The sequence below is a fragment of the Klebsiella oxytoca NBRC 105695 genome, from assembly GCF_001598695.1.
GTDB lineage: Bacteria > Pseudomonadota > Gammaproteobacteria > Enterobacterales > Enterobacteriaceae > Klebsiella > Klebsiella oxytoca.
The window spans coordinates 1-230,686 of record NZ_BCZK01000004.1; the positions used below are offsets into that span (position 1 = coordinate 1).

Below are 230,686 nucleotides of genomic sequence, written 5' to 3' on the forward strand. Positions count from 1 at the left end.
CCCGGGCAGGATTTGCCCGCATGCCCGGGTCTGGCGCACTCCTTCTGCAGCACGGGTACAGACAGGATTAAGTTGGCGTTGCGGCACGACGGGGTTTTCACAGGAATCTCTCTTTATCGTTTGCGGGCACGCTACCGCCCGTCGCTGCTTACTTACCAAAGCGCATCAGGCCTGACAGGCTGATTGTGTGTTTTTGCCAGGTTCGCGCATTTCATCAGCTAACGCTTCTGACCACCCAGGGGCTTTTAAAATATTTCCAGGTTATTTCCTGAAAAGTAGCGTTATTAAGAAGCCAGCAATTAGAGCGGCGTCGCCAGCATGGCGCGATGTTACGATCTCTTCGACCAGCTATTTCCTGATTAAAGTCTTTAATACAGGCAACATTCAGCATCAACTTTTATTCCGAACCGTCCCTGCCAGCATATTTTGCACGCTGAAGATTATGTCCGGGACAAATTAAAATAGCCCGACATTGAAATAATTTTTATTGATAATGATTTTTTCTCCTTCAGAGAATAAACGGCTGCTGTATTACGACTGACAATCGCTGGTGGTTAGAAGTTTTAGTCGTAGATCGACACTCCTCTGTACGCCACCGATATACAGTCTTAAGGGTAAATTAATACGTTAACCCGGCTTTTATTCTGAGTCGTAGCGGCCATAGCAATCTCTTCTGAGGGACCTTAGAGAAAAATAATGAATAGCCTGAATAAAACCATAGTAGAACAAAGTATTGTAACAGGTCAACCAGTAAGCCTCCCGCTTTTAACCAGGGTTTCAATTAAGAAATTCAACTCTCAGTAAAAAATTACTAATAATTCATTCTGCGTAATGACTAAATTCATAGCAGACGTATGAATAAACTTTGCATTCATATATAAATAAAACCATTTAATTGATATAAATCAATGCACTCTAGGGATAACAATTATTCCTGGAACTGAAAACACTCTGCACAATCAATAGAAGTTTAAATATTTTCATGCATACCCGCTGTAAGGGAATAATAATAGTGGGTATTAATATCGTGATAATAATGGAAAGAGAATTTAATATAAAAGAGCCAAATAATACCTGGCAGTCTCAGCGGCTGATTACTCGTCCTGGCGAGCCGGACAGAGAAAGCGAGAACAAAAATAGCGCGAATCCATTCTGCCGGTGTGTTTAAAGTATGAGCAGAAATGATATCTCCCATCAATACAGCTCTTCTACACATCGCCGCAGCAGCTATGATTGTAAATTGCCGAGAAACTTCTATTATTTGACTGTACACGTCATTTTTCTGAAGGATTTACATGAGAGTTAATGGACTTACGAAAGGATTTTTCATCCTGATCGTGCTGATCGTCACCCTGGCTTTTTTCGACGTTCTCTCCCCCTATTATTCAGCCATTTTATGGGCGGCCATTCTGGCGGTGATCTTCCACCCGGTGAAAAACAAACTGCGCGATCGGCTCGGCGAGCGCAACGGCCTGGCGGCGCTGCTGACCATCGTCATTATCTGCCTGATTGTCTTTACCCCGCTGGCGATCATTCTTTCGTCGCTGGCCTTCGAGCTCAACGTGGTTTACACCAAACTGCAGCATAATGACACCCAGTTCCCGACCGTGGTAGCCAGCCTGTTTGCTCATCTGCCGGAATGGGCCAGGAGCTTCCTTTCTGAGCATAATCTCGATAGCGCGGAACAGATTCAGCGCCAGCTTTCAGACGTAGCGCTGAAAGGAGGCCAGTACCTGGCCGGTAGCGCATTCTTGATTGGGAAAGGGACCTTCGGCTTTACCGTCAGCTTCGGCATCATGCTTTATCTGCTGTTTTTCCTGCTCAAAGATGGCCCGTATCTGGTCAGACTGATCCTTGAATCCCTGCCGCTATCGAATCACGTGAAGCAGCATCTTTTTGCTAAATTTGCCGCCGTCTCCCGGGCGACGGTAAAAGGCACCGTCGCGGTGGCGCTTGCGCAGGGCGCGCTTGGGGGACTGGCGTTCTGGATCGTGGGGATTGATGGCAGCATCCTGTGGGGCGCCCTGATGGCGTTTCTGTCGCTAATCCCGGCGGTGGGCTCGGCGATTATCTGGGTTCCAGCGGCAATCTATCTCTTCGCGACCGGCCAGCTCTGGCAGGGCGCGTTTATCGTCGGTTTCTTTGTGATCATCGTAGGTCTGGTGGATAACATTCTGCGACCTTTACTGGTTGGTAAAGATACCAAAATGCCGGACTACCTGATCCTGATCACCACGATCGGCGGAATGGAAATTTACGGCATCAATGGTTTTGTTATCGGCCCGCTGATCGCCGCGCTGTTTATCGCCTGCTGGAACCTTCTCTCCGGACGCGATCACGCTGGAAACATTGATGAGCTTGATGAAGATTTCCTCGAAGAAGGTAAAAATCACGAAGAGTAGCAGCGCTGTATTGCAGCGCTTTACAGGTAAAATGTTGCCATCCCGGCAGGTGGCGATCGGCGTTTTATCTGAGCGGTAAATGAGTAAAAACAGCGCGGGACAGCAAAACGCAGGGGGGCACCCCCTGCTCGACTGCGATGAAACCCCGTTCTCAGCGCCCGTCTTAAACCGAGACGTTAAGCTTATGGGAAGTAGTTAACGACTACGCTCCCTCTCATAAACAGAATTTATAACTGCTATTTGTGAAAATTTTGGTAAATTGCACTTATCATTCAGCGGATAAATGCTACTCTTATGCCGTTGAGGATTGATAACAAAGGATTACCCACGTGAAAAAAATCACTACGTTCGCCGCTTCCATGCTGGCTCTTGCCTGCGTTTCCGCCAGCGCCGTTGCAACTGAACAGCCGCTGGAAAAAATCGCTCCCTACCCTAAAGCGGAGCAAGGGATGAAGCGTCAGGTGATTCAGTTGCCGCAGCAGCCGGATGAGTCAACGCTAAAAGTGGAGCTGATGATTGGCCAAACGCTGGAAGTCGACTGCAATCGTCATCGTCTTGGCGGTCAGCTGGAAAGCAAAACCCTTGAAGGCTGGGGCTACGACTACTACGTATTTGATAAAGTGACTTCCCCCGTCTCGACCATGATGGCCTGTCCGGATGATAAAAAAGAGAAGCAGTTTGTGATGGCAGGTCTGGGCGATGCGGGAATGCTGCGTTACAACAGTAAGCTGCCAATCGTGGTTTATACCCCGGCCAACATCGATGTGAAATATCGTATCTGGAGAGCGGACGAAACCATCGGCACGGCCGTTGTGCGTTAATCCCTGTACGAGTGAATCCGGCGGCCTGAGCCGCCGGAGAAAAAGTTAGAGCGCAATATCAGCGACCGGTTTACCTTCCGGCAGCGGCTTCAGCTCCGCCTGCGGTACCTCATCAGCCACCGTAACCGGCTCGTAGTGCAGTTCCAGCACTTCGCTGGTCCACGCCAGCGCCTTTTCAATTTCCGCAGCGTTGCCGTCCAGACGCGTACCGTAGCTTGGTATAATCGCTTTCAGTTTCGCCTGCCACTCCGCTGAGTTGACCTTCTCTTTGAACACTTTTTCCATGAGCTGCAGCATAATCGGCGCCGCAGTGGACGCTCCCGGCGAGGCGCCCAGCAGCGCGGCTACGGTGCCTTCGTCATCGCTGACGACCTCGGTACCGAGGCGCAGAACGCCGCCCTTCTTCTCATCGCGCTTGATAATCTGCACGCGCTGGCCAGCCTGCCATAAGCGCCAGTCTTCTTTGCGCGCTTCCGGATAGTATTCACACAGCGCCGCGTGACGATCTTTGTCCTTTTGCAGCACCTGGCTAATCAAATACTTCACCAGATCGAAATTATCCAGCCCCACGTTGAGCATCGGCATGATATTCGAGGTGTTGGTCGAGGCCAGCAGATCCCAAAGCGAACCGTTTTTCAGGAAGCGGGTCGAAAAAGTTGCGAACGGCCCAAACAGCACCACGCGTTTGCCGTCGATAATACGGGTGTCGATGTGCGGAACCGACATCGGCGGCGCGCCAACCTCGGCCTGACCGTAGACTTTGGCCAGATGGTGATTAACCACTTCCGGGTTCTCACACACCAGGAACTGTCCGCCGACCGGGAAGCCCGCGTACTCTTTAGCCTGCGGAATACCGGTTTCCTGCAGCAGGGTTAGCGCGGCGCCGCCGGCCCCGATAAAGATAAATTTAGCCTTGATAACCCGTTTCTGGTGGCGGTTGTTCGCATCCGCCAGCGTAACGGTCCAGCTTTTGTCGGCGTTGCGCTTAAAACGGCGCACCACGGTCCCCAGCTGGAGAGAGAAATTATCATGGGTTTGCAGCCCGGCGATCAGCTGACGGGTGATTTCGCCGTAATTCACGTCGGTACCCACCTCCGAGCGGGTCGCGGCCACCTTCTGCTGCGGATCGCGTCCTTCCATCACCAGCGGAGCCCACTCTTTTATTTGTTGATGATCTTCAGAGTAGCGGATACCGCGGAACAGCTCGCTTTGTTGTAAAGCCGCATATCGAGCGCGCAGGAAGTTAACATTGTCTTCGCCCCATACGAAGCTCATGTGCGGCACGCTGTTAATAAAGGATTTAGGCTTTTTCAGAATGCCCCGGGTCACCTGATGGGCCCAGAACTGACGAGAAATCTGGAAGGATTCGTTGATGTCGACCGCTTTATCGATGTTGATACCGTTAGCGGTTTGCGGCGTATAGTTCAGTTCCATCAACGCCGCGTGGCCGGTACCCGCGTTGTTCCATCCGTTCGAGCTCTCTTCCGCCACGCTGGACATCTGCTCGACCATGGTAATAGACCAATCCGGCTCCAGTTCCTGCAGCCAGGTTCCCAACGTGGCGCTCATGATGCCGCCGCCAATCAACAATACATCCGTCTCTTGCTCATGGCGGGTGTTGGTCCGAGTGTTATTGGAACCAACCGCCTGTGAGCTGGGTACGGCCATCTTTTTCTTCATCGGATTTGAGCCTTACTTTACTCGCTTTTTTATTTAGCGCAGGTGAAACGATTCTCGGCTTCAAAGGTAACACTGAAGAAAAAAAATTTAAATATTGTTTAAATTTTAAGTTGAGTTTTGAGATCTGTTATAAAAATGTTTAATAAATGTGTATCATAAATCACATTTTGTACTGGTATCAGAGGCGCTTCCGCGCTATTATCCTCGGTTTTGTGACCGACCGCACGTAACCAGCGACCGATCATGGCCCAAATTTTTTAAATTCTGCGAAATTTTTTTATGCCCCCTGTTTCTGATTCCGCTACCTCCAGCAACGCTGGCGCATTAGGCCAGATCCTGCGCTCGCCCGCGCTGCTGACGCGTGAAACGCTGGCGGGCGTACTCACCGCACTGGCGCTAATCCCCGAGGTCATCTCCTTCTCGGTTATCGCTGGCGTTGATCCGAAAGTCAGCCTGATTGCCTCCGTAGTGCTGTGCCTGGCGATGTCGGTTCTCGGCGGCAGACCAGCGATGGTCACCGCCGCCGCCGGTTCGGTAGCGCTGGTGATTGGTCCGATGGTGCATCAATATGGCGTCGGCTACATTCTCCCGGCGGTCATAATGGCCGGCGTTATTCAAATTTTGTTTGGCATTTGCGGCATGGCGCGCCTGATGCGCTTTATTCCGCAGCCGGTGATGACCGGTTTTGTTAACGCGCTGGGTATTCTCATCTTTTTTGCCCAGGTACCGCATTTCTGGAGCAAGCAGCCGCTGATTATCGGCCTGTTCGTGTTAACGCTGCTGATTGTGCTGTGGGCGCCGCGCTATATAAAGGCAATCCCTTCTCCGCTCATCGCTATCGTACTGCTGACGCTGTTTACCGTTTTCAGCGGCCAGCTGCTGCCGACCGTCGGCGATGAAGGCTCAATGAGCGGCGGACTACCGGGGTTAACCAGCCTGATAGTTCCTCTGAATTTAACCACGCTGCACATCATCTGGCCCTGCGCGCTGAGTATCGCTTTTGTCGGCCTGATGGAGTCGCTTCTGACGGCAAAGCTGGTGGATGATTTAACCCAAACGCCTTCCAGCAAAGCGCGCGAGAGCGCGGGTCTGGGCATCGCCAACATTCTCGCCGGGTTCTATGGCGGTATCGCCGGGTGCGCGATGATCGGCCAGACCATCGTTAATGTTGAAATGGGTAAAGCGCGCAGCCGCGTGTCGACCGTTGCCGCAGGCCTGGTGCTGCTCCTGCTGGTGACTGCCTTAAGCGAAGTGATGGCAAAAATCCCGATGGCCGTGCTCGCCGGGGTGATGGTGATTGTCGCGGTGAAGACCTTTAGCTGGCACAGTATTCGTCCGGCTGAGCTGGCGCGCAATCCGTGGCCGGAAACGCTGGTGATGCTGGTGACCGTCGGCGCAACCGTCGGCACCAGCAATCTGGCAATCGGCGTTCTGGCAGGGCTGATCTCAATGGCACTAATCCCCCGCCGTCTGCGGACTCAAGCGCAGGCTACATCAGAAAAAGCGTCGCCAGCCCAAGAAAAATAAAGAATCCGCCGGTGTCGGTAATCGCGGTAATCATTACGCTGGAGCCGACCGCCGGGTCGCGTCCCAGCTTGACCATAACCATTGGGATAATGACGCCCATCATTGCCGCCATCAGTAGATTGAGCATCATCGCCAACGTCATCACGCCGCCCAGTTGCGGATCGTCGTATAGCCACCAGGTGATAGCCCCCATGATCCCGCCCCAGACGATCCCATTGATCAGCGCAACGCCCATCTCGCGCAAGATCAGGAAGGTAAAACTTCCCGGCTGAATATGCTGTAACGCCATTGCCCGCACGATCATGGTGATCGTCTGGTTGCCCGTGTTGCCGCCAATCCCGGCGACAATCGGCATTAGCGACGCCAGCGCCACCAGTTGGGAAATAGTATGTTCGAAGCCATCGATCACGCGGGAAGCGATAAACGCGGTGCAAAGATTCACCGCCAGCCAGGCCCAGCGGGTCTTCACCGCTTTGCTCACCGGCGCAAACACGTCGTCATCGTTGCTCAGGCCGCCCATGCGGCGTAAATCGTTATCCGTCTCCTCATAGACCACGTCAACGATCTCATCAATGGTTAAACGTCCCATCAGCTTGCCGTCGGCATCAATCACCGCGGCGCTAAGTAAGTCATCACGTTCAAAGGTACGCGCCACTTTCTCCGCGTCTTCGTGCGGCTGGAAGGTCACCGGATCGCCTTCCATCACTTCCCCTACCCGCTTCTGCGCATCGTTAAGCAGAATGGTTTGCAGCTCGAGTTCGCCGAGCAGCAGCTTATTGCGGGTGGTCACAAACAGTTTATCGGTATTCTCCGGCATTTTACCCAGTCGCCGCAGATAGCGCTGCACCGCTGCGAGAGTCGCTTCCGGACGAACGGTAATGACCTCAAACTCCATGATCGCGCCGACGGTATTGTCGGCGTAGCGCATCATCTGGCGAATACGCGCGCGCTTATCCGCAGGCAGGGTGGCCAGTAAACGTCCGGTCAGATCGCGGGGCAAGTGCTGTAGCAGGTAAACCTGTTCATCGATATCGAGATTTTGCAGCGCGAACAGCAGATCGTGATCGCTCATCTCTTCGATGAGGTCGCCCCAGACGCTTTCCGACGCCTCCAGCAGCACTTTGCCGCGCTTGTCATCGGCGACCAGCCGCCAGAGCGCGTTGCGCGCATCATAGGGCAGCGCTTCGAGCGCATCGGCAAGATCCGGCGGCGGCAGGTGTGAAACCAGCATTTCCACTTCCGCCAGATCGTCGGCCAGGGTACTGTCATCGTAGCGTTCAGCGAGGGTTAATTTACCCAGCAGTGAAGATGTGACGGCTTTATCGGTGCTCAGGAGCCAAATGAGGCGGGCGCGCTCTTCATCGCGCAATCTGGCGCTTTTTTTGTGCAAAACGGACATCGGTCAGGCAATCCTTGTAAAAATATCTGTCAGACCAGCAGGCCGGAAGCCTTAAGCATAGCGCGAGGAGGCGGAAATAATAACCGCTATGAATTCGGTCGACGGAAAAAACAGCAGCCTGCAGATACCCCGGAGGTCGACTGACGCCTCCGGGACGGCGTAAACCGATCAGGCGGTACGGGCAACCGCATCGCGGGTCGCCAGTTCGCGCTCATTTCCGGTCAGCTCTGAGAGCTGGCCGCCGCGCATTTCCAGCAGCCTGTCGGCGTGCTGAAAGTAGTGATCGTCATGGCTGATGGCAAAGAGGGTTTTGCCCATCTCCTTCATCAGCGGCAGCAGCACCTGATAGAATTCGCGGCGGAAATGGGGGTCCTGATCTGCCGCCCATTCATCCAGCATGATGATATCTCTGTCTTCTGCTAACGCCAGCAGCAGCGCCACGCGCTTTTTCTGCCCTTTTGACAGCTTCAGGTCGAGAATTTTGCCATCGTCCAGCCGTAGCTTATGATTCATTTGCAGATAGCCCAGCCACTTCTCCACCAGTGCCGGATCGGCCGCCTTCCCTTCCGGTCCCAGCAGCCTGTCGAACAGCCAGACGTCGGTAAAGACCGCCGAGAAAAGCTTGCGGTAATCTTCCGGCTTATCCGCCGCCATCGGCTGCCCGTCAACCAGGATCTGCCCAGAAACCGGCTGATACAAACCGGTCAGCAGCATGGCCAGCGTCGATTTTCCGCTCCCGTTGCCGCCAATCAGGAATACCAGCTCGCCGCGCCTGAGAGTCAGATTAATCGGCCCGACCGCAAAGCTGTTGTCGGGATAATGGAAGGTAATATCGCGCAGCTCGAGCGTCTGCCAGTGGGGGTACACCTGCGCCTGCGGGAATTCAGCGCGGTAGGGCGCGAGCGAAAACTTATTCAGCTTATTGAATGCCACCTGAGCGCTGAGCAGAGTCGGCAGCGCGCCAACCGCAGAGAGCAGCGGCGTGCGCAGGAAGAGCAGCGTCAACGAATAGGTGGCCGCCACCGCCGTATCGGCCCAGCCCAGGCTGTTAGCCATCCAGAAGACCAGGCCAATCGCGCCCAGCATCATAATATTCGACCAGTTGACCGCGCTCAGATGGAAGGTATCGGCGCGGACAATATGGTGGCGGTATTCGCGCGCGTCCGGGAGATAGAGCTGATTAAATACATATTCAGCGCGCTCGCGATTAAGGGTGAGCTCTTTGCGTCCTTCGAGAACCGTTTGATAATCGTGATACAGCTTATCTTCGGTTTCGCGCAGCGAGGCCATGTGCTTGTAGACCCGCGACACCAGCACAAATCCGCCCCAGATGGTTAACGCCAGCCACAGCGCGGTAACCAGCATCATTTTTCCTGACAGCCAGGCCAGATAAGCGGCGGAACCAAAGGTCAGAATAATCCCCTGTACCAGCTCCGGCAGACGCACGAAAGCAATGGTAATGTTGCGGATGTCGCTGGTTAACCCGGCCAGCAGCGACGCGCTGCCGATTTTCTCGATCTTCTCAATTTGCGTATCCAGAATGCGCTTAATAAATTCCCCGCGCAGGCGATAAACAAAATGGTGGCCGAGCGTAGTAAGCGCCAGTTGCGAGCCAAGGGTGACCGCCATCAGCAGCAATAATAGTCCCAGAAATTCCGGCAGTACCGTCAGGGAGGTATCGACGATAGTTATCAGGCGCAGGTTAATAAAGGCGATAAGCCCAATACCCAGCGCCGCGCTCAGCAGGCTCAGGGCAATGACGGAGATAAACGGCCAGCGGTACTGACGCCAGACAAGAAGAAGAAGTTCCATAACGCGTAATCCGGGCAAGCAAAAACAGCCAGCAGTTTAAACTGCTCGACGATGACAGCAAGAATAATTCTTATTTTTATTCTTTATTCCCTGCCAGGCGGAAAGTGAGATTGTAGCGACAGGAGCCGGTATCCGGATGAACACCCTCTTTTAGCGGCTGAATGCCGTGGTAAAACAGCCGTGATTCGCCGCCCCAGACCACCACATCGCCGTGCTCCAGCAGCACCCGCTGTAGCGGATCGCTACGCCGCAGGCCGCCAAACTGGAATATCGCCGGCAACCCCAGCGAGACGGAGACGATCGGCGCCCGCAGGTCGCGCTCGTCTTTATCCTGATGCAGCGACAGCTTTGTGCCGGGCTGATAGCGATTAATAAGACACGCATCCGGGGTAAAGTGCGCATAGCCGCCCGCCGCCGCCGCCTCTGAGGCCAGCTCGCGGAAAAGCGGCGGCATCTGCGGCCAGCGCTTTTCCGTCAGCGGATCGTCGCTGGCATAGAGATAGCCGCGCGCGTTCGTGGTCCAGCCCAGCTCGCCACAGTTAGTCATCGCCACCGACATCGTATAGCCGCCGGGGGTAACCATCTGACGAAAAGGCGAACGATGGGCAATATCGGTGATTGCCTGCAAAAGCGCTGGCGCGCGTTCACGGGCGTAGCGGCGCAAAATTATCGCCCCCGGAGCCAGTTGCTCCTGCCAGGGCGGCGTATCGGCAAAAAGATCGAGCATTATGTCTCCTCGTATTGCGCTTCTCGCGCCAGCAGCAGCGCCTTACGCGCCGTTCCCCAACGATAGCCGGATAGCGCCCCACCCTCGCGAACCACACGATGACACGGGATAACCAGCGCCAGCTTATTGGCGGCACAGGCGCTGGCCACCGCCCTCACCGCGCGGGGACGCCCCATACTTTGCGCCACCTGGCGATAGCTGCGGGTCTCCCCCGCCGGGATCTGGCGCAGCGCCTGCCAGACCTGAAGCTGGAAAGCCGTGCCGCGCAGATCCAGCGGCAAAGAAAACGGCTGGCGATGATCGTTAAGATGAGAAAAGACCTGCGCAACCCGCAGGCGAAAGACTTCATCGCCTGGATGCAGTCGCGCATTGGGGAACAGGCTGGCTAATTGATCATACAGCGAGCTGTCGTTATCTCCCGGTAGCACGGCACAGATTCCCCGTTCGCTCTCAGCCACCAGGCAGCGCCCCAGCGGCCCGTCGCCGCATACCCAGGTAATGTCCATATTCTCACCGCCGCGGCGAAACTGACGGCCGGTCATCCCCAGCGCGGCGTCAGCCTGCTGATAGTAGCTGCTATTATCCGGGAAACCGGCGGATAGCGCCGCGTCGGTAATTTTCGCCCCCTGCCCTAACGCTTCGCGTAAACGGCGAGCGCGCCAGGCCTGTTGCCAGGCTTTGGGGGTCATACCGGTCACGGATTTAAAGAGGCGGTGAAAATGAAAGGGGCTAACCGCAAGCTGGCGTGCCAGTGCTTCCAGCGTGATCGGCGTCTCCTGCTCCAGCAGACGGCAGGCGGCAGCGACTTTCTCTACCTTCTGCTGCTGCGGATCGCTGTTTTCCGGCTGGCAGCGTTTGCACGGGCGAAAGCCTGCCGCCTGCGCGGTATCGACATCAGGATAGAAGCGAACATTTTCCCGCAGCGCGCGACGAGAGCGGCAGGACGGACGGCAGCAAACGCCGGTAGTCAGCACGGCAAAAACGAACTGACCATCGGCGCCGGTATCGCGTTCGCATACTGCCTGCCAGCGGCGCTCATCGTTATCAAACATTATCGGTTTCATCACGGACTCCTGCTGTAAGTGTAACTTCAGTCTGGGCCGAAGTCCGTTAGCAAAAACCCGAAATCTTGCGGTTTAATTTTTCTCGCCAACCAGGAAAGCGCGGAACTGCGGAGACATCCAGGTTTTAAACCCCTCCCCCTCTTTGACAATCATATAGACCGCCAGCCCCTGTTCACGCACCACCTCCTGCGCTTTTTCCGGCCCCAACACCATCAGCCCGGTATCCCAGCCATCGGCTTCCAGGGCCGTCGGAGCGATAACGGTCACCGAAACCAGCTTGTGATCGATTGGTCGCCCGGTTTGCGGATCGATGACGTGCGAGATGCGCTTGCCGTCCAGCTCATAGTAGTTGCGATAGCTGCCCGAGGTACTGATACCGTGGCCGTTAATATCGACGATCGCCTGTACCGCATTTTCGCGATCGGTCGGTTTCTGGATCGCGACCCGCCACGGTTGACCTTCGGCATTCATGCCCCGGCTCACCAGCGCCCCGCCCACCGAGACCAGGTAGCGCGAGATCCCCTCCTGTTCCATCAGGCGCGCCAGATGATCGGCAGCGTAGCCTTCACCGACGGTGGAGAGATCGACGAACAGATCCGCAATGTCTTTTTGCAGATACTGCCCGTCGGCCCGGTTGATCACCGTCAGATGCTGTAAGCCGCTACGCGCTTTGGCATCGGCAATCTGCTGCGGATCCGGCGTTTTTACCGGCTGTTTGTCCGGGCCAAAGCCCCATAAATTGACCAGCGGCCCGACGGTAATATCCATAGCGCCGTGAGTTTTAGCGCCAATTCGCAGGGACATCGTCACGATATCCGCCATCGCCTCGCTGACCGGCCAGGGCGATGTCTCCGGCGAATGGTTAAAGCGCATCAACGCTGAATCGTTCTTCCAGGTGGAAAGCAGAAGATCGTCAGCATCCAGCTGAGCCTGAACTTTCTGACGCAGCGCCTCGGCCTTCGCCTGATCAAGGTCTATGACGCTGACCCGCCAGAATGTGCCCATGGTTTTACCGTCCAGTACGGTAGCGGCGGATTTTGGCGTCTGGGGAGAAGTGGCTGAATCACAACCTGAAAGTAATACCAGGGCCCCGAACAGGGCGGCGCGGAAAAATGTCATGTCCATAAAATTGGCTTCCTCTTGCTAAGGCCCAAAGAGTACACCAGCAAGGTTAAACCGGGCATAAAAAAAGGCGCCATCGGCGCCTTTTTTCAAACTTCAGCGTGCTTAGAACTGGTAAACCAGGCCCAGAGCAACGATGTCGTCGGTAGAGATACCGGCATCTTTGGTGAATTTGTTGTCGTCCAGCAGGTTGATTTTGTAATCAACGTAGGTAGACATATTTTTGTTGAAGTAGTAGGTTGCGCCTACATCAACATATTTCAGGATATCCTGGTCACCATAACGGCCCAGGTCTTTACCTTTTGACTGCAGGTAAGCCACGGACGGACGCAGACCGAAGTCGAACTGGTACTGGGCAACCACTTCAAAGTTCTGCGCTTTATTAGCAAAACCGATGTTACCAGTACGAGTTGCGTTATAGGTCTGGGAGTACTGAGTCGCCAGGTAGATATTGTTGGCGTCATATTTCAGACCGCCGGTGTAGGTTTCAGCGTTGTCGCCTTCACCCAGAATGCGGCGAGAGAAGCCGTCAGAGTCGGTATATCTGGTGTTGATGCTGTTCTGCTCAGAAGTACGTTTAGAGTGAGAGTACGCAAAACCAGCGCTGATACCGTCATAGATATCATAGGTCAGAGAGGTGCCGTAGCCGTCGCCGTTCTGTTTATTCCAGTCACGACCATTGTTGGTGGAACCTTCACCGCTTACGCTGCCGTTTTTACCCTGATACTGCAGAGCAAAGTTCAGACCGTCAACCAGACCGAAGAAGTCGGAGTTACGGTAGGTCGCCACGCCGTTAGCGCGAGACTGCAGGAAGTTATCAGAACCGTAGGTGTCGCCGCCGAATTCCGGCAGAACGTCGGTCCAGGAAGTCACGTCGTATACTACGCCGTAGTTACGACCGTAGTCGAAAGAACCCGCGTCGCCGAATTTCAGACCCGCAAATGCCAGACGAGTCCAGGACTGCTTGTCAGAACCTTCTACGTTGTTCGCCTGAACGTTGTATTCCCACTGGCCGTAACCGGTCAGCTGGTCGTTGATCTGAGTTTCGCCTTTGATGCCCAGACGCATGTAGGTCTGGTCGCCATCGGAAGATTTGTCGTCAGAGAAATAGTGCAGACCGTCGATTTTACCGTACAGGTCTAATTTGTTGCCATCTTTGTTATAGACTTCAGCCGCATTCGCTGCGCCTGCTACCAGCAGAGCCGGTACCAGGAGGGACAGTACTTTAACTTTCATGTTATTAACCCTCTGTTTGTTATATGCCTTTTATTATTGCCACTGCTTACTGATTACCCTTCTAATCAGTCGGCTATTTCATTGTGCTGCAAAATGCAGAATAATCCAACAAGAATATGATACTAAAACTTCTAAGATGTTTCAAAATACCCACAAGATGTTTCAATTTGTAAATCAAAGGGAACTTTTTTTCTGCCACAAATGCGCAACTAAATAAGCACTAATAATCAAAAAATAAAAATTTTCAATCCCTGTCAATGAGTTACATGGTTACATCTCTATAGCACTCAATGGTAAAACAAAATTCTCGTCTGCGACTAAAATTAATCCCGCTATCATCATTAACTTTATTTATTACCGTCATTCAGTTCTGAATGTCTGTTTACCCCTATTTCAACCGGATGCCTCGCATCCGGTTTTTTTTACCCTTCTTTACACATCTTTAATTATTCCATGCTACTCGTGAAAAAAATAACGGTTATTAATCAAACAACTTACGTCTAAGCTCAACGCTATTTATATAATTTCTTGTTATTTAGTGCTATTTCCCTAAGGTAATCCGTCAATAATTGTACAAAAACAACTGCGGTGTACATCTTTGCTCGCATTACTGGTTTAAGATAAATCTCAAGGCAAAAAAGTCATTGTAGGGTATTCAGATGTATGGATTTTGGACGTTAACCTTTATACTGTTCGTAGCATCTGCGCTGCCCCCGGTTAACTTGGTGCAACAGTCCGTTTACACACACTGATGAGTCGTACTCTCACACGATGACCCCGAAAAAATTTTCCCTGATACCCGGCAACATTACCCGCTTCTTTATTCTCATGGTCATCGTCCTGCTGGCGACGATGGGGGTCATGATCCAAAGCGCCGTTAACGCCTGGCTAAAAGATAAAAGCTACCAGGTTGTCGATGTCAGCTACGACTTGCATAAACGCATCGATACCTGGCGCTACGCCACCTGGCAAATCTATGACAACATCGCCGCAACCTCTGCCAGCTCAGCCTCCGAGACCGGGTTGCAGGAAACGCGTTTAAAGCAGGATGTTTACTATCTGGAGAAACCCCGGCGCAAAACCGAAGCGCTGATTTTTGGCTCTCATGACGGCTCAACGCTGGAAATGACGCAAAAAATCTCCAACTATCTCGATATCCTGTGGGGCGCCGAGACGATTCCCTGGTCAATGTATTATCTCAACGGCCTGGATAACAGCCTGATACTGGTTTCAACGCTGCCGTTAAAAGATCTCTCTTCCAGCTTCAAAGAATCGACGATCAGCAGCGTCGTTGAATCACGCCGGGCTGAGATGCTGCTGCAGGCCAATACCCTTGATGAACGCGAGACGTTTTCGTCGCTGCGCCACCTCGCCTGGCAAAACGGCTACTACTTCACCTTACGCACCACCTTTAACCAGCCCGGTCATCTGGCGACGGTAGTGGCCTTCGATCTGCCCATTAACGATCTCATTCCGCCGAGTATGTCTCTGGAGAGTTTCCGTCTGGAGCCCGATCCCTCGCAGAACGGAACCAGCAATCCGGATAAAGAAGCTGCCGACATCGTCAGCATTAACTTTAACGGCCCGCAGATTGAAATTATCACGACCATTAATACCACCGGTATGCGCCTGGTCTGGATGGTGCCCTTTAGCGAGCTGATTCTGGAATCGCTGCAAAATATTTTACTGCCGCTGCTGCTGAATATTGGTCTGCTGGCGCTGGCGCTGTTCGGATTTACCACCTTCCGCCACTACAGCGGACGTAAAAGCGTCGCGGGAACGGCTATCTCCTCGGCAGCCAATAGTGAACTACGCGCTCAGCGCGCCATTCACGAAGAGATCGTTTCCCTGCTGCCGCTCGGGCTGCTGGTGCACGATCTGGAGGCTAACCGTACGGTGATCAGCAATCCGATCGCCGATCATCTGCTGCCGCATCTGAACCTGCAAAACATCATTAATATGGCCGATCAGCATCAGGGCGTGATCCAGGCGACGGTGAACAATGAACTGTATGAAATCCGTCAGTTCCGCAGTCAGGTTTCGCCACGAACGCAAATTTTTATTATTCGCGATCAGGACCGTGAGGTGATGGTGAATAAGAAACTTAAGCAGGCCCAGCGTCTGTATGAGAAAAATCAGCAGGGCCGCACGGCGTTTATGCAGCATATCGGAGCGGCGCTCAGGCAGCCGGCGCAGACGCTGGCGGAAGAAGCCGCGGCGCTCGGCATGGCAGAAAGCCGCAGGCTGGCCCAGCATGCGGACGAACTGGTGCAGTTGGTAGATGAAATCGAGCTGGCAAACCTGCTGGAGAGCGATAGCTGGAAGAGCGCTCAGGGTCTATTCTCGATTCAGGAACTGATAGATGAAGTGGTGCCTGAAGTGCTACCTATCATCAAACGTAAGGGTCTACAGCTGCTGATTAACAACGCCTTGCCGGCCAATGAGCAACGCTACGGCGATCGCGACGCCCTGCGCCGTACGCTTTTACTGCTTATCCAGTATTCGGTTACCACCACGCCTATTGGCAAAATTACTCTGGAAGTGAGTAAAGATGAATCAGCGGACGATCGTCTGACCTTCCGTATTCTCGATACCGGCAACGGCGTTTCCGCAAACGAAATTGACAATATGCACTTCCCGTTCCTCAACGATACGCAGGCAGACCTCTACGGCAAGGCCAACGCCCTCACCTTCTGGCTCTGCGATCGCCTGACGCGCAAGCTCGGCGGGCAGCTCAATATCAAAGCACGCGAGTCGCTGGGTACCCGCTACTCCCTGCATTTAAAAATGGCCGCCAGCGCAGAGGAGAGTGAGTCAGGGGAACATCTGCTGGATGACGTGGTGATATTGCTTGATGTGACCGCCAATGAAGTCCGCCGTATTGTGACTCGCCAGCTGGAGAGCTGGGGGGCCACCTGCATCACGCCGGATGACAGAATCACAAGTCAACAATATGATCTCTTTTTAACGGATAATCCGTCTAATCTTACTGCTTCGGGCTTGCTTTTAAGCGATGATGAAGCCCGGGTTCATAAGATTGGTCCTGGTCAGCTCCGCGTAAACTTTAATATCAGCGCTGCGCTGCAGGAAGCTATCCTGCAATTGATTGAGCAGCAGCTTGCAGAGGAAGAGGAGCAGCCTTCCTCTGCCGGTAGCGAAAGTAACGCCGAACTGCATGCCAGCGGCTATTACACGCTGTTTGCTGACACGGTACCAGATGATGTTAAGAGGCTGTATAATGAACGGGCAACGGGCGATTTCGCCGCGCTGGCGCAGACCGCTCACCGCCTCAAAGGGGCGTTTGCTATGCTAAATCTGGTACCCGGCAAGCAGTTATGTGAAACGCTTGAGCATCTGATCCGAGAAAAAGATGCGCAAGGCATAGAAAAATATATCAGCGACATTGACGACTACGTCAAGAGCTTGCTGTAGCAAGGTAGCCTAATACATGAACAATATGAACGTAATTATTGCCGATGACCATCCGATCGTACTGTTCGGTATTCGTAAGTCACTTGAACAAATTGAGTGGGTGAACGTTGTCGGCGAGTTTGAAGACTCCACCGCATTAATCAACAATCTGCCAAAACTGGACGCACATGTCCTGATTACCGATTTATCCATGCCCGGTGATAAATACGGCGATGGCATTACGCTTATCAAATACATCAAGCGTCATTTCCCGGACCTGTCAATCATTGTACTGACGATGAATAACAACCCGGCGATCCTTAGCGCGGTTCTGGATCTGGACATAGAAGGGATTGTCCTGAAACAGGGGGCGCCAACCGACCTGCCTAAAGCGCTGGCAGCGCTGCAAAAAGGCAAAAAATTCACTCCCGAGAGCGTTTCGCGCCTGCTGGAAAAAATCAGCGCTGGCGGTTACGGCGACAAACGTTTGTCGCCGAAAGAGAGTGAAGTGCTGCGCCTGTTCGCCGAAGGCTTCCTGGTCACCGAGATAGCCAAAAAGCTCAACCGCAGCATCAAAACCATCAGTAGCCAGAAAAAATCGGCGATGATGAAGCTCGGCGTGGAAAACGACATCGCCCTGCTGAACTACCTTTCTTCCGTTTCCCTGAGCTCCACCGACAAAGACTAAACTCTTTTCTTCCCGGATAGCGCGGCGTTATCCGGGAATCTTCTCTACTCCCTTCCCTTACGTACCCGCGCAGCATAGAGCGTTAACGTCTGCTTAATGATATCCAGCGTGACCGGCTTAGAAAGACAGCTGTCCATACCGGATTCCAGGCAGCGCTGCTTCTCTTCCGCCAGCGCGTTGGCAGTGACGCCAATCACCGGCAGCGTGAGCCCCAGCTGGCGAATACGCTGAGTCAGACGATAGCCGTCCATGTTCGGCATGTTGACATCGCTGAGCACGATATCAATATGCTGTTTGCTCAGGACATTCAGCGCATCGACCCCATCATTTGCCGTCACGCATTGATAGCCCAGCGATCCAAGCTGATCGGCCAGCAGGCGACGGTTGATCGGATGATCGTCAACCACCAGAATCATCATGTCATCATTGCTGGCGTTTTGCGCATCCGCGGCAGCTAGCGCAGGGCCGTTATCCGCACTGGCTACGGCAATATGGAAGATGCGTCCCAGCAGCGGCAGTAGCTCGTGCGGCGTGGCGACGCTATGCAGCCACTCGCCGGGTACCCGCTCTTGCGGAATACCGATATGCCGACGAGAGAAGATCACCATCGCGCAGCCAGCCCAGGATTCATGCGTCTCGCTATCGGTTAACAGAATATCTTCCGCTCCCGGCGTTTGCCCGTCAAAACGACGGACAGGAACGCCGTGGAAGGTCAGCAACTGCTCGACGAACACCGCCAGCGAGCTGTTATCAATCGCCAGCCAGCAGCATTTTTCAGCCAGGCCATCAATATTCAGCGGCGGCGTATTTTGCACGCCATAAAGCGGGATACGAATAGTGAATCGACTGCCCATACCCGGTTCGGTTTCGACGGCGATATCGCCATCCATCATGCTGATAAGCTTTTCACAAATCGCCAGGCCGAGCCCGGTTCCCTGGAAGTTGCGCTGCACGCCGGTACCGACCTGGAAGAACGGATCGAACAGGCGTAGCACCTCTTTCGCCGGGATCCCTTCGCCGGTGTCGCGTACGCTGATGCGCAGATAATCATCCGCCCGCTCTACGTGCAGGACAATACAGCCGGTATCGGTAAACTTAATCGCATTACTCAACAGGTTTGAAATAACCTGCTGCAGGCGCATCGGATCGCCGGACATCAGTTGCGGAACGTCTGGCTCAATAAAGCAGTACAGCCCGAGATGTTTACGCACCACCAGCGGCAGATAGTTGGCGGAGATATGGTTCATTACCTCACGCGGCGAAAACTCCCGCGGCTCAATTTTAAGCTGCTCGGACTCAATTTTAGAGAAATCGAGAATATCGCTAATGATTTTCAGCAGCAGGCTGGAAGAGTTGTTCATCGCTGTCACCAGACGATCGACGCCCTTCGGTAGCTCCTTGGTCTGCAAGAGATCGAGGTTGCCGATAATCCCGTACAGCGGCGTACGCAGTTCGTGGCTGACGGTGGCGAGGAACATCGATTTCGAGTGGCTGGCCTGCTCGGCGGCCTGGGCCATCTCCTGCAGGGACTCTTCCATTTTGACGCGCGCCGATACGTCCACCAGTACGCAGATCGCCACGTTCTCGTTGCGATAGCGCGAATGGACAAAGCTGATTTGCAGGTTGGTATTATTGCTGGTCAGCACATCGACAAAGTTTACCTGCTGGCCGCAGATAATTTGCGTCAGCCGCTGCCGGTCCTCATGAGTTAACATGTTGAGATAGTTATGCGCCAGCTCGTTACTCAGGATATTGGTGCCGTCGAGGGTACGTAAAATACAGATCCCCACCGGCGCGGAGGCAACGATTTTGCGGTTGAACTGCTCATGCTCTTCCAGGCGCTGGGCATCATTTTCGGCCGGAATAAAAATCCGTCGTTCATACATTCGGGCGAGGGCGAAAAGGAGCGCGCCGGTGAGCAGATTGAGTACCACCGCGTTCAGTATCAGCATCCGAATGCGTTCCAGCACCTGATCTACCGGCACCGAATAGACAATACTTAAGGATGACGGCGGCAGGCTTTTTTTCATCGCCAGCTCGCGAAAACCCGCGGTATAGCCAAACCACAGACGTTCCTGCATCCACTTCGCGTCCGGTTTGATATTGCTATTCGATCCGGCAAGTGAAATCAGCGACTGTCCATTATCGTCAAGGATCGTCACGTTCATCGGCAAACTGCCCGGGGTAAAGAAACTTTCCATACGGATGGTTTGCTCTACGCCAAGCATCGCCTGCAGACGATTCGCCACATAGATGGGCGTGAGCGCATAGAAATAGCCAACGCCCGGGCGCACGCCCTGGCTTATCCAGAACAGATTATTGCCGCGCTCGTTTTGCGGCGCGTCGCGATACTGCTCAATGCGCTGATGCAGTACTTTAAGCGCCTGGTCCCGCTCCAGCGGGATATCACGCAGGCCGAAGTTGGCCATGCACAGATTGTCGCTACCAATCAAAAAAATACGATTGAGGTCGTAGGCCGTGGAGAAATTGTCGCGCCAGTAGCGCATAAACCACGCCAATGACTGCAGCGAATTACGCCAGGTGGAACTCATCAGCGCACAGTCGGAATCCGGATAGAGCGGTTCAAAATCAGGAATTGAAATATTGCCGCGCTGGGCCGGCGTATCGCCGCCTTCGCCGCCTTCGCCGCCATCTATCGGCCGATTACCGGCAACATATTTCAGCTCCTTAATCACGTCGGCCGTACGCTGTATATAGCGCTGCGCCTGATCGGCATTGAGGTTAAATTCCTGGCGAATTTCCGATTCCCGATCGTGCAAAGCGTTGACGATGTAAAACACCGAAACAAAAGCGACCAGCACCCACAGCAGTACCGCCAGCGCTCTGAACAGATAGCGTGAAACTTTTAACGTGTTATGGAAAGAAGCTAGATATTTCAATGTGGCGATGCTCGGCCGTCAGGGGCTCAACAGAATGGCGTTAAGGTAACGATAAAACTACGGTCCCGCAACGGGAAAACAAAAAGGGCCGGGGATGAGCCCGACCCTTTCAGAACAATTACCGCAGAGAATTACTCTTCATCTTCGGCGATGTCATCGTCAGTGTCCGCTTCCGGCGCGATATCTTCATCGCCTTCCGCCGCGCTGCCGTCGATGGCATCCAGCTCTTCGTCATCAACCGGCTCAGCAACGCGCTGCAGACCGACCACGTTTTCATCTTCCGCGGTACGAATCAGGATCACGCCCTGAGTGTTACGGCCGACAATGCTCACCTCGGAAACGCGGGTTCGTACCAGCGTGCCCGCATCGGTGATCATCATAATCTGGTCGCAGTCATCAACCTGCACCGCGCCCACCACGGAACCGTTGCGTTCGGTCACTTTGATTGAGATTACGCCCTGGGTCGCACGCGACTTGGTTGGATACTCTTCAGCCGCGGTACGTTTACCGTAGCCATTCTGCGTAACGGTCAGGATGGCCCCTTCACCGCGCGGAATGATCAACGAAACCACTTTATCTTCGCCGGCCAGCTTGATGCCGCGTACGCCGGTAGCGGTACGGCCCATTGCGCGGACGGCGTCCTCTTTAAAGCGCACCACTTTACCGGCGGCGGAGAACAGCATAACTTCGTCCTGACCGGAGGTCAGATCGACGCCAATCAGCTCATCGCCTTCGTTGAGGTTAACCGCGATAATACCGGCAGAACGCGGACGGCTGAATTCGGTCAGCGCCGTTTTCTTCACGGTACCGCTGGCGGTAGCCATAAAGACGTTCACGCCCTCTTCGTACTCACGTACCGGCAGAATCGCAGTGATACGTTCGTTGGCTTCAAGCGGCAGCAGGTTGACGATCGGACGCCCGCGCGCGCCGCGGCTGGCTTCCGGCAGCTGATAAACCTTCATCCAGTAGAGACGCCCGCGGCTGGAGAAGCAGAGGATCGTGTCGTGGGTGTTGGCCACCAGCAGGCGGTCGATAAAGTCTTCTTCTTTTATACGCGCCGCAGATTTACCTTTACCGCCACGACGCTGTGCTTCGTAATCGGTTAACGGCTGGTACTTCACGTAGCCCTGATGCGAAAGGGTCACGACAACATCTTCCTGGTTGATCAGGTCTTCGATGTTGATATCCGCGCTGTTAGCGGTGATCTCGGTACGACGCGCGTCGCCGAACTGTTCACGGACCAGCTCCAGCTCTTCACGGATAACTTCCATCAGGCGATCGGCGCTGCCCAGAATGTGCAGCAGTTCCGCAATCTGTTCCAGCAGCTCTTTGTATTCATCGAGCAGTTTTTCATGCTCAAGACCGGTCAGTTTCTGCAAACGCAGATCCAGAATCGCCTGCGCCTGCTGTTCGGTCAGGTAGTACTGACCGTCGCGTACGCCGAACTCAGGCTCCAGCCATTCCGGACGAGCGGCGTCATCGCCTGCGCGTTCCAGCATAGCGGAAACGTTGCCCAGATCCCATGAACGCGCGATTAATGCTGCTTTCGCTTCCGCCGGAGTCGGCGCGCGGCGAATCAGTTCGATAATCGGATCGATGTTGGCCAGGGCAATCGCCAGCGCTTCGAGGATATGCGCGCGATCGCGGGCTTTACGCAGTTCAAAAATAGTACGACGGGTCACCACTTCGCGGCGGTGGCGCACGAACGCGGCAATAATTTCTTTCAGGTTCATGATCTTCGGCTGACCATGGTGCAGGGCAACCATGTTGATACCGAAGGAGACCTGGAGCTGAGTCTGCGAATAGAGGTTGTTAAGCACCACCTCACCCACCGCATCGCGCTTCACTTCAATCACGATGCGCATGCCATCTTTATCAGACTCGTCGCGCAGCGCGCTGATGCCTTCAACGCGTTTGTCTTTGACCAGCTCGGCGATTTTCTCAATCAGGCGCGCTTTGTTCACCTGATACGGAATTTCATGCACGATGATGGTTTCGCGGCCGGTCTTCGCGTCAGCTTCCACTTCCGCGCGAGCGCGAATGTACACTTTTCCGCGACCCGTACGATAGGCCTCTTCAATGCCGCGGCGACCGTTGATGATCGCAGCTGTCGGGAAGTCCGGGCCGGGAATATGTTCCATCAGCCCTTCAATGCTGATGTCTTCGTTTTCAACGTAGGCCAGACAGCCGTTGATCACTTCGGTCAGGTTGTGCGGCGGAATATTAGTCGCCATACCTACCGCGATACCGGACGAACCGTTGACTAGCAGGTTCGGGATTTTGGTCGGCATAACGTCAGGGATTTTCTCCGTGCCGTCATAGTTATCGACGAAATCCACCGTCTCTTTTTCGAGGTCGGCCATCAGTTCATGGGCGATCTTCGACATACGGATTTCCGTATAACGCATCGCTGCGGCGGAGTCGCCGTCGACCGAACCAAAGTTACCCTGGCCATCTACCAGCATGTAACGCAGGGAGAATGGCTGCGCCATACGTACAATGGTGTCGTATACGGCAGTATCACCATGAGGGTGGTATTTACCGATGACGTCACCCACGACACGGGCAGATTTTTTATAGGCTTTGTTCCAGTCATTGCCCAATACGTTCATGGCGTATAGTACGCGACGGTGTACCGGCTTCAGGCCATCTCGGACATCCGGCAGCGCACGGCCAACAATGACCGACATCGCATAATCCAGATAGGAGCTCTTCAGCTCTTCCTCAATGTTGACCGGTGTAATTTCTCTCGCAAGGTCGCTCATCTAACCGCTATCCCTCTACTGTATCCCGGATTCAAAGGTCGCAAATTATAACACAGCCGCGGTGATACGGGTAAACCTATACCCAATGATTTTCGCGCTGTGACAGGGACAGGGATAGACGGTTTATTCATCGCGGAGGCCTGATATACTTGCCGGTCTGAACTGAACAGGAGTAATAGCGCCCATGAATGCCGAAAAACCGTCGGTGGCCCACAATGTTGATCATAATGAAATCGCTAAATTTGAAGCCGTCGCATCGCGCTGGTGGGATTTAGAGGGCGAATTCAAACCGTTACATCGCATTAATCCTTTGCGTCTTGGCTATATTGCGGAGCGCTCAGGCGGCCTGTTTGGTAAGAAAGTGCTGGATGTCGGCTGCGGCGGCGGCATCCTGGCAGAAAGCATGGCCCGGGAAGGCGCTACGGTCACCGGTCTGGATATGGGGTTTGAACCGCTTCAGGTCGCGAAACTGCATGCCCTGGAGAGCGGTATTCAGGTCGACTATGTCCAGGAAACCGTGGAAGAACACGCGGCGAAGCACGCCGGGGAGTACGATGTCGTCACCTGCATGGAGATGCTGGAGCACGTGCCGGACCCGCAGTCGGTCGTTCACGCCTGCGCGCGGCTGGTCAAGCCTGGCGGCCAGGTATTCTTCTCTACCATTAACCGTAACGGTAAAGCCTGGCTGATGGCGGTTGTCGGCGCCGAGTACGTCATGAAGATGGTGCCGAAGGGAACCCACGATGTGAAGAAATTCATTAAACCAGCGGAGCTGCTCGGCTGGGTGGATGAGACAATTCTGAAAGAGCAGCACATTACCGGTCTTCATTACAATCCGCTAACCAATACCTTCAAGCTGGCGCCGGGGGTGGATGTTAACTATATGTTGCATACAACGGCGAAAAAAGCATAACGTCAGCAGTATTTCCTATGATGATTGCGCGGCATCAAGCCGCGTGATTATTTCTTCCGATGAAGAAATCAGCACTCGATCAAATTTTCATTTTTTTTTCAGATTTATTGACATCTTCTCCAGGCCTTATGGGGCGTGGATTTCGCGATTATCACCCTTCCGCAACCTCAATTTAACGTCAAAATCAACTCTTGTACTCAAAAGAATCCTTACTAGAATACTCACCATATAGCGTTTCTTTTATCGACCACCCCCTACATATAGTATTTATCCACAGAGTTAGTCACAACGGCGATCTGTGGATAAGTGGGGGATATTTTCTTTCACGGACAGGTATAAACCACATGAATCAGAGTCTGCTGGTGACAAAGCGCGACGGTAGCACCGAGCGCATCAATCTCGACAAAATCCACCGCGTGCTGGATTGGGCGGCAGAAGGGCTGAATAACGTATCCATCTCCCAGGTAGAACTGCGTTCCCACATTCAGTTCTATGACGGCATTAAAACCGCCGATATTCACGAAACCATTATCAAAGCCGCTGCGGATCTGATCTCCCGCGACGCGCCGGACTACCAGTATCTCGCCGCTCGTCTGGCGATTTTCCACCTGCGCAAAAAAGCCTACGGCCAGTTTGAGCCGCCAGCGCTGTTCGACCACGTGTCGAAAATGGTGAAAAACGGCAAATACGATACTCATCTGCTGGAAGACTACACGGAAGAAGAGTTCAAGCAGATGGATTCGTTTATCGAGCACGATCGCGATATGACCTTCTCCTACGCTGCGGTTAAGCAGCTCGAAGGCAAATATCTGGTACAGAACCGCGTCACCGGTGAGATCTACGAAAGCGCCCAGTTCCTGTACATTCTGGTGGCCGCCTGCCTGTTCTCCAACTATCCGCGCGAGACGCGTCTGGACTATATCAAGCGTTTCTATGACGCGGTGTCGACGTTTAAAATCTCGCTGCCGACGCCGATTATGTCCGGCGTGCGTACCCCGACCCGTCAGTTCAGCTCCTGCGTGCTGATCGAGTGCGGTGATAGCCTGGATTCTATTAACGCGACCTCCAGCGCGATTGTTAAATACGTTTCTCAGCGCGCCGGTATCGGCATCAATGCCGGCCGCATCCGCGCGCTGGGTAGCCCGATTCGCGGCGGTGAAGCTTTCCACACCGGCTGTATTCCGTTCTATAAGCACTTCCAGACCGCAGTGAAATCCTGCTCGCAGGGCGGCGTCCGCGGCGGTGCCGCCACCCTCTTCTACCCGATGTGGCATCTGGAAGTCGAAAGCCTGCTGGTGCTGAAAAACAACCGCGGTACCGACGCCAACCGCGTTCGTCATATGGACTACGGCGTACAGATCAACAAGCTGATGTACACTCGCCTGCTGAAAGGCGGAGACATCACCCTGTTCAGCCCGTCCGACGTTCCGGGCCTGTACGATGCGTTCTTCGCCGACCAGGACGAGTTCGAGCGCCTGTATACCCAATACGAGCAGGACGACAGCATCCGCAAGCAGCGCATTAAAGCCGTAGAGCTGTTCTCGCTGATGATGCAGGAGCGTGCCTCCACCGGTCGTATCTACATCCAGAACGTGGACCACTGCAACACCCACAGCCCGTTTGACCCGGTTGTCGCGCCGGTGCGCCAGTCCAACCTGTGCCTGGAAATCGCCCTGCCGACCAAGCCGCTGGAAGATGTAAACGACGAGAACGGTGAAATTGCGCTGTGCACCCTGTCCGCTTTCAACCTCGGGGTTATCGATAGCCTGGATGAGCTGGAAGAGCTGGCGGTGCTGGCCGTTCGCGCGCTGGATGCCCTGCTGGATTACCAGGACTACCCGATCCCGGCGGCCAAACGCGGCGCGATGGGCCGTCGTACGCTGGGTATTGGCGTGATTAACTTTGCCTACTATCTGGCGAAGCACGGTAAACGCTACTCCGACGGCAGCGCTAACAACCTGACGCATAAAACGTTCGAAGCGATTCAGTACTATCTGCTGAAAGCTTCTAACGAGCTGGCGATCGAACAAGGCGCGTGCCCGTGGTTTAACGAAACCACCTATGCAAAAGGCATTCTGCCGATCGATACCTACAAGAAAGACCTGGATGCTATCGTCAGCGAATCTCTGCACTACGATTGGGAGCGGCTTCGCGAGTCGATCAAAACGCACGGCCTGCGTAACTCCACGCTCTCCGCGCTGATGCCGTCCGAGACCTCTTCGCAGATCTCCAACGCCACCAACGGCATTGAACCGCCGCGCGGTCACGTCAGCATCAAAGCGTCAAAAGACGGTATCCTGCGCCAGGTGGTGCCGGATTACGAAAAACTGCAGAACGGCTACGAGCTGCTGTGGGAAATGCCGAACAACGACGGTTATTTACAGCTGGTCGGTATTATGCAGAAGTTTATCGACCAGTCGATTTCCGCCAATACCAACTACGACCCGACGCGCTTCCCGTCAGGCAAAGTGCCGATGCAGCAGTTGCTGAAAGACTTGCTCAATGCCTATAAGTTCGGCGTCAAAACGCTGTACTATCACAACACTCGCGATGGCGCGGAAGATGCCCAGGATGACCTGGCGCCGTCTATTCAGGACGACGGCTGCGAAAGCGGCGCATGTAAGATCTAAGTTTTTTGCCGGGCGGCGCGATGCTGGCCCGGCCTAAGGTTTTGTAGGCCCGGCAAACTCACTGCCGCCGGGCGATACAATCTCAACAGGACTCACTTCAATGGCATATACCACTTTTTCTCAGACTAAAAACGATCAGCTGCTTGAGCCGATGTTTTTTGGTCAGCCGGTGAACGTCGCCCGCTACGATCAGCAAAAATATGACATCTTCGAAAAGCTGATTGAAAAACAGCTCTCCTTCTTCTGGCGTCCGGAAGAGGTTGACGTTTCCCGCGACCGTATCGACTACCAGGCGCTGCCGGAACACGAAAAACACATTTTTATCAGCAACCTGAAATATCAGACGCTGCTGGACTCGATCCAGGGACGCAGCCCGAACGTTGCCCTGCTGCCGCTGATTTCCATTCCTGAGCTGGAAACCTGGGTTGAAACCTGGGCGTTCTCGGAGACCATCCACTCGCGCTCCTACACCCATATCATCCGCAATATCGTTAACGATCCGGCGATGGTATTTGACGATATCGTCACCAACGAGCAGATCCAAAAACGCGCGGAAGGCATTTCCAGCTATTACGATGAATTGATTGAGCTGACCAGCTACTGGCATCTGCTGGGCGAAGGCACCCACAGCGTGAACGGTAAAAGCATTACCGTGAACCTGCGCGAGCTGAAGAAGAAACTGTACCTGTGTCTGATGAGCGTGAACGCGCTGGAAGCCATCCGTTTTTACGTCAGCTTCGCCTGCTCTTTCGCCTTTGCCGAGCGCAAGCTGATGGAAGGTAACGCCAAGATTATCCGTCTGATCGCCCGTGACGAAGCGCTGCACCTGACCGGCACTCAGCACATGCTGAATCTGCTGCGCTCCGGCGTTGACGATCCGGAAATGGCGGAAATCGCCGAAGAGTGCAAGCAGGAGTGCTACGACCTGTTCGTGCTGGCGGCACAGCAGGAGAAAGAGTGGGCGGATTATCTGTTCCGCGACGGTTCGATGATCGGCCTGAACAAAGATATTCTTTGCCAGTACGTTGAGTACATTACTAACATCCGCATGCAGGCGGTAGGTCTCGATCTACCGTTCCAGACCCGCTCCAACCCGATCCCGTGGATCAACACCTGGCTGGTGTCCGATAACGTGCAGGTCGCGCCGCAGGAAGTGGAAGTCAGCTCTTATCTGGTCGGGCAGATCGATTCCGAAGTCGACGCTGACGATCTGAGCAACTTCCAGCTCTGATGAAACGCATTTTCTTGAAGATTTCTGACACTCGCCTTGAGTGTCAGGATGAACATCCCTCCCTGCTGGCGGCCCTGGAATCGCACAATATCGACGTGGAGTATCAGTGCCGCGAAGGATACTGCGGATCGTGTCGTCTGCGGCTGGTTTCCGGTCAGGTTGACTGGCTCACCGAGCCGCTGGCGTTTGTCCAGCCGGGAGAGATTTTGCCCTGCTGCTGCCGGGCAAAAGGCGATATCGAAATTGAGATGTAAGTTTTGTCGGGCGGCATAACGCTTATGCGCCCGACAAAACTGCCGTTCACAGGCCGGGTAAACCCGGCTTTTTACTACTTAGCGTGCAGAAACTGCACGGCTTTATCCGGAAAATCGGTGAACAAGCCGTCGACATCCGCCTGATGGTACAGCACGTTATAGAGCTGATTGACGTCGATGGCGTAGTCAGGCAATTGATCCGCGCGAACCGTGTATGGATGTACCTGCATGCCGCTGGCGTGCGCCTCTTTCACCATTGCCGTCAGCTTCACGTCTCCCGGTTTCGAGCCTTCCGCCACCAGCATATGGTAGTCCGGACCAATACCGTCAGCGTACTGGGCGATCTGCGCCATTGCCCCTGGTTTGAACATCCAGTCATAGCTGTAGTTCACCCACTTGCCGTCAGCCTGCCGCTGCTGGGTCTCATTCCAGTCGGTATAGGCGATAAGCTGCACCAGATTGAGATCCATCCCCATTTTCGGCTCCAGCTCATGCTTAATACGCTTGAGCTCGTTGGCGTCAAAGCACTGCAGATACACCTTATCCTGCTTGCCGGTGTAACCATATTCCTTCAGCACTTTCAGCGTGCTGGCGGCAATATCCTTGCCTTCCTGATGGTGGAACCACGGCGCTTTGATTTCCGGGTAGATGCCAATGTTTTTGCCGGTCGAATGGTTTAACCCCTGGACAAACTCAATCTCCTCTTCGAAGGTATGAATGCGGAAATCAGATTTCCCCATCGGGAAGCGACCCGGATAAGTTTGCACGTTCTTGCCATCTTTCGGTTCAAACCCTTCGGTAAACTTCAGCGACTTTATCTCAGCGAGGGTAAAGTCGATAGCGTAGAAGCGGCCATCTTTACGCGCCCGCTGCGGGAAACGCTGGGCCACGTCGGTCACCCGATCCAGATAGTGGTCATGCAGGACCACCAGCCGGTCATCTTTGGTCATCACCAGGTCTTGCTCAAGGTAATCCGCCCCCTGCGCGTAGGCCATCGCTTTCGCCGGCAGGGTATGTTCCGGCAGATAGCCGCTGGCGCCGCGGTGGGCGATAACGATTTTCTCTCCCGCCACGGCGCTGAAGGAGAGCGCCGTGGCGGCCAGCAGCACTCCGCTCATCAGGGTGGTTAATTGACTTTTCATCGCCGCACCTTAACCTTGTTTCATCTGTTGATGGTGGCGTCGTTCACCCAGCATCACGATAATCAGCAGCACAACCGCCAGCACGCTGCCGCCGATCATCACCATAAAGCCGCCGTCCCAGCCGAAGAAATCGACGGTATAGCCAACGATGGCGCTCGCGGCCACGGAACCGCCGAGATAACCGAACAGGCCGGTGAAGCCCGCAGCGGTGCCGGCGGCTTTTTTCGGCGCCAGCTCCAGCGCATGCAGGCCAATCAGCATCACCGGGCCATAAATCAGGAAGCCGATAATAATCATACAGGCCATATCCACGCCCGGGTTACCCGGCGGGTTCAGCCAGTAGACAACGGTGGCGATGGTGACCAGGGTCATAAAGAAGACGCCGGTCGCGCCGCGGTTGCCTTTAAACACTTTATCCGACATCCAGCCGCACAGTAGAGTGCCCGGAATCCCCGCATATTCATAAAGGAAGTAGGCCCAGGAGGATTTATCCAGCGCGAAGTGCTTAACCTCTTTCAGGTACGTTGGCGACCAGTCAAGAATGCCGTAGCGCAGCAGGTAAACAAACACGTTTGCAACGGCGATGTACCACAACAGCTTGTTCGGCAGGATATACTGCATAAAGATCTGCTTTGCGGTCAGCTCCTCTTCATGCTTCTCGCTGTAGTCATCAGGATAATCGTTTTTATACTCTTCGATCGGCGGCAAACCGCAGGACTGCGGAGTATCGCGCATCATCGCGAAGGCGAAAATCGCCAGCAGGATCGCGCCGAAAGCCGGCATATACAGCGCCGCATGCCAGTCGTTAAACCACGCCATTCCCAGCAGGAACAGCAGCGGCGGGATCCCGCCGCCGACGTTATGCGCGCAGTTCCATACCGACACGATACCGCCTCGCTCTTTCTGCGACCACCAATGCACCATCGTACGTCCGCACGGCGGCCAGCCCATCCCCTGGAACCAGCCGCACAGGAACAGCAGAACGAACATCACCATAATGCTGGAGGTCGCCCAAGGGACGAAGCCCATCACCAGCATCACCAGCGCGGCAAGAATCAAGCCTGCCGGTAAAAAAATGCGCGGATTCGAGCGGTCGGAAACCGACCCCATGATGAATTTCGAAAATCCGTAGGCGATGGAGATACCGGAAAGGGCAAAACCGAGGTCGCCACGGGAGAACCCCTGCTCGATAAGGTAGGGCATTGCTAAAGCAAAGTTCTTACGAACCAAATAGTAAGCAGCATATCCGAAGAAAATACCGATAAAGATCTGCCAGCGTAATCGACGATATAAAGGATCGATTTCCGCGGTTGGCAATCGCGCTTTATGCGCTGCGGGTTTAAATATACTTAACATATCAGCCTCCGTGGCCATTGCTGTTCTTCTGACGTCGACGCAAAAAAACGTAATTTATTCACCAACTTCTGATTTGGTCGCGATAGTAGGCAAAGCGTAAATCTAATACTGTGAAATGTCGCACACTTTGTTACAGAAATATGACAGCATTTTCTAATATGCGCACAAAGTCACAACAAACGCTCGAATTGCGCGCAAATATGCTCGAAATCAAACATTAAATGCTGTCGATATGGCTAAATGATGTAAAACGAAAACAGAGGACGGGGAGATGGCCGATAGTCGTGAATATGACGTCATTATTATTGGCGGCGGCGCCACCGGCGCCGGGATCGCGCGCGACTGCGCGCTGCGCGGGCTAAAGGCAGCGCTGGTGGAGCGCTACGATATCGCCACCGGCGCGACTGGCCGCAACCACGGTCTGCTGCATAGCGGCGCGCGCTATGCGGTCACCGATAGCGAATCAGCGCGCGAGTGCATTAGCGAAAACCGTATATTGCGCCGTATCGCCCGCCACTGCATAGAGCCCACCAGCGGCCTGTTTATTACCTTGCCGGAAGATGACCCGGCGTACCAGTACACCTTTATCAGCGCCTGTCAGCAGGCAGGCATCGAAGCCCAGCCGCTAACGCCCGCCGAAGCGCTGCGTATTGAGCCCGCGGTTAACCCGGCGCTGCTCGGCGCGGTACAGGTTCCCGACGGCACCGTCGATCCTTTCCGCCTCACCGCGGCGAATATGCTCGATGCCCGCGAACATGGCGCGACGATCCTCACCGGCTGCGAAGTCACCGGTCTGCTGCGGCAGGGCGATCGCGTCCATGGCGTCGCGATCTACAATCATCAGCGCCGAGAATCGCGCACGCTGCGCGCTCAGGTGGTGGTCAACGCCGCCGGGATTTGGGGGCAGCGCATCGCAGAGTACGCCGACCTGCGCATCGCGATGTTTCCGGCAAAAGGATCTTTGCTGATCCTCGACCACCGCATTAACCGTCAGGTTATCAACCGCTGCCGCAAACCAGCTGACGCCGATATCCTGGTGCCCGGCGATACTATTTCGCTGATTGGCACCACCTCAATGCATATTCCTTATGACGAAATTGACGACAACCGTGTAACCACCGAGGAAGTCGAAACGCTGCTGCGGGAGGGGGAAAAGCTGGCGCCGATCATGGGGCGGACGCGGGTCCTTCGCGCCTATTCCGGTATACGCCCGCTGGTCGCCAGCGATGACGATCCCAGTGGCCGTAGCGTCAGCCGCGGTATCGTGCTGCTCGACCACGCCCGCCGCGACGGTATGGAAGGCTTCATCACCATCACCGGCGGTAAGCTGATGACCTATCGTCTGATGGCGGAGTGGGCCACGGATGCGCTATGCCGCAAGCTCGGAAATACCGCCCCCTGCACGACCGCCGATACGCCGCTGCCCGGTTCGCAGGAACCGGCGGAAGCCACGCTAAGTAAAATCATCTCGTTACCTGCGCCGCTGCGCGGGTCGGCCATCTACCGCCACGGCGATCGCACCCCGGCATGGCTTGGCGATAGCCGCCAGCGCCGTAGCCTGGTCTGCGAATGCGAGGCGGTCACTGCCGGAGAAGTAGAGTACGCGGTTGAAAACCTGGCGGTGAAAAACCTGCTTGACCTGCGCCGCCGTACCCGCGTCGGCATGGGAACCTGTCAGGGCGAACTGTGCGCCTGCCGCGCCGCCGGGCTGCTCGCGCGTTTTAACGTCACCACCTCCGCGCGGTCCCTCACCCAGCTGTCCCAATTTTTGAACGAACGCTGGAAAGGCGTTCAGCCGGTGGCCTGGGGGGATGCGCTGCGCGAAAGCGAGTTTACCCGCTGGGTTTATCTCGGTCTGTGCGGATTAGAAAAGGAGCACCAGGATGAAGTTTGATTGCGCGATTATTGGCGGCGGCCTTGCCGGGCTGCTCTGCGGGCTGGCGCTCAACCAGCGCGGCCTGCGCAGCGTGATTATCAGCCGGGGCCAAAGCGCCCTGCACTTCTCTTCCGCCTCGCTGGATTTGCTCTCGACGCTGCCGAATGGCGAAACCGTCACCGATGTTGCTTACGGTATCGGCCAGTTGGCCCGCCAGCTTCCCGAACACCCTTATGCCAGGCTCGGCGCCGAAAGCGTGATGAATTACGCCCGCCAGGCTCAGGCGCTGTTTGCCGACTGCGGGATTGCCATGCAGGGCGATGCCAGCCAGCCGCATCTGCGCGTGACGCCGCTGGGAATCTTACGCGCGGCCTGGCTTTCTCCGCAGGAAATCGCCACCGCGCCGCTGCCCGTCAGCGGCGTCTGCGTCGTTGGCATCAGCGGGTTCGGCGACTTCCAGCCGCATCTTGCCGCGGCCTCTCTGCACCAGCACGGCGTGACCGCCGTAGCACACGAGATAGAATTACCCCTTCTTGATGTTCTGCGCGATAGCCCATCCGAATTTCGCGCCGCCAATATCGCCCGCCGGCTGGACGATGAAGCGCACTGGCCTGCCCTGCTGGCGGCGCTGCGCCCGCTGGCGCAGCAGCATAATTTACTGATTATGCCCGCCTGCTTCGGCCTCGCCGACGATCGCTTGTACCAGTGGCTGCGGCAGCGTCTGCCCTGCCCGCTGCGCCTGCTGCCTACCCTGCCGCCATCGGTGCCGGGGATGCGCCTGCACGCCCAGCTGCAGCGGCAATTTATCCGCAGCGGCGGGACCTGGCTGACCGGGGATGAAGTCATTGATATCAGCCACCAGGACGGTAGGGTTAACGCGATCTGGACGCGCAATCACGGCGATATTCCGCTGCGCCCGCGCTTCGCTGTGCTGGCCAGCGGCAGCTTTTTCAGCAACGGGCTGGTCGCCGAACGTAGCGGCGTGCGCGAGCCGATCCTCGGTCTGGATCTGCAGCAGACGCTGCCGCGCGAAAGCTGGTATCAGCAGGATTTTTTTGCCTCGCAGCCCTGGCAGCGTTTCGGCCTGAAAACCGATGAGGCTCTGCGTCCCCAGCGTCAGGGGCGGACGCTGGAGAATCTGTTCGCCGTCGGTTCGATCCTCGGCGGTTTTGATGCCATCGCGCTGGGATGCGGCGGCGGCGTGTGCGCAGTGACCGCGCTTCACGCCGCAGGGCTAATTGGCGAGCTTGCCGGAGGTGAGTCATGAACGACACGCGCTTTGAACACTGTATTAAATGCACCGTTTGCACCACCGCCTGCCCGGTCAGCCGGGTTAATCCGCGCTACCCGGGGCCAAAACAGGCCGGGCCGGACGGCGAGCGCCTGCGCCTGAAAGACGGCGCGCTCTACGACGAGGCGTTAAAATACTGCATTAACTGTAAACGCTGTGAAGTCGCCTGCCCTTCAGACGTCAAAATCGGCGATATTATCCAGCGGGCGCGCATGGAATACGGCCGGCAAAAGCCCACGCTGCGCGATACCATCCTCAGCCACACCGATCTGATGGGCACCCTCTCCACGCCGTTTGCTCCGCTGGTAAACGCCGCCACCGGGCTGATGCCGGTACGTCGGGTACTGGATGCCGCGCTCAAAATCGATCACCGCCGCTCGCTGCCCAAATATGGCTTCGGCACCTTTCGCCGCGCGTATCGACAGCTGGCTGGCCAACAGGCGCAGTACGCCGAGCAGGTGGCCTTCTTTCACGGCTGCTATGTGAACTACAACAATCCGCAGTTGGGTAAAGATCTTATCCGGGTGCTCAACGCCATAGGCATCGGCGTGCAGCTATTGCATAAAGAAAAATGCTGCGGCGTGCCGCTCATTGCCAACGGTTTTTTTGCGAAGGCGCGTAAACAGGCACAGAGCAACGTTACCGCGATGCGGGAAAATAACCTGCCAGTGGTGGCGACGTCCTCGACCTGCACTTTTACGCTGCGCGATGAATATCCGCACGTCCTTGATATCGATAATCACGATGTGCGCGACCGGGTTGAACTGGCGACCCGCTGGATCTGGCGTCAGCTGGACGCCGGACGGAAGCTGGCGCTGAAATCGCTGCCGCTGAAGGTGATCTATCACACGCCCTGCCATATGGAGAAGATGGGCTGGTCGCTGTATACCCTTGAGCTATTGCGGCTGATCCCCGGCTTGCAGCTGGAGGTGCTCGACTCGCAATGCTGCGGTATTGCCGGCACCTTCGGCTTCAAGTCGGAGAATTACGACTCATCGCAGGCGATTGGCGCGCCGCTGTTCCGACAAATTGAGGAGAGCGGCGCGGACCTGGTAGTGACCGACTGTGAAACCTGTAAATGGCAGATAGAGATGTCCACCAGTAAACGCTGCGAGCATCCCATCACTCTGCTGGCGCAGGCGCTGGCCTGACGCCAGCGCCAACGCCGGGGGGCTAGTAGCTCCCCTTGCCCTCCGCCTGTTCGGCTACCGGCCTGAACATCGCCAGTCGTTTATCCAGCGCGCTGGTATAGAGATTGGTATCGACACCAACGGCAACGAAATTCGCCCCCCACGCCAGCGCTTTGTGCGCCATCTCTGGATCGACGGCCAGGAATCCGGCCGCCTTTCCTGCCGCGCGAATGCGGCGGATGCTCTGTTCAATAACCCGCTGCACTTCAGGATGACCGGCGTTATCCGGGTAGCCCAGCGAGGCCGACAGGTCCGCCGGGCCGATAAAGACGCCGTCAATCCCCTCGACTTCAAGGATCGCATCCAGATTATCGAGGGCGGTTTTGCTCTCAACCTGAATCAGCAGGCACAGCTCATCGTTGGCCTGCGCCATATAGTTCTCTACCCTTCCCCAGCGCGCGGCGCGAGCTACCCCGGCGCCGACGCCGCGGGTCCCCAGCGGCGGATAGCGCGTCGCCGAGACAATGTCCCGCGCCTGTTCTGCGGTATCGACCATGGGGATCAGCAGCGTTCTGGCGCCAATATCCAGCACCTGTTTAATCAGGCTGCGATTGCCCTCTACCGGACGAATCACCGGCTGGCTGGCGTAGGGCGCAATGGCCTGTAGCTGATGATAAAGATCCTGAATGGTATTCGGCGCATGTTCACCGTCAATCAGCAGCCAGTCGTAACCCGAGGTGGCGGCAATCTCAGCCATATAAGAGGAGGTCGAGCTCAGCCACAGGCCAATTTGTGCTTCCCCTTGCAATAACCCCGCTTTAAATGGGTTCGATAAAATTGCGTTCATAGTTCTCCCTTAAATTAATGCTGTACGCTGCCGGCCTGCGGTACCGTGCGGCTCACGCGCAGTGAAAAGATAATAACAACCCCGATAACCGCCACGCAGGCGAGGGTCAATAATCCGGCAGAATTATTGCCGAACATCGTTTCAGCCTGGACGCGTATAATCGGCGCTAAAAATCCGCCGATCGCGCCAAACAGGTTGACGAAACCAATGCCTGCGGCCAGCGCCGTGCCGGATAACAGCTGCGTCGGCATAGTCCAGAAGACCGGCTGTACGGCAATGACGCCGACGGCGGCAACGCACAGCGCGATGATGGCCAGTACCGGCGACACCAGCCCGGAGACCGCAATGCCAATTGCCGCCGCCAGCAGGGTTAATGCCGCAATATTACGCCGTTCGCCGGTGCGGTCGGAGTAGCGAGGAATCAGCCAGGTACCGAACAGCGCTGCCACCCACGGGATCGCGGTCACCACCGATGCCACAAACCCCACTTTAGTGCCGAGCAGCGCCGCAACCTGGGTCGGCAGGAAGAAGATCAGGCCGTAAACCGCCACCTGAATGGTGAGATAGATAATCGCCAGCTGCCAGACGCGGCCGTTGCGCAGCGCATCGGACAAACGCGAAGTAATCTTTTTCTGCTCTTCGCTGGCCAGCTCGCTGATGAGCGCCTGCTTTTCGGCAGCGGTCAGGAAGCGGGCGTTTTGCGGCGTGTCGTCAAGCCAGAAGAAAGTGAAGAAACCCGCGCCGACCGCCAGTAAGCCTTCAATAATAAACATCCAGAACCAACCGGGATGCCCCATAAAACCGTGCATTTCCAGCAGCGCGCCGGAGAGCGGCGACCCGAGGGTCAGCGCCAGCGGCGCGCCCATATAAAATAATCCCATAATGCTGGCGCGGTTTTGCTGCGGAAACCACTGTGAGGTCAGGTAGATCATGCCCGGAAAGAAACCCGCTTCGGCGGCGCCAAGCAGGGTGCGTACCAGCAGAAATTTCGCTTCCGTATCCGCCCACGCCATCGCCGCTGAAAGAATGCCCCACAGTAAGGTGGTGCAGCCAATCCATTTTCTCGCGCCGAATTTGCGCATCAGCAGGTTGGCCGGTACCCCAAGAAAGGCGTACACCACAAAGAAAATCCCCGCCCCCAGCGCGTAAGCTTCATTGCTGAGGCCGGTATCCAGTTGATAGGTCTCTTTCGCAAAGCCGATATTCGAACGGTCAAGAAACGCCAGCACGTACAGCGCCAGCATAAAGGGGATCAAACGGGCGCGGTTTTTCTTCACCACGCTCTCAAGCAAGGTGTTGCTCATCGTAATATCCTCAACAATAGGCCGCACATCAGCGCTGTGCGGCACGACGGGATCAGTGGCTATAAGGACGTTTCAGGTTGCAGTCGCGGTTCAGCTCGACGCCGAAACCCGGTTTATCCAGAACGGTTTTATGAATGCGCCCGTTCACCGGTACCGGCTCATCAACCAGAATCGGGTCAAACTGTGGACGCATCGTTGAACAGTCCGGGCTGGTCATCAGGAATTCGCTGAACGGCGTGTTGGTAAAGGTAATGACCGCATGATGCGAATAGACCGACGAACCGTGCGGCACCACCAGCTGGCCGCGCGATTTGGCGATCGCCGCAATCTCCACCAGCGTGGTCAGACCGCCGCACCAGCCTACGTCAGGCTGCATAATATCGATGCCGGTTTCCGACAGCGTGCGGAAGGATTGCAGCGTGCCGTGGTGCTCGCCGCTGGTGACCATCATTCCGGCCGGGGCATTGCGTTTCAGCTCGCGATAGCCTTCATACTGCTGCGGCGGCAGGCACTCTTCGATCCACTTAAGGTTATAGGGCGCGCAGGCGTGGGCCAGTTTAGTGGCGTAGTTAACGTCCTGGCTCATCCAGCAGTCCAGCATTAGCCAGAAGTCCGGGCCGCATTTTTCGCGCATATCGGCCACCATGGCGGCATCTTTGCGGATCCCCGCATCGCCATCGTGCGGGCCCCAGTGGGTCGGCATCTTGCCGCCAATAAAGCCCATCTCTTTCGCCAGGTCCGGACGGGCCCCGGTAGCGTAGAACTGAATTTCATCGCGTACCGCGCCGCCCAACAGTTTGTATACCGGTAATCCCACCACTTTGCCGAACAGATCCCACAGCGCCAGGTCGATACAGGAGATGGTATTCATCACCAGGCCGCCGGAGCCGGAGTAGTACATGGTGGCGTTGAGCATCTGGTCATGGATCAGTTTGATATCGCTGACGCACTTCCCTTCGATAAAGCGGTTCAGGTGCTTTTCCACAATAAAACAGCCCATCTCGCCGGCGGTTGATACCGCAAAGCCGGTCTGGCCGTTTTCGGCTTCGACTTCAACAATCAGCGTGCCGAGAACGTTGATGCCAAACGACTGGCGGGACTGTTCATACTGTTTATATTTGCTCATCGGCGTGGCGATATGATCGTCAATCCAGTGGTTTGCTCCCTGGTCATGATAGTCGCCGCCGCCAGCGCCTTTCTCTGCGGTAGCGCCGCCGATAAACCAGGCGCGGACGTGTTTAATTTTCGGTAGGGTCATGATCTTCTCCTTATTATGAGGCTTGTTGTTCGAAGGGGCTTTTCCACCCCAGCAGACGAGAAATGTCCTTGGCGCAGGCAATCGCCCTGCCAGCGAGATAATCGCGATTGTCTTCATTGATTTGCAGACGAGTACCCACCACGGAGATGGCGGCGGTCAGCTCGTTATTGGCATTAAAAACCGGCGCCGCCACGCAGCGAACGTCGGGATAATCTTCGCCGTTATCGAAGCTCCAGCCGCGGGCGCGAATACGCCCCAGTTCATCGCGAAGCAGCTGGGCGCTGGTGATGGTGGTTGGCGTTGCCCTCTCCCACTGCAGCTCGCTGATAATTGACTCCTGAACCCGCTCGGGCTGCCAGGCAAGCAGGCATTTACCGATACCGGAGCGGTACAGCGACAGGCTTTTACCTTCGTGGGAACGCACGCTGATGGTGGCCGGGGATTCAATCTTCAGAATGTAGTAGGCGTTACCGCCATCGATAATGCCCAGATGGCAGAGCAGTCCGCACTGATCCATTAGCTGCGTCAGGCGCGGACGCGCCAGTTCGCGCAGATCCATTTTGCTCAGCGCGTGACCGGCCAGCTCAACCAGTTTGGTCCACAGACAGTAGTTGTCCTGATTATCCATGCTGAGGAAGCGCTGTTTTCTCAGTTCTCCCAGCAGCAGGTAAGCGGTGCTTTTCGGAATACCCAGTTCGTCAATAATGGTCGCCGCGCTGCACGGACCAATGCGGGCGATCAAATTGAGAATATCGATGGCGCGGGTTAGCGCCGGGACTTTGCTTGATTCCAACATACTGGACTCCAATCCTGAATACTGGAATCAGTGTTGCGGTTGTCGGGTCTGTAAATTGTGAGCGACTTCAAATGACGACGCTATTCCAGCAGGGTGGACGTTCAAGGGGACAGAAATGCGAGATAGTGCACAGAATTTTTAAAAGCAAGTACAGCAGGTTGGACTGATTGCGCGTCGGGTAGGGCTCCCGACGCGGTGTTTTATCTAAACGGCGAGATAGTCAACGACGTTAATCCAGCCGTGTTCACCGGCCACGGGCTGGCCATTCAGCCAGCGGCGCAGCATGTTGAGAGCCATCATCGCGCAGACCTCCTGACGCACCTGCACGCTGTGGCGGTTGGTCGCGAACTTCACCCGCAGCGCGTGGGTGCCGTCCGGCGTGGAAAGCGCAAAGTTCAGGTGATCGCTCTCCTGACCACTCACCGCCAGCGCCAGACCGGCAAAGTGTTTTTCGCGCCGTTCCGCCGCCCAGCGCGCAGACTGCGCCAGGGTCTCCTCCTGCGCCGGAATGACTTCGCTGGCCAACAGCGGGGCATTGACCCGTGAAAGCTGTAGCGCCAGCAGACCGCCGGTGAACTGCTCGCTTAGCGTCAGGCTTAGCTGGCGCTCCTGCAGACGACGGGCGATCTGCGCCGGCAGGCCTTCGGTGCCTTCGAAAACGATGCTCTCTCCGGCCACTTTTTGCACTTCCGGCCACAGCGCCAGCATCGCCTCGCGCTGTTCGGCAGGCCCGGTCAGCTTCAGTTCGATAATCGGCATTGAGGAACGATAGCCCATCACCACGCCCGGCGGCAGTTGTAAATGCTCGAGGCTCTGCGCCAGCTCGCTTTCGGAACGACCGAAGGTGGTCAGACGCAGACACAGCGGCGCGGCGGGCAGCGGAAAACGTTCGCGCAGGCGCGGTAAGATTTCCTGCTCGACCATTATCTTAAATTCAGACGGCACGCCGGGAGTGAAAAACATCAGGCAGCGGTTTAGCTGCACAGCAAAACCGCAGGCGGTTCCGACCGGATTGTTGATCATCTCGGCGCTTTGCGGAATTTCCGCCTGTTTACGGTTGCTGGCGGCCATAGGCCTTCCGCGCTCGGCAAAGAAACGGGTCATGGTTTCCAGCCACGCTTCATGCAGAATCAGCCCTTCACCTTTGGCGGTCGCTGCGGCAAGCGCGCTTAAATCATCGCTGGTCGGGCCCAGACCGCCGTTGACGATCAGCACGTCGGCATGCTCGCTGCGCTCGCGTAAAATCGCCACCAGGGAGTCAAGATCGTCACCCACGGTATGGCGACGCTTTAAAGGTAATCCTTGATTAAAAAAGAAATCCGCCAGCCACGCGGCATTGGTATCGATGATTTGCCCATGCAGCACTTCATCGCCGGTGGACAGCATTTCCACGTTTAACATTGTCAACTCCAGCCTGATAAGTAGAAATACTATATCGCAAAGCGGCTGGCGAAAAAGCCTGAAAATCAGGCGCGGCGGAATACCGCGCCGAAGGGGTTAGAAGCTGGCGTTAACGCCGACGTACGGGCCGTCCGCGACCGCGTTATCGCGGTTGCCTTCTTTACCCGCCAGGTTAAGGTAGCGATAACCGGCTTCAATGCTCAGAGGACGCATAATGGTAAAGCGCGCGCCGGCATTAGCTTCCTGATAACTGTCGATACCGCTGGAGAGCGAATCAGGAGAATAATAATATTCGCCGAACAGGCGGAAGCTGTCGCCGATCTTCCACTGCAGGCCGCCGCCAACCGCTGCTGCGTAGCCCTCATCGCCGTTATTCGGATTGGTATAAACCCCTTTACCGCCAACGGTGGCAAGGAATGGACCTAAAGGGATGTTCAGCCCCAGTCCCAGGCCTGCCGCATCGCCGTCGTCATCGTTATGCAGCCAGTTGCCGGTTACCGCCAGGCCGGTAGATTCCGTGCCAAATCCGACGCCAAGGTTCGTGTAGTGCTCGCCGGCCTGTCCGCTGAAACTGATCGCATGCGCCGCCGTTGAGACGAACATCATGCCAGCGAGGGCCGCAAATATACTTTTTTTCATTTTTACTCTATCCAACAAACAAGAATTAAAAAGTCCCAAAAAACCGCGAAATTGTACTGCCGAACGTTAAGGAATCAATGCGCTAAGACGAGCTTTACCATTGTGATTGTAACCAGTTGCTACCGGAGCCAGGCCAACGGACGCGGGTATCAAATCGATAGCCAGAGCCAGATTGTCCGTGTTGGATATTTATTCTACAAATAGCGCTCAGCTTATTCTGCCCTTGCGGGAAATGAATAAGTTACATAAAACTTTGTCAGGAGATAAAGATGAGCAAAAAAGGATTAACCACCGGCTCCGGCGCGCCGGTTGTCGATAATAACAAAGTCATCACCGCAGGTCCTCGCGGCCCGATGCTGCTGCAGGATGTCTGGTTTCTGGAAAAACTGGCCCACTTCGACCGGGAGGTTATCCCGGAACGCCGAATGCACGCAAAAGGCTCCGGCGCTTACGGTAAATTAACGGTCACTCACGATATCAGCCGCTACACGCGCGCAAAAATGTTCGCCGAGGTCGGTAAAACCACCGATCTGTTCCTGCGCTTTTCCACCGTTGCCGGAGAACGCGGCGCCGCAGACGCCGAGCGCGACATCCGCGGCTTCGCTATCAAGTTTTATACCGAAGAGGGCAACTGGGATCTGGTAGGCAATAATACCCCTGTTTTTTATCTTCGCGACCCGCTGAAATTCCCGGACCTGAACCACGTAGTGAAGCGCGATCCGCGCACCAACCTGCGCAACCCTACCTGGAAGTGGGATTTTTTCTCCCTGCTGCCCGAAACGCTGCATCAGTTGACTATCGACTTCAGCGACCGCGGCATCCCGCGCTCTTATCGCCATATGCACGGCTTCGGCAGCCACGCGTTCAGCTTTATAAATGCCGACAATCAACGTTTTTGGGTGAAATTCCACTTTAAATCCCAGCAGGGGATCGCCAACCTGATGGATGATGAAGCAAAACGTCTGGTGGCCGAGGACCGCGAGAGTTCGCAGCGCGATCTCTATGAGTCGATTGAAAGAGGCGATTTTCCGCGCTGGACCTTTTACGTGCAGATCATGCCGGAAGCAGAAGCCAGCCGGGTCCCTTACCATCCTTTCGATCTGACCAAAGTATGGCCGCATAGTGATTATCCGCTGATTGAAGTGGGGGTACTTGAGCTCAACCGCAACCCGGACAACTATTTCGCCGAGGTTGAGCAGGTTGCGATGAATCCGGCTAACGTGGTGCCTGGTGTCAGCTTCTCTCCGGATCGCATGCTGCAGGGTCGTTTATTCTCCTACGGCGACACCCAGCGCTACCGCCTGGGCGTTAACCATCATCAGATTCCGGTCAATGCGCCGCGCTGCCCGTTCCATAACTACCATCGCGATGGCGCGATGCGCGTCGACGGCAATAGCGGCAACGGCGTCACCTATGAGCCAAACAGCTTCGGCCTCTATCAGGAGCAGCCGGACTTTAGCGAACCGCCTTTAAATCTTGAAGGCGCGGCGGCTCACTGGAATCATCGGGAAGATAACGACTATTTTAGCCAACCGCGCGCGCTGTTCGGGCTATTAAGCGAAGACGAGCATCAGCGTATGTTCCATCGAATCGCCAGCGATATGCGGGATATCCCTGAATTTATCCAGCAGCGACAAATTGGCCTGTTTAGTCAAGTCCATCCCGACTACGGCGCGGGCGTGGCCGCGGCGCTGAAAGTCTTACAGAAAACCCTGTAAACACAAACGGCAGCCCAAGTGCGGCTGCCGTTTGACGAAAACGTTTTAGGGGTTAGTGCTGAAGCTTAGCGAGCTGCCGCAGCGACAGTCCGGTTAGCTTTGCGCAGGCTCAAGCCCCTCTTCCAGCATCGCCCGGGCGATGCGTTTTGTCGCCGCTAGTTGCCCTTCATTTCTGCCTTCATTACGACCTTCCTGTCGGCCCTTGCGCAAACCTTTTTCTATCCCCGCCTTCATTCCCTGAAGCATCCCCTCTTTGCGACCTCGCTCTTCGGGAAAATGAGCAATATTCATCAGCGTCTCCTTATGCGGCTTGAGTGACGTCTTTTGCGCTAGCTTGCGTAAAAAAGCCACCGGATCGGCGGCGTTGCCCGCCTGAAGCATATAATTCAGCAACGTTTTAAACTGCCGACGGGTAGTGTATCCCGGGGGGATATTCTGACCAGTTGCTCTGAGATGCCCATCCTATCCCGCTGCCGAATATGCTTTTGCAACAGTTCCAGCATAGCGACCCGCCGGTGCTGTATCAGCTGGTCATCTGGGATCTCAGTCACGTCTATTAGTGGAAAGTTCTGGCTATAGAGCCGCTCGGCCACCTCTGGTAGAGAAAAACCGTCCAGCCAGCGCGTTGAGTGCGGGTAGGGACTGATTCTGCCGTGATAAAACAGCAGAGGAATAACCAGCGGCAGCTAATGATGGCCCCAACCCATTAACCTGCGCTCACCCTACCACCGCTCGCGCTCAACGCGTATTTTCGCTTGCGGTTTGCCGAGGCAGCTCGCAAACTGGACCATCCCGTGATATATCCCTGCCATCATTAAGGAGAAGTTATGCGTCAAAGGACTATTGTCTGCCCGCTCATTCAACATGAGGGTCACTATCTGTTGTGCAAAATGGCCGACGATCGCGGGGTATTTCCCGGGCAGTGGGCGCTCTCCGGCGGCGGCGTCGAGCCTGGCGAACGCATCGAAGCGGCGCTGCGGCGGGAAATTCGCGAAGAGCTGGGCGAAAAACTGCAGCTAACCCACATCACACCGTGGACCTTTAGCGATGACGTACGGGTTAAAACCTACGCCGATGGCCGTCAGGAAGAAATATATATGATTTATCTTATCTTCGACTGCGTCAGCGCCAATCGCGAAGTAACCATCAACGAGGAGTTTCAGGACTACGCCTGGGTAAAAGCGGAAGATCTTCCCCACTATGATTTGAACGAGGCGACCCGGAAGACGCTCACCCTGAAAGGCCTACTCTGAACCCACAGTCAAAAAGCGCAGCCTGACCTTCAGCCCGCCCAGCGTTTCGCTACGCAGCAGCTGCGGATGGCTGCGATGCAGGCGTGCAATATCGCTGACCAGCGCCAGTCCGAGCCCGGCGCCGGGATTATCACCAACGTTTTCCAGACGGTGGAACGGCATGAGCGCCTGCTGGATCTGCGCATCATCGATTCCCGGCCCGCTGTCTTCAACATCCAGCAGCACCGCCTCCCCTTCACGATGCAGGCTGACCGTGACGATACCGCCCTGCGGCGTATAGCGGATCGCGTTATCCAACAGATTTGCGCACAGCTCGCTCAACAGCACGCCATCGCCGGCGATAGTCACCGTTGAGGGTTCCCCCTCATAGCCGAGATCGATAGCTTTGCTCCGCGCCTGCTGAAGACGGGAAAAGCAGCTGTTGTGGACGATCTCATACAGATCCACCGGCGGAAACGCGTGTTCTCCCTGCTCTTTACGTTTGATGGTAGCCAGCTGTAGCAGGCGTTCGGTAAGCAGAATCGTACTGTCCAGCGTGCCGCTCATCGCCTCCAGACTCTCTCGCCACAGCCGGGGATCGCCGCTCGCCAGCGCCACCGAAGCCTGGGTTTTCAGCACCGCCAGCGGCGTTTTTAACTGGTGAGAAGCATCGGCGCTAAACCGCTCCTGCCGGGAGATCATCGCCCGCAGCCGGTCGATATAGCGGTTAAAAGCAACAATCAATAAACGGGTTTCCGACCACGGCAGCAGTTCCGGCAGCGGCGTCAACAGGCCGGGTTCGCGCCGCACCATGAGCGCCGAAAGCCGACGCATCGGCCGCAGCACCCGACGCAGCAGCCAGCCGGTGAGCACCAGCGTCAACAGCACCAATAGCCCCTGCGAGATCCACGATGAAAACAGCAGCTGTCCCGCCAGCCAGCGCCGCGACTGCAGCGTTTCGGCGATATAGATTTCCGCCATTCCCACAACGCCACCTTCGTTAACCGGCTGCAGCAGCCGCGCCACGCGGATGGCCTGACCGCGATACTCGGTATGATAAAACCACGCCAGCGCCGGATAGAGCTCGGTACGAGAGGTTGAGGGCGGCATCGATGGCAGATCGTCAAAACCTGAAATCACCCGCTTACCGGGATCGAGCACCTTATAGTACAGGCGATCGTTCATATTCAGCTCGAAGCTATCGAGCACCACCCAGGGGACATTCACCTCCAGTCTGCCGCCGCGTACCACCAGGCGTTCCGCCACCGTGCGGGCGGAGGAGAGCAGCGTACGATCGTAAGCCTGGGTCGCCGCCTGCAGAGCGCTGACGTAGCTATTGAATGCCGACAGCCCCCACAGTAACACCAGCGGCAGGCCAAGAAACAGCAGCAGCTGAGCGAATAACGACTGCGGCTTACCCCACCTCATCGGCGAGCTCCAGCACGTAACCCAGGCCGCGCAGGGTCACAATTCGCACGTTGCTCTCCTGAAGTTTCTTCCGCAGACGATGGATATATAGCTCGATGCTTTCCGGGCTGACGTCATCGTTAAGGCTGAAGACCTGTTCAAACAGCTGCTGGCGCGACACCGGACGCGTGCGGCGAAACATCAGCACCGTCAGCAGCGCCTGCTCGCGCGGGGTCAACGATAGCGTCTGTCCGCGCAGTAAAAAATAGCCTTCATCGCGATATTCCAGAGAGCCGATCTGCTGAATCTCATGCACCTGGCCTTCGCTACGCCGCAGCAGTGCGCGCAGCCTGGCGTCCAGCTCTTCAAGTTCAAACGGTTTTGGTAAATAGTCATCGGCGCCGACGTTGAGCCCTTTTACCCGATCCGCCACCGCGCTGCGTGCGGTCAGCAGCAAAACGGGAAGGGTTTGTCCGCGCTTTCGCAGACGCTGCACGACTTCCAGGCCATCGAAGCCCGGCATGCCGATATCCAGTACCGCCAGCGCGTATTTTTCGCTTTGCAACAGATGATCGGCCGCCCGGCCATCAAATACGCAGTCCACGGCAAACCCGCCCTGTACCAGCGCTTTCTCCAGCCAGTGAGCCAGCTCACGGTTATCTTCTGCCAGTAAGAGACGCATATCACATCCTGTAAAGTTGCTGCCGCATTGAAAGGGAAATGAAAGGTAATTGTTTTAACAATCACGCAACCGAATAGCCACAAGCCGGTTCACATAATCAAAAAAACGTCCCCTGTATCTGACTGAGGAAGCCTATGAATATCCCGTTCCTTCGCCCTCTTAGCGCTATCGCGTTATGCCTTTTTACCGCCTCTGCCTGGGCCGCCGAAGCGCCTTCCCGTACCGAATGTATCGCGCCCGCCAAGCCCGGCGGCGGCTTCGATCTCACCTGTAAGCTGATTCAGGTGAGCCTGATGGAAACCGGCGCCATCCAAAAACCGATGCGCGTCACCTATATGCCCGGCGGCGTAGGCGCAGTGGCCTATAACGCTATCGTCGCCCAGCGCCCCGGAGAACCCGGCACCGTTGTCGCCTTCTCCGGCGGCTCGCTGCTCAACCTGGCGCAGGGCAAGTTTGGCCGCTACGGCGTGGATGATGTCCGCTGGCTGGCCAGCGTCGGCACCGATTACGGCATGATTGCCGTCCGCGCCGACTCGCCGTGGAAAGATCTGCCGTCGTTTATGGCGGCAATGGAAAAAAATCCCGCCAGTATCGTCATCGGCGCCGGCGCCTCAATCGGCAGCCAGGACTGGATGAAAGCGGCGCTGCTGGCGCAGAAAGCAAACGTCGATCCGCACAAAATGCGCTACGTGGCGTTTGAGGGCGGTGGCGAACCGGTCACCGCGCTGCTGGGTAATCACGTGCAGGCAGTATCCGGCGATCTCAGCGAAATGGTGCCTTATCTCCAGGGCAATAAAATCCGCGTGCTGGCGGTCTTCGCTAACGAAAGGCTGCCCGGCGCGCTCGCCGATGTCCCTACCGCCAAAGAGCAGGGCTATGACCTGGTGTGGCCGATTATTCGCGGTTTCTTCGTCGGCCCGAAAGTCAGCGATGCCGATTATCAGTGGTGGGTGGCGGAGTTTACTCGACTGCAGCAGACCGACGCGTTTAAAAAACAGCGCGAGCTGCGCGGCCTGTTTGAATTCAATTTGAACGGGAAAGAGCTGGACGCCTACGTCAAAGAGCAGGTGGAAGAGTATCGCCTGCAGGCGAAATCTTTTGGCCTTGCCAAATAACCCACGGAGGCTGCGATGAGCGATCGTATTTTTGCCGGAATATGGCTGCTGCTCTGCGTAGGGGGGATGTTTATCGCCTGGCAAATCCACAGCGAATACGCCTATGAACCCGTCGGCCCACGCCCCTTTCCGGTCGGCATTATCGGCCTGATGCTGCTGTGCTCCGCTTTGCTGCTACTGCGGCGGCCCGACGCAATCTCCTGGCCCGGGCGTCTGGTTTTACAACGGCTGTTGACGATGGTCGTGGCATTGGCGGTTTATGCGTGGGGTTTTGAATGGCTGGGGTTTCCTCTGGCCACCGCGCTGCTGACCGCTGTTTTTGGCCTGCTGTTTGGCGCCACCCTGCCCGCTGCTGGGGTAGCAGGCGTCGCGATGGGCATCGCGCTGTGGTACGTCTTTGACGCCCTGCTTGATGTCACCCTGCCGCTCGGCGGCTGGTTGAGTTAACGGAGAAGGTTATGGATATCTGGATTTATCTGTCGCAGGGCTTCGCCGTCGCCATGACGCCGGGCAACCTGACGATCGCGCTGATCGGCTGCTTCGTCGGCACCATCGTCGGACTCCTGCCGGGTCTCGGCCCGATTAACGGCGTGGCGATCCTGTTGCCGCTGGCCTTTGCCCTGCACCTGCCCGCAGAATCGGCGTTAATTCTGCTGGCTACGGTCTATATTGGATGTGAATACGGCGGGCGTATTTCGTCGATCCTGCTCAACGTGCCCGGCGATGCCGCCGCCATTATGACCGCCATCGACGGTTACCCGATGGCGCAGCAGGGACGCGGCGGCGTGGCGCTGTCGATCTCTGCCGTGAGCTCCTTTGTGGGTTCAACGATCGCTATTGGCGGGATCATCCTGTTCGCGCCGATGCTGGCGCAGTGGTCGCTGGCGTTCGGTCCGGCGGAATATTTCGCCCTGATGATTTTTGCCATCGCCTGCCTCGGCAGCATGATGGCGCAAAATCCGCTGAAATCGTTTCTCGCCGCGTTAATCGGGTTGGGGCTGGCGACGGTGGGCGTTGATGCCAATACCGGGGTGTACCGTTTCACTTTCGATAGCGTTCATCTTTCCGACGGCGTGCAGTTTATCGTGGTGGTGATTGGGCTCTTTTCGGTTTCGGAGATTTTGCTGATGCTGGAGAGCACCAGCAGCGGACAGAGGCTGGTACGGAAAACCGGGCGCATGCTGTTTAACGCCAAAGAGGCGGGCCAGTGCGTGGGCGCGACGCTGCGTTCATCGGTGGTGGGTTTTTTTGTCGGTATTCTGCCGGGCGCGGGGGCGACCATTGCCAGCGCCATCACCTATATGACCGAGAAAAAGCTCAGCGGTAACAGCTATACCTTCGGTAAGGGCGATATTCGCGGCGTGGCGGCGCCGGAGGCGGCAAATAACGCCTCCGCCTGCGGATCGTTCATTCCGATGCTTACCCTCGGTGTCCCCGGCTCCGGAACTACCGCGGTGATGATGGGCGCCCTGACCCTCTACAATATCACTCCGGGTCCGGCGATGTTTACCGAGCAGCCGGATATCGTCTGGGGATTAATTGCCGCGCTGCTGATCGCCAACGTGATGCTGCTGATTATGAACATTCCGCTGATCGGTCTGTTCACCCGCATGCTGACGATCCCGCTGTGGTTTCTGGCCCCGGCCATCGCCGCTGTGTCCGCAGTCGGCGTCTACGCGGTACACAGCACCACCTTCGACCTGCTGTTGATGGTTGGGCTGGGCGTGCTGGGCTACATTATGCGTAAGATGCACTTCCCGATGTCGCCGTTGATCTTAGGGTTTGTGCTGGGCGAGATGCTGGAGCAAAACCTGCGACGCGCGCTGTCCATCAGTAACGGCAACGTGGGAATTTTGTGGCAAAGCGGCGTAACTAAAACGCTCCTGGTGTTAGCCATCGCGGTGCTTGTTGTCCCTCCGCTGCTGCGTTACTGGCGCAAGCGCCAGCCTAACACGCAGGGCGACCTGCCCTCTTCCTGATGCGCAACGAAACTGGCGGTCGCTCAGCGCCGCCAGTCTCGGTATACGTTGAATTTTCACCGCACCTGCCTGATAGTTATGGTTTTAACTTTCTGGTGATCCGTTATGACCGTCGCAGCATCCCGCTCGGGGTTAACATTCGCAGCGCTGGCGCTGGCCCTGATTCTTATTTATACCGGTATCAGCGCAGGGGAAAAACTTACCTGGCTGATGGAAGTGACGCCGGTGATTATCATCGTTCCGCTTTTGCTGGCCACGCGCTCTCGCTATCCGCTGACGACGCTGCTTTATGTGCTGATTTTCTTCCATGCCATCATTTTGATGGTCGGCGGTATGTACACCTACGCGAAAGTGCCCATCGGCTTTGATGTCCAGGCGTGGCTGGGTTTGAGTCGTAATCCCTACGACAAGCTGGGGCACTTTTTCCAGGGGCTGGTGCCGGCCCTGGCGGTGCGGGAGATTCTGCTGCGCGGCGGCTACGTTCACGGGCGTAAAATGCTCGCTTTCGTGGTCTGCTGCATTGCGCTGGCGATTAGCGCCGTCTACGAGCTGATCGAATGGTGGGCGGCGCTGGCGCTGGGACAGGGGGCGGATGATTTTCTCGGCACCCAGGGCGATCCCTGGGATACTCAGTCCGATATGTTCTGCGCCCTGCTCGGCGCGCTGACCACCGTTTTTGCGCTGGGCCGCTGGCATACGAAGCAGCTACTGCACGTCCAGCGCATCTGAGGCGGAGCTCTGCTGCTGGTTGACCCAGTCACGTAACGCCCGGCGGGAAATTTTAATTCCGCCGGTTTTCAGCGATTCAGGCAGCCGTAACCAGCGCACAGGCTGCTGAAAGCGCGCCAGCTTATCGGCGCACCAGTCAGCCAGCACGGATGGATCGCCATGATCGCGACACTCTACTACCGCCACCGGCCGCTGGCCAAACTCCGCATCATCCTGCGGCACGATAAAAACTTGCTCAATCAACGGGTGTGCGCCGATAACCCGCTCGACTTCCTCCGGCTGAATGCCTTCTCCGCCGCTAAAAAAAAGATTATCCATTCTTCCAAGGATGGTCAGCCTGCCGTTGTCAAGCCGGCCCCGATCGCGGGTGGCAAACCAGCCATCGGCGTTGGTGAGCGGTATCGTTTGGCCGCCTCGCCAGTAGCCTGCGGCCATGCTGTCCGATCGAAGCCACACTTCGCCATCCACGATGCGCAATTCGCGCCCCGGCAGCGGCAGCCCGACATCCGCCAGGCCATCCGCTTCCTTGGCGCATACCGTGGAGGCAAACTCGGTCAGTCCGTAGCCACACCAGCAGCGGATACCGCGCCTGCGCGCCTGTTCGGTTAGCGCCACCGGGATGGCCGCGCCGCCGAGCAAAACTGCTTTTAACGACACCTCGTCATCGCCGCTCAGCAGCCGCCAGAGCTGGGTTGGCACCAGGGAGGCGTGAGTACAGCCGCGTAGCGCCAGCGCCAGCGGCTGTTTGTCGCGCACCGTCAGGCCTGCGCCGGCAACCAGCCAGCGCCAGAGAATCCCCTGGCCGGAGACGTGAAACAGCGGCAGCGACAGCAGCCAGTCGTCCTGCGGCGCAAAGGGTATCAACGCCAGTACCCCTTCAGCGCTGGCAATATGGGCGCGAAAAGCGTGTACCGCCGCTTTCGGTAGCCCCGTCGACCCCGAAGTCAGCGTCATGGAAGCCATACGATCTTCTCGCCAGTCAGCCGCGCGCTCGCCATTGACGGGGGACAGAGTCAGTGGATTAAGCGTTACTGGAAGATCGCCGCCGTTCAGCACCAGCGCGTGGCGCAGGTCCAGGGTCGGCAGCAGTTCAGCCAGCAGTGGCCCGGGCAGCTGCGGATTCAGCGGCAACACGCGCGCACCGCACTGCAGGAGCGCCAGCCATGCCAGCAAAACATCGGGCTGGTTGTCAGCCCGCAGCAGTACGCCATCACCATCGCGAACGCCCTGGGCGTGCAGTCCTGCCGCCAGCGCATCGATTTGCGCGCACAGTTCCCGCCAGCTTAGCCGCCGCTCGTTCAGGCGCAGCGCATGCGCCTCCCCTCGCTGCTGGCGCCAGTGGCGCCAGGGCCAGTCGCTAAAGGTCACAGCAGCGGCTCCAGTTCATCGACGGTCAGACACGGCAGCTCGCTTTCCGGCCAGCAGCGAACCAGCTGGCCGCGCATGAGGCTCAGGGTATCCAGACCGGGAATGGTATTCGGCGTCAGCCAGGCGGCAATTCGCGCCAGCTGCGTCAGGCCAAGGCTGGACTCAATGGCTGAACTGATAACCGCCGTCAGCCCCAGCGCATGAGCCTGCGCGACCTGCTGCTGGACCTTTTGCAGACTGCCGGTCAACGTCGGTTTAATCACCACCGCGCGCAGACCCGGCTCGGCAGCAAACGTAAAGTCCGCTTCGCGCAGACTCTCATCCCAGGCGATAGCGATGCCCGTTTGTTGGGCAAACGCGCGCGAATCATCGCGGTTTTTGCAGGGTTCTTCGAGAAAGGCGATACGGTTGCGATAGTGCGGGCTCACGTATTTAGCGAACTGCTGCGCCTTCAACGGCGTCCAGGCGCGGTTAGCGTCGAGACGCAGCGTCAGATCGGGAATCGCTTCCAGCAGCAGATTGACCACCATGCCGTCGCGCACCGCCTCATACAGGCCGACCTTGACCTTGGCGACCTTCTCGCCGGGCATCTGCGAAAGCCTGGCGAACAGTTCATCCGGATCGCCGGAACAGAGCGGCGCGGCGCGATAATCCGCCGCCAGCGGCAGCTCACCGCCCAGCTCCGCCAGTGCGCAGCTTATCCCGAAGGCGGCTGAAGGCGGCGTCGGCAACGCGCCATCCTGGCCTTCGCGCCAGGCGTTCGCCCATGCCAGCAGCGCTGCCTGCGCCTCATCCAGCGTTTCCAGACTGAATCCAGGCAGGGGAGAAATCTCCCCCCAGCCTTCGCGCTCGCCATCGCGCAGCTGCAGAAGCAAGCCATCGCGGGTTTTTAACCGCCGTTCACGCAGCACCACTCCCGCGTCCATCGGTAGCTGCCAGCGGTAGACCTGCGCCTGCCGCATTACGGATTCCGTTTAAATTTGCTGAAGTCCGGTTGGCGCTTCTGGTTGAAAGCGTTGCGTCCCTCCTGACCCTCTTCGGTCATGTAAAACAGCATGGTGGCATTGCCCGCCAGCTCCTGCAGTCCCGCCTGACCATCGCAGTCGGCGTTCAGCGCGGCCTTCAGGCAGCGCAGCGCCATAGGACTGTTCTGCAGCATTTCACGGCACCAGCGCACGGTCTCTTTTTCCAGATCAGCCAGCGGCACGACGGTATTGACCAGCCCCATATCCAGCGCCTGCTGCGCGTCGTACTGGCGGCACAGGAACCAGATCTCACGGGCTTTTTTCTGCCCGACAATGCGCGCCATATAGGAGGCGCCCCAGCCGCCGTCAAAAGAACCAACTTTCGGGCCGGTCTGACCGAAGATTGCGTTTTCCGCGGCGATGGTCAGATCGCACATCATATGCAGAACGTGGCCGCCGCCGATGGAGTACCCCGCCACCATCGCCACTACCGGTTTCGGACAGGTACGGATCTGGCGCTGAAAATCGAGTACGTTGAGATGATGAACGCCGGAGTCATCCTGATAGCCGCCGTAGTCGCCGCGGACTTTCTGATCGCCGCCGGCGCAAAAAGCTTTTTCGCCTTCACCGGTCAGGACGATCACGCCGATATTGTCGTCATAGCGGGCATCCGAGAGCGCCTGAATCATCTCTTTGACGGTCAGCGGACGAAACGCGTTACGTACCTGCGGGCGGTTGATGGTTATTTTGGCAATCCCGTCCGCCGATTTGTGGTAGCGAATATCGCTGTAGCCTTCGGAGCAGTCCTGCCATTCAATCGGAGCGTAAAGCATTGCTTCATCAAGAGAGATCATAAAGTGTCCTTCGGTTAACTCGCTAAAAACTGCGCCAGACAAGCCACGACTGCATCGGGGTTTTCCCGATGCGCGTTGTGTCCGGCATGATTAATCACGTGCGTGATGGCGGATAGCTCATCGGCGATGGCGCGAAACTTGCCGTCGCGTTCGCCGCAAAGGTAATGGAATGGGAAATCGCGCGCCCGTAATGCCTCGCGCAGATCGGGCTGTTCAGCCAGTGAGCAGGCCTGCAGCATCGCGGCTAACGCCCTGCCGTTGTTGCAGCTGCGTAGCGCAACCAGCGCCGCACGCTGCGCTGCGTCCAGGGAGGCGAAGACCGGCTGCTGATACCAGTCGGCAAAGACCTGCGTAAGCGGTTCTCGGCGAAAGCGTTCAGCCCAGGCGGCATCGCTGCGCCGGCGCTGCGCACGCTGATTATCGTCCGCCAGACCCGGATGCCCTCCCTCGACGACCAGCCCGCAGAGCCCCTCATGCGACTGGCTGGCATAATACATCGCCACCCGTCCGCCGAGGGAGTACCCCACCAGCCAGTACTTATGCATGTTGTAACTAATTAGCGTATTCTTAATCAGCTCGCTGACATCCGTAAAACGGTTAACTGCCCTATCCGCCGAGCCGCCGTGGCCCGGCAGGTCAATATAGAGACGCGGATACGCACCGAACGCCTGCCCCACCGCCCGCCATTCGAGGCTATCGCCGGCAAAACCATGCAAGAAGACCAGCCAGGGATAGCCCGGCAGCCCGCGTTCCGCATGCGCGTGCAGAATCATAGCTGACTCACCTGCGCAAGCAGCTGCTGGAGGGTTTGCGTACCGTCGGTTTCATTAACCACCAGCTCGATCAGCGTTGCGCCGGGCGCTCGCCAGGCAACGTCCAGCGCGCGCTCCAGCTCACTCCAGTCCGCGGGGCAATGATAAGTCAGGTCGAACATCGCCGCCGCGTGCGCAAAATGGATATTCTGCGGCATCAGATAGAACTGGCTGCGCTGCTCCTGCGGCGTTGGCAGCAGGGAGAAAATCTGCCCGCCGTTATTATTGACGACAATCAGCACCAGCGGCGCGGAGGCCTGACGCAGCAGCGCCAGCGAATTGAGGTCGTAAAGCGCCGAGAGATCGCCGACGATGGCCAGGGTCGGACGCGCGCTGGCACGCTGCACGCCGGCCGTCGTCGCCAGCAGACCATCTATTCCGCTGGCCCCGCGATTGCTGTAGACCGGGTAGCCTGCGGGAAGCTGCGACAGGGCGTCAATTAAGCGCACCACCAGACTGTTGCCGACAAACAGCTGGCCCTGATCCGGCAGGTAGCGACGGATTCGCTGCGCCAACTGGGCCTCGCCGAAATCCTCGCTGCTGGCGACAGCCGCCTGCCATGCCTGGCGTGAAAGCGCAGGAATGACGGTAGCCCACGGCTGCCGCTTTTCCGCCGGATGCTGTTCAAGCCAGCGGTCGATGGCGCACACCAGTCGGCGACCACGATGTTGGGCGGGATCCAGACGACCCGGCAGGTTGTCGATCAGCCAGTACTCTTCAGGTTCGCAGGTGGCCTGCCACTGCAAAACGCGTTTGCTGGTCAGGCTGCTGCCCAGCTGAACGATAATTTGCGCCTGCGCCAGTTCGCTAACCGCTTGACCGTTACCGAGCCACAGATCGGCGCAGGGGAGCGGCTGCCCGGTTTGCGAAAGGACATCGCCAATCAGCGGCCAGCCGAGCGTTTTCGCCCATTCGGCAACCTTCAGGCCCTCTTCCGCGCTCATTCGTCCGGCAACCACGACGCCGCGTTTTTGCCGCCAGAAAAACCAGTCGCGCTGCTTTTCGCTTTCCAGATGCAGATTGTGACTCAGCCAGGGCTTGTCGCTCTGCCACCAGTCGCCGAGCTGCTGCTGCCACGCGACCCCGGTGTCGTCCATATCGCCGTACAGCGGTTCGGCAAAAGGACAGTTAATATGAATGCCGCCGCAGTGCAGCGCGCCGAGCGCCTGGTCGAGGGTCGAGACCAGCCAGCGGGCGGAGATATCCTGCGACGGGCGCGGCAGGGCCAGGGTCTGCGACGGATGCGAAGCAAACATGCCCGGTTGACGAATGGCCTGGTTCGCACCGCAGTCGATGAGCTCCGGCGGCCGGTCGGCGGTCAGTAAAATGAGTTTTTCGCCGGTCAGACCCGCTTCTATCAGCGCAGGATAGAGGTTGGCCGTGGCGGTGCCGGAAGTGACAATCACCGCCACCGGCTGGCCGCTGGCTTTTGCCAGCCCTAACGCCAGATGGCCAAGGCCGCGTTCATCAAAGTGGGTATGGTAAATAAACGCGCGGTTTTCCGCCGCCGCCAGGGTCAAAGGGGTCGAGCGCGATCCGGGCGCAATGCAGATATGCTGCACGCCGTGGCGCGTTAAAGCTTCGAGGATCACCGCCGCCCAGCGTCGGTTAAATGCGCTTACTGACATGAATTTGTCCGATATCAAATATTGACGCTAAGTATAGATAAAGCCCGTTATTGCCGTTTTGATATGCATCGTTTTATCTCTGCTTCTGTGAGCAGTAACGAACGCAATCCTGCAGCTTTATTTTCAATTTCCTGCCACTCTTGCTCCGGGTCAGAGCCGCTGACGATGCCCGCTCCGGCGTAGAGCCTGAGCGTATGCTGCCGTACCTTCGCCGAGCGTAGCGAAACGCAAAATTCGCTTTGCGCCAGCGACAGATAACCGGCGGAGCCCGCATACCAGTCGCGGGTAAAAAGCTCGTTCCGGGTGATAAAATCCAGCGCCACCTGACGCGGCAGCCCGGCGACCGCCGCCGTGGGCTGGAGCTGGCGCAGACAGCGGGCATCATCGGGGACGTCCAGCTCGGCCCATATACAGCGCCGCAGATGCTGCACTTTACGCAAACGGACGATCTGCGGCGGCAGCACCTCCAGCGCGCGCGTCTCCGCCTGCATACGCTGACAGATATCCTCAACCACCAGCATATTTTCCCGCTGGTTCTTGTCATCGCCCATCAGCCAGTCGCCCAGGCGCTGCGCCTGGCGATCGTCCTCATGGCTGGCCGCTGTTCCCGCCAGCGCCTCGGTACGCATCAGCGCGCCGCGCCGTCGCCATAGCCGTTCCGGCGTTGAGCCGAAGAAGGCTTCTTGCGGATTAAAGGCCATCAGATAATGAAAACAGTGCAGATTGCTGCGGCGGCTGGCGGCCATTATCGCCCCGGCGTTCAGCGGGGCGGCAAACTGCAAATCGGTGGCGCGCGCCAGCACGACTTTATCCATCTCCCCTGCCGCTATCGCCTGTGTCGCCTGTGCAACCAGATCTCGCCACTGCGGATAAGCCGGGAAATGCTGCTCACTGAGCAGAGAAGGAAGCGTGCCAGGCTGCGCTTGCCGGGTCGTCAGCGAGCGGAGAAACTCGCGCGCCGCGCAGGCATCGTCACGGAGTGAGGTATCGCTATACAGCGTCAGGCGTAGCGTGGCGTGACCGCCAAGCCGACGCCACTCCAGCCTCGGCAACAGCAGCATGCCGCGCTGCGGATCAAACGCATTAAGGCCGCAAATCCGCAGATCGTCACGCGCTTGTTGCTGAAGAAAAGCGTGCGCCTGCGGCAGAGAGGAAAAGATTTTTACCGCCCCCAGAGCGGCCAGCTCTTCATCGCCGCTGCGCTGCTGCCAGTAGAACTGCGGCCACTGCTGCTGATGGGTACACCACAGAAGCGGATCAAAAGCGTCATTCAGCGCGAAGGGGATATCGAAGATGCGCCAGCCGGGCGATGGCGGAAACGCTTCATCCAGGCAGCGGTACAGGCTTTCCAGCGCGGTGGACACAGACAGCACGCAAACCTCCACGGAGTAAAAACCCCACATTATACGGGGTACTGCTGCGGAATAGCAGTACCCACGATGAGGGAGCGGCTTTTAATCAGCCCGGCGGCTAGTGGGTGGCGATTTCGTATGCCATGCCAATATGGTCGATGCCGTCCTCGTCGTAGACATCGGTCACCGGCACAAAGCCGAAGCTGGCGTAGAATTTTTGCAGATGCGCCTGGGCGCCAAGATAGATGGCCTTTTGCGGCCAGTGTTGACGGCAGCTGGCCAGCGCCTGCTCCATCAGCTGATAGCCCAGCTTTTCGCCGCGCACCGCCGGGCTGACGATCACCCGGCCAATCACGACCGGCTCATATTCATCATCGCTCTTGAGAATGCGCGCATAGGCCACCAGTTCATCGCCGCGCCAGCCGAGAAGATGGCGGTTCTCACCTACCAGATCGTCGCCGTCGATATCCTGATAGGCGCAGGTTTGTTCGACAACGAACACCGCACAGCGTAATTTCAGCACAGCATAGAGCTGGGGGACGGTCAGTTCAGCGTGGTGAAGATCCTGCCATGTCATCATCTGCGGTTCCTTAGTTGGTATACTTTGTTTTTTGACCCACGCCCTGAGGACACTGGACGATGGAATTACTCTTTTTGGGGACATCCGCTGGCGTGCCAACCCGTACGCGTAATATGACGTCGATGGTGCTGAATTTGCAACAGCCAACTATGGCGGAGATGTGGCTGTTCGACTGCGGGGAGGGAACGCAGCATCAGTTTCTCCACACCCCTTATCATCCCGGCAAGCTGAATAAGATCTTTATTACCCATTTACATGGCGATCATCTGTTCGGTCTTCCCGGCCTGCTGTGCAGCCGCTCAATGCAGGGTAATTCTCTGCCGTTAACGCTATACGGGCCAAAGGGGCTTAAGGAGTTTGTGGAAACCGCCCTGCGTCTTAGCGGTTCCTGGACCGATTATCCACTGGCAATCGTCGAAGTCGAACCGGGTCTGGTATTTGATGAAGCCGGTTTCCGGGTCACCGCCTGGCCGTTAAACCATCCGGTTGAGTGCTACGGCTATCGGATCGAACAGCATGATAAGCCGGGTACCCTTGATGCCGCACAGCTTATCGCCGAGGGGGTGCCTCCCGGTCCGTTGTTCCACCGCTTAAAACTGGGGCTGACGGTTGAACTGGAAGATGGTCGGTTGATTGACGGCAGCCGCTACCTTGGGCCGGTAACGCCCGGTAAGAAGCTGGCGATTTTCGGCGATACCGCCCCCTGCCCGGAGGCGCTGGAGCTGGCGCGTGGCGTGGACGTTATGGTTCATGAGGTTACGCTCGAACAGGCGATGGCGGAAAAAGCCAACGGTCGCGGGCATTCATCCAGCCAGCAAACGGCGGCGTTAGCGAGGGAAGCAGGCGTCGGGACGCTTATCGCCACTCATTTTAGCTCGCGCTATGATGCCGAAGGCTGTCATCGGCTGTTGGCTGAGTGTCGGGAGGTCTTTCCCCCTACCGTGCTGGCGGAAGATTTTCTGGTTTATAACATCGAATAAAAAAACAGGCGTAACGCGGGAGATGAACGTTACCCGCGATTACGCCAAAAATTACTCTTCAACATAACCGTTATAACGCAGAATAGATTTTAAATTGCGATAGCCAAGATAATCCTGGATAGAGTCATCATCTATGCCTTTTTTACCCAATTCATATCCGCAAGCATGGCGCAGCATCCGCGGGTGAATATTTTGCTTCAGTTTCGCCAGCTCACAGCATTCACGAATGATTTGATAAAAACGCTGGCGAGTCATCTGATTTCCCCGCGAAGAGATAAAGAGTAAATCATTATGGGCTGGATAACACTCTCTGGCCAACAGCCAGCGCTGTAATGAGATAATCTCTTTGGGTTGTAATGGATGATACCCCGAGATACCGTGACGCGCCCGGCGAATATAAATTCGTTTTCCCGGCAGGTCGACATCCCGCAAAGTTAATGCGGTAATTTCATTAATCCGACAACCGTGCAAAAAGCACATTTGGATCATGCAGCTATTTCTCTCGGGGTGCGCACAATAATGTGCGGCAAGCACCAGGCGCTCAACGTCTTTAACGCTCAGATATTCCGTCTCATCCTGCATATGACATTCCTTTTCATCCATTTAATACATACAATTACTGATAGGTAAAAGTCAGCTGCACCACCGACTCGAATTTTCCCACTTTTGCTCCGCCCTGCGTTGAATATAAGCGCGCGGCCAGCGGGAATTCGCCTTTGCCGGTGCTACCGTTAATAGCAATAGTCATCCGATCCTGGTTTTTATAGGTTGTGGAATGATCGGTATTGGTTATCTGCAGCGCGATATTTTGCGCCGCATCGCTGGCGGCCATATTGGCGAAATGCGTGGCATCATCGCCGTCGGTCACGCCATCAAATTTCACCGTCGCTTTCGTCGTACCCGCCGGGCAATTTTCAACGTTCAGGCTAAAGGTTTTCCACTCAGAAGCGGTGCCGGCAGTTTGAAAATCGATATTCAGCAGCGTGCCGAAATTCACCTCCTGATACTTCGTATCGGTGCTGACGTCGCAGGGGAGATAATATATATTACCCTTCACGTTCAGAGGGATGCCGCCCCAGGATGAAAAAACAGGCAGCAGCAATGCCAGCCATAGCGCCTTTTTCATTATTCACTCCTGCTATTCGATTTCTGCTTGAATGGTTGCCGTCGCCGTAAATCCGCCGCCATCGGGTACATTCCCGGTGGTATTAATCGGATAGATTTTCATGGTCGTGTCCCCTTTCTGGGTCGCGTAATTCAGATTGACCGGCAGCATTCCGGATATAACGGGGATTTTGACACCAGTAATATTTTCTATACGAACCGCAATATCACTATTTGTGGTCGCCAGCGCGGTACTGTCATTCGTATCCGCCGTTCCCTGGAAGGAAAGCGCAATTTTTACCCCTGAGGAAATATTAGTACAGGCTACCGTCATATTGACAACATGCGGCGTAAAGCCCGTCGGCATCTGACCTGAAGTTTTAAAGTTATTCGCGGCAATATCGCCGAAGTCGATATTAATCGGCTGACCGGTATTAATCTCGCAGGACTGCGGTACTGTTACCGAGCCGCTCATTGAGATCTGCGTGAGAGGAATACTGCTATAGCTCCCCGTTTTCCGCGACCCGTAAACGTTCAGGATCACCGTTGGCGGGATCGTCACCTGACCGACGAACGGCCGGGTAAAGTAGAGCGAGATATATCCCACTGAACCGGTATTAAACAGCGTACCGCCCGGGTTACAGGCATAACCCTGATTATTTAGATTGCTTTTATCCTGAATGGGCGTCGGTAAATACTGATTCACCCCGCCGGCAATAAATAGCTCGCTGGCGATTTCCAGATATTTATTCAGCTGATAATAATTCAAGCCGCTTCGGGTTTGCGTCGCGACTAATCCCGGAACAGTGGCTCGAAAATACGTAGTACCAGTAACATCGCTACCGCAATCACATTTCGCTTGATAGGTTCCCCCGGTAGTCCAATGGTACAGACGAGGGAACGCCATTCCGGCCTGGTTTTGCGAAGGGTTAGTAAAAGTTTCAATAAATGAAAAGCTGTCCTGGAAAGGAGCTCCGCCATTACCCGTATTCTGACACCAGCCCGTTTCCGCCATAATCTGCGGCGATATCGCCAGCGCCGCCAGACCGGTCAGTAATCCCCATGAAAATCGTTTCATTGTCTCTGCATCCTTTCGATTAACGGCATAGCCCCTGGGCTACGATAATGCCGGTGAGGCTTTTCCCTGACGGCAGCGCATACTGGACCCGGCAGCGATCTTGCGCGCTGGCCCCCCACTTCACGTTAAGTACGCCGCTAGATTCCAGCCCGGTCAGATAGACCTGGCCGCTATCGCCAACGATAAAAGCTTGCTCAGATGACGCGGCTCCAGGAATGCTGACCATGGCGCCAAAAGGCACCGGCCGCCCGTTATCCTGACGCACCGTCATCAGCACCCGGCTACCGACGCTGGTAGCGTAATTAGCGCGCACTACCGCCCCGCGGGTTGGCACCACCGTTTGCGTCGTTAGCTCAAGGTCGACATCATCCGGCATCGTGCTGGTATCAAGCGTTAAGGTGTTTTTACGATACGGCGAGGTGTAAGGCACCAGGGCATAGCCCCGCCAGTCGGTTCTGACGCCGGTCTGGTTGTTGATGCCAACGCCAGCGGCGCCTGGTGCTTTAACTAAAGCGAGGGTTTCACCAAATGGCTGCCCGAGCGTCAGCCCATTCTCATGCGCCAGAACTCCGCCGCGCAGGGCGTAGTTAAGGCGGTGGCTATATTTATCATGACTGTAGCCGCCGGTCAGTTCCGCGTAGGTCGCACGCCAGTCGGCGTTAACGCTACCGCTCTCCCCTCTTCCCTGGCTGGTGTAACCTTCCTGTACGCTCCAGCTCAGGTTGTTACGCTCCAGCAAGGTACCGGAGAGGCCCAGGTTGTTGGTCGTGGAGCCATTTTTGCTGCTGTTAAGGGAGTAGTTGGCATAGACCGGATTAGGTAGCCAGTCGCCCAGCGGTATGCTGATGCTTAAGGCGAACAGATGGTCTTCATCATTACGTTTACCGGTGTTCTGATCGGTGGTATTGCGATTGTAGCTATAGTTCATGCTATAGCTGATGCCGCGCCAGCTATTGTTGTAACCGACGCCCACGGACTCCATGGTACGACCGGTGTTCCAGTAGTCCTCGCGAATATAGCTTAGCGATAGCGACCCCATCTCATCGCCAAGACTCTGGCTGATCGTCACCTCTCCCCGGTTGCGCCGCCGTTCCACTGAAGGCGTATAGGCGTCATCGCGATAGGTATCCAGCACCTCCTGCATATCCCAGTAACCGCTGGTGGCATAGCGATATCCTGCCAGGCTGACGTTGGTCCCTAATCCCGGAAGATCTTTGCTGTAACGAAGACGAACCGACTGACCGCTCTCTTTATCTTTATCCTGGCGATTCGACCAGGCCTGGGTAACGTCGGTCGACACGGCTCCCAGTTCGCCGAGGTTTTTGCCCATACCCAACGCCAGCGACTGATATTTGCTACTAAACTGACCGCCGCCGTACAACGTCCATCCCCATGGCAGACCGTAGATGGCCGTTGCCTGAGAGAGAGGCGTCTCGTCAATACTGTTGTCGTAGGCGCGATACACCCCAGTAGTTACGCTATATTTCAGACGCCCTTCACGCTGCAGAACGGGGAGTGAAGCATAGGGCACGATCAGGTTCTGCTCGCTGCCATCGGCCTCTTTGATAGTCACAGACAGATCGCCAGAACCCCCGGTCGGATACATATCGGTGATTTCAAATGCCCCGGGGGAGACATAGGTCTGATAAATCTCATAGCCGTTCTGGCGAATAATGACCTGGGCGTTAGTCCGCGCGATCCCGCGCACAACCGGCGCATAGCCGCGCAGGCTTTCCGGCAGCATATCGTCATCGGAAGCCAGCATCGCTCCGCGAAAGGGAATGCCTTCAAAAACGTCGGCGTCGGTGCTACTGTCGCCCAGCGTCATCACCCCTTGCAGAGCATTAATATTGCGCTGCGCATAGGTGTAAACCGTATCCCAGCTGTTACTCGACTCGCCGCCGCCGCTGCTGCGGGTCCAGGTCGTGTAGTTACGCAAACGCCACGGTCCGATGTTAATACCGGGACGGAGGTTAACGTATTGATTATCGCTATCCGGCGTGTCGTTCTTGCGCGACCAGTTGTTGGCTCCGCTAAAAGCGTAATTCAGCAGCAGCGCCGTCACCCCGTCATCCCACTGTTTAGGATCGACCCAGCCCCGGGCTGCGCTGGACACTGCCGCCTGAGGGAAGCTTAATAACAGCCGCTGTTGGCTGAAACGAAACTCGGCTTTCGCCTGCGGTATGACGCTCATATCCGCACAGTTTGCTGACTTACGCCCCAGGTCTGGAAACCGGGAGACGCGCACGCCCCATTCCGCAAGCTCTTCAACCTTCAGGCACGGCTGCAGTTCCGTTTTCCCGGCGCCTTCCCCCTGCTGAAAAGTCACATCGCGGGTATCCATAAAAACGTTATTAAGGTAAATATCCACCCGATAGCTGCCCGGCTGCTGGCCTCCGACCTGCTCATAGGCTGATAAATCCCTGATGCCCGTCTGAGGTCCATCCATTTCCAACAAGGCCGGGTTGAAAACATCCCGCGCCAGGACCTCGTCACACAGCGGTAACAGCGCAACGGCCAGAGCTCCGGCTATCCGGTTAAGCCGCCATTTTTTATGATTATTTTTCATTTTCTCTGGAACTCCCTGGCCAGACAGCCTCTACAAATTAGCGCGGTGCTGCGCGCCGATTCCGCCGTAATCGTTAATCAGCTTCCACTGCAAAGCGCCGGCGCTGCCGCGCGGTAGTTCAAAGCGCGCCGTTTCCCCTGGCCCCACCCAGTTGGCGTCCTTGACTTCGGCCCCGCCTATTTTGACCTCGGCGAAATTCATATAGAACGCGGTCGGATTGGTTACCTGGAGCGTGTTACCGCTACGCGCCCAGCGAAGCTGTTCCGTTACCATCTCCGGCGAACCCACGACGGATTTAGGTCGATAGATGAGTTTGATGCGCGTTTTGATCGCGATCTGCAGGGTGTTGGCCCCGGCTTTCGCTTGCGAAGAAGGAATCGCTTTGATGTTCATCCAGAACATGCTCTCTTTGTTTTCCGGCAGGCCGCCGCTATAAATCACCCGCAGACGGGTTTGCTGCTCGCCATCCAGGCGAAATAAAGGCGGAGTCAACAGAAAAGGGGCGGCCCCCTGCGCAGCTTCTACCCAGCTTTGAATGAGATAAGGCGTAGCATCGGTATTGGTAACGCTCAGAGAGGATTCTTTTTTGCCCCCGGGATATATCAGGCGAGTGCCCCCGGTGACGACGCCCGCATGTGCCGCAGCGCCCACTAACAGCCATCCAGCCATTAGCACTTTCAGGTATCGTTTCATCTCCAGCTCCCTGGAAAAGCGAGCCACGCAGGGCTCGCTAACACTGTCATACAAACGGAGAATCAGTTGTAGCTGATAGTGAAGTTCGCGCTACCGTCTGCCTTACCGGCAACCACTGTGGTATCAGTCTGGATATAACGAACGCGGAACGGCAGATCGATTTTGCCGGTAGCCGGAATATTCAGGCTGGTGGAACGGGTGAACAGCGGCAGGGTATTGTTGTTGCTGCCATCAACCAGCTGCAGGGCCACGCCTTCGGCAACGTCAGGATCGGTACCGGCGCCGGTCAGCTCCAGTTTTTCATTATCACCGTTGACGTTAGGGCCGGAGAACAGTACCGATGCTTTGGCGACGGTCGTCGGGCAGTTTTCCAGTTTGATCGAGAAATCCTGTTCAGCCGCAGTAGAACCGGTACCGCTAAACGCGGTCTTGGCAATCTGCCCCATATGAACTTCCAGCGGGTTGGTCATGTCGTTAACCACGTCACAGCCAGCATCGATGATTTCGCCGAGAAACTTCACCTGACCGTCATCCGCCAGCGCAGCACCAGAGAACGCCGCGCAACCGGCAACTACAGCAGCAAGTAATGTTTTTTTCATGATTTATCCTTTTCAATGCAGTCAATGCATTAATTTAAAAGCGCAATACTGAGCGCATCCTTTTATTTACGCTTGATATTAATAACGCTTCAAAACATTGACCCATGAATGGATATAATATTTTGAAGTGGTCATTTTGTATCAATTTGACCACTTCAATTAATTGAAATATAAATTGCCAGGGAAGGCATATTTGATTTTATATTTGCCAGGTGAAACCTTAATAAACACGATAAAACACTAAGGGTCGAAAGGAGAGACAACTCATGCATTAAACTAATTTAAATAACCCCAAGAATAAATGACACCAATATATAATTTAAGCATATGAAAAACATAACAAAAAATATTGTTAATCATAAATTGACATTGTTACCACCTGTGGATAGCATAGGAGACAGTTTGATACAAAATGACTATTTCATTTACCAAACCTCTCTAAATCTTGCATCATTACTTGCTGTATAAATGACCGTATGCTGAATATTCCTGTGCCCGAGAAAATCCTGGATTAATCGCGTATCGACACCGTTGTTAGCCAGCGCAAAACCGCAGGCGTGGCGCAGCATATGGGGATGAGCGCTGATCTCCAGCTGGGCGACAAGACTCAGGTTCTTCATCATCTGATATATTCGCTGCCGGGATAAAGGTTGACCATTGCGCGATAAAAAGAGCCAGCCGGAATGATTACCGGGATAATCCTTACGCACGCGCAGCCATTCATTAAGAACTTTCACCTCTTGTTTATATATGGGATGGGTCGTTGAAAAGCCATTTTTTAACCGTCGAATATAAATAACCCCGCTTTGAATATCGATATCCGAGAGCTTCCAGTGACGAATTTCACTCACCCTGCATCCATGATTAAAACACATCCACAATAAACAGACATCGCGTTCCGGGTTAGCCCCCCGCCTGGCTGCATCAACCAAACGCTGAACTTCACCGACAGTCAAATGCTTACGCCTTGTTTTCATTCACTTTCTCCATCTACAGAACACAACAGTGTGCGTATCAATAATAGTACGGAAAATAAGAGGATGAGTGGAAACGTAAAGTGAGATTAATATGATAAAAAGCATGAATAATACGAAAAATAGGCAATATTAAAGAAAATTCCCATCGCTTGCTGGTAGAGATAAAAAAAGGACCGCCGAAGCGGTCCTTGTTCGTTCCCAATCTGCGTGCAGCATTACATCAGCGGCGTCGCCAGCTGTACGATGTTGATGAGCGGTTGCGGCCACACGCCGAGCACCAGCACCAGCAGCGCGGAGATCAGCACGACGATGCCGCCGGCGCTGTACTGCCAGTTAGACGGCGCATCGCGATTCAGTTTCTCCGGCGCGCTGAGGTAGAGGCTCACCGCCACGCGCAGATAGTAGTAGAGGCCAATCGCCGAACCCACGACCACCGCCCCGACCAGCCACCACAGGTGCGCATGCACACCCACCGCCAGCACGTAGAACTTACCGATAAAGCCCAGCGTCATCGGGATACCGGCAAGAGACAGCATCATCACCGTCATCACCGCCGACAGAATAGGTCGGTGCCAGAACAGGCCGCGATAGGAGTAGAGCGAATCCGCATCCGGTCCGCGATACGGGCTGGACATCAGGCTCACCACGCCGAAAGCGCCGAGGCTGCTGAACAGATATCCGGCCAGATAGACGCCCACCGCTTCCATCGACATCTCACCGCTCTGCAGGGCAATCAGCGCCACCAGCAGATAGCCAAGATGGGAAATGGAAGAGTAGCCGAGCAGACGTTTGATGTTGGTCTGGCTCAGGGCCATCAGGTTACCAAAGATAATCGATGCAAAGGCGATCAGACCCAGTACCACCCGCACTGCCTCGCTGTCACCCACCGGCATGTAAAGGAACAGACGCATGACCACACCGAAGATAGCAATCTTGCTGGCGGTGGCCAGAAAGGTCGATACTGGGGCAGGCGCGCCCTGGTAGACGTCCGGCGTCCACAGATGGAACGGCACCAGCGACAGCTTAAAACCAAGACCGACAATCATCAGGCCGAGACCGGCCAGCAGCAGCGGCTCATGCAGCATGCCATCCGTCAGGCTCTTACCGAGCGCCAGGAAGGAGAGGTTACCGGAATTTGCATACACCAGCGCCATACCGAACAGCAGGAACGAAGAGGCAACGGCGGACAGGATCGTATATTTGATACTGGCCTCCAGCGAACGTTTCTGGCGGAAAGCGTAGCCGACCAGGCCAAACAGCGGCAGCGAAATCAGTTCAATGCCGAGGAACAGCGCCGCAAGATGGTTCGCGCCCGCCAGCAGAATGCCGCCCAGCGCGGCAATCAGCACCAGCAGATAGAACTCTTCTTTATTGTCCTTGTAACCCTCAAGCCACGGGTAGGCAAAGGTGCAGGTTGCCAGGCTGGCCAGCAGCACCAGGCCGGTATAGAGCATGGCGTAGCCGTCAACGCGGATCAGCGGCGTGACGTCCATCGCCCCGTTCTGGCCTACGAACCAGAGTGAGATCAGCGCGGCGTTAAGGCCGAGAACCGACAGCGTGGCATTAAGGAAATGATTGCGTCGCCACGCAATGGAGAGCATCACAACCACCACCGTCAAGCCGACGATCAGCAACGGTAGCAGTGCGATCAGTTGTTGTGGAGTTATTGTCATGGCGAATTACGGCCTTGTAGTAGAAACAGAATTAACAAACCACTGCTGAATGTTGCTCATCGCAGAGTGCGAGGTGTCCAGAATCGGCTGCGGGAAGAAGCCCAGCAGCACCAGCAGAACAACCAGCAGCAGGATGATCGACAGTTCACGCAGGGACATTCCCGGCAGCGCTTTGGCGGCGATTTCGCTTTTTGCTTTACCGAAGTACGCGCGATGCAGCATCGACAGCGAGTATACGGAAGCGAACACCAGACCAAAGGTAGAAATAACGGTAATCACCGGCACGGTCTTATAGCTACCGAACAGAATCATAAATTCGCCGACGAAGTTACCGGTGCCCGGCATCCCGAGGGTCGCCACCGCAAAGAACATCGACAGCGCCGGCAGCCACTTAATTTTGCTCCACAGACCGCCCATCTGGCGCATATCGCGCGTATGCAGACGCTCGTAAAGCTGACCGCAAAGGATAAACAGACCGGCTGCTGACAGACCATGAGCGATCATCTGAATCACCGCCCCCTGGTAAGCCAGCTGGCTGCCGGTGTAGATAGCAATCAGCACGAAGCCCATATGGGAGACGGAGGTGTAAGCGATCAGACGCTTAATATCGTACTGGCTGAAGGCCATCCACGCGCCGTAGAAAATACCGATGACGCCAAGCCACATCGCGATCGGCGCAAATTCGGCGGAAGCGTTCGGGAACAGCGGCAGCGCAAAGCGCAGCAGGCCGTAGGCCGCGGTTTTCAACAGGATCCCCGCGAGGTCAACGGAACCCGCGGTCGGCGCCTGAGAGTGCGCATCCGGCAGCCAGCCGTGCAGCGGAACCACCGGCATTTTTACCGCGAAAGCGATAAAGAAGCCCAGCATCAGCAGGTATTCCACGCCGTGCGACATCGGCGTCTTCAGCAGCTCTTCATAGTTGAAGGTCCATACGCCGGTAGCGTTGAAGTGCACAAACGCCAGCGCCAGGATGGATATCAGCATCACCAGACCGCTCGCCTGGGTATAAATGAAGAACTTGGTTGCCGCCGTGATACGCGTTTTACCGTCGGAAGCCTTATGGCCCCACAGCGCGATCAGGAAGTACATCGGCACCAGCATCATTTCCCAGAAGAAGAAGAACAGGAACAGGTCGATAGCCAGGAATACGCCGATCACGCCGCCGAGGATCCACATCAGGTTAAGATGGAAAAACCCCTGATATTTCTCGATTTCGCGCCACGAACAGAGCACCGCCAGCACGCCGAGCAGCCCGGTCAGCACCACCATCAGCAGCGACAGACCGTCGATAGCCAGATGAATGCTAATCCCGAAGCGTGGGATCCACGGCATCACGAATTCCGACTGCCACTGCGGAATACCGGTAGATTGCGTGAGAGAATAGCCGCCCTGCATCCACAACTGCAGGCCAAGCATAAACGTCAATCCCATAGTGATCAGCGCGATCCAGCGCGGCACCTTTACGCCAAAGCGTTCAGTCTGCCAGCACAGGAAGCCGCCGATGAAGGGAATTAATATTAGCCAGGGTAATAACATGGCGATCTTTATTCCTTGTTAAAGTCCCGTTCAGGACCGATTTTCAACGAATTCTCACAGAAAATTCACTTCGGATTGCGGGTGTTATTGCCCGGCAGCGCTATGCTTGCCGGGCCTACTGCTTGTAAGTCGGGTTAACCGACAACGCCCACAATCCTCAAACTCAGCGCAATACCATCAGTAACGCCAGCACCACGACAGCGCCAATGCCCATTGAAGCCACATACCAGCGCAGATAGCCGTTCTCGCTTACCACCAGGCCTTTACCTGCGAAGCGGGAAAGGATCGCCGGAATGTTCATCAGCGCATTCAGCGGATCGCTCTTCAGCAGCCACGCCACGCCGAGGAACGGCTTGACGAACACTTTGTCGTACAGCCAGTCAAAGCCCCAGGCGTTGTACCACCAGGTCCCGAGCAGACGACCCGGCGCGCTGTTGGCAATCGATGTGACCAACGTGCGTTTACCCAGCCACAGCCAGGCGGCAATCAGAATACCGGCGATGGCAATCACTCCGGAGGCAATCTCCAGGGTCATGACGCGTCCATGCTCAAGCTCGGTGGTCTGCGGCAGTACGCCATCCAGCGGCGGCACAATCAGCGCGCCAACGAAGGTTGAGAGCACCAGCAACACAATCAGCGGCAGATGATGGGTAATCCCCTTCCCTGCGTGAGCATGAATTTGTTCTTTGCCGTGGAACACGATGAAAATCATACGGAAGGTGTACAGGGAGGTCATAAATGCCCCGACCAGACCGGCCACCATCAGATTCAGATGACCGTTCGCCATCGCGCCCGCCAGGATCTCATCCTTACTGAAGAAGCCTGCCGTCACCAGCGGCAGTGCGGACAGCGCCGCGCCCCCCACCAGGAAGCAGACGTACACCAGCGGAATAGACTTACGCAGGCCGCCCATCTTGAAGATATTCTGTTCGTGGTGGCAGGCGAGGATCACCGAGCCGGACGACAGGAACAGCAGCGCTTTGAAGAACGCATGGGTCATCAGGTGGAAAATCGCCGCATCCCACGCCTGCACGCCGAGCGCGAGGAACATGTAGCCAATCTGGCTCATGGTGGAATACGCGAGTACGCGTTTGATATCGGTCTGCACCAGCGCGGCGAAGCCTGCCAGCACCAGCGTTACCGCCCCAACGATCCCGACGAGATGCAGAATTTCCGGGGTCATCAGGAACAGGCCATGCGTGCGCGCAATCAGGTAGACGCCGGCGGTCACCATGGTGGCGGCGTGGATCAGCGCGGAGACCGGCGTTGGACCAGCCATCGCGTCCGCAAGCCAGGTCTGCAACGGCAGCTGCGCAGATTTACCCACCGCGCCGCCCAGCAGCATCAGGGTTGCCCACATCAGCATGTTATTACCGGCGGCGAAGTGCGCAGGCGCCAGTTCAACCATTTCGCGGAAGTTCAGGGTGCCCAGCTCGTTGTAGAGAATGAACAGTGCGAACGCCAGGAACACGTCGCCGACGCGGGTCACTACGAACGCTTTCATTGCCGCCGCGCCGTTCTTCGGATCGGTGTAGTAGAAACCGATCAGCAGATAGGAGCAGAGGCCCACGCCTTCCCAGCCGAGGTACATCAGCAGTAGGTTATCAGCGAGCACCAGAACCACCATGCTGGCGATAAACAGGTTGGTATAAGCGAAGAAGCGGGAGTAGCCCTCTTCACCGCGCATATACCAGGAGGCGAACATGTGGATCAGGAAACCGACGCCGGTGACCACGGACAGCATGGTCAGAGAGAGACCGTCCAGCACCAGGTTGAAGCCAACATTGAAGTCGCCCACCGACATCCAGGTCCACAGCGGAACGCTGACCGCCTGTTTGCCGTTGGCAAAGAAGTCGACGCCAACAAACGCCGTCGCCAGCGCCGCCAGACCGACCGAACCCACCCCCACGGTGGCGGATAAATTCTCCGACCAGCGTCCGCGAGAGAAGGCCAGCAAAACAAAGCCAATCAATGGCAAAAGAATGGTTAGGGTAAGCATGTTCATCCGCGCAACTCACTTACTGAATCGATGTTCAGGTTCTGGCGACGACGATGGAGCTGCAGCAGCAGCGCCAGGCCGATACTCGCTTCCGCGGCGGCGAGGGTGATGGCGAGGATATACATTATCTGGCCATCGGTCTGGCCCCAGTAGCTTCCTGCAACCACGAAAGCCAGCGCCGCGGCATTGATCATGATCTCCAGGCTAATCAGCATAAACAGCAGATTGCGGCGGATAACCAGCCCCGTCAGGCCGAGGACAAACAGGACAGAGGCGAGGATCAGTCCATGTGTTAAGGGGATCATGCGTGTTCCTCCGTTTTTCTTTTATCGCTGTCGTTCGGGCGGTTACTCAGCACTTCCCCGGCGCGCTCTTCGCGGCCGATATGGAAGGCAACAACCAGGCCCGCGAGCAGCAGCATGGAGGCCAGCTCCACCGCCAGAACGTACGGACCAAACAGCGCAATACCGACCTCTTTGGCGTTAATCGCCGCACCGTCAATTCCCTGATCGTTAATACCGAGGATGGCGTAAACGATAACCACCAGCAGTACCGCAGAGAGGATGGCGGGGCCAATCCAGATCCCGGGTTTCAGCCACTGGCGCTCCTGCTCGATTTCGCTGCCGCCCAGATTGAGCATCATCACCACGAACACGAACAGCACCATAATGGCTCCGGCGTAGACGATAATTTCCAGCGCACCGGCAAAGTAAGCCCCTAGCGAGAAGAACACCCCGGCGATCGCCAACAGCGAAATGATCAGGTACAGCAGCGCGTGCACCGGATTGGTGTGGGTGATCACCCGCAGGGTTGCGAGGATGGCTATCAGGCCACAGATATAAAAAGCGAATTCCATTGCCCTCTCCTTACGGTAACAGGCTCTTGACGTCGATAGGCTTAGCTTCGTTCTCTGCTTCGCCCTTATCTTTGCCGTCGATTGCCATACCCGCCATCCGGTAGAAGTTATATTCCGGGTATTTACCCGGACCGGAAATCAGCAGATCCTCTTTTTCGTACACCAGATCCTGACGTTTGTATTCGCCCAGCTCAAAGTCCGGGGTCAACTGAATCGCCGTCGTCGGGCATGCTTCTTCGCACAGACCGCAGAAAATGCAGCGTGAGAAGTTGATGCGGAAAAACTCCGGATACCAGCGGCCGTCTTTAGTTTCGGCTTTTTGCAGAGAGATACAGCCTACCGGACAAGCTACCGCACACAGGTTACAGGCAACGCAGCGCTCCTCGCCGTCCGGATCGCGCGTCAGCACGATGCGGCCACGGTAGCGCGGCGGCAGATATACCGGCTCTTCCGGGTACATCCGAGTTTCACGTTTGGCAAAGGCGTGCATCCCGATCATGCAGATACTGCGGACCTGGGTGCCAAACCCTACCAATAATTCTTTTAAGGTCATGGTCAATTCACCCCTTATTGCGCCTGCCAGAGAATGACAGCCGCCGTTACCAACAAGTTGATCAGCGTTAACGGCAGGCATACCTTCCAGCCGAAGGACATTACCTGGTCATAGCGCGGACGCGGTAATGATGCGCGGATCAAAATGAACATCATCATAAAGAACGCGGTTTTCAGCGCGAACCAGATGAAAGGAGGTAACCATGGGCCATTCCAGCCGCCGAAGAACAGCGTCACGATCAGCGCCGATACGGTAACAATCCCGATATATTCACCGACGAAGAACAGACCGAACTTCATGCCGGAGTATTCGATGTGGTAACCGTCAGCCAGCTCCTGTTCCGCTTCCGGTTGGTCAAACGGGTGACGGTGACATACCGCCACGCCCGCAATCGCAAAGGTCACGAAACCAAAGAACTGCGGGATGACGTTCCACAGATGCGCCTGGTTATTGACGATATCGGTCATGTTGAATGAACCGGCCTGCGCCACTACGCCCATCAGGGAAAGGCCGAGGAACACTTCGTAGCTCAGGGTCTGGGCAGAAGCACGCATCGCGCCAAGCAGCGAGTATTTGTTGTTGCTCGACCAGCCGGCGAACAGCACCGCATAGACCGCCAGGCCCGCCATCATCAGGAAGAACAGGATACCGATGTTCAGATCGGCCACCACCCACGTCGGGCTGACCGGCACGATGGCGAAGGCCAGCAGCAGCGAAGTAAAGGCGATCACCGGCGCCAGAGTAAAGATCACACGATCCGAGAAGCGCGGAACCCAGTCCTCTTTAAAGAACATTTTGATCATGTCGGCGACAAGCTGCAGCGAACCGCCCCAGCCCACGCGGTTAGGTCCGTAACGGTTCTGGAACAGGCCCAGCAGACGACGTTCGCCAAAGCTCATAAACGCGCCGCAGGTGACCACCACCAGTAGAATCACTACCGCCTTAAGGATGCCTAACAGAATGTCGATGAGATCGGGAGTTAACCAACTCATGCTTTCGCCTCCTGCAGAGTATCAATACGCGCTCCGGTCAGCACCGGCGCAATCCCTGGCAAGCCCATCGGTAAGCCAACCTGCCCTGCCGTCAGCCCCGCCGAGATTACCAGCGGCAGGCTAAGCGCCTGGCCATCAACGCTGAAGGAAACCATCGCCCCTTCGTTCACGCCAAGCTTCGCGGCATCTGCTGGGTTGAGCTTAACGTACGGCTGCGGCATACGGCTCTGGAATACCGGAGAACGCTGCGACAGCTCGTCGCTGCCGAACAGATGGTAGTAAGGCGCGATACGCCATTTCCCTTCTTCTGCCTGGAAGCTTGCCGGAACCGCGGTAAAGTACTCAAGACCGCTGGCGGAGGCTTCGATCAGACGCACGCCCGGATCGCCGTGGCGCAGTTTACCGCCCACTTCATCCTGGAACTTGTTCCACGCCTGAGGGGAGTTCCAGCCCGGAGCCCAGGCAAACGGAATTTGCGAACGCGGCGCGGACGGCTGGTTGTTCCCTTCCATAGAGAAGGCGAACATGGTGTCTTTATCCTGCGGCTGACGCGGTTCATGCACGCTGATGTTGGCGCGCATCGCCGTACGTCCGCTGTAGCGGTGCGGTTCACGAGCCAGCTTCTGACCGCGAATGCGGAAGGTCGCATCCGGCGCGGCGTCTTTGATCGCGGCCAGCTGCGGCAGGGCGGCAATGGCGGCGTCAATCACGTGGTCCAGCTGCGTCCAGTCAACCTGACGATTGTTCACTGTGCTGTGCAACGAGTGCAGCCAGCGCCAGCTTTCCAGCATCACGGTTTTCGCATCGTAATAGGCCGGGTCGTAAACCTGGAAGAAGCGCTGGGCGCGACCTTCGTTGTTGACCACGGTGCCATCGCTTTCCGCAAAGCTTGCCGCGGAGAGCACCAGATGCGCTTTTTCCATAATCGCCGTACGCTGATGGTCAACCACCAGCACCAGCGGCGCTTTCGCCAGCGCCGCATCTACGCGGGCGGCTGAAGCGTGGCGGTGCAGATCGTTTTCCAGCACGATAACCGCATCGGCTGCGCCGGTTTCCAGTTCACTCAGCGCCTCTTCAAGCGAGCCGCCGCCGATCATCCCGAGACCAACGCTATTCACTGCCCGGGCGACCATGGTCACGCCAACATCGGCGCCGCGGCCTTTCAGGGCTTTCGCCACGTTCGCTGCAGCCTGAATCACCTCGATGCTGCCGGCGTTAGTTCCGGAAACAATCAGCGGTTTTTTCGCTCCGGCTAACGCCTGAACGATCACCTCGATTTTGCCTTTCAGCTCGCTGCTCAGACCTTCGACCGCCGGCGCGCTATCGTCCAGCGCGTGGGCGATGGCGAAGCCAAGACGCGCCTGATCTTCCACCGGCGCGCGATAGGTCCATGCCGCAATGTCATCAAGACGGGTGTCGTCGATGTTGGTCACGAACAGCGGATGCTTTGCACGCTGGCCGATGTTAAGGATCGCGGCGATCTGCCAGTCGGCGACCTTCTGCGCCGCCGCCATTTCGCGCGCTTTGCCTTTCACCGCCTGACGCACCGCCAGCGCGATACGCGCGCCGGTCTGGGTAATATCTTCACCGAGGATCAGCACCGCATCGTAAGATTCGATCTCGCGCAGCGCCGGGGTATGAATACCGCCTTCGCGCAGCACTTTCAGCATCATCTGCAGGCGTTCCTGTTCGCCCTTCGCGATGCCGGTATAGAAGTTGTCGGCGCCGACCAGCTCACGCAGCGCAAAGTTGCTTTCAATGCTGGCGCGCGGGGAGCCGATACCAATCACTTTCTTCGACTGGCGCAGAATATCTGCCGCCCCCTGCATCGCCTGCTCGGCGTTAAGGGTAATCAGATCGTCGCCGCGACGCTGAACCGGCTGACGCGGGCGATCTTTCAGATTCACATAGCCGTAGCCAAAACGTCCGCGGTCGCAGAGGAAGTAACGGTTAAGGGTACCGTTATAGCGGTTTTCGATACGACGCAGTTCGCCGTAGCGCTCGCCGGGGCTGATGTTACAGCCGATGGAACACTGCTGGCAGATGCTTGGTGCAAACTGCATATCCCATTTACGGTTATAGCGCTCGGAGTGTGTTTTATCGGTAAAGACGCCGGTCGGACAGACTTCAACCAGGTTGCCGGAGAATTCGCTCTCCAGCACGCCGTCTTCCGGGCGACCGAAGTAGACGTTATCGTGAGCGCCATAGACGCCCAGGTCGGTACCGTCGGCATAGTCTTTATAGTAGCGAACGCAGCGGTAGCAGGCGATGCAGCGGTTCATTTCGTGGGAGATGAACGGCCCCAGATCCTGGTTACGGTGGGTACGCTTGGTAAAGCGGTAGCGACGGAAGCTATGACCGGTCATCACGGTCATATCCTGTAAGTGACAGTTGCCGCCCTCTTCGCACACCGGACAGTCGTGCGGGTGGTTGGTCATCAGCCACTCAACTACGCTTTCGCGAAACTGCTTCGCTTCTGCGTCGTCGATAGAAATAAAAGTGCCGTCGGATGCCGGAGTCATACAGGACATCACCAGGCGGCCACGCGTGTCTTCCGCGTTCTGATATTGCTTCACCGCACACTGGCGGCAAGCACCAACGCTTCCCAGCGCCGGATGCCAGCAAAAGTAAGGAATATCAAGACCCAGAGAGAGACAAGCTTCTAACAGGTTGTCCGCTCCGTTGACCTCGTACTCTTTGCCGTCTACATGAATCGTAGCCATTAGCGTGCTTCCAAAGTAAAAAAATCTTTTCCACTTCTTCATTCAGGCGGCCTCTGCGTTGGCTGCCTTCGTTCACCCCGGTCACTTACTGTAGTAAGTCCTGGGGGTTCACTCAGTTGCCGCCTTGATGCAACCTGAATGATCTTATGGATACATTACCAGCGCGTCTTAAGCAGGTTCGGCTGAATCCCGTTGATTGCATGGGTATTGCTGAACTGCTGTTTAATGCCAGCTTCGAATTCTTCGCGGAAATATTTAATCGCGCTCTGTAGCGGCTCAACCGCACCCGGCGCGTGCGCGCAGAAGGTTTTACCCGGTCCGAGGAATCGACACAGTTGCTCAAGCGTCTCGATATCCCCCGGCTGCCCTTCGCCGCGCTCGAGAGCGCGCAGAATTTTCACGCTCCACGGCAGACCGTCGCGGCAAGGCGTGCACCAGCCGCAGGACTCGCGGGCGAAAAACTCTTCGAGGTTGCGCACCAGCGATACCATGTTGATCTCGTGGTCAACGGCCATCGCCAGCGACGTCCCCAGGCGGCTTCCCGCTTTACCGATGCTTTCGAACTCCATCGGCAGGTCAAGATGCGCTTCAGTCAGGAAGTCGGTACCCGCGCCGCCCGGCTGCCAGGCCTTGAACTTCAGGCCATCGCGCATGCCGCCGGCGTAATCTTCGAGGATCTCGCGCGCGGTGGTGCCGAACGGCAGCTCCCAGACGCCCGGATTTTTCACCCGCCCGGAGAAGCCCATCAGCTTGGTGCCGGCATCTTTACTGGTGGAAATGTTCTGATACCACTCAACGCCGTTAGCCAGAATCGCCGGCACGTTGCACAGGGTTTCAACGTTGTTAACGCAGGTCGGTTTGCCCCATACGCCGGAGCTGGCCGGGAACGGCGGCTTCGAGCGCGGGTTCGCGCGGCGGCCTTCGAGAGAGTTAATCAACGCGGTTTCTTCGCCGCAAATATAGCGCCCTGCCCCGGTATGGACGAACAGCTCGAAGTCAAAACCGGTGCCGAGTATGTTTTTGCCGAGCAGGCCCGCTTCGGTCGCTTCGGCAATCGCCCGGCGCAGATGCTGAGCCGCTTCAACATATTCTCCGCGCAGGAAGATGTAGCCGCGGTAAGCTTTCAGCGCAAAAGCGGAGATCAGCATACCCTCCACCAGCAGGTGCGGCAGCTGCTCCATCAGCAGGCGGTCTTTATAGGTACCCGGCTCCATTTCATCGGCGTTACACAGCAGATAACGGATGTTCATGGATTCGTCTTTCGGCATCAGGCTCCACTTCAAACCGGTGGAAAAGCCCGCGCCGCCGCGCCCTTTCAGGCCAGCGTCTTTTACCGCCGTGACGATTTCATCCGGCGCCATCCCGGAGAGCGCTTTACGCGCCCCGGCGTAGCCATTTTTGCTCTGGTATTCATCCAGCCATACCGGCTGCTTGTCGTCGCGCAGCCGCCAGGTCAGCGGATGGGTTTCGGCAGTACGAATAATGGTTTTCATTTATACCGCTCCAGGAGGTCAGGAATCGCTTCCGGCGTCAGATAACTGTGAGTGTCCTCATCAATCATCATCGTCGGCCCCTTGTCGCAGTTGCCCAGACAGCAGGTCGGCAGCAGAGTGAAGCGGCCATCAAAGGTCGTTTGACCCGGTTTGATATCCAGCTTCTTCTCGATCGCCGACTGAATGCCCTGGAACCCGGTAATATGGCACACCACGCTATCGCAGTAGCGAATGACGTGACGCCCTACCGGCTGGCGGAAAATCTGGCTATAGAACGTCGCCACGCCTTCTACGTCGCTGGCCGGGATCCCCAGCACATCGGCGATAGCGTAGATTGCGCCGTCCGGCACCCAGCCGCGCTGCTTCTGAACGATCTTCAGCGCTTCAATGGACGCCGCACGCGGGTCTTCGTAGTGGTGCTTCTCGTGCTCAATCGCCTCACGCTCTGCCGCACTCAGCTCAAAAGCCTCGGTTTGTGGTTGTTGATTCTCGTGCATAATTAGCGGTCCACGTCTGACATAACAAAATCGATACTACCCAGATAGACAATCAGGTCAGAGACCAGACTGCCGCGAATGGCGGCCGGGATCTGCTGCAGGTGCGCGAAGCTCGGCGTACGCACGCGGGTACGGTAGCTCATGGTGCTGCCGTCGCTGGTCAGGTAGTAACTGTTAATACCCTTCGTCGCTTCAATCATCTGGAAGGATTCCTGCGCCGGCATCACCGGGCCCCAGGAAACCTGCAGGAAGTGCGTAATCAGGGTTTCGATATGCTGCAGCGTGCGCTCTTTCGGCGGCGGCGTCGTGAGCGGGTGATCCGCCTTGAACGGGCCTTCCGGCATGTTATCGAGGCACTGCTGAAGAATGCGCAGGCTCTGGCGCAGCTCTTCCACTTTCAGCATCACGCGGGTGTAGCAGTCGGAGACGCCACCGCCGGTCGGGATCTCAAAGTCGAAGTTTTCATAGCCAGAATAGGGACGCCATTTACGTACGTCGAAGCCGATGCCGGTGGCGCGCAGGCCCGCGCCGGTGGTGCCCCACTCCAGCGCTTCTTTCGCATTATAGGCGGCAACCCCTTTCGAACGACCGATCAGGATAGTGTTGCGTAGCGCGGCTTTCTCATAGGAATCCAGACGCTTCGGCATCCACTCGAGGAATTCGCGCAGCAGGCGATCCCAGCCGCGAGGCAGGTCGTGCGCGACGCCGCCGATGCGGAACCAGGCCGGGTGCATACGGAAACCGGTAATCGCCTCCACCAGATCGTAGATCTTCTGGCGGTCGGTAAAGGCAAAGAATACCGGCGTCATCGCCCCGACGTCCTGGATAAAGGTGGAGATGTACAGCAGATGGCTGTTGATGCGGAACAGCTCGGAGAGCATCACGCGGATCACGTTGACGCGGTCCGGCACGGTAATACCCGCCAGTTTTTCTACCGCCAGTACGTACGGCATTTCGTTAACGCAGCCGCCAAGATATTCAATACGGTCGGTATAAGGAATGTAGCTATGCCAGGACTGGCGTTCGCCCATCTTCTCCGCGCCGCGGTGGTGGTAACCGATATCGGGCACGCAGTCGATAATCTCTTCGCCATCGAGCTGCAGAATAATACGGAACGCACCGTGCGCTGAAGGGTGGTTCGGGCCGAGGTTAAGGAACATGAAGTCCTCGTTTTCGGTCCCGCGCTTCATGCCCCACTCTTCCGGTTTGAAGGTCAGCGCTTCCATTTCCAGATCCTGTTTGGCTTTGGTCAGCTCAAACGGGTCAAATTCGGTGGCGCGCGCCGGATAGTCTTTACGCAGCGGATGGCCTTCCCATGTCGGCGGCATCATGATGCGCCTGAGGTTCGGGTGGCCGTCGAAGGTCACGCCAAACATCTCCCAGGTTTCACGCTCATACCAGTTAGCGTTAGGGAACAGTTTGGTGAAGGTCGGCAGATGCAGATCGTTTTCAGACAAGGCAACCTTGAGCATGATGTCGCGGTTGCGGTCTATTGAAATCAGGTGATAGAAAACGGAAAAATCCGCGGCGGGTAAACCGTCGCGGTGCGTGCGCAGACGTTCGTCCATGCCGTGCAGGTCGAACAGCATCACGTAAGGCTTCGGCAATTTCTTCAGGAAATCACCCACCTCAAGCAACTGTTCGCGCTTAACCCAAACCACCGGAACGCCGGTGCGGGTAGGCTGAACGGTAAAGGCATCCGGCCCAAAACGGTTGCGCAGTTCGCCGATCACCGGGTCATCAAGGTGATCGCGGGTTTGCCAGGCTGGTGCGGCGTCATGCGCGGTTAAATCGGTCATATTGTTCACCATTGCAAAAGGTCCGTGGTGACTGCTGGCGAGGCTTCGCGCTGTAGTAGATTGATTTGCGAAGTTTTTATCCCGCCCGCAGGCGCAAGTTAAATCTCGTCCGGAGTCCGCAGATTGGTCACTGCAATACGCTCGCCGCGTTTACGCTCGCGTTCCGACTGCATATTGGCGCGGTACACGCCCTGATCGCCTACCACCCACGAGAGCGGACGGCGTTCTTTACCAATGGATTCCTGCAGCAGCATCAGCGCCTGCATGTAAGCTTCCGGACGCGGTGGACAGCCCGGGATGTAAACATCGACCGGAATAAACTTATCCACGCCCTGGACGACGGAGTAAATATCGTACATTCCGCCGGAGTTGGCGCATGCGCCCATCGAGATAACCCACTTCGGCTCCAGCATCTGGTCATAAAGACGCTGAATGACCGGCGCCATTTTGGTGAAGCAGGTCCCCGCAACCACCATCAGGTCAGCCTGACGCGGGGAGGCACGTAATACTTCTGCACCAAAGCGCGCAACGTCATGCACCGCGGTGAATGACGTCACCATTTCCACGTAGCAGCAAGAAAGGCCAAAGTTATAAGGCCAGATTGAGTTCTTACGGCCCCAGTTCACCATGTCATGCAAGGCGTGTTCGAGTTTCCCCATATACACGCTTTTATTGACTTCTTGCTCCAGGGGGTCGGTTACGATCTCCTGTTTTTGCAGGGGGTAACGGTCGTTCTCACCGTTAGGATCGATGCGGGTGAGCGTATAATCCATCTTATTGCCTCGCTTTTACTGCGTATGACGGTTAGTGGGACTGTCTGTTTCCGGGTTAACCAGCGTGCGACGGGAGCGCGCAGGCGTCCAGTCCAGTGCGCCGATACGAACGAGGTAAACCAGACCAGCCAGTAGCACTAAAATGAAAATTGCGGCTTCCACAAAGCCGACCCAGCCGCTTTCACGGATAGAGGCCGACCATGCGTAGAGATACAGGGCTTCCACGTCGAAAATCACGAAGAACATGGCTACCAGATAAAACTTCGCAGAAAGACGTAAGCGAGCCGAACCGACGGAGTCGATCCCGGATTCAAACGGCGTGTTCTTGCTACGCGCGCGCGCGCGTCCGCCAAGATACCAGCCGCCGACGAGCATCAGGCAGCACAGGCCGATAGCGATGATGAGAAATATAGCGAATGCCCAATGATGAGCGATGACTTCAGTGGATGTTGACATACGCATTGCTTAACCAAAAAAGTGTAGCGCTAAAACCCTCTGCTCTTACTGGCAGATGAACGCCACAGCGTTTCACGGGGAGGAATAAAAAAAAATGCCGTGCAAAAAAGCGTCCCTGGGTGATGTGGAAGGCCAGTTGCGGTGGCTTTTTACTCCTTTCATTAACCTTTTGTCAACTTTAACAAAAGTTTTCACAACATTAATTTACATTGGATTTTTTTCATTAACATTAAATGCCCTTTCATGCGGAATAACCTTGCATACTGTTCGGCTTTAGTGTTGTTGAATCGTGTCCGTTTCCGCCGTAAATCAAAATTACCCGTCTATTTTGACAGGATTCAGACACGATTCCTCCCCCTAAGGAGGGGTATTTTCTTGATCTGCGACACGCTTTTGTTAATTCAACCAAGAAAACAGCAACAAACCAGATGGTTTTTTAACATTAGCAGGAAGTATTGAAAGTGCAGAGAAAAGTGGAGAAATGAGAGGAAGAGCAGAACTAAGCCACTGATTTACATGCAAAGAAATCAACAAAACATTTAATTCATCAATAAAATTTGAAAAAAACGAACCACAGTGGCGATTTTGCAGGTCTGTGGTTCGTTTTTGCACTTACATTTTGTTACCAGTTTTTGTGATGTTTGTTAGCTTTTTCCCTTCAGGAAACAAGGGAATTATCTCCCCCTTCAGGGGTATAAATGCGCTGGCTAGACCATGGCTGGTACTCCGTGCTCAATGACTGGAAAATCGCCTGAGTGAGCTCGCTTGCCTTCTGAGGGTTACAGTTCAACATGTAGTGGGTATCCGGCAGCACCGGTAACCCGTCGCTTCTGCCCGGCACGCGAAACTCCGGGCTCATCATCTCTACCGGCTGCGCGGTTACGCCAAGTCCGGCTTTCACCGCCGCTTTGACCCCAGCCATTGATGACGCCGTATGGGACAGATGCCAGGGAACCCGGGCAACATCGAGTACCGTAGTGATATCTTCGCGAAACGGATCTGCGGCATCCAGCAATACAAGCGGGACCGACTCGCCCTGCGGGAGAACGTAATCCGCCGCGCAGTACCACAGGGTTGGCGAAGTGCGTAGCGTCAGCATTTCCGAACCCTTCGTTGGTCGGGTCGTTAGCGCGAGATCGATCGCCCCATTGTTCAGCATATCTACTATATCGGGATGATTGAGGACTTTAATTTCAAGGGTCAGCTTGGGATAAAAACTGCCGATCCGATTTAATAAGAACGGTAAAATGGTATCCGCTGTCTCATCAGAAGCACCCACTGTCAGCGTCCCCTGGAGGCTGCCGAACATGAGCGACATACAGGCTTCATCGTTAAAACGCAGAATCTTCCGCGCATAGCCTAACAGCTGAATACCCTGTTCTGTCAGGAGTTTATTGCGCCCGTGGCGAGCAAAAAGTTCTTTGCCGACCAACTGCTCCAGCCGCTGCATCTGCTGGCTTACCGCTGACTGAGTCCGGCACACCGCAACGGCGGCAGCGGCAAATGTACTGAGATCGGCGACGGCAACAAAGGTTCTCAAGAGGTCGAGGTCTAAATTTAGTATCGAACGATTTTCATTTATCATATTTGCTTCACTTTCAGGCGGCTAATGCTTACCTGCCTTGTTGATGCTGTGCTCCAGGCTTCCGGCTAATCCTTCAGCTTCGCGTTATCCGCCAGGAGAGAGGCGAAAGAACAACTGGACGAACGTTATTGCATTAGAAAGCACTCATCCGCAGCAAATGTGCGGAATTTCTGAGTAATATTTTGTTCGTAGGCCTAAGCGCTTTTAATTACGACGCGCTGGCTTTTTGTGATGTGACGCAAAAAAACAGCCAGCGATGGCCATCTTCGGCATCCTCACGGGCGACAAACTTGCCATAGCCCTCAGGAAGATAACAAAAACCTGCAATAACAATGTATTAATAAAAAGACTAGCTACCGGGTATAGCTCTACGTCCGTATTAACGGCGATATTCTAACCGAAAACCACAATATTTATAAGAGTTAATCAGTATTAACTCAGCTAATTTTAAACGCTTTTCAGAACCTTAATTAAATTAACAAATCTAAGAATATTCCTTATGTAAAATAAAGCTCATTTATCGATTAAATACTTTCATTAAAAATAGCGCGTCAAGTTGTTACAACCTGCTGTGTATTGTGAAATAAACGTTCTCATTTAAGAGACGCTTTATTGCGCAAAAAATAATCCGCTCATCCTCCAGGCAGAAAAAACCATATAAACGTTCACAAAAACACGACATCACACAATATAAGACCAATTATAAAACCAGAGAAGGCATAATGTATAAACAAAATCGCCTGACGCCAGGGAAATTGATTAAACCAAAAAAACATGAATAGCAAAATCTTCTCCTGTTAACCCTTCAAAACAGCGGGGATGCGGAGTACATTGTTCCGTGCTGACTTCCACGGCAGGGAGTGGCGATAACAGCTAAAAGGTCAAGGTTCATGTCCCCCATCGAAAAATCCAGCAAGTTAGATAACGTCTGTTACGACATCCGCGGCCCGGTTCTGAAAGAGGCGAAACGCCTTGAAGAAGAAGGCAATAAAGTCCTGAAGCTGAACATCGGCAACCCAGCGCCGTTCGGCTTTGACGCACCTGACGAAATCCTCGTTGACGTCATCCGCAATCTCCCCACCTCCCAGGGCTATAGCGATTCAAAAGGTCTTTATTCCGCGCGTAAGGCCATCATGCAGCACTATCAGGCCCGCGGTATGCGCGATGTGACGGTCGAAGACATCTATATCGGTAACGGCGTTTCCGAGCTTATCGTCCAGGCCATGCAGGCCCTGCTGAACAGCGGTGATGAAATGCTGGTTCCGGCGCCGGATTATCCGCTCTGGACCGCCGCAGTCGCGCTTTCCAGCGGTAAAGCGGTGCATTATCTTTGCGATGAATCGTCCGACTGGTTCCCGGATCTCGACGATATTCGCGCCAAAATCACCCCGCGCACCCGCGGCATTGTGATTATCAACCCGAATAACCCAACCGGGGCGGTATACTCAAAAGAGCTGCTGATGGAGATCGTTGAGATCGCCCGGCAGAATAACCTGATTATTTTCGCCGACGAGATCTACGATAAGATCCTCTACGATGATGCGCAGCACCATTCTATAGCCCCGCTGGCCCCGGATCTGCTCACCGTAACCTTTAATGGTCTGTCAAAAACCTACCGCGTCGCCGGCTTCCGCCAGGGCTGGATGGTGCTTAACGGCCCGAAGAAACACGCTAAAGGCTACATCGAAGGCCTGGAGATGCTGGCTTCCATGCGCCTGTGCGCCAACGTTCCGGCCCAGCATGCAATTCAAACGGCCCTCGGCGGTTATCAGAGCATCAGCGAGTTTATCGTTCCCGGCGGCCGTTTATATGAACAGCGTAATCGCGCCTGGGAGCTGATTAACGAAATCCCCGGCGTCTCGTGCACTAAGCCGAAAGGCGCGCTGTATATGTTCCCGAAAATCGACGCTAAACGCTTTAATATTCACGATGACCAAAAAATGGTGCTCGATTTTCTGCTGCAGGAGAAAGTCCTGCTGGTTCAGGGAACCGCCTTTAACTGGCCGTGGCCGGATCACGTACGTATCGTGACCCTCCCGCGCGAAGACGATCTTGAAATGGCGATTACCCGCTTCGGACGCTTCCTTTCCGGCTACCACCAGCTCTGATTAAGCCTGTCCAGCCGCCGGTATTTGCATCCGGCGGCGATCCCTGCGCACAATGGCACCCGACGTCGTAACTGATTAAGGGTTCCTATGAGTCAGAGTCATTTCTTTGCCCACCTCTCCCGCCTGAAACTGATCAACCGCTGGCCGCTGATGCGCAATGTCCGCACAGAAAACGTCTCCGAACACAGCTTACAGGTCGCCATGGTTGCCCATGCGCTGGCGGCGATTAAAAATCGCAAATTTGGCGGCCAGGTTAACGCTGAGCGAATCGCGCTGCTGGCGATGTATCATGATGCTTCGGAAGTGCTGACCGGCGATCTGCCGACGCCGGTGAAGTATTTCAATTCGCAAATTGCGCAAGAGTACAAAGCCATCGAGAAAATCGCCCAGCAGAAGCTGGTCGATATGGTTCCTGACGAGCTGCGCGATATTTTTGCGCCACTCATTGACGAACATCACTATAGCGAAGAGGAAAAATCCATTGTCAAACAGGCCGATGCGCTTTGCGCCTACCTGAAGTGTCTGGAAGAGCTATCGGCGGGTAACAATGAATTTCTGCTGGCCAAGGGCCGCCTGGAGAAAACGCTGGAATCGCGCCGCAGTCCAGAGATGGACTACTTTATGCGGGTATTTGTACCGAGCTTCCATCTTTCCCTTGATGAAATTAGCCAGGATTCGCCTTTATAAATCACTTCCCGGCCGGCGCGCGCCTGACCGGGAATTTTTACAGCGCTATCAAAACGGGAACAGTACCGGGATTAGCAGTACGCACACCACCATCACCATGATGGTAAACGGTACGCCAATTTTGACGAAATCGCTAAATGAGTACTTACCCGGCCCCAGCACAAGCGTGTTCACCGGTGATGATACCGGCGTCATAAACGCCGCAGAAGCCGCCATAGCCACGACCATCGCAAAGGGATATGGCGATACGCCCATCGACTTCGCCGCAGCCAGCGCAATCGGCGCCATCAGCACCGCGGTAGCGGTATTGGAAATAAACAGGCCGATAGCCGCGCACATCACGAACAGGCAGCCCAGCATCAGATAGGGCCCTTTACTCCCCGCCACGTCCATCAGGCCTTTCACAACCAGATCCACCCCGCCGGTTTTCTGCAGCGCCAGGGCAAAAGGCATCATTCCGACGATCAAAATAATGCTCGGCCAGTGGATGGCTTTATAGGCGCTTTCCGCGTTGATGCAGCGGAATTTACCCATCAGCAGGCAGGCAATGATGGCCGCTATAGGGTTAGGTATTTCGTCAGTCAGCATAAGCGCCACCATCAGCACCAGACAGAAAATGGCGTGCGGCGCCTGGCTGTGCGCCGGCGAGGCGTCATTGACCTCAATGGGCATATTCAGCACCACGAAGTCCCGCCCCCGCTTGGCCAGCAGGGCTATCTGCCGCCAGTTGCCAACCACCAGCATGATATCGCCAAGCTGCAGGGGTTCATCGGTGACCGCGCCGTCAATGGCTTTGCCATCGCGCTTCAGGCCCACGATGTTCAAATCAAAACGGGTACGAAAAGCGATTTCGCGCACCGACTTGCCAATCAGCTCTGAATCCGGGATCAGAGAGACTTCCGCCATCCCTACGTCCAGCGCCTGATCGGAAAAATATTCACCGCGCAGCACCATCGGCTCAAGCATCTGCTCGCCGCAAAACTGGCGTAAATCAACGTCCGAAGCCGACATATCGATCAGCAAAACGTCACGGGCGCGGAATTCTGATACCCCATTAACGTTAACGATAACCCGCCGAAAGCGCCGCCAGCGCTCAACGCCGATAACGTTCGCCCCATAGCGCTCGCGTAGTTTCAGGTCGTCCAGGCGCTGGCCAATCATCGGCGAGCCGGGGCGAATAGCCAGGCGACGCGCCCTGCCGGTCAGATGATAATCTTTGATGAGATCGCGAAAGGTGCTGCGTTTACGCCCATCTCTGACCTGTTCGCTTTCATCTCCCTTAAGCATAAAGCGCATCACCAGCATATAGAAAACGCCCAGAACCAGCACCACCAGGCCTATCGGCGTGACGCTAAAAAAGCTGAATCCTTGCAGCCCTTCGCGTAATAGTTCGCTGTTGACGACCAGGTTGGGCGGCGTGGCGACAAGCGTCATCATCCCGCTGATAAGCCCGGCAAAACTGAGCGGCATCATTAACCGCGAAGGCGAGGTGTTCATGCGCATTGATACGCTGAGCACCACCGGAATAAAAATGGCCACCACGCCCGTCGAGCTCATAAAAGCGCCCAGCCCGGCAACGGTCAGCATCAAAAAAACCAGCATTTTGGTTTCGCTGTTACCGGCAACCTTCACCAGCCAGGAACCCATTTTAGTGGCAACCCCGGTACGCACCAGCCCATCGCCAATAATGAAAAGCGCGGCAATAAGGATAACGTTGGGATCGCTAAAACCGGAGAAGGCCTCGCTGAGCGTCAAGGTATCGCTGAGGACAAACGCGACAATCACCAGCAAAGCGATAGCGTCCATGCGCACTTTTCCGGTGGCAAAGAGCACGACGGCTACGGCAAGAAGAGATAACACCCAAATCAATTCACCGTTCACAACTTATCCTTGTCAGAAGATGGAGTTGGAAGTTTGGCATAAAAAAGCCCCGCCAACGCGGGGCTAAATCATGAGATTAGTTTTTAAGGCTAACATTCACCTTGCCGTCAGGCAGACGCTCAACCTGCAGGCTTTCCAGCGTCGTTAATACTAAATCCGCTTCATCAAGACGCGGTGCATCGGCGGGCACGTTGACCGCGATGGTCCGACAGCCGGCATTCAGGCCGGAAAGCAGACCGGCAGGGGCATCCTCCACGACGGCGCAATCCGCCGGGGCCAGGCCCAACAGTTCGGCCCCCAGCAGATAGGCATCCGGAGCGGGTTTCCCGTGCTTTACGCGCTCGGCAGTGACGAACACCTCAGCTTCAGGCAGACCTGCGGCACGGTGACGAGCGTGGGCCACGGGTATCGAACCCGACGTCACAATCGCCCAGGGGATCCCGGCTTCATCCAGGGTTTTGAGCAACGCAACCGCACCCGGCAGCGCCGTAACGCCATCGGTATCCGTCGCTTCTACCGTTTCCAGCAGGGTGAATTCAGCCTGAATCTCTTCTTCGCTGCGGCCGGGGAGAAAGTGACGCAACGAGGTGATTGCCTGCTTGCCATGAATGAAGTTCAGCACTTCATCATGAGGGATACTGAATCGATCCGCCCATTTGCACCACGAACGCTCCACCACCGGCAACGAATCGACTAATGTCCCGTCAAGATCAAACAGGAAACCTTTACACTGCACGGGAACCTCCATCAGGCGTTGATAATTTGATTAATTTCGTTACTGCTCAGATGATACTGACGCGGGCAGGCGTGCCAGGTGCTCAGCATACGCTGGTATTTTTCCCACATCGGGGTCTGGGAGTTAAAGCCGTGAGTCCCGGCGTCAAAGTGGCTGTAGCGACCCTCAACGTTGACCATAAAGCGAACGTAGCCGAGATAGCGAGCTTCAGTGGCAACGTCAAAACCGAGGAATGTGACCCGACGCTCGTCGATTCCGCTGGCGTCCTTCAGGTTGGTCCAGGAGACATGCAGCGCATGATACATCTCCATGATATCAATGATGGTACGACACGTTTCCTCGGTAAGCTGGCCAAACTCGCGGTCCAGCTCGCGCATCTGCAGCCCGTATCCACGCTCAATGATGGTCTGTAGACGGCGATAGCGTTCGGCGTTGTCCGGGTCGAGCATCGTCATCATCTTGTACTGATTCGACAGAATCAGACGTTGCGCATTGGTCATTTCCATTTTTGACTCCTGTTACACTTTTTACGGCGTGAAAAAAGAAGGCGCATGAATTATGCGCCTTCTTTTATATGCGTTTTCCTGATGCAATTACAAATCATCCAGGAAAGTTTTATCCAGTTGTTTGAAGGCGCGCTTAAGCGTGTCAGCTAAAGCCTGATAATCAGGCTTACCGTCGACCGGCGTTAATGCTTGTCCGGCCTCCTGCAATTTACCGCGCACTTCATAAAACCAGTTTAAAATCGACGGCGGCAGCGGCGTCACCGAGCGCTTGCCCAACCACCATAATCCCTGCATCGGGAGGCTCAGCGCAAACAGCGCGGTAGCCACGGCCGGGCCAAGCTGGCCGCCAAGGGCGATTTGCCAGCACAGCGTGAAAATCGCTACGGGCGGCATGATACGAATCGCATAGCGCGTGGCGCGAATAATACGGTTTTCGATAAACACCGGGGCAAGGCGCTTATCCAGAGGCCAGGTCTTTGCATAATGCTGCCCGTGGCGAAACAAGCCGAAAAAACTTACAGGGCGATTTTCTGGACCAGACATGGCTTACCTCAACTTTACATATAAAACTTAAAAAATTTGTGCAAAACACCAACTGTGTATGACAACGTTCAAAAGATTTTGGCAATGGCGGCCTCAATCAGGTATTCTGTGCGCACCTGAGGGGCGGTTAGACCCTTTTACCAGGTTAGTCAAATTATCGCATATTCTGCCACTGGCTGAAAATTATGCAAAATGACATAAAATCAAATGTACTTCTCCCATCGTGCCGAAAACAGTGCAAGGCATGATGTTAATCATAAATGTCGATGTCATCCTGCGCTACGCTTTGTGACACACTGACGTTTTTTTAGCCACGTATCATAAAAGGTACTTCCATGTCGAGTAAGTTAGTACTGGTTCTGAACTGCGGTAGCTCCTCTCTGAAATTCGCTATCCTTGATGCCGTCAACGGTGACGAATACCTGTCCGGTTTAGCAGAATGTTTCCATCTTCCAGAAGCCCGTATCAAATGGAAAATGGATGGCAGCAAACAAGAAGCCGAGCTAGGCGCTGGCGCTGCTCACAGTGAAGCGCTGAACTTTATCGTTAACACTATTCTGGCACAAAAACCAGAACTGTCTGCTCAGCTGACCGCAATCGGCCATCGTATCGTTCACGGCGGTGAGAAATACACCAGCTCCGTTGTTATCGATGACTCCGTCATTCAGGGCATTAAAGATTCCGCATCTTTCGCTCCGCTGCACAACCCTGCGCACCTGATCGGTATCGCTGAAGCGCTGAAATCCTTCCCGCATCTGAAAGATAAGAACGTTGCCGTGTTCGACACCGCGTTCCACCAGACCATGCCGGAAGAATCTTACCTCTATGCCCTGCCGTACAGCCTGTACAAAGAACACGGCGTACGTCGCTACGGCGCGCACGGTACCAGCCACTTCTATGTGACTCAGGAAGCTGCGAAAGTTCTGAACAAACCGGTTGAAGAGCTGAACATCATCACCTGCCATCTGGGCAACGGTGGTTCCGTTTCCGCTATCCGTAACGGTAAATGCGTTGACACCTCTATGGGTCTGACTCCGCTGGAAGGCCTGGTTATGGGTACGCGTTCTGGCGATATCGACCCGGCAATCATTTTCCATCTGCACGATGCCCTGGGCATGAGCGTAGACGCCATCAACAAAATGCTGACCAAAGAGTCCGGTCTGCTCGGCCTGACCGAAGTGACCAGCGACTGCCGCTATGTTGAAGACAACTACCAGGACAAAGCGGATGCTAAACGCGCTATGGACGTTTACTGCCACCGCCTGGCAAAATATATCGGTTCCTACACCGCGCTGATGGATGGCCGTCTGGACGCGGTTATTTTCACCGGCGGTATCGGTGAGAACGCGGCGATGGTTCGCGAACTGTCTCTGGGCAAACTGGGCGTACTGGGCTTTGAAGTTGATCACGAGCGCAACCTGGCTGCCCGTTTCGGCAAGTCTGGCTTCATCAACAAAGAAGGCACTCGCCCGGCTATCGTCATTCCGACCAACGAAGAGCTGGTCATCGCGCAAGACGCCAACCGTCTGACCGCCTGATTCCACACCGCCAGCCATAACCCTAAATAATTCGAGTTGCAGGAAGGCGGCGACGCAGCGAATCCCCAGGAGCGTATGAGGAGTACGTGACTGGGGTGAGCAAGTAAAGCCAACGCACATGCAACTTGAAGTATGACGGGAAGCTGGTGGTGCAGTTTTGTATCCCGCCCGATACTGGCGGTAACGAAAGAGGATATATCGTGTCCCGTACAATTATGCTGATCCCTACCGGAACCAGCGTAGGCCTGACCAGCGTCAGCCTCGGTGTTGTCCGTGCTATGGAACGTAAAGGCGTGCGCCTGAGCGTCTTTAAACCAATCGCTCAACCGCGCGCCGGTGGCGATGCGCCAGACCAGACGACGACCATCATTCGCGCGAACTCCGACCTTCCGGCCGCAGAACCGTTGAAGATGAGCCACGTTGAGTCGCTGCTCTCCAGCAACCAGAAAGACGTGCTGATGGAAGAGATCATCGCCAACTACCACGCCAACGCTCAGGATGCTGAAGTGGTGCTGGTTGAAGGTCTGGTCCCGACCCGCAAACATCAGTTTGCCCAGTCGCTGAACTACGAAATCGCCAAAACGCTGAACGCTGAAATCGTCTTCGTCATGTCCCAGGGTACCGATACTCCGGAACAGCTGAAAGAACGCGTTGAGCTGACTCGCAGCAGCTTCGGCGGCGCGAAAAACACCAGCATTACCGGCGTAATCGTCAACAAGCTGAATGCGCCAGTTGACGAACAGGGCCGTACTCGCCCTGACCTGTCAGAAATCTTCGACGACTCTTCCAAAGCGAAAGTCGTGAAGATTGATCCGGCTCAGCTGCAGAACGGTAGCCCGTTACCGGTTCTGGGCGCGGTGCCGTGGAGCTTCGATCTGATCGCCACCCGCGCGATCGATATGGCGCGTCACCTGAACGCCACCATCATCAACGAAGGCGACATTAATACCCGCCGCGTGAAGTCCGTGACCTTCTGCGCACGCAGCATTCCACACATGCTGGAGCACTTCCGCGCAGGATCGCTGCTGGTCACTTCCGCAGACCGTCCCGACGTTCTGGTCGCCGCCTGCCTGGCCGCGATGAACGGCGTGGAAATCGGTGCCATCCTGCTGACCGGCGGCTACGAAATGGACGAGCGCATCAGCAAGCTGTGCGAACGCGCATTCGCGACCGGCCTGCCGGTATTTATGGTCAACACCAATACCTGGCAGACCTCCCTGAGCCTGCAGAGCTTCAACCTGGAAGTTCCGGTTGACGATCACGAGCGCATCGAGAAAGTTCAGGAATACGTGGCTAACTACATTAACGCTGACTGGATCGAGTCGCTCACCGCGACTTCCGAGCGTAGCCGTCGCCTCTCTCCGCCAGCCTTCCGCTATCAGCTCACCGAGCTGGCGCGTAAAGCAGGCAAGCGCGTTGTTCTGCCGGAAGGTAACGAACCGCGTACCGTTAAAGCCGCCGCTATCTGCGCCGAGCGCGGTATCGCCACCTGCGTCCTGCTGGGCAACCCGGAAGAAATCACCCGCGTTGCCGCGTCTCAGGGCGTAGAGCTGGGCGCCGGGATTGAAATCGTCGATCCGGAAGTGGTTCGCGAAAGCTACGTAGCTCGCCTGGTCGAGCTGCGTAAGAGCAAGGGTATGACCGAAGCGGTTGCTCGCGAGCAGCTGGAAGACAACGTGGTTCTTGGCACCCTGATGCTGGAGCAAGACGAAGTTGACGGCCTGGTCTCCGGCGCGGTTCACACCACCGCCAACACCATCCGTCCGCCACTGCAGCTGATCAAAACGGCCCCTGGCAGCTCTCTGGTCTCCTCCGTATTCTTCATGCTGCTGCCGGAACAGGTTTACGTTTACGGCGACTGCGCGATCAACCCGGATCCGACCGCTGAGCAGCTGGCTGAAATCGCCATTCAGTCTGCTGAATCCGCAATTGCCTTTGGCATCGAGCCGCGCGTGGCCATGCTCTCCTACTCCACCGGCACTTCAGGCGCAGGCAGCGATGTAGAGAAAGTTCGCGAAGCAACTCGTCTGGCGCAGGAAAAACGTCCTGACCTGATGATCGACGGCCCGCTGCAGTATGATGCTGCGGTAATGGCTGACGTTGCGAAATCCAAAGCGCCGAACTCCCCGGTTGCCGGACGCGCTACCGTGTTCATCTTCCCGGATCTGAACACCGGTAACACCACTTACAAAGCCGTACAGCGTTCCGCCGATCTGATCTCCATCGGGCCGATGCTGCAAGGCATGCGTAAGCCGGTGAACGACCTGTCCCGCGGCGCGCTGGTTGACGATATCGTCTATACCATCGCCCTGACCGCTATTCAGTCGTCCCAGCAGCAAGCATAATCTGCCCGCTGCATGAAAAAAGGCGACCGGATGGTCGCCTTTTTTATTTACAGCAGCTCGCGCGCCGCTGAGACAATATCATGCGCCGTCAGGCCATACTCCTTCTGCAAGAACTCCTGCGTTCCCACCTGACCGTAGCGCTCTTTCACTCCTACGCGCCGCATCGGTACCGGACAGGTTTCCACCAGCACCTCCGCCACCGCCGATCCCAGTCCATTGTGAATACTGTGGTTTTCGCAGGTCACGATGCGCCCGGTTTTTTCGGCGTAATTTTTCACCAGCATGCGGTCAATGGGCTTCAGGGTAAACATATCAATCACCGCCGCGCTAACGCCTTCCTGCTCAAGCTGGCGCGCCGCCTCCAGCGCTTCCGCCACCATAATCCCATTGGCAATCAGCGTGATATCTTCACCTTCGCGCAGCACATTCCCTTTGCCAATGGTGAACGTTGAACCCGCCGCGTACACGCTCGGCGCCTGTTTGCGAATGGTGCGAACCCAGTAGAAGCCGTCGAGATCGATAAGCTGACGCAGAATCTCATCGAACATCACCGCATCGGTCACTTCCAGCACGACCGAATGCGCCAGGCCGCGCACAATCCCCATATCTTCAAACGACATATGGGTTCCGCCGTTATGGCAGGCGGTCACCCCCGCATCGGAAGCAATTACTTTGACGTTATTCCGCTGATAATCGAGCGACATAAACAGCTGGTCGAAACAGCGGCGGCTGGCAAAAGCGGTAAAGGTGTGCACAAACGGCTTGCGTCCGGTCAACGATAGCCCGGCGGCAGTGCCTATCACGTTGGCTTCCATGATGCCGCAGTTGATGACGTGCTGCGGATGCTCCCGCGCGACGCCGTCCATCGCCATGGAACTCATCAAATCCGCTTCCAGCGCGATAATTGGGCCCTTGTCTGCAATCTGCTCTGCGACGAACCCGGCATAAACCTTACGCATCTCTACGGCATCTTTTTGCCCTGCTGGTGCAAGCTTAATCATGTTCGGCCTCCAGTTGGCGAATCGCCTCGTTTAGCGTCTCTTTCATTTCGCCCGTCAGGCGCAAATGGTGGTTGTTGCTGAGATTTTCGAGATACGGCACGCCCTGGCCTTTCACGCTATCGAGAATGACTACCCGCGGTCGCGCATCGACGGGCGGAACGGGCTGTACCGCAGCCAGCAGTCCGGGAACGTCATCGCCTTTAACGGTCACGACATCAAAACCAAAGGCGCGGAATTTATCTTCGAGATTAAAAGCGCGAATGATCTCATCCAGCCTGCCGTCAAGCTGTAGCTTGTTCCAGTCAACAAACACGGTCAGGTTATTCAGGCGATGATGGGCGATAAACTGGAATGCTTCCCAGCACTGGCCTTCATTCAGTTCCCCGTCGCCAACGATACAGAACACACGATTCGTCCGTCCCGCCAGCTTATGCGACAGCGCCATCCCGCCAGCGATGGAAATCCCCTGCCCCAGCGACCCCGTTGTGGCGTCTACGCCGCGCGTTTTTAGCCGATCCGGATGGCTTGGCAGCCGCGTACCGTTCTGGTTCAGCGTGCTTAGTTCCTCCATCGGGAAATATCCCTTTATCGCCAGCGTACTGTACAGCGCCGGGCCGGCATGGCCCTTCGATAACACAAAGTAGTCGCGCTCGGGCCAGTCCGGATCGGCGGGATCAATTTTCATCACCGCGCCGTACAGTACCGCCAGCGTTTCCACGACCGACATACTGCCGCCGTAGTGGCCGAAACCGAGATCCGTCAGCGATTTAAGGGTTGCGACGCGAATGTCTCGCGCCAGTTTAGTCACTTCTTGCACATTCATGATTTCGCTCCGCTGTTCTCCTGCGCGCCGCGGCCCACAGATTTCTTTTTCGCAAAAACGTTGTACGCCACCAGCAGTACGAACAACGCCACAACCAGGCCAGTTATCGCAAACGGCGACAGATAGCGGGCCAGGTTACCCAGCACAATGCCGACGACGCCGAAATCAGCATCCGAGAAAGTGGTGTTGGCAAAACCAATCGCCCCCAGTACAGGCAGGAGCAGCACCGGCAGGAAGGTGATCAGCAGACCGTTGGCAAACGCGCCGATCATTGCCCCGCGCCGCCCGCCGGTCGCGTTGCCAAACACGCCAGCGGTCGCGCCGGTAAAGAAATGCGGCACCACGCCGGGCAGAATCAACACCCACTTAAATTGCCCGCAGAGGAACAGCCCGACCAGCCCGCCGAGGAAGCTAAACAGGAAGCCAATCAGTACCGCATTGGGCGCATAGGGATAAACAACCGGACAGTCCAGCGCCGGACGGGCATTCGGCACCAGCTTTTCCGAAAACCCGGTAAAAGCCGGTACGATTTCCGCCAGAATCAGGCGTACCCCTTGCAGGATGATGAACACCCCGGCAGCAAAGGTGATCGCCATAATGATGGCGTAGACCAGGTAGTTCTGGCCGCCGCTGAAGGTGCTTTCAACGTATTCACGCCCTGCGCTCACCGCCATAATCAGATAGATGATCATCATGGTCAGCGAAATAGAGATGGAGCTGTCGCGCAGGAAGCTCAGGTTTTTCGGCAGGTTCATCTCTTCTGTTGAACGCGAGCCTTTACCGCAAACGCTACCGATCCACCCCGACAGTACGTAGCCCAGAGTGCCGAAGTGGCCGAAAGCAATGTCATCGGTTCCGGTAATACGCTTCATATAGCGCTGGGCCAACGCCGGGAAGAATGCCATGACCAGGCCAAGGATCAGCGAACCGGTAAATACCAGCCCGACCCCCTCAAAACCCGCCACGGTGAGAATCACGCCAATCATGCAGGCCATATAGAAGGTGTGGTGCCCGGTGAGAAAAATGTACTTCAGGCGCGTAAACCGGGCGACCACAATATTTGCCACCATCCCAAACGCCATAATCAGCGCGGTTGAAGCACCATATTTTTCCAGCGCAATAGAAACTATCGCCTCATTATTAGGGATAATTCCCTGAATATTAAATGCGTGTTCAAACATCCCCCCTAATGGATTCAGCGAGCCGACTAATACCGTCGCGCCACCGCCGAGAACGATAAAGCCCAGAATAGTTTTAATTGTTCCCTTCACGACGTCGGAGAAAGATTTTTTTTGCGCCACCAGACCAATTAACGCAATTAAACCGACCAGTACTGAAGGGACTTTAAGAATATCAACAACAAAATTCAGCGTTTCAAGGATAAACATATCCACCTCGCTATAAATAGTTATTGTCTGGCGAACCACGCGCGCAGCTGCGCTTCGAGTTCATTAATATCGATGATGTTAGTAATCACCACCAGCTGGCTTTCCGGTACGCTGGCGCTGGCAGCAATATCTTTCGCCATCACAAACAGATCCGCCGCGCCAGGAGTTGCCGACGACAGATCGGAGTGCTCTACCTCGGCCTCGATTTCGAGCTTTTTAAGCACTTTTTTAATATTCATTTCAACCATAAAACTGCTGCCCAGGCCAGAACCGCAAATTGCCATAATTTTCATTGTTATCACCTTTTTTGGGTAGAGTAGGTCCGCATCACGCAGGCGCGTAATGTCCGATAAGTCGGATGTTTAAATTAACTCAGAAGCGTGCGATGATTTTTTTAATCTCCTCAAGGCCGGTTGCCTGATGTAATTGATGCATATCTTCATCGCTGGAAAATAATTCCGCCAGAGCCGCGATCATTTCGAGATGGCTATGTTTATCCGGTGCCGCAAGCATAATGATAATATCAACCGGGTCGAACTCCTCAGAGCCAAACGATACGCCCTGTTCCAGTTTCAACAGCGATAGTCCTAAGCCCTTTGCCCCCTCCTCTGGCCGCGCATGCGGCATCGCCAGTCCCGGCGCCAGCACGTAATACGGCCCCAGCCTACGATGCTGCTCCACGATCGCCTTCACGTAAGCAGGTTCGATAACGCCGGCCTCGAGCAGCGGCCGGGCGCAGATATCCAGCGCCTGGGGCCAGCTGTCTACGTTCTGCCGCAGCGCAATGGTGGCATCAGAGAGCCATGTGTTGAGCATTTTATCCCCCGTCTTTTAGCAAAAGATGGGCAAACTTTATGCAAGCATGGAAGAGTTATCTGCGAGAACGATCACAAAGATAGCGCTACCAAAAAGGAACATTCAGATTTGTGATAGCGCTATCAATTCACAATCATCCTGTGAAAACGCAGCAAAAAGCCCCGGTTAAGGCGTATACTCCCTGACACGTGAAGTAATGGATGAAAATAAAAAACGTCTGTTTAGCAGGAATATGTATGTCTCTAACCCGAAAACGGCGTAGTACCGGTAAAGTGACGATCGCCGATGTTGCTCAGCTGGCAGGTGTGGGAACCATGACCGTATCCCGCGCGCTTCGCACGCCGGAACAAGTTTCCGATAAACTCCGTGAAAAAATCGAAGCGGCGGTGCAAGAACTCGGGTATATGCCTAACCTCGCCGCCAGCGCCCTGGCATCAGCCTCTTCAAGAACTATCGCGATGGTGGTCCCCAATCTGGCGGAGGCGGGCTGCTCAGCGATGTTTGCCGGGCTTCAGCAGGTACTACAGCCGGCGGGTTATCAAATCATGCTCGCGGAATCGCAGCACCGTCTTGAGCAGGAAGAAAAGTTGCTGGAAACGCTGCTGGCTTCGAATATCGCCGCCGCCATTCTGCTTAGCGTTGAACATAGCGATACCGTACGCCACTGGCTGCAAAACGCCTCGATTCCGGTGGTGGAAATGGGGGCGATGCGCGCCGATCCTATCGACATGAATATCGGCATTGATAACGTAGCGGCGATGTTCGAGCTGACGGAGATGCTCATTCACCGCGGCTATCAGAATATCGGTCTACTGTGCGCCAATCAGGAACAGTGGATTTTTCAGCAGCATTTGCAGGGGTGGTACAAGGCCATGCTGCGCCATCATATGTCGCCTAACCGGGTGATTAACGCTGCGCTACCGGCCAACTTTTCCACCGGCGCTTCGCAGCTGCCGGAGTTTTTGCTGGCATGGCCAGAACTCGATGCGCTGGTCTGCGTTTCCGATGAGCTGGCATGCGGGGCGCTGTATGAGTGCCAGCGTCGGCGTATCAAGGTGCCTGATGATTTAGCCGTCGTCGGCTTTGGCGACAGTGACGTGAGTCGGGTGTGCCAGCCGCCGTTAACGACCATGGCTGTGCCGCACCACAAGATTGGTATAGAAGCCGGGCGAGCCCTTCTGGAGCGTTTTAATGAGGGAAACTGGAGCGACAGGAAACCCATCGCGTCCAGTTTATGCATGCGGGATAGCTGCTAAAGGCTATTCCGCCTCTTCCTGTTTTTCGGCTTTTGTTGGCTCATTGTTGGCATTGCGGGTCATCCACAGCGCCAGCGCTTTTAATGAATCCGGAGTGAATTCATCGCAGCGGGCGGTGATCTCTTCCGGCGTCAGCCAGCACACTTCGCTCACTTCTTCTTCTTGCAGCGCGAACGGTCCGTGCGATACGCAGCTAAACAGACCGCCCCAGACGCGGCAGTGCTTATCTTCGTAGTAGAACTGCCCGTGGTCAGCGAAGGGCACGCCGGCAATGCCGAGCTCTTCTTCCGCCTCGCGGCGCGCGGACTCCAGCATTTGCTCATCAGCCTGCACTACGCCACCGGCGGTGGCGTCCAGCATGCCCGGCTGGAAATCTTTCGTTTCGGTACGACGCTGCACCAGGATTTTGCCCATCCCATCATGAACAACAATGTAGGTCGCGCGATGACGCAGACACTCCGCGCGCATTTGTTCGCGGCTGGATTGTGCTATCACCTCGTTGTTTTCATTAACAATATCGACCCATTCTGTGCTTGCCAAATGATTCTGTTCCGCCATCAGGAAACCTTACTTTTTAAAGCGCTCTCGCGGCGCGTCTATACGATTGAGGGGTAAATTACGGGTAAATTGCGACCTCTGCAATAACCTGATGATCATCGAGTGCTAAAACCTGCAATCGCCCCTCGTTCAGAAGACCGTAGCTGGCGGTAAATCCCCCTTTAGGGATGCTGACCGAGCCGGGATTGAAGAGAAAAATCTCGCCGCGTTTCTCGGCTACCGGAATATGAGTATGGCCGTAAGCCAGCACATCGCCAGCGGCGAGTGGAGGCAAATTATCGGGGCTGTACAGATGTCCGTGAGTGAGAAACAGGCGGGTTCGCTCGCTCAAAACCTGCTGCCAGGGGGCGGTTATGGGGAAATGGAGCAGCATCTGATCGACTTCGCTGTCGCAGTTGCCGCGAACGGCAATCACCCGCTCCGCTACGCGGTTTAACGCCTCTGCGACCTGGGCCGGGGCATAACCTTCAGGAAGCGCGTTACGCGGTCCGTGATTCAGCACATCACCGAGAATAACCAGCCACTGCGCCCCGCTTCGCGCGAACAGCTCAAGCACGCGTTCGGCTGCAGGTAGAGAGCCATGGATATCCGAGGCAAACATCAGCTTCATACAATTCATCTCCACGCATTACGATGCCGCTATGATAACGGAACCGCTGACGCTTATCAGCCCGCTCGTTTGGCTGAGAGTGCGACGTAGCGCTGGACTGACGCTCGCTGCCACTGGAAGGTGGCGTAATCAGCCAGCGCTGTCGGAACCTCATCGCCGTTCAGAACCAGACGATTGAGCATCAGCGCAAGGTCGGTATCGGCTATAGACCATTCGCCAAATAAATTCTGCCCGCCATGGGATAGCAGAACGCCAGCCGTTTCAAACAGCTTGCCGGCGCTTTTTTTCCCGGCTTCGCTGAGCGGCGGTTTCTTTTCTCCGGCAAAAACCACGGCCGTCGAGCGTTCTTCACGAATCGGCATTAAATCGCTACGCAGCCAGGCCTGCACCTGACGCGCCCGCGCGCGCTTTTGCAGGTCATGCGGATACAGCCTCTCCCACTCCGGAGGCGCGAAGCGTTCATCGAGATATTCGGTAATCGCGGAGGATTCGCTCAGGAAGAACTCACCGACCTCCAGCAGCGGTACGCGCCGCGTCACGCTGTAGCCTTTCCAGCCGCTTTGCAGATGCTCGCCGCTGTCGAGATCGACGGTTTTTAGAGTAAAAGGCAGGCTCTTTTCCTGCAGGGCAACGTACACGGACATCACATAGGGCGAGAAAAAATCGGCGTCGGACCACAGGGTAATCGCGGACTGGCTCATAGCATCCTCAATGGCTAATGTAATGGGGCGATAAGCCAACATAGCCTGTCTTTCAGAAGATGTCACTGACCGTCGCCTTGAGGATCTTACATACTTAATTGCGGTGAACTTGCCTGGCAAAAATCATCCCGGATTCGGTTAGCCTGCCGGATAACGTCAGTTCACCTATACTCGAAAAGTTTGCGACCCGTAACGGCGAGGGATTTTCATGATCGATCTTTACTACGCACCCACTCCCAATGGCCACAAAATCACGCTCTTCCTCGAAGAAGCTCAGTTGGCCTATCGTCTCATCCGGGTGGATATCGGCAAAGGGGAGCAGTTCCAACCCTCCTACCTTGCGATTTCGCCAAATAACAAGATCCCGGCGATCGTTGACCATGAACCCGCCGACGGCGGTGGCCCGTTAAACCTGTTTGAGTCCGGAGCAATCCTGCTCTACCTTGCAGAAAAAAGCGGCAAGTTACTGAGCGGTGAGCTCCGCGAGCGCCACGCTACGCTCCAGTGGTTATTCTGGCAGGTCGGCGGTTTAGGGCCGATGCTCGGGCAAAACCACCACTTTAACCACTGCGCCCCGCAGGCGGTACCCTATGCCATCGAGCGCTATCAGGTAGAAACTCAGCGGCTGTACGGCGTGCTCAACCGGCGCCTTGGCGAGAGCCCCTGGCTGGGCGGCAACCACTACAGTATCGCCGATATCGCCTGCTGGCCGTGGGTGAATGCCCATCAGCGCCAGCGCATCGACCTCGCCAGTTTTCCGGCGGTTCACAACTGGTTTGAACGCATTCGTCATCGCCCGGCGACCGTTGAGGCGCTTCTGAAAACAGAAGCCTGGTAACCCCCTGCTCGGCCGGGAAGCTTTGATGTATGATGGCGGAAATTACTACCCGGAGGAAGCCTGCAATGTCTCAACCAGACGCCATTATTCGAATTAAGAACCTGCGCCTGCGTACTTTTATCGGAATTAAAGAGGAAGAGATCGCCAACCGCCAGGATGTGGTGGTCAACGTCGCTATCCACTATCCGGCGGAGAAATCACGCAACAGCGAAGATATTAACGATGCGCTGAACTACCGCACCATTACTAAGCGCATTATTAGTCATATCGAAAATAACCGCTTTTCTCTACTGGAAAAATTAACTCAGGATGTGCTCGACATCGCACGCGAACATCACTGGGTCACATATGCTGAAGTAGAGATCGACAAACTGCATGCACTGCGCTACGCCGATTCCGTCTCCATGACGATGAGCTGGCGGCGCTAGATGCATCTTCGGGAGGCGCTATGAACGTTCTGCTTACTGGCGGTACCGGCCTGATTGGCCGGCATCTGATACCCCGGCTGCTGGAGCTGGGGCATCGCGTAACGGTTTCAACCCGCAGCCCTGAAAAGGCGAAAAACCGCCTCGATTCTCGCGTCACTCTGTGGCGCGATTTTGAGCATCAGGTGAATCTTAACGGTTTTGATGCCGTCATCAATCTGGCAGGCGAACCTATCGCCGATAAACGCTGGACGGCGGAGCAGAAGCAGCGCCTCTGCCACAGCCGTTGGGATATCACCCAAAAGCTGGTCACCCTAATCAACGCCAGCGACGCGCCGCCCGCGGTGCTGATTAGCGGTTCAGCCGCCGGCTATTATGGCGATCTCGGCGAAGTTGTCGTCACCGAAGAAGAGCCGCCGCATAATGAGTTTACCCACAAGCTTTGCGCCCGCTGGGAGCAGATTGCCTGCGAAGCGCAGAGCGATCGCACCCGCGTATGCCTGCTGCGTACCGGGGTGGTGCTGGCGCCGCGAGGCGGCATTCTGGCCAAAATGGCGCCCGCCTTTAAGCTTGGCCTCGGCGGCCCTATCGGCAGCGGCAGACAGTATCTGGCCTGGATCCACATCGACGATATGGTCAACGGTATACTGTGGCTGCTTGATAACGACCTGCGCGGGCCGTTTAATATGGTTTCCCCTTACCCGGTTCGTAACGAGCAGTTCGCTCATGCGCTGGGCCATGCGCTAAACCGTCCGGCGATTTTCCGCGTCCCGGCGGCGGCTATTCGTCTGCTGATGGGAGAATCTTCCGTTCTGGTACTCGGCGGCCAGCGCGCGCTGCCTAAACGCCTGGAAGCGGCCGGATTTGGCTTTCGTTGGTACGATCTGGAAGAGGCGCTGGCCGACGTGCTGCGGTAGTCCAGGTCTCTCAGGGAGAGTATCGCTCTCCCTGATTAATTAATTTGTTGAACCCGCCTCGCAGCGCGCAAAAATCACCATTCCTCTGTCGCCTTAACTGTGAATCTTATTCCAGTGATATGTCTTTCACTCTGCCATAACCCCTGTGTGTAATTTAACACCACCACACCGTTGACATTCGTCAACAACTTATTCAACATTACCAGGATGAATTGATGAAGGAACATCCGGATAAACATATCAGAGCAGCTATTGACTACTCGCTGGCACGGGGCTGGATTTTTATCACTGGCGGCAAAAGCGTTCACTGTTTTGGCAGGTTGATGTGTGGGACGGCCCGGCACCGGGAACATATGATGAGCATCTGGTCAACGCCTGCGGTACCCATTAACCACGCCAGGCAAATTATCAGAATGGTCGACCGCTGCCAGCCGCCTGCCTCGGGTCAGCTTAACCACAAGAAGGATTAAACAATGGCGCTGTATAATTTTACGCTCACCCTCTCCGGCGTAACTTCTCGTACCGTGGGTCTGGAAGATGCACTGCATGCCGCAGGCTGCGCTGACGCCCTGGTCTGTTTTTACGGAACGGCGGTCTATCTGGAGTTCGATCGCGAAAGAGACTCTCTTGAGCAGGCTATTCTGTCAGCCATTGCTGATATCGAATCCGCTCCGGCTCTGAATGCGCGAGTCGAATCCGTCGATTCCGCGCTGGTAGGATTAAGCGATATTGCCGAACTCACCGGCCTGACGCGACAGGCCGTCGCCTTATTGAAAGATGGCGCGCGAGGCTCGGGCCAGTTTCCGGGACCGGTGCAGCGCGTTAAAGGCAATTCGCCGCTATGGCGCTGGAAAACCATCGTTGGCTGGCTGGTAACGGAGGGACGACTTGCTGAAGACTCAGCGCTGGTCGCCCACGCCGAGGTGCTGGACGATCTCAATCTGGCGCTGCAGCTGAGGGCTACGCGGGAGAGCAAAACCGTGTTGCACTATCTTAGCGGGCTGGAAAGTCAGCGCCAGGCTTCACCGACGGTTGCTTAAAGGCATAAACATTCCGCGGCTTTATGGTGTTAAGGTGGCGGAAGAATCCACTTGTATGGACTGCTTTATGATAACACTCACCACTCCGCGCCTGCGTCTCTCTGGGTTTAACGCATCCGACTGGCCTTTTTTTCTGCGCTTACGGCGAGATCCAGAAGTGATGCGCTATATGGGAGAGCTTCTTGAGGAGCCGGCGCTGCGGACGCTGTTTGAGTCCCGCTGCGCAGACCCTGGCGTATTCGTTTTACGTGATGCCAGCGGCGCGGCAATTGGCGATATCGGGCTGCGCATCAGCAGTAAAAACCCGCACGAAGCGGATGTCGGATACGCACTCCTGCCCGAAGCTCAGGGGAAAGGGTACGCCAGCGAAGCGCTAAAAGCGATTTGCGACTACGGTTTTCAGCAGCTCGGCGTTCACGCCATCAATGCCTGGGTGCTGGGCAGTAACGCTGGTTCCTCTCGTCTGCTGGAAAAACACGGTTTTATCCGCATTCAGGTGCTCGAAAAAGCCTATCGCCTGAACGGAATTGATTACGACGACTGGGTATATCGGCTGGAGCGTTAGCCGCCCCGACGGAGAGTATTCCGCCGGGGGCAGGACAGGAATTACTTTAAAGAGCCTTTCAGGAACTGCTGCAGGCGCTGGCTTTTCGGATTACCGAAGACTTCGTCAGGGTGCCCCTCTTCTTCTATCTTGCCCTGATGCAGGAAGATTACGTGAGAGGAGACGTGGCGCGCAAAACCCATCTCATGGGTGACCACGACCATGGTTTTCCCCTCTTCCGCCAGCTGCTGCATAATGCGCAACACTTCGCCCACCAGTTCAGGATCAAGCGCCGACGTCGGTTCATCAAACAGCAGCACATCGGGTTCCATCGCCAGCGCGCGGGCGATGGACACGCGCTGCTGCTGGCCGCCGGAGAGATGCACCGGATATTTAATCTGCTGGCGTTCGTCAATCCCCACCTTCGCCAGATATTTCACCGCCCGCTCGCGCGCTTCCTGTTTGCTCAGGCCCAGAACCTGAATCGGCGCTTCCATCACGTTTTCCAGCACCGTCATATGGCTCCAGAGATTGAAATGCTGGAACACCATCGTCAGGCGAGTCCGCAGCAGACGCAGTTGGTTCTTATCCGACACCTTGAGCTGACCGTCTTTATCACGAACCAGACCAATGTTCTGCCCGTTAACCACAATCGTCCCTTCGCTGGGCTTTTCAAGAAAGTTAATGCAGCGCAGAAAGGTGCTTTTACCGGAACCGGATGAGCCAATAATACTGATCACGTCCCCGGCTTTCGCCCGCAGCGAAACGCCTTTCAGCACCTCGTGTTCGCCGTAACGTTTATGCAGATCGATTACATTTAATTTATTGTCGGACATGGCGTTCTCAATGCGTCGAAGAAGGTTTGATATGCTGCAGCCAGCGCTTTTCCGCCCTGCGGAATAAGCTAATCAGCACATAGGAGATAATTAAATACAGAACTGCGGCAATGCCAAAAGCGGTAAACGGCTGGTAGGTTGCCGAGTTGATATCACGGGCAATTTTCAGCAGATCCGGCACCGTGGCGGTAAAGGCCAGCGCGGTGGAATGCAGCATCAGGATCACTTCGTTGCTGTAGGCAGGCAGAGCAATACGCAGCGCGGAAGGCAAAATAATGCAGCGATACATTTTGACCGCAGAAAAACCGTACGCGCGGGCGGCTTCGATCTCTCCCGCCGGCACTGAACGAATCGCTCCGGCAAAAATCTCCGTGGTATAAGCGCAGGTATTCAGCGTCAACGCCAGCACCGTACAGTTCAGACCGCTACGAAAGAAGGCGTTCAGCAGTTCTGTACCTTTGACGATCTCCAGCGTGTACATACCGGAATAGAACACCAGCAGCTGCACATACAGCGGGGTACCGCGAAAGATATAGGTGAAAAGCCAGATTGGGAACTGGATAAATTTGTTGCTCGATACCCGGCCTATGGCAAGAAAAACCGCGAGTATGCCGCCCATCACGACTGAAGAGATCAGCAGCCAGAGCGTAATCGCTACGCCGGTGAAGCGATAGCCGTCGGTCCACAGCAGAGATTTCCAGTACTCCTGAATAATATCAATCACAGGTCAGCCCTCTTCACGCCAACAGAATAACGGCGTTCGAGCATCAGCAGCACACCATTGGAAACCGTGGTAAACACCAGATAAATCAGGCCGCAGACGATAGCGAAGTAGAAAGGCTCCCAGGTGCTTTTACCCGCCAGCTGAGTTGCCTTAACCACATCCTCCAGCCCCAGCAATGAGACCAGTGCAGTCGCTTTGAGGATCACCTGCCAGTTATTGCCAATTCCGGGCAGCGCATAGCGCATCATTGCCGGAAACAGAATGCGGCGAAAGGTCTGCCCGCCGCTGAAGCCGAAGGCCGTTGCCGCTTCAATATGTCCCTTCGGTACCGCCAGGAAGGCGCCGCGAAAGGTTTCGGTGAAGTAAGCGCCGTAAATAAAGCCCAGAGTGATAATCCCCGCGACCATGGGGTCGATATCAAACTGCGCGAGGCCAAGCGCATCGGTCAGTGCGTTGAGCGCGATCTGCAACCCGTAGAAAATCAGCAGCATCAGCACCAGATCGGGTACGCCGCGAATTAAGGTGGTATAGCCTTCAAAAATCAGCGCCAGCGGACGATTACTGGAAAGCTTCGCCCCCGCGCCTGCCAGGCCGATAAGCACCGCCAGAACGACCGAGCTTAACGCCAGCTCAAGGGTGACCAGCGCGCCCTGAAAAATAACCTGAGAAAAACCGTACAGCATGCTGTCTGCCCTGTCTGTCATCAACCATCGCGCGCTAAGTCACGCGCGATGGGGTACGCGGGATGGTTAGTCGCCGTACACGTTAAAATCGAAATATTTCTTCGCCAGCTTGTCGTAGGTGCCGTCCTGGCGCATCTCGGCAAAGGCTTTATTTAATGCTTCACGCAGCTCATTATCCTCTTTGCGCAGCCCCATTCCGGTGCCGACGCCAAACAGCTTCTCGTCTTTAATCGACGGGCCGCCGAACTGATAATCTTTGCCGATAGGCTGTTTGAGGAAGCCTTCGCTGGCGGCAACTTCATCCTGGAACGCCGCGTCAATACGTCCGGCGGTCAAATCGGAATAGATATTGTCCTGACCCTGATAGGAAACGATTTCAATACCTTTCGGCGCCCAGTGTTCATTGCCATAGGTTTCTTGTGTGGTGCCCTGCAGAACGCCAATGCGCTTACCTTTCAGCTTCGCAAGGTCTGGCGTGATATCGCTGCCTTTTTTGACGACCAGGCGAGAATCAGCCGCGTAAAGTTTGTCGGTGAAGGCAATTTCCTGCTGGCGTTTTTCGGTGATCGAAAGCGAAGACATAATGGCGTCGATCTTCTTCGCTTTTAAAGAAGGGATCAGCGCGTCCAGCGGGTTCTCAATGAAGGTACATTGCGTATTGATGCGCTTACACAGCTCTTTTGCCAGATCGATGTCAAAACCAACCAATTCACCCTGTGCATTCTTTGATTCGAACGGGGCATAAGTAGGATCGGTGCCAATGCGGACTTTTTGCGGAATTGCTGCGAATACGGTGGAAACGCTGGAAAGGGCCAGCGCTAAGGAGAGAGACAACGCCAGTTTTTTCATAACTATCCTCAACAGACTGTCATTCTAATGGATTTATTAGAAGTACTTACGGCAGTTATCGTGCCATTATTCGCCCCGGTAAGGCAAAGCATTCTGCGCCGGAAAGCAAATTTTTTCGCATCGGAAACGCTTAACTATGCACTTTTTAACATAGAGTGCGCAATTTCCTTCACCAAATTGATCCGCTTAAAGCGCCGTTGCACCAATATCAGACAGAAATAGATACTCGTGGCCCGGAATCCGGGCCAGCGGGCGACTTAATCACCGTAAACGTTGAAGTCGAAGTATTTCTTCGCCATTTTGTCGTAGGTGCCGTCTTTGCGAAGCTCAGCCAGGGCTTTATCAAAAGCGGCCTTCAGTTCGCTATCGTCCTTACGCAGGCCAATACCGGTGCCATCTCCGAAGAATTTTTTGTCTTTAACAGAAGGTCCGGCAAAGGCAAAATCTTTACCGGCTGGTTGCTTGAGGAAGCCTTCGCTGGCGGCGACCTCATCCTGCAAGGCGGCATCCAGGCGGCCCGCAGCGAGGTCTGAGTAGATTAAGTCCTGATTCTGATAAGCCACGACATCTACCCCGTGGCTGCGCCAGCGTTCATTGCCGTAGGCCTCCTGGGTGGAGCCCTGCAGAACGCCGACGTGCTTGCCTTTCAGAGATTCCAGCGTCGGTTGAATCGGTGAGCCTTTGGCGGCAATCAGGCGAGAGTCCGCCGCGTAGAGCTTGTCAGAGAACGCGATTTCCTGCTGGCGTTTTTCGGTGATCGATAACGAAGAGATGATGGCGTCGATTTTCTTCGCCTTCAGCGATGGGATCAGGGAGTCGAAATCGCTGCCAACCCAGGTACATTTTACTTTGATGCGCGAACAGAGCTCATTACCCAAATCAATGTCAAAACCCACGAAATCCCCTTTCGCATCCTTAGAAGAAAAAGGCGCGTAGGTGGCATCGGTGCCAATGCGAATACTCTGCGGCAGCGCGGCGAAGGCGCTGGAAGCGCTGCAAATGCCCATCATTAAAGAGAAAGCCAGGACCGTCTTCTTCATAGGTTACCCTTAAGTGTCGTGATGTTGTTATGTCGTGCGTTGTCTTGTTATTGGTGCTGCCGACAAATCTTGCACGTTTTATGCCATTCTCTCAGTGCGTGCTGGAAACGGCGTTAAATTTGTTAAATAAAGGTTGCAAGTTTGTCTTGAAAGGGAAGATACCAGCAATAATGGATAAACCGCAGCGCCGTAGCGCAAAAAAACAAATTAAATGTTGAGGATTTGATCGAGGCGACAAAATTGCACTGCAGGAGCGCAGAGGTGAAGAAAGCGCACTATGTTAGTGCGCCCTACGCGCCCTGCCAGCGGGTAAAGAGGTCTGCAGGAAGAGAGATATTAAACTGATCGATAACGCGATTGACCGTTTGATTGATCACATCGTCAAGGCTTTCAGGACGATGATAGAACGCCGGAACCGGCGGCATAATCACTGCGCCCATTTCCGCCGCCTGGACCAGCAGACGCAGATGACCGAGGTGGAACGGCGTTTCCCGAACGCACAGCACCAGCGGGCGACGCTCTTTAAGCACCACGTCCGCCGCTCTGGTCAGCAGCCCATCGGTATAGCTATGAACAATGCCGGAAAGCGTTTTCATTGAACATGGCAAAATCACCATCCCGGCGGTTTTAAAAGAGCCGGAAGAGATACTGGCGGCGATATCACGGGCATCGTGCACTACGTCGGCCAACGCCTGCACCTCGCGCAGGGAGAAGTCCGTCTCCAGCGCCAGCGTCTGACGGGCGGCCTGGCTTAAAATAAGATGGGTTTCGACATCAGACACCTCGCGCAAAACCTGGAGCAGGCGTACGCCGTAAATTGCGCCGCTGGCGCCAGAGATACCGATAATGAGTCGCTTCACGATGATTGCCCCTTTCACACGATGGCGCAGACTTTGCCGGATTATGCCTGCGGACGCAACCGCAATGAACTCTCACGAACCACTAACCGCACCGGCAACAACAGGTTTCTGTCACCCTCATCGCTGAGTAAAAGACGGAACGCATCGCGGCCAAGCTCACGCTTATCAATGGCCACCGTGGTTAACGGCGGCCAGGCCCATGCAGCAGCTTCAATATCATCGAAACCGACGATCGCAATCTCATCCGGCACCTTGATGCCCTTCCGCGCGCAAACTCTCATCGCCACCAGCGCCGCCATATCGTTATAAGCAAAGATAGCATCCGGCGGCTGCGGTAGCGCCAGCAGTTTCTCCATGCCTTCTACCAGCGGTTTTTCTATCTCCTTGACCGGGGGGACTTCGACTCGATACTCCTCGGCCAGAGAAATTCCGGCATCAAACAGCGCCTGCAGATAGCCTTCAGTACGCTGACGGATGCTGTAATGGTGCTGCGAATGGCCGAGTAAGGCAATACGCTTTCTTCCCTGTTCAAGCAGGTGCCGGGTGGCGATAAATCCGCCGTGATAGTTGTCAGGATTGGCACAGGGAAAATCCGCCGCCCACAAATCAACCAGGGCAACGGGGAGCGCCGTTTTTTTCAACTCCGCCAGTATCTCTGCTTCAAGATAACCCGCGCAGATCAGCGCGTCAGGCTGATGGAGATTAATCAACTCGCCAACTGAATCTCCCGGACCAATGGGCTGGAAGCTCATGGCAATTTCATTTTCTCTACAAGCGTCAGCAACGCCAAGCATGACGGTCGAATAGAACGGCAGAGCGCTGGCAATATTGTGTTCCCTGTGCATTAAAAACAGCAGCCGCTTGATGCGACCGTTGCGCAAGCGGCTAAAATCATAGCCTTCGGCTTCCGCTATCGACAGGATCCGCTGACGAGTCTCCTCGCTAAGCCCCGGCTGCCCTTTTAGCGCTCTTGATACTGCGGCAATCGACACGCCGCAGGCCGCCGCAATATCTTTAATTCTGGTCTTTTTTACCATTCCGTTCGTTTTCACCTGTTTTACGGGGTTTACGCTGATTATCCCTGCAGCGCCTGCTCTCCAGCCCAAGCTGCGCCGCGTACGCCGCTGCTGTCGCCATGCTTTGCCGGCAGAACCGGCGTCACGCAGCGTCCACCGAATATGTACTTTGCCATTTCAGCCGATAAATCGCTATACAGCTCATCGACGCCCGACAGTCCCCCACCTATCACTATCACATCCGGATCGAGCGTATTCACGACGTTTGCGAAGGCGCGCGCCAGCTGATTACGGAATTGCCGCCACAGCGCCAGCGCTTGAGGGTGTCCTTCACGCATCTTCAACACCAGTTCTTCAGCGGTTCCGCGTCCTTCATTATGTAAGCGAAACTGTCGGGCCAGCCCGCTGCCAGAGATAAACGATTCTACGCAGTTATGCTGACCGCAATAGCACAAGTGCGAAGGCCCATCGTGTTCCGGGGAATAGTGCGGCAAAGGATTATGCCCCCATTCACCGCTGCAGGCATTCGGCCCGGTCAGCAAACGCTGATGCACCACCACACCGCCGCCGCATCCGGTACCAAGTATCGCCCCAAACACCACTTCATGACCGGCGCCGCAGCCATCTATCGCTTCCGACAGCGCGAAACAGTTAGCATCGTTTGCGACAGCCACCGGCTGGGAAAAATAGTCGCTAAGGATATCATGCAGCGGATGCCCATTGACCACCTGAATATTTGAATTTTTTACTAAACAAGTAGCGGTGTCAATCGCGCCGGGCAAACCGAATCCCAGGCTTAGCTTTTCGCCTGCCCAATCCTGCGCGGCATGGACTTCTCCAATGATACCCTGTAAGAACTGCTCAATACTGGCTTTCGGTGTCGCAATGCGCTGCTGCCAGACCAGTTTTCCCTTGTCATCCAGCACGACAGTCTCAACTTTGGTCCCACCGATATCCATTCCTAAATGCATTTAATTCGACCTTTTCTCGTAAAAATGATGCTCAGCTTAGCGAATAACGCAAAAAATCCCGGCATCCTTCACGGATAAACGTGATCAAGATCGGCATTAAAAATAATTTATAGTAAAAATAAAGATCAATATCACAAGCACAAAAGTCAAAAATGTACGAAAAGAGAAGATTAGATCTATGCTCGGCAGCGTATGAAGTTTACTAAAAACATAAAAACAGATCGTAATGACCTGTGTACCCTCACACTCTGCTTAGCAAATAAGGATTGGTTATGGCTACAGTCGATAATCTGGACACGAATGTGCAGATGGTTGATGCGGGCGAAACGCTCTCCACCCGCGAAAAAATAGGCTATGGGCTGGGAGATGCCGGTGGACACTGCATCTCTGACTTAATCAGCGGCTTCCTGCTTTTTTTCTACACCGATGTGTTCGGCCTCAGCCCGGCCATCGTCGGGGCAATGTTCTTTACCCTGAGAATTTTTGATGCGGTATCAGACCCGGTTATGGGCGTTATTGCTGACAGAACCCGCAGCCGCTGGGGCCGCTTTCGCCCGTGGCAGCTCTGGACTGCCGTGCCGCTTGCGGTTATCGGCATCCTGACGTTTACCGTGCCAGACATGAGCCCAAACATGAAAATTGCCTGGGCGTTCGGGACCTATTTTTTGCTCTCTATTGGCTATACCGCCAATAACGTCCCCTACTGCGCCCTGATAAACGCCATGACCAACCGTCACGATCAGGTAATGTCCTGCCAGTCCTGGCGCTTTGTCTTAAGCGGTATCGCCGGCTTCCTGGTCTCCGTCGGGCTGCCATGGATGGTCGAGCTTTTTGGCCAGGGCAATCTGGCTAAAGGCTACCAGTACGGCGTGGCCGTGCTGTGCGCCGTTGGTATGATCATGTTTTTACTTTGCTTTTTCTGGGTCAAAGAGCGGGTTCCGCTGTCGCTGGCCGGAAAATTCACCCTGCGCCAGCATCTGCAAGGGCTGCGTAAGAACGACCAATTACTGCTGATGCTGGTAATGTCCTTCCTGCTGGTGAATATTCTGTGCATTCGCGGCGGCGGCTACATGTACTTTATCTCCTACGCGCTGCAGGGCAGCGCCGGCTTTATGTCGCTGTTTTTTGCCATCGTCACCGTGGCTGCGATTATTGGCGCGGTGATCGTCAACCCGCTTTCACGCCGCGTCGACATGGTTACGCTGTACTTCCGCACTAACCTGGTGCTGGTTATTTTCGGCGTGGCGATGTGGTTCCTGCCCACCGGCCCGCAGCATCAGACACTATGGCTGGTCTGTATCCTGATCAACAACGTTGTGCTTGGTTTCACCCTGCCGCTGCACTTCTCGATTATGGCCTTCGCCGATGATTACGGTGAATGGAAGAATGGCGTGCGTTCCTCCGGTATGAACTTCGCCTTTAACCTCTTTTTTATCAAGCTCTCCTGGGCCTCATCCGGCGGCATTATCAGCCTGTTGCTGATTCTGGTCGCGTACCGTCCAGGCCTGGAAAATCAAACTGCCGCGTCTATTCAGGGCATCACCCTGCTGCAAACCGTAATACCGGCAATTTTCCATCTGGTGCTGGCCCTGTGTCTGCTGAAGTGCCGGCTGGACGGCCCAATGATGAAACGTATCTCCACCGATCTTAACCAAAGACATAGCCAAATTTCCTGAGGTAAACATGATGCAGTCCGATGTAATTGAAGCCGACCTGAACCGCATTACCGTTATCGATCCTTTCCTGGGAGAGTATCAGCGTTTGATTCGTGATGTCGTCATTCCTTATCAGTGGCAAGCGCTGAACGACAATATTCCCGATGCGGAGCCCAGCCACGCGCTGGCCAACTATCGCATTGCCGCGGGACAAGAGGATGGCCAATTTTACGGAATGGTTTTTCAGGATAGCGACGTCACCAAATGGCTTGAGGCGGTCGCCTGGTCGTTAAGCCAAAAACCTGACGCGACGCTCGAACAAACCGCTGACGAAGCGATCGAACTGCTGGCGCAAGCGCAGTGTGAAGACGGCTATCTCAATACCTGGTATACCGTAAAAGAACCGGGTCAGCGCTGGACTAACCTGGCAGAGTGTCATGAACTGTACTGTGCCGGGCATCTTTTTGAAGCAGCTGTCGCTTTTTATCGCGCCACCGGTAAACGTCGTCTGTTGGAAATCTCCTGCCGCTTTGCCGACCACATTGATACCGTCTTCGGGCCTAACCCCGGACAGCTTCGCGGCTATCCGGGACATCCGGAAATCGAACTGGCGCTGATGCGCCTGTATGAAGTCACCCGGGAACCTCGCTATCAGGCGTTGGCCTGCTTCTTCGTCGAAGAACGTGGGAAGCAGCCCTACTATTACGATATCGAGTTCGAAAAACGCGGCGGTACCCGGCACTGGATCGGTTGGGGCGACGCCTGGCCAGGAATGATCAAAGACAAAACTTACACCCATGCGCACAAACCGCTCGCTGAACAGAACGAAGCGGTCGGCCACGCCGTACGTTCGGTCTATCTGATGACCGGCCTGGCGCATATCGCCCGTATGACAAATGACGAAGAGAAACGTCAGACCTGCCTGCGGATCTGGAACAACATGGTGCAGCGTCGGATGTATATCACCGGAGGAATCGGCTCTCAGGGGATCGGCGAAGCTTTTACCAGCGACTACGATCTGCCCAACGATACCGCCTACGGCGAAAGCTGCGCTTCAATTGGCCTGATGATGTTCGCCCGTCGGATGCTGGAAATGGAAGGCGATGCGCACTATGCCGACGTGATGGAACGCGCTTTTTACAACACGGTACTCGGCGGGATGGCGCTGGACGGTAAACACTTCTTTTATGTTAACCCGCTGGAAACCTATCCGAAAAGCATTCCGCATAACCATATTTACGACCATATAAAACCGGTTCGCCAGCGCTGGTTTGGCTGCGCCTGCTGCCCGCCAAATATCGCCCGCACGTTGGTGGCTATCGGGCACTACCTGTTCACGCCGCGCCGGGATGCGCTGTTTATCAATTTCTACGCCGGAAGCGAAGCGCAGTTCACCATTAATGACCAGCCGCTGGCGCTAAAAATCAGCGGTAACTATCCATGGGATGAGGAGGTCAACATCACTTTCAGCCACCCGCAGGCCGTTCAGCATACGCTGGCGCTGCGCCTGCCGGAATGGTGTGAAGCGCCGCAGGTGCTCATCAACGGCGAAGCCGCGCAGGGCGAACAACTGAAAGGCTATCTGCATATTACGCGCCAATGGCAGCAGGGGGATATCATTACGCTGCGCCTGCCGATGACCCTCCGCCGGGTCTACGCCAACCCACTGGTTCGCCATAACGCCGGTAAAGTCGCCATTCAGCGCGGACCGCTGGTTTACTGCCTGGAAGAGGTTGATAACGGCGCCGAACTGCACAACCTGTCGCTACCCAAAGCGAGTCAGATACGCGAGATTCCAGGGACCGGGGTGCTAGAAGGAAAAATCGTGCTGCAGGCGGAGGGGCTTCGGGTACTGACCGCCCAGGAGGATAAACCGCTCTACAGCTTCGACCATCGCCAGACGGCGGTAGAGAAACAGACCTTAACCTTTATTCCATGGTTTAGCTGGGCCAATCGTGGCGAAGGCGAAATGCGAATTTGGATCAACGAGGGCTGACCTCTAAAAACAAAAAGCCCGCAGTCTCCGGACCGCGGGCTTCCAGTGAATCAAGGCATTACCCTTCGTTGTGCATCTCCAGGTTTTCCACTTCGTTCTGCAGCTGAACCGCTTTTGCGTCGTCGTTGCGCAGAGAGTCAAGGAAATCCAGATAGGTCTGATCAACATCTTTAGTGACGTAGATACCGTTGAAGACCGAACATTCAAACTGCTGGATATCCGGATTCTCAGCGCGCACCGCGTCAATCAGATCGTCCAGATCCTGGAAAATCAGGCCATCCGCACCGATGATCTGGCGAATCTCATCCACTTCACGCCCGTGAGCAATCAGCTCATTGGCGGTCGGCATATCGATGCCATACACGTTCGGGAAACGAATTTCCGGCGCAGCGGAAGCCAGGTAGACTTTCTTCGCCCCGGCTTCGCGCGCCATCTCAATAATCTGCTCAGAGGTGGTGCCGCGCACGATGGAATCATCCACCAACAGCACGTTCTTATCGCGGAACTCGGCGCGGTTGGCGTTAAGCTTACGCCGCACCGATTTCCGGCGCAGCTGCTGGCCCGGCATGATGAAGGTTCGGCCTACGTAGCGGTTTTTAACAAACCCCTGGCGGTACGGCTTGTCGAGGATGCGGGCGATTTCCAGTGCGATATCGCAGGAGGTTTCCGGAATGGGAATGACCACATCGATATCCAGATCTTCCCACTCGCGGGCAATTTTCTCGCCCAGCTTCGTGCCCATATTGACGCGGGCGCTGTAAACGGAAATTTTGTCGATGAAGGAGTCCGGACGCGCAAAGTACACGTACTCGAACAGGCACGGGTTGCTGACCGGGTTTTCCGCGCACTGGCGAGTAAACAGCTGGCCTTTTTCGGTGATATACACCGCTTCGCCAGGCGCCACGTCGCGCAGGAACTCAAAGCCCAGCGTATCGAGCGCCACGCTTTCCGAAGCGACCATATACTCGGTACGGCCATCGCCAATATCGCGCTTGCCCAGCACCAGCGGACGGATGCCGTTCGGGTCGCGGAAGGCCACCATGCCGTGACCGATAATCATCGCCACGCAGGCGTAAGCGCCGCGAATCTGGCGGTTGGTGGCGGCAATCGCCGCAAAAATATTGTCGGCTTCCAGCGGGTAGTGGCGGAAGTTGTCCAGCTCGCTGGCAAAGATATTGAGCAGGATTTCGGAATCGGAGGTGGTGTTGATGTGGCGGCGTTTTTCTTCAAACAGCTTTTTACGCAGCTCGTGAGCGTTGGTCAGGTTACCGTTGTGCGCCAACGTAATACCATACGGTGAGTTGACGTAGAAAGGCTGAGCCTCAGAGGCGCTGGAGCTGCCAGCCGTCGGGTAACGAACGTGACCAATCCCCATATTGCCCTGCATACGCTGCATATGGCGAGCTTCAAAAACATCGCTCACCAGTCCGTTCGCCTTACGCAAACGGAAACAGTTGTTCGCATCAATGGTGATGATGCCTGCGGCATCCTGGCCACGATGCTGAAGCACCGTTAACGCGTCATAAATCGACTGGTTTACCGGCATGACACCGGCGATACCGACAATACCGCACATACGTCTTTTCCTCGTTAAGCTACATCCCAACGCTTATGCTTTGGGCAAGAAACTTGACGAGCTCTGCAGATAGTCAAAGAACCATCTGATAACGAAACTGAACTGCGGGATAAGCTCAGACTTTTGCCAGTCTTCGCTTTTCGCCATACCGGTAAAGCTATCGAGAAAGAACAGAATCGCTGAGACGATTAGCACACCGCGCAGGGCGCCAAAGCAGATCCCTAAGACCCTGTCGGTACCCGACAGGCCGGTTTTCTCCACCAGCTGACCTATCACAAAGTTTACGATAGCGCCGACGATAAGCGTTGCGATAAACAGTATCGCGATAGCAATCCCATTTCGGACCAGTTCGTCTTCAAAGCCCGTGAACCAGACAGCCAGGTAAGTGTAGTAATGACTGGCAACAAAGAAAGCACATCCCCAGGTTACCAGCGATAAAGCTTCACGAACAAAGCCGCGGATCAGGCTAACCAGTGAGGAAAAACCAATCACCGCAATTATGGCGTAATCAATCCAGACCATATACGTCCCACGATTTTACGCCCTGTCGTCCGGTTCGGGGCGCATTCTAACAGAAAAAGAAAACGTTTGCGTAGGGATTTCCGTGCCCTACATAAATAAAAATGGCGCTGAAAAAACATTCAACGCCATACTGCCTTTCGCCTCTTCAGGGCACGTCAGACAGGGGTTTCAGCTCGCTACTCTTTTAAAAAAGAGAGAGTTAGTTCGGGCTGTAGCCCATGACCACGCCGCTGAGTCCTGAAAGCTGCTTCAGTTCTCCAAGCTGGCCTTTAAGCTTATCCTTTGAGGTATCCGGCCCGACAAGAATACGGGTAATTTTACCCTGCACCGGTGTCGAAGGCGATGTGTAAACCTTAAAACCGGAAGCGCGCAGCTTGCCCACAATTTCGTTGACCTTATCGGCGTTCTTTAGCGCGCCCAGTTGCACTACGTATGCTTTACCGGTCGGCGCCGGGATTTCAGCCTGCTGCTGTGGCTTAGGCGGCGGCGTCTGCGCCGCAACCTGCTGCTGCTGTGGTTTCTCTACCGGCTTCGGCTGAGGTTTCGGTTTCGGCTGCGCCTGCGGTTTTGGCGCGACAACCGGCTCCTGAACCACATCAAAACTGTTGTTGTTCACCGGTATGCGCGACGGATCCAACGATGGCGCCGCGGCGTCACCGGCTCTCACCTCTTCCGCCGCCCCTTCCGGAGGCTGCGAAGGCAGCGCCTGAGTCGCCGCTGGCAGCATATCCGGCTCATCGCGGTCCCCTGGTTTGGGCACCAGCGGAATGGCGGCAAACTCATCCTGATAATGTTTTTTCTGACCATCCAGTAGCCCTGGCAGGATAATCACCCCCAGCGCTACCAGCACAATCGTCCCGACTAAACGGTTCTGAAACTTACTTGCCACCGGTTCTCCCCGCGTCTATTTCTTCCATTACATGCGCCACCGTGTGGAATGAACCACAGACCAGCACCGTATCTTCAGGTCTGGCATCCGCCATTGCCGCATGCCACGCTTGCGCAACGCTGGTATAGACTTTACCTGCGCGTAAATGTTCCAGCAGCTGCTCCGCCGTGGCTCCGCGCGGCCCTTCCAGCGGCGCGCAGTACCAGTCGTCAACTTCCGCCTGCAAATTCGCCAGCGTACCTGCGATATCCTTATCATGCAGCATACCAACAACCGCCAGTACGCGCCCCGTTTTCGATAAGGTTTTGAGACGCCCGGCGAGATAGGCCGCCGCGTGCGGGTTATGAGCAACGTCAAGGATCGTCCGCGGCGCTTCGCTGATTATCTGGAAACGCCCAGGCAGCATCGCGTTTTGAATGCCGTCGCGCATCGCCTGCTCCTTCACCTTAAGCCCGCTGGCGCGCAGGGCCGCGAGCGCGGTTGCCGCATTCGGCAGCGGTACCTGCGGCAGCGGCAGATCGTTTAACGTCCCCTGCCGATCGCGGAAGGACCAGCTTTGTTCACTGGCGTCGTACTGCCAGTCAACGCCACGGCGCAGGAGCTGCGCCCCTTTTTCGCTCGCCACCTCTGCGATGGTCAACGGCATATCGGGTTCGCCGACGATGGCCGGTTTGCCTGAGCGGAAAATCCCCGCCTTTTCACGACCGATACTTTCGCGATCGGGCCCCAGCCAGTCAGTATGATCGAGGGCAATACTGGTGACCACCGCCACGTCAGCATCGACGATATTGGTAGCATCAAGGCGGCCGCCCAGGCCCACCTCAAGAATCACCACATCCAGTCGCGCCTGCTGAAACAACCACAGCGCAGAGAGAGTACCGAACTCGAAATAGCTCAGGGAAATATCGCCGCGCGCGGCTTCAATTTCGGCAAAAGAAGTCGTATGCGCGAGTTCCGGCAGCTCTTCGCCCTGCACGCGCACCCGCTCGGTGTAGCGCACCAGATGCGGCGAACTGTATACGCCAACCTTGTAGCCCGCCGCCATCAGCGCCGATTCCAGGGTACGGCAGGTGGTGCCTTTGCCGTTGGTCCCAGCGACCGTAAAGACAAACGGCGCAGGTTTTATTACCGCCATCCGCTGCGCGACCTCGCTGACGCGCGCCAGCCCAAGATCGATAGTTTTGCTGTGCAGATGTTCCAGATAAGAAAGCCACGTAGCCAGGGGCGACGTGGCCTGAGGAATAGGTTGTTTTTCCATGATGTCCGGCAAGAGTTAGGATAACTACGCGTATAAAAAAGGGCAGCGCCGTCAGGCCTGCCCTCTGCATTATCAGGCCTCTGGTTCCTGATCCGGCACCGGTGGCACCACCTCACCTTCGTGAGCGGGTTCCGGATTTGGCGCCGGAAGATTCATTAGCTTCGCCAGAATGCTGGCCAGCTTCAGACGCATTTCCGGGCGGCGTACGATCATGTCGATCGCCCCTTTCTCAATCAGGAACTCACTGCGCTGGAATCCTGCCGGCAGCTTCTCGCGAACGGTCTGCTCGATAACGCGGGGACCGGCAAAGCCGATCAGCGCTTTCGGCTCGGCGATATTCAGATCGCCCAGCATCGCAAAGCTCGCCGAGACACCGCCCATGGTGGGGTCAGTCAGCACGGAGATATACGGCAATCCGCGCTCCTGCATTTTCGCCAGCGCAGCGGAGGTTTTCGCCATCTGCATCAGCGACATCAGCGCTTCCTGCATACGCGCGCCGCCGGATGCGGAGAAGCAAATCAGCGGGCAGTTGTCTTCCAGAGCCTGCTCAACCGCGCGGACAAAGCGCGCGCCGACCACAGAGCCCATTGACCCGCCCATAAAGGAGAATTCGAAAGCTGCGGCAACAACCGGCATAGCATGCAGAGTGCCTTTCATGACCACCAGCGCGTCTTTTTCGCCAGTCTCTTTCTGGGCTGAGGCCAGACGGTCTTTATACTTTTTCGAATCGCGGAACTTCAGCACATCTTTCGGCTCGAGCTCGCTTCCCAGCTCCACGAGGGAACCTTCGTCCAGCAGGCTATGCAGGCGGTTGCGCGCCGACATACGCATGTGGTGATCGCACTTAGGGCAAACCTCCAGGTTGCGCTCCAGCTCTGCGCGGTACAATACCTGACCGCAGCTGTCGCACTTGGTCCATACACCTTCAGGGATACTTGCCTTACGGGTGGGGGTTATATTGCTTTTAATTCGTTCAATCCAGCTCATTGATAACCTTTCTACCTGAACCTGGTCGATGCCAGTTTTGTCGCAAGGGGCGCATAATGCCATTTTTGCCCCTCACAGACCATGAATGTTGCACATTAAATCATAACATCCCGTAACATGGGATAAAAAAGTGGTCGAACCGCTCACACTTCACTCTTCGGACGGCGGCATACCGTCCGAAGATCGTCGCCGCGTTATTTCGCCTGTTTCGCCGCCGCCCGCTTGTGGCGGATGACTTCAATGACGCCAGGCAGTACGGACAGAACAATAATCGCGACGATCAGCAGCTTAAGGTTTTCCTGTACGATCGGCAAATCGCCAAACAGATAACCCGCATAGGTAAATAACAGTACCCAAAGCAGCGCGCCAACGACGTTATACATCGCAAAATGACGATAGGACATATGCCCCATTCCCGCAACAAACGGCGCAAACGTTCTGACAATCGGCACGAAACGGGCCAGGATGATGGTTTTGCCGCCGTGGCGTTCGTAGAAGCTATGGGTCTTATCCAGATAGCTGCGGCGGAAAATTTTCGAATCGGGGTTGCTGAAAAGCTTTTCACCGAACAGCCGGCCAATCGTGTAGTTCAGCGCATCGCCAACAATCGCCGCAATGACCATCAGCAGCACCATTAAATGCACGTTGAGATCGTTAGTCGGCAGCGCGGAGAGCGCTCCTGCCACAAACAGCAGAGAATCCCCCGGCAGAAACGGCGTGACCACCAGGCCGGTTTCGCAGAACAGAATCAAAAACAAAATCGCGTATACCCAAATACCGTACTCCGCGACCAGCTCAGCCAGATGCACATCAATGTGCAGGATAAAATCGATTAAAAAGTGAATCAGATCCATAATTTGCGTTAGCCCTTAATGACCAGGTTAGTCCGCCAAAAACAGCGGGCCCATCGGCATGACAGGGAGGTCGTAGCGCGCCGGGTAATCCACCGCCACCAGATACAATCCTTCCGCCTTTGCCGTTGCGGCGGCAAGCGTCCTGTCTTTTGCCGCCAGAAGTTCTGCAATCCAGCTCTCTGGCTGGTTACCGGCACCTACTTCCATCAGACTGCCGACAATATTCCTTACCATATGATGTACAAAGGCATTCGCTTTGATGTCCACCACCACATATGCACCATAACGAGTGACGTTAATGTGCATCACGTTCCGCCACGGCGTGCGCGACTGGCACTGCACCGCACGAAACGAGGTGAAATCATTCTCTCCCAGCAGGCACTGAGCGGCGCGCTGCATCCGTTCTGCATCCAGCGGGTGATAATAATGGGTTACGCCGCGGCTCAATACCGCCGGCCGCAGACGATGATTATAGATAACATAACGATAGCGGCGCGCGGTGGCGCTGAAGCGGGCGTGAAAATCCTCAGGAACCCGCTTCACCCAGCGAACCGCGATATCGCCGGGTAAATTGGCATTGACGCCCAGGGTCCATGCGGCATCCTGACGCTGCGAGCGCGTTTCAAAATGCACGACCTGGCCGGTTCCGTGAACGCCGGCATCCGTACGACCCGCGCAAAAAACGTTAACAGGCTCGTTCGCTACCTGCGAGAGCGCCTTTTCCAGCTTCTCCTGTACGCTGCGGACTTCGTTCTGCCGCTGCCAGCCGTAGTACTTGCTGCCATCGTATTCGATGCCCAGCGCGATTTTGTAGACCGGCGGCTGCTCCATCTCAGACATCAGTACAAATACTCCTGAACCAGCTTCTCAGCGATTTTCACCGCCATCAGCGCGCCGCCAAAACGAACGTTATCGGCGACTGACCAGAACTGCACCTGTTCTGGCATACCATAGTCGTTATGCACGCAGCCGACGGAAAGGCGGGCGTTGCCGGAAGCATCCCCGACCTGCGTCGGGAATTCGCCCTCTTCGGACAGCTCGATATCTTCCCCGCGGCTAAAGGCATCGCGCGCCTCTTCGGCCGCCAGCGGACGCTGCGCTTCAAAGCTCACCATCTGCGCGTGGCCATAGAACACCGGCGACTGCACGACATTAGCGGAGATCATCAGACCGTCATCCTGCAGTATCTTGCGGGCTTCATCGACGATACGTCGCTCTTCGCGCACGCTTCCTTCACGATCGGGCAGCAGCGGCAGCATATTGAACGCCAGCTGGCGGCCGAAGAAATCATCGTCATCGATTGGCATACCATTGAGTAATTTAGCGCTCTGGCCCGCCAGCGCATCAACCGCTTTTTTACCGTGAGCGGAAGCAGAAAGCAGGCTGGTTACGCTTATACGCGACAGGCCGCCCTGATCGATCAACGGTTTTAACGCCGACAGCAGCTGGCTTGTCAGGCTATTCGCTACCGCGATAACGTTGCGGTTGCGGTAATCCGCCAGTACGAACGGGTTAACATCCGGCACCACCAGCGGCACATCCGGCTCCAGAGCAAACAGACCGCTTAAGTCAATCACCAGGCAGCCCGCGTTCGTGGCCTCTTCGACATACGCTGCGGTCGCTTCTACACCCGCGGCAAAAAATGCCAGCTGGGCCTGGGTCCAGTCGAACTCCGCCGCATCCTGTACGAGAACCGACTTGCCCGCAAAACGCAGATGTTCACCGGCGCTGTCGCTACGCGCAAGGGCATAAATATCCCCCACCGGGAACTGACGATCGGCAAGAGTTTCGAGCAGGGCTTCGCCTACGGCGCCCGTTGCGCCCAGTATGGCAATATTCCAGCCTTCAGACATGGTGGTGTACTCCAGAAAAAAAGCGGCCCTGCCGGATTATCCAGCAGGAGCATTAAGATGATATTAACGAACAGGATGATGTACGGCGTTAAAGCCAAGCTGGCGCAGCAGCGTCGCCGCCTGGGCATCACTACACTGCACGTACAGCGAAGACCATTCGCGACGTTCCTGGTAATTCTTGCGCAGCTTATCGAACTCGCCCGCAACGCCCGCGACTTTTCGCAGCGGCGCATCATCGCGGCGCACATCATACACCAAATGCGTCAGCCGTTTTAGCGTTGCCTGATCGAGCGGCCCGTGCAACGTAATGCGGCCAAACTCCGGCGCCGGTAGCAGCGTGTCCAGCGCCACCTGCTGCGGGTGGCCAATAAACGCGCTGTAGGCCTCAAAAACCTGGGTCGTACCGCGCGCTTTTCCTTCAAGGGTGTAGCCGGCAATATGCGGCGTACCAATATCCACCCGCTTGAGCAGTTCGATATTCAGGTCCGGCTCCGGCTCCCAGACATCCAGCACCACGCTTAACGGCTGATTTTCCTGTAGTCGTTTAAGCAGCGCAGCGTTATCCACCACTGCCCCACGGCAGGCGTTGATTAATATCGTCCCCGGCTTCAGGCGGCGAATCAGCGCCTCATCCGCCAGGTGCAGCGTTTTGTACTGCCCTTCCTTATAGAGCGGCGTATGGAAAGTCAGAATATCGGCTTCCTGCACCAGCTCGTCAAGAGGACGGAAGTCGCCCTCATCGCCGCGATCGGCGCGCGGGGGATCGCAAAGCAGCGTTTTAATTCCCAGCGCTTCGAGACGTTTGTGCAGGCGCCCGCCCACGTTGCCGACGCCCACGATCCCGACGGTACGGTCGCGCAGCGCAAAGCCATCACGTTCAGCCAGCATGAGCAGCGCTGAAAAGACATATTCCACCACCGCGATAGCGTTACAGCCCGGCGCCGCGGAAAAACCGATTCCCGCCCGCTGCAGCCACGCCTGATCGACATGGTCGGTGCCTGCCGTTGCGGTGCCAACAAATTTGATAGCCTTGCCGGAGAGCAGCGCTTCGTTAACTTTGGTGACGGATCGCACCATCAGCGCATCAGCGTCATTGAGCGCTTCGACCGGAACGGGACGACCCGCAACGGCCTTCACTTCCCCCAGGCGGCTAAAAAGCTCACGCGCATAGGGCATATTTTCATCAACGAGGATTTTCACGGTTCAGTACCTGTCTGAGAGCGAGAGTAAACCGGGGAAGTGTGCCATAATCTGCCCGCCAGGAACATCACCACCCGGCCCTGAGTACAGTAATTTAGTACAGCACTACGCAAAGGATTAATCATGACGCATCCCGTTTCAGGTATGTCCGATCGCCCTCCGGGGACAGGCGAACCTCCGCTCACTACCCAGCAGCGCACCGCGCTTGAGCGGCTCATTACGCGCCTGGTGGCGTTAACATCGCAGCAAAGTGCGGAAGTGTGGGCCTGCGTAAAGCACGATCTGAGCCTGAAAAACGACGCCCCGCTGTTGGCAAGCCATTTTGCGGCCGCCGAACACAGCCTGAACCAGCGCTTAATCCTTGCCCAACAGAATCACCACCGCCGGCAAATCCTGGCGCAGCTGAGCGAACTGCTGAACCAGGGTAATAATCGTCAGGCGGTCAGCGATTATATTCGTCAGCATGACGGTCAAACCGCGCTGCATGCGCTCACCCAGCCGCAGCTGGAGAACGTTTTGCAACTGCTGCAAAGCGGCCAGCTCTCGATTCCTCAGCCGCAGCAGCGCCCGCCAACCCATCGTCCACTGCTGCCAGCGGAGCACAATACGCTCAATCAACAGGTGACCAAACTGGCAGCAGCTACCGGGGAGTCCAGCAAGCTCATCTGGCAGTCGATGCTGGAGCTAAGCGGCGTCAAAAGCGGGGAACTGATCCCGGCGACCCACTTTACTCCCCTCTCTTACTGGCTCCATGCGCGGCAAACGCTCAGTACGCAGGCTACGCCGACGCTGATGTCATTGCAGGCCGCCTTGAAGCAGCCGCTTGAAGCCGCGGAGTGGCAAAGAGTGATGGATTTTGCGCAAACCAGCTGGCACGCAACGGCGCAAACGCCGCTAAGCGCAGCCCAGCTGCTGACGCTGCTGAACAAAATTTTCGTGCTCAGGGTCGCCAGAGCGCAAGAGACGCTGGCGATCCCACCGGTTCAGGCGCCGCCTTCATCGCCGTGGCTGGCGTTTAAAAAGCCGTGGGCTATCGCGTTGACGCTGCTCGCGGGGCTTATTTTGCTGTGGTTAGTGATTTAACCGCCTGTTCGGCCCGTATACCGGGCCGAACAAAAGGCCTATTTACGCAGCGATACCAGCGTAATGAGGATCCCCAGCACGGCGCATATTGCCGCCGCCAGGAAGACGGAAGAATAGCCTAAAGAAGTCGCAAGCAATCCGGTAAGCGGGCCGGTGACGCCGTAGGAGATATCCTGAAACGCAGCGTAGCCGCCAAGCGCCGTTCCTCGAACCTGCGGCGGTACCCGCTTCACAACCTCTACGCCCAGCGCCGGGAAGATAAGCGAGCAACCGCAGCCGGTTAGCGCCGCGCCCGCCAGCGCGACCCAGGCATTGGGCGCCTGCCAGAGCAGCGCCAGGCCTACCGCCTCAATCAACAGCGAAACGATGGCCACTTTCACCCCACCGAAGCGGTCCGGCATCCAACCAAACAGCACGCGCATCAGCACAAATGCTCCACCAAACGCGGTTAAGGTAAAACCGGCCATCGCCCAGCCGTTGCTGGCGAAATAGAGGGAGACGAACGTGCCTATCACCGCGAAACCGACGCCCTGCAGTCCAAGACCAATACCGGGCCGCCAGATCATTCCCACCACGCTCCACAGCGACGGACGCTCGCCGCCGTGGGCGGGAATTTTACGCACCGTGCCGTTAATTGCCCACGCCACCAGCGGCAGCACCATGGTGACGCCGGCCAGCGCTGCAACGCCGTAATGGCTGTAGATCAGCAGCCCCAGCGGAGCTCCGGCCGCCAGCGAGCCGTATATCGCCATGCCGTTCCACGACATCACTTTACCTGAGCGCATCGGGCCCACCAGCCCCATTCCCCAGCTTAAATTGCCGGTGAGCAGCTGGCTTTCACCAAACCCCAGGATCAGACGGCCCAGCACCAGCAGGCCAAACTTCGCCATTACGGGGACCGGCAGCAGCGCGGCGCATAGCCAGGCACCTCCAGCCAGCGCACAGGCCAGCATCCCCTGTAGCACAGAGCGTTTCGCGCCGTACTGGTCCGCCAGACGACCTGCATAGCCGCGGGTTAATACGGTCGCCAGAAACTGGATACCAACGGCGATACCAACCATGGTGTTGCCGAAGCCCAGTTCCTGATGGACGAACAAGGGGATAACCGGCAGCGGCAGGCCAACGGTCATATAGGTAAGAAAAACGGCGAAAGTGATCCGAAACAGCGAACCATTCGCTGAAGGCGTTTTTTTTGTTTCAGTGACTGCGGACATGCTTTACTCCAGTTCGCAGAGTAAGGCGAGGTGATGGCCACGCCCTCTCCACCTGATTATCAGGTTTAAGGCGCGTTGGATGACGTTAAACGCTTACGCATTATCTGAGAGAATAATGTTGTGGCAGGAGTTTGCCTTTACACCCATGGGTCTGTCAAGAATACAAAAAAGGGGAGCCGGCAGGCTCCCCTTGCAAAGCATGCTCGTTATGCGCTGTATTTACGCATCACCAGCGTGGCGTTAGTACCGCCAAAGCCGAAGCTGTTAGACATTACGGTAGTCAGCGCACGCTCGGTCGGCTCGGTCACAATGTTCAGACCAGCTGCCTGTTCGTCCATCTCTTCAATGTTGATGCTCGGGGCAATAAAGCCGTGTTCCAGCATCAGCAGAGAGTAGATAGCCTCCTGTACGCCAGCGGCGCCCAGGGAGTGACCGGTCATCGCTTTGGTCGCGGAGATAGCCGGGCTGTTATCGCCGAAGACTTCGCGAATCGCCCCCAGCTCTTTCACGTCGCCTACCGGCGTAGAGGTACCGTGGGAGTTCAGATAGTCAATCGGCGTATCTACGCCTTCCATCGCCATCTTCATGCAGCGAACCGCACCTTCACCGGACGGGGCAACCATATCTGCGCCATCGGAAGTTGCGCCGTAGCCAACGATTTCAGCATAGATGTGCGCGCCGCGCGCCAGAGCATGTTCCAGCTCTTCAACCACAACCATACCGCCGCCGCCAGCAATAACGAAACCATCACGGTGGGTATCATAAGTACGGGAAGCTTTATCCGGCGTTTCGTTATATTTGGTGGACAGCGCGCCCATCGCGTCGAACTCACACGCCATCTCCCAGCACAGCTCTTCGCCGCCACCGGCAAACACGATATCCTGTTTGCCCAGCTGGATTTGTTCCACAGCATTACCGATGCAGTGCGCAGACGTTGCGCAGGCGGAGCTGATAGAGTAGTTCACACCGTAAATTTTGAAAGGTGTTGCAAGGCAAGCGGAGACCGCGGATGCCATCGCCTTGGTCACCACATAAGGACCTACAGCTTTCAGACCGCGCGGGCTGCGCATGGCATCAGCGCCAAAAACCTGAGATTTAGAAGAACCGCCAGAACCGGCAATCAGGCCCACGCGCGGGTTTTGCTGATAGACCTCATCTTTCAGGCCTGCATCTTCAATCGCCTGCTGCATGGAGAGATAGGAATAGATAGAGGCATCGTTCATGAAACGAACCACTTTACGGTCGATCAAACCGGTTGTATCCAGTTTAACGTTGCCCCATACGTGGCTGCGCATTCCCGAATCTTTAAACTCTTCAGAGAAAGTGATCCCGGAGCGTCCTTCACGCAGAGATGCCAGGACTTCCTGCTGGTTATTACCAATACTGGAAACGATGCCCAGGCCAGTAATCACTGCACGTTTCATTCAATACCTCTGTAAGTCGCACTATATTAAGTTTCGAGTCGCACAATAGCGTACACTTGTACGCCGAACAAGTCCGATCAGCCAATTTGTGTATAAATTTGCGCCCTCAGGCACACATCGTTAAGATCGTTCTACGCCTTGTGATTCGAGTAACTTACGTGAAACAAAACGCCATACAACCTGCCAACCTGGAATTCAACGCTGAGGGTACACCTGTTTCCCGAGATTTCGACGATGTCTACTTTTCCAATGACAACGGTCTGGAAGAGACGCGCTACGTTTTCCTCGACGGCAACCGGCTCAACGAACGTTTTTCAACACACTCACGTCCGTTATTTGTGGTTGCCGAAAGCGGGTTCGGTACCGGCCTTAACTTTCTGACGCTGTGGCAGGCGTTTGACGTTTTTCGCCGCGATAACCCTCAGGCTACCCTGCAAAGATTACACTTCATCAGTTTCGAAAAATTCCCGCTGCGCGCGGACGATCTGCGCCTCGCTCACCAGCACTGGCCGGAGCTTGCGCCCTGGGCCGAGCAGCTGCAGGCCCGTTGGCCGCTGCCGTTTGCCGGCTGTCATCGACTGCTGCTGGACGAGGGCCGCATCACGCTGGATTTATGGTTTGGCGATATTAACCAGCTGACCAACGAGCTGGACGACTCGCTCAATCAGCAGGTAGACGCCTGGTTTCTGGATGGCTTTGCGCCCGCCAAAAACCCGGACATGTGGACGGCGGAACTCTTTGCGGCAATGGCTCGCCTGGCGAGACCCGGCGGCACTCTGGCCACCTTTACCTCCGCAGGTTTTGTGCGCCGCGGGCTGGAGGAAGCCGGTTTCAGCATGCAGAAACGCAAGGGCTTTGGCCGCAAGCGAGAAATGCTCATCGGGGAAATGAATCAACGACTCAACTTTCCCGCGCGTGCGCCGTGGTTTGCCCGCAGCGGCACTGAACAGCGCGATGCGGCGATTGTTGGCGGAGGGATCGCCAGCGCCCTGCTCGCTCTGGCGCTGCTGCGGCGCGGGTGGCAGGTGACACTATACTGCGCCGATGACGCTCCGGCACAAGGCGCATCCGGCAATCGCCAGGGAGCGCTCTATCCGCTGCTCAGCCAGCACGACCCCGCCCTGGCCCGCTTTTTCCCCGCTGCATTTACTTTCGCTCGCCGCCTCTACGACGATCTGCCGGTCATGTTCGATCATGACTGGTGCGGGGTGACGCAGCTGGGCTGGGATGAAAAAAGCGCGCATAAAATTGCCCAGATGGTTGAGCTTAATCTGCCGCCGGAAATCGCCCTCGCCGTTAATGCGCAGAGCGCTGCGGAACAAGCAGGAGTGGAAACCGGCTGCGGAGGAATAACCTATCCTGCCGGAGGCTGGCTGTGCCCCCAGCAGTTAACCGCAGAACTGCTGGCGCTCGCCGCCACTCGCGGATTACGGGTTCACTACCGATATCCCGTAGAGACTATCAGCGCGGACAATACCGGCTGGCAATTAAACGATCGTCAGTTTCATGAAGTCGTGGTGCTGGCCAATGGCCATCAGGTAACCCGCTTCAGCCAGACGGAGCATCTTCCGATGTATCCCGTCGCCGGCCAGGTCAGCCATATACCAACAACGCCAGGGCTATCGTCTTTACGCCAGGTGCTGTGCTACAACGGCTACCTGACGCCGCAAAACCCGCACAACCAGCAGCACTGCATCGGCGCCAGCTATCATCGTGGACAGACGGATACCGCGTTTAGCGCCGACGATCAGCAGCAGAATCGACAGCGTCTGATAGACTGTTTCCCGCAGGCGCAATGGACGCGGGAGGTTGACGTAAGCGCGAATGAGTCCCGCAGCGGCGTGCGCTGTGCGACGCGCGATCATTTGCCGATGGTCGGCAGCGTGCCTGATTATGACGCGACCTTAAGTGAATATGCCTCGCTGGCTGAACATCAGGATAAGGCCAGAGCAGCGCCGGTTTACCGCAATCTTTATATGCTGGGAGCGCTGGGTTCGCGCGGCCTCTGCTCCGCCCCGCTCGCGGCAGAGATCCTCGCGGCGCAAATGAGCAATGAGCCATTACCGATGGATCAAGAGACGCTAGCTGCGCTGAATCCGAACCGGCTATGGGTAAGAAAACTGCTGAAGGGGAGAGCGGTGAAATAATAGCGGAGGAACCGTGCCCGGCGGGATGAACGCCGGGCGTCGGCTTAAGGAAGCGCTACAGAACTACGCCTGCATCGCCTTCTGATACAAACTGTCCCACATTCCCTGCACCAGTATCTGATCCGGCGGCGACAGTTCGCCCGCGCTGATGGCTTTTTCCAGGCTTTGGGTCACTTTATCATGCACCGCCTGCGCAGTATGCTCCCCTTCTCCTTCCAGCTCGGCCACCGCCAGCGTCAGGTGGCCGCGCAGATAACCGCCGGCAAACAGTTCATCATCACTGGCGTGGTCTACCATATTGTCAATTAACGCCAGAATGCGTGATTCAAACTCCGCGATCATCTTCTTTCCTCATATTATGTAAAGCGTGGCCTTAGTGCAGGTCTTCCGGCCACGGGAACTGTTCTGCCGTCAAAGGCGGCGTTTGGTAATATTCTTGCAGCGCCTTGATAAAACGCGCGGGACGCTCAGGGATCCCTTGCTCCAGATAGATCATGACCTGGGCATGTACCCGCCGCTGAAAAGCGATCCGATCGGGTTCAAAATCCCCTTCCAGATTGTCGCAGCTGACGTTAAACGGATATCCCGCCGCCACGCAAAACAGCCAGTCGAACGCCTGAGGTTTCACCTCGACGTCTTCAAATTTTGACTGGGTCATCGCGTCGCGCCCGTCCGGGCAGTACCAGTAACCGAAATCAACCAGCTCGCGGCGCGCCTTTCCGGCAATGCACCAGTGCGAAATCTCGTGCAGCGCGCTGGCATAAAAGCCGTGGGCAAAGACGATGCGGTTATAGGGCACCTCTTCATCTGCTGGAAGATAGATCGGTTCGTCATCGCCTTTAATCAGACGGGTATTAAAATCATCGGCAAAACAGCCGTCGAAGATTTCGATCAGCTGTTCGTATTTATGCGTACTGTTCATTAGTTCATCCCCAACCAGCGGAGGATCTCCTGTCCATGGCTATCATAAAGAAGTTTCGCGCTCATCACCGCCGACACCACAACGATCATTGGCCGAATCAGTGACTGTCCTTTGCTCAGCACCAGTCGAGATCCCGCGCGAGCGCCGATAAACTGCCCGGCCATCATCACAAAGCCGGTCGCCCAAATCACCTTACCGCCAATAATAAACAGCAGCAGGCCGCCAACGTTGGACGTCGCGTTAAGCAATTTTGCATGCGCGGTCGATTTCGCCAGATTGAACCCCGCCAGGGTGACGAAAGCCAACGCGTAAAAGGATCCGGCGCCCGGGCCAAAGAAACCATCGTAAAAACCGACGCAGCCGCCAGCCACCAGGGCAAACGGCAGACCGTACAGACGTCGCTGCCGGTCCTCTTCGCCGAGTTTCGGCATCAGCAGAAAATAGAGGCCAATGCCGATAACCAGGATTGGCAGTATCTGTTTGAGAACATCAGACTGGACGTGCTGGACCAGCAGCGCGCCGCCGGTCGAGCCGAGAAAGGTCATCAGAATATTGAGCTTCTGGTCGGCCAGATTCACTACCTTGCGGCGGATGAAATAAAGCGAAGCGGACAGCGACCCGCCGCAGGCCTGCAGCTTATTCGTTGCCAGCGCCTGCGCTGGAGGAAGACCCGCCGCCATCAGGGCCGGGACGGTTAATAGCCCGCCGCCGCCCGCCAGGGAGTCAATAAATCCCGCCAGAATGGCCACGAAAAACAGCACCACCATTACCGTCGGCGATACCATAAAAAGATCGATAAAACTATCCATTAAAGAACATGCTCATCCAGTAGCGCCTGGCAGGAAGGCGGCAGCGGAGGCGGCGTCTTCTTCACAGGTGGGGTTGATCCTGGTTTAGGGGGTTCAAACCAGCTTTGCAATTCCGCACCGCAGCCATCGCCGGCCGGTGGCGGAGCCTGATCTTCGCACTCAAGGCTGCCTGCCGGACAGCGCAGGCGCACGTGCATATGCGCCCGGTGCTGGAACCATGGGCGAACTTTGCGTAGCCAGTCGCGATCGTTACCGGCATCCAGGCACAACTGCTGCTTAATTGCCGGGTTGACGAAAATACGCGTGACGTCGCTATCTTCCGCCGCCATCTTAATCAACTGGCTAATTTGCGGGCTCCACAACGACGGCACGACGCGCTTACCATCGCGGGCCACCAGATCCAGCGCCTGCGGCTTCAGCAGCTGAGCTGAACTCCAGCGCGCCTGCGGAAGCTGCAGAAAAATATCGACGTCAAGCCCGGACTGATGGCTGGCATGACCGCCGTTGAAACGCCCCCCGGCCGGCATCCCCATATCGCCAATCAGTACCGTTCCCATACCTCTGTTATACGCCTGGTTGCTTAGACGCTGAATAAACTGCACGAGATCCGGATGGCCGAAGTAGCGGCGCTGATCGGTACGCATCACCTGATAGCCGGTGGCGTTTAACGGCAGCGCCTGCGCGCCGACGATGCAGCCATTGGCAAATGCACCGATCGACTGCGGGCTGCCGCTGATGGGCTGGGAGATTTTCTGCCACGGCGTTGCCGCCAGGCTGGTACCGCTGGCGAGAAGCGCCAGCAGTGCGATAACGGTTTTTTTCATCTATTACCAGCGTGGAATTGATGTCGTCACGTCGCCATTTTGCGCGCGCTGACGCATAAAGTGATCCATAAGCACGATCGCCAGCATCGCTTCGGCAATCGGTACCGCACGAATGCCAACGCAGGGATCGTGACGCCCTTTGGTGATCATCTCGACTTCTTCGCCAGAGCGATTAATCGTATGTCCCGGAACGGTAATACTGGAGGTAGGCTTCAGCGCAATGTTCGCCACGATCTGCTGACCGCTGCTGATACCACCTAGAATGCCGCCCGCGTGGTTGCTCTGGAAACCCGCTTTGGTAATTTCATCGCGGTTTTCGCTGCCGCGAAGCTTCACCACCTCAAAACCATCGCCAATTTCCACGCCCTTCACCGCATTAATGCTCATCAGCGCGTGCGCAATGTCCGCATCGAGGCGGTCAAATACCGGCTCACCGAGCCCCGGCGGAACGCCATCGGCCACCACGGTTACTTTCGCTCCGATGGAGTCGCCCTCTTTTTTCAGGCCTCGCATCAGTTCATCGAGCGCTTCAATTTTCTCTGGATCCGGACAGAAGAACGGGTTTTGTTCAACCTGTTCCCAATCTTTGATAGCCAGAGGAATATCCCCCATCTGGGTCAGGCAGCCGCGAATCACAATCCCGAATTTCGCGGCGAGGAATTTCTTGGCAATCGCTCCGGCAGCCACGCGCATAGCGGTTTCACGGGCAGAGGAACGACCGCCGCCGCGATAGTCGCGCAGGCCATATTTCTGTTCGTAGGTGTAGTCAGCGTGGCCCGGGCGGAAAACGTCTTTAATCGCGCCGTAATCCTGAGAACGCTGATCGGTATTCTCAATCAGTAGACCAATGCTGGTCCCGGTAGTCACCCCCTCGAATACGCCGGAGAGGATTTTAACCTGGTCCGGTTCGCGGCGCTGGGTAGTATAGCGCGATGTTCCCGGACGTCGGCGATCGAGATCGTGCTGCAGATCGGCTTCGGTTAGCGGAATGCCGGGCGGTACGCCGTCGACGATACAGCCCAGCGCCAGGCCGTGCGATTCGCCAAACGTCGTGACGCGAAAGAGTTGTCCAATTGTGTTTCCTGCCATCACGGCTCCGTTCTTGTCGTTATGTTTGCGTGTTGTTTTAGTCTTTATAGATGCCGAAATGCGCGCGGGCGGCAATCAGCTGCGGTTTAGTCAGCATAAAGACGCCATCGCCGCCGTTTTCAAACTCCAGCCAGGTAAATGGAACGTCAGGATACTGTTCCATCAGATGTACCATGCTGTTGCCGACTTCACAAATCAGGATACCGTCATCGCTGAGATAATCCGGCGCGCAGGCCAGGATCCGCCGAGTTAGCTTCAGGCCATCGCTACCGGACGCCAGGCCGAGAACCGGTTCATGACGATATTCACCCGGCAGGTCGGACATATCTTCTTCATCGACGTACGGCGGATTAGTGACGATCAGATCGTATTGCACCTTCGGCAGGTCGCGGAACAGATCGGAGCGAATTGGCGTCACGTGGTGAATTAAGCCATGGTCTTCTACGTTCTGCTCGGTAACGGCCAGCGCATCAGGGGAAATATCGACCGCATCGACTTCCGCTTCCGGAAAAGCGTAAGCGCAGGCGATAGCGATACAGCCGCTGCCGGTGCACATATCGAGGATGTGCTGCGGATAGTGGTCAATCAGGCCGGAAAAATGGTTATTAATGAGTTCGCCAATCGGCGAGCGCGGCACCAGCACGCGCTCATCGACGTAAAACTCATGTCCGCAGAACCAGGCTTTGTTGGTCAGATAAGCGACCGGAATGCGTTCGTTAATGCGGCGAATCACGCGCTCAACGATTCGGTGTTTCTCACTGGAAGTCAGGCGCGCGGTGCGCATATCTTCCGGAATATCGAGCGGCAGATACAGCGACGGCATCACCAGCTGCACCGCTTCGTCCCACGGGTTGTCGGTACCGTGTCCGTACCAGATATTTGCAGCGCTGAAGCGACTAACCGCCCAACGCAGCATGTCCTGAATGGTATGAAGCTCATTAACGGCTTCATCAACAAAAATTTTATCCACGCTATCCCCCAGGGCACGCTCTGCTATAAATTCGGCGGCTAGTTTGCCACGAAGACGGGGATAAATCAGCATTCTTACGTCACGCTGAGGGGGAAAAAGAGGTTTTCCTTGCCTGGATGCGTGGCGAGTCGGGTAAACTACCGGCAAAGAAAAAATGAGACCAGGTAATGAAAAAGAAAACAACGCTAAGCGAGGAGGATCAGGCATTGTTCCGGCAGCTAATGACCGGCACTCGTCAGATTAAGCAGGACACCATTGTTCACCGTCCGCAGCGCAAAAAAATCGCTGAAGTACCGCCCAAGCGGCTGCTCCAGGAGCAGGCCGATAACAGCCACTACTTTTCTGATGAGTTTCAGCCGTTGCTGAATACCGAAGGATCGGTGAAGTATGTGCGTGCGGACGTCAGCCACTTTGAGCTGAAAAAACTGCGTCGGGGTGATTATTCGCCGGAGCTGTTTCTCGATCTGCACGGTTTGACCCAGCAGCAGGCCAAGCAGGAGCTGGGGGCGTTGATTGCCGCCTGCCGTCGCGAGCACGTATTTTGCGCCTGCGTAATGCACGGGCATGGGAAGCATATTCTCAAACAGCAAACGCCGCTATGGCTGGCTCAGCACCCGCATATCATGGCGTTTCATCAGGCACCAAAAGAGTACGGCGGTGACGCCGCACTGCTGGTACTGATTGAAGTTGAAGAGTGGCAACCGCCGGAGCTTCCGTAAAACGTCGGCTCCGGAGGAAATCAGATAGCTTTCGCCATCTTCAAATTGCAGGGGCTCATTTGCCAGTTGAACTCGCCTTTGCCGCTGGCATCAAGCGTAACGCAGGCAATCGCCGAAGTGGTGAACATCGGGGGAGTTTCCCCCGGGCACAGCTCTGAGACGAGGTACCCCACCAGAGGGAGGTGGGACACGACCAGCGCCGTCGCCACACCTTCATTCGCCAGCGCCTGGAGATAAGCGCTGACCATGCCAACATCGCCGCACGGCGTGAGTTCCGGCATCACGTCGACATCTTTTGGCAGATTCATGCACTCCCCAACGATTTCCAGCGTCTGTTCTGCACGCAGGTAGGGACTGACAAGAACTCGCTCAATATCCACTTTTTGACCTTTCAGCCAGGTTGCCATCTGACGAGACTCATCGCAACCGCAGACGGTTAATGGACGAACCGAGTCACTGGCTGCATCGAGGGCAGCGTCGCCGTGACGCATGATAAAAACTTGCATATTGCACCGCTTTTGTTAACCAGAAGCACCGCGGTCTTACCCACGTAGACGATACGCAGGTGACCCGGTGGCCGGGCATTGTGCCTGATCCATTCAACGAATGAAACGCTGTTTTTTACCTCAATGGCGTAAGTATAGTCAACTATCGCTTACAAAATCGCCAAAGCACTGCGCCATTCACAAACGGATTTACCTTCTTTGACCACAACTTAGGTCGTACGTTCATCAGCGGGCCAAAAGGTCGCCCCCTGCTCGGCCATGTGTAACAAAGTGTCACATGGTGTAAAACGCGGGCCGTATTGTGCGGCCAGACGCTGCAAAATCGCTGCGACTTCCCCCGCACCCAATCTATCCATATAGCGGAACGGGCCGCCAAGGAACGGCGGAAAGCCAATGCCAAACACGGCGCCGATATCGCCATCGCGAGCGTTGCGAATAACCTGCTCATCGAAGCAGCGCGCCGCTTCATTGAGCATCATCATGACGCAGCGTTCCGCCACCTGCTGCGCGGACAAGCGCGCCTGTGGAGAAGCGATACCCAGCAGGTTGTAAATCGCCGGGTCGGGCCGTTTTTTGCTTTTACGCCCTTTTACCGCATAAAGATAGAAACCCCGGTTATTTTTTCTCCCTTTGCGATCGTCATTCAGAATTGCGCTAATGATGTTTGCAGGCGGGCTAAAACGCTCTCCCCATGCCGCCTCCAGAACGGGAATAATTTTAGTGCCGGTCTCGATCCCCACTTCATCAAGAAGCTGAATTGGCCCTACCGGAAAGCCAAATTGAACCAACGACTTATCAATGTGATCGATCGGCTCCCCTTCTATTAACAGGCGCATGGCTTCATTAATATAGGGCGCGAGAATTCGGTTAACATAAAATCCGGCTTTATCCGCGACGACAATCGGCGTTTTCCCCTGCAGCTTCGCCAGCTTTACCACCGTGGCAATAGTCTGCCGATCGGTACCACGATGTGGAATCACTTCGACCAGCGGCATTTTTTCTACCGGGCTGAAAAAGTGCAGGCCGATAACCCGATGCGGTCTGCTCGCTTGCGCCGCGATCTCTGCGATCGGTAAAGACGACGTATTAGAGGCAAAGATCGTCTCCGGGTGGCAGTGTTGTTCCACTTCGCTGACCATTTTCTGCTTGAGCGTCAGATCTTCAAATACCGCTTCGATCACCACATCGCGATGGGCAAAGCCCTGGTAATCCAGCGAACCGGTAATCAACCCCATCTGGCGATCGCGCTCGCTGGCGCGCAGATAGCGGCGGCGCACCTGTTTATCGAGCAGATCCCAACTGTATTTCAATGCATGATTTATCCCGCGCGGCTGAATGTCCTTAATGCGGACCGGCAATTCTCCTTTGCATGCGGTGACGTAGGCGATGCCGCCCCCCATCAGTCCTCCGCCAAGAATGCCCACACTACGCAGCGCGACGGGCTGCGCATCCGCACCGCGATCCTTTTTTAGATCGGTGCTGGCGAAAAAAATCGATCGTAGCGCCTGCGATTGCGGCGTCATCGCCAGCTCGCCAAAAGCGCGGGCTTCTTCTGCGTATCCGCTGCTGCAGCCCTGCGCCAGTCCGGTCTCAATCACCTGCAGAATGCGCTCAGTTGCCGGGTAGTTGCCCTGGGTTTTGTGATGCGTCTTTTTCGCTACCAGACGAAACAGCAGGCTGCGGGCGAGAGGTCCTGCGAGAATACGTTCGCGCGCCGGGACGGTACGGCTTGCCGGACGACCTTTAAGAGCCCGTTCAACTGCGGTTTGTAGCAGGATGGTCTGTGGCACCACTTCATCGACCAGTCCCGCCTTCAGAGCCTGGCGCGGGCGAAGCTGTTTGCCGGTCAGGATCATCTCCAGCGCGCTGCTGACGCCAATTAATCGCGGTAAACGCTGGGTGCCGCCAGAACCTGGCAGCAGGCCCAACTGAACTTCCGGCAGGCCAAGCCGGGTTTTATTATCATCGCTGCATACCCGCCCGTGGCAGGCCAGCGCCAGTTCCAGGCCTCCGCCCAGGCATGCGCCGTGAATTGCGGCGATCACTGGAATGGGGAGCCCGTGGATCTCGGCCATGATTTGCTGCCCCTGACGGGCCAGCGCCTCCGCTTCCTGAGCGGAATGACAGCGGGCAATCATGTTGATATCGGCCCCGGCGATAAAGTTATCCGCTTTTGCGGAAATAAATACCGCGCCGCGCAGTTCTTTATTGTCGCGGAGCTGACGGATAATTCCCCGCACCTCGCTGGCGAACTCAGCTTTCAGGGTGTTCATTTTTTCACCTGGCGCGTCAATGGTGATGACAGCGATATTGTCCGGGCGAACCTCAAGCGTAAATGCCGACACGGTTTCCATCATTCGGCCTCCAGAACCATAGCTGAACCCAACCCACCCGCCGCGCAGGCGGTAACCAGCCCAAATCCTCCGCCGCGACGCTGCAGTTCATGCAGCGTTTGGGTAATCATTCGCGCGCCGGTGGCGGCAAAGGGATGGCCGTAGGCAATCGAACCGCCAAGCACGTTGAATTTGCTCTCATCGACTTCGCCGATAGCCTGAGAGCGGCCAAGCACCTCACGGGCAAATCGATCGCTGGCCATGCATTGCAAATTCGCCAGCGTTTGCGCAGCAAAGGCTTCATGCATATCAATCAGGGTTAAATCGGCCAGCGTCAGCCCGGCTCTTTCCAGCGCCAGCGGCGTCGACCACGCCGGACCCAGCAGCATATCCTGGCGAACATCAATCGCGGTAAAAGCGTAGCTGCGCAGGTAGCCCAGCGGTATTAACCCAAGCGCTTTAGCCCGGGATTCGGTCATCAGGATCACCGCCGCCGCCCCATCGGTTAACGGCGTACTGTTAGCGGCGGTCACGCTACCGTGTTTGCGATCGAAGGCCGGACGTAACTTTTGGTAATCTGCCAGCGTTGAATTCTTACGGATGTTGTTATCCTGTTCCAGAGGTTCACGGAACGGCGGCGTGTAGGCAGTCATGACTTCTGCCGTTAATTTCCCTTCCTCCCAGGCCCTCGCCGCAAGCTGGTGCGAACGAAGCGCCAGCGCATCCTGCCGCTCACGCGTGATACCCCACGTTTTCGCCATCTGCTCAGCGGTATCGCCCATCCGCAGACCGGTGGAATATTCGGCAACAGCTGGTGGCACAGGGAGAAGATCGCGGAAACGCAGCCGGGAAAAGAGCTTCAGGCGCTGTCCCAAAGTGCGGGCTTTGTTGGCATCAACAAGCGTTCTGGCAAGTTTTTTGCTCACGCCAATGGGCAATACGGAAGAGGAGTCGGCCCCGCCGGCGATGCCTGCATGAATGGTTCCCGCCATCAGGCTCTCCGCGACGTTGGCCACCGCCTGAAAGCTGGTCGCACAGGCGCGACTGACGCTATAGGCATCAGTATGTACGCTCATACCGGTACCCAGCACAATTTCCCGCGCGATGTTCGGTGCTTCCGGCATCTGTACCACCTGACCAAATACCAGCAGGTCTATTATATCCGCGGGGATATTGCTGCGAGCCAGCATTTCGCCGACCACCAGCTTACCTAAATCAACGGCTGGAACGCCGTGGAAAGCCGTCGCCTGCCGGGCAAACGGCGTACGTAAACCGCTGACGATGGCGATACGATCGCCCTGACGGGTGACTAGCGGTAATGCCTGACTCATAACGCTCCCCTGTTAACCGATAAAACAAAGTGGTCTGACCTGATAACAGTTTTAACTAATATTTTACATTAAGCCAATCGGGGAACAGAAAAAGTGCGAGCCAAAACACATTGATTAGAAAAGATAACGCCCCTGCGAGGAGGAGCGTTTGGGAAGGGATTAACGCAGGCCGAGCTGGAAAATCAGGGTTTCAGCTTCGCAGCTAAACACGAAATCGATATCCAGCTTCACGCCGCCATCAACATCAGTAAAGGTCGGGGTGATTTTGCACGGCTCCGATTCAACATTACGCGCTCTTTCACTCAATGCGGCAAGCATTTCTTCCGCTTCGGCGCGGTTCGCAAACACGCGGCTATAAGATGCGGTGCAATCGGTGTTGTCCATGATGGTACCAACATCCATACAGCAGCAAACCGGGGTTTCATCAGCACTGCATTTACTCATCGTAGATTTCCTCTGTATATGCACTCAAGGTGCCAGACAAATAATGTGCTTATTTTACGCCCGGGGCATGCCTGCCTCCAGTCGTTAATGGCGACAAAGGAGATAAGTGACCGAAATCACACTTAAAAATGATCCAAAACAAAAAGTGCCTACTTTGGATTGCGGGTACCCCGGCAAATTTGCCAACTGGATCGCGTTTCTTAGATCACAATTGAAAAAACTTATAAACAAACTTGCAACATATCATCTGGTCAGACCTATACTCAGCGCACTGGTCTGATTTCTCTGTCGTAAAGCAGACCCTACACTTCGCGCTCCTGTTACAGCATGTAACATTGTTTAAATAAAAATAACTCTATGAGGTTATGGGCATGAGCCAGAAAACCCGCCTTACCCAATCTGCCCTTGCAGTGGCTGTAGCACTTGTTTCAAGCCAGGCCTGGTCGGCAGGCTTTCAGTTAAACGAATTCTCTTCATCGGGCCTTGGTCGCGCCTATTCAGGTGAAGGAGCTATTGCTGACGATGCTGGAAACGTCAGCCGTAACCCGGCATTGATTATGATGTTCGACCGTCCGACTTTCTCGGGCGGCGCTATTTTTGTCGATCCTGATGTCAACGTCACCGGCAGTTCAGTTATCGGTAATGACGCCAGCCAGGACAATATCGCGCCAACCGCATGGGTACCCAATCTGCACTTTGTGGCGCCGATTAACGACCAGTTTGGCTGGGGGGCTTCTCTGACGTCTAACTATGGTTTAGCCACCGAGTTCAACAATGATTTTGCCGCGGGCTCAATGGGCGGTACAACCGACCTCGAAACCCTCAACCTCAATCTGAGCGGCGCCTATCGTCTCAACGATCACTGGAGCTTTGGTTTAGGCTTTGACGCCGTCTATGCCAGAGCTAAACTAGAGCGCTACGCGGGCGATTTACCGGATATTATCGGCGCGCAGCTACCGGGAATGGTGAAAGCCGGCAAACTCTCTCCGGCCCAAGCCGCGGCAATTGGTCAACAGGCTGGCGGTATCAGCCGCGATACGCAAATCGCTCGTCTGAAGGGTGATGAGTGGGGCTTCGGCTGGAATGCGGGCATTTTATATGAAGTCGATAAAAACAACCGCTACGGCTTAACCTACCGCTCTGAGGTCAAAGTTGATTTTGACGGAGATTATAAGAGCAGTCTGCCGTCATCCCTCAACCCTATTAACTCTGCCCTCGGTCTGGGACTGCCTTACGGCACAGGTGGTTCGACAATCGGCGGTTCTCTGACGTTGAATCTGCCCGAAATGTGGGAAATCTCAGGTTATAACCGCGTAGCGCCAAAATGGGCCGTTCACTACAGCCTGGCTTATACCAGCTGGAGCCAGTTCCAGGAGCTGAAAGCCACCAAAACCAGCGGCGGCGAAACGCTGTTCTATAAAGATGAAGGTTTTAAAGATTCCTATCGTATCGCTCTGGGTACCACCTATTACCATGACGATAACTGGACCTTCCGTACCGGTATCGCCTTTGATGATAGCCCGGTTCCGGCTTCCAATCGTTCCATCTCTATCCCGGATCAGGATCGCCTGTGGCTCAGCGCCGGTACGACTTACGCCTTTAATAAAGATGCTTCCGTCGACGTCGGTGTGTCCTATATGCACGGTCAGCACGTCGAATTTACAGAAGGGCCGTATACCTTTAAATCAGAAGGTAAAGCCTGGCTGTACGGCGCGAACTTTAACTACCGTTTCTAATCAACAGCAGCAACAAAAAAGGGTGAACATCATGTTCACCCTTTTTACTTTCAACCCGACGGTTACTGTGAATCGATATCTTTGAGATCGCCTTCAATCGCCTGAGCGTTGGGGTTCTCATTCGGAGAAAGTTTACCGCCGTTGGCGATAAAATCATGACGCTGGAAGTAAGCTTCACGCATCAGGATATACGGATCGGAGGACTGACGGAGCAAGCCATCGGAATCCAGCAGCTGCGCGCGGGTTTCGACTCCCTCTACCATCCATTTACCAATAGACATCGGCCATGTCAGCCAGGAAAGAACCGGATACAAGTCATCAGCCATATCACCGCCTTCATCACGCAGCGTAAAGCTGCCGTAGAAAGGCAACTGCACATAGGGGCCGTATCCCACACCATAGTGACCCAGGGTGCTACCGAAGCGAGCAGGCTCAACGCGTTGCAGTTTTGGATTCGCCATTCCCGCTACATCAACCAGCCCACCCATCCCGAGGAGTGTGTTCAGGAAGAAACGCGTAAAGTGCACCATACCTTTATAGGGATCGCCCTTCAGGAAGGAGTTCACCATTACCGCAGGTTCTTCAAGGTTGCTGGTAAAATTGCTCAGACCATTACGCGCCGGCTGCGGAACATAATCTCGCCACGCTACGGCAACAGGCCGAAGAACATAAGGATCGACAACATTGTAGTTGAAGTTGAACATGGTTCGGTTAAAACCTTCAAGCGGATCTGAACGCCCCTGCGGTAGATCGCCAGAACCAGAACTGGCGCACCCCACCAGCAATGTGGCGCCAAGCGCAAGCGCCGACAGGCGAAAATTCATAGGTATCTCCCTGTTAATTTTAGCTATCGCTGGGGGTTATCCGAGGACAGCCGCCTCCATTAAGATATCGCCCGTAAGCATGTGCCTGCTTTCAGCATAGCCTTTTTTGGCATCGTTGTTGATGCCCCCGATTCTATACACATTTTGCAATTTCCGTATTGCTAATCTTGTCATTACAAAGAATTTAGGAGCTTATCCACTCCAAATAACCGAAACCGCTCTACGATTATAATAAAGACCAGCCGTTGAGGAAAAGTTATGAAGCCGCAAACTCACCATGATAGTGAAGATGTTGAGGTTGAAAGTGAAGAAAAACAGAATGGTGAAGAAATTGAGGTGGATGAAGAACGCCTGCCTTCACAGGCGATGGCTACGCATGAAGTGATTCGCCAGGAAGGAGAGAAAGAGCTTGAGCGCGATGCCATGGCGCTCCTCTGGTCAGCGATTGCAGCAGGACTCTCAATGGGGGCTTCGCTGGTTGCCAAAGGCATATTCCATGTCCATCTCAGCGAGCTGCCCGGCGGTTTTTTGCTGGAAAATCTCGGCTACACCTTTGGCTTTGTTATCGTCATTCTCGCTCGGCAACAGCTGTTCACCGAGAATACCGTCACCGCCGTCCTGCCGATTATGCATAAACCCACGCTCAGCAATATCGGCCTGCTGTTACGTTTATGGGGTGTTGTACTGGCGGGTAACTTAATTGGAACCGCTATCGCAGCATGGGCGTTCGATGTCATGCCCGTGTTCGATGAACCGACTCGCGAAGCCTTTCTTAAAATCAGCCTGAAGGTGATGCAAAATCCTCCGCTGGAGATGTTTGCCAATGCGATTATCTCCGGTTGGCTGGTCGCAACCATGGTGTGGATGTTTCCCGCCGCAGGCTCCGCGAAAATTATCGTCATCATCCTGATGACCTGGCTTATCGCCCTGGCGGACACTACGCATATTGTGGTGGGCAGCGTCGAGATTTTCTACCTGGTGTTCAACGGCACGCTGCCGTGGCAGGAATTCATCTGGCCGTTCGCGCTCCCGACCCTTGCCGGAAACATCTGCGGTGGGACCTTTATTTTCGCGTTATTAAGCCATGCTCAGATCCGTAATGATATGAGCCACGAGAAGAAAGCCCGTGCGGCTGAAGAGAGAAAAAAGCGCTAAATGGCTATAGATTAAGCAGTTGGGCCGCGCAAGCTTAACGTGCGCCGAAAATAACGCTATAATCCCGGCGCCATGTCCCCTTAGTTAAATGGATATAACGAGCCCCTCCTAAGGGCTAGTTGCAGGTTCGATTCCTGCAGGGGACACCATACACACCTCTCCTGACGCCTACCAAATTCAATAAAACCCTCTTATAATCAGTGATAACCCTCTATTATGGCTATGCGACGTCAACTGATGTCTACCCATTTCAACGTGAATCAATAAACGCTTGGGGGCCTTAGTGGGGGCTTATCCTGTTCAACGAAAAGCGAGGCCCCCAATGCCACTCAATGCACGTCAGGTAGAGACTGCAAAACCCAGAGACAAAGCCTATAAGCTCGCTGACGGCGGAGGACTCTATCTCATGGTCAATACTAATGGTTCAAAGTACTGGCGTATGAAGTATCGATTTGCCGGGAAAGAGAAAAAGCTCTCGTTTGGAACCTACCCGGACATTTCACTCGCAGAAGCTCGCACTAAGCGTGATGAAGCAAGAAAAACGCTAGCGAATGACATAGATCCCGGTGAAGTTAAAAAAGCCAAACTGCTTGCCCAAAAGCTCTCAGTGACAAACACTTTTGAAGCAGTAGCACTCGAATGGTACAACGCAAAAGTATCTGGCTGGTCGAAAAATTATGCTGGTTACGTTAAACGAGCTTTTAATAATAATGTCTTCCCCTATCTAGGCTCCCAGCCAGTCAATGAAATTAAACCGCTGGAGCTTTTATCTGTATTGCAACGAATGGAAAAGCGGGGTGCACTAGAGCTCGCCAGTAAAGTGCGCCAGCGTTGTAGCGAAGTGTTCCGATATGCCATTGTTACTGGCCGCGCCGAGTACAACCCTGCAGCTGATCTCGGTAGCGCTTTGCAGGGTTACGAGAAACAACATTATCCTTTTCTTACCGCAGCAGAGCTGCCCGAGTTCTTGCACAAGCTTTCACAATACACCGGCAGTTTAATAACGCTTCTGGCGACACGACTGCTAATGCTTACGGGCTTGAGAACAGTCGAGCTACGTATGGCTGAATGGAGTGAAATCGACTTTGATAATTCTATTTGGGAAATACCTAAAAGCAGAATGAAGATGAGACGGCCTCACATTGTCCCCCTTTCTACTCAATCCCTGACAGCACTTCGGCAACTTGAGCAATTGACCGGATCTTACCACTTTATTTTTGCAGGTCGAAACGATGTTAACAAACCAATGAGTGAAGCCAGCATCAATATGGTTCTGAAAAGGATCGGTTACGACAAGAGAGCGACCGGGCATGGTTTTCGTCACACCATGAGTACAATCTTACACGAGGAAGGATTCAATACTGCATGGATTGAGACCCAGCTTGCGCATGTCGATAAGAATGCGATTCGCGGGACGTACAACCATGCTCAGTATCTGGAAGGGCGGAGGGAGATGATGCAGTGGTATGCTGACTATATTGATAACATTAGCAAGAATAAAGTTATCATAGCATTATGATACTAGCTCCGAATTTAACCGTCTTTTAGTAGATAGCGTGAAAACTCAAGCAGAGCTCCTCCGTTTTGGAGGAGCTCTGCACCAGAAATTTTTTTGCTGATTTGCATTTCCGCTTACTTCAGAAACGATACATTTGGGTCTGGCGGTCTACTTAGTGCCAGGAGCGGACATTGCTGACTTCACAATGTGTTAATCAACGGGGAGCAGGTCACCGCGTAAAACAGCGCAATGCCCTGAATGTCTCAAACGCAGCCACTCTGTTCATAGTTGTCGTCGACGACGGATACAGCATCTTCCATGCTCAGGTCAGACACTCTGGTTCATCTTTGCTGTCCGGCACAGAAGATTAGCCTCTGCCGTAGTATATTTTCGCGATAATCCTTAGCTGTTGACGCTAATACCATCAAAGGAAAATCATAAATCATGAAGGATTGTTTTCGTTACACACACTGGCTAAATCTCTGGAACCTCATTCCTGACGGTTCACCTTTCAAAACTCATACCTCGCTTTTGCTTCCTGTCAGAACAGCAAAGGATGATACACAGGCCATGTTGAAAATTACCCAAGATTCAGATGAGAAAAGAGGGAGCTCTCTTATGGCATGGTGGGGAGGGAATGGTGCTGCTCAGGTGATTGCATTTGATAATGAGGCTATCTTACTCGTTCGGGCTACAAGCTCAGCCTCTTTGACAAACATGTCGAGAGAAGGTCAGGATACAGAGGCCTGTCGCATTTTATGTGAGAGGGCAAACAAGCTCCATAAGTCACCTAAAAAACCTTTGCCCCAGCTTACCTCCCTCCAGGAATGGTTTTATCCATTAAAATCGGCAGCTTCCCGATATGGAGGTAGTCTGGTTATTTCCTCAGGTTACGCTGACGAACTCCTCGAGACACCACAAGATGTGGTTGCATTACATGGTGACTTGCATCACGACAACGTTCTTCATTTCGGGACCCCTGGCTAGCAATAGATCCTAAAGGGCTGTCAGGTGAAAGAGCATTCGACTTTTGTAATATCTTCACTAATCCAGATTTTGAAAACCCCATACCCAGAGTTGCGACTGTACACGAAATATTTAAAAAGCGATTACGTATCGTTACAGAAATGACCGGAATTGAGAAAGTACGCCTTCTCAAATGGATAGTAGCCTGGTGCGGCCTCTCAACCTTATGGTCGCTGGAAAGTAACGTGGCTAATCCCACAGCAATGCAAATTGCAAAACTGGCACTCGACGAGTTGAACACTTCTGTAAACAGGTTGGACGTACGTTGATACGCCGATTCAGAGGAAGACTCTCATTAACGCAGATATTTTTAACAATCACGGTAACTGCAATAGGTTAAATAAAATGTGTAAAATATAACAGTGCATTTCTATGAAGAGGAAAAATTCTCTTTTAATCAGTTTACCGGAAAAAAAATACAAACGCGAAATTTTATGCATGCGACTTTTCGAAAACAGACCTTACAGAGTGGACTGCCCCCCCGATAGATGCTTTTTGCAACAGTGCCCCTTATCAAATAGTCTTAATTGGTCGTGAAATCTCCCTGGTTTATGGCCACGATGACTATGCACAAGAACAACCAGATATTCAGAAGCGATGTGATTCATATACCTCTACTTGATAGGGAGGATCTTGATAAGGCCCGGTCATTCCGGTTTCTGCCTTTTCAGGAAGACCGCCTCCGGGGGCCGTTACGGGCCCCGGGGCCCGCTATATGGTCAGCCCCCCTATCATCCAAGTAAAAAGGATCCAAAAAGGAGAGGGCGGATGTTTTTCTGGCATAAAGGATCCAATGCTCAGGCCATGGAGAAATCAGAATGCTTGTAACCATGTCAGATAAAGAACTCAGCCGGATCAACGTCATTCAGTCAGCTGTTGAAAAACGCATGCGCCGTAGTGATGTTGCTCACCAACTTGCTCTGACCGAACGTCAGACACAGCGTCGGATGAACCGCTTTAGTGAGTCAGGTGTCGCTGACTTGGCAAACCTTCGACGTGGACGCCTCGGTAGCCGGGTTACTCTCATTCGCATTGATGGCGATAATTTTTATGGCCCCTTCAATACTGCGCAGTATTGCGAGAAGTTATCTTTTCGGCTGAGAAGATCCGTTAATCCCGTGTGTGAACTTACAGGAATGTGTCAGATACGGTAATCCCCTCCCTGCCAGACTATTTCGCCAGTGCCCAGTCACTCCCCTGTAGACCCTCATCATAATATGAGGGCTGTAATTACACTTCACCCAGGCTTGCTATCAGCGTATCGCCCTCCATTTTGCCAACTTCCTCACAAAATTATCGCTCTGAAAATTCTGTCCATAGGACCGGGATTCTTGCCTATCACGTCTTTTCCGCCAGCTCTTTACAGTAGGCCAATGTCATTCACATCGAACCTATGTTTTTTCAGCCAACAGGAGTAGTGGTACATGATCGATTTCAATGATCCCCGCCAGGTCGCGAAGGCCATTCAGTTTACTAACGTCAACCCTGATCTGACCCGCGAAGGGCTTATCCAGCATCTGGACATCTGCATGGAGTACCAGTTCGATGCCGCGATGATCGCCCCGTGCTGGGTCGCTATCGCCAAAGACGTACTGAAAGGAACCGGTATTCGCGTCGCCACCACAGTGAATTTCCCTCAGGCCAACGATACGACGGCAATGAAGGTCGCCGTCGTAAAAGAGCTGGCAAAAGAAGGCGCAGATGAATTTGATTTCCCGCCCAATCCGGGCTTTTTACTCGGCGGGATGGACGATCTCTATTTCAACGAGCTCAAAGAGGTTACCCATATCGCCCATGACCTGGGAATGAAAGTCAAAGCCATGCTGGAGTTCGGCTTTATCACCGAAGAGGCGATGAAGATCAAAGCCACCCGCTACGCCTATGAAGCAGGTATTGATTGGGTGAAACAATCGAGCGGCTGGGGCAAAGGCGGATGCGCGGCAACGGTAGAAGACGTTCAACTTCTCAAAGCCAATATTCAGGCACCTTGCCGGGTAAAAGTATCCGGTAAAGTGAACACGCTTGAGAAGATGAAAGAGATGTTCGTCGCAGGCGCCGAGCTGGTTGGCACCAGTTCCGGTCCGGAGCTGGTGAAAGGTCTGGTCGGCGACATTAACGCCTATTAACCGAAAGGTACCGCCGCTAACGGCGGTACCACACCCGCACAATTGAAGGAGTATGTGATGAGTGTATTTATTCTCGGCAGTTATGCAAAAGCCCTGGTGATGACGGCCGAACGCATCCCGCTGACCGGCGAAACGCTAATCGGCCATGACTTTCGCCAGACCTGGGGCGGGAAAGGCTCCGACATGGCGGTTCAGGCTGCCCGCCTCGGCGCGGACGTGGCCTACAGCGGCGTGGTCGGCAAAGACACGTTCGGCAACGAGTTTGTTGAACTGATGCTGGAAGAAGGAATAAATATCGACGGTCTGACGCTAACCAGCGAACTGCCGACCGGCGCCGGCCTGATTATTAAAGATAAAGAAGCTCGCAACGTTATTGTAGTCGACATGGGGGCCAACAAACTTTTTACCCCGACGCTGGTGGACAACGCTCTTGAGCAGATTAAGCGCTGCGGAGTCGCGCTGGCTCAGCTGGAGATCCCGCTGGAAACCGCGCTCTACGGCCTACGGCGCGCAAAATCATTAGATAAAATTACCATTCTCAACCCTGCTCCAGCCAGAGATCTGCGCGGCCTTGACCTGAGCGCGATTGACTACCTGACGCCGAATGAAACCGAAGCCCGCGTCGCGCTGGGTCTGGCGCCGGACGATCCGCGCAGCAATCAGGAAATCGCCAGGATGCTGCTGGAGACCGGCTGTCGCTACGTCGTTATGACGCTTGGCGATGCGGGTTCCGCCGTCTTTGGAACCGACACCCTCCAGCAGATCCCGCCGTGCCGGGTAGACGTCGTTGATAGCAACGGCGCGGGCGACAGTTTTAACGCCGCCCTCGCGGTAGCGCTGGATGAAGGTCTGCCGATTAGCGAAGCGGTACTGTTCGCCAACGCCACGGCAGCGCTGTGTTGTTCTGACTGGGAAACCGTACCCTCGTATAAATACCGCGCGGATGTCGATGCCTTCCTGCACTCTCACGTCGTGACCGAGGAATAATAACGATGAGATCCGATAGAATCTTACACCCTGAACTCGCGGCTGCCCTGGCGACCCTCGGTCATACCGATATCGTGCTGGTGACCGACGCGGGATTTCCCATTCCGGCCGCTGCCAGGCGTATCGATCTCGGCCTGTGGCCCGGCACCGTCGATGTCCGTGACATCCTGCGCCTGCTTCGCGCGGAAATCTTTGTCGAAGAGGTTCACTTCGCCAGCGAAGTGCGCGACTGCCACCCGCAGCTGTATCGCGAAATACAAACTATCTATACCGGCTCTGGCGCGGAGTTTCACCCCGCCAGCCACGAAGTCCTGTGCCACGATATCGCGCATCGAGCAAAGCTGATCGTTCGCTCCGGATCGTTTGAACCCTGGGCTAATTTCGCCCTCGTCGCCAGCACCGACCCCTTTGCCTGGTTTACCGACGCTTCAGGCGTGCAGCCGCTGCCCGCTTACGTCGCGCGACGCCAGCGCATTGTCGATAACGTTGTGCCCACACTGAACTAACGGGAGGCGAAAATGAAAGCAGCGGTAGTCAGTGACATTCACCCCGGCCAGGTTGAGATTCGTCAGATGGCCATGCGACCTTTAACCTCAGGCGAGGCGCTGGTAGACGTAGAGTGCTGCGGGGTCTGCCATACCGATCTCCACGTCGTACAGGGCGATTTTGGCCCGGTACCCGGTCGGGTTCCCGGTCATGAAGGAATTGGCATCGTGCGCGCCGTCGCCGACGATGTAACCAGCCTGAAACCCGGCGACCGGGTCAGTATCGCGTGGTTCTATGAAGGCTGCGGCGTATGCGAATACTGCGTCAGCGGTCGGGAAACCTTTTGCCGCAGCGTCAAAAACGCCGGCTACAGCGTGGACGGCGCGATGGCTGAACAGTGCATTGTAAAAGCCGACTACGCGGTAAAAGTCCCCGCAGGTCTCGATCCGCTGGTTGCCAGCAGCATTACCTGCGCAGGCGTCACCACCTTTAAAGCGATTCGCGTCTCCGGCGTTCGCCCCGGGCAGTGGCTGGCCATCTGGGGCGCTGGCGGTTTGGGCAATATGGCGATCCAGTTTGCGCATAACGTCTTTAACGCCCGCGTCATCGCAATTGATTTACAGGATGACAAGCTGGCGCTAGCCCGCGAGTGCGGCGCGGAAATCACCCTCAATCCCGGGCGGGACGACGTACCTGCGCGCATCCAGCAAATAACCGATGGCGGCGCCCACTGCGCCGTAGTGGTTGCCGTGGCGCGAGCCGCCTTTCACCAGGCGGTCAACAGCGTTCGCGCCGCGGGCAAAGTGGTGTGCGTTGCCGTTCCGCCGGGCGATCTTGACCTCAACATCGTCAAAACCGTCCTTGATGGTATTCAGATTGTCGGCAGTCTGGTGGGCACGCGTCAGGATCTGGCGGAGGCTTTTCAGCACGCGCTGGCCGGACGAGTTCGTCCGGTAGTACAGCCCCGTCGTCTGGAGGAGGTCAACGCCATTTTTCATGAAATGAACAGCGGCTCGATTCAGGGCCGCATGGTGATTGACTTCCGCACGGTACGGCAAACAGAGGAGTCGGGCGCATGAAAATTACCGGCTGGCGGACACTGAAAACCTGGCACCGCTGGGGGCGTCCAATTGGCGATGTCAACGGCACCCTCACCTCAGGCGTTACCGAGGTCCCGGTGCTGATCCTCGAAACCGATGAGGGCATTTGCGGCCTCGGCGTCGGCGGACACGCGGATATTGAACGCCTTTTTCCGGCTATCGAAGGGGAAGATCCGCGTGCGGTTGCGGCGCTTTACGACCGGATGCAGGCATGGGTGTTTAAAAGCGGTCATGCCGGCAGCGTCTTTGGGGCGATTGGCATTGTCGATATGGCGCTGTGGGATTTGAAGGCAAAATGCGCCGGAGAACCGCTGTGGCGACTGCTCGGCGCGAGAAGTCCTTTCGTGCCCGGATACGCGTCGGGTCTGGACTTTCCGCTGTCGCTGGAAGCGTTAACCGCGCTACATCAGCGTTTTGCCGAACGGGGATTTAGCGCCTTTAAGCTTAAAGGCGGTCTGGACGTTGAAGAGGATTTACAGCGTCTGCGGGCGGTACGCGAAGTGTATCTCCCTAATTCGCCCTCGCCGGTGATGATGATCGATGTTAACGAGTCGATGAGCGTTAAACAGGCCGTTCGCTACGTCAGTCGCCTGCAGGAAGCGCTGGATCTGAGCTGGATTGAAGAACCCGTGCGCCGTTGGGACGCCGCCGGGCACGCCGCCATCCGCCAGCAGGTGCGCTGCGCGGTTGCCACCGGGGAAAATCTTACCGGCCTCGAACAGTTTCTGCCGCTGCTGAAAGAGAACGCGGTGGATGTGCTGCAGGCGGGTATGTGCTGGGGCATCACCCACTTTCTGCGCGTCGCCAATCTGGCGCAGGCATTTAGTCTGCCGGTCAGCCCGGTCGGCTACAACGCCAACCCCGTGGCCCACGCGGCGGCGGCGGTCAGCAATCATCTGAGCTGCGAAATACAGGATCTCAGTTTCCCCACAGGCTTACGGGTGGATCAGCGCATTGAAAACGGCGGCATCGTGCTGGGCAACGAACCGGGACTTGGCATCGCCATTGATGAAAAGGCATTGCAACAACAGCTCAGCGACGACAGCTGGACGATAGCCCAGGGTCCGCACGTCAGGCCCGAACGCGCGGGACTGCGCCTGAGTCTGCGAATGCCTGGTAAGGATTAATCATAATGGAGTCAATAATGAAAACAGTACCTTTTGGACGCACGGGAATTGAGATTCCGGTGCTGGCGATGGGCGCCGCTTCTCTCGGCAGCATTTATCATCCGGTATCGCAGCAGCAGGCTAATGAAACCGTGGCGACAGCGCTTGCCCATGGTGTGAACTATTTTGACGTCGCGCCCTATTACGGTCTAGCCAAAGCGGAAACCGCGCTGGGCGTGGCGCTCAAGGGCGTAACGCGCGATAGCTACGTCCTGGCGACCAAAGTCGGGCGCTACGGCGACAGCCAGTGGGATTTCTCCCGCGAAGCGACGCTGCGCAGCATTGATGAAAGTCTGTCCCGCCTTGGCTGCGACTATATCGACGTTATCCAGTGCCACGACATCGAATATGGCGATATGGGACAGTTGCTGGATGAAGCGTTGCCGACGCTACGTGAGCTACGCACTAGCGGCGTCGTACGCCACGTCGGTATCACCGGCTACGATCTCGCCTTACTGGAACGCGTCGCCTGCGAGCAAAAAGTCGATACCGTGATGGCCTACTGTACCTGGACGCTCCAGGATCGGCGCCTTGGCGCGGTGGCCCAGAGGCTAAACCAGGCGGGTATTGGCGTACTCAACGCCTCGCCGCTGGCGATGGGATTACTGACCCGCGGAGGCGCGCCCGACTGGCATCCGGCGCATCAGGACGTGCAGTCTATCTGCCGTCAGGTATCCACCCTATGCGATAGCCACGGTGTTAATATCGCCCAGGTCGCGCTGCAGTTCGCGCTGACCACCGCCGCGGATAACGGCATCGCCTCTACGGTGATTGGCACAGCCAGCGCCGACAATATGCTGGATAACATCCGCTGGTGTACGCAGCCGCTCGATCCGCAGCTGCTCGCGCAAATCGATGCGCTGATGGCCCCGGTGCTCAACGTTGGCTGGGATCTGCTGCCGGGCAACGGAGGAAAAGCGCAAAAATGAGCACCCTCGATAGCCATCTGCATCTCTGGGACCCCTGTGCGCTGCGCTACGACTGGCTGCGCGAACTTCCGGCGCTGAACCGACCGTTTTTACCCGCTCAACTGGCGGAGGATGCTAAGTCGCCGAAGGCCGCTATCGTGGTTCAGTCCGACTGCGCCGCGCAGCAGGCTCTTCAGGAAGTGGCCTGGATAAACCAGCTGGCTGAAAACAGCCCGATAGAACTTGCCGGAATTGTCGCCTGGGCGCCGCTGGATACGGGGAAAGCCGTGGCGCCCTATCTGCGCCATTTACGTGAACTGGCGCGCGTGGTGGGCATCCGTCGTTCTTTACAGAATGAACCGCTGGATCTGTTTTATCGCGCCGATTATCGCGAGGGTTTACTGGCGGCAGCCCGCGAAGGCTTTGTGCTCGATATCTGCGTCAGAGCATCTCAGCTAACCGCGCTTTACGATCTACTGGCCTGGCTATATCAACGTGCTCCGGAGACGAAAGTCGTGCTGGATCATATGGGTAAACCTGCTATCGCTGACAACCGGTGGCAGGAGTGGCGCGAAGCGTTTACCGCCCTCGCTGGCTTTCCTCATCTGGCCTGCAAAATTTCCGGTTTGCCGACGGAAGCGGACTGGCAAAGCTGGCAGCCGGAGCAGCTGCGGCCGTGGATCCAGCTGGCGATAACGGTATTTGGACCGCATCGCTGCCTGTTCGGCGGCGACTGGCCGGTCGTTGAGCTGGCCGGCGGCTATACGCGCTGGCAGTCCTGCGTACAGGAAGCTATTGCCCACCTGATCCCGGAAGAGATTAACGCCGTTATGGGCGAAAACGCACGTCGTATTTATCTGATGCAATCGGCGGGAGGAAATATATAGAAACAGAGTCAGATGACGTTTATTTCAATTAACCCTACGCAATAATAATGAGGAAATAAGCATGTCCGATAATATTAATTCATTGCCCGGCGGCACGGTTGACGATAAGTCGCAAAGCGCGCCGCCTGCAAATAGCATTATGGTCACTGGGCGTAAAAAAAATATCCTGCTGGCTTCACTGTTTACTAATTTCTTTGTTCTGCTGGCGCTGTACTGCGGCGTTATTTCGGTTCTTCTCCCCAATCACGTGGCACAAATCGATCCGGAAAATAAAGCTAATAACCTGGCGATAGTCATGACCACCGCACTGCTGTTTACGATCTTCGCCCAGCCGATTGCCGGGGCGTTATCCGATCGCTGCCGTTCAACATGGGGACGCCGATCGCCATTTATCGTGGGCGGCGCGTTAATTGGTGGGCTGGCTATCTTTGGTATCTCCATGACTACCACTATCGCCGGGATTGCGGTGTTCTGGTTAATGGCTGCCGTCTCGCTAAACTGCATGAACGGCCCGCTGGCGACGGTCGTCGCTGACCGCTTCTTACCGGAAAATCGCGGTATCGCTTCCGGCTTCGTAGGCGCGGGTTCCACCGCGGGCGGCACGGTGGGTATTATTCTCGCCGGCTATCTGGCCTGGAACCTACAGCTGGGCTATCTGGTTTTCGCGCTGGCTATTGCCGCCTGCTGCGTGGCCTTTGTGCTGATTAACCGCGAACCATCGACCCGAACCATGGAGGTCGAACCCTTCCGCTGGGGGGCGTTCTTCAAAAACTTCTGGGTCAGTCCGCGCCAGTATCCTGATTTTGGCTGGGCCTTCTTTGGTCGTTTCGCCATGTACCTGGGCTACCAGGGCGTGGTCACCTATCAGCTGTATATCCTACAGGATTATATTGGCTTAAGCGTAGAAGACTCTAACTACGCTATCGGCACCATCTCGGTCATTACCCTGGTGACGCTGCTTTTCTCCGGCCTCGTTTCCGGGATCATCTCCGACAAACTGCAGCGGCGAAAAATATTTGTTTTTCTCTCGACCCTGCTGATGGCTGCCGGTTTGTGCGTACCTCTGTTAATGCCGACGCTTAGCGGAATGTATATTTATGCCGCGATTATGGGGCTGGGCTACGGGGCTTACACGTCCATCGACATGGCGCTGATGACTCAGGTATTGCCCGGCGGTGGTAAACAGGCCGGCAAAGATATGGGCATTCTGACGATTGCTACCGTATTACCGCAATCCTTCAGCCCAATATTATCCGCATGGCTGCTGGCGACGTTCAGTAATAATTATTCAGCATTATTTATCGCCGCGATTGTTTTTGTCTTTGCTTCATCGTTTTTTGTATTACCAATTAGATCCGTTAAATAACGCGTGACTCGCAAGTGAGAGCACGCTCAGCAATGAGCGTGAAGGCCTCGCCTGCGCCTGAAACCGGGCATACCGGATTTATAACAGGAGAACATAATGGCTCAGCCTCTATTTCACGGGATCATTCCCCCGGTTCCTACGCTATTTAATGCACAGGGAGAATTCGATGAATCCGCCCAGTCTATTTTAATTGAACATCTGCTGGACTCACCGGTAGACGGGCTTTTTTTCCTCGGCAGCGCGGGAGAATTCGCCCATATGTCCGATGCGCAGCGGCGTCAGGTGACGGAATTTTGTATCACCCGGGTGGGCGGGAGAAAACCGGTACTGATCGGTATCGCCTGCTGCGGAACTCAGCAGACGATTGAGGCCGGACAGTATGCGCATCAGGCGGGCGCAGATGGCGTCGTAGTGGTGAACCCCTGGTACAATCCGCTTAGTGAAAGCAACCTTTTGCATCATTTCACGACGATTGCCAGTGCCCTGCCGTTACCCATGATTCTCTATAACTTCCCGGCGCTTACCGGTCAGACCATTCCTCCGTCGGTTATCAAGCAGCTGGCAATGCGCTGCCCCAACATTGTTGGCCTGAAAGATACCGTCGATACGCTCTCGCATATCAGAGAAACCCTGCACGCGGTCAAGCCGGTACGTCCAGATTTTGCGGTGTTTGCCGGTTATGACGAGTACCTGCTGGGGACGTTGATTCTGGGGGGCGACGGCTGCATCCCGGCCAGCGCCAATTTTGCCCCGCAGCTCACCTGCGGAATACTCAACGCCTGGCGGCGCCACGATCTTGGCGAAGCGGTTGCGCTCCAGCAGTCGCTTTCCTGGATCCCACCGCTCTACAGCATTGACGTGCCGTTTTATAACGCCGTGAAATATGCCCTGGTTCTGACCGGCGTAGATATTCCGGTGCATTCGCTGGCGCCGGCGTCACCATTAACGGAAGAAATGCAGAAAGAAATTAAACGGATCCTCCTGCGTGCCCATCTTATTAATAAGGATGACGATGATGAATAAAGTTCGCCGCTTTGGCTGTGTGGTTAAAGTTCGCCCGGAAAAACTGGATTATTATAAAGCGCTGCACGCTAACCCGTGGCCGGAAGTCAACGCCATGATTAAAGCTTGCCATTTACGCAACTTCTCAATTTATTATAAAAATGGTTTCTTGTTCAGCTATCTCGAATATGACGGTGACGATTATGAAGCTGACCAAAAGAAAATGGCCGCGCATTTAAAAACCCAGCAGTGGTGGCAAGAGACCGGTCCGTGCCAGATGCCGCTGGACGGCGAACCGGAAGGCACGCTATGGGCGGAAATGGAAGAAGTTTACCACCTTGATTAATATACCCGTCATACTTTTAACTGCTGTCCATTGATTTTCCAGCAGCGCGAATTATTTAGGGTATACAAAATAAATAAACCCTCTCTGCGCCGTTTTACTGGCGCAGGGTTCTCTGCATTTTTTATTTATGATAGTGACCTAATGAGAATAATATGAAAAAAACCTCGATGACCCTACCTGTTTTCTGCCTGATTAATATCATGGCGATACCTTACGCATTTTCCGCACAAAATGTCAGTATTGAGCAACGCCTGAATCAGCTAGAGTTACGACTGCAGCAGGCGGAGCAGCGCGCCGCGGCGGCTGAGCATAAAAATGCTGAATTAGCGATCCAACTAAAACAAACCAAAGAGGGTTCGCAACAGGCGCAGAAAAAAGTCGCAGACCTCGAAACCCGGACGAAAAATATTGAAAAAATCACTCCGGACGATGACGGCTATTTTGAACTTCACGGCTATGCGCGCGCCGGGATAATGACCAACCATAACGCCCGGCATACCCAGGGCGGCCCGTTTATGACGCCGGCAGGACAAACCGGCGGCGCCATTGGCCGTCTGGGGAATGAGCCGGATACCTATGTTGAAGTTTATCTTGAAAAAAAACAGCGCCTGGATAATGGCGCCACCACCCGCTTTATGACCATGATCGCTGACCAGCAAAAGAGCTACAACGACTGGACCGCCGACTCCAGCACCCTGAACGTCAGCCAGGCGTTTGCGGAGATCTCCTCCCTGCCCAGCTTTACCGGGCCGCTGAAGGACACAACGCTGTGGGCCGGGAAACGCGTCGATCGCGATAACTTCGAAATTCCGTGGCTCGACTCTAAATTCGTCGCGCTCAACGGCACCGGCGGCGGCATTTATGATGTGCGCTGGTCTGAAAATACGCGCAGCAACTTCTCTTTTATCGGGCGCAGCTTCGGCGATGTCGACGTGGTCAATAATGATGTGCAGAACTACATTCTCACCGCCAACAACTATTTCGGCCCGGTACAGCTGTTTGTCAGCGGAATGCAGGCCAAAGACAACGAGGAGCGGGAAACCCTCAGCGGCTATAAAGTCTTTAACGCCGCCAATAAAGGCTATACCGTCCTGCTGGGCTACCAGGGCGACAGTTTTTATGGTCTAACGCAGGGTGAAACGCGCAGCGTGTTGTCATGGGGTCAAGGTCTGGGCGCGGAGGTTAAAAATATCGGCACCGATCCGGCGCTGCTTACCGACGCCAGCACCCTACGCTTTGCCAGCTACGGCATGGTTAACCTGTCCCGCAACTGGGATTTCGCGCCCGCCATTCTCGCGCAGTACAGCAGCGATCGCTACGTTAAGGGCGACGACTATCGCTGGGTTACCCTCAACGGCCGCCTGATGCAGAACATTACGCAAAACTTCGCCTTAGGCTATGAGGCCTCCTGGCAATATATGGATCTCGACCCCAACGGCTACCAGCAGTATCAGAAAGTGCGCGGCAATTTCTACAAGCTCACCTTTGCCCCAACCTTCCGCCCGGACGATATTTCGCCCTTCTTCACCCGCCCGGAACTGCGCGTTTTTGCTACGTGGATGAACTGGGATAAAGCGCTGGACAACTACAGTCCAAACGACACGCTGGGTCAGAAAGGTTTTACCTCTGGAGGAAAGTGGTCGTTTGGTATTCAGATGGAAACCTTCTTCTGAAAGCAGGCGGTCGGCCCTCTCCGCGGGGCCGGACGCCTGCTCTTTTACTACGTCTAACCGCTCGACAGCTGTTTCTCCTGACGGCGAAATTCGCTTGGCGAGACCCCGACCGCACGATGAAAATCTCGCGAGAAATGCAGCGGATCGTTATAGCCCACCAGCCCGGCGATTTTGCCGATAGTGTCTTCCGTTTCCACCAATAGCCTCCTGGCCTGGGACAGGCGATAGTTTTTCAGCCATTTCAACGGACTTTGATTGAAAGTTTCCTGAAACAGGCGAAATAGCTGCGACTTACTGACCTGGCAATACTGCATAAATTTTTCAATGTCCCACTCATCATTATAGTGGCTGTGGATCTGATAAATCAGTCGTCCAAGCCCGCTATGGGTAATCACCGGCGATCTTTCCGTTTCCAGGCTGCGGTTTTCCAGTAACGTAAAAATAAGCTTTGCGCACAGCGCGTCGCAATGGGCATCCGAAACCAGGGTATGGCTTTTCATTAAATGAAAAAGCTGGTAATAAATTTCGATCACTCTTTCCGGCTGCTGAAAAGAAAACACGGGTTCCTGCAGGACGTTAAGAATCTGCATGATGTTATTTAATTTTCCGCTATCAATACGCAGCCATAATATTTCCCATGGCTCGGCGCTATCCGGATAGTGCTCATGCGGCCATCTTACCGGCAGCCAGACCAGATTGCCTTCCTGAACATGATGTAGGTTATTTTCCAGGCGAATAACTCCGCGCCCTTTAAGACAAAATATTAGCTCATGGCCGACCACGGACTGACGCTGAATACGGAAACTGGTACTGGCGCGAATATGTCCGGCGCGGAGAACCCGATAATTAACCAGCGTCGAAAAGTCATCGGACTCCCTATACCAGTTTTCAATGACCAGCGTTCGCTGCGCGAGTGAATTCATATACCATACTCCAAACTATCAACTTTCATCATGCGTATGAATGTCCATCGTGACACGGCCAGCGTCAATTCAGGCCAGTGATGTTATGGATTTTTGAGCGATCTCACATCAAACGGATAAAGATTTCAACACCACTGTTTTGCGTAAAAGTAGCCGTATTTCGGGGAAATATGGACCAGTAAACGCAGTTAAGGGGGAGCTGACCCTGACCCCGAATATGATCCAGTCGTAATTAGGAATAACCGGCTTCATGTTGGCTGCATATTCTGTCAACCAGCAGACTTCTCAGCGAATCCGGATGGCGTCATCCAGCCCAGTGCAGAATGGGGACGCCTCTGGTTATAGTGTATGCGCCAGGCCTCGATTTTGCACTGTGCACCCTCCAGAGACATGAACCAGTTCTCGTTCAGACATTCCTGTCGCAGCCTGCCATTAAACGACTCCACTGTGGCATTGTCCGTCGGTGTTCCCGGCCGGGAAAAGTCTATGCGGCTCCCCCGTTCATACTCCCACTTTTCCAGCATTTTCCCAGCAAATTCAGAGCCGTTATCGATTTTCAGCAGCTGTGGTAAGGGATGTCTGAGCTCAATGGTGTTCAGCATCTCTGCGACCTCCGTTGAGCGCAGATTCTGGCCCACGCAGATCCCCAGACATTCGCGTGTGTAGAGATCAATGACTGTCAGCAGACGTAGCCGACGCCCGTCAAATAAGACATCAGAGACAAAGTCCATGCCCCAAACATGATTCATATACAGCCCCTGAGGCTGGGGCTGTCGGCGCTGCGCCGATTTATTCCGGCGTAGGCGTTTGAGACGCAGGGACAGCCCCTGCTCGCTTTAGAGTCGGTAAATGCGTTTATGATTATCCCGCCAGCCCTCCCGCCTGAGCATGACGTGAACCCTGCGGTAGCCATAGTGAACACGGGTTTCGGTGATCTCCCTGATACGGAGGCGCAACGCACTGTCGTCTGCTGCTACAGAATGGTAGCGGAAAGAGCTGCGGCTGACCCGTAGCGCAAAACAGACCTGCCTCTCACTGGCTCCGTAGCGTGCCTGCAGGTCCCGAACCCATTCGCGCAGCCGCGCAAGAGTCAGTTCTTTTTTGCCAGCACATCCTGCAACATGGCCTTGTCAACGGATTGCTGATATACATGTGATAACCTTTTTTATCGTTACGTCGAATCATGCTAAGTGTGATCAAGTGTGCACCAGCGAGTTTTGACAGAGCATACGTTCCGTTCGTCGTGGCTGCTTTTTTTACCGAGAAAAAAGGTGCAAAAACGCTTCCTTTAGACCCATAATCCTGGTCTGGTGCAAACCAAACGGCTTCACCAGCTTTTAGCGCATGAACAAAACCAGATAAATTACGTCGATTAATCATAGTCTTATTTGAACGCATACGCCCTTTTGTCTGTACCCATTCCATTAATGGATCATTGTGTGGGCGATACGTTGCCATCATAGGATGGCATAACCCCATTACTCTTCCACACAACTCAAGGGACATAAAATGAATCCCGACAACCATTACTCCTCTTGTCGCACCGGTCAGGTTTTCAAGCCCTTCGACATCAAACCATTTTTTGACTCTCGCTTCGCTCCAGAACCAGGCCATTCCTGTTTCCATCAGTCCCAGCCCGAGAGAAACAAAGTTTTTATTAACCATCTGGCTCCGGGCAAACGGTGTCATCTCGGGAAAGCACAGTTCGATATTTCTAATCGCAATTCCTTCCCGGCGTTTCAGAAAGGGTCTGGATATTTTTCCAAGGCCAGAACCCAGAATATGTAAAACCGGGTAAGGAAGTTGAACGAGAAGCCACAGCAGACCCAAACCAGACCAGGTAAGCCAGTGGCGAGGGTGAAGTAAATTATGAGTAAAAGTCTGTGCCATAAATTTCCTTAATGCTAATGAAGGTTATAACGCAAAAGGAAAACAATGAGGCAATTCGTCTTTAGCGATACATTTTGTTTTAGATAATTTAAATTCATCTGAATTCAGGAAAAAATATTTTCCAATGACTGGTGAATAATTTAAAGAGCCAGGGGTGAATTGTAAGCCAGCAAATTCATTCTGTTATAAATCAATGGTTTTATCATTGATACTCAAGGAATTGTCTTCTTGATTCATCATCATCAAGGTACTCAAAAGAAAGAAGCCGAATTTTGGTAAGTTTATAAAACCACTCACAATCGTTTCGTTGAATAATTTCGCCTGGTTTGAAACATATCCCGGATGCCACCCGAATAATCGCATATTTACCATTACTAAACCTGACCCTGTGAATACAGAAAGGTTGGCCAGCCTGTCCGTGACAGCTGTTCGACATGATATGCCCTTCAATAAAAACAGATTTTTTAGATTTCATTATCATACCCTCGACAAAAGCAGTACAGGAGGAATGTTGTCATTTTCCGACATCACTGACGTTAAGTGGCAGAAGCTGATCAGCCGCCGATACACCAGCATTCTGAAGGTCTGAACAACAGTCCGCAGGCAGGGCACTCAAGAACCGCATCTTTTCTTAGTTTACCTGCTTTCTGATCGGCTCTGTGTGCACATACCGGGCAGGCAACATGAACCGGTCTTTCTTTAAAATACCTGAGCCCATTTGTATAAGACATAAATAATTCTCTGAGGAATAGAGTGATTATTATACGCTTTAATATAAAAATAACTGGCATAAGTTATGTTAAGTTGTGTCTGAATGAGGTTATCAGATATTGAAAATTGAACGTCTGATTTATGGTACACTACCCTTCCGTGAGAAATTTAAGATGAAATCAGAAGACACCCTTGACTGGTATCCGGCACAACTACCGCCTGTGAAAATTATTCTTGGCGAAGCCGTGCTGGCTGTGGGTAAACAGGGCCGACCAATTAATACCCGCACCTTGCTGGAATACCTTCAGGTCATGCAGGACAAACAAAAAAGGCGGGATGACAAAATCGCCATGCAGACTGCGATTGATGTTCTCAGGGATAATCAGCGCATTAACGGCAGACGTTAATGCACCTCCGGGATCAGGATCAGTTCTGAATGATCTCAACCGTATGGTTTTGTCCATCATCCTTCAGCGGTATTCTGTCATCAGGGAGGAGAACACCATCCAGCGTCACGCAATATTCTGCATCGCCGCGTGAAACACTAATCTGATAATGGCTTTCACCATATTGATATGCCATAGAAAAAGACGACCACTCATCCGGTAACCTGGCATGAACACTAAAGTCAGTGCCGGAACGTTTTATCCCCAGTAATTCCTCGGTAAGTAAACGCCAGGCCCAGCCTGCGGAACCGGTATACCAGCTCCACCCTGCACGTCCGGTATGGGGAGCGACGCTGTAGACATCAGCACTCATGACATAAGGCTCAGCTTTATAAATCCCGACAGAGTCCGCATTCAGGGTATGATTTATAGGGCTGAGCATTGACCAGAGTTGCCAGGCTCGTCCGGCATTCCCCATTCGGGAAAAGGCCATCACTGCCCAGATGGCGCCATGCGTATACTGCCCTCCGTTTTCCCGCACGCCTGGCAGGTACCCCTGTATGTAGCCCGGATTTGGACCGTGTCCGTCGAAAGGAGGCGTTAACAGTTTGATCAGCCCTCCTTCGTTATCCACAAGGTGCTTATCCAGCGCCTGCATGGCCTTTGCGCACCGTCCCGGGCTCGCGGCGCCGGACAATACAGACCAGCTCTGCGCAATCGCATCAATCCGGCAGTCCTGTGAGGTTTTCGATCCCAGGGGAGTACCATCGTCAAAATACCCGCGCCGGTACCATTCCCCATCCCAGGCGTGGGCTTCGAGATTACTTTGCAGGCGCAGAGCCTGTGAACGGCACATCGCGGCGACGCTTTCATCCAGCCTGCGCTCCGCCAGCGCTGCAAACCGCTGCAAAATGTCGTACAGGAAGAAGCCCAGCCAGACGCTTTCACCTTTGCCTTCGATACCCACCCGGTTCATCCCGTCATTCCAGTCACCAGCCCCCATCAGCGGCAGGCCATGCTCCCCGAAGCGAAGTCCATAGTGAATAGCTTTGACGCAGTGTAACCAGAGTGTCTCTTCGGTGCCGCTGATAACCGGCATGTCATAGACAGACTCTTCACCAGGCTGAAGCGAACGTCCCTCCAGATAAGGAATGCGTATTTCCAGTGCATCCATATTCCCCGTCGTTTCAACATAGTGGCAAACAGCAAGCGGCAGCCAAAGATAGTCATCGGAACAGCGGGTACGCACACCGTTGCCGTGTGGCGGGTGCCACCAGTGCTGCACATCCCCCTCGATAAACTGCCGTGATGCACAGAGTATTATCTGTTCACGCATCCGGTCAGGAGCAGCGTGGCTCAGAGCCAGCGTATCCTGCAGCTGATCGCGAAAACCAAATGCACCGCCAGACTGATAGTAGCCACTCCGGGCCATAAGACGGCAGGCGACCGTCTGATACAACAGCCAGCCATTAACCAGTAAATTTACGGACGTGTCGGGGGTGTTAACTACGATTTTATCGAGAACATTGTGCCAGTGATTATGAATCCGGTTCAGCTCCTGGCGGACCGTATCCTCGTTCATGTAGCGGGCCAGCGTCTCCTGAGCACAAACATCATTCTCCTCTGCGCCGAGGATAAAAATAAACGTCCTCTGGTCCCCGTCAATTAATGTAACCGCCGATTGCACCGCTCCGCAGGGATCCAGACCGGCCCCCGTCTTACCAGAAAGCTTTTGCAGTTTCATGGCCGAAGGGGCGTGAAGGGAACCATTACGACCAATAAACTCCCGGCGGTCCCCTGTCAGAGAACAGTCATTACCGCTGACGGCAAAAAATGCAGTTCGGCCGCCACCATTATCACCATAAAAGTTATTCGCAAGCACCCCGCAGCCGCCGGGCGTTCTGGCCACATGTGTCACAATGTGAGGGGCTGAGCGCGTTCGTGTTTCTCCGAGCGTCCACTCTACATAGCCTGTGACGGAAAGTTGACGTGTCCTTCCCGAAGAGTTACTGAGCGTCAGGAGCACCAGTTTAACCGGATCTTCTTCAGCAACCAGGACCGTCAACTCGCTGTCTATACCACTCTCACGATGGGCAAAAACGCTGTAGCCAAAACCATGGCGGGTCAGGTAATCACCGTGTCCGCGAACAGGTAAAGCCGTCGGCGACCAGCACTCCCCGCTCTCTTCATCGCGCAGGTAATATGCCTCGCCGCTGCGATCGCTCACCGGATCGTTCTCCCACGGCGTCAACCGGTATTCATGGGCATTCTCATACCAGGTATAGGCCTGCCCTGCCTCTGAGATCACACTGCCAAAACGGGAATTTGCCAGTATGTTCGACCAGGGAGCCGGTGTAAGCGCATTTTCCCGAAGGACGATCTGATACTCCCGCCCATCCTGAGAAAATCCACCGTACCCATTGAAATGGCATAACTCACTGGTATCAGGGCTCCAGTCCGTATGTTGATTACGCTCGCGCACAGCACGCGGAATGAATGCCCTTGCCGGCGATTTCAGGGTATGAATACGCTGGTTAAGCTGTTCATTAATCCCCCCTGCGCGGTCATCAAGATAAAGACAGGCCACGCTCATCAAAAGCAACTTATCCTCAGCGGAGAGATGCTCACCGTTCCGGACAAAAAGCCCGCCCTTTTTATCCAGCAGACTGGCTTCAGACCCGGCATAAATTAACTCCATAATCTGATTTTGTAATCCCTGCTGGTAGCCGCCGGGGCTGTTATTCAGGATAACCAAATCAACATCCAGCCCTTTCTGTCTCCAGTAACGGTGTGCCTGAATCAGTGTGGTCACTGAGGTGATACTTTCCTCGCTGGTTATACTCAGCAGCACTATCGGCAGATCCCCTGAAATTGCCCAGCCCCACAGTCCGGACTGGCCACGCCGGTTGCGGCCGATCGCCTGGCCTTCGGCGCGCAGCTCCTGGACAGGGTAAAGCACAGCGCTGGCGAGACTATTGAACAACGTGGCATCATCTTCACTGGCGTTCATCTGGCGCAATACCACCAGACTGTGAGACCAGGCCAGTTCAAAGATGCGATCGGCGATAGGGTAATCGCGATATTTCTCCAGCAACGCCAGGCTCTGCTGACGGGTCTCGCTGATGCCATAAATGATATCAATCGTAACCGGCTGCCCCGGCTGCAGAATGATGGCGTTGCGAATTGCTAGTATCGGATCCAGCACCGAGCCCGACGTGTTGCCTAGTATCCCTCCCGTCTCTATTGCCTGTGCATTCGCAGGGTTTCTGCCACGTCCAATAAACCTTGCCCTGTCCGTTTCAAACGACACGTTATGTCGGTTATCGCCATGCACCACCATCATGTGAAACAGGCAAGGGCCCGGTTCATCCGGTGAGCGCGGGCGCCGGTGGCAAAGAATAGCGTCACGCTCAGAAGCCAGCTCAGTCTGAATAAACAAATTGCTGAATGCCGGGTGTGCCAGATCGCTGGCATCAGGTGCCAGTACCACTTCAGCATAGGTTGTCAGCTCCAGAGAGCGAGGCTTGCGACCACGATGAATCAGTGTGAGCCGTCGCAATTCAACATCATCCTCCGGAGAGATCACCACCTGAGTTTTGACGCTGAGTCCCCCTAAGCTGCGTCTGAATTCTGCCCCCGCATCGGTGAACAACACTTCCTCGTCTTGTCCGCTGGTGTAGCCTGTTGGTTGCCAGGTATTGCTCCACACATCTCCCGTCTGGGTATCGCGGATGTAGCAGAATGCTCCCCAGTTATCACGGGTGGTATCACTGCGCCAGCGCGTTAGTGCAATATCATTCCAGCGACTGTAACCACCGCCGCCCGCGGTCAACATCAGATGATAATGGCCGTTGGACAGGAGTTGAATATCCGGGGCGGGGGTATCCACGCTATAGAAAATACGGGGTTCATAGCGAACGGGTTTGACCATGCCCTCATGAGATTCAAAATGACGGCGCGGACTGTACAGATCGACCGCATCCGGCACGCGCTCCTGTAACAGCAGACTCGCTGACCGGAATACCGTGCTGGACATAAAGCGTTCAGTCATGGGGGCGTCAAGCAGCACATGAGCCAGCGCCTGAAATGCCATACCCTGGTGATGCGCCATCCAGGACTGTACCACCGCATAGAGCTGACCGGTTGCAAGACGTGAGGGGGTATAGTCCAGCGCTTCATAAAAACCGTATTCTCCGCGTGCACCATTTTTTTGCAGCCTGAACAGGTTCTCACAAGCTCTCTGTGGGGAAACCATCAGCGCCAGCAGCGTGGCGTAAGGAGCAACAACCATGTCATCGGCAAGTCCCCTGCGCAGACCGAGCCCCGGTACGCCAAATGCCTGATACTGATAATTATGCTGAACATCAAAAGCATGATAGCCAGACTCTGAAACACCCCATGGTACCCCGCGTTCTTTCCCCCATTGAATCTGGCGCATAACCGCCGACTGACTCATTTCATCGAGCAGGCTGCCGGGCCAGGCGGGCATCACCAGATTCGGCATCAGATATTCAAACATGGATCCGCTCCATGACATCAGGGCAGTTTCATTATCAATCGTGGTAAACAATCGACCCAGCGCGTACCAGCTTTTAAGAGGCAGCTGATTAGTCGCAATGGCAAGAAAACTGGTCAGGCGGATTTCAGACGGCAGGAGATCGTAGTGGCTCTTGTCAGGCATATTGGTGTCACAGTTATAACCGACGCTGAGCAGACTGGTTGCTTCACTGTACAGAAAGGCGAAATCCATCCGGGCATGCTCATCCAGCCGCTGTTCCAGCTCGGTGATAATATTGAGTCGCATTCGGGCCTGCTCCGCCACTGACGCCGGAGGCGTTCCTGTACCGGTTAATGTCGGACGGGCAAGCTCGCTCAGCGTCGGCAGCGTCTGTTCATTCCAGGATGCAGGCAACCAGCCAAGCAACAGAGACCACTCATGGCAAAGCTGAACCAGTTGATGCTCCAGATGTCCAGCCCAGCGCATCTGAAGAGGAGATCCCTGATGACATGCGCTGGTCAGATGGTTGCACTGGGTGCGCATGCTTTTCAGTTCGCTGAAAAGCGCCTGCGGAGAGAGCGACACCGCGTTCAGGCAATGCTTGCGCAGCAGTCTCAGGCTGTCAGGTGGGTTCTTACCCCACTGTTTTTCCAGAATATCCAGCGTATCGTTCAGTCCTGCCAGTATCTGTTGGTTGCTTAAAACAGGCTGATGACGCATGGCGGACAGGCCTGCACGCAGGGTCAATAAATGCCCGGCCATATTGCCGCTGTCGACGCTGGAGATATAGCGTGGACTTAGGGGGACCAGCGTACGGGTGTCATACCAGTTGTAGAGATGGCCCCGGTAGTGCTCCATTTTATCCATCGTGTCGAGCGTGAACGACACGCGCCGGAGCACCTCTCCGCCAGGCAGGTAGCCAAAGTCCCATGCCGTCAGGTTAGCCATAAGTGAAAGACCAATATTGGTAGGAGAAGTTCGGTGTGCCACCGTCGGTTGTGGTATTTCCTGATAATTATCAGGCGGAAGCCAGTTCTCTTTTGCTGTGGCAAATGTTTCAAAAAAAGCCCAGATTTCACGGCTTGTCTGGCGTAACAGCTGTTTTTGTTCCTGATTAGGCGAAAAAACCTTTCGCACGGGCTGGCGACTCAGCCAGCTCATCAGCAGCGGTGCCACACACCATACCAAACCGATCGGTAACGCAATCCCCAGCAGCTGTGGGGCAAATTGTCCGGTCAGTATTGTCAGCGCCACGCCACCGGCAGCGTTCAGCCACATCGCCTGATAAAAACGTGCAACAGTGGGTCTGGCCTGACTGCTGTCCTGGCTGTGGCTGACCCACTGGCTGAGGTGACGCCTGCTTATCCCCAGTCGCCATAGCGTCACGGCGATCGCTTTCAGCGAATATCCGGCTTCGTGCGGCAGTATCGTAAAATTAAGGCTGATACCTGACAGACGCTTCAGCGCGCCCGCCCCCACCAGTAACAGATGCGGCTTCACGCGGCGACGCAGAGGTTTATGCAGAAGGTCATGGGCGATGCAGAGGATGGCTGGCAACAGCCATATCAGCAACAGTATGCCCAGCCAGTAAACCGGATTGGGTACCCAAAGCAGAGTGAAGAACAGCAATACCAGTAAGGAGGGGGCGACCAGACTGCGACGTAGATTATCGAGTAATTTCCAGTAAGAAAGCGCGGTCAGCGGATTCCTGACCCGGGTTCCATCGGCTTTTCTGACGCGTGGTTTTAGCCAGTTAAGCAGTTGCCAGTCACCCCGGATCCAGCGTGAACGTCGTGCAACATCCGACAGATAATTATTAGGGTACTGTTCGTACAGTAACACCTCGCTCAGCAGACCCGAACGTGCATAGCATCCTTCAAGCAGATCGTGGCTGAGTACCAGATTTTCCGGGCAGATGTTGGTAGTGGCCTGCATAAAAATATCAACATCGTAAATCCCTTTGCCCACAAACGAGCCTTCCCCAAAGAGATCCTGATAAATATCCGAAGACATCATCGAATAAGGGTTATTGCCCGGTACGCTGCTGCGCAGGGCTGCGTAACGCCCCTGACCGTTGCGTGGTATCTCCTCCGCAAGACCGGGCTGTAAAATACCGAATCCTTTGACAACCCTCTGGCGTACCGGATCATACTCAGGCGTATTCAGCGGATGCGCCATCGTCGCGACGAGTTTGTGTGCCGTATCGCGCGGGAGCACCGTATCGCTGTCCAGGGTAATGACGTATTTTATGTGACCCGGTAAAAGGTGGGCAGGCATCTCTGCAACGCTGACGAATTGCGTTCCGGGATGGCGCAACCAGCTGTTCAGTAACGCCAGTTTTCCCCGCTTGCGTTCATAGCCCATCCACGCTCCTTCCGAGGGGTTCCATTCAGGCTGGCGATGTAACAGATAAAAACGTGGTCGGCCGGAGGGGTAGCGGCGATTAAGCGCCTGCGTATCGGCGATAGCCTGTCTGAGCAGCGCGTGACTTTCCGGCGAGGGTTCATTTTCAGAATCAGCAAAATCAGTGAGCAGCGCGAACCTGAGATTTTCGTTTTCATTCCCCAACCAGCAGACTTCAAGACTGGTGAGGAGCTGGCTGAAACTTTCGTGGCTGGTCAACATGCAGGGAATGACTAACATGGTGGCACTGTCAGCGGGAATACCGGCTGAAAAATCCATCCCCGGCAAGGGTCGAGGAACGCGAAAACGGGTGGTTGCATCACTGAGCAAATCGCTCATTAACTGAGTTAATGCGATAATCAGAGGTAATATCACCGCGATCAATAGCCAGTCTGCGCCCTGCATGGCGGTTTCGTGCAATATTGCTGCGGTCGCTGCGGTTGTCAGCAACGCCAGGCTTCCAAGCCATGACAGCAGGGTTATTCTGTTGAAACTGTGCCGCAAGCGTATGAGCCTTGAGGCGTCTGCCAGGAGATGAATATCCAGCGCCTGTCGACCTTCGCCCGCAAGATAATAACCAACATGATGTTCCGGTGTATCAGGCGCTTTTTCCTCTGAAAACGCCAGCGCCTTCTCAGCAACCTCAGGCTCGCTGAGACCGCTGTCTCTGGCCAGAACCTCAACTACGTGCCGGTAATGATCCCGGGTATTGAAGTGCATCCGGGGATAGATGCCGGCAGGATCATTGCGTAATGTCTGTTCGACAACGCTTATCGTTTCGGCGAAATCAGCCCAGTCCGTTTCACTCAATAATCGCAGGCCTGCGATGCTGTTACTTACGGACAGCTGGCTGGCGGCAAGCTGCTGATTGAAACTATGTATGAGAACGTCAGTGGTGATCCCCTGTTCCCGAAGGCACTGATCAACCCAGGTCAGAGGTAACGACAGCGCGTTGCCATGCCCCTGCAGGCGCCGCACCAGCTCTGCGACAAACGCACTGGTTAACGGAGGTCGGGAGCGCGCCATATCGGCAACCACCATGATTAAATCACCAGGCGCACTCTCTGCGCATTCGACAATCCTTGTTATCCACGTATCGGCAAGGTTTCTGTCTTGCTGCGCTTTTATCACTTCTATACTGATACGACGAAGATTTTCAATCAGCGCCAGGCGCAGCATTCCCGGTAACGCCCAGACTTCACCCAGCGTCAGCGGCGTCACCTGTTGATATGCAGTGAGATAGCTGGTCAGGCTGGCGGCATCCCAGCGGCCATCGCCGTGAGCAATAGCCTCTGATGCAATATGATAAATTCGTGGGCAATTCAGCGGCGATACCAGCGATGGAAGACCTTTGCCAAAGCTTTTCGGCAGATGCTGGCGGACAGTGCGGATTTGTTCCTCAATCAGATAATAATTGTCCAGCAGCCATTCACCGGCGGGCATGATACTGGTCTTTTTACCCGCGTTAAGCTCATAGCAGTTTTGGGTAATGACGGCCTCATTGTCGCCAAGCCGTTTCAGAAGATAATAAGGATGCTTATCCGGTGATACTTTATGAGTCCGCGCCAGCTTCTGGCCGTAGCGTTCCATCTGGGCGGTCGAAAAGAGTTCTGACCGCGGCGAGCTTTCACCGGCAGGATCGTTCGCCGAAAACGTTATGTTTTCGGCAGCATTCATCAGAATACGGGAGCGGTTAAACCACGCTCTTGGGTTCATTTTCATAGCATTGCTCTGATGCGACGTTAGCGCGCAGGAGCAGTTGCGAAATCAGTTCAGAAACGTTCTCTCAGGATGGGCGTCAGGCATCAGGGATTTAACAGCTGCCGGAATCTAACATAAGTATAGGACATGAGCTCTGTTCTGCGGTTTTTGTCGAGCTAGCGTCGGGAGATAAACAGAGCCTTACATCCGGGGCAAAGCATGGTCTGGTTGAGCCGGATTTTTGACAACGGTTGTACTGATTTTAAGCCACAAACAGGACAGGCAGCAGTGGCAGTAGACGCACTGCTGAAGAATTTCATTGCGTAATTGATAACAGACATAACCATTAACCTTTCAATGAATGAACTTCACCGTACCACATGTGGTTAACTTTTAATCTATTTATTTTGACACACTGAAAATCAGAAAAGATAAATGTTCGCAGCCACTGGCCCCCTGAGACCGTTTATCCGGCAAAATTCTATGCGCCTTCCAGGGATGAGTAATTCTGATGCGCGGAAGTTAACGGCTGAAATGTGAAGCAGAACGTCTTTTCGGCCATCAGATGGGATGACGAGGCCTTTACCACTGAGAATTTCAAAGCTTTTGACAATTCCTGTCATTTTATGGGATATCAATTCCTTATTGAAAACATGCAAAGCCTATACATTGAAAATAGCATACTGCCACATTTAATTTTCTTACAGGACTTCTTGGCGGAAAAAAAATATTATTTGCTTATTTTAAATTCCCGTGCCTTAATGAATCCCATCAGTTCGATGTACAAACGAACGTTAAACATTTCTCGGGCATTCCTCATTACCAGGCGCTATCGCTGATATCCCCTCTTTTTGAGTCCATACCTTGAATGCTATACGTTTACTATTCAATACTATCATATGTAACGGGAGTCAGTATGACCTTAAGAATTAAAGGCCTGGTAAAATGGTTCAACAAAGACAAAGGATTTGGCTTCATCTCTCCTCTTGATGGCAGAAAAGATATCTTTGTTCATTTTTCTGCGCTCAACGGCGATGGTTTTAATACCTTATTTGAAGGGCAGGAAGTTGAATTCGCCATACATAATGGTGAAAAAGGTCCTGCTGCTACAAACGTAATACTTTGCGATAGATGAATCCTTGTGGATCTGTGACAACGATGAAGGATTATTCATGAGTAAACAAATCTATAAATTAAACCACAGAAAACCGTTTATTCTTAATATTCGGTCAGCATATTTTTGCGCATGTATGAGTGTGCTGACCGATGTGATGAAGTGCAGGCCTGCTGTATGAAAAGTCTGAAAACAGGGGCTAACTGATTATTAAATAATACAGTGCGTAAGCGGTCTGGCTGCCTCCGAAAGCATCACGTCTCTGATATTACTTTAATGGCATCTGCCATTTAACATCACTAAGAGAACAGAGTGATGGAAAAGACTAACAGAATTATGGTGACATATGATAAAAGTCCTTGTTTTCTTTAATGCCGAATACTGTAAAGTCATGACCGTTACGGAGGGTATATCCTCAATCAAGCAGGAATACCCAAACGGTGAAGAAACACATCTTCGGATTATGTCTGCCGGCTTTCCTTCCTTAACTGGCGATCATGGTATTGTTTACGTAGCTTCTGACAGGGAGTTAACGTCACAGCAGATACTTGATGCAGCCAGAAAATATTTATAGCATTTTTGTTATGCTCTCTGCTTCACGTTTACTTGCATACTTACCCTATTTATCAAAAGTGAACAAAAAATGAGTTAAAAACATTTATGGCCTGCTAGCAGGAGGTTTTTTTTACATTACACTTTTTTAGAACCACCTCTGAAAAGAGAGAATAATTCACTATCCTCTGACAAAGTCCAGGTATCTCTCTCCTGCGTGCCATCTTACCTTTTGTGAAAAATATTCCTAAGTGGCAGAGCTAATTAACTTAATGACTCTTCTGATTTAAAGTTCATCATGTATGACTGACGCAACAAGTTATGATGGTATCCAAAAGCTCTCCGGGTGGCTCCTGGCATTATAGTTTTAAGCACCTACAGAAATGCATGGACATTTCGTAGGAGTTAGATTTTAGTTCTTGCATATTCTTCTTAAATTTGTATTGCGATAAGAGATTTATCTAAGTAGTCTAAACCTTGTTAATAAAATATGTACCATTCGGATTAAAATGCTCAGTAAAGCAAATCTGGTTGATGAGTAACCGTCGACATTGGTCTTTTCTGAACAACAAAAAATTTTTAAAAGGTCTCTTTATGTCAGATGCTCTCACACAGTTAAACAATATCCGTACCTTACGTTTCCAGACTCGTGAAATGTCATTAAACGCACTGGAAGGTGTTCTGGAAAAATTTAAAATTATTCTTATAGAACGACGTGAAGAAGAGACATTACGTCTTGCAAATGAAAGTCAGCGCCGCGATAAACTGGAAACACTTCGCCAGATGATGCTTGATGAGGGTATCGACCCATCCGAACTTATGGCTGCTGTTGGCTCTTCGGGTAAGGTTAAAAGGACGCGATCCCCCCGCCCCGCAAAGTATCGATATACTGACGAAACTGGAGAGTCAAAAACATGGTCAGGTCAGGGGCGAATGCCGAAGCGGATCTCAAAACTGATTGCCGAAGGTGGGGAATTAAAAGATTTTGAAATCAGTTAAAAAGAGCCGGGTTATACCCGGCTCTTTTTTTATAGGCCGCAAGTTGCCTTAGAGAATAGTCGAGAAACATTTAGTTCCTTCGATGTAGCCGAGGAGCTGTTTAAAATCACAGTGCTGCTTAAGGGACAAACGGGTTATCTTGCAGATCGTTACAGCGAGCGAAAAGAGAGTCATCAGGAGCTTTCATCCCGAGTCAATCAGGAAAAAATATAACGTATGTTCTTCGTGAATCAATACTGCATGAGCTTAACAACGTCCGCTATTGGCTGTGAGTTCAATGGGTCGATGCAACGCTATCCTTAATCAAGGGGGATGTTGCTATGAAACGAAGAACGCACATTTACTACACGCCCGAACAGAAAGCGATTATCTGGGACAGATATAAGCAAGGTGATTCCCTGCATGATATCGCCAGAATGTTCGACAGATTTCATTCTTCTATTATGCCCACTATCCACCTGACTGGTGGCTACCGTCCTCCCGTGCGAAAGCGGCACCGATTAGCGCTTTCGCTTGATGAAAGAGAGGAGATATCCAGAGGACTGGTAGCAAAGCTCAGTATCAGGGACATCGCTGCCAAATTATCAAGAGCACCCTCAACGATTAGCCGTGAGATCAAGAGGCACGGTGGTGCAAAACAATACCGTGCAGCAAAAGCCGATGCAGCTGCGTGGGGAAATGCGTTGAAGCCAAAACCTTGCAAGCTAATTGAAAGCCCACATAGTGTAAAATCATTGCAGATAAGATGCATCAGGACTGGTCGCCGGTTGGCTGAAACGCTGTTATCCGGATAATCAGGAAATGCAAGTGTCACACGAAACGATTTATAAAACGCTTTTTATACAAACCCGGGGGCTTTATAAAAAGAGCTGCAGCAATGCCTCAGAAGCGGAAGAGTAGTGCGTAGATCCAGAACATCATCGCTTAAAGGGAAAGGATTAGGGTCAATCCCGAACACGATACCTATCAGCGAAAGGCCACCTGAGGCCGCTGACAGAGCCATTCCTGGTCACTGGGAAGGTGACTTGATTCAGGGCTCGAAAAACTCCTATATCATCACCCTTGTAAAACGTCATTCCCGTTTTGTTATGCTGGCGAAGATCAGAGACAACAAGACCATAACGGTTAAATCTGCACTCATCAGACAAGCCCGGGAATTACCTGCTGAGCTCTATAAAACATTAACTTGGGATCGTGGCGCTGAAATGACCAGCCACACACGATTTATTGTAGTGACAGACATTCAGATTTATTTTTGTGATCCTCAATCTCCCTGGCAACGTGGCTCAAATGAAAATACGAACAGATTGCTCAGACAATATTTTCCAAAAGGAACTGACTTATCGGTTCACGGCCAGCAAAGACTTAACAGTGTTGCCAGACAACTCAACGAAAGGCCGAGAAAAACGCTAGACTATTAATCACCCGCAGAACGGTTCAATAAGTGTGTTGCGTCCATCAGTTGAACTCACAGCACAAAGCAGACGCTAAACTGCATCTGAATCACTCAACAAGTGATCTTTAAAGCCAAATAAGAAAAAGCTCAATATATAAGGGGTAGAACTTCGAACTCAGCAAAAATGGGATGTAATAATTACATAGTCGAACAGCTCCGGGCAAAAGCAACAGGTGAGGCTATTTGCAATGCTGCATCTCGTAACTCTGCATAACGTTTATCGAAAGCTGCTGGCATCGTTCTCTCTACCCGATGTGCATTTATTTCCGTTAATTCCCCGCCCGGTTCTACTTCACGCCATGCAGCCACCAGCAACGACATGACTTCCTGAATTCCATCCATTGCTGAAGAGTCATGTCGGGGATGACTACAAACTGCCTGATTGAATAGCATCATCATCCGACATGTTGAAATACTTTCAGCCTCCCACAACCAGCGAAGAAGCGTAGGCTGAGACGGTTTACCCGCTTCAATACGTATCTTTGAATAATCGCCAATTCTGCAATAGGCTTCAGCGTGAAAACGTAGCAACTGGGCATTACCTTGTTGTTCGTTGTCGCAGGAGTGGCAATTCGCATACTGTAGAGTAAACCCCAGCGCAGACAGTCGTGGGTAATGATCAGTCGCCTGCTGCAACACTCTACGAATAAGCATGACATTGTTACCATCAGAGTTCGTCTTTAACGCTTCATTTTCAGCGCAATTGTTCATCAGTTTCTCTTTCAATAATGGAAATAAGGGGCGTGTGTAAAAGGGGACGTTGTGGCCGAATAAGTCGTTTTCTGCTTTTGACGCAGGTTACTGCGGTTAGGAACATTCCACGCTCGGGCATGCCATGAAATCGGCTGATGCCATAAAGGTTTCATCATGCAGAAAATGCGATACCTGCCCGTTCGGGGTAAGAACCAGTACTACCGGACTCTTGCAGTGGAAGCAGTACAGTTTCCAGAATGAGGGATAGCGAAAATCTTCTGCATTGACCAGATTCCCCCATTCATCGATCGCGCATTTAGTCAGTTGTTGTTTCATACAGATACCTCAAAATTTTGCCTGCATCCCCTGCCCAGGCAAATCACCGCACCACTGGCCTTCTGGTAAAACTCTGCTGATGTGTTGCTGGAGACCTTCACAGGCCTGTTGAAACTTACAGGTATCGGCAGAACTTGCCCGTTGGCAGTAGAGCGATGAGGCTTTATTTAACTGCTCAAGGGCTCTCAAGCGCCAGCCACGCCGCTCGGCATCACTGCAACATCCAGCCAGGCTATCCCGGCAGACCCTTAGCCGGGTGATGTGTAAACGGTATTCCGCCACCTTTACCGCGATCGTGTTCTCTGGTTGTTTCATTTTTGATTTCTCTTGTTTGACAGGTATGAGAAATACCCGACAGGAGTGCTGTCGGGTATAAATGGAGTTGTGGAATTGTTGATTCACTACAGGTCGGAACGTCAGGGTTCCAGCGGCAGGTCCAGTCATGTCCGCGAGGACATTATTTGTCGCCGTAATAAAGGGGTTCGTACAGGATGCAGAGCCAGTTGCGTAGCCGTAGGATCAGGGGCCTGGCTTACGTGGACGTCCTGCCGCTGAGCGTGGAGGAACGTCATTACAGCCGTATGCACACAAACCTTCTTTTTGTTCTTCCTTAGCCAGATAGCTCAGAACATGACGGATATTGTTAATGCTTTCCGGATCGTTATACCGAACAGGTATGTTGATATTTCTAGAATACTGCGGCCGATATTCACATCGGTGCGATACGCCGTCCCGGTGCGTTATTTCCTCCCAAAGTGTATTTGCTGTAAGGGCAAAGGGATAAGAGTGCTGTGTTTTTTGTCTGTCCAGCCAGAATACGACATGCGCATGGTATCCATGTCGTTCAGTCCATTCGACAACCCAGAAATAGCCCACCACACCTTTCTCTTTTGTCATTTTTTCCATTAGTTCACGCAAGTCATGTTCAAGTGTTTGGTGATGTAAGCTTGAATACCTGGCACTTTTCTTTTTGTAGAAAAAATCCATACGTAATGCCAAAAGGCATGAGTATCTGTTTATCATTTCATCGATATGTGCATTAAGAACTGAAGCCAGGAACCAGTCTTCATTAAAATTTCCATCTGAATTTTTGAGCATAATTATTCCACTACTGATGATAAAGGAGGTCATTACAAACACTAAGACAGTAAAATTTCATAGGCATTCTTGCTTTTGAAAGATATTAAGCTGACTTATAAAACAATTATCACTTTTAAAAGGGCATGGTGGTTACTGCAATATGGTTTACGAGGATGTTTGAACGGGTCTCGAAAAGTAAATGGTGGTAATATTAAAATGCTTAATGATGTCTGTTAATGTACGAAGGAATGATAGTGTCTGTAATTATATTAAAAAACCTATATTAAACTACGTAACCTTCCTGTATTAAACACCAGAGTTAAAGATTCTAACCTCGAGATGCTTGTATTCTTTCCAGCATCCATTTTTCCACTTCACTTTTTAGCCAGCGTGAACTACGACCCAGTTTAATTGGTGCAGGGAACGCATTCTCTGAAATTAATCGGTAAAACCATTTGTCTGTCATGTTTGTATAGGCGGTGATGAACGTCATATCAACGAGCTGGTCGCTCAGTAAAGATGTGGTTGTCTGGGTGCTGGATGATATCGATTGAGTTTTGTTTGTCATGGAAAAGCTCCCGCAATTTAGTGTGAGTTCGGGAGGCGATGTGTGGTACCCAGTGGTACCTTGGATATTCACCTCACACCATGGTACTCAACAGTAAAAAAATACAGTTGATATCTTTTATGCTCAGTATGTGCCCTTTTTTAGGATGTACTTAAGAGAGTCCTGTCGAGCCGCCTGCAAGCAAATTTTAGACCGTGTAAAGCTATATTGATTTTTCAGAAGTACCTCTCAAGGTTGAGATTCACTGCTATGCGTGTTTAGCTCATGGCAAGCCATGTCATAGCGCTAACGAGTGTTTCACCGCCATGATCGGTTTTTTCGCGCATGCTAAAAAAACGAAATTCACAAATGATAATGATAATGATAATCACTATCAGATTTATTGGTGTTAGATGCCTTTAATTTTTTAAATTCCAGGTCGGTATTCAAAAGGGAGTTTTTCTTTCTTACCTGACGTCCATAGCAATATATTCCCTTTGATTTTTATTACATCCGTACTAAAGAAAGAGTTGTAAAACCCCACTAATTCAGAATAAGAATCCAAATCCAACTCAAGCATCATGAAGGTAATCATTACGGATCTGTACAAACAGCCATTTTTATCAAACTTATTTGATAAAAATGAATAAACTTCGGGGGTGCCATTTCTTGCCATGTTAAAAATAATATGAATAGCTATCAACTCTAACGTAAAGGATTCATTTTTATATTTTTTAGCGAGTTTTAACATAGAATCATTTACGCCAATGACATTCAATCTTTTCAGTTCATTTAATAAGAGGCCAAATAGTGGAGGGGTATCGCCAGGGCTAAGATAGGGTAGATTATTACTATATTGGTGGGGGTGTAAAGGTGTCTCAATTGTTAATTGGAGTAATTTTAATGCCACAGACCGTTCATCCTCTAACGTAATTAAAGATTTGTACAGGCTGAGTGTTTTTTTTACGTTAGTAGTACCCCTGATGTTGCGGTTTTTTGCGAGTTGATTAATTACTTTGTTTTTTAAAGTAATAGGTATAATGATGTTTTGTCGGGGTGAGGAATCACCTGTCTTACCAGGGGAAGGAAGTTTATAAAGTTGCAATTTTAAATTTCCCTCGCCGCCACCAAGATAATTTATTGCATAAAGCTTGCTGTTTTTACAAAAATTAATCCAGGAGTAGATACTATACAGTTCCGTTACTTCATTTAATGAAACAGGAAGATCCGGCCCGATTCTTATACGGCGCACATAGCTTTCTGTGTTTCTCCAGGCTGCTGTTTTACGTATTAATATAAGCTTTTCTCTGGCCTGTCTTATTAATCCAGCATTTTCAATTGAAGATATCTTTCTGACATATCCCCTCCTGCTATTGAATGCGCAATAGTAAATGCGCCCCTTCTTTAATCGTTTTATTTTACGAGGGATATATTTATTAATCCGATAAACAAGGTCTTTTTCCTTGCGCTCACTCAGTTCGCAGAAGCGCAAATAATGTTTTTTACAGAGCCTTTTACGTTTTGCTTCAGGTAATGGGGACACTAAACGATTGCAGTTTTTTCGTACACATTTAGCCATTTCATATTCCCTCATTCCAGAAAAATTTAAACCTATATTACTCCTTTGAACAGACGGTTAACCATTTTCCGGCGCTATTTTTTCACAGGAGTAAATCATGCCTCAAATCCCCGACCCGCAGGATACAAGCAATGTTCTGCGCACCTGTCTTAATCTCTTACCCCCGCATTCTGCTGAACGTATTCTTTCCCGCCTCCAGGAGGCGATTCGCTATGAACCCATGATAGGCATCATGGGCAAAAGTGGTGCGGGCAAGAGTTCATTATGCAACGCGCTTTTTCAGCAACCCGTTTGCCTGACCAGTGATTTGCTCGGTTGCACCCGGGAACCCCAGCGGATGATCCTAGATGTGGGTAATCGTTGTATGACGCTGGTGGATTTACCGGGTGTGGGTGAGACACCGGAATACGACGAGGAATATCTGGCGCTCTATAAGGCGTTGCTGGCAGAGCTGGATTTGATTATCTGGGTGCTGCGTGCCGATGACCGTGCCCGGGCAACAGATATCAGTGCGTACAGGGCACTGATGGAAGCAGGTGCCGCTCCTTCACGTTTCCTGTTTGTACTGACTCAGGCCGACCGTATTCCGCCCCTCAGGGATGGTGAGCCCTGGCAAGCATCACCTTCTTCTGAGCAATGCCTTTCACTAGCAGCGGTCAGTGCTCAGGTTGCCGGACAGTTGCCGTCCTCTTTCCCGGTCATGGCTGTCTCTGCACATACCGGCTATAACCTGCCCGCCATGGTGGAGTTGATGGTGCATGCCTTACCCGTACAGGCCAGCAGTGCCGTGTATTGCCAGCTGAAACCAGAGAATCAGACCCCGGACAGCGACGCCGCTGTACGGCAGCAGTTTGGTGAGGCAGCGGGTAAGGCTTTTGACACGGTAATTAATCCTGACCACTTGCCCTCTGCCTGGACTGCCCTGTTAAAGAGTATCAGACAGAAGTTAGTGCAACTTGCCACGGCATTATGGGACCGCATATTTGGCTGAAATCCGCCGCTTTACCCCTCAATTACCACATTCAAAAAACAGTATATTGATCTGTAAAAACGATCGATAATAAAATATCGATCGTTTTTATCTATTAAGATATCGATGTATTAGCCCCCTGTTGATCGCTTTTACCTATCAAAGCAAAGGGATATTTATTTTTCAAAGTCTTCATGCGCACGACGAACAGGGACGTTGACGTCATGGTCCGGATACAAAGATGCATCAGGTTCTGTGTACCGCGTCCCCCGTTGCCGCTTCTGATTCATTAATAAGGTGACATATGAAAATTCAGACCGTGATTGCATTTGTTTTGTCAGCCATTTCGGTTTCTGCTCAGGCGGGTAACTGGGCTGTGAAAAACGGCTGGTGCCAGACGCTGACCGATAATGGTCAGGCACTGGTGATGCTGAAAAACAACACCATTGGCATCTTTGGTCAGTTGCAGGGCTGTCCCAATGGCCCGCAGGAGCTGATGGGGAGTCGCATCAGTGTAAACGGCAATCTGGTACCCACATCTCAGTTGTGCAACCAGCAAACAGGATTTAAGGCTGTTGAGGTTGAAGGCGGGCAGGCACCTGCAGCCGCCAGAAAGGCAATTGCTTCGATTGCAGGTCAGGAAACATCGACCCTTCAGGTCTTTGGTGCGCAACTGACATTCACCCGTGGGGACATGATGACGGTCTGCCCGAAATACGTATCCGGCCTTGCTGCCAGTGCCGGGAGTCGAGCGCCGGAGATTAACAAAGGCTCAGTCATGAAAGCGGCCAAAGAAGCGTATACGAAAGAGTATGACCGTGACACGGCTGAGGCCGCTGATTTTGGCAGCTACAAAGTGGAGGGAAATACTGTGGTTTATGAGGTCTACAATGCCGGGTACCGTACCTACGATAAGGTGACAGTCACCATTGGTGCTGATGGTAAGGCCACCGGTGCCAGGGTTGAATATATGGGGCAATAACGCCTTATCCGCCACGCCATTTTTAATGTTAAAGGCCATGTTCCTTCGGGAGCGTGGCCTTTTCTTTTTATACCGATAAACACACTAAGGAGTGAATTATGCGATTAGCATCCCGCTTTGGTGCGGTGAACCTTGTTCGCCGTGACCGTCCCTTAACCCGTGATGAACTGGCTCACTATGTTCCCAGCGTGTTCAGTGAGGAAAAGCATGAATCGCGCAGCGAGCGCTATACCTGCATCCCGACCATCACTCTGCTGGATAACCTGCAGCGCGAAGGTTTTCAGCCGTTCTTTGCCTGCCAGACCCGTGTGCGTAACCCCGACAAGCGGGCACACACCAAACATATGCTGCGTCTGCGCCGCGAAGGGCAGATTACCGGTAAACAGGTGCCAGAAATTATCCTGCTTAACAGCCATGACGGTTCGAGTTCATACCAGATGTTGCCGGGATTGTTTCGGGCAGTCTGTAGCAATGGTCTGGTCTGCGGTGAGTCGTTTGGCGAAGTGCGAGTACCGCATAAGGGCAACGTGGTGGAGAGGGTTATAGAAGGGGCTTACGAAGTTCTGGGGATTTTTGATCGTGTGGAAGAAAAACGGGATGCCATGCAATCACTTATGCTTCCGCCACCAGCACAACAGGCACTGGCAAAAGCTGCACTGACATATCGCTTTGGCGAGGAGCATCAGCCCGTGACGGAAGCACAGCTATTGACCCCTCGTCGCTGGCAGGATGAGTCCGGAGATCTGTGGACGACTTACCAGCGTATTCAGGAGAACCTGATCAAAGGTGGTTTGAACGGCCGCAATGCAAAAGGAGGACGCACACATACCCGTGCAATTAAAGGTATTGATGGAGATGTGAAGCTGAATCGCGCGCTGTGGGTGATGGCAGAAAATATGCTGCAACTCGCCTCTTGAACGATATCTCCACCATGTCCGAACTGAATTTACCTTCGGTCTTCCCGATAAATGAGCAACGTACTATCCGTCGAGCCCTACGATTGCTGGAGAAATATCAGCGGCAGCCCAGTGAGTCGTTCCTTGCCGCTAGCTTCGCGAAAAATTGGTTACAGCTCTATCTGGCAAAGCAGGAGCGAGAAGTCTTTGTTGTTATCTATCTCGATAATCAACATCGTCTGCTGGGGCATGAAACGCTCTTCCTCGGCACGATTAACCATACTGAAATCCATCCTCGCGAAATTGTGAAATCTGCACTGCGTCATAATGCTGCTGCGGTGATCGTCTCTCATAACCACCCATCTGGCATTACCGATGCCAGTAAAGCTGACAGAGCCATTACGTCCAGGATTACAGAGGCGCTGGGTCTGATTGAGGTTCGGCTACTGGATCATTTCATCATTGGTGATGGTGAAGCGTTGTCGTTTGCTGAGCATGGATGGCTATAAGAAGAGGAAGGGCTAATGAAAATCATCAGTAAGCGTCAGGCGATGGCAATTTATCGTCTGCATCCTGAATCCCGATTGTTTCAATTCTGTACCGGGAAATATTGCTGGTCCGGGAGCGTCTGCCATTACTACGGTCGTGAAGTTCCGGATATCAAGGGTGTTCTGGCTGTCTTTGCCGAGCGACGCAAGGACCGGAACGGACCGTATGTCTCTCTGGGCAACGTCACTCTCAATTAACCTTATTAAAGGAGCTTCAGATGTCGAGTAAGACACTGAGAGTGAATGATGATACCGCTGAGCTTTGGTGGGGGCTGAATCGTAATGTCATTCCTTGTTTTGGTGCACGTCTGGTCCAGGAAGGTAACCGCCTACATTACCTGTCTGACCGCGCCAGCATAATAGGCCTATTCAATAAAGCGGATTTGCTCCGCCTTGACCAGGCATTTCCTGTTCTGCTAAGCAGGCGGAGCTCATACTTACCAGCGGCGAACTGAATCCCCGACACCAGCATTGCGTCACCCTCTATGCAAAGGGGCTGACCTGCGAAGCTGATACGCTGGGTTCCTGTGGTCACGTCTATATCTCCATTTATCCTACTCAACGCTAATTAACTTTAGAACTCACTTTTACGAGAACAACTCATGAATACTTTACCTGCAATAAACCAGCGGGCTGTTCAGACATGCTTATCACCCGTGGTTGTCTGGCAAATGCTGCTTGCTCGACTACTTGAGCTGCACTATGGCCTGACCTTAAATGACACGCCGTTCAGCGATGAGGCTGTTATTAAAAGACATATCGAAGCTGGTATCACGCTTGTCGATGCCGTTAATTTTCTGGTGGAGAAGTACGAATTGATCCGTATCGATCGCAGAGGATTTAGCTCACAGGGACAAGTGCCATATTTGACCGTGACAGATATCCTTCATGCCAGGAGAGAATGTGGATTAACGAACAGTTGTCCTTATCGGTAAGTAATATTGTTCTTAGCCGATCGCGGCAGTGAGGTGTACTTCAATAGCTGAGAAAATTTGTACGGTCTGTGAAGATATTAGTGGGATTAGCGACTCGATGAAAGGCTCATCGAGTCGCATAAAAAACAAGATGGGGGCACAAAAGGGGCATTTATAAAGATGAAACAAGAAAATATCTATATTTATCAAAGTGAATATGCGGTTTGTTATGTTCCTGTTATCGCTTCACACGATATTAACCAGCTCGACAAAAAGCGCCTTTTGCCATATTTGTGCCATTCCCTGTCAGGAAGAGTCGATCTGCATGGCACGCTGCGTAAGGTGATTCGGTGCCAGATACGCACAATGCTGTACCACTTCAACTCTCTCCCAGTCACCCATTTCCTATCGCGCACTTAGTGGCACGCCGGACTGTACAGGCCAGAGCCGGTTGCAAGTTCACTAACCTATTAGCGTATCCACTATTGGCGAATAGGTGAGTTATTAAGAAAATTCTTGCCATTTGTCATTTTATGCTATGATTTGTTCTCGATCAATAATCAGGAATGTGCAATGGAGAAGGTTTTCTTGATTAATAAAGAGGTGGCATTTTTCACTAAACAAAACTTGTTGATTAATCTGCAGGACTCACAAATAAAACAAACGCTTAATCAACCCTGCGCTCGCTGTCTTGAGACTTTACTTGAATCTCAGGGACAGCTTGTCACTCATGAAACACTCTATGCATCAGGTTGGCCACAAGCACCGCATAAAACAGCACCAAACACCCTCTACCAGAATATCCTTCTGGCCAGAAAAGCGCTCAAGGCTGTTACTGATAATTCTGTAGAATTTATCCAGACTGTGCCACGTAAAGGCTTCTGCTTTAACAGCTCTATCAATGTGACTTGGTATAGTGCTGCTGAGTCAGAGAATTCTTTAGGGGATGTTGAACAAAATGAGCAATCTGATGGCCCACATAATAAATCATATGTACTTCAGGATTACATCAAATCACATATTACTATTTTTAGCAAACCCATTTTGGTAGTGATATCTGTATTGTCTATAATATCTTTTTTTATAGCCGGGTACAGATATTATCACTCAATGCCAACTAATCTCAGTAATGAATATGTTTTCTATGCGGATGTCAATGATTGCCATCTATATCTTCATAACAATGTAGAAAAGAATATTGATGGTTTGAACACCCTACTAAAAAAATACCCAGTCATCGCGGGAAACTGTAAAAATAGCCCTTATCGATACATCAGTTTTTTCTTGAAACCGCAGAGGATATATTTCTTGTCTTGTAATAAATCCAGCAACCCTGATATGATATGTTCAGCCGCTTTTATAAGAACTTAAAATGAAGAGATTTATCCTTACCTGCAGCGTAGTCTTGCTTGTCGTCTCATTAGCATGTATCGTTTATCTTCGATTTGAAGAACGAATGGTTACTATTAATTGCCGCTCAGACTTTGACAGCTATTCAGATCAATACACGTTAAACGCATATGTCGAATTGTATTTAAAAAGTGGCGTAGGGAGGTTTATGATCAGTGGAGATTATACTCATGATGCATATAAAAAAACACCTGTAAAAATATTTAGTGTGTTTGATTACAAAATAGATGGCGAACTTTTTTATATTAAAATAAGGGAGCAGCAATCCATCTTGCCATCAACTCCTGATGATACTAACCTTAATCTGCTTCTTCCTTTTGTTTTAAATAGCCGTAATATTGAGTATGCTTTTCAATTTTATAAGCAGCCTGAGTCAGATTATTTGATTAAACAGAACGGCAGGGTGCTCTTTTATTGTAAAAAAATGCGCTAAAATTATTCTCTCGAGTGACCACAAGATGGTTCGTCATTTACTGTATATAAAATCATTCACGCGTCCGTCTTTGTAAATTTCACTTCGTTAACAGGATAGTCAATGGAAGCAGGGAGGAGTCAGGAAGTGAGTTGCTGGCATCACGTTCTCATACGCTTTGCCAGCTTATTCTTGAACGTAAAGAGAAACGCCAGCATCCCCCCCGTCACGCTTTAGTGTCGGACCATAAAAATGAAGATAATTTTTCACAGCAAATGGCCGTCAGTGGATGGTAACGTCGAAAACCAAGTTTTAGCACCAGACTGTTTCGTAGCCGATAAACAGACTTGTCGTTTATTTTAAGCTTTAAAGCTATTGTGGATATATTTAAACCTTCAGCGTGATATTTTAACACCTTGAATTCATTGTATTTTATCCTTTCTCTCTTTAAATAAAGATATTGCTGTGCCTTTCTAAGGATGTTATTTGTACTTTCCCGCTTTGATATAAACTGTGCCCCCTCTTTAATGAAGTTAGTGGAAATATCAATGAGCAAAAAAATGTTTTTTATTCCGTAGCTAGCGGCAAGAAATTCGTTAATGTTTTGCACATAGCTAATATCAAGAGCTACCAGGTCATAGTTAGCCGACAGATTCCGTAAACCTCTGGAGGTGAGGTTGCTAAAATCAGAATATTTACACTGGTAGCCGCTATCTTGCATGATATCTATAAAGCCACAGGAGAAGTAGCGATCGTTAGAAATAATTATTATATTCATATTAACACCTATGAAATTATTAGCTTGTTTTCACACCTGACACACTCTGTTTACCTTCGGTTACCCCGTAAATACCTCAGGGTTCCCCCTGAGGTTATTAGCGAGGACAAACATGATTATGTTGCGTTCGGTGAGTCATCTCATTGACACTATTTCACTGATAATTAATGGTGAACTCAATAGCTGAATCAGCCTTGCCAGCCGTCATTGTCGAACTACCTGCAATGAGTCCGTAGCGCGCTTTTAATGGAATCTGGTAGCTTGCGGCGCTGGCAAGTAACGTCAAACCGCTATCGGTCACGGTATTCGTGAATGAATTGGTTAGCACATTGGTACCCGTTACATTTTGAATTTCAAGGCAGGCACCGCTTGCGGTGTCGGTACTTGGAGTAAGCTTTGCGCATTGGCCACCAGACGCAAGGGTTTCATAACCGCTGACCGGATTTAATGAGATCCCCACGGTATTGGGCTGATCCGGGAGACCTTCGATACTTCCAGATGCCATCCATTGGTTTGTTGCTTGTGATGCTTCTGGATGATTCTTTGAGTAGCGGCCATACATCGGAGGACAATTCAGCAAACTGATTTTGAAATCTACCCAGTTTGTATTTACCGTACTGCCCGAAACCTCGTGTTGCCCCATAGGTACACTCACATCTGGGGTCTGGCAAGTACCAGCAAGAACATTGACCGAACCAAATATCGTAAATCGGGCGCCATAGTCTTTTTTAACGCTCTCAGGGGATAAATCACCGGTTAACTGACCATCGATCACCATGGGCGGCAAATTAATCGGAACAGTCCAAGTTCCCGCCGGAATATCTCCAGTTTTAACTAGCAGGATTTCGAGTACCCACACCCCCATCGTATTTCCGGCCCCCATATAAGACCCGCCAAACGTGTAAAGTTCTTCACTTTGCAAATGAGGAAATGTTTCACCATGAGTAGCCTCCTGCCATGCAGCGCCATAGGCACCATGCAGCAGAACCATGCCAATACCAGGGACTCCAGTGTCATAGACATTGTGACCAGACCAGGTGCTGACAACGCCAGGGAGTGCGCCATCAGGGGCGAACCTTGTCGTTCTTATTGCCGCCTCAATCCCACCGGAATTATTTAGACACTTCATGAAACCAAGGGTTGCAGCATCAGGATCCTTGATCACCTGTCGGAACAATATTCCGCCGATGGGCAGGTCTCGCATTGCTGAGATAATTATCCCACTGCTCAAAATAGGAACTGTATAATTAACATAGTCAGTTCGATTACTGTAATTTCTTTCACAGGTTATTGTCGCCTGTCCCCACGGCGACCACAGTGAAAGCAACGTCGCCAGGCTTATTATCCATCGTTTCATCAGTACTCTCTTCCTATTCCGATATTTTCAGGCGCACGCCAAGCCTGAAAATTGCTTATTGATTTGCCAACCATCACTTGCCGGCCTAATTGCACGCTGCCGTAATCGTCACGTTTTCTGCCGTTTTGCCAGCTGGAGGGAGCTGATAATTCAGACGACATCTTGTCTCTGCCTCTTCACCCCAGCTAATGGTCAGTTGCCCCGTATCCGCGCCCAGGCGAGCAAAAATGAGTTTCCCTTGTCCGACCACACCCACCATATTATCCTGTTGGTCCAGCACGTACGCGCCAAACGGCACCTCTTTTGTCCCGTTCAGTTTGATAAACACCGGGCGTCCCTGGGTTGTGCCAAACGACAGCTTCACCACCGCCCCCCGGTATGGCGACACCTTCTGGCTGGTGTGATCCAGTTCAATATCTTCCGGGATCCCCTTCGGATCAATGCTGATTTCATTAAGCTGATAAGCATTCAGGTACGGCACCAGTGCATAGCCCCGGCTATCCACCTTGATGCCTGGGTAACCGCTCACTACTGCACCCGTAGCGCCCTGGGCCTCAACCAGTGCCTGAGTCTCACCGCTGTATGGACTGAGGGTCACGCCGCCTCTATGCAACACCGCGGCACCGCTCATCCCCAACGAATAGTTGTGATAATTCTTGCCGCTACCACCAAAGGCCTGCAGCGTAGTGTAAGGTGTGCGCAGCGTCGCACTGCTGCTAACGCTGGTCTTCCCACCTTTATTCGCATTTGCTCCGCTCAGGCTGTAGCTCAGGGATTTGTCCTCCAGCGCCGAGCCGCTGAGGGTCATCTGCTCGCGCACCACGCCACCAGGATCGTGATTAAGGTTTACCGATAGCGAACTGAACGGGCTGCGACTGCCCAGAGGGATGCTCATGTTAAGCGCAAAGTTGTTTTCAAAATCGCCTTGGCCGTTACGGTTGCGGCTGGCGCTCAGACTATAGCTAACATTGCCGAAGCGGTTCGAATACCCCAACTGGTACTGCCGGTCGCTTTCATCGCTGTTCCAGTAATTTTGTTGATAGGCACTCACCCAGAACGTGCCCCAGTTTTCCGCCAGGTTTTGACTGGCCGTTATCCCCAGGCGGCTTTTGGCGCGGCGTACCGTTATGTCGCGAACGTCAGCGCGCTGTCCTTCACGCAGCCTCATGGCCGTCATATAGTCGAGATAACCGTCAGTGGAAAAACGGTATGCCGCGACGCTGATATTGCTGCCAGACTGCGGGATGAATTTACTGTATTTCAGCTGATAGCTTTGGCCATTCATGGTCCGGCCATGGCCGGAAACCGGTTTTTCCAGTGACGTTTTTGCGTGGGTCACATCCATTGAGAATGACCCGATGGGGGTGCCTACTGCTCCACCAATCTGGCTTGCCTGATAGTTTTCGTTGCCCTGCAGCCCAGCATAACCGGTCAACAGGTTGTTGAATCCGCGGCGGTAGGTGAACTCGCCCAGCCAGGGGTCGCTATCGATCCATTGGTTGTTCAGTTTCCCCAGGGTCGCGCTATAGTGCTGGGTTCCCGGACGCAGTAGATTACTGGTAGAAGCGAACGGCACCGTCTGGGTCTGAATGCTGCCGTCTTCTTCCTGGATCTGCACTTCCAGGTCGCCGCCATAACCGGTGGGGTAGAGATCATTGATTTCAAACGGCCCAGGCGGCACCGTAGTTTCATAAAGTAACCGGCCTTGCTGGCGTATTTGCACGCGGGCATTAGTGCGTGCCGTCCCACGGACCAGTGGCGCATAGCCACGCTGGGAGTCAGGCAGCATCTGTTCCTGGTTGGCAATCTGCACCCCTCGGAAAGCCAGGGTATCAAACATCTCCCCGGTGGTATTGGTTTCCCCGAGCGTCAGGCGCCCCTGGATCTGTGGGATATCGCGTTCGACGTAAGTATTCAGCGTCTGGTAGCGCCCGCCTAAATCGTCCTGCCAGGTCAGGCTACCGTTATGACGAAATAACCAACCTCCAATGTTGAAACCTCCATTCAGACCGGCATAGGCACTATCCGTGGTCTGGCCGTGGCCTGCAGTGCGGTAATAGTTGGCGCTGTAGCTGAGCAGGCCGGCGGTGATCCCATGGTCCCACATGGCCGGATTAACGTAACCGCGCGGATTACGGGTTAAATAGAGTGCCGGGATTTCCAGATCAAGTCGTTGTTCGCCACTGTCGAGCTGTACGGTTGCCTGGGGAATAAGTTCCTGAAGTGCCAGACAGTCATTGGCTTCACTTTTAGTTAGCAGAGCCTGGGCCGCTGGGGAGAGTTTTTCAATATCAATATCAAACTCACGCAGCACCTGCACCTTTAAGCATATTTCGCTATCGCGTTTTGGCGGGGTGATACGAACCGTGACATCTTTCATCCCGCGTAAGAGACCATTGATATAGACTTCGGCGCGATAAGTGCCCGGTGCGGCCTGATTTTGCTCATAACGGCTGACATCCAGCGTTTGTTGTGAGCCTCTGCTCATAAATATGGTGTCAAACTCCACAATGTCCTGGGCATACAGTGGCATAGCTAATAGTGCGACTACCCCAGCTAAGGGCCGGAGAATAAATCGGGTGGGTAAATACATCGGAAACTCCTTATCCCGGGCGGTCTCTTCCAGTTAAAAGCGTTGATGTGAATTATTTTGTCGTTATGTCAATCGGACGCAGGGCGCCGTAGTCATTGATGATGACGGGAAAGTAGCGTTCAACCGATTTGTCCAACGTGAGATTCAATGAGCCCCTAGGGACGATCATGCCACCCTCCGCTACACCGTTTTCTCCCTTTGCATCACTCGACAGAAAAGCGATATTGATGTGAAAAGGGGTTGGGTTATGGGCCGTGATCTGATTGCCGCTTCTGCTCCACATCACTTTCATCGGGGCTTCTGCAGCGGCTTCTTTGGTCAGGCTTCTTGGTCGGAAAAAGAGTTTCAACCGGGTACGAAAGGCCATCTGTAACATGTTTTTGCTTTCGGCGCCCTGAACTTTAGGGGGTACCTCCAACACGTTCAGATAGAAAACAGACTCTTTATCCTGTGGTAAGGGATCACCGGAATAGCGGACCCTCAGCGTCTGACCTTTCCCCGCATTAACCCGATTAATGGGTGGGGTGAGGATAAAAGGGGCTTTAGCCGTTTCCGGCGTGGATTGCGGATCCCCGGCATCAATCCATGACTGCACCAGCACCGGGCCGGAGCCGTTGTTGTTCATTTTGACCGAGACTTCTTTATCTGTTGCAGGGTAGATAACCCGGGTGCCGGTGATAACGATAGAGCTGTGCGCCGGAGTAACCGTACAGGCCAGCAGCAAAGCAAACAGGGGAAACAGAGTTATCTTCATGACATTATTCCTGAAAACCGGCGGGCAAGGCCGCCGGTACATGGCCACTAAACGATGAGTTGATTACTGGTAATTAATGCTGAAGTTAACCTGGCTACTAACCTGACCGGGCGTTGCAGCGTCCGTGGCGTAGTACTGCACGGCGTACGGAAGAGTTGCCGCACCATTGTTCAGCGCAACCTGAGCAGTTTTTGTATTCTGATCCTGGTTACCGATATTGATCTTGCTATAGGATGCATCAGAACCATCAAGCAACTGCAACTGAACGTTGGTTGCAGCGTCTGCTGCCGCGGCGGTGTTCACGAGCTGGAAAGTTGTGCTATCCACCGTCGCCCCTGCTTCATAGAAAGCGGCCGCTGTGGTGGTCGAGGTAACTCCCTGGCAGTTGGATAGCCCGATGTTAAAGCTAGTTCTACCTGTGGTATCACCTACGTTTGCCAAGGTATTTACGGAAACTGTCGGCAGAGTGACAGTTGCCGGTGAAGCCTGACCATCGATGGTGATGTCACAGGTATTTGCGACCAGTTTTCCTTCAAAGTTAATCACACCATCAGCCGCCATGGCTGTAGACATGAAACATGCAGAAGCGATCGCAGTAGACAGCAGCAGTGTATTTACTTTCATTTTAAAAACTCCATTTTCTTTTATTTTCACAGGCATTTATTTATGGCAATAACATACCTGCGAGGCGGTTCTTTCACAGGGAAAGATATTTTCAACTAACGTTTAAAATCACCATTTAATTAGTGATACAACGATTTTTTAATTTCAGGAAAGACTAAATGAAGCAGAATGGGGGCGTTCTATTAAAAATTGGCCTAACCATTCCCAAGCAGCCCTGATATACAATGGTTCAAAAAAGTTGGTGTTTACCCTATATCCTCGGCTCTCTACGCGCATAATAAAATCACGACTCACCCCCAGCGCAATAAGCTTATTTTTAAGAGCGTTCATGACCTGCCACAAACGTGGACCAGAGGCTTTCAATCCATAGCTATCCCATACTGACTTCATGATTGTCTCATCACGAATGAGCTCCGTACCTCCTTTTTTTAGCAAAAATTCCAGCAAGCGAAACATTGTTTTTCTCAATCGAACAGGTTTGTAAAGTGTATTAAGTGGTATCAGTAAGTGACGTTCCTTGATAAATAAAACACCTTCGGTTTCACTACCTAGCAGATATCCAAATACTTTCATAATCACCCCTACTACACTGGCAGGATGTAGTCCATGCACTCCTATTACTGCAACACTGCTAATATTCTTAAGATAATATCTTCATATGAATTCAATTATCAATTTATAGCAACTGCTAAGAATCCAGCGCTGCTTTTGAAGCATGGAGCAGCATGTTTAACTACAATTAATATCAAATCCAGTAAAAAGCGCTAATAAAAAACCTATTTCATCTCTTCTTTCATTCATAGTGATATGTAAAAACAATGAAGTGTAATGTTTTTATTTTAAGTCTGTTCGTAGGATAAAATTTCATTTCATTGTTGCTCCTGTATCAGTTACGTGATGTTTCCTGGTTTATATCAGTCAGTTAATGATTTCCCTTTTCTGAAATCAGGCTAGCTTGCGTTAAGTGACATGACAATAGATCAACAGTTCATTTAAGGCGCCTGAACAATGACAGGTGTGATTTGAGGTCTAACACATTGAAATCACATTAAAAAAAACTCAAAGCGTTTAGCTGATTAAGATCTTGTTTTGTTTTTTTGAGAAAATCATTTTCTCATTGGCATGAATGTCTTCATTAAAACTCAGGGCTAGAGCATGTAACGCGTGAAATTTTTTGATTGATTTGTAGGTAGTTTTCTACACCGCTCAAAACCAACTGGTTAATGTACAGGGTGAAGAGAAAAGCCAAACAGTTAACGAACTCAGGGCCGTTGTCTGTAAGTCCTACGAAATGTCAAAGGACAGCTCGTCAACCATGAGGAGCTTTATGCTACAGGTTGGTCGAAATTGCAGAATGCAACCTCTGTGAGCATAGACTATATCTTCGGGTATTACAGTTCACTCATGCCACATGAATATAACGGTGAATTATCACTAACCAAATCTGAAAGCCGAGACTGGAAAAACGCTAAAGCGGCGACCAGACAGATATCCTTCATGGTAGTAAAATATGCGGATTAATGAACAGTTATAGTTTCAGTCAGTAAGCGATACTTTTCTTAATAGATCGCGGCGGTGATGGGGAAGAACTGAGAAGGTTTGCGCGGTCAGTGAATAAGTGGGTGAGATTGATCACTCGATGGAAATTCGTAGAGTTGCATGAACAACAAGATGGTGAGAAATGGGTTAATACGCCTAATTGCTATCTCGAATTAACTGGCCTGCGCCAGGCTACGGGCCAGTTCAAATATAAACAGCCTACGCGAGCCTGATGCTCAGGAGAGTAACGCTCACCCACAATTTTAATCGTCTCAAGCGCCTGTGTTATCTGCCGCGAATCATCTTACGAAAGAATGATGTCGGCAGCCCCAGGTTTTCCTCCAGCCGGTGTAGTTTGGTGGGACCAGGGATAGGAACAATCCACGGCTTTTGTGCCAGCAGCCATGCCAGCGCGATTTGCGCAGACTTCACACCTTTCTGTGCTGCCAGTTAGCCATAGGGCAGGCACTCAGGAATGTTTGCGATCTTCGTCATCTTCAGCTTCTGCAACAGGCCAGTACAGATTAGCTTCCGAACAGCACTCATCACGCACATACAAGCGCCTGCCCTCGCCAGCTGGCGTTTTACTTTATATAAAGGAAATTACTGATGTCAGAACTTACTCTCACCGAAACCGAAGTGTTAACCGGCCACACCGACGTGATCTGCTCTTCCAGCATTGAGCGCATCGTCATCGGACGTAATACCACGCTGGCAAAGATTGAAGCACTCATTCAGCAACTCAACGATGTTTCAACGCTGACCCGTAGTATCGGAGGGAAAATCGCTCTTGACTGGGCTATGAAGCAGGACTTCCGCTGCGGCGGCTGGTTAATGGAAAAAGAGAAACTGCGATGAAAGCCATTACGCGCAATCTTGATTGCAGCATATGGCGAGACGTGATGAAGAAGTCCAGGATGCTCTCACTAATGGATGCAGAGGCCCGTAACCATTGCTACAACAGCCTGGAAAAGGACGATATTCCGGAAGTCAGCCAAGAGAATATTCTCAACACATTCGAGCAAGTGCATCATAGCAAAGGTGACGTATTTGAACGTGGGGCGTTCAATGTGTATAAAGGTCTGAGCTGGGATTACAAGAGTAACAGCCCGTGTAAATTTAGGAAAAAGATCATCGTGACAGGGCTGGCGAAATATGAGCGTTGGGGATTTGGGCTTAACTGTGGCTGGCAGCGCGATCGATTAGCTGACCTTGAGCGGATGCTGATGCTCCTTGACGGTAAGCGTACAGAGTGAACCGTATTGAAGAGGATGTGTTATTCAGTTGGCAGTGCGATGGGCCATGGCAGCAGTTCACTGACTCGGTTTACCGGCCAGTCGGCGATGACGTCAAGTACATGGTGAAGGTAGCGCTCGGGATCTACGCCATTTAATTTGCACGTACTGATCAGGCTGTACAGTAACGCTACGCGCTCACCACCTGGTCAGAGCCGAAGAACAGGAAGTTCTTGCGACCCAGACTGACCGTCCGCAGGGCATTTTCAGCGATGCTGTTATCTGCTTCAGCCCAGCCTTCGTCTGCATAGTACGTCAGCGCTGGCTACTGGTTCAGGGCGTACGCGAACGCTTTCGCCAGCTCCGAGTGTCGCGACAGGGTTGTTATCTTTTCTCTCCGCCAGTTTTCTAGGGATTTCAGCAGCGGTTTCGTTTTCAACTGACGTTCGGCAAGGCGCTGCTCTGCCGACATTCCCCCTATATCTGCCTCGATGGCGTACAACCCACCTATTTTTTTCAGGGCTTCCTCCGTCAACGCTGATGGGGTGCGAACGTGCACATCTTGGATTTTTCGCCGGGCGTGCGCCCAGCAGGCGGCTTCCCTGATATTACCTTCATGGTACAGCTAGTTGAACCCCGCTGAAGCTGGCAAGATGGCTCTGCGGATGGATGCCTTTTTTGTCAAGGCTGTATGCGAACCACACTGCTGCCGGCAGCGTTGATCCGGCCACAACCGACCAGTCTTCGTCTTTTTGTTGCCCGGCAGCAGTACGGGGACGGGCGTGTCATCGACATGAAGTTTGCCATCCGTCAGGACATAGTCCTGAGGCGCCTCTTCTAGCGGTGCCAGCAGGCGACAACACGCATCCACCCAACCTGACAGCACAGAACGACTTAGTTCCACACCCTGGCGGGCATAGATCTCTGACTGACGATACAGTGGCGCATGTTCTGCGTATTTTGACGTGAGTACCCGTGACAGCAGCCCCGGACCGGCGATACCTCGTTCTATGGGGCGTGATGGCGCCGGCGCCTGAACTATACGATCACATCGGCGACAGGCGTGTTTTTCGCGTACCGTGCGGATAACCCGGAAGGCGCTGCGCATCAGCTCCAGCTGTTCAGCGGCATCTTCACCCAGGTAACTCAGAGAACCACCACAGTCCGGGCAACAGGATTCGGCAGGAAGCATGCGCCTTTCATCAGGGGGTAGTGATTCAGGGAACGGTTTACGTGTACGGGTCTGGCGGAGTGGTCGTTGAACTGCCGGATCGTCGGCCCGACCGGTAAGCGCATCACTTTCCTTCTGAAGCGCCTTCAGGTGGGCTTCCATCTGTGCGATACGACGGGATACCTTTTAGGAGCGGCTGCCGAAGTTCATCCGCCACAGTTTATCCAGCTGCGCTTGCAGGTGGTCTATTTCACGTTCACGATCGGCCAGCTTTTCCAGCAGCGCACGGTTCAGCGCTTCCTGTTCGGCCAGGCGCTGTTTCAGCAGAAGGATGTCGTCAGAAGGGATGTCATTCATAAGCCCGTATTTTACCAGGCTTATTCTGCGACAACCAGGATAAAGAGGCCTACAGCATGGTCAGGGATGTCAGCAGCCGCTTCGGCTGTCTCCAGTCGATAGCTTCCATCAGCATCGCCAGTTGCGCTGGCGTCAGGAACACTTTGCCATCGCGGGCTGACGGCCAGGCGAAGCGGCCGCGCTCCAGCCGTTTGGTCAGCAGACACAGTCCGTCACCGGCAGACCACAACAGTTTGAACTAGCTGCCGCTGCGGCCCTGGAAAATGAAGACGTGGCCGGACATCGGATCATCTTTCAGCTCCATTTGCACCTTTGCGGCGAGGCCGTTGAAGCCGTTGCGCATATCGGTGGTACCGGCAACCAGCCAGATTTTTGTCCCTGATGGTAATGGGATCACCGTTTGAGCTCCTGTATCAGTAGATTCAGAAGGTTTTCGCTGACAGCCCCGTTGAGGCGAAGCGTCCCGTGCCGGAAGGTCACTTCACAGCTTATATTGAGTGATTCAGGTGCCGCAGCAGCTACAGATTGTGACCGGGAGGAGTCCAGGGAGAAATCTTCAGCATCAAGTGTTATCGGGAGCAGTTCAGGCATGCTGTTTTCTGCTGTTGAAGGAGAGCGTAGTTTTCCTTCACGCTAGTACTGGCACCATTTGAACAGCAGATTATCGTTGAGCCCATTTGCGCCACGGAGATCTCTTGTCGATGTGAGAGATCAACCATTTTGATTTTGAATTCAACGGGATAATTAGGGCTTTTTTTACGCACTGCGGTTAATGATTTCATGGATAGCGTCCACCATATTTGGTGTCCACTATCCTCTCAGGAATTTCAGGATCTGCCAGACAGTGCTGAAATGACCTTTACCCTTGACGGAAAGCCTGTTCCTGACAACCGTGCTGACGTTACCCGTCGGCTGGAAGATTATATCCATGAAAACAGACACAGTGATCACTATGAGGATGAGATATTTACTATTAAATACTTTCGGAAGGGAACGGCACATATAACTTTTAAGCGACCGAAACTGGTCGATAAGCTGAATGAAATCATAGCCAGACATTATCCAGGGGAGTTGCCCACTAAATAGCAAGGAGCCAAATTATGGTATCATTTTCAAACACGGATGGTGCTCGCTACGATTTCGTAAATGGTCAGAGCACTTTACCATCCAATCCAATTCAAATGGACGTAAAAATTCCTGTTAAACCTTCTAGTTTTGAGTGAATGCAAATGGGGGCCTTACTGGGGGCTCATACATTAATCGAACAAATTAAATTTATTTAATATCAATATATTGAAAACCACATTCGATTCCTGCAGGGGACAATCTGCCTTGTTACATCGGGAAATCCCTGCCTGACACCCCGCCCCCTTTAGAGATATTTTCGTGTTGCAGGCCTGATGCAAGCGATGGCAGCCCGCTGTTCAACCTTCCAGCTACGCTCGTTAACCGGCGTTTATCGAACAGTTTACGTTCTGAGAACTCCCACCTCCAGCTAAAGCACACGATCCCGTATTGTCATTAACGTCGTATACACCTCCGGATTCAATTCACTACATAAATAATTAAATGCAAATCATTCCCTGTAATAATAGCTATCAATTATAATTTTCTATTAGCGATATATTTAATTACTGCAGAAAAAGTGATAGACTGCACGACAGATAACGGTCTGACCCGATTCACCAATTGATATACAACATCATCTCTGATAAATTATTTAGCATGAATTAAACATCATACAATCATCAATACGTAGACAAAATTCAGCTTAAGAAACTCAAAAGCCAACCTATTTTTCATAAGATAATAATGACCATGGAAAGAAAAGAACGGAACATATGGAAACTCAACAACCTTCCGCCACTGGAATATTGTTCAATCTCTCGCGCTCAAAAATTATTAAATTGTGAATTAGAAGATCTGCTTCATTGGCATGATATTGGTGCAATAAGCCTTTGCATCAAATTAGGCAGAACCAACGGAACGTTAAAGAGTGCTATCCGCCATCAGCAGGGCGGCAACAAACCCTATTTTTTTAACACATCAAATATTGATGAATTGAGCAGAAGCGAAAGATCGTGGTCCCCTCACTCCAAAATAAACAAAATTTTTAGATTCAATGAAAGTGAACCGAACCTGGATGCCCAATATGGAACGCCTGTTACCCAGTTAAAACTCCGGGTTTCCGTATCTGGCCTGTGGTACAGCCACACGAGGAATTTAACGGAAGTACTAGAAAACCCCGATAGCATCATTACTGAACAGCGGATCAGCATAATTTCACCGGCAAGAAACGTCCTCTTCTGTCACTTCACCCCCGATGAGGATGAGAAGCCAACCATCACGATGAATAAGCTTTACATCACTAATCAGGCGATTGAGAAAATTTATGAGCATACCATCAGCAGCCGCCCTCTGGAATTTGCAGAAAAACCGCTAAATATAATTGAGGATAAAGAGGTGCATAATCCCTCAATTATTCTTCAAAATAAACTGCTCATTGAATTCATCAATCACATCATTCAAGCCAACCCACACTTTGGTGATAATATTCTAAACGCAACGGAAAACAATAAAAATAAAATATTCAATATCGCAATGGATAGACTAAGGGCAGAAGGCGTGGTCTCCAGCTACGGCAGTATTAATCTCCCGGCATCAGAATACACGCTCAAATGACTAACCGTGAATTTAAACATTAGAATAAAAACCCTTTCTGGCGCCATGAAGCGGTGGCGCATACCTCAGTTTTAAACGTCAAATGGCCTTCAATATAATTTCAGATATGAACCTGACTTCATAATAAGACCATACTTTATGAATTACCAGTCTGCTAATAAGTCATTTCATATAAACATAAATCAACATAACAACAAAGCTCGCTTATTCAGTATCTGTAAGACCTTCACTGATCTTCATCGCAGCCCGATGCGCCATCAGTATAAATTCGCGGGCCGCGGCGCTTTGCCAGGCGCCCTTTCGCTGTAGCAGACATGCGGTTCTCGCGAGTAACGGTGGGGTGAGTTCAATGGCAGTGAGATCGTCACGCGCCAGAATAATGGACGCCGGAAGCAGGGTTGCCAGCGATGTGCGTTCTACCACGGCCAGGAGAGCGCTAATCGAGTTAGCCTCCATCTGAACTTTCGGTTGAATATCACGCTGCCGGCAGTAACGTTCGATTTGCTGGCGAGTCGCGAAAGCGCGACTGAGCAGAATCAGAGATTCCTGACTGAGCGCAGCCAGCTTGACGCGTTCGGCCGTCGCCAGAGGGTGACGCCGGCCTACCACCAGCGCCAGGGTTTCCGAAAGCAGCGGCTGATAAACAATATCTCGCGCATCGTTGCCTTCGAAAGCAATGCCGATATCGAGCTCATCATTGAGCAACATGGCCTCCATTCGCTCCTGGGTCATCTCTTGCAAATCCAGCGTAATATTTGGGTAACGTTGATAGAACGAAGCCACCAGCGGCCCCACAAAGTAAGTCGTAAAGGTAGGCATCATCGCAATACGTAGCGAACCGCGCTGCAGGTCCTCCACATCATGAAGCGCACGCTGCCCCTCAGCGAGCTCCTGCCGCGCCCTGTGCGCGTACGTCAACCACACCTTCCCGGCATCCGTCAGACAAGTATGACGCCCGCTGCGATCAAAAAGCCGTACGCCCAGAGACTCCTCCAGCTGGCGAATCTGTTGCGATAAAGCCGGCTGCGAAATATGCAGTATCGCTGCGGCCCGCGTAAAACTACCTTGTTCAGCAACGGCAATGAAGTAATTGAGATGTCGCAGCAACATGAATTCACTCATAAGCAATTCAAATGAACTCAATCATAAATAAGTATTTTAACTTATCAAACAACAGGCGTACTCTCCCTGCGCCTTTTGACTGATAGCCCCAGGAGATCGCAATGAATTCCCCCCATCCTTACTTCAGCGCTCAACACGCCACGGTCACCCGGCAATGAATCAGACGCAACGTAACGGCGCCATGCTGCTGGTGTTGGTGCTTATCGGAATGAATATGCGTCCGCTGCTGACATCGCCAGGCCCGCTCCTTCCCCAGATACAGCAGGCAAGTGGTATGAGCTTCACGCTTGCCTCCCTGCTCACTGCGCTCCCGGTGATCGCGATGGGTCTGCTGGCGCTTGCCGGCGGCTGGATTAACAGCCGATTCAGCGAACGTCAAAGTATCGCCTTCAGTCTGTTAATCATCGCCGCCGGAGCTTTACTTCGCGAACTGGCGCCGCAGAGCGCGCTATTACTCAGCAGCGCGCTTCTTGGCGGGATCGGCATTGGTATTATCCAGGCGCTCATTCCTGCGGTAATAAAACGCCTGTTTCATCGTCGGACGCCTCAGGTGATGGGACTCTGGTCAGCGGCGCTGATGGGCGGTGGCGGTCTGGGAGCCGCATTTACGCCGTGGCTGGCGCAGCACAGCGCTATCTGGTATCACGCGCTTGCGTGGTGGGCGCTACCCGCAGCGACAGCGCTCCTTTGCTGGTGGCCGCTAAGCAGAACGTTACCTGTCCAGACGCCATCGACAATACAGCTCTCTGTTTTTCGCCATCGTCGAGCGTGGATACTTAGCCTCTATTTTGGTTTGATAAACGGCGGTTACGCCAGTTTGATCGCCTGGCTGCCACCCTACTATATGCAGTCAGGCTATAGCGCGCAGTTTAGCGGTACCCTTTTGGCGTTAATGACCGTCGGCCAGACTGGCGGAGCGCTACTTCTGCCTGTTCTGGCCAGGCATGAAGATCGGCGAAAGCTTCTGATGCTGGCGCTGGCGCTGCAGCTCATCGGCTTCTGCGGCTTTATCTGGCTACCGCAGCAGCTACCGCTTGCCTGGGCTATCTGCTGCGGTATTGGACTTGGCGGCGCGTTTCCGCTCTGCCTGGTACTGGCGCTCGATCACGCGAAGCACCCCGCTATCGCGGGTCGCCTGGTGGCCTTTATGCAAGGAGTGGGCTTTATTATTGCAGGTATTTCCCCCTGGCTTTCAGGGCTGCTGCGGAGCTTAAACGGCAATTTCCTTCCGGGCTGGATGTTTCACGCCGCCTGCGTCCTGGCGTTAATGCTCCTCACATTGCGTTTTGCCCCGGCACGCTATCCGCAAGAGTGGCAACATCAGAACTCAGCCACTCGCTAAACCCGTCTAATCCTCTTACGGGATGGTTACCCCATCCCGTATTCAGACAGAAAAAAGCCCAAAATCAAGTAACTATATCCCTACAAAAACCATTGTTAACGACCGTCGCCAGAATGAAATTTAATACCGAATGAAATTAATGTGTCGCCGAATCACGACACTCGTAAGTAACTAAAAATTAATAAAAAAATGGCTCTTGTTTCCCTCATTTTTTAGGCGTACATTAGCGCCATCTGGAGCCGTTTACGCTCAGAATTTACAGCTACCGCCGGCTAAAAAAGTGTCGTTTTAGTTAGCGATAGCTGAGCAGGCAATGAAGAGCAAATTCATGTAAGGCGTCTCGCCGAGAGCGCGGAGTGATGAGTCGTGAAATATTTCTTAATGGGCATTTCTTTTATGGTCATCGTTTGGGCCGGTACTTTCGCCCTGATGATCTAGCTTTAACGGTGTTAAAAAAAGGAGCCTCTCGGCTCCTTTTTTTATTCGTTGCTTTCGCTGGTTAACTTAGCCGCTGCCGGAAGCAGCCCGTCGGCGCGGAACATTGATTTAATACCGCGTACGGCCTGGCGGATACGATCGCGGTTTTCGATTAAAGCGAAGCGTACGTGAGTATCACCGTAATCACCAAAACCGATGCCGGGTGAAACGCAGACTTTAGCATCCTGCAGCAGCTTTTTAGCAAACTCCAGGGACCCCATGGCCGCGTACTGCTCAGGGATCTTAGCCCATACGTACATCGAGGCCTTCGGGCACTCCACCATCCAGCCCGCCTCATGTAACCCTTTCACCAGCACGTCCCGGCGGCGTTTGTACTGTTCGGCGATGTCGCGAACGCACTGCTGATCGCCTTCAAGCGCAGCAATAGCCGCAACCTGCAGAGGAGTGAAAGTGCCGTAATCGTGGTAGCTTTTAATGCGCGCCAGCGCATTAACCAACGTTTTGTTACCCACCATAAAGCCAATACGCCAGCCTGCCATATTGTAGCTTTTTGAGAGCGTAAAGAATTCGACGGCCACATCGCGCGCGCCGGGAACCTGCATAATAGAAGGCGCTTTCCAACCGTCATACACAATATCGGCGTAGGCCAAATCGTGCACGACCAGTACGTCATAACGCTTCGCCAGCGCGACGACTTTCTCGAAGAACTCCAGTTCAACGCACTGCGCTGTCGGATTGGATGGAAAACCGAGGATCATCATTTTCGGCTTCGGATAGCTCTCACGAATAGCGCGCTCAAGCTCGTTAAAAAAATCCACGCCTTCAACGAGGGGAACTGAACGAACCTGAGCTCCGGCAATCACCGCACCGTAAATATGAATTGGATAGCTGGGATTCGGCACCAGCACGGTGTCGCCATGGTCAAGCGTCGCCAGCATCAGATGCGCCAGCCCCTCCTTTGAACCGATGGTCACAATCGCTTCTGATTCCGGATCGATCTCTACGTCATAGCGATCCTGATACCAGCGAGAAATAGCCCGGCGCAGTCGCGGGATGCCGCGAGAGGTGGAATAACCGTGCGTATCGGGGCGCTGGGCAACGGTACATAGCTTTTCAACGATATGCGGCGGCGTCGCGCCATCGGGGTTACCCATGCTGAAGTCAATAATATCTTCGCCGCGGCGTCGCGCAGCCATTTTGAGTTCGGCAGTAATATTAAAAACGTACGGGGGGAGACGATCGATACGCGTAAAACGGCGTTCAGGACTGAATTCAGCCATAGATTCCTCGGATTAACGTTAGCGCCCGGACCGTCCGAGCGACGCGGCTGCAACCGCAGCACGTTTAGAAAATAACCCGAATATTTTCTTCCTGTCGAGAGGTGGATTAAAAAAAATTTTTCACGCTGAAAACGGGCATCATTTCAGCTAAATACGGCAGAAAGAAGCATCCTGGATATCATACCCTTCATTAAATTTAACATTTTGATATCTTTAACTTTACGCAAAAAGCACCGCCTGCGCAGACGCTATTGAAACTCAGCGCATCGTCATTAATCCCCTTTTATTTGTGTGACTTTTCCTCATTCCTCTCTTCGGCTGGTCTTCTGCGACGAGGTTTTCTATCATATTGCTTTCTCGCGATTAACACGGCGCACACATGCACGAAATATTTACTATGCTGCTGGCGGTTTTTGACCGCGCGGCATTAATGCTGATTTGTCTCTTTTTTCTCATTCGCCTGCGCCTGTTTCGTGAACTTCTGCATAAATCCGCGCACACGCCAAAAGAGCTGCTGGCCGTTACCGCCATTTTCTCCCTGTTTGCCCTTTTCAGTACCTGGTCCGGCGTACCGGTCGAAGGTTCACTGGTCAACGTGCGTATTATCGCAGTCATGTCCGGCGGGATCCTCTTCGGCCCCTGGGTAGGCGCGATAGTGGGCGTCATTGCCGGCGTACATCGCTATCTAATCGATATTGATGGCGTCACCGCCATCCCCTGCTTTATCACCAGCATTGTCGCCGGTCTACTCTCCGGGTTAATCAGTCGTAAAGTCCCTAAAGCGCAGCGCTGGAAAGCGGGGATCCTCGCCGGGATGCTGTGCGAAACCTTAACCATGATACTCGTGGTGGCGTGGGCTCCATCGTTCTCGCTGGGGATAGATATCGTGTCAAAAATCGGTATTCCGATGATCCTTGGCAGCGTATGCATCGGTTTTATCGTTTTGCTGGTGCAGAGCGTTGAAGGGGAAAAGGAGGCCAGCGCCGCGCGTCAGGCGAAACTGGCGCTCGACATCGCTAACAAAACGCTCCCCTTGTTTCGCCACGTCAATAGCGAGTCCCTGCGTCAGGTATGCGATATTATCCGCCGCGATATTAATGCCGATGCCGTCGCCATTACCAATACTCAACATGTGATGGCCTACGTCGGCGTCGGGGAAATCAACTACCGGGATAACGACGACTTTATCAGCCCGACAACGCAACAGGCGATTCGCTATGGAAAAATCATTATTAAAAACAATGACGAAGCTCATCGGACGCCGGAAATACACTCTATGCTGGTCATTCCTCTATGGGAAAAAGGCATCGTCACCGGTACGTTAAAAATCTATTATTGCCACGCTCACCGCATAACCTCATCGCTACAGGAAATGGCGATTGGCCTGTCGCAAATCATCTCGACTCAGCTGGAGGTCTCCCGCGCAGAGCAGCTTCGTGAAATGGCTAATAAAGCCGAACTGCGCGCACTGCAAAGCAAAATTAACCCCCACTTTTTATTCAATGCCCTGAACGCGATTTCGTCGTCGATTCGCATGAATCCGGACACCGCGCGCCAGTTAATTTTTAATCTGTCGCGCTATCTCCGCTACAACATTGAATTAAAAGATGATGAACAAATAGACATCAAAAGGGAGCTGTATCAAATCAAGGATTACATCGCCATTGAACAGGCTCGCTTCGGCGACAAGCTGACGGTGATTTATGATATTGATGATGAAGTCAGCTTTATGATCCCCAGCCTGCTTATTCAGCCGCTGGTGGAGAATGCGATTGTCCACGGGATTCAGCCTTGTAAAGGTAAAGGGGTGGTGACCATCGGCATTAATGAGTGCGGAAATCGGGTACGAATTAGCGTTCGCGATACGGGGAACGGTATTGACCCTGCGGTAGTGGCGAGAGTCGAGGCTAACGAAATGCCGGGAAATAAAATTGGCCTGCTCAATGTTCATCATCGGGTCAAGCTGCTGTACGGCGAAGGCCTGCATATCCGACGCCTGACGCCAGGGACCGAAATCGCCTTCTATGTGCCTCACCAGCACGCGCCCCAGGCGGCCAGGGAGTCGCTGCTGTCATGAGCGGAGATAAAATGAAAGTCATCATTGTTGAAGATGAGTTCCTCGCGCAGCAAGAGCTCACCTGGTTGATTAACACCCATAGCGAGATGGAGATTGTCGGCACCTTTGACGACGGGCTGGACGTACTGAAGTTTTTACAACACAACAAAGTCGACGCCATTTTTCTCGACATCAATATTCCTTCGCTGGATGGCGTACTACTGGCGCAAAATATCAGCCAGTTCGCGCATAAGCCCTTTATCGTATTTATTACCGCGTGGAAAGAACATGCGGTGGAAGCCTTTGAGCTGGAAGCCTTTGATTACATCCTGAAGCCCTATCAGGAGTCGCGCATCATTAATATGCTGCAAAAGCTGACCAGCGCCTGGCAGCAGCAGCAGCAGCCGAGCGCCGGTGCGATGCCTAATCCGGCCAGGGAAAATGACACCATTAACCTGATTAAAGATGAGCGGATTATCGTCACCAGCATCCACGATATTTACTATGCGGAAGCGCATGAAAAGATGACTTTTGTTTATACCCGAAGAGAGTCATTTGTGATGCCGATGAATATTACGGAGTTCTGCAACAAGCTACCGACGGCGCACTTTTTCCGCTGTCACCGCTCGTACTGCGTCAACCTGAACAAAATTCGCGAAATCGAACCCTGGTTTAACAACACCTATATTCTGCGGCTTCGCGATCTGGAGTTCCAGGTTCCGGTCAGCCGCAGCAAGGTCAAAGAGTTTCGCCAGCTCATGCATCTGTAGGAAAGTTACCCGGATAAGCGATTTATCCGGGTTAACGTCAGGATTAAAGAACCTGTCCCAGAGTCTGACGCAGGTGGGCTCCGGATCCCAGTAGCCCCGGATTGTCGTGGACGATCAGATAGACCGGGATATCCTGCACGAAGGCTTTAAACCGACCTTTATCTTCAAAACCGCCGCGAAAACCTGAAGCTTTAAAGAAATCGAGGAAGCGCGGCACAATGCCGCCAGCGATATACACGCCGCCAAAAGTACCGAGCGTCAGCGCCAGGTTACCGCCAAAGCGGCCCATAATGACGCAAAATAGCGATAGCGCGCGACGGCAATCGATGCAGGTATCGGCCAGCGCACGTTCAGTCACATCCTTAGGCTGCAGATTTTCCGGCAGACGCCCGTCAGATTTAACGATCGCATGATAAAGGTTCACCAATCCGGGCCCTGAAAGTACGCGCTCGGCGGAGACGTGACCCAGCTCGGTACGCAGCTCTTCCAGAATAATGCCTTCCTCTTCGCTGTTAGGCGCAAAATCCACGTGCCCGCCCTCTCCCGGCAGGCTCACCCAGCGCTTATCGACATGAACCAGATGAGCAACGCCCAACCCGGTACCTGCGCCATAGACGGCTATCGGCTTGCCTTCAATCGGCTTCGCGCCGCCAAACTGAATCAGATGTTCGGCTTTCAACATCGGGATCGCCATCGACACCGCCGTGAAATCATTAATGATTTCCAGATGCGAGAACCCCAGATTTTTTTTCATCTCGGCGATAGAAAATGCCCAGGTGTGGTTGGTCATCGCCACCCAATCGCCGGTAATGGGACAGGCGATGGCTATACAGCCGTCCTCAACCTTGACGTTATGCTCTTCCAGATAGACCTGAACAACAGCTTCAAGACTGGGATAATCGAGCCCGGAATAGGTCTTTGCACGGGAGATCTCCCCGCTTGCCAGATCGCACAACGCCAGACGAGCATTCGTTCCGCCTACGTCCCCTACTAAAGCAAATTTTGTCATTCCGTTACGGCTCCGCTAAAGTCAAAATAATTCTTTTGGCACACTCTAAATTCATGAAGCGCTAACAACAACGACCAACGCATAAGCGCCCCTGGTTTAGCGATCTGCGTCACAATTGAACTGAAATTCATGAAAAATTGAGCATCCTGGCGCTTACAATTTTCAGGTTGCATCATTACTTTATCGTTTCAGCACCATTTGCGTCGACGCTCTTTACGAGTCCATGCAAATTAGTGCCAAGGATACTCAGAAGGATATTTTCATGCTGCACCCACGCGCCAGAACCATGCTCCTATTATCGATACCCGCAGTCGTCATTGGTATTGCTTGCAGTCTGGTTTTAATCGTGGCGATGAAAATAGCCGCCGTTTTGCAAAATATCCTGTGGACCAGCCTGCCTGCGAGCGTAGGCATCAATGCCGATGGCCCTTTGTGGACGATGGCTATTCTCACCGGAACCGGCATCGCCGTTGGGCTGATCGTGCGCTTTAGTCCCGGGCACGCGGGACCGGACCCGGCAACAGAGTCGCTGATAGGCGCACCGGTCAGCACCAGCGCGCTGCCGGGTCTGCTTGCGGCGCTGATAGTGGGTCTGGCGGGCGGCGTTAGCCTGGGGCCGGAACATCCTATTATGGTCGTGAATATCGCCCTGGCGGCTGCGGTGGGCAGTCGCCTGTTTCCACGCATTACCCCTCTGGACTGGACGATTCTCGCCGCCTCCGGCACCATCGGCGCGCTATTCGGCACTCCGGTCGCGGCGGCGTTGATATTTTCGCAAACGCTGAACGGCAGCAACGATGTTCCCCTGTGGGACAAGCTATTTGCTCCGCTGCTTGCGGCGGCAGCGGGTTCCCTGACCACCAGCCTGTTTTTTCACCCCCATTTTTCGCTACCGCTGCCTTATCTGTCGGAGCTGCGCTTCGTCGACATTATTAGCGGCGCCATCGTGACGCTTATCGCGATTGCCGTTGGCATGGTCGCCGTCTGGTGCCTGCCGCGTCTACACACGCTGATGCATCGTCTGAAAAATCCTGTGCTTACGCTGGGCGTCGGCGGGTTTTTATTAGGGATTCTGGGCGTCATCGGCGGGCATATCACGCTATTTAAAGGCCTTGATGAGATGCAGCAGTTGCCGGTAAGCCTGACGCTTGGCGCCAATGATTACCTGCTTATTGCCGTGATCAAGCTTGCGGCGCTGATACTTGCCGCCGCCTGCGGTTTTCGCGGCGGGCGTATTTTTCCTGCCGTGTTCGTCGGCGTCGCGCTCGGTCTGATGCTGCATGCACACGTTCCCGCCGTGCCGGCAGCCATCACGGTTTCCTGCGCTATCCTCGGCCTGACGCTGGTAGTGACGCGTGATGGCTGGCTGAGCCTGTTTATGGCGGCAGTGGTCGTGTCGGATACCACGCTACTGCCGCTACTGTGCATTGTTATGCTTCCGGCCTGGCTGCTGCTGGCCGGAAAGCCGTTGATGATTGCCAGAAAGCATAGCGATTAAACGCGACTGTTCCTCTCTTCCAGCGCCTGAGTGACCGTGCGCAGAAAGTCGGGGATATCCATTTTGGGCAGCATCACCTCTACCAGCGTCAGTCTGTCTGAGGCGACGCTGCTGTTCATCGCTTCTCTCAGCTCATGCGTGCGAGTCACGCGCCAGCATCGGGACGGGACATCGGGAGCAAAAGCATCAGGCAGACGATTCCAGTCCCAGAGCGCAATATCGTTATACCGCTGCTCGGGGCCGTGAATCGCGCGCTCCACCGTATAGCCTTCGTTATTGAGCAACAGAATCAGCGGACGTTGCTTATCCCTGAGCATCGATCCCAGTTCCTGAATAGTTAACTGCGCTGCGCCATCGCCGACAATCAGCACGACCCTTCTGTCCACCGCTGCTATTTGCGCCCCGTAGGCTGCCGGAAGGGTGAAACCTATCGATCCCCATAGCGGCTGGACAATCAGCGTTGCGTCAGTGGGCAGCTTAAGCGCGGCGGCGCCAAAAGCCGCGGTTCCCTGATCGGCAAGAATAATGTCTCCCGGGCGGAGCTGTTCCTGCACCGTACTCCAGAAGTTTTTCTGCGTCAGGCTTCCTTCAGGCGCGCCGCTCACCCCGGGCGCCTGAATATTCGGCGGCACCCATTCCCCCGCCAGACTTGCGGAGAGCTCGATGACTATTTCGAGCGCCTTATCCATCGGAACCCGGCTGAACCAATGGTCGCCTACCCGAACGGCAAACGGCTGGATTTCAATCGTTTTTTCCTGCGGCAGATGCTGGGTAAAGCCCGCGGTAATGGTGTCGGTAAAACGGGTGCCGATACAAATAATGGTGTCAGCGTTTTCAATGGCCTCGCGGGTTTCCTCTGCGCTCGCAATCCCGCTGTAAGTGCCAACAAAACCGCTTTGTTGCTCATCAAAAAGCCCTTTGCCCATTAACATCGTGGCGCAGGAGACGGGCACGCTGGCGACCCATTTTCTGAGAACATTTTGTAGCCCATAGCGCTGAGCAAGAAAATCAGCCAGCAGCGATACGCGACGACGACTTCTGAGCATCCGCTCCGCGTGCTCGCGGAATCCCGCCAGCTGGTTCTCATCGGCAGGCAGACTCGGAATAAGCAAAGGATGTGCAGGGGGTGTCGCTTTTGCCTTCGCCACATCGGCAGGCAGCATCAAATAACCGGGGCGATGATGGGTGAGCATCTCGCAGAGTACGCGGTCGATTTCATGGCAGGCATTTCCCGCCGCCAGTACCGCCTGAGAGCAGGTAATCTGCTCGCTCATGCGCGAGAAGTGGCTGAAATCACCGTCGCCCAGCGTATGGTGCAGCAGCTCGCCGCGCTGCTGCGCGCCGGTTGAGGGGGCGCCGACAATATGCAGAACCGGAACATGTTCGGCGTAGCTGCCGGCAATACCGTTAAGCGCGCTCAGTTCCCCGACGCCGTAGGTGGTCAACAGCGCGCCTGCGCCTTTGATACGCGCATAGCCATCAGCGGCGTAGGCCGCGTTGAGCTCGTTAGCGCAACCTACCCACCCTAAATTCTGCTGCGCAATAACGCTATCGAGAAACTGTAAATTGTAATCACCAGGTACGCCAAACAAGCGGTCTATGCCGCAATCTACGAGACGATCCAGCAGATAATCGCCAATGGTATAAGTCGGTTGCATATCCTTACTCTCCTCTCGTGCAGGTAAGTTGAGTATTGAATAAGCAGTTGCGCTGTCCAGATTGCACTCAACAAAGACGGTGGAAAGCAAAATTTACGCGTTCCGGGAGTATACTCGCCGGCAAACATTCTTTAGTGTAAACGTATACACAACCCTGTTTTAAGTGCGGAGGAAGTATGGTTTACCAGGCAAACACCACGCGATATCAAACGATGGAATACCGCCGTTGCGGTCATAGCGGGCTAAAGCTACCGGCAATTTCTCTTGGGCTTTGGCATAATTTCGGCGACGAAACGCGGGTGGAAACCAGCCGTCAGCTTCTGCGTCACGCATTCGATCTCGGCATCACCCATTTCGACCTGGCCAACAACTACGGGCCACCGCCGGGTTCCGCGGAGAGCAATTTTGGTCGCATCCTGAAAGAGGACTTCTTGCCCTATCGCGATGAACTGATTATCTCCAGTAAAGCCGGTTACACCATGTGGGACGGCCCCTATGGCGACTGGGGCTCACGCAAATATCTGATTGCCAGCCTCGACCAAAGCCTTAAACGAATGGGCCTCGACTATGTCGATATTTTCTACCACCACCGTCCCGATCCTGAAACGCCGCTGCAGGAAACCATGCGCGCGCTGGACCATCTCGTCCGCCAGGGGAAGGCCCTGTACGTTGGATTATCGAATTATCCTCTCGAACAGGCCCGGGAAGCCGTCAATATTCTTAACGAGCTGGGCACACCGTGTCTGATTCATCAGCCTAAATATTCCATGTTCGAACGCTGGGTCGAGGGGGGCTTACTCGATTTCCTGCAGAGCGCAGGGGTGGGAAGTATAGCGTTTTCACCGCTTGCCGGCGGCCAGTTAACTAACCGTTATCTGCACGGCATTCCGGCGGATTCCCGCGCCGCCAGCGGCAGTCAATTCCTGCAACCGGATCAGCTTACCGAAAGCAAACTGGAAAAGATTCGTCAACTTGACGCACTGGCCGAAGCCCGCGGGCAGAAGCTCTCGCAGATGGCCCTGGCCTGGGTGCTGCGCGACGAGAAAGTGACTTCGGTATTGATTGGCGCCAGCAAAACCACGCAGCTCGACGATGCGATTGGCATGCTGGAAAACCGCCGTTTCACCGCCGAAGAACAGGCAACGATTGACGCAATCCTTGCGGTGTAAATTCATTTTTACTTTAGCAAAAAGTGCTCTCACTGGCGATTTAGGAGTTCCTCCGATGCGACGGGGCTTTACTGCCCCGTAATATCGGGTTAACAGGCCGACAACGGCCCCGATCGTGAAGGAGAAGAGTATGTTCAGGTCACTGATTTTGGCTGCAGTGCTTCTGGCTTCAGCGCCATTGGTCGCTAACGCTGGTGAAATCACCCTGTTGCCATCAATAAAATTACAAATTGGCGATCGCGACAATTATGGTAACTACTGGGACGGTGGCGGCTGGCGCGACCGTGATTACTGGCGTAAACACTATGAATGGCGCGATAACCGCTGGCGTCGTCACGATAACGGCTGGCATCGCGGCTGGGATAAAGGTAAAGCCTACGAACGCGGCTATCGCGAAGGCTGGAAAGATCGCGACGACCGACGCGGCGGCTGGGGACGAGGCCATGGCGGCCGCGGCCATGGTCACGGGCATCATTAATCGCAAAAGGGAGCCATCCGGCTCCCTTTTTTAATTACCTGCTTAACCGACCAGCGTTCCAACAATCAGCCAGCCGTTGAGCACCACAACCACCGCGACAATCGCCCACCCCAGCACTTTCACCCACCGGGAATTAACCAGATCCCCCATCAGCCGCGCATTGCTGGTAAAGATGAGCAGCGGCACCAGCGCCAGGGCGATACCGAAGCTCAGCAAGACCTGGCTCATCACCAGAATACGCGTCGGATCAAGCCCCATCAAAATCACAATGAATGAAGGCAGCATGGTAATGGCCCGACGAAACCACAGCGGAATATGAAAGCGAATAAAACCCTGCATTACGACCTGCCCCGCCAGGGTGCCTACAACCGTGGAGGATAAACCGGCGGCGACCAGGCTCAGCCCAAAGATGGTGGCTGCCGCGTGGCTCAACAACGGCTCCAGCGTCAGATAGGCCTGATCGAGATCGGCAACGCCGGTGTGACCATTGAAATGGAAGGCCGCGGCGGCGGTCGCCATCATGGCCAGGTTAACAAAACCTGCGATGGTCATAGCGATGGCAACATCCCAGCGCGTGGCGTTATAGCGCTCTTTGCGCGTCCCCCCGTGCAGGTGCTGAGTGAGCGACGAGTGTAAATAGATAACATGCGGCATGATGGTCGCCCCCAATACCCCGGCGGCAAGGAATACCGCTTCGCTGGTTGGCAGAGACGGTACGAGCATGCCTTTCGCCAGCGGCGCCAGCGCCGGCTGGGAGAAGATAAGTTCAACGACATAAGCCGCCGCAACAAACAGCAGCAGTCCGCCGATGACTTTTTCCAGCGGTTTTTGTCCGCGGCGCTGTAGCATCAGGATCAGGAACGTCGCGATCCCCGTCAATACCGCGCCCTGCAGCAATGACACGCCGAGCACCAGCTTAAATCCAATGGCTGCGCCAATAAACTCTGCAAGGTCGGTCGCCATAGCGATAATTTCCGCCTGCACCCAGTAAAACCACACCACCGGACGCGGGTAGTGGTCGCGAATTTGCTCTGCCAGATTTTTACCGGTAGCGATACCCAGCTTCGCCGACATCACCTGAATCAGCATCGCCATCAGATTTGCCCACACGACCACCCATAGCAGTTGGTAGCCAAAGCTGGCGCCGGCCTGGATGTTAGTAGCGAAATTACCCGGATCGATATAGCCAATGGCAGCAATGAACGCAGGCCCCATCAGGGCGAGCTTAATCTTGCGCGCTGCGCGACCGCTGCTATTCTCAACGCGACTGTTTGTCATTTTCTGCCTCTGGAAATATAGCCTTTGCTATGTTTTATGCTATCAAAATGCGAATGATTATCAAGTTCATTTAGAGCGATGATAATGATTGCTGTGATAGGGGGGAACGATAGCAGGTCAGTAACTTAAAACCGGGGAACTGATAAATTCTCTTAATCAGTCATCAGAATAGTACAACAGCGCAACTTTTAAAACTTTTACGTAACATAACAAAAATGCATGGTTGATCACTATTTTTGCCATTAGTCACATATCCTTGCAATAGTGTGTGCTGGCTCTCGTTTTCTTTGCGCTTGTTACATAGAATGTGCACAGAAATTTAACCTGCCTCATATTTGGAGCAAATATGGACCGCGTCTTGCACTTTATTCTCGCGATCGTAGTGGTGGCTATTCTGGCCCTGTTGGTCAGCCACAACCGTAAGCAGATTCGTATTCGTTATGTCATTCAGCTGCTTGTCATTGAAGTGCTGCTGGCCTGGTTCTTCCTGAACTCTGACATTGGTCTGGGTTTTGTGAAGGGCTTCTCCGAGATGTTCGAAAAACTCCTCGGCTTTGCCAATGAAGGGACAAACTTTGTCTTCGGCAACATGAACGACAAAGGCCTGGCTTTCTTCTTCCTGAAAGTTCTGTGCCCTATCGTCTTCATTTCCGCGCTGATTGGTATTTTGCAGCATATTCGTATTCTGCCTATCGTCATTCGCGCGATCGGTACCGTACTGTCCAAAATCAACGGTATGGGCAAGCTGGAATCCTTTAACGCAGTCAGCTCGCTGATTCTGGGTCAGTCTGAAAACTTCATCGCGTATAAAGATATTCTTGGCAAAATGTCCCGCAACCGCATGTACACCATGGCTGCGACCGCGATGTCTACGGTATCCATGTCTATCGTAGGTGCGTACATGACCATGCTGCAGCCGAAATACGTTGTTGCGGCGCTGGTACTCAACATGTTCAGTACCTTTATCGTTCTGTCGCTGATTAACCCGTATCGCGTTGACGAAAGCGAAGAAAATCTGCAGATGTCTAATCTGCATGAAGGCCAAAGCTTCTTCGAAATGCTGGGTGAATATATCCTGGCGGGCTTTAAGGTGGCGATTATCGTCGCCGCCATGCTGATTGGCTTTATTGCCCTGATCTCCGCGCTGAACGCCCTGTTCGCCACCGTTACCGGCTGGTTTGGCTATAGCATCTCCTTCCAGGGGATCCTCGGCTATATCTTCTATCCGGTGGCGTGGGTCATGGGCGTACCGGCAGGCGAAGCGCTGCAGGTAGGTAGTATTATGGCAACCAAGCTGGTTTCTAACGAATTCGTCGCCATGATGGATCTGCAGAAAGTGGCCGCCACGCTCTCACCGCGTGCGGAAGGTATCATCTCTATCTTCCTGGTCTCCTTCGCTAACTTCTCATCTATCGGCATTATCGCTGGCGCAATTAAAGGCCTGAACGAAGAGCAAGGTAACGTGGTTTCTCGCTTCGGCCTGAAGCTGGTTTACGGTTCTACTCTGGTGAGCGTGCTTTCTGCGTCTATCGCCGCGCTGGTACTGTAATCCCTCTTCGCTAGAGAGAAAGCCGGGCAAGTCCCGGCTTTTTTACGTCCGCAGCTCGCTCAGCGGCTGCGGTTTACCTACCAGATACCCCTGGAGGTAATCGACCCCTAGCTGAAGAAGTTTTTCCCGCTGCTCCGGCGTTTCAACGTATTCCGCCACCACCTTCATCTTTTTAACCTTAGCCATTTCGATAATCGATTTGACCATAATGGCGTCCAGCGGATCGGTTTCGATATCCCGCACGAAGCAACCGTCAATTTTTAAAATATCGGCCTGCAGGCTTTTCAGCCGCTCATAGTTAGCGTAGCCGGTGCCAAAATCATCGATAGCGATAGCGCAGCCGAATTCTCGCAGCTGCTGTATGTTATGCATGCTGGTTTCCACATCGGAAAACGCCTGCTCTTCGGTGACTTCAATCGTAATCGCCTCCGCCGACAGGTTATAGCGTTTAAAAAGCGAGATAATTTGCGTCGCGCTATCCTTTTGCATCAGCGTATAGGGCAGTAGATTCACGGAGAAGTGCTGCCCTTGATGGTGCCTGAGCGAGCTGAACAGCGTTTCCAGTACCTGCATATCAAAGCGCTGGCTCAGATTAAACTGCGCGATCGGCGGAATAAACTTATCGGGCGTAATGATGTTATTACCGCAGCGCATACGGCAAAGAACTTCGTAGTATCCCTTTCCTGCGGCATCGCGGATGGGCTGGGCATACAGTACCAGACCGCGCTCGTTAAGCGCCTGCTTAATCTGCGCCAGCAGCCGGACCTGTTCGCTTGTTTGATCGGAAATCTGTTCCTGAGCGGCGTCAAGCGCTAACACGCGACGAGCCGCGCCGGCCTGCTCCGATAGCCAGCTAAGCTGACCAAGCATCGGGTGAATATCCGATTCGGTACCGCTATAGCCTCCCCACGATGCGCCAAACTCGAGATCCAACGTCTGGTTGTTCCAGCTGAACTTTTTATGGTTAAGCGTGGAAACGATATGATTTAAACGCGCCTCAGGTTCAGGGCCGTTTAGCACCAGCAATAGCTCGCTGCCGGGAAGCTGAAAAATCCGCTCTCCCTGAGACAATAGCGGCTGTAGCTTACAGGCGATTTGCCGTTTGCTCTCTACTCTCATCATCATGCCGTAATGGCGGCTAAGGAAATCCAGATTCTGTATTCGCAGGCTGCTTATAGCAACCGCGGGGTTACGCTGCAGATGACTCTCCAGCGCACGCAAATTGGGCAAACCGGTTAGCGGATCTTCTTCCGCCTGGTCTCGCCATCTGAACTTCATTCTTTCACTGCGCGCGTAGATATCCGCCATATAAAACAGACAGATAGTGAAACAAATTAGCACCGAAAGCACAAATGACAGGGAATATTCACTTTGTACCCCATGCAAAAAATTCTGGTTATAGGCCACGAGTAAAAATGCTGAAACGGACCACGAAATGCGAATCAGCGTATGCGCCAGACGACTAATACCAATAAAGTACAAAATGAAAATAAGAGGAACTAAATAACCAGCAATAAAAACAGAATCATAAGGCGTACATAGCACCAGTAATATTGCCGCCAGCGCTACAAACCAGTACAGCGTAAATACTCGCTGCTCGCGCACTTGCCATGAATGACAAAGATTGCGCCAGAATACTCGCGCATATCGCGGACTGATAATGATCCGCAACGGATAATAAAAGAAGGTCGTAAAAATTAACGCAGCGCTAATCAGGCTCTGTATATCGATAACGGTGTAGATAACCGACATATTGCCGAAATAGCTGGAAATCGCCAGCGGAAACGAAAAGAAGCGCCCCGCCAGATACATTGTGATCTTGAGCAGAATTGGCGCGAAGAAACCGCCCCAGAAAACCCTCACGCCCATATGTTTCGCCGTCAGCCCGGCGCGCCAGCGCCTTCCAAGCTGATAACGGACAATAGCGCAGGAGAGGAATACCGAGAAGAGCTGGCAAAAAAGCAGGATGACCGCCTGAGTGAAGGTCAGATCGATTATCCAGGAATTGGTAATCGCAAACGCGATTACCAATGGAGCAACGGCATAGCGGCCAAAAATAAAAAGCACAGCATACATTAAGCTCAACGGCAGCCATGCCAGATAAATTTGATTTCCGTCAATAATAGTTTGAGGAGAAATAAATCTGGACAGCGGAATGGCTATAAAGCAGACCAGAAGGGCCAGCAGAGTTTTTTTGATCTTAATGTTAAAATGATCAATCATTATTGTTAATTAAAACTCCTGCGGCAACAAATATATTTAGGCAGCAAATATTATGTTGCTTAATAAAGGCAGGCAAGATTTTAAATAGTGAAAAAATCTGAAATTACTTAACGCGGAGATTTACTGACTTATTCGGAAAGTACTTTACATTTCCCTGATAAAAACAAAAACCCCCGCCGCAGCGAGGGTTCGGAATTTGGTGGAGCTAAGCGGGATCGAACCGCTGACCTCTTGCATGCCATGCAAGCGCTCTCCCAGCTGAGCTATAGCCCCACAGGACCTCTTTACGAACCAAATCTGCTGGGTGCAGGATTTGGTGGAGCTAAGCGGGATCGAACCGCTGACCTCTTGCATGCCATGCAAGCGCTCTCCCAGCTGAGCTATAGCCCCGTAACGTAAAGCGTGTCGTGTTGACGGGCGGCATAATATGAATTCCTTCGTCAGGTGTCAACGGCAAAATGAATCCCCGCAATTTGATCGCTGAAAAAGCAGGCAAACGGCTGACATTGCGAGCCTTATCGCAGCCAGAAGCTAAACATGTCACTCTTTCCTGTAAAAGGATGCTATAACATGTGCAACTAATTCCCACATATTTACTCAGGAAATAGTATGCTCAAGGAACGAATGACACCTGAAGAAATAGCGCATCTGACTGGCTTCAGTCGGCAAACCATAAACAAATGGGTACGTAAAGAGGGGTGGCAAACCTCCCCGCGCCCCGGCGTTCAGGGCGGTAAAGCGCGCCTCGTACATGTCAATGAGCAGGTTCGCGAATTCATACGCAGCGCGCAGCGCGTGGCCGAAAACCCGGTCCCCTACTCCGCAACGGATAACGAACTGGAATCTCTGCTTCTTACGCTGTGCAAAGAGATGACGCCGGGTGAGCAAAAGTTGCTGATGTCGCTGCTGTTGCGTGAAGGGATCACCGGATTACTCAACCGACTGGGTATCCGCGATCGGTGAAAGCATGATGAAACTTAAAGATAAAATGACGCCAGCGGAGCTCGCCGAGAGTCTTAACCTCGCCCGACAAACCATAAACCGCTGGGCCAGAGAACAAAAATGGCGGACGGAACCGATACCCGGGGTCAAAGGGGGGCGCGCTCGTCTTATCGTCATCGACAGGCCGGTTATCGATTTCCTTGCAAATATTCCGGCGCTACGGCATCTGGCGATAGATAATCAGCTGGCTGAACAGCCCGTCAAATACTTTGTGAATGATGCTGACGCCATATGGCGGCAGATTGTCGAAACCATGCACCTGATGACCCCGACCGAACAGTTACACCTGCGCGATCTTCTTGCGCGCGAGGGGATTAGCGGATTTCTCTCCCGGCTTGGTATTACTGATGCAAAGTAGCAGGCAAAAAAAACGGCGGGGTTAGCTATCCCCGCCGTTTTGCAATGTCTGTTTCAAGTATCAGGATTGTTGGCTTTCGCGTTCAGCAATAAAGGCCAGCGCCTTATTGATACGTTCTACGCTACGGGATTTGCCAATTGCATGCACGGTCACATCAAGCGCCGGAGACTGGCCTGCGCCGGTTACGGCAACTCGCAGCGGCATCCCGACTTTGCCCATCCCGACTTCCAGTTCATCAGCCGTCGCCTGAATCGCGTGATGAACATTTTCCGCAGTCCAGTCACTGATAGCGGCTAATTTATCGCGTACCACTTCCAGCGGCTGACGAGCAACAGGGCGCAGGTGCTTTTTCGCCGCATCGGCATCAAACTCGGCAAAATCTTCATAGAAATAACGGCAGCTCGCCGCCATCTCTTTCAGCGTTTTGCAGCGTTCGCCCAGCAGCTTAACCAGCTCAGCCAACTGCGGGCCGTTACGGGTGTCGATATTTTCCTGCTCAATGTGCCACTGTAAATGCGTTGCCACATATTCCGGGGCCAGCGAGTTGATATAGTGATGGTTCAGCCACTGCAGTTTTTCGGTGTTGAACGCGCTCGCAGATTTGCTCACCGCTCCCAGGCTAAACAGCTTAATCATCTCTTCGCGAGAGAAAATTTCCTGGTCGCCGCTGGACCATCCCAGACGCACCAGATAGTTCAGCAGCGCTTCCGGCAGGTAGCCGTCGTCGCGATACTGCATAACGCTGACCGCGCCGTGACGCTTGGATAGTTTTTTACCGTCATCGCCGTTAATCATCGAAACGTGGGCGTAAACCGGCACAGGCGCTTTCAGCGCTTTCAGGATGTTAATCTGGCGCGGTGTATTGTTGATATGGTCTTCACCACGAATAACGTGGGTGATTTCCATATCCCAGTCGTCAACCACGACGCAGAAGTTATAGGTTGGAGAACCATCGGTACGGCGAATAATCAGATCGTCCAGCTCATGGTTGCTGAATTCGATCGGACCGCGGATCTGGTCGTCAAAAACAACGGACCCCTCTTCCGGGTTGGCAAAACGAACAACGCAAGGTTCATCATCAGCATGATGTTCTTGACCATGGCGGCAGCGACCGTCATAACGCGGCTTTTCGCCTTTTGCCATTTGTTCTTCACGCAGCGCTTCCAGACGCTCTTTAGAGCAATAGCATTTATAGGCCGTGCCCGCCTCCAGCATTTCATCAATGACGGCGTTATAGCGATCAAAACGCTTGGTCTGGAAGTACGGACCCTCATCCCATTCCAGGCTCAGCCAGTTCATACCATCCATGATGGCTTCAATGGCCTCCGGCGTGGAGCGCTCAAGATCGGTATCTTCAATACGCAGCACAAACTCACCGCCGTGGTTACGTGCAAAAAGCCAGGAATAGAGAGCAGTACGCGCGCCGCCAACGTGCAGATAGCCTGTCGGGCTGGGCGCGAAGCGAGTTTTGATTTTCATGAAGTGGCCTTACGTTTGATAAAGGTGCCGACACGCGGCAGTGTTCGTTGGATTTTATGGAGGAATATTCTAACACCGTGGGCTGATTCCTCAATGTTGTTACCGTTTCAACGTCACGCTTTACCCTTTTTGTTTATAAATCATGCGTCATAGATGACATTGCGATCGTTTTGTTTAATTTTACGACGAACAAACAAATTATTTAGAAAAGGCGTTGACTCATTTTCAACTCTCCCTATAATGCGACTCCACACAGCGGGGGTGATTAGCTCAGCTGGGAGAGCACCTCCCTTACAAGGAGGGGGTCGGCGGTTCGAACCCGTCATCACCCACCAACTACTTTACGTAGTCTCCGCCGTGTAGCAAGAAATTGAGAAGTGGGTGATTAGCTCAGCTGGGAGAGCACCTCCCTTACAAGGAGGGGGTCGGCGGTTCGATCCCGTCATCACCCACCACTTTCTCGCCAGCTGGATTTCTTGTCATAAAATGTGAAGTACCGAAGTGGGTGATTAGCTCAGCTGGGAGAGCACCTCCCTTACAAGGAGGGGGTCGGCGGTTCGATCCCGTCATCACCCACCACTTCGGGTCGTTAGCTCAGTTGGTAGAGCAGTTGACTTTTAATCAATTGGTCGCAGGTTCGAATCCTGCACGACCCACCAATGTAAAAAAGCGCCCTAAAGGCGCTTTTTTGCTATCTGCGATTCAAAAGATTCGAACCTGCTGCAGGTTCGGGTCGACAAAATTGTCGGGAACAATTTTGTACAACGCGTAGCGTTGCCCGAAGGGCGAGTCTCAGGATGAGACGAGTAGCGAAGAGAGACAACGGAGCCGCCTGCGGCGACGGCCCGAAGGGCAAGCGAAGCGAGTCATCCTGCACGACCCACCAATGTAAAAAAGCGCCCTAAAGGCGCTTTTTTGCTATCTGCAGTATACGAAACCGGCACAGGCCTTCATCTTGCTATCCGGCACTGACCATCAATTCACCAGCGCCGCTACCAGCTTCTCCAGCGCGGGCGTCGCCTGTTGTTGGTCATAGACAATATACAAGTCAGCGGGTATGCGCTCTTCCAGCGGACGAAACACAACGCCCGGCCAGGTCATTTGCGCATAGCTATCGGCGATGAGCGTAATGCCAATTCCCATGCTGACCATAGCCAGTACCGTTTGCGGCTCCATCACTTCACGGATAATCATCGGCAAGAATCCGGCACTCTGACAGACGCGCTGCAAAAACGTCCAGTCGGTATGTATTGAAGGCATCGTAACAAAATATTCGTTACGCAGCGCCGCAAGCGGGATCGCCTCACGCACCGCCAGCGGATGCTCCTCCGGCATGGCCACCAGAAAAGAGGACTCGTGCAAACGCAAGCTGGTAAATCCTGGCGTAGGCGCTGTCGCCATCCGCCAGACGCCGGCATCCAGCTCCCGTCGCTCCAGCATCGCCATCTGCATGGCGGGCATGTTCTCGCGGAAAAGCACCTCTACGTTAGGGTTCTCTTTCAAAAAACGCCGCATTACCGGGCGCATTTTCCCCCACATCGCCGTACCTATCACGCCCAGTTCTACCCTCCCCGCCTCACCCCGGCCAATCTGCTCAACTCGCGCCAGCGCCTGATTGGCGCTGGAAAGCAGGCGGCGGGACTCCTCCATCAGAATTTTTCCAGCATGGGTCAACGCCACGCTGCGGGAGTGGCGAACAAACAGCAGCGTACCGAGCTGCTGCTCCAGCTCCTTGATGTGGATACTAAGCGGCGGTTGCGACATGTTCAGACGAGCAGCCGCACGACCAAAATGCAGCTCTTCTGCGACAGCCAGAAAATAGCGCAATAATTTCAGATCGATACGATGCGTGCGTTCCATGGGACATGCGCTCCTGAGGCGAAGGATAATGCGCAAAGTTACCACACTGCATCCTGGAAAATGAAACGGCCGAGTATAAACTCCGCCGCTGAAGAAGATTAATGCGTCAGCGCTTTGTTGATAAGTTTCTCAGGCTCATGTTGATAGCGGAAGAACAGGGCAAAAATAACCGCCAGCAGTAATGAATAGGCGGCGAACACCAGCCAGATAGTCTGCCACTCTTTTACGCCATCAATAGAGAAGTAATCAACGGCCATACCGCTCAGAACTGAACCAACCCATGCTCCAATGCCGTTCACCATGGTCATAAACAGGCCCTGGGCGCTGGCGCGAATATTGGCACTGACCTCCTGCTCAACAAATACCGATCCAGAAATATTAAAGAAGTCGAATGCGCAGCCGTAAACAATCATCGACATCAACAGCAACACAAAACCGAACGGAGAGGGATCGCCAAAAGCGAAAAGGCCAAAGCGCAGCGTCCATGCCAGCATACTCATCAGCATGACTGTTTTGATGCCAAAGCGTTTAAGAAAGAACGGTATGGTGAGGATGAAAGCGACCTCCGCCATCTGCGACACCGAAAGCAAAATTGAGGGATAACGTACGACAAAGCTGTCGGCAAACTCCGGATTGCGGGCAAAATCATGCAGGAAAGGATTACCGAAGACGTTAGTTATTTGCAGTACCGCTCCCAGCATCATCGCAAAAAAGAAGAAAATGGCCATCCGCGGATTTTTAAATAACACAAAGGCATCCAGCCCCAGCCGGCTGGCCAGGGTGGTTCCGGCTTTCTTCTCGACGACAGGAATTTTCGGTAACGTAAATGCATAAATCGCCAGTAATAGCGACGCGGCAGAGGCGATATATAGCTGTGCGCTGCTTAACTCCAGCCCCATCAGGCTCACCGTCCACATTGCGGCAATAAAACCGAGAGTGCCAAAAACGCGAATGGGAGGAAACGCGGTCGCCGGATCCTGGCCGGACTGCGACAGACATGAATAGCAGACGCTGTTAGACAAGGAGATAGTGGGCATGTAGACCATCGCGTTAATGAGCATCACCCAGAACATCGTATCCGGATCGGTCACGGTCGTCGCATAAAGAAGCACTCCCGCGCCAACCAAATGGCAGAACATATAGGCCCGTTCTGCACGAAGCCATTTATCAGCAATGATCCCCATGATGCCGGGCATGATAATGGCCGCCAGCCCCTTAGAGCTATACACCATGCCGACGTTTGCGCCGGTGAAATGCAGCGTATTGATCATGTAAGAACCCAGGGTGACCAGCCAGCTTCCCCAGATAAAATATTGCAAAAACGACATGAGCTTTAAGCGAGAAGCGATACCCATTTTTTCCGTTCCTTGCCATTAAAGTAAGACCCCGCAAGCGGGGTCAATATTTATTATTTTCAGGCCAGTTTGCGTAAGAAGCCGCAGATCAGGTTGATAAAGTTCTGCCGGGAAAGTTCGGCCGCTGCCAGGGTTTGCGCGTGGGATAACTTCACATCGCCCAGACCTTCAGCCAGATTAGTAATCGCTGCAACAGCCACCACTTTCAACCCGCAATGGCGGGCGCTTATCACCTCCGGCACCACGGACATCCCCACCACATCGCCGCCGATAATTTGCATCATGCGGATCTCAGCCGCCGTTTCAAAATTCGGCCCGGGATAGGAGACAAATACGCCTTCAGTCAGCGGAAAACCCTCCTCTGCCGCAACGCGCTGCAGAACGGCGCGATAATCCGCATCATAGGCATTTGCCAGCGAGAAAAAGCGCTCGCCGAAGCGTTCATCATTCAGGCCCACCATCGGCGTACCCGGCATAGTATTAATATGATCGCTCAGCGCCACCAGACTTCCCGGCCCCACTTCCGGACGAAGAGAACCGGCTGCGTTAGTACAAAACAGCAGTTCACATCCCAGAAGCTTTAGCGTACGGATGGCATCGGTCATGACCGTCATGCCGCGCCCTTCGTAGAAGTGCCCGCGCCCCTTCATGCAGGCAACCGGTACGCCAGCCAGGTTTCCCAACACCAGCTCGCCGGCATGGCCGTGAACGGTACTCACCGGGAATCCAGGCAGCTTCTCGTATGAAATTGCCACTGCATCTTCAATTTGCTCCGCTAGCGCCCCAAGACCCGAACCAAGAATAAAAGCCACCCGCGGCATAAAGTCCGGCTTATGTCCGCGAATGATGTCTGCGCTATACCATGGGTTCTGTGAAAAAAGCGTGTCGCTCATAAGCTGTCCTTAGAAACTGAAGAATCGATAAGTTAATTGGCTACCATGATGTTATAACGAGGGTACGCAATCGATTACCAATACAGTTTTCCCGGACGTTCGATATCAAAAAGCTATTGATTTCATTTCTGATACAAGGGGTCATTCTCGCGCAAAGCGGTCAGCTGGCCAGCCTGATGCCGCACCACCTCCCACAGCGCTTCTGCGGCAGTTGAAAGCGAGCGATTTTTACGCCGCGCCAGCATCAGCTGACGCTCCACCACCGGAGTGAGTCGTTTCACCTGCAAATGGCTGCCCTGAGGAAGCGGCAGCGCTAATGCGGGTAAAATACTGATACCTATCCCCGACTCAACCATCGGAAATAGCGTGGCCGGATGACCGATTTCCTGCACGATATTCGCTTTAACGGCAAATCCCGAGAGCGCGGCGTCAATCAGCGGACGACTACCAGAAGCATAATCCTGCAGAACCAGCCGCTGCTGCTGGAGGTCTTGCCAGTTCACCGCGCTCCGTCCGGCAAAAGGGTGATCGCTACGGCAAAGCAACAGAAAAGGTTCGGCGAGCACCGTCTCACACTGTAAATCGGTAGCAGCGCCAGGATCGATCACAATGCCAAAATCCACTTCCCCCTGGCGGATACTCTCCAGCACCCACTGCTGGGGGCGGTCGTGTAGTACGAAATCGATTTCCGGATAACGACGGTTGCTGTCGGCAATGCACTGCGGGATAAGATGGGCGGAAATAGTCTGGCTGGCCGCCACCCGGACGGTTCCCATCAGCTGCTGCCCGACGCGTCCGGCCTCTCGCAGCGTGCCGTTTAGTTCATCCAACAGACGCTCAAGCCGGGCCGCGAGCAGCTGGCCGGCCTCCGTAAGCACCACTTCGCGCGTCGTTCGGTCAAGCAAGCGTACCCCGGTCTGATGCTCCAGCTCTTTGACGCTATGGCTTACCGCTGACTGGCTAAGGCCAATACTCTCCCCTGCCCGGCTAAAGCTTTTGACGCGAGCAACGGTCACAAAAACCTTCAACTGTCGTAGCGAGTAATTCATCTCTTTTTTTCATGAATAGATGCAATAAATCGATTTTATTTCTCAAACTAAAGAAAGCACAATAGCGACATCGATTTTCAGGAGCGTTTATGAAATTTTTCCGCATTCTTGATCCATTCACCCTAACGTTAGTCACCGTCGTCCTGCTGGCCTCTTTTTTTCCTGCTCGCGGCGGATTTGTCCCCTTCTTTGAGCATTTAACTACCGCCGCCATCGCGCTGCTGTTTTTTATGCACGGCGCCAAACTCTCGCGTGAGGCGATCGTTGCCGGAGGAAGCCACTGGCGTTTACATCTCTGGGTCATGTGCAGCACGTTTATCGTTTTTCCCGTGCTTGGCGTGCTGTTTGCCTGGTGGGCGCCTGTCAACGTCGATCCGGCGCTATACACCGGGTTTATTTATCTCTGCATTCTGCCAGCCACCGTCCAGTCGGCCATCGCGTTTACTTCCCTGGCGGGCGGTAACGTGGCGGCAGCGGTATGCTCGGCCTCGGCCTCAAGCCTGCTGGGGATCTTCATTTCGCCTTTGCTGGTCGGCCTGCTGATGAATCTGCACGGCGCGGGCGGGAGTCTGGAGCAGGTTGGTAAAATCATGCTGCAGCTGCTGCTGCCGTTTGTGCTGGGGCATCTTTCTCGCCCATGGATTGGCAACTGGGTGACAAAACATAAAAAGTGGATCTCAAAAACCGATCAGACCTCTATCCTGCTGGTCGTTTATTCGGCATTCAGCGAGGCAGTCGTGAACGGTATCTGGCACAAAGTGGGTATCGGATCGCTGCTGTTCATCGTTATTGTCAGCATCGTGCTGCTGGCAATTGTGATAGCTATTAACGTGTTTGTAGCGCGCAGGTGTGGGTTTAATAAAGCGGATGAAATTACGATTGTCTTCTGCGGGTCGAAAAAGAGCCTGGCGAACGGCATTCCAATGGCCAATATTCTCTTCCCGACCTCAATCCTGGGGATCATGGTGCTGCCGCTGATGATCTTCCATCAGATTCAGCTCATGGTGTGCGCAGTGCTGGCGAGGCGCTATAAGCGCCAGGCCGAAGCATTGCAGGCGCAGGAAAAAAACCGCGCCTCCGAAGCTTAACGCGGACGCTTAAGGGGCTGGACCAGACCGGTCAGCCCCTCTGTTTTAATCAACAGGGTTAATGCCATCAGTTCGCCGAGATGCCCGGCAGGAAATTGATCCTTGCGGGCAAACCACAGCAGATACTCTTCCGGCACATCAATTAATCGACGGCCTTTGTACTTGCCAAACGGCATTTCCGTATTGGCAATTTCAATAAGCTGCTCTTTATCCACGCGACTCTCCGAGCAGGCGCAGCATTTCGTCTTCATCGATTACCGCAATTCCCAGCTCCTGCGCTTTAGCGAGCTTAGAACCCGCAGCCTCCCCGGCGATAACCAGGTCGGTTTTCTTCGACACGCTGCCCGCAACCTTCGCGCCCAGCGCAACCAGCTGCGCTTTCGCATCGTCACGAGAGAGCTGGCTCAGGCTACCGGTCAGAACAATCGTTTTTCCGGCGAACGGGCTATCAATCTCTTCAGCATTGACCACTACCGGCGCAGGCCAGCGGACGCCCTCTTTACGCAGCTGAGCGATAACTTCGCGGTTGCTCTCTTCGGCAAAGAAATTACGCACGTGCGTGGCGACGACAATCCCGACATCCGGCACTTTTTGCAGATCGTCAATCGAGGCCTGCTCAAGCGCCTCAATAGTGCCAAAGTGGGCCGCTAAACCGGCTGCCGTCGCCTCACCCACTTCACGGATCCCCAGCGCATAAAGAAAACGAGCGAAGGTGGTCTCTTTTGACTTCTCGAGGGCATCCACGATGTTCTGCGCTGATTTTGGCCCCATGCGATCGAGCCCGGTGAGTTTACCCGGCGTCAGCTGAAAGAGATCGGCTGGCGTGTGCACATACTCTTTTTCTACCAGTTGATCGATGATTTTATCGCCCATACCATCGACGTCCAGAGCGCGACGGGAGACAAAATGCTTGAGCGACTCTTTGCGCTGCGCGCCGCAGATCAATCCGCCGGTACAGCGCGTTACCACTTCGCCTTCAACGCGTTCGACGTCGGAGTGGCATACCGGACAATGGGTTGGGAACACGATTTCCTGCGTCTCTTCCGGGCGTTCTGAGAGCACAACGTTCACGACCTGGGGAATCACATCTCCGGCACGACGAATAACTACCTTATCGCCGATGCGCAGTCCCAGGCGCTCGATTTCATCGGCATTGTGGAGGGTCGCGTTGCTGACCAGTACTCCGGCGACGTGTACCGGCTCAAGACGCGCAACCGGCGTGATGGCGCCGGTTCGCCCGACCTGAAACTCAACGTCGCGCACGAAAGTCATCTGCTCCTGCGCCGGAAACTTAAACGCCACCGCCCAGCGCGGCGCGCGGGCTACGAAGCCAAGCTGTTCCTGTAACGCAAGCGAATCGACTTTGATCACCACTCCGTCGATATCAAATCCCAGATTCGGTCGATCTTCTTCTACCTTGCGATAGTAAGTAAGCACTTCCTCTGGCGTATGGCAGAGTTTTACGCGCTCGCTGACCGGCAGCCCCCAGAACTTAAACTGCTGCAAGCGTGCCGAGTGGCTGGCCGGCAGCTCGCCGCCTTCCAGCACGCCCACGCCATAGCAAAAGAAAGTGAGCGGACGCTTCGCGGTAATCCGCGGATCGAGCTGACGTAAAGAACCTGCTGCGGCGTTACGCGGGTTAGCAAAGACTTTCCCCCCGGTTCGCCGGGCCTCTTCATTAATTTTTTCGAACCCTGCCTGCGGCAGAAACACCTCTCCGCGAACCTCAAGCCGCTGCGGAATATTGTCGCCGCGTAGCTTCAGGGGGATCGCGCGGATGGTACGCACGTTGGAGGTAATATCTTCACCGGTCGTTCCATCTCCGCGGGTCGCCGCCTGTACCAGCAAGCCGTTCTCATAGAGGATACTGACCGCCAGGCCATCCAGCTTGAGCTCGCAGCAGTAGGTAAGATCATCACTATTTTTCAGACGGTCCTGCACCCGCTTGTTAAACGCGAGGAAACTCTCCTCATCAAAGACGTTATCGAGCGACAGCATCGGAACTTCATGGCGGATCTGGCTAAAGGAGGCTAGCGGTGCGGCGCCGACGCGCTGGGTGGGCGAGTCTGGGGTGATCAGCTCCGGGTGCTGAGCTTCCAGCTCGCGCAGTTCACGCATTAACCGGTCGTATTCCGCATCAGGAATTTCCGGCGTATCCATGACGTGGTAGAGATATTCATGATGGCGAAGCGTGGTTCGCAGTTCAGTCAGTTTTTGTTCGTTCGATTCCATATCACACCATCAATGATAAAAAACCCCCGACGGGCGGGGGTTCAGGATAAGTAGATTAAACGCAAAAAGCGGGATCAGGCGTTCGCCTCTTTTACTTCACGAATGCGGTCCTGATATTCACGCAGTTTTTGCGGCGTCATCATACGACGCTGGTCGTCCAGCACCACGCCACCAACTTCATCGGCGATGTACTGCGCGGACTGCAGCATCAGCTTAAAGTTTTGCAGTTCATCGCCAAAGGACGGAACCTGCATAAAGATAGTCACCCCAGGGGTCATCATATCCGCCATGCTGTCCGGATTAAAGGTGCCAGGTTTGACCATATTCGCCAGACTGAAAAGCACCTGGCCGCTACCGTCCGGGCTCAGGTGACGATGGAAAATATTCATATCGCCAAATTTGAAGCCCGCCTGCTGGATACTGTTGATGAGCAGCTCTCCGTTAAGCTGCGAGCCATGATGCGCGGCAACGTTCATCACGATGACCGTCTCCTTGCGCTCTTTAGGCTGCGGCGCTGCCGGCTGCGGCTCAGGGGCCGGAGGTTCAGGCGTCGGCTGCGGCTGCGGAGCGGCAACAGGCTGCTGTTGAACCGGCTGCTGCACATGCTGAACGGGTTGCTGCACATGCTGCTGTGGCTGCGGCGATTGCTGTGGCTGCGTTTGCGGCGGCTGCTGGGGCTGCACGGGCTGTGTCACCGGCTGCTGCGTCGGCGCGGCATAATGCGGTTGCTGAACCGGAGCCTGAGGGTGAACCGGTTGCTGATGCGGCTGCTGCGCTGCACGGGCAGGCTCTTCCGGGCGCACAGGCTGCTGCGCCTGACGCTCATAAGGAGGCTGATACTGGTGCTGCGGCGGCTGACGAGGTGCTTCATGCTCCCCATGAACGCCGTTCGGCGCATGACTCGCCCGATGAACCCGGACTTCACCAACGCCTTCAACATCGTCATCAAAGTCGTCGCCTTCCGACTCTTCATCGTCGCGAGACTTCATACGTTTCAGTGGGCGATCGCGAAACATCGAGGAACGTTCTTTACGGCTGGTCCAAAAACCGTGCACCAGTAAAGCGATTATGGCGATCGCGCCAACAATGATTAATATCAGACGCAAATCCTGCATCATTATATTCTCTGTTGTTCTAACACCTTGCCACCACGGCAAACATTTACTCACTAAGAGTATTTGCCGATTACATCAAGTGCAAGTGCGTCTGGGGCTTTCACTACATAAAGATGAACTAAATCGTGCTTTTTGCTGTTTTTTCGAACATTTCCTAACTGGTTATTGTCGGCTAACCCGATAAAATAGCCCGACATTCAGCCTGGATGTTAAAAAAGGAGTATCACCTGACTATGGTTTCATCATCCGTAACGACCCCGCGCAGTGGCGTCTACTATTTTTCGCAGGGTTGGAAGCTGATCGGGCTGCCGGGGATCCGTCGATACGTCTTCCTCCCTCTACTCGTCAACATCGTGCTGATGGGTGGCGCATTCTGGTGGATGTTCACGCGACTGGATAGCTGGATCCCTTCTTTGATGAGCCATGTTCCTGAATGGCTGCAATGGCTTAACTATCTGCTGTGGCCCATCGTCGTCATTTCTATTCTGCTGGTGTTCGGCTACTTCTTCTCGACTATCGCCAACTGGATTGCCGCGCCCTTTAGCGGCCTTCTGGCCGAGCAGCTTGAGGCGCGTCTGACTGGCGCGACGCCGCCGGACGTCGGAATTTTCGGTATCCTGAAAGATGTGCCGCGCATCATGAAGCGCGAGTGGCAGAAGTTTGCCTGGTATCTGCCGCGGGCGATCGTCCTTTTGCTTCTCTATTTTATTCCCGGTTTCGGCCAGACCGTCGCCCCGGTGCTGTGGTTCCTGTTCAGCGCCTGGATGCTGGCGATTCAATACTGCGATTATCCTTTTGATAACCATAAAGTGCCGTTTAAAACCATGCGCCAGGCGCTACGCACCCGCAAAGTCACCAACATGCAGTTTGGCGCTCTGACCAGCCTGTTTACCATGATCCCGGTGCTCAACCTCGTGATCCTGCCCGTCGCAATTTGCGGCGCGACGGCGATGTGGGTTGATTGCTACCGTGACAAACACGCGATGTGGAAATAGCGCTATCTCGTTCGGAGCGGCTTATGCCGCTCCTTATTACTTCTGGCTTGCCATTATTTCCCTTCCGAATATAGATATGCTAAATCCTTACTTCCGCATATTCTTTAAGCGGGTATGCTGAAGCCGTACTCCCAAATTTCATACAGTTAAGGACAGGCCATGAGTAAGATTTTTGAAGACAACTCCCTGACTATCGGCCATACGCCGCTGGTACGACTGAACCGCATCGGTAACGGGCGCATCCTGGCAAAGGTAGAATCACGTAACCCGAGCTTTAGCGTAAAATGCCGTATCGGTGCCAATATGATTTGGGATGCCGAAAAACGCGGCGTGCTGAAACCCGGCGTTGAGCTGGTAGAACCTACCAGCGGTAATACTGGTATCGCGCTGGCCTACGTGGCGGCGGCGCGCGGTTACAAATTGACGCTGACGATGCCCGAGACGATGAGCATCGAACGCCGTAAACTGCTGAAGGCGCTGGGCGCCAATCTGGTCCTGACCGAAGGCGCAAAAGGCATGAAGGGCGCCATCCAGAAGGCCGAAGAGATCGTCGCCAGCAATCCGGAGAAATTCCTGCTGCTGCAGCAGTTTAGCAACCCGGCCAACCCGGAAATTCACGAAAAAACCACCGGCCCGGAAATCTGGGAAGATACCGATGGTCAGGTCGACGTCTTCATCTCCGGCGTCGGTACCGGTGGTACGCTGACCGGCGTGAGCCGCTATATCAAAGGCACCAAAGGTAAAAAAGATCTGATTACCGTTGCCGTAGAACCTACCGATTCCCCGGTTATCGCCCAGGCGCTGGCAGGCGAAGAGCTTAAGCCCGGCCCGCATAAAATTCAGGGTATTGGCGCAGGATTCATTCCCGGCAACCTGGATTTGAAACTGGTTGATAAAGTGGTAGCGATCACCAACGAGGAGGCGATCTCCACCGCACGCCGTCTGATGGAAGAGGAAGGCATTCTGGCTGGTATCTCTTCCGGCGCCGCCGTTGCCGCTGCGCTGAAGCTGCAGGAGGATGAATCCTTTACCAACAAGAATATTGTGGTTATCCTACCCTCTTCAGGTGAGCGCTATTTAAGCACTGCATTGTTTGCGGATCTGTTCACAGAGAAAGAACTGCAACAGTAATGCCAGCTTGTTAATATCGTGTAAAAAAGCACCTTTTCAGGTGCTTTTTTGTGGCGCACA

General features: G+C 53.9%; 200 protein-coding genes, 7 tRNA genes and 13 pseudogenes. 88 read left to right on the forward strand and 132 right to left on the reverse strand.

Annotation, left to right across the window (positions count from 1 at the left end):
- The first annotated feature begins 1,295 nt into the window (after positions 1 to 1,295).
- A complete protein-coding gene (locus KO1_RS08080) occupies positions 1,296 to 2,402 on the forward strand; it encodes an AI-2E family transporter (RefSeq protein ID WP_004103976.1) in 1,107 nt (368 codons plus the stop codon).
- 329 nt (positions 2,403 to 2,731) lie between these two features.
- Positions 2,732 to 3,223, forward strand: coding sequence for a serine protease inhibitor ecotin (gene eco, locus KO1_RS08085; protein ID WP_004114163.1), 492 nt, complete (start codon positions 2,732 to 2,734; stop codon positions 3,221 to 3,223).
- Positions 3,224 to 3,268: 45 nt separating this feature from the next.
- Here eco and mqo read toward each other — a convergent pair whose 3' ends face one another.
- Positions 3,269 to 4,903, reverse strand: a complete 1,635-nt coding sequence (gene mqo / locus KO1_RS08090; protein ID WP_004103978.1) for a malate dehydrogenase (quinone) — start codon at positions 4,901 to 4,903, stop codon at positions 3,269 to 3,271.
- Positions 4,904 to 5,182: 279 nt separating this feature from the next.
- On the opposite strand from mqo, the gene KO1_RS08095 reads away from it, so the two are divergent.
- Positions 5,183 to 6,430, forward strand: a complete 1,248-nt coding sequence (locus KO1_RS08095; protein ID WP_004103980.1) for a SulP family inorganic anion transporter — start codon at positions 5,183 to 5,185, stop codon at positions 6,428 to 6,430.
- Here the strand turns inward: KO1_RS08095 and mgtE are convergent.
- The 6 genes from mgtE to KO1_RS08125 form a co-directional block, all read right to left on the reverse strand.
- A complete protein-coding gene (mgtE, locus tag KO1_RS08100) occupies positions 6,393 to 7,829 on the reverse strand; it encodes a magnesium transporter (RefSeq protein WP_004103983.1) in 1,437 nt (478 codons plus the stop codon). The two genes, KO1_RS08095 and mgtE, sit on opposite strands and share 38 nt — an antisense overlap.
- A 168-nt stretch (positions 7,830 to 7,997) precedes the next feature.
- Positions 7,998 to 9,641, reverse strand: coding sequence for a multidrug ABC transporter permease/ATP-binding protein (locus KO1_RS08105; RefSeq protein ID WP_004103985.1), 1,644 nt, complete (start codon positions 9,639 to 9,641; stop codon positions 7,998 to 8,000).
- A gap of 76 nt (positions 9,642 to 9,717) precedes the next feature.
- The gene (gene alkB, locus KO1_RS08110; protein ID WP_004103987.1) at positions 9,718 to 10,368 is read right to left on the reverse strand and encodes a DNA oxidative demethylase AlkB; all 651 of its coding nucleotides are present in this window, start codon (positions 10,366 to 10,368) and stop codon (positions 9,718 to 9,720) included.
- Positions 10,368 to 11,432, reverse strand: coding sequence for a bifunctional DNA-binding transcriptional regulator/O6-methylguanine-DNA methyltransferase Ada (ada, locus tag KO1_RS08115; RefSeq protein ID WP_016809064.1), 1,065 nt, complete (start codon positions 11,430 to 11,432; stop codon positions 10,368 to 10,370). The genes alkB and ada overlap by 1 nt, the downstream gene beginning before the upstream one ends.
- 72 nt (positions 11,433 to 11,504) lie before the next feature.
- On the reverse strand, positions 11,505 to 12,557 hold the full coding sequence (gene apbE / locus KO1_RS08120) for an FAD:protein FMN transferase ApbE (protein ID WP_047720823.1): 1,053 nt from the start codon (positions 12,555 to 12,557) through the stop codon (positions 11,505 to 11,507).
- 102 nt (positions 12,558 to 12,659) lie between these two features.
- Complete coding sequence (locus tag KO1_RS08125) at positions 12,660 to 13,790, reverse strand: porin OmpC (protein ID WP_016809062.1); 1,131 nt, start codon at positions 13,788 to 13,790, stop codon at positions 12,660 to 12,662.
- Positions 13,791 to 14,561: 771 nt separating this feature from the next.
- Between KO1_RS08125 and rcsD the strand changes: the two genes are divergently transcribed.
- Positions 14,562 to 17,222, forward strand: coding sequence for a phosphotransferase RcsD (gene rcsD, locus KO1_RS08130; RefSeq protein WP_023321351.1), 2,661 nt, complete (start codon positions 14,562 to 14,564; stop codon positions 17,220 to 17,222).
- A 16-nt stretch (positions 17,223 to 17,238) separates the two neighbouring features.
- Positions 17,239 to 17,889, forward strand: a complete 651-nt coding sequence (gene rcsB / locus KO1_RS08135; RefSeq protein ID WP_004103995.1) for a response regulator transcription factor RcsB — start codon at positions 17,239 to 17,241, stop codon at positions 17,887 to 17,889.
- A 44-nt stretch (positions 17,890 to 17,933) separates the two neighbouring features.
- On the opposite strand, the gene rcsC is transcribed toward rcsB, so the two are convergent.
- Positions 17,934 to 20,789, reverse strand: a complete 2,856-nt coding sequence (rcsC, locus tag KO1_RS08140; protein WP_064406869.1) for a two-component system sensor histidine kinase RcsC — start codon at positions 20,787 to 20,789, stop codon at positions 17,934 to 17,936.
- A 131-nt stretch (positions 20,790 to 20,920) separates the two neighbouring features.
- Positions 20,921 to 23,554, reverse strand: coding sequence for a DNA topoisomerase (ATP-hydrolyzing) subunit A (gene gyrA, locus KO1_RS08145; RefSeq protein WP_004103997.1), 2,634 nt, complete (start codon positions 23,552 to 23,554; stop codon positions 20,921 to 20,923).
- Positions 23,555 to 23,738: 184 nt separating this feature from the next.
- On the opposite strand from gyrA, the gene ubiG reads away from it, so the two are divergent.
- From ubiG to yfaE, 4 genes are all read left to right on the forward strand, one after another.
- On the forward strand, positions 23,739 to 24,467 hold the full coding sequence (ubiG, locus tag KO1_RS08150) for a bifunctional 2-polyprenyl-6-hydroxyphenol methylase/3-demethylubiquinol 3-O-methyltransferase UbiG (RefSeq protein ID WP_004114176.1): 729 nt from the start codon (positions 23,739 to 23,741) through the stop codon (positions 24,465 to 24,467).
- Positions 24,468 to 24,811: 344 nt separating this feature from the next.
- Positions 24,812 to 27,097 (forward strand): class 1a ribonucleoside-diphosphate reductase subunit alpha, encoded by a 2,286-nt coding sequence (nrdA, locus tag KO1_RS08155; protein WP_004104000.1) that lies wholly within the window; start codon positions 24,812 to 24,814, stop codon positions 27,095 to 27,097.
- 100 nt (positions 27,098 to 27,197) lie between these two features.
- The gene (gene nrdB, locus KO1_RS08160) at positions 27,198 to 28,328 is read left to right on the forward strand and encodes a class Ia ribonucleoside-diphosphate reductase subunit beta (protein WP_004114177.1); all 1,131 of its coding nucleotides are present in this window, start codon (positions 27,198 to 27,200) and stop codon (positions 28,326 to 28,328) included.
- On the forward strand, positions 28,328 to 28,582 hold the full coding sequence (yfaE, locus tag KO1_RS08165) for a class I ribonucleotide reductase maintenance protein YfaE (protein WP_004104002.1): 255 nt from the start codon (positions 28,328 to 28,330) through the stop codon (positions 28,580 to 28,582). The genes nrdB and yfaE overlap by 1 nt, the downstream gene beginning before the upstream one ends.
- Before the next feature lie 74 nt (positions 28,583 to 28,656).
- Here yfaE and glpQ read toward each other — a convergent pair whose 3' ends face one another.
- Positions 28,657 to 29,724 (reverse strand): glycerophosphodiester phosphodiesterase, encoded by a 1,068-nt coding sequence (gene glpQ, locus KO1_RS08170; RefSeq protein WP_004104003.1) that lies wholly within the window; start codon positions 29,722 to 29,724, stop codon positions 28,657 to 28,659.
- A 9-nt stretch (positions 29,725 to 29,733) separates the two neighbouring features.
- Positions 29,734 to 31,080 (reverse strand): glycerol-3-phosphate transporter, encoded by a 1,347-nt coding sequence (gene glpT, locus KO1_RS08175; RefSeq protein WP_004104004.1) that lies wholly within the window; start codon positions 31,078 to 31,080, stop codon positions 29,734 to 29,736.
- A 271-nt stretch (positions 31,081 to 31,351) separates the two neighbouring features.
- Here glpT and glpA point away from each other — a divergent pair, with 271 nt between their 5' ends.
- The 3 genes from glpA to glpC are packed head-to-tail and all read left to right on the forward strand — an operon-like array spanning position 31,352 to position 35,398.
- Positions 31,352 to 32,974: an anaerobic glycerol-3-phosphate dehydrogenase subunit A gene (gene glpA / locus KO1_RS08180; protein WP_004104005.1), complete on the forward strand. Its 1,623-nt coding sequence runs from the start codon at positions 31,352 to 31,354 to the stop codon at positions 32,972 to 32,974.
- The gene (gene glpB / locus KO1_RS08185; RefSeq protein WP_024274508.1) at positions 32,964 to 34,223 is read left to right on the forward strand and encodes a glycerol-3-phosphate dehydrogenase subunit GlpB; all 1,260 of its coding nucleotides are present in this window, start codon (positions 32,964 to 32,966) and stop codon (positions 34,221 to 34,223) included. The genes glpA and glpB overlap by 11 nt, the downstream gene beginning before the upstream one ends.
- Positions 34,220 to 35,398: an anaerobic glycerol-3-phosphate dehydrogenase subunit GlpC gene (glpC, locus tag KO1_RS08190; protein WP_004114188.1), complete on the forward strand. Its 1,179-nt coding sequence runs from the start codon at positions 34,220 to 34,222 to the stop codon at positions 35,396 to 35,398. The genes glpB and glpC overlap by 4 nt, the downstream gene beginning before the upstream one ends.
- 22 nt (positions 35,399 to 35,420) lie before the next feature.
- On the opposite strand, the gene yfaU is transcribed toward glpC, so the two are convergent.
- From yfaU to KO1_RS08220, 6 genes are all read right to left on the reverse strand, one after another.
- Complete coding sequence (yfaU, locus tag KO1_RS08195; RefSeq protein ID WP_004104012.1) at positions 35,421 to 36,224, reverse strand: 2-keto-3-deoxy-L-rhamnonate aldolase; 804 nt, start codon at positions 36,222 to 36,224, stop codon at positions 35,421 to 35,423.
- A gap of 14 nt (positions 36,225 to 36,238) precedes the next feature.
- Positions 36,239 to 37,528, reverse strand: coding sequence for an MFS transporter (locus KO1_RS08200; RefSeq protein ID WP_004104014.1), 1,290 nt, complete (start codon positions 37,526 to 37,528; stop codon positions 36,239 to 36,241).
- A 52-nt stretch (positions 37,529 to 37,580) separates the two neighbouring features.
- Positions 37,581 to 38,786 carry an L-rhamnonate dehydratase gene (rhmD, locus tag KO1_RS08205; protein ID WP_004104015.1) on the reverse strand — a complete coding sequence of 402 codons (1,206 nt, stop codon included), beginning with the start codon at positions 38,784 to 38,786 and terminating at the stop codon, positions 37,581 to 37,583.
- A 13-nt stretch (positions 38,787 to 38,799) separates the two neighbouring features.
- A complete protein-coding gene (locus tag KO1_RS08210; RefSeq protein WP_004104016.1) occupies positions 38,800 to 39,582 on the reverse strand; it encodes an IclR family transcriptional regulator in 783 nt (260 codons plus the stop codon).
- Positions 39,583 to 39,786: 204 nt separating this feature from the next.
- Complete coding sequence (locus tag KO1_RS08215) at positions 39,787 to 40,983, reverse strand: nicotinamide mononucleotide deamidase-related protein YfaY (protein WP_004104017.1); 1,197 nt, start codon at positions 40,981 to 40,983, stop codon at positions 39,787 to 39,789.
- A gap of 96 nt (positions 40,984 to 41,079) precedes the next feature.
- On the reverse strand, positions 41,080 to 41,622 hold the full coding sequence (locus tag KO1_RS08220; protein ID WP_004104018.1) for a YfaZ family outer membrane protein: 543 nt from the start codon (positions 41,620 to 41,622) through the stop codon (positions 41,080 to 41,082).
- Positions 41,623 to 41,891: 269 nt separating this feature from the next.
- Here KO1_RS08220 and KO1_RS08225 point away from each other — a divergent pair, with 269 nt between their 5' ends.
- A complete protein-coding gene (locus tag KO1_RS08225) occupies positions 41,892 to 43,340 on the forward strand; it encodes a catalase (protein WP_004104019.1) in 1,449 nt (482 codons plus the stop codon).
- Between the two features lie 52 nt (positions 43,341 to 43,392).
- Here the strand turns inward: KO1_RS08225 and KO1_RS26995 are convergent.
- Positions 43,393 to 44,026 (reverse strand): annotated as a pseudogene (locus tag KO1_RS26995) (Rpn family recombination-promoting nuclease/putative transposase); the annotation flags it as partial.
- Between the two features lie 141 nt (positions 44,027 to 44,167).
- Between KO1_RS26995 and nudI the strand changes: the two are divergent.
- Positions 44,168 to 44,593, forward strand: a complete 426-nt coding sequence (gene nudI / locus KO1_RS08235; protein ID WP_004104021.1) for a nucleoside triphosphatase NudI — start codon at positions 44,168 to 44,170, stop codon at positions 44,591 to 44,593.
- On the opposite strand, the gene KO1_RS08240 is transcribed toward nudI, so the two are convergent.
- Together KO1_RS08240 and tctD are read right to left on the reverse strand one after the other, a co-directional pair.
- Entirely contained in the window at positions 44,585 to 46,000 is a 1,416-nt protein-coding gene (locus KO1_RS08240) for a sensor histidine kinase (protein ID WP_004104022.1), read from the reverse strand. The two genes, nudI and KO1_RS08240, sit on opposite strands and share 9 nt — an antisense overlap.
- Positions 45,987 to 46,661, reverse strand: a complete 675-nt coding sequence (gene tctD, locus KO1_RS08245) for a transcriptional regulator TctD (protein WP_016809054.1) — start codon at positions 46,659 to 46,661, stop codon at positions 45,987 to 45,989. Before tctD ends, KO1_RS08240 begins: the two co-directional genes overlap by 14 nt.
- Positions 46,662 to 46,795: 134 nt before the next feature.
- On the opposite strand from tctD, the gene KO1_RS08250 reads away from it, so the two are divergent.
- From KO1_RS08250 to KO1_RS08265, 4 genes are all read left to right on the forward strand, one after another.
- Entirely contained in the window at positions 46,796 to 47,776 is a 981-nt protein-coding gene (locus KO1_RS08250) for a Bug family tripartite tricarboxylate transporter substrate binding protein (protein ID WP_004104027.1), read from the forward strand.
- Positions 47,777 to 47,791: 15 nt separating this feature from the next.
- Entirely contained in the window at positions 47,792 to 48,223 is a 432-nt protein-coding gene (locus KO1_RS08255; RefSeq protein WP_024274509.1) for a tripartite tricarboxylate transporter TctB family protein, read from the forward strand.
- 11 nt (positions 48,224 to 48,234) lie between these two features.
- Positions 48,235 to 49,755 carry a tripartite tricarboxylate transporter permease gene (locus tag KO1_RS08260; RefSeq protein WP_024274510.1) on the forward strand — a complete coding sequence of 507 codons (1,521 nt, stop codon included), beginning with the start codon at positions 48,235 to 48,237 and terminating at the stop codon, positions 49,753 to 49,755.
- A gap of 105 nt (positions 49,756 to 49,860) precedes the next feature.
- On the forward strand, positions 49,861 to 50,484 hold the full coding sequence (locus KO1_RS08265) for a DUF2238 domain-containing protein (protein ID WP_004104032.1): 624 nt from the start codon (positions 49,861 to 49,863) through the stop codon (positions 50,482 to 50,484).
- Here the strand turns inward: KO1_RS08265 and menE are convergent.
- The 7 genes from menE to KO1_RS08300 all read right to left on the reverse strand — a co-directional run bounded on the left by menE (position 50,461) and on the right by KO1_RS08300 (position 58,043).
- Entirely contained in the window at positions 50,461 to 51,852 is a 1,392-nt protein-coding gene (gene menE, locus KO1_RS08270; protein WP_024274511.1) for an o-succinylbenzoate--CoA ligase, read from the reverse strand. The genes KO1_RS08265 and menE overlap by 24 nt on opposite strands.
- Positions 51,849 to 52,814 (reverse strand): o-succinylbenzoate synthase, encoded by a 966-nt coding sequence (gene menC, locus KO1_RS08275; protein WP_024274512.1) that lies wholly within the window; start codon positions 52,812 to 52,814, stop codon positions 51,849 to 51,851. The genes menE and menC overlap by 4 nt, the downstream gene beginning before the upstream one ends.
- Positions 52,814 to 53,671, reverse strand: a complete 858-nt coding sequence (gene menB, locus KO1_RS08280) for a 1,4-dihydroxy-2-naphthoyl-CoA synthase (RefSeq protein ID WP_064406870.1) — start codon at positions 53,669 to 53,671, stop codon at positions 52,814 to 52,816. The genes menC and menB overlap by 1 nt, the downstream gene beginning before the upstream one ends.
- Before the next feature lie 14 nt (positions 53,672 to 53,685).
- On the reverse strand, positions 53,686 to 54,444 hold the full coding sequence (gene menH / locus KO1_RS08285) for a 2-succinyl-6-hydroxy-2,4-cyclohexadiene-1-carboxylate synthase (protein ID WP_023329881.1): 759 nt from the start codon (positions 54,442 to 54,444) through the stop codon (positions 53,686 to 53,688).
- Entirely contained in the window at positions 54,441 to 56,111 is a 1,671-nt protein-coding gene (gene menD / locus KO1_RS08290) for a 2-succinyl-5-enolpyruvyl-6-hydroxy-3-cyclohexene-1-carboxylic-acid synthase (RefSeq protein ID WP_004104038.1), read from the reverse strand. The genes menH and menD overlap by 4 nt, the downstream gene beginning before the upstream one ends.
- Positions 56,112 to 56,158: 47 nt before the next feature.
- Positions 56,159 to 57,484 carry an isochorismate synthase MenF gene (menF, locus tag KO1_RS08295; protein ID WP_024274513.1) on the reverse strand — a complete coding sequence of 442 codons (1,326 nt, stop codon included), beginning with the start codon at positions 57,482 to 57,484 and terminating at the stop codon, positions 56,159 to 56,161.
- Positions 57,485 to 57,581: 97 nt separating this feature from the next.
- A complete protein-coding gene (locus KO1_RS08300) occupies positions 57,582 to 58,043 on the reverse strand; it encodes a GNAT family N-acetyltransferase (RefSeq protein ID WP_004104042.1) in 462 nt (153 codons plus the stop codon).
- Between the two features lie 59 nt (positions 58,044 to 58,102).
- On the opposite strand from KO1_RS08300, the gene rnz reads away from it, so the two are divergent.
- Positions 58,103 to 59,023, forward strand: coding sequence for a ribonuclease Z (rnz, locus tag KO1_RS08305; protein ID WP_023321364.1), 921 nt, complete (start codon positions 58,103 to 58,105; stop codon positions 59,021 to 59,023).
- Positions 59,024 to 59,074: 51 nt separating this feature from the next.
- Here rnz and KO1_RS08310 read toward each other — a convergent pair whose 3' ends face one another.
- The 22 genes from KO1_RS08310 to KO1_RS08410 all read right to left on the reverse strand — a co-directional run bounded on the left by KO1_RS08310 (position 59,075) and on the right by KO1_RS08410 (position 82,978).
- Complete coding sequence (locus KO1_RS08310; RefSeq protein ID WP_004114230.1) at positions 59,075 to 59,605, reverse strand: tyrosine-type recombinase/integrase; 531 nt, start codon at positions 59,603 to 59,605, stop codon at positions 59,075 to 59,077.
- A gap of 34 nt (positions 59,606 to 59,639) precedes the next feature.
- Positions 59,640 to 60,149 (reverse strand): fimbrial protein, encoded by a 510-nt coding sequence (locus KO1_RS08315; RefSeq protein ID WP_023321365.1) that lies wholly within the window; start codon positions 60,147 to 60,149, stop codon positions 59,640 to 59,642.
- A 12-nt stretch (positions 60,150 to 60,161) separates the two neighbouring features.
- Complete coding sequence (locus KO1_RS08320) at positions 60,162 to 61,205, reverse strand: fimbrial protein (protein ID WP_023321366.1); 1,044 nt, start codon at positions 61,203 to 61,205, stop codon at positions 60,162 to 60,164.
- Between the two features lie 19 nt (positions 61,206 to 61,224).
- A complete protein-coding gene (locus tag KO1_RS08325; protein WP_032728580.1) occupies positions 61,225 to 63,774 on the reverse strand; it encodes a fimbria/pilus outer membrane usher protein in 2,550 nt (849 codons plus the stop codon).
- A 30-nt stretch (positions 63,775 to 63,804) separates the two neighbouring features.
- The gene (locus tag KO1_RS08330) at positions 63,805 to 64,467 is read right to left on the reverse strand and encodes a fimbrial biogenesis chaperone (RefSeq protein ID WP_004104055.1); all 663 of its coding nucleotides are present in this window, start codon (positions 64,465 to 64,467) and stop codon (positions 63,805 to 63,807) included.
- Between the two features lie 62 nt (positions 64,468 to 64,529).
- Positions 64,530 to 65,066, reverse strand: coding sequence for a fimbrial protein (locus KO1_RS08335; protein WP_004104056.1), 537 nt, complete (start codon positions 65,064 to 65,066; stop codon positions 64,530 to 64,532).
- Between the two features lie 425 nt (positions 65,067 to 65,491).
- Entirely contained in the window at positions 65,492 to 66,043 is a 552-nt protein-coding gene (locus KO1_RS08340) for a tyrosine-type DNA invertase (protein ID WP_004104057.1), read from the reverse strand.
- Between the two features lie 215 nt (positions 66,044 to 66,258).
- Positions 66,259 to 67,716 carry an NADH-quinone oxidoreductase subunit NuoN gene (gene nuoN, locus KO1_RS08345; protein ID WP_004104058.1) on the reverse strand — a complete coding sequence of 486 codons (1,458 nt, stop codon included), beginning with the start codon at positions 67,714 to 67,716 and terminating at the stop codon, positions 66,259 to 66,261.
- Between the two features lie 6 nt (positions 67,717 to 67,722).
- Positions 67,723 to 69,252 (reverse strand): NADH-quinone oxidoreductase subunit M, encoded by a 1,530-nt coding sequence (gene nuoM, locus KO1_RS08350; RefSeq protein ID WP_032728583.1) that lies wholly within the window; start codon positions 69,250 to 69,252, stop codon positions 67,723 to 67,725.
- Between the two features lie 163 nt (positions 69,253 to 69,415).
- Positions 69,416 to 71,257 carry an NADH-quinone oxidoreductase subunit L gene (gene nuoL, locus KO1_RS08355; RefSeq protein ID WP_004104060.1) on the reverse strand — a complete coding sequence of 614 codons (1,842 nt, stop codon included), beginning with the start codon at positions 71,255 to 71,257 and terminating at the stop codon, positions 69,416 to 69,418.
- Positions 71,254 to 71,556, reverse strand: a complete 303-nt coding sequence (gene nuoK / locus KO1_RS08360) for an NADH-quinone oxidoreductase subunit NuoK (protein WP_004104062.1) — start codon at positions 71,554 to 71,556, stop codon at positions 71,254 to 71,256. The genes nuoL and nuoK overlap by 4 nt, the downstream gene beginning before the upstream one ends.
- Positions 71,553 to 72,107: an NADH-quinone oxidoreductase subunit J gene (gene nuoJ / locus KO1_RS08365; protein WP_004104064.1), complete on the reverse strand. Its 555-nt coding sequence runs from the start codon at positions 72,105 to 72,107 to the stop codon at positions 71,553 to 71,555. The genes nuoK and nuoJ overlap by 4 nt, the downstream gene beginning before the upstream one ends.
- A gap of 10 nt (positions 72,108 to 72,117) precedes the next feature.
- The gene (gene nuoI, locus KO1_RS08370) at positions 72,118 to 72,660 is read right to left on the reverse strand and encodes an NADH-quinone oxidoreductase subunit NuoI (protein ID WP_004104066.1); all 543 of its coding nucleotides are present in this window, start codon (positions 72,658 to 72,660) and stop codon (positions 72,118 to 72,120) included.
- A gap of 14 nt (positions 72,661 to 72,674) precedes the next feature.
- Positions 72,675 to 73,652 carry an NADH-quinone oxidoreductase subunit NuoH gene (nuoH, locus tag KO1_RS08375; RefSeq protein ID WP_004104068.1) on the reverse strand — a complete coding sequence of 326 codons (978 nt, stop codon included), beginning with the start codon at positions 73,650 to 73,652 and terminating at the stop codon, positions 72,675 to 72,677.
- A complete protein-coding gene (gene nuoG, locus KO1_RS08380; protein WP_024274518.1) occupies positions 73,649 to 76,375 on the reverse strand; it encodes an NADH-quinone oxidoreductase subunit NuoG in 2,727 nt (908 codons plus the stop codon). The genes nuoH and nuoG overlap by 4 nt, the downstream gene beginning before the upstream one ends.
- Before the next feature lie 155 nt (positions 76,376 to 76,530).
- Positions 76,531 to 77,868, reverse strand: coding sequence for an NADH-quinone oxidoreductase subunit NuoF (nuoF, locus tag KO1_RS08385; RefSeq protein WP_004104072.1), 1,338 nt, complete (start codon positions 77,866 to 77,868; stop codon positions 76,531 to 76,533).
- Positions 77,865 to 78,365 (reverse strand): NADH-quinone oxidoreductase subunit NuoE, encoded by a 501-nt coding sequence (nuoE, locus tag KO1_RS08390; RefSeq protein WP_004104075.1) that lies wholly within the window; start codon positions 78,363 to 78,365, stop codon positions 77,865 to 77,867. Before nuoE ends, nuoF begins: the two co-directional genes overlap by 4 nt.
- Before the next feature lie 2 nt (positions 78,366 to 78,367).
- Positions 78,368 to 80,176, reverse strand: a complete 1,809-nt coding sequence (nuoC, locus tag KO1_RS08395; RefSeq protein WP_004104077.1) for an NADH-quinone oxidoreductase subunit C/D — start codon at positions 80,174 to 80,176, stop codon at positions 78,368 to 78,370.
- Positions 80,177 to 80,262: 86 nt separating this feature from the next.
- Complete coding sequence (gene nuoB, locus KO1_RS08400; protein ID WP_002913178.1) at positions 80,263 to 80,937, reverse strand: NADH-quinone oxidoreductase subunit NuoB; 675 nt, start codon at positions 80,935 to 80,937, stop codon at positions 80,263 to 80,265.
- Between the two features lie 15 nt (positions 80,938 to 80,952).
- On the reverse strand, positions 80,953 to 81,399 hold the full coding sequence (gene nuoA / locus KO1_RS08405; RefSeq protein WP_004104081.1) for an NADH-quinone oxidoreductase subunit NuoA: 447 nt from the start codon (positions 81,397 to 81,399) through the stop codon (positions 80,953 to 80,955).
- A 390-nt stretch (positions 81,400 to 81,789) separates the two neighbouring features.
- Positions 81,790 to 82,005: a hypothetical protein gene (locus KO1_RS28075; RefSeq protein ID WP_101836956.1), complete on the reverse strand. Its 216-nt coding sequence runs from the start codon at positions 82,003 to 82,005 to the stop codon at positions 81,790 to 81,792.
- Positions 82,006 to 82,051: 46 nt separating this feature from the next.
- Positions 82,052 to 82,978, reverse strand: coding sequence for a LysR family transcriptional regulator (locus KO1_RS08410; RefSeq protein ID WP_004104083.1), 927 nt, complete (start codon positions 82,976 to 82,978; stop codon positions 82,052 to 82,054).
- Positions 82,979 to 83,868: 890 nt separating this feature from the next.
- On the opposite strand from KO1_RS08410, the gene alaA reads away from it, so the two are divergent.
- The gene (alaA, locus tag KO1_RS08415; protein ID WP_004104085.1) at positions 83,869 to 85,086 is read left to right on the forward strand and encodes an alanine transaminase AlaA; all 1,218 of its coding nucleotides are present in this window, start codon (positions 83,869 to 83,871) and stop codon (positions 85,084 to 85,086) included.
- 87 nt (positions 85,087 to 85,173) lie between these two features.
- Complete coding sequence (gene yfbR / locus KO1_RS08420; protein ID WP_004104086.1) at positions 85,174 to 85,773, forward strand: 5'-deoxynucleotidase; 600 nt, start codon at positions 85,174 to 85,176, stop codon at positions 85,771 to 85,773.
- A 48-nt stretch (positions 85,774 to 85,821) separates the two neighbouring features.
- Here the strand turns inward: yfbR and KO1_RS08425 are convergent, their stop codons facing one another.
- The 4 genes from KO1_RS08425 to yfbV all read right to left on the reverse strand — a co-directional run bounded on the left by KO1_RS08425 (position 85,822) and on the right by yfbV (position 89,439).
- Positions 85,822 to 87,654, reverse strand: coding sequence for an SLC13 family permease (locus KO1_RS08425; RefSeq protein WP_004104087.1), 1,833 nt, complete (start codon positions 87,652 to 87,654; stop codon positions 85,822 to 85,824).
- A 76-nt stretch (positions 87,655 to 87,730) separates the two neighbouring features.
- Positions 87,731 to 88,390, reverse strand: a complete 660-nt coding sequence (locus KO1_RS08430) for a sugar phosphatase (protein WP_016808374.1) — start codon at positions 88,388 to 88,390, stop codon at positions 87,731 to 87,733.
- 11 nt (positions 88,391 to 88,401) lie between these two features.
- Positions 88,402 to 88,896, reverse strand: coding sequence for a YfbU family protein (locus tag KO1_RS08435; protein ID WP_004104089.1), 495 nt, complete (start codon positions 88,894 to 88,896; stop codon positions 88,402 to 88,404).
- Between the two features lie 87 nt (positions 88,897 to 88,983).
- On the reverse strand, positions 88,984 to 89,439 hold the full coding sequence (gene yfbV, locus KO1_RS08440) for a terminus macrodomain insulation protein YfbV (protein ID WP_004104090.1): 456 nt from the start codon (positions 89,437 to 89,439) through the stop codon (positions 88,984 to 88,986).
- Between the two features lie 335 nt (positions 89,440 to 89,774).
- Between yfbV and ackA the strand changes: the two genes are divergently transcribed.
- Both ackA and pta read left to right on the forward strand, forming a co-directional pair.
- Positions 89,775 to 90,977 carry an acetate kinase gene (ackA, locus tag KO1_RS08445; RefSeq protein WP_004104091.1) on the forward strand — a complete coding sequence of 401 codons (1,203 nt, stop codon included), beginning with the start codon at positions 89,775 to 89,777 and terminating at the stop codon, positions 90,975 to 90,977.
- Between the two features lie 200 nt (positions 90,978 to 91,177).
- Positions 91,178 to 93,322, forward strand: a complete 2,145-nt coding sequence (pta, locus tag KO1_RS08450) for a phosphate acetyltransferase (RefSeq protein WP_004114247.1) — start codon at positions 91,178 to 91,180, stop codon at positions 93,320 to 93,322.
- 47 nt (positions 93,323 to 93,369) lie between these two features.
- On the opposite strand, the gene KO1_RS08455 is transcribed toward pta, so the two are convergent.
- From KO1_RS08455 to KO1_RS08475, 5 genes are all read right to left on the reverse strand, one after another.
- Entirely contained in the window at positions 93,370 to 94,323 is a 954-nt protein-coding gene (locus KO1_RS08455) for a transketolase family protein (RefSeq protein ID WP_024274519.1), read from the reverse strand.
- Complete coding sequence (locus KO1_RS08460) at positions 94,316 to 95,146, reverse strand: transketolase (protein WP_004114251.1); 831 nt, start codon at positions 95,144 to 95,146, stop codon at positions 94,316 to 94,318. Before KO1_RS08460 ends, KO1_RS08455 begins: the two co-directional genes overlap by 8 nt.
- Positions 95,143 to 96,534 carry a PTS ascorbate transporter subunit IIC gene (locus KO1_RS08465; protein ID WP_004104096.1) on the reverse strand — a complete coding sequence of 464 codons (1,392 nt, stop codon included), beginning with the start codon at positions 96,532 to 96,534 and terminating at the stop codon, positions 95,143 to 95,145. The genes KO1_RS08460 and KO1_RS08465 overlap by 4 nt, the downstream gene beginning before the upstream one ends.
- 20 nt (positions 96,535 to 96,554) lie before the next feature.
- Positions 96,555 to 96,827, reverse strand: a complete 273-nt coding sequence (locus KO1_RS08470) for a PTS sugar transporter subunit IIB (RefSeq protein ID WP_004104098.1) — start codon at positions 96,825 to 96,827, stop codon at positions 96,555 to 96,557.
- Positions 96,828 to 96,906: 79 nt separating this feature from the next.
- Entirely contained in the window at positions 96,907 to 97,350 is a 444-nt protein-coding gene (locus KO1_RS08475; RefSeq protein ID WP_023321372.1) for a PTS sugar transporter subunit IIA, read from the reverse strand.
- Positions 97,351 to 97,586: 236 nt separating this feature from the next.
- Here KO1_RS08475 and KO1_RS08480 point away from each other — a divergent pair, with 236 nt between their 5' ends.
- Positions 97,587 to 98,606 (forward strand): LacI family DNA-binding transcriptional regulator, encoded by a 1,020-nt coding sequence (locus tag KO1_RS08480; RefSeq protein ID WP_004104102.1) that lies wholly within the window; start codon positions 97,587 to 97,589, stop codon positions 98,604 to 98,606.
- Between the two features lie 3 nt (positions 98,607 to 98,609).
- Here KO1_RS08480 and yfcD read toward each other — a convergent pair whose 3' ends face one another.
- From yfcD to yfcF, 3 genes are read right to left on the reverse strand one after another with little or no spacing between them, the layout of a single operon-like run.
- Entirely contained in the window at positions 98,610 to 99,164 is a 555-nt protein-coding gene (gene yfcD, locus KO1_RS08485; RefSeq protein WP_004104103.1) for an NUDIX hydrolase YfcD, read from the reverse strand.
- A 58-nt stretch (positions 99,165 to 99,222) separates the two neighbouring features.
- Positions 99,223 to 99,774 (reverse strand): phosphodiesterase, encoded by a 552-nt coding sequence (gene yfcE / locus KO1_RS08490; RefSeq protein WP_004104104.1) that lies wholly within the window; start codon positions 99,772 to 99,774, stop codon positions 99,223 to 99,225.
- Between the two features lie 56 nt (positions 99,775 to 99,830).
- Positions 99,831 to 100,475, reverse strand: coding sequence for a glutathione transferase (gene yfcF, locus KO1_RS08495; protein WP_004104105.1), 645 nt, complete (start codon positions 100,473 to 100,475; stop codon positions 99,831 to 99,833).
- A gap of 208 nt (positions 100,476 to 100,683) precedes the next feature.
- Between yfcF and yfcG the strand changes: the two genes are divergently transcribed.
- The 6 genes from yfcG to KO1_RS08525 all read left to right on the forward strand — a co-directional run bounded on the left by yfcG (position 100,684) and on the right by KO1_RS08525 (position 104,260).
- Complete coding sequence (yfcG, locus tag KO1_RS08500; protein ID WP_004104106.1) at positions 100,684 to 101,313, forward strand: GSH-dependent disulfide bond oxidoreductase; 630 nt, start codon at positions 100,684 to 100,686, stop codon at positions 101,311 to 101,313.
- A 65-nt stretch (positions 101,314 to 101,378) separates the two neighbouring features.
- Positions 101,379 to 101,741: a dihydroneopterin triphosphate 2'-epimerase gene (gene folX, locus KO1_RS08505; protein WP_004104107.1), complete on the forward strand. Its 363-nt coding sequence runs from the start codon at positions 101,379 to 101,381 to the stop codon at positions 101,739 to 101,741.
- Between the two features lie 20 nt (positions 101,742 to 101,761).
- Positions 101,762 to 102,655 (forward strand): TIGR01777 family oxidoreductase, encoded by an 894-nt coding sequence (locus tag KO1_RS08510; RefSeq protein WP_004104109.1) that lies wholly within the window; start codon positions 101,762 to 101,764, stop codon positions 102,653 to 102,655.
- 215 nt (positions 102,656 to 102,870) lie between these two features.
- A complete protein-coding gene (locus tag KO1_RS08515) occupies positions 102,871 to 103,125 on the forward strand; it encodes a hypothetical protein (protein WP_004104111.1) in 255 nt (84 codons plus the stop codon).
- Positions 103,126 to 103,128: 3 nt separating this feature from the next.
- A complete protein-coding gene (locus tag KO1_RS08520; protein WP_004104113.1) occupies positions 103,129 to 103,695 on the forward strand; it encodes a hypothetical protein in 567 nt (188 codons plus the stop codon).
- A 67-nt stretch (positions 103,696 to 103,762) separates the two neighbouring features.
- Positions 103,763 to 104,260, forward strand: a complete 498-nt coding sequence (locus KO1_RS08525) for a GNAT family N-acetyltransferase (RefSeq protein WP_004104114.1) — start codon at positions 103,763 to 103,765, stop codon at positions 104,258 to 104,260.
- A 41-nt stretch (positions 104,261 to 104,301) separates the two neighbouring features.
- Here the strand turns inward: KO1_RS08525 and hisP are convergent, their stop codons facing one another.
- The 8 genes from hisP to KO1_RS08565 all read right to left on the reverse strand — a co-directional run bounded on the left by hisP (position 104,302) and on the right by KO1_RS08565 (position 111,218).
- The gene (hisP, locus tag KO1_RS08530) at positions 104,302 to 105,075 is read right to left on the reverse strand and encodes a histidine ABC transporter ATP-binding protein HisP (RefSeq protein ID WP_004104116.1); all 774 of its coding nucleotides are present in this window, start codon (positions 105,073 to 105,075) and stop codon (positions 104,302 to 104,304) included.
- Positions 105,076 to 105,082: 7 nt separating this feature from the next.
- The gene (gene hisM, locus KO1_RS08535; protein WP_004104118.1) at positions 105,083 to 105,799 is read right to left on the reverse strand and encodes a histidine ABC transporter permease HisM; all 717 of its coding nucleotides are present in this window, start codon (positions 105,797 to 105,799) and stop codon (positions 105,083 to 105,085) included.
- Positions 105,796 to 106,482, reverse strand: coding sequence for a histidine ABC transporter permease HisQ (locus KO1_RS08540; RefSeq protein WP_004104120.1), 687 nt, complete (start codon positions 106,480 to 106,482; stop codon positions 105,796 to 105,798). The genes hisM and KO1_RS08540 overlap by 4 nt, the downstream gene beginning before the upstream one ends.
- 66 nt (positions 106,483 to 106,548) lie before the next feature.
- Positions 106,549 to 107,331 (reverse strand): histidine ABC transporter substrate-binding protein HisJ, encoded by a 783-nt coding sequence (gene hisJ / locus KO1_RS08545; protein WP_023321376.1) that lies wholly within the window; start codon positions 107,329 to 107,331, stop codon positions 106,549 to 106,551.
- 257 nt (positions 107,332 to 107,588) lie between these two features.
- Positions 107,589 to 108,371, reverse strand: coding sequence for a lysine/arginine/ornithine ABC transporter substrate-binding protein ArgT (gene argT, locus KO1_RS08550; RefSeq protein WP_004104124.1), 783 nt, complete (start codon positions 108,369 to 108,371; stop codon positions 107,589 to 107,591).
- 290 nt (positions 108,372 to 108,661) lie between these two features.
- Positions 108,662 to 109,231: a UbiX family flavin prenyltransferase gene (locus tag KO1_RS08555; protein WP_024274523.1), complete on the reverse strand. Its 570-nt coding sequence runs from the start codon at positions 109,229 to 109,231 to the stop codon at positions 108,662 to 108,664.
- Between the two features lie 41 nt (positions 109,232 to 109,272).
- Complete coding sequence (locus KO1_RS08560) at positions 109,273 to 110,268, reverse strand: LacI family DNA-binding transcriptional regulator (RefSeq protein ID WP_004104128.1); 996 nt, start codon at positions 110,266 to 110,268, stop codon at positions 109,273 to 109,275.
- Positions 110,269 to 110,306: 38 nt separating this feature from the next.
- Positions 110,307 to 111,218: an ROK family protein gene (locus KO1_RS08565; RefSeq protein WP_016808383.1), complete on the reverse strand. Its 912-nt coding sequence runs from the start codon at positions 111,216 to 111,218 to the stop codon at positions 110,307 to 110,309.
- 272 nt (positions 111,219 to 111,490) lie between these two features.
- Between KO1_RS08565 and KO1_RS08570 the strand changes: the two genes are divergently transcribed.
- The gene (locus KO1_RS08570; RefSeq protein WP_004104132.1) at positions 111,491 to 112,894 is read left to right on the forward strand and encodes an MFS transporter; all 1,404 of its coding nucleotides are present in this window, start codon (positions 111,491 to 111,493) and stop codon (positions 112,892 to 112,894) included.
- A 7-nt stretch (positions 112,895 to 112,901) separates the two neighbouring features.
- Positions 112,902 to 114,869 (forward strand): glycoside hydrolase family 127 protein, encoded by a 1,968-nt coding sequence (locus tag KO1_RS08575; protein WP_024274524.1) that lies wholly within the window; start codon positions 112,902 to 112,904, stop codon positions 114,867 to 114,869.
- Between the two features lie 58 nt (positions 114,870 to 114,927).
- On the opposite strand, the gene purF is transcribed toward KO1_RS08575, so the two are convergent.
- From purF to pdxB, 9 genes are all read right to left on the reverse strand, one after another.
- Positions 114,928 to 116,445: an amidophosphoribosyltransferase gene (gene purF, locus KO1_RS08580; protein WP_004104140.1), complete on the reverse strand. Its 1,518-nt coding sequence runs from the start codon at positions 116,443 to 116,445 to the stop codon at positions 114,928 to 114,930.
- Between the two features lie 33 nt (positions 116,446 to 116,478).
- Complete coding sequence (cvpA, locus tag KO1_RS08585; RefSeq protein ID WP_004104143.1) at positions 116,479 to 116,967, reverse strand: colicin V production protein; 489 nt, start codon at positions 116,965 to 116,967, stop codon at positions 116,479 to 116,481.
- A gap of 199 nt (positions 116,968 to 117,166) precedes the next feature.
- Entirely contained in the window at positions 117,167 to 117,856 is a 690-nt protein-coding gene (gene dedD, locus KO1_RS08590) for a cell division protein DedD (RefSeq protein WP_024274525.1), read from the reverse strand.
- On the reverse strand, positions 117,846 to 119,114 hold the full coding sequence (gene folC, locus KO1_RS08595) for a bifunctional tetrahydrofolate synthase/dihydrofolate synthase (RefSeq protein ID WP_024274526.1): 1,269 nt from the start codon (positions 119,112 to 119,114) through the stop codon (positions 117,846 to 117,848). The genes dedD and folC overlap by 11 nt, the downstream gene beginning before the upstream one ends.
- 72 nt (positions 119,115 to 119,186) lie before the next feature.
- Positions 119,187 to 120,101, reverse strand: a complete 915-nt coding sequence (accD, locus tag KO1_RS08600) for an acetyl-CoA carboxylase, carboxyltransferase subunit beta (RefSeq protein ID WP_016808402.1) — start codon at positions 120,099 to 120,101, stop codon at positions 119,187 to 119,189.
- 194 nt (positions 120,102 to 120,295) lie between these two features.
- Positions 120,296 to 120,955 carry a DedA family protein gene (locus KO1_RS08605; RefSeq protein ID WP_004104153.1) on the reverse strand — a complete coding sequence of 220 codons (660 nt, stop codon included), beginning with the start codon at positions 120,953 to 120,955 and terminating at the stop codon, positions 120,296 to 120,298.
- A gap of 27 nt (positions 120,956 to 120,982) precedes the next feature.
- Positions 120,983 to 121,795 carry a tRNA pseudouridine(38-40) synthase TruA gene (gene truA / locus KO1_RS08610; RefSeq protein ID WP_004104154.1) on the reverse strand — a complete coding sequence of 271 codons (813 nt, stop codon included), beginning with the start codon at positions 121,793 to 121,795 and terminating at the stop codon, positions 120,983 to 120,985.
- Positions 121,795 to 122,808, reverse strand: coding sequence for an aspartate-semialdehyde dehydrogenase (locus KO1_RS08615; RefSeq protein ID WP_004104155.1), 1,014 nt, complete (start codon positions 122,806 to 122,808; stop codon positions 121,795 to 121,797). The genes truA and KO1_RS08615 overlap by 1 nt, the downstream gene beginning before the upstream one ends.
- A 63-nt stretch (positions 122,809 to 122,871) precedes the next feature.
- Complete coding sequence (pdxB, locus tag KO1_RS08620) at positions 122,872 to 124,008, reverse strand: 4-phosphoerythronate dehydrogenase PdxB (protein WP_023321381.1); 1,137 nt, start codon at positions 124,006 to 124,008, stop codon at positions 122,872 to 122,874.
- A 123-nt stretch (positions 124,009 to 124,131) separates the two neighbouring features.
- On the opposite strand from pdxB, the gene flk reads away from it, so the two are divergent.
- Positions 124,132 to 125,091 (forward strand): flagella biosynthesis regulator Flk, encoded by a 960-nt coding sequence (gene flk, locus KO1_RS08625; RefSeq protein WP_023321382.1) that lies wholly within the window; start codon positions 124,132 to 124,134, stop codon positions 125,089 to 125,091.
- Positions 125,092 to 125,129: 38 nt separating this feature from the next.
- Here flk and KO1_RS08630 read toward each other — a convergent pair whose 3' ends face one another.
- Together KO1_RS08630 and fabB are read right to left on the reverse strand one after the other, a co-directional pair.
- The gene (locus tag KO1_RS08630; RefSeq protein ID WP_004104159.1) at positions 125,130 to 126,305 is read right to left on the reverse strand and encodes an MFS transporter; all 1,176 of its coding nucleotides are present in this window, start codon (positions 126,303 to 126,305) and stop codon (positions 125,130 to 125,132) included.
- Between the two features lie 206 nt (positions 126,306 to 126,511).
- The gene (gene fabB / locus KO1_RS08635; RefSeq protein ID WP_004104161.1) at positions 126,512 to 127,729 is read right to left on the reverse strand and encodes a beta-ketoacyl-ACP synthase I; all 1,218 of its coding nucleotides are present in this window, start codon (positions 127,727 to 127,729) and stop codon (positions 126,512 to 126,514) included.
- A gap of 158 nt (positions 127,730 to 127,887) precedes the next feature.
- On the opposite strand from fabB, the gene mnmC reads away from it, so the two are divergent.
- Positions 127,888 to 129,876, forward strand: coding sequence for a bifunctional tRNA (5-methylaminomethyl-2-thiouridine)(34)-methyltransferase MnmC2/FAD-dependent 5-carboxymethylaminomethyl-2-thiouridine(34) oxidoreductase MnmC1 (gene mnmC, locus KO1_RS08640; protein WP_024274527.1), 1,989 nt, complete (start codon positions 127,888 to 127,890; stop codon positions 129,874 to 129,876).
- Positions 129,877 to 129,939: 63 nt separating this feature from the next.
- On the opposite strand, the gene KO1_RS08645 is transcribed toward mnmC, so the two are convergent.
- Genes KO1_RS08645 through prmB form a run of 6 tightly spaced genes read right to left on the reverse strand, consistent with a single transcriptional unit; the run spans position 129,940 to position 134,490 of the window.
- Complete coding sequence (locus KO1_RS08645; protein ID WP_004104165.1) at positions 129,940 to 130,218, reverse strand: YfcL family protein; 279 nt, start codon at positions 130,216 to 130,218, stop codon at positions 129,940 to 129,942.
- A gap of 31 nt (positions 130,219 to 130,249) precedes the next feature.
- The gene (locus KO1_RS08650) at positions 130,250 to 130,798 is read right to left on the reverse strand and encodes an elongation factor P hydroxylase (protein ID WP_016808406.1); all 549 of its coding nucleotides are present in this window, start codon (positions 130,796 to 130,798) and stop codon (positions 130,250 to 130,252) included.
- Positions 130,798 to 131,607, reverse strand: coding sequence for a sulfite exporter TauE/SafE family protein (locus KO1_RS08655; RefSeq protein ID WP_004104169.1), 810 nt, complete (start codon positions 131,605 to 131,607; stop codon positions 130,798 to 130,800). The genes KO1_RS08650 and KO1_RS08655 overlap by 1 nt, the downstream gene beginning before the upstream one ends.
- A complete protein-coding gene (gene mepA / locus KO1_RS08660; RefSeq protein ID WP_024274528.1) occupies positions 131,607 to 132,431 on the reverse strand; it encodes a penicillin-insensitive murein endopeptidase in 825 nt (274 codons plus the stop codon). Before mepA ends, KO1_RS08655 begins: the two co-directional genes overlap by 1 nt.
- A gap of 3 nt (positions 132,432 to 132,434) precedes the next feature.
- Complete coding sequence (gene aroC, locus KO1_RS08665; protein ID WP_004104176.1) at positions 132,435 to 133,520, reverse strand: chorismate synthase; 1,086 nt, start codon at positions 133,518 to 133,520, stop codon at positions 132,435 to 132,437.
- A 37-nt stretch (positions 133,521 to 133,557) separates the two neighbouring features.
- Complete coding sequence (gene prmB / locus KO1_RS08670) at positions 133,558 to 134,490, reverse strand: 50S ribosomal protein L3 N(5)-glutamine methyltransferase (RefSeq protein ID WP_024274529.1); 933 nt, start codon at positions 134,488 to 134,490, stop codon at positions 133,558 to 133,560.
- 167 nt (positions 134,491 to 134,657) lie between these two features.
- Between prmB and smrB the strand changes: the two genes are divergently transcribed.
- On the forward strand, positions 134,658 to 135,209 hold the full coding sequence (smrB, locus tag KO1_RS08675) for an endonuclease SmrB (RefSeq protein WP_004104178.1): 552 nt from the start codon (positions 134,658 to 134,660) through the stop codon (positions 135,207 to 135,209).
- Positions 135,210 to 135,229: 20 nt separating this feature from the next.
- On the opposite strand, the gene sixA is transcribed toward smrB, so the two are convergent.
- The 4 genes from sixA to KO1_RS08695 all read right to left on the reverse strand — a co-directional run bounded on the left by sixA (position 135,230) and on the right by KO1_RS08695 (position 139,823).
- Positions 135,230 to 135,715, reverse strand: a complete 486-nt coding sequence (sixA, locus tag KO1_RS08680) for a phosphohistidine phosphatase SixA (RefSeq protein ID WP_014230284.1) — start codon at positions 135,713 to 135,715, stop codon at positions 135,230 to 135,232.
- A 209-nt stretch (positions 135,716 to 135,924) separates the two neighbouring features.
- Entirely contained in the window at positions 135,925 to 138,069 is a 2,145-nt protein-coding gene (gene fadJ, locus KO1_RS08685) for a fatty acid oxidation complex subunit alpha FadJ (protein WP_024274530.1), read from the reverse strand.
- Positions 138,069 to 139,379, reverse strand: a complete 1,311-nt coding sequence (gene fadI, locus KO1_RS08690) for an acetyl-CoA C-acyltransferase FadI (RefSeq protein ID WP_004104183.1) — start codon at positions 139,377 to 139,379, stop codon at positions 138,069 to 138,071. Before fadI ends, fadJ begins: the two co-directional genes overlap by 1 nt.
- A gap of 159 nt (positions 139,380 to 139,538) precedes the next feature.
- A complete protein-coding gene (locus KO1_RS08695; RefSeq protein ID WP_004104185.1) occupies positions 139,539 to 139,823 on the reverse strand; it encodes a YfcZ/YiiS family protein in 285 nt (94 codons plus the stop codon).
- A 365-nt stretch (positions 139,824 to 140,188) separates the two neighbouring features.
- On the opposite strand from KO1_RS08695, the gene fadL reads away from it, so the two are divergent.
- Positions 140,189 to 141,559 carry a long-chain fatty acid transporter FadL gene (gene fadL, locus KO1_RS08700; RefSeq protein WP_024274531.1) on the forward strand — a complete coding sequence of 457 codons (1,371 nt, stop codon included), beginning with the start codon at positions 140,189 to 140,191 and terminating at the stop codon, positions 141,557 to 141,559.
- A gap of 62 nt (positions 141,560 to 141,621) precedes the next feature.
- Here the strand turns inward: fadL and mlaA are convergent, their stop codons facing one another.
- A complete protein-coding gene (gene mlaA / locus KO1_RS08705) occupies positions 141,622 to 142,383 on the reverse strand; it encodes a phospholipid-binding lipoprotein MlaA (protein ID WP_004104189.1) in 762 nt (253 codons plus the stop codon).
- Positions 142,384 to 142,641: 258 nt separating this feature from the next.
- On the opposite strand from mlaA, the gene KO1_RS08710 reads away from it, so the two are divergent.
- The 17 genes and pseudogenes from KO1_RS08710 to KO1_RS08780 all read left to right on the forward strand — a co-directional run bounded on the left by KO1_RS08710 (position 142,642) and on the right by KO1_RS08780 (position 158,109).
- On the forward strand, positions 142,642 to 143,538 hold the full coding sequence (locus tag KO1_RS08710; protein WP_004104191.1) for a formate/nitrite transporter family protein: 897 nt from the start codon (positions 142,642 to 142,644) through the stop codon (positions 143,536 to 143,538).
- 74 nt (positions 143,539 to 143,612) lie between these two features.
- Positions 143,613 to 143,687: transfer RNA gene (locus tag KO1_RS08715), tRNA-Arg, on the forward strand.
- Positions 143,688 to 143,860: 173 nt separating this feature from the next.
- Positions 143,861 to 145,057, forward strand: coding sequence for a tyrosine-type recombinase/integrase (locus KO1_RS08720; RefSeq protein ID WP_064406871.1), 1,197 nt, complete (start codon positions 143,861 to 143,863; stop codon positions 145,055 to 145,057).
- A gap of 214 nt (positions 145,058 to 145,271) precedes the next feature.
- Positions 145,272 to 145,397, forward strand: a pseudogene (locus KO1_RS28560) (transposase family protein); the annotation flags it as partial.
- Positions 145,398 to 145,480: 83 nt separating this feature from the next.
- Positions 145,481 to 146,331: pseudogene (locus KO1_RS08725) on the forward strand (aminoglycoside phosphotransferase family protein).
- A 549-nt stretch (positions 146,332 to 146,880) separates the two neighbouring features.
- A pseudogene (locus KO1_RS27015) lies at positions 146,881 to 147,063 on the forward strand (ISNCY family transposase); the annotation flags it as partial.
- Between the two features lie 423 nt (positions 147,064 to 147,486).
- Positions 147,487 to 148,188, forward strand: a complete 702-nt coding sequence (gene deoC / locus KO1_RS08730; protein ID WP_064406872.1) for a deoxyribose-phosphate aldolase — start codon at positions 147,487 to 147,489, stop codon at positions 148,186 to 148,188.
- Between the two features lie 57 nt (positions 148,189 to 148,245).
- Positions 148,246 to 149,175, forward strand: a complete 930-nt coding sequence (locus tag KO1_RS08735; protein ID WP_064406873.1) for a ribokinase — start codon at positions 148,246 to 148,248, stop codon at positions 149,173 to 149,175.
- Positions 149,176 to 149,180: 5 nt separating this feature from the next.
- Positions 149,181 to 149,681 (forward strand): RbsD/FucU domain-containing protein, encoded by a 501-nt coding sequence (locus KO1_RS08740; RefSeq protein WP_064406874.1) that lies wholly within the window; start codon positions 149,181 to 149,183, stop codon positions 149,679 to 149,681.
- A gap of 12 nt (positions 149,682 to 149,693) precedes the next feature.
- Positions 149,694 to 150,740, forward strand: coding sequence for an alcohol dehydrogenase AdhP (gene adhP, locus KO1_RS08745; protein ID WP_064406875.1), 1,047 nt, complete (start codon positions 149,694 to 149,696; stop codon positions 150,738 to 150,740).
- Positions 150,737 to 151,888, forward strand: a complete 1,152-nt coding sequence (locus tag KO1_RS08750; RefSeq protein ID WP_064406876.1) for a mandelate racemase/muconate lactonizing enzyme family protein — start codon at positions 150,737 to 150,739, stop codon at positions 151,886 to 151,888. The genes adhP and KO1_RS08750 overlap by 4 nt, the downstream gene beginning before the upstream one ends.
- A gap of 17 nt (positions 151,889 to 151,905) precedes the next feature.
- Entirely contained in the window at positions 151,906 to 152,856 is a 951-nt protein-coding gene (locus KO1_RS08755) for an aldo/keto reductase (protein ID WP_064406877.1), read from the forward strand.
- Complete coding sequence (locus tag KO1_RS08760) at positions 152,853 to 153,722, forward strand: amidohydrolase family protein (RefSeq protein ID WP_064406878.1); 870 nt, start codon at positions 152,853 to 152,855, stop codon at positions 153,720 to 153,722. Before KO1_RS08755 ends, KO1_RS08760 begins: the two co-directional genes overlap by 4 nt.
- 61 nt (positions 153,723 to 153,783) lie before the next feature.
- Positions 153,784 to 155,088, forward strand: a complete 1,305-nt coding sequence (locus tag KO1_RS08765; RefSeq protein ID WP_197721713.1) for an MFS transporter — start codon at positions 153,784 to 153,786, stop codon at positions 155,086 to 155,088.
- 96 nt (positions 155,089 to 155,184) lie between these two features.
- The gene (locus KO1_RS08770) at positions 155,185 to 156,111 is read left to right on the forward strand and encodes a dihydrodipicolinate synthase family protein (RefSeq protein ID WP_064406879.1); all 927 of its coding nucleotides are present in this window, start codon (positions 155,185 to 155,187) and stop codon (positions 156,109 to 156,111) included.
- Positions 156,101 to 156,436 carry an L-rhamnose mutarotase gene (locus tag KO1_RS08775; protein WP_197721712.1) on the forward strand — a complete coding sequence of 112 codons (336 nt, stop codon included), beginning with the start codon at positions 156,101 to 156,103 and terminating at the stop codon, positions 156,434 to 156,436. Before KO1_RS08770 ends, KO1_RS08775 begins: the two co-directional genes overlap by 11 nt.
- A 152-nt stretch (positions 156,437 to 156,588) precedes the next feature.
- The gene (locus KO1_RS08780; RefSeq protein WP_064406881.1) at positions 156,589 to 158,109 is read left to right on the forward strand and encodes a carbohydrate porin; all 1,521 of its coding nucleotides are present in this window, start codon (positions 156,589 to 156,591) and stop codon (positions 158,107 to 158,109) included.
- Between the two features lie 53 nt (positions 158,110 to 158,162).
- Here KO1_RS08780 and KO1_RS08785 read toward each other — a convergent pair whose 3' ends face one another.
- From KO1_RS08785 to KO1_RS28890, 5 genes and pseudogenes are all read right to left on the reverse strand, one after another.
- Positions 158,163 to 159,032 carry a helix-turn-helix transcriptional regulator gene (locus KO1_RS08785; RefSeq protein ID WP_064406882.1) on the reverse strand — a complete coding sequence of 290 codons (870 nt, stop codon included), beginning with the start codon at positions 159,030 to 159,032 and terminating at the stop codon, positions 158,163 to 158,165.
- Positions 159,033 to 159,301: 269 nt separating this feature from the next.
- A pseudogene (locus KO1_RS28695) lies at positions 159,302 to 160,197 on the reverse strand (IS3 family transposase); the annotation flags it as partial.
- Positions 160,173 to 160,922 (reverse strand): annotated as a pseudogene (gene lpxL / locus KO1_RS08795) (LpxL/LpxP family Kdo(2)-lipid IV(A) lauroyl/palmitoleoyl acyltransferase); the annotation flags it as partial. The pseudogenes lpxL and KO1_RS28695, both read right to left, overlap by 25 nt.
- A 202-nt stretch (positions 160,923 to 161,124) precedes the next feature.
- On the reverse strand, positions 161,125 to 161,397 hold the full coding sequence (locus KO1_RS28565; protein ID WP_170833537.1) for a hypothetical protein: 273 nt from the start codon (positions 161,395 to 161,397) through the stop codon (positions 161,125 to 161,127).
- Positions 161,398 to 161,476: 79 nt separating this feature from the next.
- The gene (locus KO1_RS28890; protein ID WP_218189857.1) at positions 161,477 to 161,713 is read right to left on the reverse strand and encodes a YnfU family zinc-binding protein; all 237 of its coding nucleotides are present in this window, start codon (positions 161,711 to 161,713) and stop codon (positions 161,477 to 161,479) included.
- A 93-nt stretch (positions 161,714 to 161,806) separates the two neighbouring features.
- Between KO1_RS28890 and KO1_RS08805 the strand changes: the two genes are divergently transcribed.
- Positions 161,807 to 162,040, forward strand: a complete 234-nt coding sequence (locus tag KO1_RS08805; protein WP_004132711.1) for a YnaE/YdfK family cold shock protein — start codon at positions 161,807 to 161,809, stop codon at positions 162,038 to 162,040.
- A gap of 19 nt (positions 162,041 to 162,059) precedes the next feature.
- Here KO1_RS08805 and KO1_RS08810 read toward each other — a convergent pair whose 3' ends face one another.
- The 3 genes from KO1_RS08810 to cspF all read right to left on the reverse strand — a co-directional run bounded on the left by KO1_RS08810 (position 162,060) and on the right by cspF (position 171,256).
- On the reverse strand, positions 162,060 to 170,642 hold the full coding sequence (locus tag KO1_RS08810; RefSeq protein WP_064406884.1) for a GH36-type glycosyl hydrolase domain-containing protein: 8,583 nt from the start codon (positions 170,640 to 170,642) through the stop codon (positions 162,060 to 162,062).
- A gap of 155 nt (positions 170,643 to 170,797) precedes the next feature.
- Positions 170,798 to 170,968 carry a YnfU family zinc-binding protein gene (locus tag KO1_RS28595; protein ID WP_305955329.1) on the reverse strand — a complete coding sequence of 57 codons (171 nt, stop codon included), beginning with the start codon at positions 170,966 to 170,968 and terminating at the stop codon, positions 170,798 to 170,800.
- Between the two features lie 75 nt (positions 170,969 to 171,043).
- Complete coding sequence (cspF, locus tag KO1_RS27020) at positions 171,044 to 171,256, reverse strand: cold shock-like protein CspF (RefSeq protein ID WP_073971806.1); 213 nt, start codon at positions 171,254 to 171,256, stop codon at positions 171,044 to 171,046.
- A 281-nt stretch (positions 171,257 to 171,537) separates the two neighbouring features.
- On the opposite strand from cspF, the gene KO1_RS08820 reads away from it, so the two are divergent.
- The 5 genes and pseudogenes from KO1_RS08820 (at position 171,538) to KO1_RS27850 (ending at position 174,707) form a co-directional block, all read left to right on the forward strand.
- Positions 171,538 to 171,756: a cold shock domain-containing protein gene (locus tag KO1_RS08820; protein WP_064406886.1), complete on the forward strand. Its 219-nt coding sequence runs from the start codon at positions 171,538 to 171,540 to the stop codon at positions 171,754 to 171,756.
- Positions 171,757 to 172,081: 325 nt separating this feature from the next.
- Entirely contained in the window at positions 172,082 to 172,309 is a 228-nt protein-coding gene (locus KO1_RS28700) for a hypothetical protein (RefSeq protein WP_064406887.1), read from the forward strand.
- A gap of 572 nt (positions 172,310 to 172,881) precedes the next feature.
- Entirely contained in the window at positions 172,882 to 173,286 is a 405-nt protein-coding gene (locus KO1_RS08830) for an H-NS family histone-like protein (RefSeq protein ID WP_064406913.1), read from the forward strand.
- A 51-nt stretch (positions 173,287 to 173,337) separates the two neighbouring features.
- Positions 173,338 to 173,499, forward strand: a pseudogene (locus tag KO1_RS27025) (arsenical resistance protein ArsH); the annotation flags it as partial.
- Positions 173,500 to 173,606: 107 nt separating this feature from the next.
- A pseudogene (locus KO1_RS27850) lies at positions 173,607 to 174,707 on the forward strand (IS30 family transposase).
- 173 nt (positions 174,708 to 174,880) lie between these two features.
- Here the strand turns inward: KO1_RS27850 and KO1_RS28090 are convergent.
- The 6 genes from KO1_RS28090 to KO1_RS08845 form a co-directional block, all read right to left on the reverse strand.
- On the reverse strand, positions 174,881 to 175,453 hold the full coding sequence (locus KO1_RS28090; RefSeq protein WP_126468305.1) for a UCP030791 family putative phage-derived protein: 573 nt from the start codon (positions 175,451 to 175,453) through the stop codon (positions 174,881 to 174,883).
- A gap of 96 nt (positions 175,454 to 175,549) precedes the next feature.
- Complete coding sequence (locus KO1_RS08840; RefSeq protein ID WP_064406888.1) at positions 175,550 to 175,771, reverse strand: hypothetical protein; 222 nt, start codon at positions 175,769 to 175,771, stop codon at positions 175,550 to 175,552.
- Between the two features lie 9 nt (positions 175,772 to 175,780).
- Positions 175,781 to 176,086 (reverse strand): hypothetical protein, encoded by a 306-nt coding sequence (locus KO1_RS28095; RefSeq protein ID WP_126468303.1) that lies wholly within the window; start codon positions 176,084 to 176,086, stop codon positions 175,781 to 175,783.
- Positions 176,087 to 176,290: 204 nt separating this feature from the next.
- Positions 176,291 to 176,869, reverse strand: coding sequence for a rolling circle replication-associated protein (locus KO1_RS27040; protein ID WP_073971798.1), 579 nt, complete (start codon positions 176,867 to 176,869; stop codon positions 176,291 to 176,293).
- Positions 176,870 to 177,179: 310 nt separating this feature from the next.
- Entirely contained in the window at positions 177,180 to 177,419 is a 240-nt protein-coding gene (locus KO1_RS27045) for a helix-turn-helix transcriptional regulator (protein WP_073971799.1), read from the reverse strand.
- Between the two features lie 406 nt (positions 177,420 to 177,825).
- Positions 177,826 to 178,977, reverse strand: a complete 1,152-nt coding sequence (locus KO1_RS08845) for a hypothetical protein (protein WP_126468301.1) — start codon at positions 178,975 to 178,977, stop codon at positions 177,826 to 177,828.
- Positions 178,978 to 179,074: 97 nt separating this feature from the next.
- On the opposite strand from KO1_RS08845, the gene KO1_RS08850 reads away from it, so the two are divergent.
- The 9 genes and pseudogenes from KO1_RS08850 (at position 179,075) to KO1_RS28100 (ending at position 185,130) form a co-directional block, all read left to right on the forward strand.
- Complete coding sequence (locus KO1_RS08850; protein WP_064406890.1) at positions 179,075 to 179,968, forward strand: GTPase family protein; 894 nt, start codon at positions 179,075 to 179,077, stop codon at positions 179,966 to 179,968.
- A 283-nt stretch (positions 179,969 to 180,251) separates the two neighbouring features.
- Positions 180,252 to 180,929 (forward strand): hypothetical protein, encoded by a 678-nt coding sequence (locus KO1_RS08855; RefSeq protein WP_064406891.1) that lies wholly within the window; start codon positions 180,252 to 180,254, stop codon positions 180,927 to 180,929.
- A gap of 95 nt (positions 180,930 to 181,024) precedes the next feature.
- Positions 181,025 to 181,846, forward strand: coding sequence for a DUF932 domain-containing protein (locus KO1_RS08860; protein ID WP_064406892.1), 822 nt, complete (start codon positions 181,025 to 181,027; stop codon positions 181,844 to 181,846).
- A 14-nt stretch (positions 181,847 to 181,860) separates the two neighbouring features.
- On the forward strand, positions 181,861 to 182,334 hold the full coding sequence (gene radC, locus KO1_RS08865; protein ID WP_064406914.1) for a RadC family protein: 474 nt from the start codon (positions 181,861 to 181,863) through the stop codon (positions 182,332 to 182,334).
- A 15-nt stretch (positions 182,335 to 182,349) separates the two neighbouring features.
- Positions 182,350 to 182,571: a DUF987 domain-containing protein gene (locus KO1_RS08870; protein WP_064406893.1), complete on the forward strand. Its 222-nt coding sequence runs from the start codon at positions 182,350 to 182,352 to the stop codon at positions 182,569 to 182,571.
- A gap of 20 nt (positions 182,572 to 182,591) precedes the next feature.
- A pseudogene (locus tag KO1_RS08875) lies at positions 182,592 to 182,941 on the forward strand (type IV toxin-antitoxin system YeeU family antitoxin).
- Between the two features lie 34 nt (positions 182,942 to 182,975).
- Positions 182,976 to 183,308: a TA system toxin CbtA family protein gene (locus KO1_RS27050; RefSeq protein WP_073971800.1), complete on the forward strand. Its 333-nt coding sequence runs from the start codon at positions 182,976 to 182,978 to the stop codon at positions 183,306 to 183,308.
- Positions 183,309 to 183,860: 552 nt separating this feature from the next.
- Positions 183,861 to 184,658 (forward strand): winged helix-turn-helix domain-containing protein, encoded by a 798-nt coding sequence (locus KO1_RS08880; RefSeq protein ID WP_064406894.1) that lies wholly within the window; start codon positions 183,861 to 183,863, stop codon positions 184,656 to 184,658.
- A gap of 187 nt (positions 184,659 to 184,845) precedes the next feature.
- Complete coding sequence (locus KO1_RS28100) at positions 184,846 to 185,130, forward strand: hypothetical protein (RefSeq protein WP_126468299.1); 285 nt, start codon at positions 184,846 to 184,848, stop codon at positions 185,128 to 185,130.
- A gap of 205 nt (positions 185,131 to 185,335) precedes the next feature.
- Here the strand turns inward: KO1_RS28100 and KO1_RS08890 are convergent, their stop codons facing one another.
- The 7 genes and pseudogenes from KO1_RS08890 to KO1_RS27060 form a co-directional block, all read right to left on the reverse strand.
- A complete protein-coding gene (locus tag KO1_RS08890; RefSeq protein ID WP_064406896.1) occupies positions 185,336 to 185,887 on the reverse strand; it encodes a hypothetical protein in 552 nt (183 codons plus the stop codon).
- A 154-nt stretch (positions 185,888 to 186,041) separates the two neighbouring features.
- Positions 186,042 to 187,244 carry a fimbrial protein gene (locus KO1_RS08895; RefSeq protein WP_126468298.1) on the reverse strand — a complete coding sequence of 401 codons (1,203 nt, stop codon included), beginning with the start codon at positions 187,242 to 187,244 and terminating at the stop codon, positions 186,042 to 186,044.
- Between the two features lie 85 nt (positions 187,245 to 187,329).
- The gene (locus KO1_RS08900; RefSeq protein WP_073971801.1) at positions 187,330 to 189,837 is read right to left on the reverse strand and encodes a fimbria/pilus outer membrane usher protein; all 2,508 of its coding nucleotides are present in this window, start codon (positions 189,835 to 189,837) and stop codon (positions 187,330 to 187,332) included.
- Positions 189,838 to 189,889: 52 nt separating this feature from the next.
- Positions 189,890 to 190,591 carry a fimbrial biogenesis chaperone gene (locus KO1_RS08905; RefSeq protein WP_064406898.1) on the reverse strand — a complete coding sequence of 234 codons (702 nt, stop codon included), beginning with the start codon at positions 190,589 to 190,591 and terminating at the stop codon, positions 189,890 to 189,892.
- A gap of 63 nt (positions 190,592 to 190,654) precedes the next feature.
- Positions 190,655 to 191,215, reverse strand: coding sequence for a fimbrial protein (locus KO1_RS08910; protein WP_073971802.1), 561 nt, complete (start codon positions 191,213 to 191,215; stop codon positions 190,655 to 190,657).
- Positions 191,216 to 191,359: 144 nt separating this feature from the next.
- A complete protein-coding gene (locus tag KO1_RS08915; protein ID WP_077265622.1) occupies positions 191,360 to 191,788 on the reverse strand; it encodes a winged helix-turn-helix domain-containing protein in 429 nt (142 codons plus the stop codon).
- Positions 191,789 to 192,917: 1,129 nt separating this feature from the next.
- Positions 192,918 to 193,204: pseudogene (locus KO1_RS27060) on the reverse strand (aldo/keto reductase); the annotation flags it as partial.
- A gap of 159 nt (positions 193,205 to 193,363) precedes the next feature.
- Between KO1_RS27060 and KO1_RS27855 the strand changes: the two are divergent.
- Positions 193,364 to 193,998 (forward strand): annotated as a pseudogene (locus tag KO1_RS27855) (DUF4942 domain-containing protein); the annotation flags it as partial.
- A 32-nt stretch (positions 193,999 to 194,030) separates the two neighbouring features.
- Here the strand turns inward: KO1_RS27855 and KO1_RS28895 are convergent.
- From KO1_RS28895 to tnpB, 4 genes and pseudogenes are all read right to left on the reverse strand, one after another.
- Positions 194,031 to 194,174, reverse strand: coding sequence for a transposase domain-containing protein (locus KO1_RS28895; protein ID WP_369692069.1), 144 nt, complete (start codon positions 194,172 to 194,174; stop codon positions 194,031 to 194,033).
- Positions 194,175 to 194,179: 5 nt separating this feature from the next.
- Positions 194,180 to 195,322: pseudogene (gene tnpC, locus KO1_RS08925) on the reverse strand (IS66 family transposase).
- A gap of 24 nt (positions 195,323 to 195,346) precedes the next feature.
- Positions 195,347 to 195,517 carry a hypothetical protein gene (locus KO1_RS28900; RefSeq protein ID WP_224250605.1) on the reverse strand — a complete coding sequence of 57 codons (171 nt, stop codon included), beginning with the start codon at positions 195,515 to 195,517 and terminating at the stop codon, positions 195,347 to 195,349.
- A 49-nt stretch (positions 195,518 to 195,566) separates the two neighbouring features.
- Positions 195,567 to 195,914: pseudogene (gene tnpB / locus KO1_RS08930) on the reverse strand (IS66 family insertion sequence element accessory protein TnpB).
- 383 nt (positions 195,915 to 196,297) lie between these two features.
- On the opposite strand from tnpB, the gene KO1_RS27095 reads away from it, so the two are divergent.
- Both KO1_RS27095 and KO1_RS08945 read left to right on the forward strand, forming a co-directional pair.
- Positions 196,298 to 196,603: a DUF4942 domain-containing protein gene (locus KO1_RS27095; RefSeq protein WP_073971805.1), complete on the forward strand. Its 306-nt coding sequence runs from the start codon at positions 196,298 to 196,300 to the stop codon at positions 196,601 to 196,603.
- A gap of 732 nt (positions 196,604 to 197,335) precedes the next feature.
- Complete coding sequence (locus tag KO1_RS08945; RefSeq protein WP_032692338.1) at positions 197,336 to 198,199, forward strand: hypothetical protein; 864 nt, start codon at positions 197,336 to 197,338, stop codon at positions 198,197 to 198,199.
- A 204-nt stretch (positions 198,200 to 198,403) separates the two neighbouring features.
- On the opposite strand, the gene cynR is transcribed toward KO1_RS08945, so the two are convergent.
- Positions 198,404 to 199,309 (reverse strand): transcriptional regulator CynR, encoded by a 906-nt coding sequence (gene cynR, locus KO1_RS08950; protein ID WP_004104292.1) that lies wholly within the window; start codon positions 199,307 to 199,309, stop codon positions 198,404 to 198,406.
- A 166-nt stretch (positions 199,310 to 199,475) separates the two neighbouring features.
- Between cynR and KO1_RS08955 the strand changes: the two genes are divergently transcribed.
- Both KO1_RS08955 and ypdK read left to right on the forward strand, forming a co-directional pair.
- The gene (locus tag KO1_RS08955; RefSeq protein WP_004104294.1) at positions 199,476 to 200,663 is read left to right on the forward strand and encodes a cyanate transporter; all 1,188 of its coding nucleotides are present in this window, start codon (positions 199,476 to 199,478) and stop codon (positions 200,661 to 200,663) included.
- 366 nt (positions 200,664 to 201,029) lie between these two features.
- On the forward strand, positions 201,030 to 201,101 hold the full coding sequence (ypdK, locus tag KO1_RS28115; RefSeq protein ID WP_077777854.1) for a membrane protein YpdK: 72 nt from the start codon (positions 201,030 to 201,032) through the stop codon (positions 201,099 to 201,101).
- Between the two features lie 41 nt (positions 201,102 to 201,142).
- Here the strand turns inward: ypdK and alaC are convergent, their stop codons facing one another.
- A complete protein-coding gene (gene alaC, locus KO1_RS08960) occupies positions 201,143 to 202,381 on the reverse strand; it encodes an alanine transaminase (RefSeq protein ID WP_004104296.1) in 1,239 nt (412 codons plus the stop codon).
- 397 nt (positions 202,382 to 202,778) lie between these two features.
- Between alaC and KO1_RS08965 the strand changes: the two genes are divergently transcribed.
- Both KO1_RS08965 and KO1_RS08970 read left to right on the forward strand, forming a co-directional pair.
- Positions 202,779 to 204,458: a sensor histidine kinase gene (locus KO1_RS08965; RefSeq protein WP_162098335.1), complete on the forward strand. Its 1,680-nt coding sequence runs from the start codon at positions 202,779 to 202,781 to the stop codon at positions 204,456 to 204,458.
- An 11-nt stretch (positions 204,459 to 204,469) separates the two neighbouring features.
- On the forward strand, positions 204,470 to 205,207 hold the full coding sequence (locus tag KO1_RS08970) for a LytR/AlgR family response regulator transcription factor (protein ID WP_023321391.1): 738 nt from the start codon (positions 204,470 to 204,472) through the stop codon (positions 205,205 to 205,207).
- 43 nt (positions 205,208 to 205,250) lie between these two features.
- Here the strand turns inward: KO1_RS08970 and glk are convergent, their stop codons facing one another.
- Complete coding sequence (glk, locus tag KO1_RS08975; protein ID WP_004104302.1) at positions 205,251 to 206,216, reverse strand: glucokinase; 966 nt, start codon at positions 206,214 to 206,216, stop codon at positions 205,251 to 205,253.
- A 262-nt stretch (positions 206,217 to 206,478) separates the two neighbouring features.
- On the opposite strand from glk, the gene KO1_RS08985 reads away from it, so the two are divergent.
- Entirely contained in the window at positions 206,479 to 207,714 is a 1,236-nt protein-coding gene (locus KO1_RS08985) for an ion channel protein (RefSeq protein ID WP_024274532.1), read from the forward strand.
- Here the strand turns inward: KO1_RS08985 and KO1_RS08990 are convergent.
- Complete coding sequence (locus tag KO1_RS08990; RefSeq protein WP_024274533.1) at positions 207,711 to 209,372, reverse strand: alpha-keto acid decarboxylase family protein; 1,662 nt, start codon at positions 209,370 to 209,372, stop codon at positions 207,711 to 207,713. The genes KO1_RS08985 and KO1_RS08990 overlap by 4 nt on opposite strands.
- A 176-nt stretch (positions 209,373 to 209,548) precedes the next feature.
- Here KO1_RS08990 and mgrA point away from each other — a divergent pair, with 176 nt between their 5' ends.
- Complete coding sequence (gene mgrA, locus KO1_RS08995) at positions 209,549 to 210,541, forward strand: L-glyceraldehyde 3-phosphate reductase (RefSeq protein WP_004104305.1); 993 nt, start codon at positions 209,549 to 209,551, stop codon at positions 210,539 to 210,541.
- A 130-nt stretch (positions 210,542 to 210,671) separates the two neighbouring features.
- The gene (locus KO1_RS09000) at positions 210,672 to 211,019 is read left to right on the forward strand and encodes a DUF2502 domain-containing protein (RefSeq protein WP_004104306.1); all 348 of its coding nucleotides are present in this window, start codon (positions 210,672 to 210,674) and stop codon (positions 211,017 to 211,019) included.
- A gap of 42 nt (positions 211,020 to 211,061) precedes the next feature.
- Here KO1_RS09000 and KO1_RS09005 read toward each other — a convergent pair whose 3' ends face one another.
- Positions 211,062 to 212,297, reverse strand: coding sequence for an Nramp family divalent metal transporter (locus KO1_RS09005; protein WP_004114311.1), 1,236 nt, complete (start codon positions 212,295 to 212,297; stop codon positions 211,062 to 211,064).
- 346 nt (positions 212,298 to 212,643) lie between these two features.
- Here KO1_RS09005 and KO1_RS09010 point away from each other — a divergent pair, with 346 nt between their 5' ends.
- Positions 212,644 to 213,846, forward strand: coding sequence for a NupC/NupG family nucleoside CNT transporter (locus KO1_RS09010; protein ID WP_004104312.1), 1,203 nt, complete (start codon positions 212,644 to 212,646; stop codon positions 213,844 to 213,846).
- A 42-nt stretch (positions 213,847 to 213,888) separates the two neighbouring features.
- On the opposite strand, the gene KO1_RS09015 is transcribed toward KO1_RS09010, so the two are convergent.
- The 3 genes from KO1_RS09015 to KO1_RS09025 form a co-directional block, all read right to left on the reverse strand.
- Positions 213,889 to 216,069 carry an EAL domain-containing protein gene (locus KO1_RS09015; protein ID WP_023321395.1) on the reverse strand — a complete coding sequence of 727 codons (2,181 nt, stop codon included), beginning with the start codon at positions 216,067 to 216,069 and terminating at the stop codon, positions 213,889 to 213,891.
- A gap of 197 nt (positions 216,070 to 216,266) precedes the next feature.
- Positions 216,267 to 216,342 (reverse strand) — tRNA-Ala (locus KO1_RS09020).
- Between the two features lie 41 nt (positions 216,343 to 216,383).
- Positions 216,384 to 216,459 (reverse strand) — tRNA-Ala (locus KO1_RS09025).
- Between the two features lie 219 nt (positions 216,460 to 216,678).
- On the opposite strand from KO1_RS09025, the gene KO1_RS09030 reads away from it, so the two are divergent.
- Positions 216,679 to 217,032: a YfeC-like transcriptional regulator gene (locus KO1_RS09030; RefSeq protein WP_004104315.1), complete on the forward strand. Its 354-nt coding sequence runs from the start codon at positions 216,679 to 216,681 to the stop codon at positions 217,030 to 217,032.
- A gap of 4 nt (positions 217,033 to 217,036) precedes the next feature.
- Entirely contained in the window at positions 217,037 to 217,429 is a 393-nt protein-coding gene (locus tag KO1_RS09035) for a YfeC-like transcriptional regulator (protein ID WP_004104316.1), read from the forward strand.
- A 60-nt stretch (positions 217,430 to 217,489) separates the two neighbouring features.
- Here KO1_RS09035 and gltX read toward each other — a convergent pair whose 3' ends face one another.
- Complete coding sequence (gene gltX / locus KO1_RS09040) at positions 217,490 to 218,908, reverse strand: glutamate--tRNA ligase (protein WP_023321396.1); 1,419 nt, start codon at positions 218,906 to 218,908, stop codon at positions 217,490 to 217,492.
- A 259-nt stretch (positions 218,909 to 219,167) separates the two neighbouring features.
- Between gltX and KO1_RS09045 the strand changes: the two genes are divergently transcribed.
- The 4 genes from KO1_RS09045 (at position 219,168) to KO1_RS09060 (ending at position 219,567) form a co-directional block, all read left to right on the forward strand.
- Positions 219,168 to 219,243 (forward strand) — tRNA-Val (locus tag KO1_RS09045).
- Between the two features lie 44 nt (positions 219,244 to 219,287).
- A tRNA-Val gene (locus KO1_RS09050) sits at positions 219,288 to 219,363 on the forward strand.
- 48 nt (positions 219,364 to 219,411) lie between these two features.
- Positions 219,412 to 219,487: transfer RNA gene (locus KO1_RS09055), tRNA-Val, on the forward strand.
- A gap of 4 nt (positions 219,488 to 219,491) precedes the next feature.
- A tRNA-Lys gene (locus tag KO1_RS09060) sits at positions 219,492 to 219,567 on the forward strand.
- 316 nt (positions 219,568 to 219,883) lie between these two features.
- Here KO1_RS09060 and KO1_RS09065 read toward each other — a convergent pair.
- The 4 genes from KO1_RS09065 to KO1_RS09080 all read right to left on the reverse strand — a co-directional run bounded on the left by KO1_RS09065 (position 219,884) and on the right by KO1_RS09080 (position 224,065).
- Positions 219,884 to 220,768: a LysR family transcriptional regulator gene (locus KO1_RS09065; protein ID WP_023321397.1), complete on the reverse strand. Its 885-nt coding sequence runs from the start codon at positions 220,766 to 220,768 to the stop codon at positions 219,884 to 219,886.
- A gap of 98 nt (positions 220,769 to 220,866) precedes the next feature.
- On the reverse strand, positions 220,867 to 222,123 hold the full coding sequence (locus KO1_RS09070) for a nucleoside permease (RefSeq protein WP_004114318.1): 1,257 nt from the start codon (positions 222,121 to 222,123) through the stop codon (positions 220,867 to 220,869).
- A 59-nt stretch (positions 222,124 to 222,182) separates the two neighbouring features.
- The gene (xapA, locus tag KO1_RS09075; RefSeq protein WP_004104320.1) at positions 222,183 to 223,016 is read right to left on the reverse strand and encodes a xanthosine phosphorylase; all 834 of its coding nucleotides are present in this window, start codon (positions 223,014 to 223,016) and stop codon (positions 222,183 to 222,185) included.
- 122 nt (positions 223,017 to 223,138) lie between these two features.
- On the reverse strand, positions 223,139 to 224,065 hold the full coding sequence (locus tag KO1_RS09080; RefSeq protein ID WP_064406901.1) for a LysR family transcriptional regulator: 927 nt from the start codon (positions 224,063 to 224,065) through the stop codon (positions 223,139 to 223,141).
- Positions 224,066 to 224,154: 89 nt separating this feature from the next.
- On the opposite strand from KO1_RS09080, the gene KO1_RS09085 reads away from it, so the two are divergent.
- Positions 224,155 to 225,153 (forward strand): bile acid:sodium symporter family protein, encoded by a 999-nt coding sequence (locus KO1_RS09085; protein ID WP_004104330.1) that lies wholly within the window; start codon positions 224,155 to 224,157, stop codon positions 225,151 to 225,153.
- Here the strand turns inward: KO1_RS09085 and KO1_RS09090 are convergent.
- From KO1_RS09090 to zipA, 3 genes are all read right to left on the reverse strand, one after another.
- Positions 225,150 to 225,368 (reverse strand): DUF3820 family protein, encoded by a 219-nt coding sequence (locus tag KO1_RS09090; RefSeq protein WP_004104331.1) that lies wholly within the window; start codon positions 225,366 to 225,368, stop codon positions 225,150 to 225,152. The genes KO1_RS09085 and KO1_RS09090 overlap by 4 nt on opposite strands.
- Complete coding sequence (gene ligA, locus KO1_RS09095; protein ID WP_004114323.1) at positions 225,361 to 227,385, reverse strand: NAD-dependent DNA ligase LigA; 2,025 nt, start codon at positions 227,383 to 227,385, stop codon at positions 225,361 to 225,363. Before ligA ends, KO1_RS09090 begins: the two co-directional genes overlap by 8 nt.
- A gap of 74 nt (positions 227,386 to 227,459) precedes the next feature.
- Positions 227,460 to 228,503, reverse strand: coding sequence for a cell division protein ZipA (gene zipA / locus KO1_RS09100; protein WP_023321399.1), 1,044 nt, complete (start codon positions 228,501 to 228,503; stop codon positions 227,460 to 227,462).
- Between the two features lie 230 nt (positions 228,504 to 228,733).
- On the opposite strand from zipA, the gene cysZ reads away from it, so the two are divergent.
- Together cysZ and cysK are read left to right on the forward strand one after the other, a co-directional pair.
- Positions 228,734 to 229,495, forward strand: a complete 762-nt coding sequence (gene cysZ / locus KO1_RS09105; protein WP_023321400.1) for a sulfate transporter CysZ — start codon at positions 228,734 to 228,736, stop codon at positions 229,493 to 229,495.
- A gap of 159 nt (positions 229,496 to 229,654) precedes the next feature.
- Positions 229,655 to 230,626 carry a cysteine synthase A gene (gene cysK / locus KO1_RS09110; RefSeq protein ID WP_004104335.1) on the forward strand — a complete coding sequence of 324 codons (972 nt, stop codon included), beginning with the start codon at positions 229,655 to 229,657 and terminating at the stop codon, positions 230,624 to 230,626.
- Positions 230,627 to 230,686: the final 60 nt, after the last annotated feature.

Coding starts and splice junctions, on each gene's coding strand:
- KO1_RS08080 (WP_004103976.1), top strand. CDS start 1,296: ATGAGAGTTAATGGACTTACGAAAGGATTTTTCATCCTGATCGTGCTG.
- mqo (WP_004103978.1), bottom strand. CDS start 4,903: ATGAAGAAAAAGATGGCCGTACCCAGCTCACAGGCGGTTGGTTCCAAT.
- KO1_RS08095 (WP_004103980.1), top strand. CDS start 5,183: ATGCCCCCTGTTTCTGATTCCGCTACCTCCAGCAACGCTGGCGCATTA.
- mgtE (WP_004103983.1), bottom strand. CDS start 7,829: ATGTCCGTTTTGCACAAAAAAAGCGCCAGATTGCGCGATGAAGAGCGC.
- KO1_RS08105 (WP_004103985.1), bottom strand. CDS start 9,641: ATGGAACTTCTTCTTCTTGTCTGGCGTCAGTACCGCTGGCCGTTTATC.
- alkB (WP_004103987.1), bottom strand. CDS start 10,368: ATGCTCGATCTTTTTGCCGATACGCCGCCCTGGCAGGAGCAACTGGCT.
- ada (WP_016809064.1), bottom strand. CDS start 11,432: ATGAAACCGATAATGTTTGATAACGATGAGCGCCGCTGGCAGGCAGTA.
- apbE (WP_047720823.1), bottom strand. CDS start 12,557: ATGGACATGACATTTTTCCGCGCCGCCCTGTTCGGGGCCCTGGTATTA.
- KO1_RS08125 (WP_016809062.1), bottom strand. CDS start 13,790: ATGAAAGTTAAAGTACTGTCCCTCCTGGTACCGGCTCTGCTGGTAGCA.
- rcsD (WP_023321351.1), top strand. CDS start 14,562: ATGACCCCGAAAAAATTTTCCCTGATACCCGGCAACATTACCCGCTTC.
- rcsB (WP_004103995.1), top strand. CDS start 17,239: ATGAACAATATGAACGTAATTATTGCCGATGACCATCCGATCGTACTG.
- gyrA (WP_004103997.1), bottom strand. CDS start 23,554: ATGAGCGACCTTGCGAGAGAAATTACACCGGTCAACATTGAGGAAGAG.
- ubiG (WP_004114176.1), top strand. CDS start 23,739: ATGAATGCCGAAAAACCGTCGGTGGCCCACAATGTTGATCATAATGAA.
- nrdA (WP_004104000.1), top strand. CDS start 24,812: ATGAATCAGAGTCTGCTGGTGACAAAGCGCGACGGTAGCACCGAGCGC.
- nrdB (WP_004114177.1), top strand. CDS start 27,198: ATGGCATATACCACTTTTTCTCAGACTAAAAACGATCAGCTGCTTGAG.
- yfaE (WP_004104002.1), top strand. CDS start 28,328: ATGAAACGCATTTTCTTGAAGATTTCTGACACTCGCCTTGAGTGTCAG.
- glpQ (WP_004104003.1), bottom strand. CDS start 29,724: ATGAAAAGTCAATTAACCACCCTGATGAGCGGAGTGCTGCTGGCCGCC.
- glpT (WP_004104004.1), bottom strand. CDS start 31,080: ATGTTAAGTATATTTAAACCCGCAGCGCATAAAGCGCGATTGCCAACC.
- glpA (WP_004104005.1), top strand. CDS start 31,352: ATGGCCGATAGTCGTGAATATGACGTCATTATTATTGGCGGCGGCGCC.
- glpB (WP_024274508.1), top strand. CDS start 32,964: ATGAAGTTTGATTGCGCGATTATTGGCGGCGGCCTTGCCGGGCTGCTC.
- glpC (WP_004114188.1), top strand. CDS start 34,220: ATGAACGACACGCGCTTTGAACACTGTATTAAATGCACCGTTTGCACC.
- yfaU (WP_004104012.1), bottom strand. CDS start 36,224: ATGAACGCAATTTTATCGAACCCATTTAAAGCGGGGTTATTGCAAGGG.
- KO1_RS08200 (WP_004104014.1), bottom strand. CDS start 37,528: ATGAGCAACACCTTGCTTGAGAGCGTGGTGAAGAAAAACCGCGCCCGT.
- rhmD (WP_004104015.1), bottom strand. CDS start 38,786: ATGACCCTACCGAAAATTAAACACGTCCGCGCCTGGTTTATCGGCGGC.
- KO1_RS08210 (WP_004104016.1), bottom strand. CDS start 39,582: ATGTTGGAATCAAGCAAAGTCCCGGCGCTAACCCGCGCCATCGATATT.
- KO1_RS08215 (WP_004104017.1), bottom strand. CDS start 40,983: ATGTTAAACGTGGAAATGCTGTCCACCGGCGATGAAGTGCTGCATGGG.
- KO1_RS08220 (WP_004104018.1), bottom strand. CDS start 41,622: ATGAAAAAAAGTATATTTGCGGCCCTCGCTGGCATGATGTTCGTCTCA.
- KO1_RS08225 (WP_004104019.1), top strand. CDS start 41,892: ATGAGCAAAAAAGGATTAACCACCGGCTCCGGCGCGCCGGTTGTCGAT.
- nudI (WP_004104021.1), top strand. CDS start 44,168: ATGCGTCAAAGGACTATTGTCTGCCCGCTCATTCAACATGAGGGTCAC.
- KO1_RS08240 (WP_004104022.1), bottom strand. CDS start 46,000: ATGAGGTGGGGTAAGCCGCAGTCGTTATTCGCTCAGCTGCTGCTGTTT.
- tctD (WP_016809054.1), bottom strand. CDS start 46,661: ATGCGTCTCTTACTGGCAGAAGATAACCGTGAGCTGGCTCACTGGCTG.
- KO1_RS08250 (WP_004104027.1), top strand. CDS start 46,796: ATGAATATCCCGTTCCTTCGCCCTCTTAGCGCTATCGCGTTATGCCTT.
- KO1_RS08255 (WP_024274509.1), top strand. CDS start 47,792: ATGAGCGATCGTATTTTTGCCGGAATATGGCTGCTGCTCTGCGTAGGG.
- KO1_RS08260 (WP_024274510.1), top strand. CDS start 48,235: ATGGATATCTGGATTTATCTGTCGCAGGGCTTCGCCGTCGCCATGACG.
- KO1_RS08265 (WP_004104032.1), top strand. CDS start 49,861: ATGACCGTCGCAGCATCCCGCTCGGGGTTAACATTCGCAGCGCTGGCG.
- menC (WP_024274512.1), bottom strand. CDS start 52,814: ATGCGGCAGGCGCAGGTCTACCGCTGGCAGCTACCGATGGACGCGGGA.
- menB (WP_064406870.1), bottom strand. CDS start 53,671: ATGATCTCTCTTGATGAAGCAATGCTTTACGCTCCGATTGAATGGCAG.
- menH (WP_023329881.1), bottom strand. CDS start 54,444: ATGATTCTGCACGCGCATGCGGAACGCGGGCTGCCGGGCTATCCCTGG.
- menD (WP_004104038.1), bottom strand. CDS start 56,111: ATGTCAGTAAGCGCATTTAACCGACGCTGGGCGGCGGTGATCCTCGAA.
- KO1_RS08300 (WP_004104042.1), bottom strand. CDS start 58,043: ATGATGACATGGCAGGATCTTCACCACGCTGAACTGACCGTCCCCCAG.
- rnz (WP_023321364.1), top strand. CDS start 58,103: ATGGAATTACTCTTTTTGGGGACATCCGCTGGCGTGCCAACCCGTACG.
- KO1_RS08310 (WP_004114230.1), bottom strand. CDS start 59,605: ATGCAGGATGAGACGGAATATCTGAGCGTTAAAGACGTTGAGCGCCTG.
- KO1_RS08315 (WP_023321365.1), bottom strand. CDS start 60,149: ATGAAAAAGGCGCTATGGCTGGCATTGCTGCTGCCTGTTTTTTCATCC.
- KO1_RS08320 (WP_023321366.1), bottom strand. CDS start 61,205: ATGAAACGATTTTCATGGGGATTACTGACCGGTCTGGCGGCGCTGGCG.
- KO1_RS08325 (WP_032728580.1), bottom strand. CDS start 63,774: ATGAAAAATAATCATAAAAAATGGCGGCTTAACCGGATAGCCGGAGCT.
- KO1_RS08330 (WP_004104055.1), bottom strand. CDS start 64,467: ATGAAACGATACCTGAAAGTGCTAATGGCTGGATGGCTGTTAGTGGGC.
- KO1_RS08335 (WP_004104056.1), bottom strand. CDS start 65,066: ATGAAAAAAACATTACTTGCTGCTGTAGTTGCCGGTTGCGCGGCGTTC.
- KO1_RS08340 (WP_004104057.1), bottom strand. CDS start 66,043: ATGAAAACAAGGCGTAAGCATTTGACTGTCGGTGAAGTTCAGCGTTTG.
- nuoN (WP_004104058.1), bottom strand. CDS start 67,716: ATGACAATAACTCCACAACAACTGATCGCACTGCTACCGTTGCTGATC.
- nuoM (WP_032728583.1), bottom strand. CDS start 69,252: ATGTTATTACCCTGGCTAATATTAATTCCCTTCATCGGCGGCTTCCTG.
- nuoL (WP_004104060.1), bottom strand. CDS start 71,257: ATGAACATGCTTACCCTAACCATTCTTTTGCCATTGATTGGCTTTGTT.
- nuoK (WP_004104062.1), bottom strand. CDS start 71,556: ATGATCCCCTTAACACATGGACTGATCCTCGCCTCTGTCCTGTTTGTC.
- nuoJ (WP_004104064.1), bottom strand. CDS start 72,107: ATGGAATTCGCTTTTTATATCTGTGGCCTGATAGCCATCCTCGCAACC.
- nuoI (WP_004104066.1), bottom strand. CDS start 72,660: ATGACCTTAAAAGAATTATTGGTAGGGTTTGGCACCCAGGTCCGCAGT.
- nuoH (WP_004104068.1), bottom strand. CDS start 73,652: ATGAGTTGGTTAACTCCCGATCTCATCGACATTCTGTTAGGCATCCTT.
- nuoG (WP_024274518.1), bottom strand. CDS start 76,375: ATGGCTACGATTCATGTAGACGGCAAAGAGTACGAGGTCAACGGAGCG.
- nuoF (WP_004104072.1), bottom strand. CDS start 77,868: ATGAAAACCATTATTCGTACTGCCGAAACCCATCCGCTGACCTGGCGG.
- nuoE (WP_004104075.1), bottom strand. CDS start 78,365: ATGCACGAGAATCAACAACCACAAACCGAGGCTTTTGAGCTGAGTGCG.
- nuoC (WP_004104077.1), bottom strand. CDS start 80,176: ATGGTGAACAATATGACCGATTTAACCGCGCATGACGCCGCACCAGCC.
- nuoB (WP_002913178.1), bottom strand. CDS start 80,937: ATGGATTATACGCTCACCCGCATCGATCCTAACGGTGAGAACGACCGT.
- nuoA (WP_004104081.1), bottom strand. CDS start 81,399: ATGCGTATGTCAACATCCACTGAAGTCATCGCTCATCATTGGGCATTC.
- KO1_RS08410 (WP_004104083.1), bottom strand. CDS start 82,978: ATGATAAATGAAAATCGTTCGATACTAAATTTAGACCTCGACCTCTTG.
- alaA (WP_004104085.1), top strand. CDS start 83,869: ATGTCCCCCATCGAAAAATCCAGCAAGTTAGATAACGTCTGTTACGAC.
- yfbR (WP_004104086.1), top strand. CDS start 85,174: ATGAGTCAGAGTCATTTCTTTGCCCACCTCTCCCGCCTGAAACTGATC.
- KO1_RS08435 (WP_004104089.1), bottom strand. CDS start 88,896: ATGGAAATGACCAATGCGCAACGTCTGATTCTGTCGAATCAGTACAAG.
- yfbV (WP_004104090.1), bottom strand. CDS start 89,439: ATGTCTGGTCCAGAAAATCGCCCTGTAAGTTTTTTCGGCTTGTTTCGC.
- ackA (WP_004104091.1), top strand. CDS start 89,775: ATGTCGAGTAAGTTAGTACTGGTTCTGAACTGCGGTAGCTCCTCTCTG.
- KO1_RS08455 (WP_024274519.1), bottom strand. CDS start 94,323: ATGATTAAGCTTGCACCAGCAGGGCAAAAAGATGCCGTAGAGATGCGT.
- KO1_RS08460 (WP_004114251.1), bottom strand. CDS start 95,146: ATGAATGTGCAAGAAGTGACTAAACTGGCGCGAGACATTCGCGTCGCA.
- KO1_RS08465 (WP_004104096.1), bottom strand. CDS start 96,534: ATGTTTATCCTTGAAACGCTGAATTTTGTTGTTGATATTCTTAAAGTC.
- KO1_RS08470 (WP_004104098.1), bottom strand. CDS start 96,827: ATGAAAATTATGGCAATTTGCGGTTCTGGCCTGGGCAGCAGTTTTATG.
- KO1_RS08475 (WP_023321372.1), bottom strand. CDS start 97,350: ATGCTCAACACATGGCTCTCTGATGCCACCATTGCGCTGCGGCAGAAC.
- KO1_RS08480 (WP_004104102.1), top strand. CDS start 97,587: ATGTCTCTAACCCGAAAACGGCGTAGTACCGGTAAAGTGACGATCGCC.
- yfcD (WP_004104103.1), bottom strand. CDS start 99,164: ATGGCGGAACAGAATCATTTGGCAAGCACAGAATGGGTCGATATTGTT.
- yfcE (WP_004104104.1), bottom strand. CDS start 99,774: ATGAAGCTGATGTTTGCCTCGGATATCCATGGCTCTCTACCTGCAGCC.
- yfcF (WP_004104105.1), bottom strand. CDS start 100,475: ATGAGCCAGTCCGCGATTACCCTGTGGTCCGACGCCGATTTTTTCTCG.
- yfcG (WP_004104106.1), top strand. CDS start 100,684: ATGATCGATCTTTACTACGCACCCACTCCCAATGGCCACAAAATCACG.
- folX (WP_004104107.1), top strand. CDS start 101,379: ATGTCTCAACCAGACGCCATTATTCGAATTAAGAACCTGCGCCTGCGT.
- KO1_RS08510 (WP_004104109.1), top strand. CDS start 101,762: ATGAACGTTCTGCTTACTGGCGGTACCGGCCTGATTGGCCGGCATCTG.
- KO1_RS08515 (WP_004104111.1), top strand. CDS start 102,871: ATGAAGGAACATCCGGATAAACATATCAGAGCAGCTATTGACTACTCG.
- KO1_RS08520 (WP_004104113.1), top strand. CDS start 103,129: ATGGCGCTGTATAATTTTACGCTCACCCTCTCCGGCGTAACTTCTCGT.
- KO1_RS08525 (WP_004104114.1), top strand. CDS start 103,763: ATGATAACACTCACCACTCCGCGCCTGCGTCTCTCTGGGTTTAACGCA.
- hisP (WP_004104116.1), bottom strand. CDS start 105,075: ATGTCCGACAATAAATTAAATGTAATCGATCTGCATAAACGTTACGGC.
- KO1_RS08540 (WP_004104120.1), bottom strand. CDS start 106,482: ATGCTGTACGGTTTTTCTCAGGTTATTTTTCAGGGCGCGCTGGTCACC.
- hisJ (WP_023321376.1), bottom strand. CDS start 107,331: ATGAAAAAACTGGCGTTGTCTCTCTCCTTAGCGCTGGCCCTTTCCAGC.
- argT (WP_004104124.1), bottom strand. CDS start 108,371: ATGAAGAAGACGGTCCTGGCTTTCTCTTTAATGATGGGCATTTGCAGC.
- KO1_RS08560 (WP_004104128.1), bottom strand. CDS start 110,268: ATGGTAAAAAAGACCAGAATTAAAGATATTGCGGCGGCCTGCGGCGTG.
- KO1_RS08565 (WP_016808383.1), bottom strand. CDS start 111,218: ATGCATTTAGGAATGGATATCGGTGGGACCAAAGTTGAGACTGTCGTG.
- KO1_RS08570 (WP_004104132.1), top strand. CDS start 111,491: ATGGCTACAGTCGATAATCTGGACACGAATGTGCAGATGGTTGATGCG.
- KO1_RS08575 (WP_024274524.1), top strand. CDS start 112,902: ATGATGCAGTCCGATGTAATTGAAGCCGACCTGAACCGCATTACCGTT.
- purF (WP_004104140.1), bottom strand. CDS start 116,445: ATGTGCGGTATTGTCGGTATCGCCGGTGTCATGCCGGTAAACCAGTCG.
- cvpA (WP_004104143.1), bottom strand. CDS start 116,967: ATGGTCTGGATTGATTACGCCATAATTGCGGTGATTGGTTTTTCCTCA.
- folC (WP_024274526.1), bottom strand. CDS start 119,114: ATGGAAAAACAACCTATTCCTCAGGCCACGTCGCCCCTGGCTACGTGG.
- accD (WP_016808402.1), bottom strand. CDS start 120,101: ATGAGCTGGATTGAACGAATTAAAAGCAATATAACCCCCACCCGTAAG.
- KO1_RS08605 (WP_004104153.1), bottom strand. CDS start 120,955: ATGGATCTGATTCACTTTTTAATCGATTTTATCCTGCACATTGATGTG.
- truA (WP_004104154.1), bottom strand. CDS start 121,795: ATGTCTGAGATGGAGCAGCCGCCGGTCTACAAAATCGCGCTGGGCATC.
- KO1_RS08615 (WP_004104155.1), bottom strand. CDS start 122,808: ATGTCTGAAGGCTGGAATATTGCCATACTGGGCGCAACGGGCGCCGTA.
- flk (WP_023321382.1), top strand. CDS start 124,132: ATGACGCATCCCGTTTCAGGTATGTCCGATCGCCCTCCGGGGACAGGC.
- KO1_RS08630 (WP_004104159.1), bottom strand. CDS start 126,305: ATGTCCGCAGTCACTGAAACAAAAAAAACGCCTTCAGCGAATGGTTCG.
- fabB (WP_004104161.1), bottom strand. CDS start 127,729: ATGAAACGTGCAGTGATTACTGGCCTGGGCATCGTTTCCAGTATTGGT.
- KO1_RS08645 (WP_004104165.1), bottom strand. CDS start 130,218: ATGATCGCGGAGTTTGAATCACGCATTCTGGCGTTAATTGACAATATG.
- KO1_RS08650 (WP_016808406.1), bottom strand. CDS start 130,798: ATGAACAGTACGCATAAATACGAACAGCTGATCGAAATCTTCGACGGC.
- KO1_RS08655 (WP_004104169.1), bottom strand. CDS start 131,607: ATGGATAGTTTTATCGATCTTTTTATGGTATCGCCGACGGTAATGGTG.
- mepA (WP_024274528.1), bottom strand. CDS start 132,431: ATGAAAAAAACCGTTATCGCACTGCTGGCGCTTCTCGCCAGCGGTACC.
- aroC (WP_004104176.1), bottom strand. CDS start 133,520: ATGGCAGGAAACACAATTGGACAACTCTTTCGCGTCACGACGTTTGGC.
- smrB (WP_004104178.1), top strand. CDS start 134,658: ATGAAAAAGAAAACAACGCTAAGCGAGGAGGATCAGGCATTGTTCCGG.
- sixA (WP_014230284.1), bottom strand. CDS start 135,715: ATGCAAGTTTTTATCATGCGTCACGGCGACGCTGCCCTCGATGCAGCC.
- fadJ (WP_024274530.1), bottom strand. CDS start 138,069: ATGGAAACCGTGTCGGCATTTACGCTTGAGGTTCGCCCGGACAATATC.
- fadI (WP_004104183.1), bottom strand. CDS start 139,379: ATGAGTCAGGCATTACCGCTAGTCACCCGTCAGGGCGATCGTATCGCC.
- KO1_RS08695 (WP_004104185.1), bottom strand. CDS start 139,823: ATGAGTAAATGCAGTGCTGATGAAACCCCGGTTTGCTGCTGTATGGAT.
- fadL (WP_024274531.1), top strand. CDS start 140,189: ATGGGCATGAGCCAGAAAACCCGCCTTACCCAATCTGCCCTTGCAGTG.
- mlaA (WP_004104189.1), bottom strand. CDS start 142,383: ATGAATTTTCGCCTGTCGGCGCTTGCGCTTGGCGCCACATTGCTGGTG.
- KO1_RS08710 (WP_004104191.1), top strand. CDS start 142,642: ATGAAGCCGCAAACTCACCATGATAGTGAAGATGTTGAGGTTGAAAGT.
- KO1_RS08720 (WP_064406871.1), top strand. CDS start 143,861: ATGCCACTCAATGCACGTCAGGTAGAGACTGCAAAACCCAGAGACAAA.
- deoC (WP_064406872.1), top strand. CDS start 147,487: ATGATCGATTTCAATGATCCCCGCCAGGTCGCGAAGGCCATTCAGTTT.
- KO1_RS08735 (WP_064406873.1), top strand. CDS start 148,246: ATGAGTGTATTTATTCTCGGCAGTTATGCAAAAGCCCTGGTGATGACG.
- KO1_RS08740 (WP_064406874.1), top strand. CDS start 149,181: ATGAGATCCGATAGAATCTTACACCCTGAACTCGCGGCTGCCCTGGCG.
- adhP (WP_064406875.1), top strand. CDS start 149,694: ATGAAAGCAGCGGTAGTCAGTGACATTCACCCCGGCCAGGTTGAGATT.
- KO1_RS08750 (WP_064406876.1), top strand. CDS start 150,737: ATGAAAATTACCGGCTGGCGGACACTGAAAACCTGGCACCGCTGGGGG.
- KO1_RS08755 (WP_064406877.1), top strand. CDS start 151,906: ATGAAAACAGTACCTTTTGGACGCACGGGAATTGAGATTCCGGTGCTG.
- KO1_RS08760 (WP_064406878.1), top strand. CDS start 152,853: ATGAGCACCCTCGATAGCCATCTGCATCTCTGGGACCCCTGTGCGCTG.
- KO1_RS08765 (WP_197721713.1), top strand. CDS start 153,784: ATGTCCGATAATATTAATTCATTGCCCGGCGGCACGGTTGACGATAAG.
- KO1_RS08770 (WP_064406879.1), top strand. CDS start 155,185: ATGGCTCAGCCTCTATTTCACGGGATCATTCCCCCGGTTCCTACGCTA.
- KO1_RS08775 (WP_197721712.1), top strand. CDS start 156,101: ATGATGAATAAAGTTCGCCGCTTTGGCTGTGTGGTTAAAGTTCGCCCG.
- KO1_RS08780 (WP_064406881.1), top strand. CDS start 156,589: ATGAAAAAAACCTCGATGACCCTACCTGTTTTCTGCCTGATTAATATC.
- KO1_RS08785 (WP_064406882.1), bottom strand. CDS start 159,032: ATGAATTCACTCGCGCAGCGAACGCTGGTCATTGAAAACTGGTATAGG.
- KO1_RS28565 (WP_170833537.1), bottom strand. CDS start 161,397: ATGAAATCTAAAAAATCTGTTTTTATTGAAGGGCATATCATGTCGAAC.
- KO1_RS28890 (WP_218189857.1), bottom strand. CDS start 161,713: ATGCCAGTTATTTTTATATTAAAGCGTATAATAATCACTCTATTCCTC.
- KO1_RS08805 (WP_004132711.1), top strand. CDS start 161,807: ATGAAATCAGAAGACACCCTTGACTGGTATCCGGCACAACTACCGCCT.
- KO1_RS08810 (WP_064406884.1), bottom strand. CDS start 170,642: ATGAAAATGAACCCAAGAGCGTGGTTTAACCGCTCCCGTATTCTGATG.
- KO1_RS28595 (WP_305955329.1), bottom strand. CDS start 170,968: ATGGTTATGTCTGTTATCAATTACGCAATGAAATTCTTCAGCAGTGCG.
- KO1_RS08820 (WP_064406886.1), top strand. CDS start 171,538: ATGACCTTAAGAATTAAAGGCCTGGTAAAATGGTTCAACAAAGACAAA.
- KO1_RS28700 (WP_064406887.1), top strand. CDS start 172,082: ATGATAAAAGTCCTTGTTTTCTTTAATGCCGAATACTGTAAAGTCATG.
- KO1_RS08830 (WP_064406913.1), top strand. CDS start 172,882: ATGTCAGATGCTCTCACACAGTTAAACAATATCCGTACCTTACGTTTC.
- KO1_RS28090 (WP_126468305.1), bottom strand. CDS start 175,453: ATGAACAATTGCGCTGAAAATGAAGCGTTAAAGACGAACTCTGATGGT.
- KO1_RS08840 (WP_064406888.1), bottom strand. CDS start 175,771: ATGAAACAACAACTGACTAAATGCGCGATCGATGAATGGGGGAATCTG.
- KO1_RS28095 (WP_126468303.1), bottom strand. CDS start 176,086: ATGAAACAACCAGAGAACACGATCGCGGTAAAGGTGGCGGAATACCGT.
- KO1_RS27040 (WP_073971798.1), bottom strand. CDS start 176,869: ATGCTCAAAAATTCAGATGGAAATTTTAATGAAGACTGGTTCCTGGCT.
- KO1_RS27045 (WP_073971799.1), bottom strand. CDS start 177,419: ATGACAAACAAAACTCAATCGATATCATCCAGCACCCAGACAACCACA.
- KO1_RS08845 (WP_126468301.1), bottom strand. CDS start 178,977: ATGGCTAAATGTGTACGAAAAAACTGCAATCGTTTAGTGTCCCCATTA.
- KO1_RS08850 (WP_064406890.1), top strand. CDS start 179,075: ATGCCTCAAATCCCCGACCCGCAGGATACAAGCAATGTTCTGCGCACC.
- KO1_RS08855 (WP_064406891.1), top strand. CDS start 180,252: ATGAAAATTCAGACCGTGATTGCATTTGTTTTGTCAGCCATTTCGGTT.
- radC (WP_064406914.1), top strand. CDS start 181,861: ATGTCCGAACTGAATTTACCTTCGGTCTTCCCGATAAATGAGCAACGT.
- KO1_RS08870 (WP_064406893.1), top strand. CDS start 182,350: ATGAAAATCATCAGTAAGCGTCAGGCGATGGCAATTTATCGTCTGCAT.
- KO1_RS27050 (WP_073971800.1), top strand. CDS start 182,976: ATGAATACTTTACCTGCAATAAACCAGCGGGCTGTTCAGACATGCTTA.
- KO1_RS08880 (WP_064406894.1), top strand. CDS start 183,861: ATGGAGAAGGTTTTCTTGATTAATAAAGAGGTGGCATTTTTCACTAAA.
- KO1_RS28100 (WP_126468299.1), top strand. CDS start 184,846: ATGATCAGTGGAGATTATACTCATGATGCATATAAAAAAACACCTGTA.
- KO1_RS08890 (WP_064406896.1), bottom strand. CDS start 185,887: ATGAATATAATAATTATTTCTAACGATCGCTACTTCTCCTGTGGCTTT.
- KO1_RS08895 (WP_126468298.1), bottom strand. CDS start 187,244: ATGAAACGATGGATAATAAGCCTGGCGACGTTGCTTTCACTGTGGTCG.
- KO1_RS08900 (WP_073971801.1), bottom strand. CDS start 189,837: ATGTATTTACCCACCCGATTTATTCTCCGGCCCTTAGCTGGGGTAGTC.
- KO1_RS08905 (WP_064406898.1), bottom strand. CDS start 190,591: ATGAAGATAACTCTGTTTCCCCTGTTTGCTTTGCTGCTGGCCTGTACG.
- KO1_RS08910 (WP_073971802.1), bottom strand. CDS start 191,215: ATGAAAGTAAATACACTGCTGCTGTCTACTGCGATCGCTTCTGCATGT.
- KO1_RS08915 (WP_077265622.1), bottom strand. CDS start 191,788: ATGAAAGTATTTGGATATCTGCTAGGTAGTGAAACCGAAGGTGTTTTA.
- KO1_RS28900 (WP_224250605.1), bottom strand. CDS start 195,517: ATGAATGACATCCCTTCTGACGACATCCTTCTGCTGAAACAGCGCCTG.
- KO1_RS27095 (WP_073971805.1), top strand. CDS start 196,298: ATGGATAGCGTCCACCATATTTGGTGTCCACTATCCTCTCAGGAATTT.
- KO1_RS08945 (WP_032692338.1), top strand. CDS start 197,336: ATGGAAAGAAAAGAACGGAACATATGGAAACTCAACAACCTTCCGCCA.
- cynR (WP_004104292.1), bottom strand. CDS start 199,309: ATGTTGCTGCGACATCTCAATTACTTCATTGCCGTTGCTGAACAAGGT.
- KO1_RS08955 (WP_004104294.1), top strand. CDS start 199,476: ATGAATCAGACGCAACGTAACGGCGCCATGCTGCTGGTGTTGGTGCTT.
- alaC (WP_004104296.1), bottom strand. CDS start 202,381: ATGGCTGAATTCAGTCCTGAACGCCGTTTTACGCGTATCGATCGTCTC.
- KO1_RS08965 (WP_162098335.1), top strand. CDS start 202,779: ATGCTGCTGGCGGTTTTTGACCGCGCGGCATTAATGCTGATTTGTCTC.
- KO1_RS08970 (WP_023321391.1), top strand. CDS start 204,470: ATGAAAGTCATCATTGTTGAAGATGAGTTCCTCGCGCAGCAAGAGCTC.
- glk (WP_004104302.1), bottom strand. CDS start 206,216: ATGACAAAATTTGCTTTAGTAGGGGACGTAGGCGGAACGAATGCTCGT.
- KO1_RS08985 (WP_024274532.1), top strand. CDS start 206,479: ATGCTGCACCCACGCGCCAGAACCATGCTCCTATTATCGATACCCGCA.
- KO1_RS08990 (WP_024274533.1), bottom strand. CDS start 209,372: ATGCAACCGACTTATACCATTGGCGATTATCTGCTGGATCGTCTCGTA.
- mgrA (WP_004104305.1), top strand. CDS start 209,549: ATGGTTTACCAGGCAAACACCACGCGATATCAAACGATGGAATACCGC.
- KO1_RS09000 (WP_004104306.1), top strand. CDS start 210,672: ATGTTCAGGTCACTGATTTTGGCTGCAGTGCTTCTGGCTTCAGCGCCA.
- KO1_RS09005 (WP_004114311.1), bottom strand. CDS start 212,297: ATGACAAACAGTCGCGTTGAGAATAGCAGCGGTCGCGCAGCGCGCAAG.
- KO1_RS09010 (WP_004104312.1), top strand. CDS start 212,644: ATGGACCGCGTCTTGCACTTTATTCTCGCGATCGTAGTGGTGGCTATT.
- KO1_RS09015 (WP_023321395.1), bottom strand. CDS start 216,069: ATGATTGATCATTTTAACATTAAGATCAAAAAAACTCTGCTGGCCCTT.
- KO1_RS09030 (WP_004104315.1), top strand. CDS start 216,679: ATGCTCAAGGAACGAATGACACCTGAAGAAATAGCGCATCTGACTGGC.
- KO1_RS09035 (WP_004104316.1), top strand. CDS start 217,037: ATGATGAAACTTAAAGATAAAATGACGCCAGCGGAGCTCGCCGAGAGT.
- gltX (WP_023321396.1), bottom strand. CDS start 218,908: ATGAAAATCAAAACTCGCTTCGCGCCCAGCCCGACAGGCTATCTGCAC.
- KO1_RS09065 (WP_023321397.1), bottom strand. CDS start 220,768: ATGGAACGCACGCATCGTATCGATCTGAAATTATTGCGCTATTTTCTG.
- KO1_RS09070 (WP_004114318.1), bottom strand. CDS start 222,123: ATGGGTATCGCTTCTCGCTTAAAGCTCATGTCGTTTTTGCAATATTTT.
- xapA (WP_004104320.1), bottom strand. CDS start 223,016: ATGAGCGACACGCTTTTTTCACAGAACCCATGGTATAGCGCAGACATC.
- KO1_RS09080 (WP_064406901.1), bottom strand. CDS start 224,065: ATGAATTACTCGCTACGACAGTTGAAGGTTTTTGTGACCGTTGCTCGC.
- KO1_RS09085 (WP_004104330.1), top strand. CDS start 224,155: ATGAAATTTTTCCGCATTCTTGATCCATTCACCCTAACGTTAGTCACC.
- ligA (WP_004114323.1), bottom strand. CDS start 227,385: ATGGAATCGAACGAACAAAAACTGACTGAACTGCGAACCACGCTTCGC.
- zipA (WP_023321399.1), bottom strand. CDS start 228,503: ATGATGCAGGATTTGCGTCTGATATTAATCATTGTTGGCGCGATCGCC.
- cysZ (WP_023321400.1), top strand. CDS start 228,734: ATGGTTTCATCATCCGTAACGACCCCGCGCAGTGGCGTCTACTATTTT.
- cysK (WP_004104335.1), top strand. CDS start 229,655: ATGAGTAAGATTTTTGAAGACAACTCCCTGACTATCGGCCATACGCCG.